At 71.1% G+C, this 226860-nt stretch carries 216 protein-coding genes and 4 pseudogenes (2 of these 220 running past the window's edge); 96 read left to right on the top strand and 124 right to left on the bottom strand.

Features of this window, described 5'->3' with window-relative positions; translation table 11 throughout:
* The 10 genes from QWU11_RS17745 to QWU11_RS17700 all read right to left on the bottom strand — a co-directional run.
* On the bottom strand, nt 1-290 hold the start of the coding sequence (locus QWU11_RS17745; RefSeq protein WP_290111108.1) for a helix-turn-helix domain-containing protein. It extends 1381 nt beyond the left edge of the window; only the first 290 of its 1671 coding nucleotides appear in the window; its start codon is at nt 288-290; the stop codon falls past the left edge of the window.
* A gap of 30 nt (nt 291-320) precedes the next feature.
* Nucleotides 321-1427: an o-succinylbenzoate synthase gene (gene menC, locus QWU11_RS17740; protein WP_290111096.1), complete on the bottom strand. Its 1107-nt coding sequence runs from the start codon at nt 1425-1427 to the stop codon at nt 321-323.
* On the bottom strand, nt 1424-2299 hold the full coding sequence (locus tag QWU11_RS17735) for a GNAT family N-acetyltransferase (RefSeq protein ID WP_290111075.1): 876 nt from the start codon (nt 2297-2299) through the stop codon (nt 1424-1426). The genes menC and QWU11_RS17735 overlap by 4 nt, the downstream gene beginning before the upstream one ends.
* Before the next feature lie 14 nt (nt 2300-2313).
* Complete coding sequence (locus QWU11_RS17730; protein ID WP_290111065.1) at nt 2314-3423, bottom strand: M20/M25/M40 family metallo-hydrolase; 1110 nt, start codon at nt 3421-3423, stop codon at nt 2314-2316.
* Nucleotides 3420-6713, bottom strand: coding sequence for a serine hydrolase (locus QWU11_RS17725; RefSeq protein WP_290111063.1), 3294 nt, complete (start codon nt 6711-6713; stop codon nt 3420-3422). The genes QWU11_RS17730 and QWU11_RS17725 overlap by 4 nt, the downstream gene beginning before the upstream one ends.
* A gap of 65 nt (nt 6714-6778) precedes the next feature.
* Nucleotides 6779-7525, bottom strand: a complete 747-nt coding sequence (locus QWU11_RS17720; protein ID WP_290111054.1) for an ATP-binding cassette domain-containing protein — start codon at nt 7523-7525, stop codon at nt 6779-6781.
* The gene (locus QWU11_RS17715; protein WP_290111050.1) at nt 7522-9462 is read right to left on the bottom strand and encodes a dipeptide/oligopeptide/nickel ABC transporter permease/ATP-binding protein; all 1941 of its coding nucleotides are present in this window, start codon (nt 9460-9462) and stop codon (nt 7522-7524) included. The genes QWU11_RS17720 and QWU11_RS17715 overlap by 4 nt, the downstream gene beginning before the upstream one ends.
* Before the next feature lie 3 nt (nt 9463-9465).
* A complete protein-coding gene (locus tag QWU11_RS17710) occupies nt 9466-10461 on the bottom strand; it encodes an ABC transporter permease (protein WP_290111040.1) in 996 nt (331 codons plus the stop codon).
* Between the two features lie 18 nt (nt 10462-10479).
* Nucleotides 10480-12075: an ABC transporter substrate-binding protein gene (locus tag QWU11_RS17705; protein ID WP_290111033.1), complete on the bottom strand. Its 1596-nt coding sequence runs from the start codon at nt 12073-12075 to the stop codon at nt 10480-10482.
* A 42-nt stretch (nt 12076-12117) separates the two neighbouring features.
* Nucleotides 12118-13506 carry a serine hydrolase domain-containing protein gene (locus tag QWU11_RS17700; protein ID WP_290111031.1) on the bottom strand — a complete coding sequence of 463 codons (1389 nt, stop codon included), beginning with the start codon at nt 13504-13506 and terminating at the stop codon, nt 12118-12120.
* A 198-nt stretch (nt 13507-13704) separates the two neighbouring features.
* Between QWU11_RS17700 and cynS the strand changes: the two genes are divergently transcribed.
* Nucleotides 13705-14145, top strand: coding sequence for a cyanase (cynS, locus tag QWU11_RS17695; RefSeq protein WP_290111026.1), 441 nt, complete (start codon nt 13705-13707; stop codon nt 14143-14145).
* On the opposite strand, the gene QWU11_RS17690 is transcribed toward cynS, so the two are convergent.
* Nucleotides 14136-14768, bottom strand: a complete 633-nt coding sequence (locus QWU11_RS17690) for an isochorismatase family cysteine hydrolase (RefSeq protein ID WP_290111024.1) — start codon at nt 14766-14768, stop codon at nt 14136-14138. The genes cynS and QWU11_RS17690 overlap by 10 nt on opposite strands.
* Nucleotides 14769-14993: 225 nt before the next feature.
* Here QWU11_RS17690 and QWU11_RS17685 point away from each other — a divergent pair, with 225 nt between their 5' ends.
* On the top strand, nt 14994-15776 hold the full coding sequence (locus QWU11_RS17685) for an LLM class F420-dependent oxidoreductase (RefSeq protein ID WP_290111022.1): 783 nt from the start codon (nt 14994-14996) through the stop codon (nt 15774-15776).
* Between the two features lie 72 nt (nt 15777-15848).
* On the opposite strand, the gene QWU11_RS17680 is transcribed toward QWU11_RS17685, so the two are convergent.
* Complete coding sequence (locus QWU11_RS17680; RefSeq protein ID WP_290111020.1) at nt 15849-16316, bottom strand: hypothetical protein; 468 nt, start codon at nt 16314-16316, stop codon at nt 15849-15851.
* A gap of 285 nt (nt 16317-16601) precedes the next feature.
* Between QWU11_RS17680 and QWU11_RS17675 the strand changes: the two genes are divergently transcribed.
* Nucleotides 16602-18131: an FG-GAP-like repeat-containing protein gene (locus QWU11_RS17675; protein WP_290111015.1), complete on the top strand. Its 1530-nt coding sequence runs from the start codon at nt 16602-16604 to the stop codon at nt 18129-18131.
* A gap of 183 nt (nt 18132-18314) precedes the next feature.
* On the opposite strand, the gene QWU11_RS17670 is transcribed toward QWU11_RS17675, so the two are convergent.
* Genes QWU11_RS17670 through QWU11_RS17655 form a run of 4 tightly spaced genes read right to left on the bottom strand, consistent with a single transcriptional unit; the run spans nt 18315 to nt 22022 of the window.
* Nucleotides 18315-18872 (bottom strand): ATP/GTP-binding protein, encoded by a 558-nt coding sequence (locus QWU11_RS17670; protein WP_290111013.1) that lies wholly within the window; start codon nt 18870-18872, stop codon nt 18315-18317.
* Nucleotides 18873-18897: 25 nt separating this feature from the next.
* Nucleotides 18898-19272, bottom strand: a complete 375-nt coding sequence (locus QWU11_RS17665; protein ID WP_290111004.1) for a DUF742 domain-containing protein — start codon at nt 19270-19272, stop codon at nt 18898-18900.
* Between the two features lie 9 nt (nt 19273-19281).
* Nucleotides 19282-19725 carry a roadblock/LC7 domain-containing protein gene (locus QWU11_RS17660; RefSeq protein WP_290111002.1) on the bottom strand — a complete coding sequence of 148 codons (444 nt, stop codon included), beginning with the start codon at nt 19723-19725 and terminating at the stop codon, nt 19282-19284.
* Nucleotides 19722-22022, bottom strand: a complete 2301-nt coding sequence (locus QWU11_RS17655; RefSeq protein WP_290110998.1) for a nitrate- and nitrite sensing domain-containing protein — start codon at nt 22020-22022, stop codon at nt 19722-19724. The genes QWU11_RS17660 and QWU11_RS17655 overlap by 4 nt, the downstream gene beginning before the upstream one ends.
* A 1124-nt stretch (nt 22023-23146) precedes the next feature.
* Here QWU11_RS17655 and QWU11_RS17650 point away from each other — a divergent pair.
* Nucleotides 23147-24496, top strand: coding sequence for a cytochrome P450 (locus QWU11_RS17650; RefSeq protein ID WP_290110996.1), 1350 nt, complete (start codon nt 23147-23149; stop codon nt 24494-24496).
* Nucleotides 24497-24498: 2 nt separating this feature from the next.
* Here QWU11_RS17650 and QWU11_RS17645 read toward each other — a convergent pair whose 3' ends face one another.
* From QWU11_RS17645 to QWU11_RS17630, 4 genes are all read right to left on the bottom strand, one after another.
* Nucleotides 24499-25596: a hypothetical protein gene (locus tag QWU11_RS17645; protein WP_290110993.1), complete on the bottom strand. Its 1098-nt coding sequence runs from the start codon at nt 25594-25596 to the stop codon at nt 24499-24501.
* Entirely contained in the window at nt 25593-26654 is a 1062-nt protein-coding gene (locus QWU11_RS17640; RefSeq protein ID WP_290110991.1) for a polyprenyl synthetase family protein, read from the bottom strand. Before QWU11_RS17640 ends, QWU11_RS17645 begins: the two co-directional genes overlap by 4 nt.
* Nucleotides 26655-26670: 16 nt before the next feature.
* Complete coding sequence (locus QWU11_RS17635; protein WP_290110978.1) at nt 26671-28041, bottom strand: cytochrome P450; 1371 nt, start codon at nt 28039-28041, stop codon at nt 26671-26673.
* A gap of 366 nt (nt 28042-28407) precedes the next feature.
* The gene (locus QWU11_RS17630) at nt 28408-28968 is read right to left on the bottom strand and encodes a DinB family protein (protein WP_290110974.1); all 561 of its coding nucleotides are present in this window, start codon (nt 28966-28968) and stop codon (nt 28408-28410) included.
* 231 nt (nt 28969-29199) lie between these two features.
* Between QWU11_RS17630 and QWU11_RS17625 the strand changes: the two genes are divergently transcribed.
* Nucleotides 29200-30564 carry a ricin-type beta-trefoil lectin domain protein gene (locus QWU11_RS17625; RefSeq protein WP_290110966.1) on the top strand — a complete coding sequence of 455 codons (1365 nt, stop codon included), beginning with the start codon at nt 29200-29202 and terminating at the stop codon, nt 30562-30564.
* Nucleotides 30565-30587: 23 nt separating this feature from the next.
* Here the strand turns inward: QWU11_RS17625 and QWU11_RS17620 are convergent, their stop codons facing one another.
* Both QWU11_RS17620 and QWU11_RS17615 read right to left on the bottom strand, forming a co-directional pair.
* Nucleotides 30588-31364, bottom strand: coding sequence for a hypothetical protein (locus QWU11_RS17620; RefSeq protein ID WP_290110959.1), 777 nt, complete (start codon nt 31362-31364; stop codon nt 30588-30590).
* A gap of 138 nt (nt 31365-31502) precedes the next feature.
* Nucleotides 31503-33650: an MMPL family transporter gene (locus QWU11_RS17615; protein ID WP_290110957.1), complete on the bottom strand. Its 2148-nt coding sequence runs from the start codon at nt 33648-33650 to the stop codon at nt 31503-31505.
* A gap of 141 nt (nt 33651-33791) precedes the next feature.
* Here QWU11_RS17615 and QWU11_RS17610 point away from each other — a divergent pair, with 141 nt between their 5' ends.
* From QWU11_RS17610 to QWU11_RS17590, 5 genes are all read left to right on the top strand, one after another.
* Nucleotides 33792-34406 (top strand): TetR/AcrR family transcriptional regulator, encoded by a 615-nt coding sequence (locus tag QWU11_RS17610; protein WP_290110955.1) that lies wholly within the window; start codon nt 33792-33794, stop codon nt 34404-34406.
* 123 nt (nt 34407-34529) lie between these two features.
* Entirely contained in the window at nt 34530-35960 is a 1431-nt protein-coding gene (locus QWU11_RS17605; protein WP_290110953.1) for a cellulose binding domain-containing protein, read from the top strand.
* Between the two features lie 179 nt (nt 35961-36139).
* On the top strand, nt 36140-36529 hold the full coding sequence (locus QWU11_RS17600) for a YbaB/EbfC family nucleoid-associated protein (protein WP_290110952.1): 390 nt from the start codon (nt 36140-36142) through the stop codon (nt 36527-36529).
* A 29-nt stretch (nt 36530-36558) separates the two neighbouring features.
* Complete coding sequence (locus QWU11_RS17595) at nt 36559-36993, top strand: hypothetical protein (protein ID WP_290110906.1); 435 nt, start codon at nt 36559-36561, stop codon at nt 36991-36993.
* A 5-nt stretch (nt 36994-36998) separates the two neighbouring features.
* A complete protein-coding gene (locus tag QWU11_RS17590; RefSeq protein ID WP_290110904.1) occupies nt 36999-37610 on the top strand; it encodes a hypothetical protein in 612 nt (203 codons plus the stop codon).
* A gap of 625 nt (nt 37611-38235) precedes the next feature.
* Here the strand turns inward: QWU11_RS17590 and QWU11_RS17585 are convergent.
* The 6 genes from QWU11_RS17585 to QWU11_RS17560 are packed head-to-tail and all read right to left on the bottom strand — an operon-like array spanning nt 38236 to nt 43375.
* On the bottom strand, nt 38236-39000 hold the full coding sequence (locus QWU11_RS17585; protein ID WP_290110899.1) for an SDR family NAD(P)-dependent oxidoreductase: 765 nt from the start codon (nt 38998-39000) through the stop codon (nt 38236-38238).
* Nucleotides 38997-39932 carry a 3-keto-5-aminohexanoate cleavage protein gene (locus QWU11_RS17580; RefSeq protein ID WP_290110891.1) on the bottom strand — a complete coding sequence of 312 codons (936 nt, stop codon included), beginning with the start codon at nt 39930-39932 and terminating at the stop codon, nt 38997-38999. The genes QWU11_RS17585 and QWU11_RS17580 overlap by 4 nt, the downstream gene beginning before the upstream one ends.
* Entirely contained in the window at nt 39932-40786 is an 855-nt protein-coding gene (locus tag QWU11_RS17575; RefSeq protein WP_290110889.1) for an LLM class flavin-dependent oxidoreductase, read from the bottom strand. The genes QWU11_RS17580 and QWU11_RS17575 overlap by 1 nt, the downstream gene beginning before the upstream one ends.
* A complete protein-coding gene (locus QWU11_RS17570) occupies nt 40783-41556 on the bottom strand; it encodes an aldolase/citrate lyase family protein (RefSeq protein WP_290110887.1) in 774 nt (257 codons plus the stop codon). Before QWU11_RS17570 ends, QWU11_RS17575 begins: the two co-directional genes overlap by 4 nt.
* Nucleotides 41553-42467 (bottom strand): hypothetical protein, encoded by a 915-nt coding sequence (locus QWU11_RS17565; RefSeq protein ID WP_290110884.1) that lies wholly within the window; start codon nt 42465-42467, stop codon nt 41553-41555. The genes QWU11_RS17570 and QWU11_RS17565 overlap by 4 nt, the downstream gene beginning before the upstream one ends.
* A 17-nt stretch (nt 42468-42484) precedes the next feature.
* The gene (locus QWU11_RS17560; protein WP_290110880.1) at nt 42485-43375 is read right to left on the bottom strand and encodes a DUF6282 family protein; all 891 of its coding nucleotides are present in this window, start codon (nt 43373-43375) and stop codon (nt 42485-42487) included.
* 243 nt (nt 43376-43618) lie between these two features.
* Between QWU11_RS17560 and QWU11_RS17555 the strand changes: the two genes are divergently transcribed.
* A complete protein-coding gene (locus QWU11_RS17555) occupies nt 43619-44917 on the top strand; it encodes an MFS transporter (RefSeq protein WP_290110875.1) in 1299 nt (432 codons plus the stop codon).
* Nucleotides 44918-44924: 7 nt separating this feature from the next.
* Here the strand turns inward: QWU11_RS17555 and QWU11_RS17550 are convergent, their stop codons facing one another.
* A complete protein-coding gene (locus tag QWU11_RS17550) occupies nt 44925-45662 on the bottom strand; it encodes a helix-turn-helix domain-containing protein (RefSeq protein ID WP_290110873.1) in 738 nt (245 codons plus the stop codon).
* A 446-nt stretch (nt 45663-46108) separates the two neighbouring features.
* Between QWU11_RS17550 and QWU11_RS17545 the strand changes: the two genes are divergently transcribed.
* Nucleotides 46109-46537 (top strand): VOC family protein, encoded by a 429-nt coding sequence (locus QWU11_RS17545; RefSeq protein ID WP_290110865.1) that lies wholly within the window; start codon nt 46109-46111, stop codon nt 46535-46537.
* 270 nt (nt 46538-46807) lie between these two features.
* On the opposite strand, the gene QWU11_RS17540 is transcribed toward QWU11_RS17545, so the two are convergent.
* Nucleotides 46808-47359 carry a TetR/AcrR family transcriptional regulator C-terminal domain-containing protein gene (locus tag QWU11_RS17540; RefSeq protein ID WP_290110863.1) on the bottom strand — a complete coding sequence of 184 codons (552 nt, stop codon included), beginning with the start codon at nt 47357-47359 and terminating at the stop codon, nt 46808-46810.
* Nucleotides 47360-47445: 86 nt separating this feature from the next.
* On the opposite strand from QWU11_RS17540, the gene QWU11_RS17535 reads away from it, so the two are divergent.
* Both QWU11_RS17535 and QWU11_RS17530 read left to right on the top strand, forming a co-directional pair.
* Entirely contained in the window at nt 47446-48597 is a 1152-nt protein-coding gene (locus QWU11_RS17535; RefSeq protein WP_290110857.1) for an NAD(P)/FAD-dependent oxidoreductase, read from the top strand.
* The gene (locus tag QWU11_RS17530; protein WP_290110854.1) at nt 48594-49448 is read left to right on the top strand and encodes an alpha/beta hydrolase; all 855 of its coding nucleotides are present in this window, start codon (nt 48594-48596) and stop codon (nt 49446-49448) included. Before QWU11_RS17535 ends, QWU11_RS17530 begins: the two co-directional genes overlap by 4 nt.
* Before the next feature lie 9 nt (nt 49449-49457).
* Here QWU11_RS17530 and QWU11_RS17525 read toward each other — a convergent pair whose 3' ends face one another.
* The 3 genes from QWU11_RS17525 to QWU11_RS17515 form a co-directional block, all read right to left on the bottom strand.
* Nucleotides 49458-50552: a hypothetical protein gene (locus QWU11_RS17525; RefSeq protein WP_290110849.1), complete on the bottom strand. Its 1095-nt coding sequence runs from the start codon at nt 50550-50552 to the stop codon at nt 49458-49460.
* 220 nt (nt 50553-50772) lie between these two features.
* Complete coding sequence (locus tag QWU11_RS17520; protein ID WP_290110847.1) at nt 50773-51159, bottom strand: hypothetical protein; 387 nt, start codon at nt 51157-51159, stop codon at nt 50773-50775.
* Between the two features lie 208 nt (nt 51160-51367).
* A complete protein-coding gene (locus QWU11_RS17515; RefSeq protein ID WP_290110845.1) occupies nt 51368-52249 on the bottom strand; it encodes a LysR family transcriptional regulator in 882 nt (293 codons plus the stop codon).
* A gap of 123 nt (nt 52250-52372) precedes the next feature.
* Between QWU11_RS17515 and QWU11_RS17510 the strand changes: the two genes are divergently transcribed.
* Together QWU11_RS17510 and QWU11_RS17505 are read left to right on the top strand one after the other, a co-directional pair.
* Nucleotides 52373-53689: an MFS transporter gene (locus QWU11_RS17510; protein WP_290110840.1), complete on the top strand. Its 1317-nt coding sequence runs from the start codon at nt 52373-52375 to the stop codon at nt 53687-53689.
* Between the two features lie 29 nt (nt 53690-53718).
* Entirely contained in the window at nt 53719-54954 is a 1236-nt protein-coding gene (locus tag QWU11_RS17505; RefSeq protein ID WP_290110834.1) for an NAD(P)/FAD-dependent oxidoreductase, read from the top strand.
* On the opposite strand, the gene QWU11_RS17500 is transcribed toward QWU11_RS17505, so the two are convergent.
* The 5 genes from QWU11_RS17500 to QWU11_RS17480 all read right to left on the bottom strand — a co-directional run bounded on the left by QWU11_RS17500 (nt 54944) and on the right by QWU11_RS17480 (nt 60628).
* Complete coding sequence (locus tag QWU11_RS17500) at nt 54944-56227, bottom strand: alpha-amylase family glycosyl hydrolase (protein WP_290110823.1); 1284 nt, start codon at nt 56225-56227, stop codon at nt 54944-54946. The two genes, QWU11_RS17505 and QWU11_RS17500, sit on opposite strands and share 11 nt — an antisense overlap.
* Nucleotides 56224-56676 carry a MarR family winged helix-turn-helix transcriptional regulator gene (locus tag QWU11_RS17495; protein ID WP_290110821.1) on the bottom strand — a complete coding sequence of 151 codons (453 nt, stop codon included), beginning with the start codon at nt 56674-56676 and terminating at the stop codon, nt 56224-56226. The genes QWU11_RS17500 and QWU11_RS17495 overlap by 4 nt, the downstream gene beginning before the upstream one ends.
* Before the next feature lie 93 nt (nt 56677-56769).
* The gene (locus tag QWU11_RS17490) at nt 56770-58065 is read right to left on the bottom strand and encodes an extracellular solute-binding protein (protein WP_290110812.1); all 1296 of its coding nucleotides are present in this window, start codon (nt 58063-58065) and stop codon (nt 56770-56772) included.
* Complete coding sequence (locus QWU11_RS17485) at nt 58062-59948, bottom strand: VWA domain-containing protein (protein WP_290110789.1); 1887 nt, start codon at nt 59946-59948, stop codon at nt 58062-58064. Before QWU11_RS17485 ends, QWU11_RS17490 begins: the two co-directional genes overlap by 4 nt.
* A gap of 299 nt (nt 59949-60247) precedes the next feature.
* Nucleotides 60248-60628 carry an STAS domain-containing protein gene (locus tag QWU11_RS17480; RefSeq protein WP_290110787.1) on the bottom strand — a complete coding sequence of 127 codons (381 nt, stop codon included), beginning with the start codon at nt 60626-60628 and terminating at the stop codon, nt 60248-60250.
* Between the two features lie 157 nt (nt 60629-60785).
* Between QWU11_RS17480 and QWU11_RS17475 the strand changes: the two genes are divergently transcribed.
* Nucleotides 60786-61736: a sensor histidine kinase gene (locus QWU11_RS17475; RefSeq protein WP_290110786.1), complete on the top strand. Its 951-nt coding sequence runs from the start codon at nt 60786-60788 to the stop codon at nt 61734-61736.
* A gap of 3 nt (nt 61737-61739) precedes the next feature.
* Here the strand turns inward: QWU11_RS17475 and QWU11_RS17470 are convergent, their stop codons facing one another.
* From QWU11_RS17470 to QWU11_RS17460, 3 genes are all read right to left on the bottom strand, one after another.
* Nucleotides 61740-61973: a hypothetical protein gene (locus tag QWU11_RS17470; protein ID WP_290110784.1), complete on the bottom strand. Its 234-nt coding sequence runs from the start codon at nt 61971-61973 to the stop codon at nt 61740-61742.
* Between the two features lie 48 nt (nt 61974-62021).
* Nucleotides 62022-62207, bottom strand: coding sequence for a hypothetical protein (locus QWU11_RS17465; protein WP_290110780.1), 186 nt, complete (start codon nt 62205-62207; stop codon nt 62022-62024).
* A 331-nt stretch (nt 62208-62538) separates the two neighbouring features.
* The gene (locus tag QWU11_RS17460; RefSeq protein ID WP_290110772.1) at nt 62539-63039 is read right to left on the bottom strand and encodes an FBP domain-containing protein; all 501 of its coding nucleotides are present in this window, start codon (nt 63037-63039) and stop codon (nt 62539-62541) included.
* Nucleotides 63040-63107: 68 nt separating this feature from the next.
* On the opposite strand from QWU11_RS17460, the gene QWU11_RS17455 reads away from it, so the two are divergent.
* The 12 genes and pseudogenes from QWU11_RS17455 to QWU11_RS17400 all read left to right on the top strand — a co-directional run bounded on the left by QWU11_RS17455 (nt 63108) and on the right by QWU11_RS17400 (nt 71910).
* Nucleotides 63108-63683 (top strand): TetR/AcrR family transcriptional regulator, encoded by a 576-nt coding sequence (locus QWU11_RS17455; protein WP_290110770.1) that lies wholly within the window; start codon nt 63108-63110, stop codon nt 63681-63683.
* A gap of 258 nt (nt 63684-63941) precedes the next feature.
* The gene (locus QWU11_RS17450) at nt 63942-65459 is read left to right on the top strand and encodes a pyridoxal-dependent decarboxylase (protein ID WP_290110768.1); all 1518 of its coding nucleotides are present in this window, start codon (nt 63942-63944) and stop codon (nt 65457-65459) included.
* 15 nt (nt 65460-65474) lie between these two features.
* A complete protein-coding gene (locus QWU11_RS17445) occupies nt 65475-67031 on the top strand; it encodes a hypothetical protein (protein ID WP_290110760.1) in 1557 nt (518 codons plus the stop codon).
* A 59-nt stretch (nt 67032-67090) separates the two neighbouring features.
* Nucleotides 67091-67531 carry a hypothetical protein gene (locus tag QWU11_RS17440; protein ID WP_290110756.1) on the top strand — a complete coding sequence of 147 codons (441 nt, stop codon included), beginning with the start codon at nt 67091-67093 and terminating at the stop codon, nt 67529-67531.
* Nucleotides 67532-67554: 23 nt separating this feature from the next.
* A complete protein-coding gene (locus tag QWU11_RS17435; protein WP_290110751.1) occupies nt 67555-68340 on the top strand; it encodes a hypothetical protein in 786 nt (261 codons plus the stop codon).
* Nucleotides 68341-68376: 36 nt separating this feature from the next.
* Nucleotides 68377-68871 (top strand): hypothetical protein, encoded by a 495-nt coding sequence (locus tag QWU11_RS17430; protein ID WP_290110743.1) that lies wholly within the window; start codon nt 68377-68379, stop codon nt 68869-68871.
* Nucleotides 68868-69419, top strand: a complete 552-nt coding sequence (locus QWU11_RS17425; RefSeq protein WP_290110741.1) for a hypothetical protein — start codon at nt 68868-68870, stop codon at nt 69417-69419. Before QWU11_RS17430 ends, QWU11_RS17425 begins: the two co-directional genes overlap by 4 nt.
* Before the next feature lie 117 nt (nt 69420-69536).
* The gene (locus tag QWU11_RS17420; protein WP_290110739.1) at nt 69537-69938 is read left to right on the top strand and encodes a TetR/AcrR family transcriptional regulator; all 402 of its coding nucleotides are present in this window, start codon (nt 69537-69539) and stop codon (nt 69936-69938) included.
* Nucleotides 69939-69954: 16 nt separating this feature from the next.
* A complete protein-coding gene (locus tag QWU11_RS17415; protein WP_290110737.1) occupies nt 69955-70218 on the top strand; it encodes a hypothetical protein in 264 nt (87 codons plus the stop codon).
* On the top strand, nt 70215-70982 hold the full coding sequence (locus tag QWU11_RS17410) for an amidohydrolase family protein (protein WP_290110735.1): 768 nt from the start codon (nt 70215-70217) through the stop codon (nt 70980-70982). The genes QWU11_RS17415 and QWU11_RS17410 overlap by 4 nt, the downstream gene beginning before the upstream one ends.
* Before the next feature lie 144 nt (nt 70983-71126).
* Nucleotides 71127-71408 (top strand): annotated as a pseudogene (locus QWU11_RS17405) (BTAD domain-containing putative transcriptional regulator); the annotation flags it as partial.
* Between the two features lie 76 nt (nt 71409-71484).
* Nucleotides 71485-71910, top strand: a complete 426-nt coding sequence (locus QWU11_RS17400; RefSeq protein ID WP_290110730.1) for a 3-oxoacyl-[acyl-carrier-protein] synthase III C-terminal domain-containing protein — start codon at nt 71485-71487, stop codon at nt 71908-71910.
* A gap of 2 nt (nt 71911-71912) precedes the next feature.
* Here the strand turns inward: QWU11_RS17400 and QWU11_RS17395 are convergent, their stop codons facing one another.
* The gene (locus tag QWU11_RS17395; protein ID WP_290110725.1) at nt 71913-72734 is read right to left on the bottom strand and encodes an SAM-dependent methyltransferase; all 822 of its coding nucleotides are present in this window, start codon (nt 72732-72734) and stop codon (nt 71913-71915) included.
* A gap of 594 nt (nt 72735-73328) precedes the next feature.
* Between QWU11_RS17395 and QWU11_RS17390 the strand changes: the two genes are divergently transcribed.
* The 7 genes from QWU11_RS17390 (at nt 73329) to QWU11_RS17360 (ending at nt 81061) form a co-directional block, all read left to right on the top strand.
* A complete protein-coding gene (locus QWU11_RS17390) occupies nt 73329-73970 on the top strand; it encodes a class II aldolase/adducin family protein (RefSeq protein WP_290110718.1) in 642 nt (213 codons plus the stop codon).
* 676 nt (nt 73971-74646) lie between these two features.
* Complete coding sequence (locus tag QWU11_RS17385) at nt 74647-75978, top strand: hypothetical protein (RefSeq protein WP_290110716.1); 1332 nt, start codon at nt 74647-74649, stop codon at nt 75976-75978.
* A 97-nt stretch (nt 75979-76075) separates the two neighbouring features.
* Nucleotides 76076-77704: a carboxylesterase family protein gene (locus QWU11_RS17380; RefSeq protein WP_290110712.1), complete on the top strand. Its 1629-nt coding sequence runs from the start codon at nt 76076-76078 to the stop codon at nt 77702-77704.
* A 157-nt stretch (nt 77705-77861) separates the two neighbouring features.
* Entirely contained in the window at nt 77862-78068 is a 207-nt protein-coding gene (locus QWU11_RS17375) for a hypothetical protein (protein WP_290110711.1), read from the top strand.
* A 135-nt stretch (nt 78069-78203) separates the two neighbouring features.
* Nucleotides 78204-79655, top strand: coding sequence for an MFS transporter (locus QWU11_RS17370; protein WP_290110707.1), 1452 nt, complete (start codon nt 78204-78206; stop codon nt 79653-79655).
* A 23-nt stretch (nt 79656-79678) separates the two neighbouring features.
* Nucleotides 79679-80257, top strand: a complete 579-nt coding sequence (locus tag QWU11_RS17365; RefSeq protein ID WP_290110685.1) for a TetR/AcrR family transcriptional regulator — start codon at nt 79679-79681, stop codon at nt 80255-80257.
* A gap of 39 nt (nt 80258-80296) precedes the next feature.
* Nucleotides 80297-81061, top strand: a complete 765-nt coding sequence (locus QWU11_RS17360; RefSeq protein WP_290110683.1) for a phosphatase PAP2 family protein — start codon at nt 80297-80299, stop codon at nt 81059-81061.
* A gap of 459 nt (nt 81062-81520) precedes the next feature.
* Here the strand turns inward: QWU11_RS17360 and QWU11_RS17355 are convergent, their stop codons facing one another.
* The gene (locus QWU11_RS17355; RefSeq protein ID WP_290110646.1) at nt 81521-83404 is read right to left on the bottom strand and encodes a hypothetical protein; all 1884 of its coding nucleotides are present in this window, start codon (nt 83402-83404) and stop codon (nt 81521-81523) included.
* 622 nt (nt 83405-84026) lie between these two features.
* Between QWU11_RS17355 and QWU11_RS17350 the strand changes: the two genes are divergently transcribed.
* From QWU11_RS17350 to QWU11_RS17340, 3 genes are all read left to right on the top strand, one after another.
* Nucleotides 84027-85334: a phospholipase D-like domain-containing protein gene (locus QWU11_RS17350; protein WP_290110644.1), complete on the top strand. Its 1308-nt coding sequence runs from the start codon at nt 84027-84029 to the stop codon at nt 85332-85334.
* Between the two features lie 92 nt (nt 85335-85426).
* Nucleotides 85427-86302, top strand: coding sequence for an N-acyl homoserine lactonase family protein (locus QWU11_RS17345; RefSeq protein WP_290110642.1), 876 nt, complete (start codon nt 85427-85429; stop codon nt 86300-86302).
* Complete coding sequence (locus QWU11_RS17340) at nt 86299-86694, top strand: SRPBCC family protein (protein WP_290110640.1); 396 nt, start codon at nt 86299-86301, stop codon at nt 86692-86694. The genes QWU11_RS17345 and QWU11_RS17340 overlap by 4 nt, the downstream gene beginning before the upstream one ends.
* A gap of 10 nt (nt 86695-86704) precedes the next feature.
* On the opposite strand, the gene QWU11_RS17335 is transcribed toward QWU11_RS17340, so the two are convergent.
* From QWU11_RS17335 to QWU11_RS17315, 5 genes are all read right to left on the bottom strand, one after another.
* Nucleotides 86705-87067, bottom strand: a complete 363-nt coding sequence (locus QWU11_RS17335; protein WP_290110638.1) for a hypothetical protein — start codon at nt 87065-87067, stop codon at nt 86705-86707.
* A 368-nt stretch (nt 87068-87435) separates the two neighbouring features.
* A complete protein-coding gene (locus QWU11_RS17330; protein WP_290110636.1) occupies nt 87436-88470 on the bottom strand; it encodes a hypothetical protein in 1035 nt (344 codons plus the stop codon).
* A 394-nt stretch (nt 88471-88864) separates the two neighbouring features.
* Nucleotides 88865-90073 carry a hypothetical protein gene (locus QWU11_RS17325; RefSeq protein WP_290110634.1) on the bottom strand — a complete coding sequence of 403 codons (1209 nt, stop codon included), beginning with the start codon at nt 90071-90073 and terminating at the stop codon, nt 88865-88867.
* Between the two features lie 419 nt (nt 90074-90492).
* Nucleotides 90493-91845, bottom strand: a complete 1353-nt coding sequence (locus QWU11_RS17320) for a phosphotransferase family protein (protein WP_290110633.1) — start codon at nt 91843-91845, stop codon at nt 90493-90495.
* A complete protein-coding gene (locus QWU11_RS17315) occupies nt 91842-92459 on the bottom strand; it encodes a TetR/AcrR family transcriptional regulator (RefSeq protein WP_290110629.1) in 618 nt (205 codons plus the stop codon). The genes QWU11_RS17320 and QWU11_RS17315 overlap by 4 nt, the downstream gene beginning before the upstream one ends.
* Before the next feature lie 104 nt (nt 92460-92563).
* On the opposite strand from QWU11_RS17315, the gene QWU11_RS17310 reads away from it, so the two are divergent.
* The 4 genes from QWU11_RS17310 to QWU11_RS17295 are packed head-to-tail and all read left to right on the top strand — an operon-like array spanning nt 92564 to nt 96165.
* The gene (locus tag QWU11_RS17310; protein ID WP_290110627.1) at nt 92564-93130 is read left to right on the top strand and encodes a VOC family protein; all 567 of its coding nucleotides are present in this window, start codon (nt 92564-92566) and stop codon (nt 93128-93130) included.
* 10 nt (nt 93131-93140) lie between these two features.
* On the top strand, nt 93141-93782 hold the full coding sequence (locus QWU11_RS17305) for a carboxymuconolactone decarboxylase family protein (protein WP_290110625.1): 642 nt from the start codon (nt 93141-93143) through the stop codon (nt 93780-93782).
* Entirely contained in the window at nt 93779-94963 is a 1185-nt protein-coding gene (locus tag QWU11_RS17300) for an acyl-CoA dehydrogenase family protein (protein ID WP_290110623.1), read from the top strand. Before QWU11_RS17305 ends, QWU11_RS17300 begins: the two co-directional genes overlap by 4 nt.
* Nucleotides 94960-96165, top strand: a complete 1206-nt coding sequence (locus QWU11_RS17295; RefSeq protein WP_290110581.1) for a CoA transferase — start codon at nt 94960-94962, stop codon at nt 96163-96165. Before QWU11_RS17300 ends, QWU11_RS17295 begins: the two co-directional genes overlap by 4 nt.
* Here QWU11_RS17295 and QWU11_RS17290 read toward each other — a convergent pair.
* Genes QWU11_RS17290 through QWU11_RS17275 form a run of 4 tightly spaced genes read right to left on the bottom strand, consistent with a single transcriptional unit; the run spans nt 96158 to nt 99335 of the window.
* Nucleotides 96158-96640: a MaoC family dehydratase gene (locus tag QWU11_RS17290; protein ID WP_290110547.1), complete on the bottom strand. Its 483-nt coding sequence runs from the start codon at nt 96638-96640 to the stop codon at nt 96158-96160. The genes QWU11_RS17295 and QWU11_RS17290 overlap by 8 nt on opposite strands.
* Complete coding sequence (locus QWU11_RS17285; RefSeq protein ID WP_290110530.1) at nt 96637-98019, bottom strand: MFS transporter; 1383 nt, start codon at nt 98017-98019, stop codon at nt 96637-96639. Before QWU11_RS17285 ends, QWU11_RS17290 begins: the two co-directional genes overlap by 4 nt.
* Entirely contained in the window at nt 98016-98609 is a 594-nt protein-coding gene (locus QWU11_RS17280; RefSeq protein WP_290110520.1) for a TetR/AcrR family transcriptional regulator, read from the bottom strand. The genes QWU11_RS17285 and QWU11_RS17280 overlap by 4 nt, the downstream gene beginning before the upstream one ends.
* A 33-nt stretch (nt 98610-98642) precedes the next feature.
* Nucleotides 98643-99335 carry a D-arabinono-1,4-lactone oxidase gene (locus QWU11_RS17275; protein ID WP_290110496.1) on the bottom strand — a complete coding sequence of 231 codons (693 nt, stop codon included), beginning with the start codon at nt 99333-99335 and terminating at the stop codon, nt 98643-98645.
* A 150-nt stretch (nt 99336-99485) separates the two neighbouring features.
* Here QWU11_RS17275 and QWU11_RS17270 point away from each other — a divergent pair.
* The 4 genes and pseudogenes from QWU11_RS17270 to QWU11_RS17255 all read left to right on the top strand — a co-directional run.
* Nucleotides 99486-99605 (top strand): annotated as a pseudogene (locus QWU11_RS17270) (carboxylesterase family protein); the annotation flags it as partial.
* A 203-nt stretch (nt 99606-99808) separates the two neighbouring features.
* Complete coding sequence (locus tag QWU11_RS17265; RefSeq protein ID WP_290110488.1) at nt 99809-100888, top strand: carboxylesterase family protein; 1080 nt, start codon at nt 99809-99811, stop codon at nt 100886-100888.
* 119 nt (nt 100889-101007) lie between these two features.
* On the top strand, nt 101008-101331 hold the full coding sequence (locus QWU11_RS17260) for a RodZ domain-containing protein (RefSeq protein WP_290110486.1): 324 nt from the start codon (nt 101008-101010) through the stop codon (nt 101329-101331).
* Between the two features lie 162 nt (nt 101332-101493).
* Nucleotides 101494-103203 carry a substrate-binding domain-containing protein gene (locus QWU11_RS17255; RefSeq protein ID WP_290110453.1) on the top strand — a complete coding sequence of 570 codons (1710 nt, stop codon included), beginning with the start codon at nt 101494-101496 and terminating at the stop codon, nt 103201-103203.
* Nucleotides 103204-103213: 10 nt separating this feature from the next.
* Here QWU11_RS17255 and QWU11_RS17250 read toward each other — a convergent pair whose 3' ends face one another.
* Nucleotides 103214-103381, bottom strand: coding sequence for a hypothetical protein (locus QWU11_RS17250; protein ID WP_290110450.1), 168 nt, complete (start codon nt 103379-103381; stop codon nt 103214-103216).
* Nucleotides 103382-103582: 201 nt separating this feature from the next.
* Between QWU11_RS17250 and QWU11_RS17245 the strand changes: the two genes are divergently transcribed.
* Complete coding sequence (locus QWU11_RS17245; RefSeq protein WP_290110423.1) at nt 103583-107755, top strand: carboxypeptidase regulatory-like domain-containing protein; 4173 nt, start codon at nt 103583-103585, stop codon at nt 107753-107755.
* Between the two features lie 52 nt (nt 107756-107807).
* Here the strand turns inward: QWU11_RS17245 and QWU11_RS17240 are convergent, their stop codons facing one another.
* On the bottom strand, nt 107808-109082 hold the full coding sequence (locus tag QWU11_RS17240; RefSeq protein WP_290110406.1) for a serine hydrolase domain-containing protein: 1275 nt from the start codon (nt 109080-109082) through the stop codon (nt 107808-107810).
* 140 nt (nt 109083-109222) lie between these two features.
* Between QWU11_RS17240 and QWU11_RS17235 the strand changes: the two genes are divergently transcribed.
* Nucleotides 109223-110062 (top strand): haloalkane dehalogenase, encoded by an 840-nt coding sequence (locus QWU11_RS17235; RefSeq protein WP_290110404.1) that lies wholly within the window; start codon nt 109223-109225, stop codon nt 110060-110062.
* Here the strand turns inward: QWU11_RS17235 and QWU11_RS17230 are convergent.
* Nucleotides 110059-110523 (bottom strand): luciferase family protein, encoded by a 465-nt coding sequence (locus QWU11_RS17230; protein ID WP_290110392.1) that lies wholly within the window; start codon nt 110521-110523, stop codon nt 110059-110061. The two genes, QWU11_RS17235 and QWU11_RS17230, sit on opposite strands and share 4 nt — an antisense overlap.
* Nucleotides 110524-110719: 196 nt before the next feature.
* On the opposite strand from QWU11_RS17230, the gene QWU11_RS17225 reads away from it, so the two are divergent.
* A complete protein-coding gene (locus QWU11_RS17225) occupies nt 110720-111451 on the top strand; it encodes a hypothetical protein (protein ID WP_290110376.1) in 732 nt (243 codons plus the stop codon).
* On the opposite strand, the gene QWU11_RS17220 is transcribed toward QWU11_RS17225, so the two are convergent.
* The gene (locus QWU11_RS17220; protein ID WP_290110362.1) at nt 111448-112326 is read right to left on the bottom strand and encodes a Gfo/Idh/MocA family oxidoreductase; all 879 of its coding nucleotides are present in this window, start codon (nt 112324-112326) and stop codon (nt 111448-111450) included. The two genes, QWU11_RS17225 and QWU11_RS17220, sit on opposite strands and share 4 nt — an antisense overlap.
* A 106-nt stretch (nt 112327-112432) precedes the next feature.
* Between QWU11_RS17220 and QWU11_RS17215 the strand changes: the two genes are divergently transcribed.
* Nucleotides 112433-113470, top strand: coding sequence for a PP2C family protein-serine/threonine phosphatase (locus QWU11_RS17215; protein WP_290110356.1), 1038 nt, complete (start codon nt 112433-112435; stop codon nt 113468-113470).
* Here QWU11_RS17215 and dmpG read toward each other — a convergent pair.
* The 6 genes from dmpG to QWU11_RS17185 are packed head-to-tail and all read right to left on the bottom strand — an operon-like array spanning nt 113410 to nt 118559.
* A complete protein-coding gene (gene dmpG / locus QWU11_RS17210) occupies nt 113410-114468 on the bottom strand; it encodes a 4-hydroxy-2-oxovalerate aldolase (protein ID WP_290110345.1) in 1059 nt (352 codons plus the stop codon). The genes QWU11_RS17215 and dmpG overlap by 61 nt on opposite strands.
* Complete coding sequence (locus QWU11_RS17205; protein WP_290110308.1) at nt 114465-115397, bottom strand: acetaldehyde dehydrogenase (acetylating); 933 nt, start codon at nt 115395-115397, stop codon at nt 114465-114467. Before QWU11_RS17205 ends, dmpG begins: the two co-directional genes overlap by 4 nt.
* A complete protein-coding gene (locus QWU11_RS17200; protein WP_290110302.1) occupies nt 115394-116176 on the bottom strand; it encodes a fumarylacetoacetate hydrolase family protein in 783 nt (260 codons plus the stop codon). Before QWU11_RS17200 ends, QWU11_RS17205 begins: the two co-directional genes overlap by 4 nt.
* 13 nt (nt 116177-116189) lie before the next feature.
* Nucleotides 116190-117125, bottom strand: a complete 936-nt coding sequence (locus QWU11_RS17195; protein ID WP_290110267.1) for a hypothetical protein — start codon at nt 117123-117125, stop codon at nt 116190-116192.
* A gap of 55 nt (nt 117126-117180) precedes the next feature.
* Nucleotides 117181-118059, bottom strand: coding sequence for an alpha/beta fold hydrolase (locus QWU11_RS17190; protein ID WP_290110265.1), 879 nt, complete (start codon nt 118057-118059; stop codon nt 117181-117183).
* Nucleotides 118056-118559 carry a cupin domain-containing protein gene (locus QWU11_RS17185; RefSeq protein ID WP_290110263.1) on the bottom strand — a complete coding sequence of 168 codons (504 nt, stop codon included), beginning with the start codon at nt 118557-118559 and terminating at the stop codon, nt 118056-118058. The genes QWU11_RS17190 and QWU11_RS17185 overlap by 4 nt, the downstream gene beginning before the upstream one ends.
* A gap of 67 nt (nt 118560-118626) precedes the next feature.
* Here QWU11_RS17185 and QWU11_RS17180 point away from each other — a divergent pair, with 67 nt between their 5' ends.
* The 3 genes from QWU11_RS17180 to QWU11_RS17170 all read left to right on the top strand — a co-directional run bounded on the left by QWU11_RS17180 (nt 118627) and on the right by QWU11_RS17170 (nt 121531).
* Complete coding sequence (locus QWU11_RS17180; protein WP_290110238.1) at nt 118627-119394, top strand: IclR family transcriptional regulator; 768 nt, start codon at nt 118627-118629, stop codon at nt 119392-119394.
* 97 nt (nt 119395-119491) lie between these two features.
* A complete protein-coding gene (locus QWU11_RS17175; protein ID WP_290110236.1) occupies nt 119492-119956 on the top strand; it encodes a cupin domain-containing protein in 465 nt (154 codons plus the stop codon).
* A 3-nt stretch (nt 119957-119959) separates the two neighbouring features.
* Nucleotides 119960-121531, top strand: coding sequence for an NAD(P)/FAD-dependent oxidoreductase (locus QWU11_RS17170; RefSeq protein WP_290110234.1), 1572 nt, complete (start codon nt 119960-119962; stop codon nt 121529-121531).
* Nucleotides 121532-121592: 61 nt separating this feature from the next.
* Here QWU11_RS17170 and QWU11_RS17165 read toward each other — a convergent pair whose 3' ends face one another.
* From QWU11_RS17165 to QWU11_RS17150, 4 genes are all read right to left on the bottom strand, one after another.
* On the bottom strand, nt 121593-123416 hold the full coding sequence (locus QWU11_RS17165; protein ID WP_290110232.1) for a serine/threonine-protein kinase: 1824 nt from the start codon (nt 123414-123416) through the stop codon (nt 121593-121595).
* A gap of 300 nt (nt 123417-123716) precedes the next feature.
* The gene (locus tag QWU11_RS17160) at nt 123717-124196 is read right to left on the bottom strand and encodes a hypothetical protein (RefSeq protein ID WP_290110219.1); all 480 of its coding nucleotides are present in this window, start codon (nt 124194-124196) and stop codon (nt 123717-123719) included.
* A gap of 333 nt (nt 124197-124529) precedes the next feature.
* A complete protein-coding gene (locus QWU11_RS17155) occupies nt 124530-126431 on the bottom strand; it encodes a potassium transporter Kup (protein ID WP_290110176.1) in 1902 nt (633 codons plus the stop codon).
* 37 nt (nt 126432-126468) lie between these two features.
* Complete coding sequence (locus QWU11_RS17150) at nt 126469-127857, bottom strand: glutamate decarboxylase (RefSeq protein WP_290110168.1); 1389 nt, start codon at nt 127855-127857, stop codon at nt 126469-126471.
* 124 nt (nt 127858-127981) lie between these two features.
* On the opposite strand from QWU11_RS17150, the gene QWU11_RS17145 reads away from it, so the two are divergent.
* From QWU11_RS17145 to QWU11_RS17125, 5 genes are all read left to right on the top strand, one after another.
* Nucleotides 127982-128824 carry an LLM class F420-dependent oxidoreductase gene (locus QWU11_RS17145; RefSeq protein ID WP_290110166.1) on the top strand — a complete coding sequence of 281 codons (843 nt, stop codon included), beginning with the start codon at nt 127982-127984 and terminating at the stop codon, nt 128822-128824.
* Between the two features lie 76 nt (nt 128825-128900).
* A complete protein-coding gene (locus QWU11_RS17140) occupies nt 128901-129473 on the top strand; it encodes a TetR/AcrR family transcriptional regulator (protein ID WP_290110107.1) in 573 nt (190 codons plus the stop codon).
* Between the two features lie 11 nt (nt 129474-129484).
* The gene (locus tag QWU11_RS17135) at nt 129485-129778 is read left to right on the top strand and encodes a hypothetical protein (protein WP_290110073.1); all 294 of its coding nucleotides are present in this window, start codon (nt 129485-129487) and stop codon (nt 129776-129778) included.
* Nucleotides 129779-129846: 68 nt separating this feature from the next.
* Nucleotides 129847-131508 (top strand): ATP-dependent DNA helicase RecQ, encoded by a 1662-nt coding sequence (locus QWU11_RS17130; RefSeq protein ID WP_290110071.1) that lies wholly within the window; start codon nt 129847-129849, stop codon nt 131506-131508.
* Nucleotides 131505-131714 (top strand): hypothetical protein, encoded by a 210-nt coding sequence (locus QWU11_RS17125; RefSeq protein WP_290110069.1) that lies wholly within the window; start codon nt 131505-131507, stop codon nt 131712-131714. Before QWU11_RS17130 ends, QWU11_RS17125 begins: the two co-directional genes overlap by 4 nt.
* Here QWU11_RS17125 and QWU11_RS17120 read toward each other — a convergent pair.
* Entirely contained in the window at nt 131711-132448 is a 738-nt protein-coding gene (locus QWU11_RS17120; protein WP_290110067.1) for an SDR family oxidoreductase, read from the bottom strand. The two genes, QWU11_RS17125 and QWU11_RS17120, sit on opposite strands and share 4 nt — an antisense overlap.
* Before the next feature lie 110 nt (nt 132449-132558).
* Here QWU11_RS17120 and QWU11_RS17115 point away from each other — a divergent pair, with 110 nt between their 5' ends.
* Nucleotides 132559-133149, top strand: a complete 591-nt coding sequence (locus tag QWU11_RS17115; protein WP_290110065.1) for a TetR/AcrR family transcriptional regulator — start codon at nt 132559-132561, stop codon at nt 133147-133149.
* On the opposite strand, the gene QWU11_RS17110 is transcribed toward QWU11_RS17115, so the two are convergent.
* Both QWU11_RS17110 and QWU11_RS17105 read right to left on the bottom strand, forming a co-directional pair.
* Nucleotides 133136-133552 (bottom strand): MarR family transcriptional regulator, encoded by a 417-nt coding sequence (locus QWU11_RS17110; protein ID WP_290110062.1) that lies wholly within the window; start codon nt 133550-133552, stop codon nt 133136-133138. The two genes, QWU11_RS17115 and QWU11_RS17110, sit on opposite strands and share 14 nt — an antisense overlap.
* A gap of 41 nt (nt 133553-133593) precedes the next feature.
* Nucleotides 133594-134202, bottom strand: a complete 609-nt coding sequence (locus QWU11_RS17105) for a nuclear transport factor 2 family protein (protein ID WP_290110037.1) — start codon at nt 134200-134202, stop codon at nt 133594-133596.
* A 102-nt stretch (nt 134203-134304) separates the two neighbouring features.
* Between QWU11_RS17105 and QWU11_RS17100 the strand changes: the two genes are divergently transcribed.
* Nucleotides 134305-134862 (top strand): TetR/AcrR family transcriptional regulator, encoded by a 558-nt coding sequence (locus tag QWU11_RS17100; protein ID WP_290110035.1) that lies wholly within the window; start codon nt 134305-134307, stop codon nt 134860-134862.
* Nucleotides 134863-134946: 84 nt separating this feature from the next.
* Complete coding sequence (locus tag QWU11_RS17095) at nt 134947-136779, top strand: GAF domain-containing protein (protein WP_290110034.1); 1833 nt, start codon at nt 134947-134949, stop codon at nt 136777-136779.
* A 3-nt stretch (nt 136780-136782) separates the two neighbouring features.
* Here the strand turns inward: QWU11_RS17095 and QWU11_RS17090 are convergent, their stop codons facing one another.
* Nucleotides 136783-137478, bottom strand: coding sequence for a spermidine synthase (locus QWU11_RS17090; protein ID WP_290110032.1), 696 nt, complete (start codon nt 137476-137478; stop codon nt 136783-136785).
* 73 nt (nt 137479-137551) lie between these two features.
* Complete coding sequence (locus tag QWU11_RS17085; RefSeq protein ID WP_290110016.1) at nt 137552-138271, bottom strand: hypothetical protein; 720 nt, start codon at nt 138269-138271, stop codon at nt 137552-137554.
* 124 nt (nt 138272-138395) lie between these two features.
* Between QWU11_RS17085 and QWU11_RS17080 the strand changes: the two genes are divergently transcribed.
* The 5 genes from QWU11_RS17080 to QWU11_RS17060 are packed head-to-tail and all read left to right on the top strand — an operon-like array spanning nt 138396 to nt 141487.
* Nucleotides 138396-138653 carry a hypothetical protein gene (locus QWU11_RS17080; RefSeq protein ID WP_290110014.1) on the top strand — a complete coding sequence of 86 codons (258 nt, stop codon included), beginning with the start codon at nt 138396-138398 and terminating at the stop codon, nt 138651-138653.
* A gap of 14 nt (nt 138654-138667) precedes the next feature.
* Entirely contained in the window at nt 138668-139552 is an 885-nt protein-coding gene (locus QWU11_RS17075; protein WP_290110007.1) for an FAD:protein FMN transferase, read from the top strand.
* Nucleotides 139549-140091, top strand: a complete 543-nt coding sequence (locus QWU11_RS17070; RefSeq protein WP_290110005.1) for a ferric reductase-like transmembrane domain-containing protein — start codon at nt 139549-139551, stop codon at nt 140089-140091. The genes QWU11_RS17075 and QWU11_RS17070 overlap by 4 nt, the downstream gene beginning before the upstream one ends.
* Nucleotides 140088-141284 (top strand): NADH-ubiquinone oxidoreductase-F iron-sulfur binding region domain-containing protein, encoded by a 1197-nt coding sequence (locus QWU11_RS17065; RefSeq protein ID WP_290110001.1) that lies wholly within the window; start codon nt 140088-140090, stop codon nt 141282-141284. Before QWU11_RS17070 ends, QWU11_RS17065 begins: the two co-directional genes overlap by 4 nt.
* Nucleotides 141281-141487: a ferredoxin gene (locus tag QWU11_RS17060; RefSeq protein ID WP_290109999.1), complete on the top strand. Its 207-nt coding sequence runs from the start codon at nt 141281-141283 to the stop codon at nt 141485-141487. Before QWU11_RS17065 ends, QWU11_RS17060 begins: the two co-directional genes overlap by 4 nt.
* Nucleotides 141488-141610: 123 nt before the next feature.
* Here QWU11_RS17060 and QWU11_RS17055 read toward each other — a convergent pair whose 3' ends face one another.
* Complete coding sequence (locus QWU11_RS17055; protein WP_290109951.1) at nt 141611-142153, bottom strand: dihydrofolate reductase family protein; 543 nt, start codon at nt 142151-142153, stop codon at nt 141611-141613.
* Nucleotides 142154-142236: 83 nt separating this feature from the next.
* Between QWU11_RS17055 and QWU11_RS17050 the strand changes: the two genes are divergently transcribed.
* The gene (locus QWU11_RS17050) at nt 142237-143634 is read left to right on the top strand and encodes a PLP-dependent aminotransferase family protein (protein ID WP_290109948.1); all 1398 of its coding nucleotides are present in this window, start codon (nt 142237-142239) and stop codon (nt 143632-143634) included.
* 3 nt (nt 143635-143637) lie between these two features.
* Here the strand turns inward: QWU11_RS17050 and QWU11_RS17045 are convergent, their stop codons facing one another.
* The 6 genes from QWU11_RS17045 to QWU11_RS17020 form a co-directional block, all read right to left on the bottom strand.
* Nucleotides 143638-144783: a GAF domain-containing protein gene (locus QWU11_RS17045; protein WP_290109928.1), complete on the bottom strand. Its 1146-nt coding sequence runs from the start codon at nt 144781-144783 to the stop codon at nt 143638-143640.
* Between the two features lie 104 nt (nt 144784-144887).
* The gene (locus tag QWU11_RS17040; RefSeq protein WP_290109898.1) at nt 144888-145838 is read right to left on the bottom strand and encodes an acyl-ACP desaturase; all 951 of its coding nucleotides are present in this window, start codon (nt 145836-145838) and stop codon (nt 144888-144890) included.
* A 139-nt stretch (nt 145839-145977) separates the two neighbouring features.
* A complete protein-coding gene (locus tag QWU11_RS17035) occupies nt 145978-146232 on the bottom strand; it encodes a hypothetical protein (RefSeq protein WP_290109896.1) in 255 nt (84 codons plus the stop codon).
* A 43-nt stretch (nt 146233-146275) separates the two neighbouring features.
* A complete protein-coding gene (locus QWU11_RS17030) occupies nt 146276-146542 on the bottom strand; it encodes a hypothetical protein (protein ID WP_290109877.1) in 267 nt (88 codons plus the stop codon).
* The gene (locus QWU11_RS17025; protein WP_290109863.1) at nt 146539-146871 is read right to left on the bottom strand and encodes an STAS domain-containing protein; all 333 of its coding nucleotides are present in this window, start codon (nt 146869-146871) and stop codon (nt 146539-146541) included. The genes QWU11_RS17030 and QWU11_RS17025 overlap by 4 nt, the downstream gene beginning before the upstream one ends.
* 338 nt (nt 146872-147209) lie before the next feature.
* Nucleotides 147210-148295: an acyl-CoA desaturase gene (locus QWU11_RS17020; protein ID WP_290109856.1), complete on the bottom strand. Its 1086-nt coding sequence runs from the start codon at nt 148293-148295 to the stop codon at nt 147210-147212.
* 410 nt (nt 148296-148705) lie between these two features.
* Here QWU11_RS17020 and QWU11_RS17015 point away from each other — a divergent pair, with 410 nt between their 5' ends.
* The 7 genes from QWU11_RS17015 to QWU11_RS16985 all read left to right on the top strand — a co-directional run bounded on the left by QWU11_RS17015 (nt 148706) and on the right by QWU11_RS16985 (nt 155928).
* On the top strand, nt 148706-148909 hold the full coding sequence (locus QWU11_RS17015; RefSeq protein WP_290109837.1) for a cold-shock protein: 204 nt from the start codon (nt 148706-148708) through the stop codon (nt 148907-148909).
* Between the two features lie 1338 nt (nt 148910-150247).
* A complete protein-coding gene (locus QWU11_RS17010) occupies nt 150248-151042 on the top strand; it encodes an ABC transporter ATP-binding protein (protein WP_290109814.1) in 795 nt (264 codons plus the stop codon).
* Nucleotides 151039-151758 (top strand): ABC transporter ATP-binding protein, encoded by a 720-nt coding sequence (locus QWU11_RS17005; RefSeq protein WP_290109813.1) that lies wholly within the window; start codon nt 151039-151041, stop codon nt 151756-151758. Before QWU11_RS17010 ends, QWU11_RS17005 begins: the two co-directional genes overlap by 4 nt.
* A complete protein-coding gene (locus QWU11_RS17000; RefSeq protein WP_290109812.1) occupies nt 151758-152627 on the top strand; it encodes a branched-chain amino acid ABC transporter permease in 870 nt (289 codons plus the stop codon). The genes QWU11_RS17005 and QWU11_RS17000 overlap by 1 nt, the downstream gene beginning before the upstream one ends.
* Nucleotides 152628-152638: 11 nt before the next feature.
* On the top strand, nt 152639-153649 hold the full coding sequence (locus QWU11_RS16995) for a branched-chain amino acid ABC transporter permease (protein ID WP_290109805.1): 1011 nt from the start codon (nt 152639-152641) through the stop codon (nt 153647-153649).
* Nucleotides 153646-154953 (top strand): ABC transporter substrate-binding protein, encoded by a 1308-nt coding sequence (locus QWU11_RS16990; protein WP_290109803.1) that lies wholly within the window; start codon nt 153646-153648, stop codon nt 154951-154953. The genes QWU11_RS16995 and QWU11_RS16990 overlap by 4 nt, the downstream gene beginning before the upstream one ends.
* 138 nt (nt 154954-155091) lie before the next feature.
* Entirely contained in the window at nt 155092-155928 is an 837-nt protein-coding gene (locus tag QWU11_RS16985; RefSeq protein WP_290109801.1) for a hypothetical protein, read from the top strand.
* A 3-nt stretch (nt 155929-155931) separates the two neighbouring features.
* Here the strand turns inward: QWU11_RS16985 and QWU11_RS16980 are convergent, their stop codons facing one another.
* The 8 genes from QWU11_RS16980 to QWU11_RS16945 form a co-directional block, all read right to left on the bottom strand.
* A complete protein-coding gene (locus tag QWU11_RS16980) occupies nt 155932-160794 on the bottom strand; it encodes a DNA repair ATPase (protein WP_290109799.1) in 4863 nt (1620 codons plus the stop codon).
* Nucleotides 160791-162797 (bottom strand): SPFH domain-containing protein, encoded by a 2007-nt coding sequence (locus tag QWU11_RS16975; RefSeq protein ID WP_290109797.1) that lies wholly within the window; start codon nt 162795-162797, stop codon nt 160791-160793. The genes QWU11_RS16980 and QWU11_RS16975 overlap by 4 nt, the downstream gene beginning before the upstream one ends.
* Before the next feature lie 31 nt (nt 162798-162828).
* Entirely contained in the window at nt 162829-163407 is a 579-nt protein-coding gene (locus QWU11_RS16970) for a hypothetical protein (RefSeq protein WP_290109774.1), read from the bottom strand.
* 132 nt (nt 163408-163539) lie between these two features.
* Nucleotides 163540-165804: a caspase family protein gene (locus tag QWU11_RS16965; RefSeq protein ID WP_290109759.1), complete on the bottom strand. Its 2265-nt coding sequence runs from the start codon at nt 165802-165804 to the stop codon at nt 163540-163542.
* A 2-nt stretch (nt 165805-165806) separates the two neighbouring features.
* The gene (locus QWU11_RS16960; protein WP_290109733.1) at nt 165807-166214 is read right to left on the bottom strand and encodes a hypothetical protein; all 408 of its coding nucleotides are present in this window, start codon (nt 166212-166214) and stop codon (nt 165807-165809) included.
* Nucleotides 166215-166355: 141 nt separating this feature from the next.
* Nucleotides 166356-166787 (bottom strand): hypothetical protein, encoded by a 432-nt coding sequence (locus QWU11_RS16955; RefSeq protein ID WP_290109731.1) that lies wholly within the window; start codon nt 166785-166787, stop codon nt 166356-166358.
* 17 nt (nt 166788-166804) lie between these two features.
* Complete coding sequence (locus QWU11_RS16950; RefSeq protein ID WP_290109729.1) at nt 166805-167860, bottom strand: MerR family transcriptional regulator; 1056 nt, start codon at nt 167858-167860, stop codon at nt 166805-166807.
* 34 nt (nt 167861-167894) lie between these two features.
* Nucleotides 167895-168227, bottom strand: a complete 333-nt coding sequence (locus QWU11_RS16945) for a YciI family protein (protein WP_290109710.1) — start codon at nt 168225-168227, stop codon at nt 167895-167897.
* Between the two features lie 264 nt (nt 168228-168491).
* Between QWU11_RS16945 and QWU11_RS16940 the strand changes: the two are divergent.
* Together QWU11_RS16940 and QWU11_RS16935 are read left to right on the top strand one after the other, a co-directional pair.
* Nucleotides 168492-168854: pseudogene (locus tag QWU11_RS16940) on the top strand (SDR family oxidoreductase); the annotation flags it as partial.
* A complete protein-coding gene (locus QWU11_RS16935; RefSeq protein ID WP_290109709.1) occupies nt 168835-169923 on the top strand; it encodes a hypothetical protein in 1089 nt (362 codons plus the stop codon). The pseudogene QWU11_RS16940 and the gene QWU11_RS16935, both read left to right, overlap by 20 nt.
* 113 nt (nt 169924-170036) lie before the next feature.
* Here QWU11_RS16935 and QWU11_RS16930 read toward each other — a convergent pair whose 3' ends face one another.
* The 7 genes from QWU11_RS16930 to QWU11_RS16900 all read right to left on the bottom strand — a co-directional run bounded on the left by QWU11_RS16930 (nt 170037) and on the right by QWU11_RS16900 (nt 178341).
* Entirely contained in the window at nt 170037-171056 is a 1020-nt protein-coding gene (locus tag QWU11_RS16930; protein ID WP_290109707.1) for an ice-binding family protein, read from the bottom strand.
* Nucleotides 171057-171290: 234 nt separating this feature from the next.
* Complete coding sequence (locus QWU11_RS16925) at nt 171291-172301, bottom strand: sugar phosphate isomerase/epimerase family protein (RefSeq protein WP_290109675.1); 1011 nt, start codon at nt 172299-172301, stop codon at nt 171291-171293.
* Between the two features lie 15 nt (nt 172302-172316).
* Nucleotides 172317-173492: a Gfo/Idh/MocA family oxidoreductase gene (locus tag QWU11_RS16920; protein WP_290109644.1), complete on the bottom strand. Its 1176-nt coding sequence runs from the start codon at nt 173490-173492 to the stop codon at nt 172317-172319.
* Nucleotides 173489-174529 (bottom strand): substrate-binding domain-containing protein, encoded by a 1041-nt coding sequence (locus QWU11_RS16915; protein ID WP_290109641.1) that lies wholly within the window; start codon nt 174527-174529, stop codon nt 173489-173491. The genes QWU11_RS16920 and QWU11_RS16915 overlap by 4 nt, the downstream gene beginning before the upstream one ends.
* A gap of 34 nt (nt 174530-174563) precedes the next feature.
* Complete coding sequence (locus QWU11_RS16910; RefSeq protein ID WP_290109601.1) at nt 174564-175628, bottom strand: ABC transporter permease; 1065 nt, start codon at nt 175626-175628, stop codon at nt 174564-174566.
* Nucleotides 175625-177139, bottom strand: coding sequence for a sugar ABC transporter ATP-binding protein (locus QWU11_RS16905; RefSeq protein ID WP_290109590.1), 1515 nt, complete (start codon nt 177137-177139; stop codon nt 175625-175627). The genes QWU11_RS16910 and QWU11_RS16905 overlap by 4 nt, the downstream gene beginning before the upstream one ends.
* A 20-nt stretch (nt 177140-177159) precedes the next feature.
* On the bottom strand, nt 177160-178341 hold the full coding sequence (locus QWU11_RS16900; RefSeq protein WP_290109568.1) for an ROK family transcriptional regulator: 1182 nt from the start codon (nt 178339-178341) through the stop codon (nt 177160-177162).
* A 254-nt stretch (nt 178342-178595) separates the two neighbouring features.
* Here QWU11_RS16900 and QWU11_RS16895 point away from each other — a divergent pair, with 254 nt between their 5' ends.
* Nucleotides 178596-180536, top strand: coding sequence for a hypothetical protein (locus QWU11_RS16895; protein WP_290109522.1), 1941 nt, complete (start codon nt 178596-178598; stop codon nt 180534-180536).
* A 1-nt stretch (nt 180537) separates the two neighbouring features.
* On the opposite strand, the gene QWU11_RS16890 is transcribed toward QWU11_RS16895, so the two are convergent.
* From QWU11_RS16890 to QWU11_RS16880, 3 genes are all read right to left on the bottom strand, one after another.
* Nucleotides 180538-181413: a neutral zinc metallopeptidase gene (locus QWU11_RS16890; protein ID WP_290109520.1), complete on the bottom strand. Its 876-nt coding sequence runs from the start codon at nt 181411-181413 to the stop codon at nt 180538-180540.
* 61 nt (nt 181414-181474) lie between these two features.
* Nucleotides 181475-182839 carry an MFS transporter gene (locus QWU11_RS16885; RefSeq protein ID WP_290109506.1) on the bottom strand — a complete coding sequence of 455 codons (1365 nt, stop codon included), beginning with the start codon at nt 182837-182839 and terminating at the stop codon, nt 181475-181477.
* 29 nt (nt 182840-182868) lie between these two features.
* Entirely contained in the window at nt 182869-183336 is a 468-nt protein-coding gene (locus tag QWU11_RS16880; protein ID WP_290109504.1) for a MarR family transcriptional regulator, read from the bottom strand.
* A 212-nt stretch (nt 183337-183548) separates the two neighbouring features.
* On the opposite strand from QWU11_RS16880, the gene QWU11_RS16875 reads away from it, so the two are divergent.
* Nucleotides 183549-185087: an FAD-binding oxidoreductase gene (locus QWU11_RS16875; RefSeq protein ID WP_290109498.1), complete on the top strand. Its 1539-nt coding sequence runs from the start codon at nt 183549-183551 to the stop codon at nt 185085-185087.
* Nucleotides 185088-185330: 243 nt separating this feature from the next.
* Complete coding sequence (locus tag QWU11_RS16870) at nt 185331-186089, top strand: DUF6008 family protein (protein WP_354670855.1); 759 nt, start codon at nt 185331-185333, stop codon at nt 186087-186089.
* Nucleotides 186090-186177: 88 nt separating this feature from the next.
* Here QWU11_RS16870 and QWU11_RS16865 read toward each other — a convergent pair.
* Nucleotides 186178-187011, bottom strand: a pseudogene (locus QWU11_RS16865) (5-methyltetrahydropteroyltriglutamate--homocysteine methyltransferase); the annotation flags it as partial.
* Between the two features lie 266 nt (nt 187012-187277).
* Here QWU11_RS16865 and QWU11_RS16860 point away from each other — a divergent pair.
* Entirely contained in the window at nt 187278-187826 is a 549-nt protein-coding gene (locus QWU11_RS16860) for a peroxidase-related enzyme (RefSeq protein ID WP_290109478.1), read from the top strand.
* A gap of 80 nt (nt 187827-187906) precedes the next feature.
* Here the strand turns inward: QWU11_RS16860 and QWU11_RS16855 are convergent, their stop codons facing one another.
* Genes QWU11_RS16855 through QWU11_RS16790 form a run of 14 tightly spaced genes read right to left on the bottom strand, consistent with a single transcriptional unit; the run spans nt 187907 to nt 202782 of the window.
* Nucleotides 187907-189241: an NAD(P)-binding protein gene (locus QWU11_RS16855; RefSeq protein ID WP_290109469.1), complete on the bottom strand. Its 1335-nt coding sequence runs from the start codon at nt 189239-189241 to the stop codon at nt 187907-187909.
* A gap of 13 nt (nt 189242-189254) precedes the next feature.
* The gene (locus tag QWU11_RS16850) at nt 189255-190490 is read right to left on the bottom strand and encodes a cytochrome P450 (RefSeq protein WP_290109451.1); all 1236 of its coding nucleotides are present in this window, start codon (nt 190488-190490) and stop codon (nt 189255-189257) included.
* A 14-nt stretch (nt 190491-190504) separates the two neighbouring features.
* On the bottom strand, nt 190505-191749 hold the full coding sequence (locus QWU11_RS16845; RefSeq protein WP_290109450.1) for a beta-ketoacyl synthase N-terminal-like domain-containing protein: 1245 nt from the start codon (nt 191747-191749) through the stop codon (nt 190505-190507).
* A gap of 1 nt (nt 191750) precedes the next feature.
* The gene (locus tag QWU11_RS16840) at nt 191751-193469 is read right to left on the bottom strand and encodes a polyketide synthase (protein ID WP_290109422.1); all 1719 of its coding nucleotides are present in this window, start codon (nt 193467-193469) and stop codon (nt 191751-191753) included.
* On the bottom strand, nt 193466-194245 hold the full coding sequence (locus tag QWU11_RS16835; RefSeq protein ID WP_290109414.1) for a polyketide synthase: 780 nt from the start codon (nt 194243-194245) through the stop codon (nt 193466-193468). The genes QWU11_RS16840 and QWU11_RS16835 overlap by 4 nt, the downstream gene beginning before the upstream one ends.
* A complete protein-coding gene (locus tag QWU11_RS16830; protein WP_290109377.1) occupies nt 194242-194952 on the bottom strand; it encodes an enoyl-CoA hydratase-related protein in 711 nt (236 codons plus the stop codon). The genes QWU11_RS16835 and QWU11_RS16830 overlap by 4 nt, the downstream gene beginning before the upstream one ends.
* Complete coding sequence (locus QWU11_RS16825; protein ID WP_290109374.1) at nt 194934-196169, bottom strand: hydroxymethylglutaryl-CoA synthase; 1236 nt, start codon at nt 196167-196169, stop codon at nt 194934-194936. Before QWU11_RS16825 ends, QWU11_RS16830 begins: the two co-directional genes overlap by 19 nt.
* Nucleotides 196166-196417 carry a phosphopantetheine-binding protein gene (locus QWU11_RS16820; protein ID WP_290111388.1) on the bottom strand — a complete coding sequence of 84 codons (252 nt, stop codon included), beginning with the start codon at nt 196415-196417 and terminating at the stop codon, nt 196166-196168. The genes QWU11_RS16825 and QWU11_RS16820 overlap by 4 nt, the downstream gene beginning before the upstream one ends.
* A 14-nt stretch (nt 196418-196431) precedes the next feature.
* Entirely contained in the window at nt 196432-196701 is a 270-nt protein-coding gene (locus tag QWU11_RS16815) for an acyl carrier protein (protein WP_290109330.1), read from the bottom strand.
* 28 nt (nt 196702-196729) lie between these two features.
* Nucleotides 196730-197743, bottom strand: coding sequence for a 3-oxoacyl-[acyl-carrier-protein] synthase III C-terminal domain-containing protein (locus QWU11_RS16810; RefSeq protein WP_290109312.1), 1014 nt, complete (start codon nt 197741-197743; stop codon nt 196730-196732).
* A 1-nt stretch (nt 197744) separates the two neighbouring features.
* Complete coding sequence (locus tag QWU11_RS16805; protein ID WP_290109310.1) at nt 197745-198389, bottom strand: hypothetical protein; 645 nt, start codon at nt 198387-198389, stop codon at nt 197745-197747.
* A gap of 13 nt (nt 198390-198402) precedes the next feature.
* A complete protein-coding gene (locus QWU11_RS16800) occupies nt 198403-200079 on the bottom strand; it encodes a thiamine pyrophosphate-binding protein (RefSeq protein ID WP_290109299.1) in 1677 nt (558 codons plus the stop codon).
* Entirely contained in the window at nt 200066-201244 is a 1179-nt protein-coding gene (locus QWU11_RS16795) for an aminotransferase class I/II-fold pyridoxal phosphate-dependent enzyme (RefSeq protein WP_290109285.1), read from the bottom strand. Before QWU11_RS16795 ends, QWU11_RS16800 begins: the two co-directional genes overlap by 14 nt.
* Entirely contained in the window at nt 201241-202782 is a 1542-nt protein-coding gene (locus QWU11_RS16790) for a coproporphyrinogen-III oxidase family protein (RefSeq protein WP_290109277.1), read from the bottom strand. Before QWU11_RS16790 ends, QWU11_RS16795 begins: the two co-directional genes overlap by 4 nt.
* A gap of 309 nt (nt 202783-203091) precedes the next feature.
* Between QWU11_RS16790 and pdxH the strand changes: the two genes are divergently transcribed.
* Entirely contained in the window at nt 203092-203754 is a 663-nt protein-coding gene (pdxH, locus tag QWU11_RS16785; RefSeq protein ID WP_290109266.1) for a pyridoxamine 5'-phosphate oxidase, read from the top strand.
* On the opposite strand, the gene QWU11_RS16780 is transcribed toward pdxH, so the two are convergent.
* Nucleotides 203744-204142, bottom strand: coding sequence for a helix-turn-helix domain-containing protein (locus tag QWU11_RS16780; protein WP_290109264.1), 399 nt, complete (start codon nt 204140-204142; stop codon nt 203744-203746). The two genes, pdxH and QWU11_RS16780, sit on opposite strands and share 11 nt — an antisense overlap.
* 108 nt (nt 204143-204250) lie before the next feature.
* Here QWU11_RS16780 and QWU11_RS16775 point away from each other — a divergent pair, with 108 nt between their 5' ends.
* The 3 genes from QWU11_RS16775 (at nt 204251) to QWU11_RS16765 (ending at nt 206165) form a co-directional block, all read left to right on the top strand.
* The gene (locus QWU11_RS16775; protein ID WP_290109261.1) at nt 204251-205186 is read left to right on the top strand and encodes an NADP-dependent oxidoreductase; all 936 of its coding nucleotides are present in this window, start codon (nt 204251-204253) and stop codon (nt 205184-205186) included.
* A gap of 360 nt (nt 205187-205546) precedes the next feature.
* Entirely contained in the window at nt 205547-205732 is a 186-nt protein-coding gene (locus QWU11_RS16770) for a hypothetical protein (RefSeq protein WP_290109233.1), read from the top strand.
* Between the two features lie 10 nt (nt 205733-205742).
* Nucleotides 205743-206165: an ankyrin repeat domain-containing protein gene (locus QWU11_RS16765; RefSeq protein WP_290109227.1), complete on the top strand. Its 423-nt coding sequence runs from the start codon at nt 205743-205745 to the stop codon at nt 206163-206165.
* On the opposite strand, the gene QWU11_RS16760 is transcribed toward QWU11_RS16765, so the two are convergent.
* A complete protein-coding gene (locus QWU11_RS16760; RefSeq protein WP_290109226.1) occupies nt 206162-206650 on the bottom strand; it encodes a CGNR zinc finger domain-containing protein in 489 nt (162 codons plus the stop codon). The two genes, QWU11_RS16765 and QWU11_RS16760, sit on opposite strands and share 4 nt — an antisense overlap.
* 81 nt (nt 206651-206731) lie before the next feature.
* Between QWU11_RS16760 and QWU11_RS16755 the strand changes: the two genes are divergently transcribed.
* The 3 genes from QWU11_RS16755 (at nt 206732) to QWU11_RS47325 (ending at nt 208720) form a co-directional block, all read left to right on the top strand.
* Complete coding sequence (locus tag QWU11_RS16755; RefSeq protein ID WP_290109218.1) at nt 206732-207607, top strand: alpha/beta hydrolase; 876 nt, start codon at nt 206732-206734, stop codon at nt 207605-207607.
* A gap of 160 nt (nt 207608-207767) precedes the next feature.
* Nucleotides 207768-208589 carry a helix-turn-helix transcriptional regulator gene (locus tag QWU11_RS16750; RefSeq protein WP_290109217.1) on the top strand — a complete coding sequence of 274 codons (822 nt, stop codon included), beginning with the start codon at nt 207768-207770 and terminating at the stop codon, nt 208587-208589.
* Nucleotides 208586-208720 carry a DUF397 domain-containing protein gene (locus QWU11_RS47325; protein ID WP_354670854.1) on the top strand — a complete coding sequence of 45 codons (135 nt, stop codon included), beginning with the start codon at nt 208586-208588 and terminating at the stop codon, nt 208718-208720. Before QWU11_RS16750 ends, QWU11_RS47325 begins: the two co-directional genes overlap by 4 nt.
* Before the next feature lie 13 nt (nt 208721-208733).
* Here QWU11_RS47325 and QWU11_RS16745 read toward each other — a convergent pair whose 3' ends face one another.
* Nucleotides 208734-209438 carry an SHOCT domain-containing protein gene (locus tag QWU11_RS16745; RefSeq protein ID WP_290109216.1) on the bottom strand — a complete coding sequence of 235 codons (705 nt, stop codon included), beginning with the start codon at nt 209436-209438 and terminating at the stop codon, nt 208734-208736.
* Between the two features lie 73 nt (nt 209439-209511).
* Nucleotides 209512-209655 carry a hypothetical protein gene (locus tag QWU11_RS16740; RefSeq protein WP_290109215.1) on the bottom strand — a complete coding sequence of 48 codons (144 nt, stop codon included), beginning with the start codon at nt 209653-209655 and terminating at the stop codon, nt 209512-209514.
* A gap of 446 nt (nt 209656-210101) precedes the next feature.
* Between QWU11_RS16740 and QWU11_RS16735 the strand changes: the two genes are divergently transcribed.
* On the top strand, nt 210102-211145 hold the full coding sequence (locus tag QWU11_RS16735) for a DUF222 domain-containing protein (protein ID WP_290109214.1): 1044 nt from the start codon (nt 210102-210104) through the stop codon (nt 211143-211145).
* A gap of 403 nt (nt 211146-211548) precedes the next feature.
* On the opposite strand, the gene cydC is transcribed toward QWU11_RS16735, so the two are convergent.
* The 5 genes from cydC to QWU11_RS16710 are packed head-to-tail and all read right to left on the bottom strand — an operon-like array spanning nt 211549 to nt 217552.
* Nucleotides 211549-213273, bottom strand: a complete 1725-nt coding sequence (gene cydC, locus QWU11_RS16730) for a thiol reductant ABC exporter subunit CydC (protein WP_290109213.1) — start codon at nt 213271-213273, stop codon at nt 211549-211551.
* Entirely contained in the window at nt 213270-213506 is a 237-nt protein-coding gene (locus QWU11_RS16725) for a hypothetical protein (RefSeq protein WP_290109212.1), read from the bottom strand. Before QWU11_RS16725 ends, cydC begins: the two co-directional genes overlap by 4 nt.
* Nucleotides 213503-215146 (bottom strand): thiol reductant ABC exporter subunit CydD, encoded by a 1644-nt coding sequence (gene cydD / locus QWU11_RS16720; RefSeq protein WP_290109211.1) that lies wholly within the window; start codon nt 215144-215146, stop codon nt 213503-213505. Before cydD ends, QWU11_RS16725 begins: the two co-directional genes overlap by 4 nt.
* On the bottom strand, nt 215143-216147 hold the full coding sequence (gene cydB / locus QWU11_RS16715) for a cytochrome d ubiquinol oxidase subunit II (protein ID WP_290109210.1): 1005 nt from the start codon (nt 216145-216147) through the stop codon (nt 215143-215145). The genes cydD and cydB overlap by 4 nt, the downstream gene beginning before the upstream one ends.
* A gap of 10 nt (nt 216148-216157) precedes the next feature.
* Nucleotides 216158-217552, bottom strand: coding sequence for a cytochrome ubiquinol oxidase subunit I (locus tag QWU11_RS16710; protein ID WP_290109209.1), 1395 nt, complete (start codon nt 217550-217552; stop codon nt 216158-216160).
* Nucleotides 217553-217720: 168 nt separating this feature from the next.
* Here QWU11_RS16710 and QWU11_RS16705 point away from each other — a divergent pair, with 168 nt between their 5' ends.
* Nucleotides 217721-218152 (top strand): hypothetical protein, encoded by a 432-nt coding sequence (locus QWU11_RS16705; protein WP_290109208.1) that lies wholly within the window; start codon nt 217721-217723, stop codon nt 218150-218152.
* Here the strand turns inward: QWU11_RS16705 and QWU11_RS16700 are convergent.
* Complete coding sequence (locus QWU11_RS16700; protein WP_290109207.1) at nt 218141-218908, bottom strand: alpha/beta hydrolase; 768 nt, start codon at nt 218906-218908, stop codon at nt 218141-218143. The two genes, QWU11_RS16705 and QWU11_RS16700, sit on opposite strands and share 12 nt — an antisense overlap.
* 245 nt (nt 218909-219153) lie before the next feature.
* On the opposite strand from QWU11_RS16700, the gene QWU11_RS16695 reads away from it, so the two are divergent.
* Together QWU11_RS16695 and QWU11_RS16690 are read left to right on the top strand one after the other, a co-directional pair.
* Nucleotides 219154-219858: a GAF and ANTAR domain-containing protein gene (locus QWU11_RS16695; RefSeq protein WP_290109206.1), complete on the top strand. Its 705-nt coding sequence runs from the start codon at nt 219154-219156 to the stop codon at nt 219856-219858.
* Between the two features lie 63 nt (nt 219859-219921).
* The gene (locus tag QWU11_RS16690) at nt 219922-221010 is read left to right on the top strand and encodes a DNA topoisomerase IB (RefSeq protein ID WP_290109205.1); all 1089 of its coding nucleotides are present in this window, start codon (nt 219922-219924) and stop codon (nt 221008-221010) included.
* Here the strand turns inward: QWU11_RS16690 and QWU11_RS16685 are convergent.
* From QWU11_RS16685 to QWU11_RS16675, 3 genes are all read right to left on the bottom strand, one after another.
* Nucleotides 220947-221468 (bottom strand): hypothetical protein, encoded by a 522-nt coding sequence (locus tag QWU11_RS16685; protein ID WP_290109204.1) that lies wholly within the window; start codon nt 221466-221468, stop codon nt 220947-220949. The genes QWU11_RS16690 and QWU11_RS16685 overlap by 64 nt on opposite strands.
* A 40-nt stretch (nt 221469-221508) precedes the next feature.
* A complete protein-coding gene (locus QWU11_RS16680) occupies nt 221509-221688 on the bottom strand; it encodes a hypothetical protein (protein WP_290109203.1) in 180 nt (59 codons plus the stop codon).
* A 66-nt stretch (nt 221689-221754) separates the two neighbouring features.
* Nucleotides 221755-222972, bottom strand: a complete 1218-nt coding sequence (locus QWU11_RS16675; protein ID WP_290109202.1) for an MFS transporter — start codon at nt 222970-222972, stop codon at nt 221755-221757.
* Nucleotides 222973-223129: 157 nt separating this feature from the next.
* Here QWU11_RS16675 and QWU11_RS16670 point away from each other — a divergent pair, with 157 nt between their 5' ends.
* From QWU11_RS16670 to QWU11_RS16655, 4 genes are all read left to right on the top strand, one after another.
* Nucleotides 223130-223591, top strand: a complete 462-nt coding sequence (locus QWU11_RS16670) for a hypothetical protein (RefSeq protein ID WP_290109201.1) — start codon at nt 223130-223132, stop codon at nt 223589-223591.
* A gap of 45 nt (nt 223592-223636) precedes the next feature.
* Nucleotides 223637-225184 carry a serine/threonine-protein kinase gene (locus tag QWU11_RS16665; protein ID WP_290109200.1) on the top strand — a complete coding sequence of 516 codons (1548 nt, stop codon included), beginning with the start codon at nt 223637-223639 and terminating at the stop codon, nt 225182-225184.
* Between the two features lie 23 nt (nt 225185-225207).
* On the top strand, nt 225208-226155 hold the full coding sequence (locus QWU11_RS16660) for a hypothetical protein (RefSeq protein WP_290109199.1): 948 nt from the start codon (nt 225208-225210) through the stop codon (nt 226153-226155).
* Nucleotides 226156-226250: 95 nt separating this feature from the next.
* Nucleotides 226251-226860, top strand: the 5' portion of a protein-coding gene (locus tag QWU11_RS16655; RefSeq protein ID WP_290109198.1) for a histidine kinase. Its footprint extends 638 nt past the window's final position; only the first 610 of its 1248 coding nucleotides appear in the window; it begins with the start codon at nt 226251-226253; the stop codon falls past the right edge of the window.

Genomic DNA, 226860 nt, shown 5'->3' with positions numbered 1-226860 from the left:
TCGGTGAGCGGGACCGGGGCGCGGAGGACGAGCGCGGCCGCGTTCTGGTGCCCCAGCGTGCGCAGAAGCGCGGCGATGTGGCCGGGAGCGTCCACCCCGACGCCGAGCACCAGCGCGTGGGGCGGCAGCACCGGCTGGTCCAGCGGGTCGTGGAAGACGACGGCGCTGATCTCTCCGGGGCGGTGGGGGTCGCCGTGTGCGAGTTCGAGCAGGGTAGCCCCCAGGTCGTCGACGACCCGTCCGAGACTCGCGCGGGGGCGCGCGACGCCGGCCTGCTGCACAAGTGTCACGGTAGACGCACGGTCAACCCGCCCGGCCGGTCAGCCGGTGAGCCACTCGGTGGCGCTGGTGACCTCGGCGAGCCGGTCCGGCACCGGCACCAGGCCGAGCCCGGGGCCGGTGGGCACGCCGAGGTGGCCGTCGTCGAGGACGAACGGCTCGGTGATGTCCGAGGCGTAGTACCGCCCGGACGCCGACGTGTCGCCGGGCAGTGTGAAACCGGGCATCGCCGCGAGCGCGAGGTTGGCGGCCCGGCCGAGGCCGGTCTCCAGCATTCCGCCGCACCACACCGGTACGCCGTGGGCCGCGCAGACGTCGTGGATCCGGCGGGCCTCCAGGTACCCGCCGACCCGCCCGGGCTTGATGTTCACCACGCTGCAGGCGCCCAGCCGGATCGCCGCCGCGGCATCGCGGGCCGAGGTGATGGACTCGTCCAGGCAGATCGGCGTACGGATGAGGCGGGCCAGATCCACGTGGCCGAGCACGTCCTCTTCGTCGAGGGGCTGCTCGATCAGCAGGAGGTCGAAGGGGTCCAGCCGGGCCAGTTGCCGTGCGTCGGCCAGGGTGTAGGCCGTGTTGGCGTCCACCTGGAGCAGCAGGTCGTCACCGTACCGCTCGCGGACCGCGCGGACCGGTTCGACGTCCCAGCCCGGCTCGATCTTGAGCTTGATGCGGACGTATCCCTCGGCGAGGTAACCGTCGACGGCGTCGAGGAGCTCGGGAACGCTGTCCATGATCCCGACCGAGACCCCGCACGGGACCCGCTCGCGTACGGCGCCGAGCTCGCGGCCGAACGAGCGGCCCTCGGCGCGCAGCTCGGCGTCCAGCACCGCCATCTCGAGTGCCGCCTTGGCCATGTGGTGGCCCTTGAACGGCGCGAGGATCCCGGCGACGGACTGGGCCGACGGCGGCCCGGCCGCCATCACCGCCGGGACGAGGAAGCGGCGCAGCACGTCCGCGGCCGCGTCGACGTACTCGGACGAGTAGCGGGGGCTGGTCATCGCCACGCACTCGCCCCAGCCCTCGGTGTCGTCCGCCATCACCCGTACGAGCAGGATGTCGCGGACGGTCTGGGTGCCGAACGACGTGCGGAACGGCGCGACGAGTGGCATGGAGATCCATCGCAGTTCGACGCCGGTGAGTTTCACGAGTCCCTCCGTATGACGTACCAGCCGGTACGGTCGAAGCCGTCGATCCGGCCACCGCGGCCGGTCAGACCGGAGAGCGCCTCGCGTACGGCGAGCCGCCAGCGCCGTGCCAGCTCCGGTTCGTGAGTGCGAAGCGCCGCGATGTCCCGGGGCACGGCGACGAGTGAGGTCACGCCGTCGAGCCGGCCGAGTACCGGGCTGCCGTCTTCGGCGATGCTCAACGCGAGGACGGCGCCCGCCCTCAGCTCGTCCTCGGCGACGTCGCCGGCGCCGCTCCCGAGACCGGCGAGCGCCACCGCGCCGTCGCGGAGCCGCCAGCTCACCAGGAGCCGGTCGGAGTACTCGTCGCCGTTGATGGCATCGGACATCGGGCCGTAGAAGTCCGGCAGGTACTCGACCGGCCGCGCGGCCAGCTTCACCAGGTTGAAGTAGGCGTTCCGGGCCACCAGCGGGTCGAACGTCCAGGCGATCTCGGAGACACCGCGCAGCAACGCCCACGCGCGCTGGTGCAGTTTGAGCGCGAAGCCGATGCTGCGACCGGTGGCGGCCGGGGCGACGCCGGCGATGTGGCTGTGGAGGGCGTCGCCCGCCGGGGCGTGGAAGAAGCCCACGCAGGCGCCGACCAGGTCGTCGCCGTCGAAGGCGCCGGCCACGTAGTTGCCGGCCTTGGTGAAGGCGCGCAGCAGTTCGATGGTCACCGGCGGGTTCGCGGAACGGCCCCAGATGGTGCCGAGCAGGGTGACCACACCGGTGAGCTCGGCGATGTCGGTGAGCTCACGCACCGAGACGCCGGCCGCGCGGGCCGCGGCCTCCGCGGCCCGCACCGCGTCGTCCAGCACCGGCTCCGCGGCCGTTGCGCTGATATCGGTCACGACGTTCCCGCTCCTCAACTCATCGTGGGTCGTGCTGTGGCGAGCGAGTCCGCGAGCAGCCGTTCGGCCAGCGCGCGCAGCAGCACGGTCCGCGGTGGCATCTCCTCGACCAGCACATGTTCGTCGGCGGCGTGCGCGCCGCCGCCGACCGCGCCGAGGCCGTCCAGCGTGGGCGTGCCGACGCCGGCGGTGAAGTTCCCGTCGGACGCGCCGCCGACCGCGGCCCGGGTGGGCTCAGGCAGTCCCCGGTCCGCGGCGATCCGGCAGAGCAGCTCAAAGAGCGGCGCCGAGGCCGCCGCCTCGAGTGGAGGGCGGTTCGGGCCGCCGGTCGTCTCGACGCCCGCGCCGGGCAGCACCGGCCGCAGGGCGCGCATCGCCCGGTCGACGCGTCGCTGTTCCGCCACGGTTCCGGCTCGTACGTCGACGGCGAACGCCCCCTCGGCCGGGACGGTGTTGGTGGTGGTGCCGGCGCGGGCGACGGTCGGCGTGACCGTGGTGCCGGCCTCCCGGTCGGCGAGCGCGCTGACCGCCAGCGCCTGGCGGGCGAGCTCCAGTGTGGCGTTCACGCCCCGGTCCGGTTCGAGCCCGGCGTGGGCGGCGCGCCCGGTCACGCGCACCTCGTACAGCGAGACGCCTTTGCGCTCGGTCTTGAGGGCGCCGCCGGCGGACGCCTCGAGGACCAGCGCGGCCGTCGCGGCCCTGGCCTCCCGCTCGATCAGCCCGCGGGAGCTGGGCGAGCCGATCTCCTCGTCACCGGTCACGAGCAGTGTGACGCCGTCGAGGCCGGCGGCCGCGTGGAACGCCATGACCAGGCCGGCCTTCATGTCGAAGCATCCGGGTCCGCGCAGGACCCCGTCCTCGACCGTGCACGGGTGGCCGGCCAGCGTGCCGACCGGCCAGACGGTGTCGTGGTGGCCGAGCAGCAGCACCCGCGACGGTCCCGTACCCAGGCGCCAGCGCAGGTGGGTCCGGCCCTCCAGCACGATCCGCTCGGGTGCGGCGCCGAGACGGGCGGTGCCGACCCTCGCGACGACCTCGGCCGATCGCGCGACGGCGGCCAGGTCGGCGGAGGGCGACTCGCACTCGATGAGGGTCCGGGCGTCGGCGAGCATGTCGCGCATCATCGGTCCACCCTCGGCGTGGCGCGTACGCCGAAGTGCAGGTAGCGCTCACCGGTCGGCAGCTCGTAGAAGGTGACCGGCGCCCAGGTCTCCGCCTCGGGCGGCTTGACGGCGAACAGCGCCGGACCGGCCGGGACCATCGGGTGCTCCTCCACCGGGTCCGGCAGCAGCTCGGCGAGCGGGCCGGTGATGGTGGTCCGGAGCAGTGGGCCCTCCGGGCCGTTCTCGACCTCCATCCGGACGCCGCTCCGCTCGTACACGCCGACGTACGGCGCCACGTCGACGGTCACCGGTTCCGGTGGCGGTGCGAACGGCTGCGGCATCGTGACGCCGGCGACCTCGGCGAAGATCTCCCGGTACAGGTCCTGGTAGAGGTCGCGACCGTGACCACCGTTGGTGAGCAGGACGACGGCGAGCCCCTGCTCGGGCAGTATCCGCAGGAACGCGGCCTGGCCGAGGGTGTTGCCGTCGTGGCCGATCAGGCGGTGCCCGTCCCAGCCGAACCGGATCCAGCCGAGCCCCCACGAGTCGCCGAGGACCTGTTTGTCGGGCAGGTCGGCCTGGTGCGCGGCCATGGCGGCGGCGCTCTCCGCGCTGAGGACGCGCGTGCCGCCGGGCGCGACGCCGCCGGTCAGGTGCAGGCGCGCGAAGGCCAGCACCTCGGCGGCGGTCGAGGTGACGAGACCGGCCGGGCCGATCGAGCGGGGCAGCGTCCATATGGATGCCGGGACCTGCGAACCGTCGCGGTCCTCGTGGCCGACCGCGGCGGAGAAGAGCAGCGCCTCCTCGGGCAGGGTCACCGTGTGCGTCAGCCCGAGCGGGGCGAACAGCCGGTCGCGCAGCGCCTGGTCCCAGGTCGTCCCGGTGACCTTCTCGATCATCCGGCCCAGCAGCGCGTACCCCGAGTTGCAGTACGAGAAGGTGGCGCCCAGCGGGTGGTTCTGCCCGGCCTCGCCGAGGACGTCGACGTACTTCTCCAGGCAGTCGTCGCCGCGGCCGGTGTCGGTGAACACGTCGCCGTCGATGCCGCTGGTGTGGGTGAGCAGGTGCCGCAGCGTGACCGACTTCGTGACGTCGGGGCCCGCGAGCCGCAGCTCCGGCAGGACCTCGGCGACCGGGGTGTCCAGCGCGAGCAGCCCCTCGTCGACCAGGGCCATCGCCACGGTCGCGGTCCACACCTTGGTGATCGAGCCGATCTGGAACAGCGCGTCGGTATCGGCCGGTACGCCGGTGCGGACGTTCAGGACGCCGTGGGCGGCCTCGACCAGCTCGTCGCCGGTCTCGCCCGCCCCGATGCGGAGGATGCCGAGCTGCGCGCCGGGCACCTTGTGCCGCTCGGCGAGCCCGGCCAGCCGCCGCTGCCAGTGGGCGCCGTCGACGCGCGCCCGGCCGGTGTGCCGTTCGAGCCAGTCCAGCACGCGGTGGTTGAAGTCGAGCCGCTGCGAGGGCGGGCCGAGGAGGATGAACACGTGCGAGGCGTCCGGGTAGACGACGAGCCGCGTCGGGACGCCCTGCTCGCGCAGCGCGGTGTGCCACTGCTGGGCCTGCCCGAGGGGGCAGGTCAGGTCGTCGGCGCCGTGGAGCAGCAGGGTCGGCGTGCGGACGCCGGCCACGCGGGTGAGCGGTGACATGGCGGCGTACTCCGCCGGCTTCTGCCATGGGGTGCCGCCCAGCTCGTAGGCGCTGAGGAAGTGGCAGTCGTCGCTGGAGCCGCCCATGCTCACCAGGTCGCTGACCGTACCTCCCGCGACGGCCGCCGCGAACCGGTCGTCGTGGCCGGTCAGCCAGCAGGTCATGAAGCCGCCGTAGCTGTAGCCCGCCACCGCGAGCCGCTCCGGGTCCGCGAACCCCTCGGCGACGAGCCGGTCGAGCGGTTCGAGGAAGTCGGCCGCGTCCGCGACGCCCCAGCCGCCGCGGACACCGTCGTAGAACGCCTCGCCGTATCCGTCGCTGCCACGCGGGTTGACGAGCAGCACCGCCCAGCCGCGCTCGACCAGCTCCTGGTGGTAGAGGTGGATCTCGTCCGCGGCCGCGTTCCACGCGTTGTGCGGGCCGCCGTGCACGTCGAGGAGTACCGGCCGCGGGCCGCTGCGCGCGGGATCGTGCATCAGCCAGGCCTGCACCTCGGTGCCGTCGGAGATCGTGAACCACCGCTCCTCGCGGGGGTACAGGTCCACGCCGGCGAGTGCGGCGCCGTGGCCGGTCAGCACGGTCTCGGCCCCGGTCGCCGGCTCCACGACGGCGATCTCGCCGAATGACGTGGGGGTGGTGAGCGCGATCGCGGCGCGGCCGCCGCCGGCCGACAGTCCCGAGACGATCCGGCCGGCCCCGGCCACGACCGGGCGCACGTCACCGCCGCCGGCCGCGACCGACCACAGGTGGGTGCAGCCGTGGTCGCGCACGCAGAAGAGGATCCGGTCCTCGTGCTCAAGCGGCAGGCCGCCGGGATAGGCGGGAGCGCCGGGCATCACGTTGCGATCGAGGGCGCCGGAGAGGTCGGTGACCTCGCCTCCGGCGGCGCCGACGCGGTACAGGCGGGCGTGACCGACCGGGTCTTCGGCCCAGCCGACCACGAGCAGCGCCGAGCCGTCTCCGGTCCAGCTCACGGTGGCGGCCACTCCGTCGGCGAAGGCGACCACACGCGGCCGGGCGTACGGCGCGTCCACCTCGACCACGTGCACCGGGGTGGGGTGACGCAGGTCGCTGTCGGCACCGGCCCTGCGGGTGAAGGCGACGACGGTGCCGTCCGGCGACCAGGCCGGGTCCCCCGCGCTCTCCGGTCCGTCGGTGAGCCGCCGGACCTCGCGGCCGTCCAGGTCGAGGACGTGCAGCTGCTGACGTACGGGGCCGTACATCCCCGCCCCGTCGGCCTGGTAGTCGAGTCCGTCGGTGACCATCGGTCCCCCCGTGCCGCCGGCCGGGTCGACCGGCGCGGCGAAGGCCAGCCGGCGGCCGTCCGGGCTCCAGCGCGGAGCCCCGGCCCCGAGCGGCAGGTCGATCACCCGCTCGGGCTCTCCTCCCCCGGCGTCGAGCACGGCGACCTGCCCGTCGCGGAGGAAGGCGAGCCGGCGGCCGTCCGGCGACCAGGCCGGCGCCGTGTCGGCCGGGCCGGAGGTGAGGCGGCGGGGCGTGCCGCCGTCGGTGCCGACCAGCCACAGCTCGTCGACGGCGCGGTCGCCGTCCGCGTCCAGGGTGCGGAGCACGTACGCGATCCGGCCGCCGTCCGCCGACAGCACCGGCTGCGACGGCACCGCCAGGCCGGTGAGGTCCTCGATGCGCAGTCGCCGGCTCATCAGTCCTCCTTCGTCGGAGGAGTGACCAGGGGCGCCGTGTTCATTGATGCACTCGCTCCGCTCGTTCATGGCCTGCTCCTTCGTGTCGTTCGCCCGGGTACGGCGGCGAGCAGTTCGCGGGTGTAGTCGTGACCGGGTTCGGTGAGCACGTGTGCCGTCGGCCCCTGCTCGACGATCCGGCCGTGCCGCATGACGGCGACGTGCGAGGCGACGTAGCGGACCACCGCGAGGTTGTGGGAGATGAACAGCATCGCCAGGCCCAGCTCGCGCTGGAGCTCACGGACGACGTTGAGCACCGCCCCCTGGACCGACACGTCCAGGGCGGAGGTGATCTCGTCGGCGATGATCACGCGCGGGCGCGCCGCGAGGGCCCGCGCCAGCGCGACCCGCTGCCGCTGGCCGCCGGACAGCCGCGACGGTACGACGCCGGCGCAGGCCGGGTCCAGGTGGACCAGCTCGAGCAGCCGCGCGACCTCGGCCCGCCGGTCGGCGCGTGAGCCGCCCGGCGCCATCGCCTCGGCCACACTCTCACCGGCCGTCATCCGCGGGTCGAGCGAGGAGTAGGGATCCTGGAAGACGATCTGCAGCGGACGGGACCGGCCCCGAGTCGGCACCGGCGCCCCGCCGAGGGTGATCCGGCCGCCGGCGAGCGGGGCCAGGCCGACGGCGGCCCGGGCCAGCGTGGACTTGCCTGAGCCGGACTCGCCGACGAGCCCGACCACGGCGCCCTCCGGCACCGTCAGGCTGACCCCGTCGACGGCGGTCGTCCGGCCGTACCGGACCGTGACGTCGTCGAAGCGCAGCTCGCTCATGGCGACTCCACCAGTTCGTCGGTGTCCAGATCGGCCGGTTCGTCCGGCAACGGCTCGCCCGCGTGCCAGCACGCCACCCGATGGCGCGGCGAGTCGCCGGGGCCGGCCACCAGCGGCGGGTCCTCGGCCCGGCAGCGGGCGTCGGCGAGCGGGCACCGGGCGGCGTAGGCACAGCCGGGTGGCACGTCGCCCGGGTCGACCGGGCGGCCCGGGATCGTCGCGAGCGGCCTGGCCACGTCAGTGGTCATGTCGGGCACCGCGTCGACCAGCGCGCGGGTGTAGGGGTGCCGGGCGGCCGTGGCCAGGTCGGCGGCCGGCAGGTCCTCGACGATCCGGCCGGCGTACATCACCAGGGTCCGGTCGCAGACCTCGCCGACCACCGTGACGTCGTGGCTGATCAGGACCAGCGCGACGTCGTCGGCCGCGCGGATCGCGGCGAGCAGGTCCAGCACCTGCTGCTGCACGGTGACATCGAGGGCGGTGGTCGGCTCGTCCGCCACGATCAGGGCCGGGGTGCCCATCAGTCCCATCCCGATCATCGCCCGCTGGCGCATCCCGCCGGAGAACTCGTGGGGGTACTGACGCACGCGCCTGTCCGCGTCCGGGATCCGTACCGAGGTCAGCCGGTCGACCGCGCGGGCCACCGCCTCCCGGCGGCTCATGCCCTGGTGGTGCGTTGCCACCTCCGCCAGCTGGGCGCCGATCCGGCGAGTGGGGTTGAACGCGGTCATCGGGTCCTGGAAGACCATCGCCAGCGAGGTGCCCAGCATCCGGCGCCGGACCGGGGTGTCCGCCGCCAGCAGGTCGTTCCCGAGGAACTCCAGGCGGGAGGCGTCGACGCGGCCGTCGTCGGCGAGCAGCCGGGTGACCGCCAGGGCGGTCATGGACTTGCCGGAGCCCGACTCCCCGACGATGCCGACCGCCTCGCCGCGGCGTACGTCGAAGGACACCCCGCGGACCGGGCGTACCGCACCCGACGGGCCGGGAACGGTCACCTCGAGGTCGCGGACGTCGAGCACCACGTCGGACGACCGGCCTCCGGGCTCATCGCCGTGGTCCGCGGGCTCGGGTTCGGGCTCGGCGCGCGTGGTCACCACCGCGCGCAGGCCGATGCCGACGGGGATGCCGAGCCCCTTGGCGACCGACTCGCCGAAGAGGTTGAACGCCAGCCCGGCCAGCAGCACCGCCGCGCCCGGGGCGAGCGCCGCGGCCGCGTTCTCGTAGATGGCGCCGATGCCGTCGTAGAGCAGCCGGCCCCAGTCGTAGGAGGGAGACTGGACGCCGAGACCGAGGAACGACAGCCCGGCAAAGGACAGCAGTGCGTTGCCGGCCCCGATGGTGGCGTTGACGACCAGCGGCTCGGCGATGTTGGGCAGCACGTGGCGGAGGAGGATCCGGAGCCGGCCGACGCCCATGGTCCGGGCGGCCGCGACGTAGTCCCGCGCCGCAACCCCGGCGACGAGCGTCTGGGTGAGGCGCGCGAACGCCGGGGCGCCCGCGAGCCCGATGGCCAGGACCGCGCCGGTGGCGCCGACGCCGAACACGACCGCGAAGAACAACGCCAGCAGCAACCCGGGGAACGCGACGGCGATGTTCACCACGGCCGACGCCAGCCGGCCGGACCGGCGTCCGAGCACGAACGGCGCCGACCCGAGCAGCAGCCCGGCGAGCACCGCGATCGCGATGGCGAGCAGGGCGAGGGCGATCGACAGCCGGGACGCGACGAGGACCCGCAGGAGGATGTCCCGGCCGAGGCTGTCGGTCCCCGCCCAGTGCCCGGCGGACGGCCGGGCCATGATGTCGTCGGTGTCGACGGCGCCGGCGCCGGATCCCCACAGCACCGGTCCCAGGACGGCCAGGGCGACGACCACCGCCACGAACACCGTCGCCGTGAGCCCCAGCGGCGTACGGACGACCCGCCTCCAGCGTCGCTGCATCCGTCAGTCCTCCCGGATCTTCGAGCGGGGGTCGAGCAGGGCGAGGGCCACGTCGACGACCAGGTTGGTGATGAGCACGCCGACGCCGTACACGAGGACGATCGCCTGCACCACCGGGTAGTCCTTGGTGAGGATGGACCGCACGATCGTGCTGCCGAGGCCCGGCCAGGCGAAGACGTTCTCGACCAGCACGGTGCCGGCGACCAGGGCGCTCAGCAGCAGCCCGCCCACCGTCAGCGCGGCGGTGACGGCGTTGGGCAGGGCGTGGCCGAGGTAGATCGTCCGGGCCGGCAGGCGTTTCGCCCGGGCCGTACGGACGAAGTCCGCCTCGAGCACGCCGACCATCTCGACGCGGACGATGCGGGACAGGATCGCCGCCGGCCCGATCGCCAGGGAGAACACCGGCAGCACGTACGCCGCCGGCGTGTCGTCACCGGCGACGGGCAGCCACCCGAGCCGGATGCCGAAGACGTAGACCAGCGCGACGCCGATCAGGAAGTCCGGGATGGTCGCCACGATGACGCTGGTCGTGGTGAAGGCGAGCTCGGTACGGCGGCCGTGACCCCGCCGGGTCAGCACGCCCGTGACGACGCCCAGCGGGATCGCCACGACCACGGCCGCCAGGAACGCGAACACGGCCAGGAGGAGCGTGGCCGGCAGCCGCTGGGAGATCACCCCGGAGACCGGCAGCTGCGAGGAGAGCGACGTGCCGAGATCCCCGGTGACCAGCCCCTTCAGGTAGTGGAGGTACTGGATGAGGAGCGGGTCGTCCAGGCCCAGGGCACGCCGGCGAGCCTCGATGAGGTCCGCCGGCGCGGTGGGGCCGAGCGCCGCCCGTACCGGGTCGCCCGGGATCAGGTGGATCATCGCGAAGGACGCCGTGACCAGGACCCACAGCGAGACCAGCAGCCGTCCCAGGCGCCGGCCACCGAACCGTACCCATGGGAGGGCCCATACGCGCGGTCGCGCCGGGCTCGGAGCGGTCAACGCCACTGACATGTCCGCCGCCGCCCTTCGCTACTTCGCCAGCATGCGGATGCTGGTCGGGACGAGCTGGCCGGGCGTCTGGAACTCCGCGCCCTTGCCGAACGTGTGCACGACGTTGCCGGCGAACGGCACGATGTCCGCCTTGGTGATCAGGCCGGACTCCGCGGCGAGCCAGGCGCGGCACCCGGCCACGCCCTGGATCGCCGTCGCCGACTTCACCGCCTTGTCATAGTCCGGGTCGGAGATCGCGGCGAAGTTGTTCCCGTGCGGCGCCGCCGGCCCGGAGAGGAACGGCACGAGCTGGTCCGGGGTGTTGACGTTGAGCGAGACCCAGACGACGTCCCAGTTCCCACCGCCGAAGATCGTGCCGGTCAGCGTCGTCTCGCTCTGGCTGTGCCCGGTGGCCGCCACCCCGATCGCCTTCCACTGCTTGACCGCCAGTTCGGCCGCCGCGTCGCCGCCGCTGCCGTTGTTGTTCTGGTACAGGAAGGTCAGCGCCAGGGGCTTGCCGCCCTTCGTACGCCTGCCGTCGCTCCCCTTGACCCAGCCCGCCTGGTCGAGCAGGGCGCCCGCCGCCTGCGGGTCACGGGCCGGCAGAGCGTGGGAGACCGAGTCGCCGGGACAGGCGGTCGGCGCGTTCGTGGCCAGCGTGGTCGCCGCGGCGCCGCGGCCCGATGTGAGCACCTTCTGCAGCTGGCCGAGGTCGAGCGCCCGGGTCAGCGCCATCCGTACCTTGGGGTCGTCGGTGACGCGGCCGGCGTGGTGGTTGTACCACTGCTCCCCCACCAGAGCCGGGGTCTTGGTGGCGTACAGGCCCGCCTTCTCCAGCCGGTCAACGTCGGGCCCGGCGATCTGCGCGGCGTTCAGCCCGCTCGACAGCAGGAGGTTCGCCGCCGTCGTCTCGTTCTCGACCACCTTGACCACGACGGTCTTCGGCAGACCCTTGGTCGCCGTCGTCGCACCGTTCGGACCCCACGTGTAACCGTCGCGGATCGCGTACGTGTAGTGGTCGCCCGGCGCGGCCTCGATCAGCTTGTACGGCCCGGTGCCGGCCGTCGCCGTCTTCAGCGAGGACCGTCCGGCCATGCCTTTGGGACAGACGATCGGCAACGAGGCCAGTCCGTTGAGGACGAACGGGGCCGGCCCGGCCAGCGTGAGCGTCACGACCCGCGTGGCGTCGTCGCCCTTCGCCGTGGCGCCCGCCGGGAGGAAGGTCCCCAGGAAGGGGCTCTTGTTCTTCGGGTCGGCGACGAAGTTGAGGTTGTCCGCCACGTCGGAGGCGGTGAGGCGCGTGCCGTCGGAACAGGTGATGCCGTCGGCCAGTGTCAGCGTGACCGACTTGCCCTTCGCCTGCCAGCTCTTGGCCAGCGCCGACTGGATGGCGCCGGTCCGGCCGTCGACGCTGACCAGCGGGTCGTAGGCGAACTGGGTGACGGTGAACAGGGAGGTGCCCGCGCCCATCTGCGGGTCCAGGCCGCCCGGGTCGGAGGAGAGCCCGAGGGTGAAGGTGCCGCCTTCGACGACCTCGCCCTTTCCTCCGCGATGCGAGGCGCCCCCGCAGCCGGCGAGCGCGGCTGCGGCCAGGGCGAGGCAGAGGCCGTTGATGCCCACAGAGGTCAGCTTCATGGCTGTTCCGTTTCCGTACGTTCTCGTGGCGGGGGTTCGGGGTCAGGCGCCGGCGCGGCGGACCGCGCGGCCGAGGTGCAGGTACAGCGCGTGGCCGGTGCCGTCGTCGCCCAAGAACGCGTGCGGCATGTGCATGCCGCGGTCGGCCTGGACCGGGATCAGCATGTCGTCGCGGTAGTGGACGAGTTCGGTCCGCTCGACCTTCCCGCCCAGCTCTACGAACAGGCCCTTGGGGGTCTGCTCGATCCAGATCCGTCTCTCGTCGTCCTGGCTGACGGTGAGGTCGAAGACCTGAGCCGAATACGTGCCGACGTACCGCTCGGCGTCGATCCGCCGGGGCTCCGCGGGCGGGACGGGGAGGCCGGGAAGACCGACGCCGCTGAGCTCGTCGAGGACGTGGCCCACGACATCGCGGTAGAGCGAGACGGTGTCACCGCCGTTGGTCAGGAGCGCGACGGCCAGCCCGGCCTCGGGGATCATCCGCAGGAAGGCACCCTGCCCGATGGTGCTGCCGTCGTGGCCGATGATGGCGCCGGCCGGCGTGTCGAACCGTTCGAAACCGAGGCCCCACGACGTCCCCATGAGACCGAGGTCGGGCAGGTCGACCTCCCGCTCGTGCATCCGGGCCGCGGTCCCCTCGGCCAGCACGCGCGTGCCGTCGGCCGCCCGGCCGTCCTCCAGGTGCGTACGCGCGAAGGCGACCAGGTCCCGCGGCCGCATCGCGAGCATCGAGCCGGCCGGGGCGTTCGAGCGCGCCATGGCCCACATCGGCGCCGGCACGTAACCGGTGCCCGGCTCCATCTCGATGTGGCCCATCGCGGCGCGGAACATGATCGCCTCGTACGGCCCGGTGGCGGTGTGGGTGAGCCCCAGTGGCGCGATGAGGTGCTCGCGCAGGCACACGTCGTACGGCTGCCCGCGCAGCACCTCGACGAGCCGGCCGAGCACGCAGTAGCCGGCGTTGTTGTAGGAGAACTGCTCGCCGGGCGGGAACAGCTGCGGCACGTCGTGCAGGGTCGCGACGTACTTCTCCAGACAGTCGTCGCCCACCCCGGTGTCGGTGAAGATGTCCCCCTCGAACCCGGCGGTGTGGGTGAGCAGCTGCCGTACGGTGATCTGCCCGGCCGCCTCGTCGTCGGCGATGCGGAACTCCGTCAGATACGTGCGCACCGGCCGGTCGAGGTCGACCTTGCCCTCATCGGCCAGTTGCATGACCAGCGTGCTGGTCCAGAGCTTGGTGATCGACCCGATCTGGAAGACCGAATCCGCGGTCGCCTCGACCCCCGTCGCCTTGCTGAGCAACCCGGCCGCTCCGTCGACCACCTGATCGCCCTGTGCGACGGCCCACGCCGCGCCGGGGACGTCGTACTCCTCGATCAACAGCGGAAGCCGCTCGTCAAGCCAGGCCTGAATGTCGTCAAGGTTGCCCATGCGTCGTGATGCTAGGCACATTGCCCTGCCTGCGGTTGGTCGACGTCGACGACTTGATGATCATTGACTCGTCGAGTTCGACCAGTGATCCGCTCGTCCACGCCTTCGGCCCGGAGTCCCCCGTGTAACGCGGGTGGAATCTTCGCGGCGTAGCGTTTCAACTGTGCCGGATCCCCGGTTCCTGGGAGGACCACTGTGATGACCAAGAAGGAAGCGGCCGAGGCGGTACGCGCGGCCAAGGCGCGGCTGGGTGTGACGTGGGACCAGATCGCCGAGGCGGTCGGGCGGCCTCCGGCGTGGACGGTGTCGGCGCTACTGGGAGAGCATCCGATGAGCGCCGCGCAGGCCGAGGCGGCGGCATCGTTGCTCGACCTCAAGGACGATGTTCAGCAGGCGTTGCGGCTCCAGCCCACCCGCGGGGCGCTGGAGACCGTGGTGCCAGCGGACCCGACGATCTACCGGTTCTACGAGGTACTCCAGGTCTACGGGCCGACGATCAAGGAACTCATCCACGAGGAGTTCGGCGACGGCATCATGAGCGCCGTCAACTTCCGCCTCGACGTCAAGCGCGTGCCCGATCCGGCCGGCGACCGGGTCGTGGTGACGCTGGACGGGAAGTTCCTGCCCTATCAGTGGTGATCGCTCTCGCCACTCGCGGCGAGGAAATCGTCGACGTCGAGGGTGGCATGGGAGATCAGCCGGTAGCGCTGAATCATCACCTCGTGAGCGGCCTCGCCGCCGATGCCGGCGGTGGCGTCCGTGAACGTCGTCACGTGGTAGCCGCGCTCCATCGCACTGCGCACCGTCGACTCCACGCACAGGGTGCCGATCATCCCTCCGATGGCGACGTACTCGACGCCGTGCTGACGTAGCTGGACGTCGAGGTCGGTGTTGGCGATCACGTCGATGTTCTTGTGCGGGACGATCGTGATCTCGCCCGGGCGCGGCCCCAGCCGGGGGTGGAAGTCGGCGCCCCAGCTGCCGGCCGCGAACAGCCGATTCTCGTACATCTCCTGGTGGATGCCGGACAGATGCTTCCACGTCGTGAAGTCTTCTTCGGTGTAGGACATCGGGCAGAAAAAGATCGGCATCCGCCGCTCGCGTGCCCCGGCGAGCAGGCGCTGGAGATTGTCCAGAACGCCGATCCGCGCGAACTCGTCCTTGAAGAGGGAATAGGCTTTTCCGTCTTCTGAGAAGATGTCGTTCACCGTATCGATGAGGACCAGGCCGGTGGCCTTCGGCCCATATGTGACGCTCGGCATAATTCATCCTCGCGCTTTCCCGTGATTTCCTGCTTACGTTCCGACACTACCCGCAGCGCTCTCTTGTGCCGTGAGAGGCCGATGGGACGGATGGGCCTCATTCGCGGGCACCGTGCGGCTTCGGCTTACCCCTGGCGGACCCGGGCGCGAGAGGCGTGCTTCACTGGGGCTATGAAGGTCGGAATCACGACATTCATCACGGACGAGGGCATTCAGCCTGCTCCGTTGGCTGAGGCGCTGGAAGAGCGCGGTTTCGATTCGCTCCTCCTGCACGAGCACAGCCACGTTCCGGTCAAGCGGGAGACACCGTTCCTCATGGGCGGCGAGCTGCCTCGGATGTACTACCGCACGCTCGACCCGTTCGTCGCCCTGACCGCCGCCGCGGCGGTGACCGGCGACCTGCTGCTCGGGACCGGAATCGCGCTGCTGGTGCAGCGCGACGTGATCCACACCGCCAAGGCGGTCGCCACCCTGGACCTGGTGTCCGGCGGCCGGGTGATCTTCGGTGTGGGCACGGGCTGGAGCCGTGAGGAGATGCGCAACCACGGCACTGATCCGCGTACGCGGGGGGCGCTGCTGAACGAGCAGCTGGCCGCGATCAAGGAGATCTGGACCAGGGACGAGGCGGAGTTCCACGGTGAGTACGTGGACTTCGACCCGATCTTCTGCTGGCCCAAGCCCGTACAGCGGCCGCATCCGCCCCTCTACATCGGCGGCGATGGCAAGGCCGCGCTGAAGAGGGTCGCGGCGTACGGCGACGGTTGGATGCCGCACTCGGCGGGCGACCCGTCCCAGGTCCGGCCGCAGCTCGACCAGTTGGCCGAGGTCTGCGGAGACGTACCGGTGATCGTGGCCTCCGTGCCACCCAGGCCTGAGCTCATCGCCGCCTACGCGGAGGCCGGCGCCGACCGCGTGGCCCTGACACTGCCGACCCTGCCGGAGGCCGAGACATTGCGCACGCTGGACGAGATCACCGCCCTCGTCAGCGACGCGCGAGTCCTCCGATAAGAGCCGTGGCCGGGTGCCCCCGGTGGGCGCTTGGCGCACCAGGGGCCGTTCGCGTCGTCCGGGGCGTTTCCGTCAGTCTCCGGTGTTGGTCGCCCAGACCGGGCGGTGGTTGCCGTTGTAGATGACGAGGTTGCCGTCATCCTGGACCGCGAGGTAGTCCCCCTTGTGCCAGGTACCCGATGCCCAGACCGGTCCGCCGCCCCCGTTGTAGACGACGAAGTTGCCGTCCTGCTGGAAGACCGCGGTGACGCCACGGCTCCAGGCGTTCGGAGCCTGCCAGGCCGCTCTGCCGTCCTTGTAGAGCACCAGGTTGCCGTCCTGCTGCAGGCGCAGGATGGTCCGGCCGTTCCCCGACGTCCATGCCTGGTTGCGGTGCAGCGTGGCCGTGGGCCGGATGATCGTGTCGGCCCGCTGGTGTGCACGGGTCTGGACGGTGGTGTCGGCAGTGATCGCCTGGGCGGCGCCGGCGGCCGCGGAGCCAGCGAGAGCCAATCCGGCGGTCATGGTCGCGACGCAGACGGAACTACGGAATTTGAACATAAGTGTCGCTCCTTCTGTTCAGGGTGCCCGAGGCTTCTCGGATCGCACCGGAAACTCTGCGTATGCAATCAAATGCAGAGCGCGATGTCCACCAGCTGTGCCATACGGCCTGCGGACGCATTTACGCTGGTCACAGCCATATGTCGCCGAGTCGCTATAAGGATGGCGGCCCCGTCCGGGTAACGGCTCGACAAAATACGGTTGAAACGGGTAAACCGCCGAATTGCCTTCAGCGTCTTTTGTTCACCGCCCTCCGCCACGGCGGGCGGTGAACAAGGAGGTTCGGTGATTTCTCGTTTTCTCGCTCTCACGCTGGCCGTGTCGGTGGCCGGCGCGGTAGGAGCGACAGGGCCGGCGCATGCCGCGTCCGCGGGCGCTCGTCCGAAGGCGCTGGCGGGCACGTCGGCCAAGCCGTACGACTTCAACGGCGACGGCTACGCCGACCTGGCGTTCGGCAGCCCGTACGGCACGGTCGGCGGGCTCACCAGCGCCGGTTTCGTGACGATCGTCCCTGGCTCGGCCAGCGGGCCGGTCACCTCGGGCAAGGTGACCCTCAGCCAGAGCACCGCAGGCGTTCCGGGCGCCTCCGAGGCCGGTGACCACTTCGGCTGGGCGCTCACCTCGCTGGACATCGACCAGGACGGTTACGCCGACCTGCTCGTCGGCGCGCCCGATGAGGACACCACCGACGGCACCGACGCGGGTGCCGAGTGGATCTTCTGGGGGACCCCGACGGGGCTGACCGGAGCCGTCTCGCAGAGCCGGAACGAGCCCAGCAACGGCACCGAGGGCCCGGCGGCGGGTCACCGGTTCGGCGCCTCGATGGCCGAGGGTGACATCGACGGCGACGGCTACACCGACTGGATCACCACCGCGCCCGGCGCGGCGTTCTTCTGGTACACGACCACGAACCCGGTCGACGGCGTACGGGCGGCGGCCGCCAAGAAGTTCCCGGCGAGCGTCCACGGCACGCGGCTGCGGCCGAAGTCCGGCGGCAAGGCCGTGAGTGCGGCGGCCGCGTCGTCGATGTCCTACTTCCCGGCGATCGCCGACGTCAACGGCGACGGAGCGGGCGACATCGTCATGGGCTTCCAGAACCCTGACGCCACCGATCCGGCGGACCGCTCCGGGTTCGAGGTGCTGCCCAGCTCATCCGACGGCAGTCTGCCGATCGCCACCGTCTCCACGACGATCACCTCGCTGACCACCGGGGACTTCAACGGCGACGGTGCCGACGACGTCGCCGTCGGGGACAGCGGCGAGACCGGCGGTACGGGCGGCCATGTGCAGATCTGGCCGGGCGACGCCTCTCTGTCGCTGAGCACCTCCACCACCATCACCCAGGACACCGCGGGCGTGCCGGGCACCGGCGTCGCGGGCGACCGCTTCGGGTACTCCGTCGCGGCCGGCGACTTCAACGGTGACGGCAAGGACGACCTTGTGGCGGGCGTCCCGTACAGGACGGTCAGCAGCCAGGCCATCGCCGGTGAGGCGATCGCACTGTACGGCGGGACCGACGGCCTGAGCGGCACCGGCTCGCAGGCGTTCTCACAGAGCACCGCGGGCGTGGACGGCGCGGCCGAGGCGAACGACGAGTTCGGCTGGACGGTCAGCGTGCTCGACGTCAATCACGACGGGCGCGGTGACCTGATCGCCGGAGCACCGAAGGAGAACGGCACCGACGGCGCGGTGAGCGTCCTGCCGGGCACGTCGACCCAGGTCACGGGCACCGGCTCGTGGACGTTCGGGGCGGGCACCCTCGGTGTCACCGGCCTGGACGCCCAGATCGGCGTACGGACCGGCCGTACCGGCTGAGATCTCAGGGCCGGCCGCGGGTTCCCCACCCCGCGGCCGGCTCGCTCGGACCGTCAGGCGCCTCGTACGGCGCATCCGGGCGAGAGCGCCGTTGATGAGAACCTGTCCGGTCTTCGCGGCCGGCGGGCCGTGCGGATCTCCCGCGAGTGAGGGGATCCTTTCGGTGGAGACCGAAAGGTCGGCTCATCGCTCCGACACCGTGATGGCGTGTTCGACCAGGGCGACCAGTGCGTCCTTCGCCGAGTCGCGGCGGCGTACGTCGCACAGCAGCACCGGAACCTCGGCGGGGAGGTCCAGGGCGTCGCGGATGGTCTCGACGGTGTAGCGGCGGGCGCTGTCGAAGCAGTTGACCGCCACCACGAACGGCATGTCGCGGCGCTCGAAGTAGTCGATCGAGGCGAAGCTGGCGGTCAGCCGCCGGGTGTCGGCCAAGACGATCGCGCCGATCGCTCCGTACGCGATCTCGTCCCACATGAACCAGAAACGCTCCTGCCCCGGCGTGCCGAACAGGTACAGCCGTACGCCGTCGCGGAACGTCATCCGGCCGAAGTCCATCGCGACCGTGGTCGTGGTCTTGGCCTTCACCCCCGACAGGTCGTCCACGCCCACTCCGGCGTCGGTCAGGAGTTCCTCGGTCCGCAGGGGCCGGATCTCACTGACCGAGCCGACCATCGTGGTCTTACCGACCCCGAATCCCCCCGCTATAAGGACTTTCAGGGCGACGCGCGGAACGTCGGACATGTCACTCGGGGCCGATTGGGCGGGATTAAAGGCGGCGGAGGTCATCGAGCACTCTCATCAGTATTCGGGGGTCGGGCCGTTCGGTCAGCAGCGCCTGCGGCACTTCCTCGATCCGGTCCTGCTGGAGCAGATCCCCCAGCAGCACCTGCACGACCCGCAACGGGAGGTCGACCTCGGAGGCCAGGTCGGCGACGGTCGTCGGCCGGCCGCAGAGTTCCAGCAAACGCCGTTGCTCCCGCGACAGCCGGATGAAGTCGTTCGACTCGCGGCCGGTCGCAACCAAGATCGTGATCAGGTCGAGCTTCGCGTCCCCGGACCCGGTCCGCCCGCGCGTCATCGCGTACGGGCGTACCACCGGCCCCGCATCCCGGCCGACCCACCGCTCTCTCGGGACTTCCATCGCCGGGGCTTACTGTGGGTCGGCGCTGGACCGGGCCGGGCGGGGCGGCTCGTCCTCGGCCGAACGTGGCGCCGCGGCCAGGTGCTGACGCACTCGTTTGATCAGCAGCGCGGTCTCGTAGGCCACCACACCCGCGTTGTTGCCGGCCTCGCTCAGCACCGCGAGGCACGTGCCCTCGCCCGCGGGCACGACGAAGAACAGCAACCCGTCCATCTCGATGACGGTCTGCCGCACCCGCTTGGCCGCGAAGTGCTCCGCCGCCCCGTTGGCCAGACTGTGGAATCCCGACGACAACGCCGACAGGAACTCCGCGTCCCTGCGGGTGACCTCCTCCGACGCGCCCATCACGAGGCCGTCGCGTGACAGCAGCACCGCCTGCCGTACGTCGTCGACCCGCTTCACCAGATCGTCGAGCAGCCACCCAAGCTCCCCGGCCAACTGTGGCTGGCTCATTGCTTCCCTCGCTTATTCCATGGATCGAAGTCAGGCAGGTCCTCGTCGGCGTCACGGCCGCGCGACCAGCCGGACTGCAGCGACGCCATGAGGTCGCGGCTGAGTTCGGGGCTGGGCTCGTCGAAGTCGTCCGCGTCCGCCTTGGGTGTCCTCGTGGGGGACCCGCGCAGTTGCGGGGCCAAGTGCTGCTGCCGCCTGCGCCGCGGCAGCACCCCGGTCACCTCGCTCGACTCCGCGTCGGCGGCCACGGCGTCCTCGTCGACGGTTCCCGAAACCGTGGCCGGAACGGTGTGGGGCGACCCCGGAGCGTTCAGCCGTCCCGTGACGGACTCCCTCACGGCCTGCGGCGGCGCTTCGACCTCCACTCGGGGCTTCGGCAGGGCGGGAACCGGCGTGGGCCCCGTCACCTCCGGCGCCACCAGCGTGTTGGGGAGCAGCACGACCGCGGTGACGCCGCCGTACGCGGACGGCTGGACCGAGACCCGGATGTCGTGCCGTGCCGCCAGCCGCGCCACGACGAACAGCCCGAGCCGGTCGGTGTCGGCAAGGTCGAACTCCGGTGGCTCGGTCAGCCGCCGGTTGATCTCCTCCACCTGCTCCGGCTGTAGCCCGATCCCGCGGTCGACGATCTCGACGGCGATGCCGTTGGCCACTCCGTCGGCGCGTACGAGCACCTCGGTGTTGGGCGGCGAGAACACCGTGGCGTTCTCGATGAGTTCGGCCAGCAGGTGGATGACGTCGGCGACCATGGCGCCGAGAATCGACGCCGACGAGCTGACGGCCGCGTCCACCCGCGTGTAGTCCTCCACCTCCGCGATGGCGGCGCGGACGACGTCCTCCAGTACGACCGGGTGGTCCCAGGCGCGTACGGTCGGCGACCCGGACAGGATCACCAGGCCCTCGGCGTGCCGCCGCATTCTGGTGGTCAGGTGGTCGAGCCGGAACAGGTCCTCCAGCTCCTCCGAGCTGGAGGCACGGCGCTCCATCGCGTCCAGCAGCTTCAGCTGGCGATGCAGGAGCGACTGGCTCCGCCAGGACAGGTTCGTGAAGACCCGGTTGATGCTGCCGCGGAGTTCGGCCTCTCCCACGGCGGTCTCGATCGCGGTCCGCTGCACTGTGGCGAAGGCGTCGGCGACCAGCGTGACCTCCTTGGTCCGCCCGGCGGCCGGCGGCGCGGCCTCGGCGTCCACGTCGACGTCCTCACCCCTGCGCAGCCGTGCCACGACCCGTGGAAGCCGCTCGTGCGCCAGGGTCTGCGCGGCCTCCTGCAGCCCTCGCAGTTCTCCGGAGATCCCGCGGCCGAACAGCACCGAGAGCACGACGGACGCGACGACCGCCAGGAGGCCGACCCCGGCCGCCAGGTAGAAGCGAATGAGGATCCGCGTGCCCGCGGACTTGTCCTGCTGGGCGAGCAGCGCCCCCGCTTCCTCACCGTTCTGCAGCCACAGGGGTGACAGGAGGGTCTTCGTCGTCCGCCATTCCGACAGGTCGGTGCCGGTGGGAGTGTTCACCCCCGCCGTCACGATGCCGTTCTCCAGCCTCTCGTACCTGCTGTACAGCGGGGAGTCGGTCAGTTTCTGGTCGATCGTCCGCAGCTCGCCGTCCAGCCCGGCCAGTGCCAGGCCGGAGATCTGCTCGCGGCCGCCGGCCCACCGGGCGAAGGCGGCGCGGCCGGCCACGCTGATCCGGCCCCTCGGCGGCAGGGAGGACATCAGCGCGTCTTCCCGCAGCATGATGTCCCGCGCCCAGTACCCGTACAGCAGCGACGTCACCCGCCGGAACACGGGCGCCTCGTCGGAGGTCCCGACGTTGGTGAGGAACCGGAAGGTCGTGTCGGAGATGGCGCTGTAGTCCTGGATCGACTGAAGCGGGGTGACGGCGGCCGACTGGACCCGCGATCGCAGCTCGGCCAGCCCGTAGAGCGACTGGTCGGCCTCGTTCAGCCGCTCCCAGGTCTCGTCGCCGACCGTGTCCTTCACGTGGGACGAGAGCGCCTGGGCGCGGAAGGCGGTGATCGCCGCGTCGGTCTTGCGCTCCTGCTCCTGGTACTTGGCCTGCGCGGCCGGGTCCTCGGTGGACAGGGCGACCGCCGCCGCGGCCCGCTCGTCCTGGAGCATCGCGACGTACCCGGTCACCGGGGTCGAGACGTCGGAGAGCGTGGTCGAGAAGTCGGACTTGGCGAGCGCCGCGTTCAGGGTGATGGTCGCCGCGAACGCCCAGAGGGCGGTCAAGGAGAGCAGGGGCACCAACAGAAGCGCCGCGATCCGGGTCCCGATGGCCCGTGTGCGGGGACGCATATGTGTTCCCTGGGCAGCATGATCCCGCTTCAGCAATCGTCTCACCCCGTGTCCCGCCCCCACCCCAACGCAAGAGTCACGAACACTAACTGAAGTACCCATCAAGGTTCCAGATTCGAAAGGAAAATTAGTTCATAGCGCCGACTGAGCGGATATCCGGCCGAAGGAGTTGATCTTTCGCCTGCCAGGGTCGGCCCCGCGGGTCGCAGCCGGAGGTGAAATCGCTTTCCCGCAGCGGCCGTTCGCCGTCTTTTCGGAAGAGGCCGCGCCGCCTTCACTTGCACGGCGGCACTGCAGCACGCACGCGAGGGGAAGAGAGCCGGTCGGGTGCAAGAACCCGTACCGCCGCCGGATGCCCGAGATGTAAAGAGGGAGTGCGATCAATGGCGCCGGTCCTGGTGAGAGCGCCGGCGAACACCCGCGCCGCAATTGCTCCCTGGATTCGAGACACGCCGCGGGCCACGGGAGCCAGGCCGTTCACAGAAGAGGGAAGGGGCCCTCCCTGGCGGCGTACGCGGCCGGCGGATGGCCCTGGACAAGGGGACGCTTCCGGCCCGCCATGGCGGGCCGGCGGGCCGCCGTCGTGGCCAGGACAGGTCACGCGATCGGCGGGAGACCGTGCCCGCCGCGGTCGGCCGGTGTCCGCGAGGCGGAAACGGCCAGGCAGGTGAGGCATGGTCTCGGCCGACTACCTGGAGTCACCGGCACCGGAATCGCGGAACCGGCGCTTCAAGGCCCGATGGTACGGCGAGAGTGAGTGCTCGAGAACGACGAACTTCGATGGCCGGGCATGACGCTTGACGAGACGACGGTCGATTCGCTCCGCTGCGGATAGCCCAGGTCACGGCATCATTCTCCGTCCGGACGCTTCACGCCGTGACGCCGGCGGGGAGCCTGCCCTCCTGACTCCGCGGTCAACGCCCGGCAGACCTGCGGCCGCGACGAACCCGCAGGTCAGCGTGACTGATGAGTTCCGGACGGCGCACGCATCGACCAGTGACCTAGGTCACCATTTACCGGTAGTGATACTTAACGTAAAAATAAATCAACGACATTCTTCGGCAAAAGGGTGCCACGCAACGCGGATTTCGCCATTCAAGGTGAGCAGGAACCAGGAGGACGTGATGGGTGTCCCATTGTCGGAGGTGCCGCGCGCGCCGGGCCGATTGCCGTTCGCCGGACACGTTCCCTCTCTCTTACGGAGCCCGCTGGAATTCATGCGGTCGTTGCGTACGGTCGGTGACATGGTGCGCGTCGACATCGGCACCTGGCCGGTCTATTTCGTCACCTCGCCCGAGCTGATCCACCAGGTCCTCATCACCGACGCCGCCGGCTTCCGCCGCGGCCGGCTCTTCGACCGGGCGCAGCCGCTCCTCGGCACCGGGATGGGCACGATGAACGGTGAGGAGCACCTCCGGCGCCGCCGGCTGATGCAGCCGCTCTTCAACCGCAACCGGGTCACCGAATACGCCCGGACCATGGGCGACTGCGCCCGTACGCAGGTCGAGGCCTGGACGGCCGGCGAGCCGGTCGACGTGGGCGGCGCGATGTACGACCTGGCGCTGACCAGCGTGGCCCAGACGATGTTCTCCGCGACGCTGGCACGTCCCGCGGTCGAGGAGGTCCGCCGCTGGCTGCCCGTCATCTTGAAGGACAGCGTGACCCGGGCGTTCCTCCCCCGCGCGATGGACCGGTGGCCGATCGGGGTGAACCGGCGGCTGAACACCGCCATCCCCCGGCTGCGGGCGGTGATCGACCAGGTGATCGAGGAGTACCGCGCCGGCGGAGTCGACGACGGCGACCTGCTCTCGGCCCTGATGGCCACGCGCGACCCCGGAACCGGCCGGCCGCTGAGCGCCGTCCAGCTCCGTGACGAGCTCCTGGCCATCATGATGGGCGGCACCGAGAGCACCGCGCTGACCATGACCTCCACGCTCCACGAGCTGAGCCGCCACCCGGAGGTCGAGCGCCGCCTGCACGAGGAGGTCGACTCCGTCGTGGGGACCCGGCCGATCGAACCCGAGGACCTGCCCCGCCTGGAGTACACCGCCAAGGTGCTCAACGAGGCCCTGCGGCTGCATTCACTGCTGGTGTTCATGCGCCGCGCGGCCGAGCCCCTCGAGATCGGCGGAGTCGACGTCCCGCCGGGTACCGAGATCGGCTACAGCTTCTACGCGCTCCACCGGGATCCGCGGCTGTTCACCGACCCCGAACGCTTCGATCCCGACCGGTGGCTGCCCGAACGCTCCAAAGACGTGCCGCGCAGCGCGTACCTCCCCTTCAGCGAAGGCAGTCACAAGTGCATGGGAGACGCCTTCGCCTCCATCGAGATGTCCATCTTCCTGGCCACGATCGTCGCCCGGTGGCGGCTGCGGCCGGTGCCCGGCGACGGGGATCGGGAGGCGCCGACGCCGCTTCCCCATCCCCGTACGCTGTCGATGGTGCCGGAGGCGCGGCGGGTCACCGTCATCTGAGGTCAGCCGGTGAGCTGCTCCCACCACCAGGCGATGGAGGGGAGCGGGAGCGGCTCCTCCACACCGCCCGGCGGCGAGTCGACGAAGCCGCCGGTGAAGCGCAGCGCGCCCGGTGACCGGCCGTCGGGATCGCTGTAGCGGGTCGTACGCGGGCGGAGGTAGTAGTCCAGGTTGCCGCGGATCATGTGACCCGCCTCGCCCAGGTACGCGCGCAGCTCGGGGCTCGCCGACGGCAGCACCTGGGCGCGCAGCCGTACGAAGAGGCTCATCAGGTGGTCCCGTACGGTGGCGGCGCGGCGCAGCGCCTCGGCGGGCTCCAGCGACTCCTCGGCGGCGAGCACCGAGACCAGCGTGGGCGCGTGGTCCACGGCCACCTCGGCGCGTTCGGCGAGCCATCGTTCCTTGGCGTCGGAGAACAGGTCGTTGTCCCAGCCGACAAGCAGCCAGCAGAGCTCGTTGAGGGCGCGTACGGGCGGCGCGTCCATCTCCCGGTCGGAGATCTCCGCGGCGCGGGCGAACTCGCACAGCCCGAACCACAGCGGCCCGGCGCAACTGTCCATCCGCAGCGCCGCGTACTCGTTCAGGGTCAGTGGCGTTCCGGCCTTCGCCACCGCCTTTTCCCAGATCGTGCCCAGGAACCAGCGCCGCGTCAGGTCGGTCCAGCGGCGGTGCTGGACCGGGGTCAGCAGCCGCTGGAGCCGGTCGGCGACGTCGACGATCGCCGCGGCGAACGTGTCGTCGCCGAGCAGGCCGGCCCGCGGGTTCTCCAGCGTCCGCAGGAGCCTGCCGGCGAGCGGCGCGAAACCGGCCCCGCCCCCGTCGCCCATCCGGTACATCAGGTCGTCCATGAGGAAGCCGAGGTAACACCAGTCGGTGAAGAGCTGCAGCCGGTCCTCGTCGGCGTGCGGCAGCACCAGCGCCATCGCCTCGCCGGAGTTGCTGCCGGCGACCATGGCGCTCAGCGTCTCGTCGGCGCAGAAGCCGTACCGGCGCATCCAGAGGAGTCCGCGTTCCTCCAGCCGTCGTGCGGCCGGGTGGATCGCCGCCGGGATCGGGCAGTACACCGGCGGGATCTCGATCAAGATGGCGGTGTCGGTCACCGTTCCTCCTGCGTACGGGGATGCGCTCCGGATGGCGCCAGCGGGTACTGGCTCGTGAGGAGATCGACGAGTGCGGCCAGTTTCGTGGCCGCCTCCGCGCGGAACGCGGGTCCGTGCATGCGGTCCAGCGCCGCGTCGAGGTGGTACGCGGCCTGCCGGCCGGCCCAGCCGCGCCCGCCCGCCGCCTCGACCAGGTCGGCCGCCCGGTGCAGTTCGGCCTCGCCGAGCTCGTCCCGGTGCCGGTACAGCCCGGCCAGCTCCCGCGCCGCCGCCGAGTCACCGCGCAACGCCGCCGCGACCGGGAAGCTCTTCTTGCGCGTACGCAGGTCCGACAGGTGCGGTTTTCCGGTCCGGGCCGGGTCGCCCCAGATGCCGGTCAGGTCGTCGATGATCTGGAAGGCGATCCCGAGGTGGTGGCCGAACGCGCGTAACGCCTCGAGCTGTGCCGGGCCGGCGCCGCCCGCCAGGGCGCCGAGCGTGCAGGCGCAGACGATCAGCGCGCCCGTCTTGGCACTGGCCATGGCCTGGCACTCGGCCACGGTGACCTCGTCGCGTACGGCGAAGGCGGTGTCGGCGTACTCCCCGTCGAGCAGTTGCTGGACCGCGTCGTTCAGCCGGTTCACGCCCACCGTGCTCAGCGGGGCCGGCGCCTCACCGAGGATCCGGATGGCCAGGAAGAACAGAGCGTCACCGGCGAGGATCGCCGCGGGCACCCCGAACACCGACCAGACGGCCGGCCGGTGCCGTCGCGTGCGGTCGTCGTCGATGACGTCGTCGTGCAGCAGCGAGGCGTTGTGCACGAGCTCCACCGCGACGGCGGCGGGCATCCCCTGCTCGGCCGTGCCGCCCACCGCCTCCGCCGCCAGCAGGGTCAGGGTCGCGCGGACCGCCTTGCCGGCGCCGGCGTCGGTCGGCGTGGCGTGTTCGTCCCACCAGCCGAGGTGGTACCCGGCGATGGTCCGTAACGACTCCGGCAGGTGGTGGACGGCCTTGCGCAGTTCGGGGTCGACGGCGTCACGGGTGCGGATGAGGATCTCCGCCGCGTCGGGCTGGACCATGTCGGCTCCTTGTCCGTCATCGCGCGGGCTGGACCCGCTCGGACGCCGTCACGTGGCGCAACTCCGGGATCATCGGCAGCGCCTGGGGGCGTGGAAGCGCGGCCGTCATCTCCCGGACCACGTGGCCCGGCACCGGCAGCAGCCGCCACCGGGCGACGATGGTCGCCAGGGAGATGACCATCTCGATGGAGGCGAAGCCGTCCCCCATGCACTTGTGGCTGCCCGCGCTGAAGGGGATGTAGGCGTTGCGCGGCACGTCTTTGGAGCGTTCCGGCAGCCACCGGTCGGGGTCGAAGCGGTCGGGGTCGGTGAACAGCCGCGGGTCATGGTGCAGCGCGTAGAGGCTGTAGCCGATCTCGGTACCGGGCGGGATGTCGACTCCGCCGATCTCGACGGGCTTGGCCGCGCGGCGCATGAACACCAGCAGCGAGTGCAGGCGCAGGGTCTCGTTGAGGACCCTGGTGGTGTAGCCGAGGCGGGGCAGGTCTTCCGGTTCGATCGGCCGGGTCCCCACGACGGAGTCGACCTCCTCGTGCAGGCGGCGCTCGACCTCCGGGTGGCGGCCCAGCTCGTGGAACGTCCACGCCAGGGTGAGGGCGGTCGTCTCGGTGCCGCCCACCATGATCGTCACCAGCTCGTCGCGCAGCTGCGTGTCGCTCAGCGTCTGACCGGTCTCGGGGTCGCGCGCGGCCATCAGGACCGACAGCAGGTCGCCGTTGTCGATCTCACCGACGCGGTACTCCTCGACCACCTTGTCGATCACCGCGCGCAGCCGGGTCGCAGCGGTGTTGAACCGGCGGTTCACCCCGATCGGCCACCGATCCATCGACCGCGGAAGCAGCGCCCGGGTCACCCCGTCCTTGACGAGTACGGGCAGCCAGCGGCGGACCTCCTCGATGGCGGGCCGCGCCAGGTCGGCGGAGAACATCGTCCGGGCCACGGTGGTCAGCGCCTGGGAGTACATCGCGTCGTCCACGTCGAGCGTCTCGCCGGGCGTCCAGGTCTCGGTCTCCGCCCTGGCGCAGTCGCCCATGATCTGGGTGTAGCCCGTGATGCGGCTGCGCTGGAACACCGGCTGCATCAGCCGGCGCCGCCGCCGATGCTCCTCACCGTTCATCGTGCCGAGCCCGGTGCCGAAGACCGGACGGGCCCGGTCGAAGAGCCGGCCGCGCTGGAAGCTACCGGCGTTGGTGACCAGGACCTGGTGGATCAGGTCGGACGACGTCACGAAGTAGACCGGCCAGGTGCCGATGTCGACGCGCACCATGTCACCGATCGTGCGCAGCGACTGAATGAACTCCATACGGCGCCGCAGCAGCGCCGGAACGTTCCCGGCGAGCGGCACCCGCCCCGGGGCGCGTGGCACCGCCGACAATGGGACACCCATCGGATCCTCCCTGTTCCTGCCATGCGGAATCAGTGGGAGGCCCGCGACGGCGGGTGTGTTTCCCACTTATCGAGGTCGGTCGTAGCGGCTTTTCTCGAAGGCGATGGCGGGATCCACATTCCTGTATGCGTCGACAGATTGTTTGTACTTAAATTGACGCAGGCTGTAAATTGTGACGAAGATCACTTAGTATGGAGGTTAATTCAGTAACGCATTGACCAGTGGCGATGTCCCGGGTCGTCGCCCGGGGCGGGCATTCGGCCGGGACCGGCCAGACGGGAAAGCCATCGGAGGTCCGGCCCGCACGTCAGGGCCTTGACCTGCGACTTCTCCGGTCCGGCGCAGGCAGCCTTTTCGGCCGCTGAATCATTGGCCGACGCGGCCGTCGATGCACTCTCTCAGCAGATCTGCGTGGCCACAGTGACGGGCGTACTCCTCGACTCGGTGTACGAGCAACTCCCGTACGGCGATGGCCTTCTTTCCCACGCGTACGCCCAGGTCCGGATACTCCGCCAGTGCGGCGTCCGTCGCGGCCTGTTCCCGGACCAAATCGGCGTACGCGGCGTCGACCATTTCCTGTTCGGCGGCCGCGTCATCGAAGTCGGCGTCGCGCGGGCCGTACAGTTTCGACGGCGGCTCGCCGGGCGAGATCCAGCCGCGCCAGTCGCGTTCCACCTCGGCGAGGTGGCGGAGCAGGCCGAGCAGCGACATGGTCGACGGCGGCACCGCACGGCGGGCCAGTTGCTCCGTGTCGAGGCCCTCGCACTTCATCAGGAGGGTCAGCCGGTAGTTCGTCAGATAGTCCTCCAGCGTCGCCCGTTCTCCGTCCGGGCTGGGGGCATCGCTCTCCCGGGGATCGTCATCGGGATCCACCCACATGTCCTGGTAGACGACTGCCTGGCTCCATCGCGGGGTTTCGTCACTCACCCCGGCCATGTTCGTCCTCACGCGTCCGGCTCGCCAGTGTTTTTCCACGACCGCGCCGACCGCCCGGATTCAGTATTGACAGGATTCTTAACAGAGGAACACCATGGCTGTGAGAGCGCTCTCACAGCCCCGCCCGCCACCACTCCTCTGCCACGCATCGGTGTCGTGGACCTCTCCCCCAGGTGGCCGACACCGTTGTGCCTCGCAGTAACCCCTGAGAAGAGGTACGTCGTGTTCGCGGATCCCCCAGCCACGCCCACGCGGAAGCCCCGCCTTCGCCGGCTCCTCCTCGCCGCCGTCGCGGCACTGACCACCGCGACCGCCACGGTCGCCGTCGCGCCGGACGCCGGCGCGTCGATCCCGCCGCCCCCTTCGGGCTGGACCAGCGTGTTCAGCGACGACTTCACCGGTGCCGCCGGAACGGGCCTGAACACCTCCAACTGGCTGTACGACATCGGGACCAGCTATCCCGGCGGCGCCGCCAACTGGGGCACCGGCGAGGTCGAGACCATGACCAACAGCACCCAGAACGTCTACCAGGACGGCGGCGGCAACCTGGTGATCAAGCCGCTCCGCGACGGCAGCGGCCGCTGGACCTCCGGCCGGGTGGAGACCCAGCGCACCGACTTCGCCGCCCCCACCGGCGGCAAGCTGCGCATGGAGGCCTCGATCCAGCAGCCGAACGTCTCCGGCGCGGCGGCCGCCGGGTACTGGCCGGCGTTCTGGGCGCTCGGCGCGGCGGCCCGCCCGGCCGGCGCGACGAACTGGCCGAGCATCGGCGAGATCGACATCATGGAGGACATCAACGGGCGTAGTTCGGAGTTCGCCACCCTGCACTGCGGCTCGAGTCCGAACGGTCCCTGCAACGAGACCACCGGCATCAGCAGCGGCGAACGCGCCTGCGGCGGGTGCCAGACGGGCTTCCACCAGTACGCGGTGGAGTACGACCGCAGCGTCTCTCCCGAACAGCTGCGCTACTACCTCGACGGCAACAACTTCTTCACCATCAACGCCAACCAGGTCGACGCCACCACCTGGAACAACGCCGTCCACCACGGCTTCTTCATGATCCTCAACGTGGCGATGGGCGGCGGCTTCCCCGCCGCGTTCGGCGGCGGCCCCACCGGCTCGACCCAGTCGGGAGTGCCGATGCTGGTCGACTACGTACGGGTCCTGACGAGCGGATCGGGAGGCGGCAACCCGCCGCCGTCCGGCAGCGCGATCACCGGGTACGGCGGGCTGTGCCTGGACGACCGTTCCTCCAGCACCGCGAACTTCAACCCGATCCAGATCTACACCTGCAACGGCAGCGGCGCCCAGCAGTGGACCGTGGTCAAGGCCGGCAGCACGCTGCACGTCTTGGGCAAGTGCCTAGACATCAACGGCGGTGGCACCGCGAACGGCACCCTGGTCGACCTGTACGACTGCAACAACACCGCGGCCCAGGTCTGGATCCCCCAGTCCAACGGATCGCTGTACAACCCCCAGTCCAACCGGTGCCTCGACGACACCGGATGGTCCACCACCCCGGGCACCCAGGTCGAGATCTGGGACTGCACGGGCGGCGCCAACCAGGTGTGGCACCTGCCCTCGTGAGCCGGTGACGGCCCGGCCGAGCCTCACCTCCTCCAGGAGATCCTCTTCAGGTGAGCCCAGGTCAGGGCCGCCACCGCGACGAGGACGCCGAGGAGGGTGAGGACGCGCAGCGTGTCCCGCAGCCCGGCGGTCACCCGGTCGAAGACGTGGCCGGCGACCGCCGGGCCGAGCGCCTCGGGCGGGATCGCGGCGAGGCCGGCATGGCGTACGGCCGACAGGCCGGCGCGCAGGGTCAGCATCGTCACGACGGTTCCGAGGCCGAGCGCCAGGACCGTCCGCCTTCGGTCGCGGGACAGGGCGACCGACACGAGGAGGCAGATCGCCGCCGCCCAGGGCAGCCATGCGGCGGTGCGGTCGAGCCATCGGGCGGCGGCTCGTGCCCGGCCGGCCGCCGCCACCCGGCCGAGCTCGAGCCGCACGGGCGGCGTCCCGGCCGCCGCCGGTCCCATGCCCGGCAGTTTCCTCAGGACCTGCTCGATCACCGGTCCCAGGTCCAGCCACAGCCGGCCGTCGGGATCGGCGCGTACGGTTCCGCCGGCGGCCGGGCGGCCGGTGAGGATCGCGACGAGCTGCCGGTGCGCGGTCCGGTTGAGGGTCACCCACAGCCGCTCGAACTCGGGGCTTCGCACGAACTCGGCGGTGACCCGCGCGGCCAGCCGCCGGGTGGCCTCGTCCAGCAGCCCGGCGAGCGGCCTCCCGCCCGCGGCTCGCCTCCGTACGTCCAGGCCCTGGGAGATCGCCGCGGTGACCTTGGCCGCGACCTCGTCCTGTACCACCGGGTCTCTGCCGAGCGGGGCCACGGTGGCGACGTACCGGCGGCTGTCCAGGAGGCGTCCGCGCAGCCAGACCGCCGGTAACGGCGGCGAAGGTCAGCAGCAGGCCCGCCGCCAGCGCCGCGACCGCCGCCACGCGACGGCGCCGTTCAGGTCCGCCCGCCCTCACCGCCGCGGCTCGTACGCGGGAGGCGGGGGCCCGGCCGGCTCGATGTGCACGCGCGGCAGCCGGCGCAGACGGCGGGGCAGCCGCCAGTTCCGGTCGCCCAGGATGTACATGATCGCCGGGACCAGCATGAACCGGATCAGGAACGCGTCCAGGGTCACGGCGACCGCCAGCCCGACGCCGACCTCCGCGATGAAGCGCGCGCCGCCGAGCACGAACGAGCCGAAGACGGCGATCATGATGACCGCGGCACCGGTGATCACGCCGCTGACCCGGCCCATGCCCTCCCGTACGGCGCGGGGGTTGTCCCCGTGGGTGTGCCACTCCTCCTGGACGCGGGTGAGCAGGAAGACCTGGTAGTCGGTGGAGAGCCCGAAGACGATCGCGAACGTCATCACCGGCACCGCGAAATGGACCGGCCCGGTGGACAGACCTGTCCAGCCCTTCTGGAACACGGCGACCACCACGCCCAGAGCGGCGCCGATGGACAACAGGTTCATCGCCGCGGCGGTGAGCGGGATGGCCAGTGAGCGAAACACTACGAGCAGCAGCACGAACCCGATCGCGACGACCACGGCGACGAACGGCACCAGCCGCCCGCCCAGCAGCGAGCCCAGGTCGACGAACGTGGCGGTGGGCCCGCCGACGTGCACCGCGACGCCGCCGCCACCGACGGCGCGCGGGATGACCGCGACGCGGAGCCGGCGCACCAGAGCGCCGGTGGCCGCCGACTGCGGCGAGGTCGCCGGGTAAGCCCGTAGCACGGCGGCGGTCCCGGACGGGCTGATACGCGGCGGGCCGACCGAGGCCACTCCCGGGTCGGCCGCGACGGCCTCGGACAGCCGCCCGAGCACGGCCCCGTACGACGCGGACGGCAGCCGCACGGTGAGCAGCAGCGGGCCGTTGAAGCCCGGCCCGAAGCCGTCGGCGAGCAGGTCGTAGGCCCGGCGCGTGGTCGCCGACGCGGGATCCGCGCCGGCGTCGGAGCTGCCCAGCCGCAGCGACAGCGCCGGCAGCGCCAGTACGGCCAGGACGGCGACCGTCCCCACGGCGACGGCCCACCGATGCCGCCGTACGAGGTCGGCCCACGCTCCGAGGCGTGGGGAGACCGCCGTGGACCCGGCCGGGTGCCGGCCGGGCACGCGCAGGCCGTTGACGCGACGGCCGAGCAGGGACAGCACCGCGGGCAGCAAGGTGAGCGCGGCGGCCATGGTGAACGCCGCCTCGACCACGGCCGAGACCGCGATCCCGTCGAGGACGCCGACCCCGAACAGCAGCAGCCCGAGCAGCGCCACCACCACGATGCCGCCGGCGAACAGCACCGCCCGCCCGGAGGTGTTCACCGCGCCGACGGCCGCCTGTTCCGGGTCGCGGCCCTCGGCGAGCATGCCGCGGAACCGGGACACGATGAACAGCGAGTAGTCCACGCCGACGCCGAGCGCGATCATCAGCGCGATCACCTCCGCGCCGGTGTTCACGTCCATCACATGCGTGACCAGGGCGTTCACGCTGACGCCGGCCGCGACGGCGATCAGCGCGGTCAGGATGGGCATCAGCATCGCGGTCACGGACCCGAACATGACCAGTAGCACGAGCACCGCGGCCGTGAGCCCGACCGCCGTGGCCGGGCCCGGCCCCTGACTCACGGTCCGTTCGACCGCCTGCCCGCCGAGCTCGACCTGAAGCGCGCTCGTACGGGCCGCCCGCGCGGTGTCGACCACCGTGCCGATCGCGTCCTCGGGCAGTTCGCCTGCCTGCGCGTCGAAGGTCACCGTGGCGAACGCCGTCGTACCGTCCCTCGACATCGCCTGCCCGCGCGAGGCGTACGGGTCGGCCACCTGGACCACGTGCGGCAGCCGCTCGACCCGCGCGAACATCGCCCGCATCCGATCGCGTACCGCCGGATCGGTCACCCGGCCGGCCGTGGTGTGGAAGACGATCTGGTCGCCGTCCCCGGCGGCCTGCGGGAAGTCGCGCTCCAGCACGGCGCGGGCGTCCTGCGAGTCACGGCCGGAGAAGCGGAAGGTGTTCTTGTACTCCGCGCCGCCGGCCTGGTGGGACAGCCCTGCCAGGGCCAGGACGAGTACGAGCCATCCGCCGATCACCCACCACCGATGCCGCACCGACCATCGCGCGAACCCTTCCATTCTGCTCCCTAAAGTACGCAGCGTTCTCTATCGGGCGACCATAGATCACCTCACATAGAGAACGCAACGGACTCTAAGGCGCGTACGGTGGGTGCGGAGCAGGGCTGCGCTATCGTGCGCTGACTCGGAGAAAGGGCGTGGATGGCTCCAACCGACGGCCGGGCCGACCACCGGACGGGGCCTCGGCGGCGCGGCGAGGTGCTCGAGGCCGCGATCCTGGACGCGACGCTGGCCGAGCTGAACGACGTCGGTTACGCGCGCCTGGCGATGGAGCGGATCGCGGCCCGCGCCCACACCAGCAAGGCGTCGCTGTACAAACGCTGGCCCAGCCGGGCCGAGCTCGTCGTCGCCGCGCTGCGCCACGGCCGGGGCCCCGCCGACCCGGCGCCGGACACCGGCAGCCTGCGTGAGGACGTGCTCACCCTGCTGCGCCGCGGCGCACGGCGCCTCGAAGGGCCGTTCGGGGAGGCGGCACGCGGGCTGATGGTCGAGACCCTCACCGACCCCGACCGGACCGCGCGCGTACGGGCCGGCATGTTCGTCGCCCGCGACCGGCTGATGCGCGAGATCCTCGACCGCGCGGCGGCCCGCGGGGACATCGCCGCCACGGCGATCAAGCCCCGCCTGATCGGCCTGGCGCCTGCGCTGGTGGACCACCACTTCCTGATCCACGGCACGCCCATCCCCGACGGCGTACTGACCGGGATCGTCGACGACGTCCTGCTGCCGCTGCTGGTGCCCGACGCGCGAGATTAGGCCTTGCTCAGCAGGCCCTTAAGCGGGGCTTAGCCCCGGCCTCCCGGACGTCCCAGCGCCTTAGTGTCGTACCGCCCTGCAGGCGTGACCTCGTCAATTCCCACCTCTTCGGGAGGTACCCCCATGAGCGCACACCGAGCGCGCCACCCTCGCCGGCGGCGGCTGGCCCTGTGGACCGCAGGCGGTCTGACCACCGTCGTCGGCATCACCGGTGCCGCCCTGTTCGTCACCACCGGACCGGCCGACGCGGCATCGATCAAGGCCACGTACAAGCGGGTCAGCGCGTGGGACGGCGGTTACAGCGCCCAGTACACGCTGACCAACACCGGCGCCGAGGCCATCCACGGCTGGAACCTGCAGTTCGACCTGCCCTCCGGGACGAAGGTGAGCAGCCTGTGGGACGGCGTCTACTCGGCCGGCGGCACCCACGTGCAGGTCAAGAACGCCTCCTGGAACGCCGACCTCGGGCCCGGGGGTTCCACCGTCGTCGGGTTCGTCGCCCAGGGCGCCACGAGCGCTCCGTCCGCGTGCCAGGTCAACGGCTCGGCCTGTGAGAACGCCGGCGACACGCAGGCGCCGAGCCCGCCTCCGCCGGCCGCCACGCTGACGGCCACGCCCGAGCCGACCAAGAGCGCACCGCCGACGCCTCCGAAGTCGTCGTCGAGCGGCGGTTTCTCCCCGTACGTCGACGTCGGCCTGTTCCCGCCGTACGACCTGGTCGACGCTGCCAGGCGCACCGGCGTCAAGACGTTCAACCTCGCGTTCGTCGTCTCCGGCGGCGGCTGCGCGCCCAAGTGGGGCGGCTCGCAGGAACTCGGCGACAACGAGGTGGCCAAGAAGATCGGTGACCTGCGCGCGGCGGGCGGCGACGTCCGCGTCTCCTTCGGCGGCGCGAACGGCACCGAGCTCGCCCAGGCGTGCACGAGCGCCGGCGACCTGGCCACCGCGTACAAGAAGGTGATCGACGCCTTCGACCTGAAGAAGGTCGACTTCGACATCGAGGGCGCCGCCATCGCGGACAAGACGGCGAACGACCGGCGGGCCGAGGCGATCACGACGCTCCAGAAGCAGGTCGGCGGGCTCGACGTCTCGTTCACGCTGCCCGTGCTGCCCAGCGGGCTCACCCAGGACGGGGTGAACCTCCTCTCGTCGGCCAAGGCCAAGGGCACCGACGTCGCGGCGGTGAACGTGATGGCCATGGACTACGGCGACGGCCAGGCGCCGAACCCGGACGGCAAGATGGGCGACTACGCCATCCAGGCGGCCACGTCCACCGAGAAGCAGGTCGAGCAGGCCCTCGGCGTCGGCGACGCCTGGAGCAAGATCGCCATCACGCCGATGATCGGCGTCAACGACACCAGCACCGAGGTCTTCCGGCCGGCCGACGCGACGAAGGTCGCCGCGTTCGCCAAGGAGAAGAAGCTGGCCTGGACGTCGATGTGGTCGGCGACGCGTGACAAGCCGTGCCCCGGCGGGGCGCAGAGCACCGCCAGCGCGACCTGCAGCAGCATCGACCAGGCCGCGGACGCGTTCACCAAGGCGTTCACCGGCTGAGACCCCGGACGCGGCCCCCGGGAGACGACGCTCCCGGGGGCCGCGCCGTACGGAGAGGGCGGCGCAGGGGAATGTGTTCGACTCTTGCGCCGGTCACGGACCGTTCCGCTACTTTGATCTTGTTTCGGCGGTGCCTCCGCAGGCTTCACCGTCGATCCGAAAATGGGGACGGTGTCGTCATGGCTGACTTTCGCAAGCGTTCCGCAGGAAAGGACGAGGCGCCCGCCTCGGCGTGGCCGGGCGGCCCGGCGGCACTCGAGAAGCCACCGACCGGTCACGGCGCCTCCGCGGACGACAACGTGCGGGTCACCATCGGCACCGACGGCCTCGTGGACACGGTGGAGATCAACCCGCGGGCGCTGCGGCAGGACGCCCGCACGCTCGGTGAACTGACCCGGGAGGCCGTACGCGCGGCGCAGCGGGACTGGTTCGGCCGGCTCGCCGACCACGACCCGGGCCCCGCCTCCGAGGACCGGTTGCGCGCGAGGCTGGAAGAGATCCAGGCGGAGTACTCCCAGCGCATGGAAGAGATCAACCGCGTGATCGCCGGCCTGATGCGCAGCCGATAGCACACCGAGGGAAAGGCCTGGAGCCACTCATGCCGAAATACGATTCCAAATCGCTGGAGGACGCGGCGAAAGCCATCGGCTCCGCGACCGTGGACACCTACGAGGAACAGATTCCCGCAGGCGGAAGCCAGTACGGCTCGTGGGACGCCATGACCGTCCTGCCGGCGCACGAGCAGTTGTCGCTCTACCGGGAGATCTCCGACGAGCACGCTTACAAAGGGTCGCGCTGGCAGAGCATCGGGGATTTCTCGCCGGAACCGCATGAGGTGTTCCTGACGAAAGGCTTCTTCGAGACGTTCGACCATTTCTACGACTCGGCGATCTCGGCGGTCACCACGACCGCGAAACAGGCCGACTACGGCGCCAGGGGCCTGTACCGGATGTCGGAGAACAGGAAGGCCGCCGAAGACGCCAACCTCACCTCCGTGTTCGGCGTGCTCGACAAGATGAAGAACCGGGACTGACGGCCGTGGGAAACGAGAAGATCACCCTGCCGGCGGACCTCCTGCACCTGGTCGAGCACTGGACGGCCGAGGGCACGATGAAGTTCCGCTGGCCGAGCGACGACGAGGTCAACTTCAAGGCCGGCGGTGACCGGTGGGGCGGCGTCGGCGTCGCGTTGGAGCTCACCCGGCTGAACCCCGAAGATGCCATCAAGGCGGTCCTCCAAAAGAACGAGGGGCCCGCCATCGAGGCCTTCGCCGCCTACTGGCGCGACGTCCCGGCCCGGAACGTCGACGATCTGCTCACCTCGTTCAAGGTGGTGTCGGCGGCACTGCTCGCCATGAACGCGGCGCTCATCGCCTACAAGCAGACCTCGATCGAACAGCTCGCGGAGCTCAAGAAAGAGCTCGACGAGAACCAGAAATGGGCGTGGTTGCCCTGGTCGGACGACAAGAAGATCCACGAGCACGCGCAGAGGATCATCGGCTCCTTCGACGACCTCAACGAGTACGACGTGGACGACTTCAACGGCACGATGAACAACTGCCTCGCGCTCATCAAGAAGGAGCAGGCGCTCTACGACGGCATCAGGGACCGCTTTACTCCCGCCGCCGAGAACGCCGGACAGTCGCTGTAACGCCTGCCGGGCACCCCCGCCGCGAGTGATCGGCACGGCCGAAACGGGCCGACCCCATCGCCGGCGGGATCCGTTACGCCGTCGACCACGGCGCCGGCGTCATCGCGGTCGACCCCAGCTCCGTCGAGAACGAGGTCGCCACCGGACTCCGGACCGCGATCGCCTACGCCCAGGCGAAGAACGTCGTCATCATCGGCACGGTCGGCCTTCGCTACCCGGAGGTGTTCCCCGACCCGGTGTCGGCACCCGGCGTGATCGGAGTCGGCGCCGTCACCGCCACGGGCCGCCGCGACCGGCGCTCGACCTCCGCGGGAGGTTCTGTGATCATCTCCGCCTCCGGCCTCGCACTGCCCGCCATCGGCCCGGACCACCGAGTGTGGACCCTCGGAGGCGGCGACGTGGCACTGACGTTCGCGACCGCGGCGGTGGCTCTGATCAGGTCGGAATACCCCGAGCCGACCCCGGCCCAGATCGGCCGGGCACTGTCCGCCTCGGCCCGCCGCCCGGAGGGGACGGGCCGGTACGAAACCGACCCGGGCTTCGGCTACCTGAACGCCATCGGCGCCCCTCGACCGGGCACGCACGCCGGCCGGACAGACCGCCCCCGCCATCGCCGCCGGGTCGCTCAGGCGAGGAACCCGCCGTCGACCGGTAGGACGACTCCGCTGATGTGGCTTGCGCGTTCGCTCAGCAGGAAGCTCACGGTCGCTGCCACCTCGGCGCCCGTGCCCACCTTGCGCAGCGGTGTGGCGGCGATCCGGGCCTCCACGCCGCCGGGGACCGTGCGCCGCAGCTCGTCGAGCATCGGGCTCTCGGTCGGGCCCGGGGCCACCGCGTTCACGCGGATGCCCAGCGGGCCGAAGTCGTGGGCCGCCGTACGCGTCAGGCCGATGACCGCGTGCTTGGTGGCCTGGTAGGCGCCCATGCCCGAGCTGCCGCGGAGGCCGCCGATGCTGCTCACGTTGACGATCGATCCAGAGCCCTGCCGCTCCATCACGCGGACCTCCTCGCGGACGCACAGCCACGTGCCCTTCACGTTCACGGCCATGATCCGGTCGAAGTCGTCTTCGGAGACCGCGTCGAGGCGGCCGCCGCCGCCCATCGCGGCGTTGTTGTACGCCCCGTCGAGCCGGCCGAACCGGGCGACCGTGGCGTCGACGAAGGCGGCGACGTCCGCCGCCTTCGCGACGTCGCCGGTCGTGTAGGCCGCGTCGTGGCCCGCCGCCGTGAGCTCGGCGGTGAGCTTGGCCAGCGGTTCCTCGGTGCGGGCGACGAGCATCAGGGCGGCTCCGTCCGCGGCGAGTACGCGTGCGGCGTCGGCTCCGATGCCCGTGCTCGCTCCGACGAGCAGGACGACCTTGCCGGCGAGCGGCGATGAGGTGGTGCTCATGAGATCCTCTCGGTGTTCTCGACGCCCCGGAGCGCGAGCATCGCGCGGGCGTCGGCAGGTGTGGCGATCTGTTTGCCCAGGTCCTCGATGACGGCCCGGACCTTGCCGACCTGCTGGGCGTTGCTCTCCGCGAGGCGCCCCTTGCCGATCCACAGGCTGTCTTCGAGACCCACCCGCACGTGACCGCCGAGCCACGCGCTGTGAGTGCCGAACTGTATCTGGTCCCGTCCGGCGGCGAAGGCGGAGAATGAGTAGTCCTCGCCGAAGAGCTTGTCGGCGATCCGCACCATGTGCTCCAGGTTCTCGTGGTCGGCGCCGATGCCGCCGAGGACACCGAACACCCCCTGGACCAGCAGCGGCGGCTCGGCGAGGCCCTTCTCGACGAAGTACGCGAGCGTGTAGAGGTGGCCGATGTCGTAGCACTCGTACTCGAACCGCGTGCCGGACGCGCCGAGCGTCCGCAGAGTGTGCTCGATCGCGTCGAAGGTGTTGACGAACGGCTGGGAGTAGGTGTTGAGGACGTACGGCTTCTCCCAGTCGTACCGCCACTCGGTCACCTTGTCGGCGATCCCCGCGTACACGAAGTTCATCGAGCCCATGTTCAGCGACGCGAGCTCGGGCCGGAGCCGTACGGCGGCCGCCAGCCGCTGCTCCATCGTCATCGCCGTCGAACCGCCGGTGGTGATGTTGATGACGGCGTCGGTGCGCTCGGCGATGGGACCGATGATCTGGTCGAAGACCTCGGGCTCGAACGTGGGCCGCCCGTCCGGCAGCCGGGCGTGCAGGTGCACGATGGCCGACCCGGCCTCGATCGCCCCCAGCGCCGCCTCGGTCACCTGCCCGGCGGACAGCGGGAGGTACGGGCTCTGGGACGGCACGTTGACCGAGCCCGTCACCGCGGTGGTGATGATGACCTTCTCGGCTGTTCGCATCAGTTCGTCCTCTCCATGCTCGGCGCCAGCGCCCGGTAGGCGTCGAGCTTCGCGTCGTCGAGCGGGCCGACCAGGCTGACGGCCACCTGTGTGGCGCCGGCGTCGTACTGCCGCCGCAGCGCCTCGCGTACCTGCTCCGGCGTGCCGCAGGCGACGAGCGCGTCGACGAGCCGGTCGGACCCGGGCGGCGCGAGGTCGGCCTCGGTGAACCCGAGCCGCGTCAGCTTGGCGATCTGGTGCGGCAGCGTCAGGTAGTAGGCCAGACGCTCGCGCGCGACGTCGCGGGCCGCGGCCCGGTCGCGGCCGACCACCGCCCACTGGACGACCGACAGGAACAGGTCCGGCCCGATCGTCTCGCGCGCCCAGCGGGTGTGCTCCGGCGTGACGAGGAACGTGATCAGCCCGTCGGCGCGTGCGGCGGCCAGCCGGGTGAGCCCGGCCGAGTAGGCGCCGAGCACCCGGGGCACGCGGCGCGGGAGCGTCGCGTCGATCCCGTCCAGGTAGTCGCGCATGAACGGCAGCGGGCCGACGCCTCGCTCGCGGGCCGCGCCGCTGACGCCGAGGCCCAGCACGTACCGTCCGGGGTGGCCGGCGGCGAGGTCCCGCGCCGCGGACGCGGCGGACTTCGGCACGCGTTCGAGGGCGCGGGCGACGCCGTTGCCGACGATCATCCGCCGCGTCGCGCCGAGCACGAGGGCGGCGGTGGTGAACGCCTCGCGCCCGGTGACCTCGGGGATCCAGACCATGGGGTGGCCGCTCTCCTCGAGCACGCGGACGAAGCGCACCACGCCGTCATGGTCGAGGCCGTCCGGCTCGGCGATCGACAGGGCGGTGACGGGCAGGGTCAGCGTCATCCCGCTTCCCGGAACGCCGTGACCAGGCCCCGCGCGGCCTCCGCCAGCATCGACGTGTCGTTGCTCAGCAGCACGAAGTCGCAGCCGTCCCGTACCGCCTGGGCCGCCCGCGACGGTACGCCGCCGAACGCCAGGCCACAGCGCTTGCCGGCGGCGTGCGCCGCGTCGATCGCCGAGCCGATCAGTTCGGCCACCTCGGGCGAGGACGGCGTGGACCCCATCGACATCGACAGGTCCGCGGCGCCGACGAACACCGCGTCGACGGAGTCCAGCGCGAGGATCTCCGGCGCCGCCTTGATCGCTTCGACGCTCTCGAGCTGCGGGACGCACAGCACGTCGTCGTTGCCGGTGGCGAGGTAGTCGGCGTTCGGGCGCAGCCCCCACGCTCCGGCACGGCTGGTGCCGCCGGCGCCGCGTACGCCGTGGGGCGGGAACCGGCACGCCTGCCCGGCGGCGGCGGCCTGCTGGACCGTGTCGACATGCGGTACGAGGATGCCCATGGCGCCCGCGTCGAGGATCTTCTGGATCGTCGACGCCGTCGTGTCCGGCACTCGTACGAAGGGCGCCAGACCGAGTGCGGCGGCGGTGTTGACCAGCCGGTACGCGGTCTGCAGGTCGATCGGCGCGTGCTCCATGTCGACGACCACGAAGTCGAACCCGGCGTACGCCATGATCTCGACCGGCTCACCGGAGGTGATCTTCAGCCAGGTGCCGAGCGGAGTGGTCTCGCGATCCGGCGCGAACAGCCCCGCGCCCGTACGTCCGCTCACGGCATCGGGTAGTCGTCGGCGTTGAGCACCCAGCCTGGTTTCGCGGAGAAGTCGGCGCGTGGCGGGCTGAAGACGTCGATCAGCTGGTTCACCCCGGGATCGCCGGCCGCGGAGGTGTGCACGGTGGGCGGCGGGATGATCGCGACGGACGGGCTGCCGATCCGTACGTGGTCGTCGTCGCGCCACCCGGTGCTGTCGCTCAGCCAGGGGGTGCGGATGTGGTGGACGTACTCGCCGCGCATCGCCAGTGACAGCTGCTCGAAGTCGTCGTGCGTGTGCGGCGAGAGCTTGTGCGGGTCGCGCGGGCCGGTGACCTCGGGCAGGAAGTTGACCATGAACGAGCGGGTACGGAAGATGCGGCCGAAGCGGGCCGGGTCGTCCGGGATGCCGGCGAGCGGGTAGAACCGCACCGCGTATCCACCGGGAGGCTCCGGCCACCGGCGCAGCAGCGCGACGCGCGGGTGGTCCTCCGCGTACGCCGCGGCGTTGGCGGCCCGGTCCCGCCACGCCGGTTCGGTGGCCTCGACCAGGCGTACGAGCGGGCCGTCGCCGTGCACGCCGAGGCGCGAGGCGCCGGGCGGGACCACGACCAGCCCGGGTGCGTCGATCAGCGTCGCGCCGTCGTCGGTGATCACCGAGAAGGCGGGAGAGGCGCCGGTGACCACCACGGCGAGCTCGCCGTCGAGCGTCCCGTTGTCGAGGTCGTCGCCGTCGCGCGCGTCGGTGTGCACGAGGACGACGTTCTGGCCGCGGACGATCGCGGTGCGCCCGTCCGGCGTCGCGGCGCCGGGCGACGCGAGGCGGTGGAAGTCGAAGTACTGCGGGGCCGCGATCGCGTCACCGCTGTCCGGACGCGGTGCGGCCGCGGTCGCCGTCGCGAGGGAGGAGCGTGGGTCGTCCTTCTCGTACACGGGTGGTGTCCTTTCGCTCAGGCGTCGAGGTTCAGCAGGTACGTCGGGTTGTCGCGGACCATGCGCCGCAGGTCCTTCTCCGGCAGGCCGAGGTCGAGCAGCGCCTGCGCGACGCGCATCCACGCGTCCACGGGTTTCGGGTTGGCCGCCTGCCCGAAGTCCGAGGCCAGCACCGTGTGCTCGGGGCCGAGCGTCTCGATCCAGGTCAGGAGCTTCTTCGGGTCCCATTTCTGGGAGCCCTCGGGGTCGTACATGCCGATCTCGTGCTCGACGTACGCGCCGAGGCCGACCAGCTCGCGGCACAGATCGGGATCGGCGCCGATCACGTAGTCGGGGTGGCTGACGACCATCCGCGTCATGCCGCGCTCCTTCGCGGCCTGGAACAGCGTGCGGATGTAGGCGGGGTACATGTGGCCGCCGTTGACGACGGCCTCCTGCGCCTTGATCTCGTCCAGGATCTCGATGGCCTCGGGATTCAGCTCCCCGGCGTCGTCGACGATGTCGATGCGCTCCAGGGTCAGGGGCACGGTGGTGGTCGGGAACGCCCCGTCCTCGGGGTGGCACTCCAGGTGGCGGCCCGAGGAGATGGTCGGGAACCACACGACCTTGCCGCCCATGCGCAGGCACATGCGCACGGCGTGGGCGTTGAGCCCGCCGACGGTGCTGTTGAGCGCGATGCCGCCGTACGCGGTGGCGGCGACCCCGGCGAGACGTCCCCTCATCGCCAGGATGTCCATCTGGGTGTTGTGGTGGTGGGACTTGGCGACCATGGCGCGCATCCCGATCCGGGCGCCGTCCTCCGCGGCCTCGACGTGGTCGAACCGGCGGGGGAACGGACTGGGCCCGGAGTGGACGTGCATGTCGACCAGGCCGTTCAGCACGGAGGCGATGGCGGGGCGTTGACTCATGGAGGCCACCCTTCGGTTCGTATTGTGAAGTCTACGTTCACTATAAGACCGTACGTCAACCCGATATCGCCCCCTTGTGTTGCATAGGTCACATGTCTACAGTAAGGATCCGTTCACTTGGTGAACACATAGTTCGTAAATGCTTCGCTGAGGAGACGAACCATGTCCACACCGCGCCACGTGCCAGTGCCGCAGCCAGAGGCGCCGGACGCCTCTCCCCCGAACCCGGCCCACGGTCCCGACATGGCGAAGGTGCGTACCGCCGTACGCGGCGGGATGCTCGCCTACTTCGTCGACCAGTTCGACATCTACCTGCCCATCGTGGTGCTGGCACCGGCGACGGCCTACTTCCAGTCGGCGTCCCTGAGCGCGAGCACGACGGCCATGCTGTCGTCGCTGGTGTTCGCCTCGACGCTCGTCGGCCGCCCGCTCGGCGCGGTGATCTTCGGCCACTTCGCCGACACGGTCGGGCGCAAGCGCACGACGCTGGTCGCGGTCGGCGGCTTCGGCGTCATCACGCTGGTGACCGCGTGCCTGCCCGGCCACGAGACGATCGGGATGTGGTCCGTCGGCCTGCTGATCGGGCTCCGGTTCGTCGACGGCATCTTCCTCGGCGGCGAGTACACCACCGCGGTGCCGCTGGCGATGGAGTGGAGCCCCAAGCACAAACGCGGCCTCTACGCCTCGATCATCACCTCGACCTCACCCGCCGCGTACGCCGTCATCGCCGCGATCACGCTGCTGATGCTGCAGCTCCTGCCCTCCGCCGGGCTGCACAGCAGCTACGTGCAGTGGGGCTGGCGAGTGCCGTTCCTGGTCGGCGCGCTGCTGTCGGCCCTGCTGTTCCGCTACTACCTCAAGCAGGTGCACGAACCGCCGGCGGAGCTGACCGGCGAGCGGCACAAGCTGCCGTTCGTACGGCTGGTGGTGCGATACCCCAAGGCGCTGGCGCAGGTGTTCGTGCTGATGACCGGCACGTGGCTCGCGACCAACATGGAGGCCGCCGTCACGCCCGCGCAGCTGAAGGCGCACCTTCTGCTGTCGAGCAAACAGGTCACGCTGACGATGCTCGTGATCAACGCGTCCGCCGCGCTGTCGTACCCCCTGTTCGGGCTGCTGTCCCAGCGCATCGGGCGACGGCGGTTCTACATGGGGTACGGCCTGGCGGTCCTGGTGGTCGGCTCAGGCTCGTACACGCTGTTGATGACCTCGAACGGCGGATTCGGCGCGGCGCTCGGCTGGGGCGTACTGATCGGCGTCTTCACCGTCGGCACCTTCGGTCCGATCGCGGCGTACCTGACCGAGCGGTTCCCGGCGAGCATCCGTTCGACGGGGTACGGCGTCGGGTACAGCCTCGCGCTCATCGCGCCGGCGTTCTACCAGTTCTACCTGCGGCAGTTCGACGGCGTCGTCTCGGCGCACCTCGCCCCGGCCATCCTGCTGGTGCTCGCCGGCGCGCTGATCAGCTTCGGCGGCTTCCTCGGCCCGGAGACCAAGGACGTGGACATGGCCGACGACGACACGATCCCCGCTCTGTCCTGACTCTCCTCTAGACGGCCCGCCGGCCGAGATCGTCGGGCCGGAAGTGACCGCCGAGCTCGCGGGTGAGCTCCCGTGCGGTGTCGACGACGACGCGCAACTCGGGGGCGTCGTCGGACATCGACAGGGTGTTGTCCGGGCCGACGATGGCGATGGTGGCGCAGATGCCGTACTCGTCGAAGACGGGCGCCGCCACCGCGACCACCCCGGGCGTGCTCATCGCCGAGCAGTGCCCGACGGCGCGGACCCGCTCGACGCCGGCGCGCAGCTCGTCGCGCGCCGGTCCGGGGAGGTTCGCCATCAGCCGGCCCATGGAGAGCTGGTCGGAGTGGTAGGCGAGGAAGACCTTGCTCTGCGCCGTGTCGAGCGGCAGGTGACTGCCGACCCGTACGGACACGACGACGATGGCGGAGACGTTCTCCTCGACCCGCGAGACCACCGGACCGGTGAGCCCCCAGAGACTGAGCACCACGCTGGTCTGCGTCGCACGCGAGAGCGCCTGCATGTGCCGCGGCGCGAGGTTGATGACGCGACGGGTGCCGATGGCGAAGGCGCCGAGTTGCAGCAGCAGGGCACCGGGTACGTAGCCGCCCTCGTCCCGGCGTTCGAGCAGACCTGCCGCGACGAGCGACGTGCAGTAGCGGTAGGCGGTGGTGCGGTTGAGCCCGAGCCGCTCGGCGACCTCGGACGCGGTGACCTCCGGCGTGGCCGGATCGAACAGCGACAGGATCTGACTGACCCGGCTCACCGCCTGGATATCCGCCTGATCCCCACGCTCCCCACGAGCGGCGTCCGGCGACCGGGTCGGTTTGGTCACAGAAGGCCTCCGCCGGACGATGATCTCGAGCCTGACTGGCATGTTCACTTGGTGAACATGCCAGTCAGGCTACCCGAATCGACGACGGCACTCCCGGCACGACGCACCCCGCCCACACCGCGGCGGCGTCGGTCGGCAGATAATCCCGCCGCTCGAGGCCCGGCCGTTCCGCGGCTTCGTCTACGGCCACAACACCGGCGTGGCCTGGGAGTTCAGGTTCTTCTCCATCATCCTCGACGGCGCCGCCGCCGTCCCGCTGCACGCCGCGTCGCCGCTGCCCGACGGGGCCGGGATCTCGCCTGAGGCACCTCCACCGCACGCGCCGGCCGGTCGTCGACACCTGTTAGGTTTGAAAACCAAACCAGAAGGGACAGTCGATGACCGCTCGTGCAACCCCGTACCTCAACTTCGACGGCAACGCCCGCGAGGCGATGGAGTTCTACCAGTCGATCTTCGGCGGCACGCTGGACGTCACCACGTTCGCCGACCTCCGCCGGGCGCAGGACGCCCGGCAGGAGGGCCTGATCGCCCACGCGATGCTGAGGGGAGCCGCCGGCGTCACGCTCATGGGGTCGGACATCCCGGAGGAGTACGAGCCGGGCGGTTCCTTCTCGGTGGCACTCGGCGGCGACGAGGCCGACCTCACGGCTTACTGGGACGGGCTCTCCGCGGGCGGTACGGTCACGGTGCCGTTCGCCAGGTCCCCGTGGGGGGCCCTCCACGGGCAGTGCGTCGACAAGTACGGCACGTCCTGGCTGGTCAACGTCACGACGACCCGCCCGCGGAGCGCCGCTGAGCCTTCATGAGCTGAACGATCGAACCACGGGAGCACGCCGGTCTCGAAGCGGGTCATGGCGCCGACCCGGTCGCCGGCGATGGCGATGACGAAGAGGCCGGTCTCGTGGCGGACCCCGTCAGGGGCCCGCGCGTACGCCCCGAACGCCGGCCGCCCGTTGGCCCGTGTCCGCACGAGGTCGAACCTCCGGCCCGCCCGGAAGGCGCCGCCGCGGAAGCGGGCCACGAGGGTCGCGGCCTGTGCACGAGGCCGGATCCGTTCACGCGGGTCCGGCCTCGTGTCATTTCAGGGCCGACTCTCGTACGCCCGCGAGGATCAGGTCGAGGCCCGTGCGGAACGCGTGGTCGCGCCGGTCTCTCGGCCAGGCGCCGGTGCCGGCCTTACGGGCCTGTTCCTCGATCGTGAAGCCGTTCGTGTAGGCCAGGACGGTGTCCACGGCCGAGACCGCCGTCTCCGCCGGGACGCCCTCGGCGGCCAGGGCGGCGACGAGATCCCGGAAGGCCGCGACGGCCTCGCCGCCCGGGTCGTGGAAGGTGGCGATCAGCCGCGCGCCGTCGCGGTGGGCCAGCATGACCTCGCGCATGCCGGTCGCGATCTCGCGCAGCCGCTCGTCCCACGTCCCGTCCAGGGGCGGGGCGGCATCGGCGGGCCGCGTCGCCAGGTGCGCGACCATGGCGTCCAGCAGCGCCTGCTTGCTGGGATAATGCCGGTAGAGCGCGCTCGCCCGTACACCGAGACGGGCCGCCAGCACGCGCATCGTGAGGCCGTCCAGGCCGACTTCGTCCAGCAGCTCGATCGCCGCCTGCAGCACCTCCGCGCGCCGCTGCCCCATCGTTTCCTCCCGGTTGACAGGTCCACGCCCGCCATGTGAACAATGTACACGTGAACGTCGTTCACATGGAACGAGAGGGCGGAGCCATGACCGAGCGGGATCTCGGACGGGTGCTGGTGATCGGGGCGGGGCTCGGCGGGCTGACGCTCGCCCACGCGCTCGTCCGTACCGGCATCGACGTGCGTGTGTACGAGGCCGACGACGCCACCGGCGACCGGGCGCAGGGCTACCGGATCGGGCTGCTGCCCGCCGCGATGGACGCGTTGCGCGCGAGCCTGCCGCAGCGGCTCTTCGCGCTGGTCGAGGCGACCGGCGGAAGCCTCACCGGGCCCGGCCTGCTGTTCGACGAGCGGCTCAACGTGCTCCATCGCGACCTGGAGGGCCCGCCGGGCGACGCGCGGGCGATGGACCGGCAGGTGCTGCGGCGCATCCTGCTCGGTGGGCTGGGCGACCGGGTCGCGTACGGCAGGCGGCTGACCGGTTTCACCGAAGGGACCGGCACCGTGACCGCGCGGTTCGCCGACGGTACGGACGCCACCGGCGCGGTGCTGGTCGGCGCCGACGGCGGTGGTTCCGTCGTGCGGCGGCACCTCGTGCCCGAGGTCGGCCTCGTCGCCGCGGACCTGTGCGGCGCGATGGGACGCACCCCGGTGACCGACCGCTTCCTGCGGCTGGTGCCGGGGCGCGGCACGATGGTGAAGGGCCCGGGGCTCACGCTGATGCTCGGGCGCATGGAGTTCGGTACCGAGCCGTCCGCGGCCGCCGCCACGCTCGCCCCCGAGCTCGACCTGCCGTACCGCGACGGCTACGTGCGCTGGGTGCTGCTGGTGCCGCCGGAACGACCGGCCACGCCGGAGGGCGGCGACGCGCGCGAGCTGGTCCTGGACCTCATCGACGGCTGGCACCCCGACCTGCTCGACCTCGTGAGCTCCGCCGACATGAGCCTCGTCGGCCGCTCCCGCATCCACGACCGGCCGATGCCGCCCTGGACGGCGGGCCGGGTCACGCTGCTCGGCGATGCGGCCCACCTGACCCTGGCGAGCGGCGGCAATGGCGCCACGACCGCGATGCAGGACGCCGTACGGCTGAGCGCGCTTCTGGCCCGGGTACGGCGCGGCGAGCGCGATCTGATCCCGGCGCTGGAGGAGTACCAGGCCGACCTGCTCGAACGCGGGAACGCGGCGGTGGAGTTCGGCAAGCAGGCGCTGAAGAGGTTCGTCCCGGCGGACCGGTCATGAGCGCCGGCGCGTACGGCAAGGGCGAGACCCGCTCCGCGGACGGGACGGTGATCGGCTACCGGATCTACGGCGACGGTCCCGGGCTGATCCTCCTGCACGGCGGGATGCTGGCCGCGCAGAACTTCGCGAATCTCGCCGGCCTGATGGCCGCGGGCCACACCGTCTACGTGCCCGACCGGCGCGGACGCGGACTCAGCGGAGGCCACGGCGACGACTTCGACGTGACCCGGGAGGTCGAGGACGTCCAGGCGCTCGTCGCCGCGACCGGAGCGTCGAAGATCTTCGGCCTGAGCTCCGGCGCGCTCGTCACCCTGCGCACCGCCCTCACCACACCCGCGCTCGACCGGATCGCCCTGTACGAGCCGCCTCTGCTCGCCGACGACTCCGAGCTCCGCGGCTGGCAGCCACGGTACGAACGGGAGGTCGCGGCGGGCAGACTCGCCGCCGCGCTGGTCACCGTCCTGAAGGGGCTGAGGGCCGAACCGATGTTCAACCGGATCCCGCGGTTCCTGCTCGTGCCTCTGCTGACGATCGGCATGCGCCTGCAGCGCCCGCCGTCCGGCGACGACGTGCCGATCAGGGACCTCATCCCGACGGAGCGGTACGACCTGCGGATCGTGGGCGAGATGGCCGGCACCGCCGAGGACTACCGGGCACTGCGGGCGGAGGTGCTGCTGCTCGGCGGGTCGAAGAGCCCCGCGTACCTGACCACGGCCGTGGAGAGACTCGCGACCGTGCTCCCCCACGCGCGACGGCTCACGCTCACGGGCCTCGGGCACTCCGGGCCGGAGAACGACGGCGACCCCGCCGCCGTCGCCCGGGCCCTGCACGGCTTCTTCGCCGAACGGTGACGGCGGCCATCACTCGATGAACAGCGGCCGTTCGCCGACCCGGACCACGTCTCCGGGGTGTACGGAGGCGGCCGAACCCCCGATCCGGCGGATCATCCGCGCGCCGGGAGGCGCGACGGTGTCGGCGGACCCGGCCGACGTCCAGCGGATCCACGCCGGATGCGCGCCATCATCGACGAACTCGCACTGCCACACATTGGCCGGAAGGCCGGACGGCAGGCCCTGCCCGCAGGCACGGATGCGGGCATGGGCCAGCCAGCGCTGGAGTTCGTCGACGGCCATGGCCGCGCGGGTCGGCGCGCCCTCTTCGGCCTGCAGCACCAGCGGGATCTTCGTATTGCCCCAGGAATAGAAGTACATCCGTTGGAGGTTCAGCTCGATTCCGTACAGGCCGGTCAGGTAATAGCGCATGGCGTAGTCGATCGAGCGCCGCTCGTCGAGGCGTTTCTCGAGCGCGATCTCGTAGGTGGTCCCGGTGCTCCATATCGGCGGACCGATACCCGCCCCGCGCATGACTCCGCCGACGACCTGGAGGATTTTCAGCATGGTCTCGGGAGGGTCGCCGGCGCTCCGCTGGTGCAGTTTCAAGCTCGCGACGTCGCAGTACTGAAAACCGCCGAGCTCGGCGAACCGCTTGAGTACGCGACGCCCCTCATCCGTCCATAGCCGTCCCATTCCCGGGCACACCACCGTGGCCTTCGGATCGGCCTTCTTTATGACTGTCTCGGCCTGCCGGGCCATCTCGACCAGCGTTTCGGCGGGGCCGGCGAAAAAACGCGGGTCGTTTCCCAGGACCCACAGCTCGTACGCCTCGATCCGCCCGCGGTAACGGCCGGCCAGTGCGCGTACGAAGGTCTTCCAGTCACGCATGTGATCCGGCGCCGCGGCCCGTGATCCGTCTCCGTACGGTGCCTTGCGAGCGGCGGGAGCGGCCCACCCCGGGGTTCCGCCGAGGACGAACAGGGCGGGCAGCCCGGCGTGGTTCGCCCCGGTCACGAGACGATCGAGCGTCGACCAGTCGAATACGCCGCGGCGAGGCTGGATCGAGGCCCACCGGGTGTTGCTGTCCCAGAAACGGACCGCCCCGACCCTGAATGACGGCATTTCACCCAGGTCAGAGGCGATCGTCACGCCGAACAGCGCCGGGTTCACGGGCGTCGGAGCCCTGACCCAGCTCGGGCCGTTGATCCACTGTGGCCGGGCGAGGTCCTTTCCGCCCGGCGGGGAGACGCTCGCCGACGTTGATGCCCCGTCGCCGGAATCCCCGCCAGCCTGGAAATGCGAACGCCGGCGCAGGTGCGCCGGCGTTCGTTCCGGATGGCGGTCAGCAGCCGATGCCGACGATCCAGACGTACGGGGAGTACCCGTGAATGCGAATCGTCTGACCGTAGTGGTATCGGGTGCCCTGGTAGGTCAGGTCACAGCCGTACGGCACGTCGAGTTCGTCGACGTCCTTCAGCTCCGGGTAGGCGTCGTCGGACCAGGTCTTCGGCGGGATCCAGCGCTGGCCGACGTTGCCCCGCATCCAGATGCCCTTACTGGTGCCGTTGTAGACCGACACGCAGAAGACCGTGCAGTGGTCGGCGGCCTTCATGGTCCCGGTGCCGACGGCCCCCGCCGTCGCCGGCTGCGCGGACGCCGTTCCCGCCAGCAGCAGGAACCCGCCGATGACCGCCGCCAGTAAGGCGGCCAGAGCGCGTGTACGTCTCATTCGTTCCTCCCCGTACTCTCGCCGGGGCGGCCCCCTGCCGCCTCGGTCTCAGCTCCACGGGGGAGCTGTGCCGGAAGTCTCGGCGGTCGCGGGTTCCGACTTCAAGGATTCCGGGACACTGGGATGTCACGAGGTCATGACCTGCGGGAACACCCGTGGGATGGGACGTTTCACCCAGCCGGGGCGCGGGGGCGCGCCGCCGTGAGGCTCAGGGGCGGGTGGCGGCGTACAGGATGTCGCGCATGCCCGGCAGGGACTCCCGGTCCTCGCGCCACACCAGCCGCAGGCTGAGGTCGGGGACCGGAAGGTCCAGCCGGACGAGGGTGCCCGCGCTCAGGCTGTCGGCGACCGCGAACTCCGGCAACAGTGAGATGCCGAGGCCGTGCTCGGCCCAGGCGCGCATGACCGGGACTCCGCCCGCCCTGATCCGCTCGGGCGCCGCGCCCAGGACCCTGTGCCCGGCCATCCAGAACGAGCACTCGGGCACGTTGACCAGGAGCCGCTGACGCCGCAGGTCGCCGGGCGTCAGGCCCGTACGGGCGGACAGCGGATGGGCGGGGGCGGCGACGAGCGCGAGCGGGACCGGGTCGAGGTCGACGAAGGCCAGCGGCTCGGGCGGGGCCGGGAAGCCGAGGTCGCCGACGTCGTCGCCGCAGTCCAGGAGCAGGGCCGCTTCGAGGCGTCCGCCGACCACGTCGGCCATGAGAGCGTCGCGGGCGCGGTCCGAGCGGATTTCGACGTCGACGTCCGGCCGGCGCTCGGCGAACCTCCTGAGCACCCGCGGCACGTACGAGCCCGCCAGCGTCTCCAGGGCGCCCAGCCGCAGTACCGGCCGTTCGGCGCGTACCTGATGGTAGGCCTGTTCGGCCTGGTCGAGCAGCCTCCGTGACCAGCCCCGCAGCCGCTCGCCGGCGGCGGTGAGGCGCATTCCCCGCGGGCCGCGCTCGAACAGCGTCACGCCGAGGGACGTCTCAAGGGTCCGGATCTGCTGCGATACCGACGACGGCGCGAGGTCGAGGGCGACGGCGGCGTCGGTGACCGTACGGTGCCGCACGACCGCCTCGAAGGTCCTGAGCTGACGCAACTCCACGGGCTGGGCAACGGCCCTCCGCGTTCGGAAATTCCGAACGCGGCGTACGGCGGCGCCGGTGGAGGCACGGGCCCGCCGGAACACAGGGTGGGCGCACCATCCCTCAACCGCCTGGAGCCGTACATGACCTTGCCCCGTGCCCTCGCGGGCGTCTCCCTCGGCTACTTCATGGTGCTGCTGGACACGACGGTCCTGTCGGTCGCCGAACCCGACCTGGCGGCGTCCCTGCACACCTCGGTCGCCGGCCTCCAGTGGGCCACCACCGGGTACACCGTGGCGTTCGCCGCGCTCCTGCTGTCGGCGGGCGCGGTGGCGGACAGGTACGGCGCTCACCGGATCTTCCGTACCGGCGTCGCGGTCTTCGCGGTCGCCTCTCTGCTCAGCGTGTTCGCGCCGGACCTGTGGACGCTGGTCGCGCTGCGGGCGGTCCTGGGCGTCGCCGCGGCGGCCTGCGTGCCGGCCTCGATGGCGATCATCGCCCGGCTCTACCCCGAGCCGGCCCCGCGCGCCCGTGCCCTCTCGATCTGGGCGGCGACCAGCGGCGCGGCGGTGGCGGCGGGCCCGATCGCCGGCGGCGCGCTGGTCGGCGCCGGCGGCTGGCGCTCGATCTTCCTCGTCAACGTGCCCATCGGCCTGGTGGTACTGCTGCTGACGCTGGGCCGGGAGGTGGCCGTCAAGCGGAACGAGCGCCGCATCGACTGGCTCGCGCAGTCGGCGGCCGTCGCCGTGCTGGCGCTCCTCACCGACGCGGTGATCGCCGCCGGCTCCCGCGCCTGGACCCATGCCCTGTGGTCCTCGGCCGGGGCGCTGGCGTCGGGCGTCCTGTTCGTGGCGCTGGAACGGCGCAGCCCGGCCCCGGTCGTGGACCGGGCGCTCCTGCGGGCCGGCCGGGTGCGCGCGGGACTGCTGGCCGGGGCCGCGGTGAACTTCGCGCTCACCGGAGCCCTGTTCGTCCTCCCGCTGCTGCTCCAGCGGGAACGGCAGCTGAGCCCGTTCGCGACCGGGCTGGCGTTCCTGCCGCTCACGATCCCCTTCGCCGCCAACCCTCCGGTCACCGGCAGGATCGTGGCACGGGTCGGGCCTCGCCCGCCGATCCTGACCGGCCTGGCCCTGCTGTCGGCCGGAGGCGCCACGCTCAGCGTCACGATCTTCACCGCGGGCGGCTATCCGCTCCTGGCGCTGGGCCTGTTGCTGACCGGCCTCGGCATCTCCTACGCCCTGCCGGCGCTGGTCGCGGCCATCGTCAGCGCGGCCCCGGACGGTACGGCCGGTTCGGCCGGCGGCATGCTCAACGCCGTACGCCAGGTCGGCGCGACGCTCGGCGTCGCCGTCATGGGCGCCTTCGTCACGGCGGGAACGGGCTGGTCGTTGCTGGCGTCCGCCGCGGTCTGCCTCGCGGCCCTCGGCGTGTTCGCCTTCGGCGGGGAGCCCGGGGCGTAACCGTGGCGCAGGCGGGAAGTGCACAGAGGGTGGCGACGGCGGAGACCGACGTACTGATCATCGGAGCCGGGATGGCGGGGCTGGCCGCCGCCCGGCGGTTGTGGCGTGACGGCGTCGACTTCCTGCTCCTGGAGGCCGGTGACCGCGTCGGCGGCCGGGTGGCCACGGACGAGGCCGGCGGATTCCTGCTGGACCGCGGTTTCCAGGTGGTCAACACCGCGTACCCGCGACTGACCGCCCTGGTCGACCTCGACGCCCTGAACATGGGCTGGTTCCGGTCCGGGGTGCTCGTGCGCCATGGCGGCCGGCTGGAGCGCTACGCCCACCCGCTGCGCGACCCCCGCGGGGTTCCGCGGATGCTGGAGTCGGCCCTCGGCGGCCTCGGCACCCTCGCCGACCGGGTCCGGCTGGCCGCGATCATCGCCCGGTACGCCGCCGTGCCCCCGGCGCGGCTGCTGGACGAACCCGAGACCACCGCCGCCGAGGTGATGAGCGGGCTGTCCTCCGCGATGCTCGACGGCCTGGTCCGCCCCTACCTCTCCGGGGTGTTCGGCGACCCACGCCTGACCACCTCCAGCCACGCGCTGGCGATGATCGTCCGGTCGTTCGTCCACGGCCGCCTCGGGCTGCCGCGTACGGGGGTGGGCGCGATGCCGGCGGCGCTCGCCGCGCCGCTGCCGCCGGAAAGGATCCGGCTCCACACACCCGTCGAACGGCTACCGGGCACGACCGCGCACACGCCCGGCGGGACGGTACGGGCACGGGCGGTCCTGGTCGCCACGGACCCGGTCACCGCCGCCCGCCTGCTGCCCGAACTCCCGGCACCCGCCATGCACGCGCTGACCACCGTCTACCACTCCGCCCCCGAACCGCCCGTGGAGGAGCCGACGCTCGTCCTGGACGCCGACGGGTCCGGCGGCGTGCGCATCGCGAACACCATCGTGGTCAGCAACGCCGTACCGGGTTACGCCCCGCACGGCCGGCACCTGATCGCCACTACCGTCGCCGCGCCCGACGCCGACCCCGCCGCGGTCAGGACCGAACTCGCGCGCGTCTACGGCACCGCGACCGAAGAGTGGGAACACCTGACGACCGTACGGATCCCGCACGCGCTGCCCGACGCCTCGCCGCCCCTCGGCCGGCTGCGCCGCCCGGTCGCGCTGGGAGACGGCCGGTACGTTGCCGGCGACCACCGCGACAGCCCGTCGGTCCAGGGCGCCCTCACCAGCGGCTGGCGCGCGGCCGGCGCGATCGTCACGCCGTGATGGTCCATCCGTGGGCGGGCACGGTACCGGTGGCCTGGGGATGGCTGCCGAGCACGATGGTGCCGCCGGGCGGGAGCGGGAGGTCCGCGTCGCCGAGGTTGAGCGCGACGGTCAGCCGGTTCCGGCCGTCGGTGGTCGCGTAGACCAGGTGGCCGTTCGCGATGTCGATGACGTCCGTACGCCCGCGGTGCAGCCAGGGATGACGGCGGCGCAGCCCGATGAGGTCCTGGTGCAGGCGGTAGACGGGCCGGCCGTACGGCGCGAGGTCCTCCGGGCTCGCCGGGAAGGCGGGGCGTACGGCGTCGTCCCCGCCGGCCCGGTCCTCCTTGACGCCGCGGAAGGCGTGTTCGTCCCCGTAGTAGATCGAGGGGGTCCCGCCCACGGTGAGCAGCGTCACGAGGGCGTGGGAGAGGTGCCGCTCGTCCTCGATCCTGCTGGCCAGGCGGGTGACGTCGTGGTTGCCCACGAACGTCAGCGGCGCGAACGTGTCGAGGTAGCCGTTGTGGCGCTTGAAAGCCCAGGCGAGCTCGAAGAGGTTGCCGTCGTTGAGCGAGCTCCAGATGGCCTTCCAGAGCTCGTACTGGGTGACGGAGTCCATGCCCGTCTCACGCACGATGGTGTCGTAGTCGCCGTGGATGACCTCACCCGCGAAGTACGCCGACGGGTGCGCCCGGCGTACGCGCGGCAGCACCTCGGCCCAGAACTCCCGTGGCACGGCGTACGCGGCGTCGAGCCGCCAGGCGTCGGCGCCGCGGTCGAGCCAGTGGGTCATGACGTCGGCGACGTACGCGGCCACGTCGGGGTTGGCGTGGTTCAGCTTGACCAGGTCGCGGTGGCCTTCGAAGGTCTCGTGCGACGGCTCCCCACCGCCCGCCCAGGTCAGGTGGAACCACGCGGCCTCCGGGCCGCCTTCCAGCGCGCGCTGGAAGCGCGGGAAGGCCAGGCCGACGTGGTTGAAGACGCCGTCGAGCATGACGCGGAGCCCACGGTCGTGCGCGGCACGTACGAGGTGGTCGAAGTCGTCGTCGTCGCCGAGCCGCGGGTCGATGCGCCGATGGTCGATGGTGTCGTAGCCGTGGGTCGAGGAGTCGAAGATCGGGCCGAGCGCGAGGCCGGACGCACCGAGCCGTACGGCGTAGTCGAGCCAGTTCTCCAGGAGGGGCAGGCGGTGGGCGGGCTCCCGGTCGGCGCCGCGGGTGTCCGCTCCGGCGAACCCGAGCGGATAGACGTGCCACCAGACCGCGTGGGCGACCCAGCCCGGTTCGCCGCTCATCTCTCCCCTCCCGGCGTGTCGGCGATCTCGTCCATCAGGACGGCGGCGACCCGCAGGAGTTCGACCTCGGCCCGGGTCCGGCCGGTGAGCGCCTCGGCCAGCCACGTCTCGCGCTGGGCCATGTCGCGGGTCAGCGCGTCGCATCCGGTCTCGGTGATGGTGAGGACGGAGGCGCGCCGGTCGTGGTCGCTGGGGCGGCGCGTGACCAGGCCGGCCGCCTCGAGTTCGGCGAAGGCCTTCGTGAGCGACTGCGGCTGCTGGAACGCGGCCGCGGCGACCTCCCCGGGGGTGCTCGGCCCCCGGCGGTACAGGTGCCCGAGCACGTTGATCTTGTTGGCGCTCAGCGCACCGGCCGGCCGCTCGGCCCGCAGCCGATGTGCCAGCCGGGTCACCCCACGCCGGATTTCCGCGACGGCGCCCTCTGTGACGGGCGCTGATACCTCACTCACATTAGTAAGCTATCACGTAGTACTTGATTCGATCGGAACGCACAGAGGCACCTGATTCCGTACGTTGTACGTAGCGAATCGGACGCCCAGCGATCACTTCTCCGCCGGGGAGCAGTCGCTCCGGTGGCCGGTCAGCGCGGTGTTCAGCGCGTCGGCGACGGTCTTCGCCGACGGGGCATGCCCGTCGAGGACGTTCAGGACGCACTGGCGGAACGTCTCGCTGAACTGCTCGTAGTACGGCGTCACCGGACGCGGGTGCGCGGTCCGGAGCGCGGTCTTCAGCGTCGCCGCGAAGCTCGCCAGCTCCGCCGCCGTCGGCACGTCCGGGTCCTTCGAGGCGCCCTGGCAGTTCGGGTCCTCGAACGCCGCCTGCCGGGTGGCCGCGAACCCGCCGCACGCGAAGAGACGCTGCTCGGACCGTACGCCGGTGAGCTCCCTCACCAGCCGGCCGGCCTCGGCGGCGTGCTTGGAGAAACGCGAGACCGCGAGGTACTGGCCGCCGAGGACGCTGTACCCCGGCCCGGGCAGGGGGCCGACGCCGAAGGCGCCGTGGACGCGCGGATCGGCGGTGAGGTTGCGGAAGGCGTACGGCCAGTGGCGCATCAGGTCCCAGCGGCGGTTCGAGGTCGTGTCGCCGCCGACGAACGCGCCGAGGGTCTCCGCCTCCTTGTAGGAGCGGGAGTCGCCCGCGGCCCGGTTCGCGGCGAGCTGCCGGAGACCGGGCAGGATAATGCCCGCGGCCGTCTCGACGCTGACCTTGTCGACCGCGCCGGTGAGCACGAGGCCCTCGGTGTTCCACAGGACCTCCAGGGCGTTGACGGTGAGGCCCTCGTAGTCGGCGAGCTGTGAGGCGTAGCCCGTGGCCAGCAGGTCACGCCAGTTCGCCGGCGCCGGTGTGCCCTTGCGGGCGTAGAGGAGACCGGCGTCGGTGTTCCACGGCACCGCGTACTGGGTGCCCTTCCACGCGCCCGCCTGGTACACCGCCGGGAAGACGCCGTCGGCGTCGGCCACCCACGCGGGGTCGACGTGGTCCAGGAAGCCGCGTTGCGCGAACTCCGCGACCCAGGGGGCGTCGAGGATCAGCACGTCGTACGCGCAGCTGCGGGCCTCCTCGGCGGCGGCCAGCTGGCTGCGCTGCTCGTCCGACGACGTCCCGACCTCCACGAGAGACGCGCGCTCGCCGCCGGCGCCCCGCCAGCCTTGGACGAGCGTGCGGCGCTGGCCGCCCGCGCTGACGTCGGTGCCGCCCGCGACGACCAGCCCGGCGTGCTCGCCGCAGCCGCGGAGCTCGGGTCGCGTGGACGGAGACGCGGTCAGGACTCGTACGCCGAGGAACGTGACCACACCGGCGACGACGGAGGCGACCAGCACCTCGGTCCGCTTCCTCATGCGCCGTCACCCCACAGGACCGCCGCGAGCACCGCGTCGGCGGTGTCGTCCGGCGGCTTGATCGACCCGTCGACGCATGTGTGGGGACCCAGCACGCCGGCGATCTGCTTGATGAGGGCGTCTCCGCAGGTCTTCGGCCCGGTCAGCACGATGTGCACCCGGAGGTCCGGGTACGCCTTGCGCAGCGCCGCCGCCGAGGCCGTCGTGCCCGCGTTGGTGCTCGCGAGCTGCCCGTCGGTCAGCACGACCAGGTCGTCGGGGTCGCCGACCTGTTTCGCGGTGTCGGAGATGGCCGCGGCGAGCGGCTGGTCGGACCCGTTCGCCCGCTCGTTCTGGATCCTGTCCCGCAGGACGCCGCGGTCGCCGGGCGGGTACCCGTCGTCCGCGCGTGGGTCGAGGCTCACCCGCGCGCGGGTGGAGAACTCCGACACCTGGATCTTGTCGTCGTCGCGCACGCTCTGCAGCAGGCTCCGCGCGATCTCCTGCGCGCGGTACAGGCGCGGCTCCCCGTCACCCAGCGGCGTGGCCATCGACCCGGAGATGTCGAACAACAGCTTCAGCGACACCGAGGGGCGTCCCGCGCGGTAGACGTTGTTCGCCTCCGCCCACTGCGCGGCGGCCTTGGCCCGGTCGGCGCCGGCGTTCAACGCGCCCTTGCCGCCGATGGTCGAAGGGATGGCCTGGCCGGGGTCGTACAGGCCCGAGAGCTCACGCAGCTCACCGGCGCTGCCGTCCGGGATCCGCCCATCCGGGGTGCGGAAGCCGCCGACGCCGGGCGAGCGCACCGCGAGCCAGGAACGGAAGTCCTCGACCAGGTGGTCTCTCGGCTCGTTGACCTCGCCGGGCCAGCGCACGTGGACGAAGGGGTGGTCGAGCACCGGGAGGTCGCCGGCGTAGTAGGGGTACATGCGCCACGCCGGTGCGGGGAACCTCGCCGGGTCGCCCGGCACCCGGCGGCCGCTCTCGCAGCCGGGCCCGGTCCCGATCGCGAGGTTGTTGTCATAGCGCGCCAGCGCGATCTCCGGGACGACCACGGCGGTGTGCGCGGGCGGCTTGCCGTGCGCGATGTCCTGCGCGCGGAACCGGCACAGGATCGCGGCGGCGTCGCCGGCGACCGATCCGCCGGAGCTCATGACCTTTTCGGCCTGCGGGGCACTCACGCCGTAGCCGTGCTGGGTCGCCGTGGACAGCACCGGCGTCGACACCAGCGCCGCCTCCGAGGTCTTGGCGGACGGCCGCGTCGGGACGTCCACGCCGCCGGCCTTCAGCCCGGCGTAGAGCGAGTCGAGGCTGCCCGGGTGTGCCCCCGGCGGGCTGTAGGCGTTTCCGAAAACCGCGATGACCATCGGCGACGTACCGACCGACCCGCCGATTTCCAGCTCGGCCTCGTCGTTCTGGTCCCCGGACGAATTGCCGAGATAGGTCTGCGCCTCGACCGCCGCCGCCGTCGTATCCGGAATCCATACGTCGGGCCGCGGGCCGAAATAGGTGGCCGACCCGGAATCGGATCTCGATATCTTCCAGCCGCGCGTGAATCCCGATTCGATGTCCTGTGTCGCGGAACCGGCCGAGACGGTGACGATGGCATTCCGGCAGCCGTCGCCCGACCGGTCCGCGACGTAGTGGGCCGCCGCTTCGGTGAGCGCGGGGACGTTCTCCTCCGCGGTGAGGATTCGCAGGTCGACCGGTGCGGCGCACGAATGGTCCGAGGCGATCCACACCACGCCGAACGCCATCAGGACCACGGCGGCCCCGGGCAGCCCGGCCACCAGCCACTTCACCGCACCGATCTGCAACCGGACGAGTGTCTTGAGGTAGTCCCTGGCGTGATCCGTGGGGTCGCCCGGCGGCCGGGTGAACAGGGCGATGAACAGAGCCGTCAACGCGATGGCGCCCCCGATGAACAGAAGCCCCTTCCACCAAGGCAGCCGGAGAATCAGCGCGGCGTAGACGCCGAGAACGGATTGAAGAGTGGCGAGCGCCAACTCCGCGTGGTAGTTCCGGCCATCCTTTGGACGTACCGGAGACATGCGGGCCCCCTGCCACCGTTTTATGGGTACTCAGAGGTAACCCTATGCCATCCACGCTTAAGGGACCTGTCCGGTTCTTGCCTTCACCGGGACATCGCGCGAGTAACCCATTTTCGGGCATAACAATAATTGTATTTCGGTGCCACGCGCGGTCAGCCGGACCGTCGGTCGTCCCCGTTGCTCAGGGAGTGGGCGGGGAGCGCCTCGCCGAGGGTGGCGTGGATGGCGAAGGCACGGTCCAGCCCGGTGACCTCCATGATCCGGGACACCGACGGCGTCAGCCCGGCGAGCGCGATGGTCCCCCCGCGCTGGGCGGCCAGACGATGCGCGCGTACGAGCACGCGGACTCCGGTCGAGTCCATGAACGTCAGGCCGCTCAGGTCGAAGACAAGTGAGTCCCACTGGTGTTCGGCCTGAGCGGCCCGTACCGCCTCTTCCGCCTGTCCGGCGTTGGTGACGTCGAGCTCTCCCGCGAACGTCAGGACCACAGTCTCCCCGGCTGTGCGCGTGCCAACGGTCAGCTGTTCCACCATCTGGTTCCCCGCCTCGACCTCAACCTCAGATCACTAGCTCCCAGCCGGATGATAGCCCGGCGAGGGGCGATTCCCGATCACGGTTCCGCCGAAGATGTGACACCGCCGCTCTGCACGTACTATCGCCACGTAAGAAGGTGATCGGGAGATGTGCGCGATGAGTGAGCCGGAGGCCGCGAAGCCGCGGCCCGGCACGGCGCCGTTCGTTCATCCCGCGCTGTTCTATCGAGGCGCCCAGGGCTATCTGGCCGGCACGGCGCCGTTCGTCCGTGAGGGGCTGAGGCTCGGCGACCCCGTCGTGGTCGCCGCTCCCGGGCCGAACCTTCGGCTGCTGCGCTCCGAGCTCGGCGAGTCGGCCACCGGCGTCCGCTGGGTGGACATGACCCAGGCCGGCCGCAATCCGGGACGGATCATCCCCGGCGTCCTCCGCGGTTTCGCCGACGCCCATGCGCACGGCCGGGTGCGGATGATCGGCGAGCCGATCTGGCCGGGCCGCAGCGAGGCCGAATACCCCGCCTGCGTGCAGCACGAGGCACTGATCAACCTGGCGTTCGCCGGCCGCGCGGTGACCATACTGTGCCCGTACGACGCCGAGCGGCTGGACCCGCGCGTCCTCGCCGACGCCGCCGCCACCCATCCCCTCCTGATCGACGACGAGGGCGAACGCCCCAGCGCCACGTACGCGCCCGAGCGCCTCGGCCGGGCCTATGACGTGCCGCTGCCCGAGCCCGCCGGCCTGCTCGCGGTGCTGGCCTTCGACGACACGAACCTGGACCAGGCCCGCGCCCTGGCCGTCGAGCACGCCCGCCGGTCCGGCCTGGCCGCCGACCGGGTCATGGACGTGGAGCTCGCCGTGAACGAGATGGCCGCCAACAGCCTCGCGCACGGCGGCGGGGCGGGCGACCTGCGAATCTGGAGCCAGGACGAGTACCTCATCTATGAGGTCCGCGACACCGGGTTCATCGCCGACCCGCTCGTGGGACGCCGCCCGGTGACCCCCGACTCGCCCGGCGGCCGCGGCGTGCTCCTGGTCCACCAGCTGTCCGACCTCGTACGGCTGCACACGAGGCCGGGCCGTACGGCGATCCGCGCCCACTTCGCCATCTGACGCTCACGTCCCGGCGACGACGAGGCGAGGGTGGAGGAGCGGGCCGAACGCCGCCACCGCGACGGCCAGGCCCGCGGCGACCCGGTAGTCGGCGCCCACGACGCGCACGGGCCGGCAGCCGCACCGCGTGCTCCCAGAGCGGGCGCCCGCGTGGTACGCCCCCAGCCCTCCCATGAGCAGCCCGAGCGCGAGATACCCCGCGACCAGACCGGCGGCGAAACCGCGCGGATCGTTCATCCGGGCTCCGGCACGCGTTCGAGGGCGGCCGGCGGGGCAGGGTGAAGGTCATGCGGCAGGTCCCGCCCGGCCGGGAAGCCGTCGCTGCCGGTCGGCCAGGCACAGGTCGTCGCGGAGCCGCCCGCGCGTCGTCGACGGCACGGTCTCGGCGCCGGCCTGGAGCGAGCCGACCCCGGCGTACGGGGTCAGGAAGTCGGCCGAGGAGCCGTACGGCGGTGCCAGGCGTGACGGCATCGGCGGCCTCCTCTGGAGCCGCGACCGCACCCGGTGCTTCCACTCGCCGAACACGACGGCGCCGTCGGGCTTTCCCAGCAGATGGAGGCTGCGCAGGACCTCCCACAGCGACCGCCGAGGCCAACCCGCCGAACTGCCCCGCGGGCCACTTCTGCGCCTACTCGGGTCAGGGCGAGTCCTGAGCGATCGTCATCAGGTCGGCGAGAAACCGGAGCGGCAGCGTCGCCGACCGATCCGTGCTCGACAACGGCTTCCGGGACCCGGTGCCCGTGCCTGCGTGAGCTGACGAAGGCGTACCGCGTCACCGCCGCCGACGGCGGTGACGCGGTCGCTATGTGGTCACCTTGTCGATGAAGGCGGTGAGGTTGGCCCGCGTACGGGCGATCTTCTCCTCCACCGGCAACGTCTCGTCCACGTCCCCGCCCGCCGCCGACTCCTTCACGCCGCGCGTGTAGAGGGAACAGGCCAGATCGGTGCAGAGGTACCGCCCGACCGTGTTGCCCTGGCGGCCGGCCTCGCCGGTGCGGCGCGCCGTCATCAGCGCCACGCTGCCGCTCGTACGGGTCGTCAGGCACAGCGAGCACATGCTCCGCGCCGTGAATCCGCGCGAGACTCCCCGCGTCGCCCGCAGTACGACGCCGATGAGCCCGCCGTCGTCACGCTCGGCGACGAGGTAGCCGCGCTCGGGCGCTCCCGGGTCGCGCCAGCCCAGGAAGTCGAGATCGTCCCAGGGCTGCTCTTCCAGATCCCTGGGGACGCCCAGCCGCTGGGCCTCGCCCTTGGAACAGTTGACGAACGACCTGCGGATGTCGCTCTCAGTGATCGGTCTCATGTTTCGCGAGGCTAGCTTCCCTAATATGATTAGGCAAACGCCTTATTGGTCTAGCGCAGGGAGCTCCCATGGCACGCGCGGGCATCACCGGCGAGCGCCTCGCGCGGACGGCGGCGGAGCTGGCCGACGAGATCGGTTTCGACCGGGTGACCGTCTCGGCGGTCGCGCGCCGGCTCGGCGTCAAGGACCCGAGCCTGTACGCGCACATCGAGAACGTGCGGGAGCTGAAGGTGCGCGTGGCGCTGTTGTCCCTGGAAGAGATGGCCGACCGGGCCGCCGCAGCGCTCGCCGGACGCGCGGGCAGGGACGCCCTGGTGGCGTTCGCCGACGCGTACCGCGGCTACGCCAAGGAGCATCCTGGCCGGTACGCCGCCTCCCGTTTCGAGCTCGATCCGGAGACGGCGGCCGCCAGCGCGGCGCCCCGGCACGCCGCGATGACGCGGGCGATTCTGCGCGGCTACGACCTGCCGGAGCCCGACCAGACCGACGCGGTACGCTTTCTCGGCGGCGCTTTTCACGGCTATGTGAGCCTGGAAATGGCGGGCGGATTCCGGCACACGCCACGCGAGGCCGACGCCTCCTGGAAATGGGCTCTCGACACCCTTCACTTCGCCCTCGCCAACCATCCGGGAAGATCGCACTGAGCTTTGCGGATCTTCGATAAGATCGCCTGGACGCGCCTTCACCGCCCGGGGTTTCCAGCGGAAATAAGCAAGATGCCAGCCTTGCGCCGTATTTCACTCAATACAGGGAGATAGCCCCCGATAAGGCGGCAGCTTCTTGGGCTGTCTATGCCCCTGCGGCCAGCAATTCGTTACCTTGCCGTCGCCGCCGCCGTCTGCCTAAGCTCTAGCCGCCAGAGACCCTCTAGGAATGGCCATATAATCCAAAAGGATTCGGCAGTGAAAAACCCCCCGCCAGCATTCAACTCCCTAAATACACTTAGCGAATCGCTGCATGCGGCATTCGATCCTCACCTTTTCCATGAAAATTCCGAGACGGTGGTCGCCCGCTTAAAGTCCCATCTTACGGACGTCTCCGTCAGAGGGCTCGAACTCACCGACCCGGCGATTCTCATCCGTGCCGCACGCGAGCTTATGACGACCGAACACGAAAGCGTCGCGGCCTTCGACGAGAAGAAGCTGGCGGCGATCGTCGACCTTTACGTCCGTACCGGGATCCAGGTTCACTCGCCCGGCTACATGGGGCGCCAGTTCTCCGGCACGGTGCCGCTCGCCGGCGTCATCGACTTCGTGAGCTCGGTGGTCAACCAGCCGTCGTCGTTCTACGAGGCGGGCCAGCTCCCCAACGTCGCCGAACGCATCATGGCCGACGAGCTCAACCGCTTCATCGGGTGGGATCCGGGGCGCTTCGCCATGGTGACCACCTCGGGCGGTTCCCTGGCCAACCTGACCGCGCTGCTGGCGGCGCGCAACAGCACCTTCCCCGGCATCTGGTCGAACGGGGAGTCGGGCACGTCCGTGCGCCCGGCGATCGCGATGAGCGAGCACGTGCACTACAGCCTGGCGCGTGCGGTCGGCGTGCTCGGCATCGGCGAGGCGCAGATCGTCCGGCTGCCGGTGAACCGGCGCCAGCAGATCGACGCCGACCGGGCGCGCGTCGCGCTCGCCGCCGCCGAGCGCCGGAACCTCCGTGTGTTCTGCCTGGTGGCATCGGCCGGCACCACGACGATGGGCGCGTTCGACCCCATCGACGAGCTCGCCGACGTCGCCGCCGAGCACGGCAGCTGGCTGCACGTCGACGGCGCGCACGGCGCGAGCCTGCTGGTGTCGGACCGGCTCCGCCGCAAGCTGCGGGGCATCGAGCGGGCCGACTCGCTGACCTGGGACGCCCACAAGATGATGTTCGTCCCGGCGCCCTGCACGCTGCTGTTCTACCGCAACGCCGAAAAGGCCATGGGAGCGTTCCAGCAGCGCGCCAGCTATGTGTTCGACGAAGATCCCGACATCTACGGCGCCTACGACAGCGGCGACAAGAACTTCGAGTGCACCAAGCGTCCGATGATCATGCCGCTGTGGACGCTGTGGGCCATTTACGGGCGCGCGCTGTTCGCCGAGAAGATCGAATATCTGTGCCGCCTTACGCACGACGCCCACGGCATTCTTCTCGCCGAACCAGACTTCGAGACACTGCACCATCCCGAGGCGAACATTCTCTGCTTCCGCTATCGCCCGCCCGGCGTCGAAAAAGAGCATCTCCACCGTCTGCAGCTGGAGATCAGAAAAAAGATAAGGAGCGACGGCCGCTTCTTCATATCCAAGGTCGACGTCGAGGGCGTGGCGGCATTGCGCGTCGTCATGATGAACCACCAGATCAACCCCGAACACATCCGGATGCTCATCGCCGAGATCAGGAGCACCGGCGAGCACCTGCTCACCAAGAACGCGGGAGATCAATAACAAAGGGAGTGCGCAATGGACACGATAACCGCCACCAAAAATGGCCACGCGCCCAGCGAGGTCGCCGAGCTCGCGGCCCGGCTGATCCCCGACGAGGAGCTTCAGCCCTGGTCGGTGGACGCGGTCGCCGGGCTGCCCTCCTTCGCGAGCAAGATGCGGGAGTGCGAACGGATCAACGGCGTGCCGTACAGCGAGGTCTCCCTCGACGTGCAGAACGCCCTGGTGCTGCGCCGCCTGCAGCAGATGGTCAACTCGGTCCTGCTCAACCCGCTGTGGCGGGAGCGGCTGGTCGCCGCGGGGGTGACCGGGCCACCCGCCACGTACGAGGAGTGGGAGCAGATCCCCCTCTCGGACAAGAAGGTCCAGCGCGAGATGTTCATGGGTTCGCGTCCGGGCCTCGTGGTGCCGCTCACGCGTGGCGGGTTCGAGGTCGTGGCCAGCGGCGGCACCAGTGACGGGCTTCCTCTTGAGATCGTCTATTCGCTGCGGGAGCTGCGCGACACCTACCGGATCGCCGGGCGCTTCATGGGCACCTACCAGCTTCGCGAATATCTTCCGGGCGCCGATCCGAAGTGGCTGTTCACCAACCTCGCCGACTACCAGATGTGGAGCAGCGGCACGATGGTGGGCGGCGTCCTGCAGCACGTGCCGGGCGTCAACTACATCGGCGCGGGCCCGGTCACCGCCCCGGTGCTGGAGCACATGTTCTCCTACCAGGGGCCGAAGGCGCTGATGGGGATCACCGCGGGCATCGCGGTCTTGGCCGACCTCGGCGCCGGGATGAGCCAGGAGGTGCGCGACAGCTTCCGCGTGGCGATGTACGGCAGCGGGGTGCTGCCGCAGCGCACGCGGGCCGCACTCCGCGCGCTCTATCCGAACGTCGCGATCCTCAGCTACTTCGCCGCGACCCAGGCCGAGACCATCGGCCTCCAGCTGCGCGACCACTCCCCCTACCTCGCGGCCGTGCCCGGCCTGCACCTCATCGAGATCGTCGACGAGAACGGGCGCGCGGTCGCCGAGGGCGAGGAGGGCGAGCTGGTCGTCACGCGCCTGCACGCGCACGAGACGCCGCTGCTCCGTCTCAAGCTCGGCGACCGGATGATCCGCCGGCCCGCCCTCAGCGGGCCGGGCCTGAAGACCCAGCAGTTCGAGTTCGCGGGCCGTACCGGAGACGTGCTGCACCTGAACGACAGCCAGTACTCCGCCGCGCTCTCCTACTCCGCTCTCCGCGACGACCTGCGCAAGGCCGTCGCCATCGACCTGGACGAGGTCGCCCACGACGTCCAGTTCGTCAACCACCGTGAGCACAAGACGATCACCCTGCTCGCGGAGGTCGACGACGTCGAGGGCCTGTCGCACACCGTGGACGTCGCGCTCGGCCCCGTCGGCCTCCAGCGCGTCTTCACCGGCGCGGTGCCCCGCGCCCTGTCGCTGTTCAACAACGGCGAGGCCACGCCGGCCGCGATCGAGCGGACCGGCTACAAGTTCCACCTCGCCTTCGTGCACCGGTCGTCCCCCGACATCGAGCGGACGGCCGTCGGCAAGGTCCCCCTCGTACGCGACCGGGGCTGAGGCCGGAGACCACCGACACCGCAGGAGAAGAAGACAGACCCGACGAAGGCAGGAGTCGCATGGAAACAAAAGTCAGCATCATCGTCCTCGTGGACGCCGTCGGAGCACTCTCGGACCGTACGCTCCACAACGGCAACCTCTCCCTGATGGACGACGGGAAGCTGGGCAGCCGCGGGCAGGGCACCACCGGTCTCTGCACCATCGTCCGGCCGGGCCAGGTCATCCAGTGGACCCCGATCGGGATCGACGTACAGGCACCGGTCGAGATCCGGAACATCACCTTCCTCGGCCCCGAGGGTCGCGCCGCGGCCCCCGCGGCGGAGACCGGCGGCGCCGAGCCGTCCGGCCTTCCCGAGAACCTCGACCGGGTGGTCTGGTCGGGCGTCGTCCCGGCCTACCTGACCCCCGGCGTCCCCTACCGGTACCGCCTCGAAGTGCAGATCCACGAGGGCGCCAACAGCGTCATGCACATCGACTCACCCGCGCTGATGTGCGCGTGACCCACGACAGGAAAGGCTGATCCATGGCACAGCAGCATGCGATCATCGTGCTCGTCGACGCCGCCGGCGCGCTCCAGTCACGGACGCTGGACGGCAACGTCTACCTCTTCGACAACATGAAGTTCCTCGGCTCCACGGGCGAGGGAACCGGCGACCTGGTCACGGTCGTCCCCGGCACCTACTGGAGCGACGGCTCACAGGCCACCGAACAGGTGCTGAACTGGCTCCCGTACAACCTCGGAGCCATCCCGCCGACGGTGCCCCGCAGCTACCAGACCGACCGGGCCCGCGAGACCGACCGGCAGGCGCTGCGCGAGCTGTCGTCGGTGGCGGAGGGGTTCTCCGACCCCGACGTCGACACCGCCACCGACCTGGACCGTCTCCAGCGCCGGGTCGGCGCGCAGGCCCGGCGCAAGCGCGGCGGCCGCAACGTCACCAGCAGCAAGATCCTCGACGTCACCGGCAACGTCGTGAGCGATGGCTCCCAGGCGTACAACTACCCCAACCCAGTGATCACCGACATCACGGGGACGGCGGTGGAGGAGAAGATCATGTACCCGGCGGAGTACGGCTCGCCGGACATGGTCTCCGACGGGTGGTACTGGGCGGCATCGGTCGACAGCGCACGGCCCGGGACCTACTCCTACACGATGCACATCCAGCTGCACGAGCTGGTGACCCGCAACGGCGAGCTGGTCTGGGAGTCGGTCGACCTGACCTGCTCGTCGGCCCTCAGGGTCACCAACGACCCGAAGTACAACGCCTTCACCGGTGCGGGCCTGGGCATGCTGCCCGTCCCCTGCGTCTAGCCGTCCACCACCACGCCTTCGAACGGGAGGACTCCGATGCCGATACGCGCCAAGGCGAAACCGACGGAACCAGGACCCAACACCGCCCCTGACCGCCCCATATCGATCACTGCGGTCATCGACCCGGTGGCCGCCCTGGCCGCCGGGACCGTACGCGGCAACCTCTACCTCTACGACACCAACAAGACCGGCGGCTCGACCGGACTCGGCGGCGAGGAGCTGCGCACCCGGGTGCGCAAGGGCGACCAGCTCCTCTGGAACACCCTTCCGCTGGAGTGTGAGACCTACGCCGCCATCTCCGCCATCCTGATCGACGCGGAGATCTGCGAGCCCAAGCAGAAGGTCTATCCCGGCACGGACATCTCCTACTGGTCCGCGACCGTCAAACGAGATCTCACCGAGCCGGTGCCGTACCGCATCCAGTTCCGGCTGGGAACCGTGACCGAGCCGATCACCACCGAGACGTCGCCTGCCCTGGTCGGCTCGAGCGCCGGCCCCGGAGCGACGGACTCGGTGAAGGAGTCAGCATGACAACGTCCCAGTACGCGGCGGAGGACACCAAGGGCCGCGGGCAGATGAACTCCGTCCAGCTCAACATCGTCACGCTGGTGAACGTCCAGAAGGCGACGGAGACGGGGTCGCTCGACGACGCGCTGTTCATGATGGACAACAGCATCGGCGGCGTCGGGCAGGGCAGCAGCGAGCTCGAGACGATCTGCAAGCAGGGCCAGGTCCTCAACTGGATCGTCCGTCCCATCGAGGGTGAGAAGCGGCCGGACGGCAAGTGGCCGCCGATGCCGAAGATCACCAATCTGGTGTTCCTCGACATCGAGAAGGGCGACGAGGAGGACGTCGCGGAGCGGCGGATCTTCACCGAGCTCAAGATCTACGGAATGCCCGACGCCATGCGGTCCCAGTACACCTCGGTCTACTACTACTGGGCCGGCGCGATCCAGAGCACCGCGCCGCCCGGGGTGTACCGCTACCGGCTCGTCCTCGAGCTGGAGCGGGAGAACTCGAAGGAGAAGCTCTACCTCAACACCAAGCGACACCCGTCGATCAAGGTGATCGAGGTCTGACGACACGGGCGCGGCGGGCGGAGGCCGCCCGCCGCGCTCGCACGTGGCGGGACGCGTCGGTGCAAGCCAGGCGGATGATGCTTTCCACGGCCTTACCGACCTGTCAGTCTGGTTTCTGTGGATCGGTTGAGTCCGGGCGGCCGGCGGCTGCTCGACGTCACGGCCGCGGTCTTCCACGCGGAGGGGATCCGGGCGACCAGCGTGGACAGGCCGATGGATCGAGCCGGAGTCTCCAAGCCCACGCTCTACGCCCGGTTCGGCTCCAAGGAGAACCTCATCGCCGCCGTGCTCGACCAGCGCCGGCGGCAGCGGCAGGCGGCCCTGACCGAGTTCCTGGCCGGCTGCGAGGTCCAGGGGGCCGGGCGGATCCTCGCCGTGTTCGACTGGCTCGCCCGCGGACACCGCCGATCGACGGGGCCAACGCACGCGTCGTTGTGGCCGATGACCGTACGGCCATGCGCCGGGCCAGGACGGCCGCCGCCCGCCTCCTGGGGCCGGTCGATGAGTGGGAACCCGTAACCACACGGAGGACCAGGTGAAACCAACCCTGCGGTCCGGGCCGACCGCGACGCTCGACTACCGCGTCCCGAAGACCCGCACGGTTCCGCATCTGCTGCCGGAGCCGGATGAGTTCGGCCGGATACCGCCGGTGCCGGCCACCGGCCACCTCGCCGGCCTGGTCGAGTGGACCTGCATGCGGGCGCTGTCGGACACCCCGCCGGACCGCACCGTCGAGCTGACCGCGGTCGACGGCCGCAGGCTCACCGACCGGGTCCAGGCCGCGGAGAGCTCCGCATGAGCACATCCGCCCGTCCGGTGTTCGACGCCCATCTCCACATCATCGACCCCGGCTTCCCGCTCACCGAGAACAACGGCTACCTGCCGCCCGCCTTCACCGCCGAGGACTACCTCCGGCGTACGGACCCGCTGGGGATCACCGGCGGGGCCGTGGTCTCCGGCTCTTTCCAGGGCTTCGACCAGGACTACCTGGTCGAGGCCCTCCGGCGGCTGGGCACGGGTTTCGTCGGAGTCACCCAGCTGCCCGTCACCGTGACCGACGAGGAGATCACACGGCTGGACGCCCACGGCGTACGGGCCGTGCGGTTCAACGTGCGCCGGGGCGGTTCGGAGACCCTCGACCACCTGGAGGCCCTGGCCCGCCACGTCCACGAGGTCGCCGGCTGGCACACCGAGCTCTACATCGACGCCGCCGACCTGCCCGACCTGATGCCCGTGCTGAGGGCCCTGCCGGCGGTGAGCGTCGACCACCTCGGGCTGACCGAGAGCGGCCTGCCCCACCTGCTCTCCTTCGTCGAGCGCGGCGGCCGGGTCAAGGCGACCGGGTTCGGCCGCGTCGACCTGGAGGTGACCAAGGCGGTCCAGGCGGTGGTCGCCGCCGACCCCCGGGCCCTCATGTTCGGCACCGACCTGCCCTCCACCCGCGCCCGGCGGCCGTTCGACGACGACGACCTCCGATTGCTCACCGACACGATCGGACCCGAGCACGTCCGGGCGGTGCTGCACGACAACGCCGCGGCCTTCTACTTTCACCACCGTGACTAGGCCGGATCCCCGGACTGAGGTGGGGTCGGATGGAGTTCCGCAACGCCCAGCGCCGTACCGCCGAAGAACTCCTGATCAGCGTCGAGCCGCGGCTCGGCCGCCACCAGCGGCTGATCCCCCGGCTGCGGGCACCGGTGTCCGAGACGCCCCTCGTACTGGCACCGGCTCATGCGCGTCCTGCACCTCAGCGGCCACCGCGGCGAGGCGCTCGCCGCCTTCGACCGGACGCGTACGGTCCCGAAGGGCGACCCCGGCATCGAGCCGGGCGCCGACCTGACGCACTTCCACCAGGAGATCCTCACCTCGCCGCCGGCCGGGCCCGCGGCTCCCCGGGACGGCGCGCCGCCGCCCCGCGTCGAGCGGCGGGTTCCGGCCGAGAGGGCACTGGAGGCCGCACGGGACGCGCCGGCGGCGTCGGCCCCGTGAGCCGGACGACATCGCGCCGACCCTGTACGCCCACATCGCCGACCAGGGCCTGCACGGGTGGCACTCCGGCGCGTATGTGCACCGGCTCGCGGTCGGCGACTCCGCGCCGGCCATCGGGGTCGACCGGCGGTCCAACGGCTGCATGGCCGCGCTCGACCTCGGTACGGCCTACCTCGCCGCCGGCGGCGCCGCTCGCCACGGCCGACCGGTTCGACGACATCCCGGGCGGGAGCTGGACGAGTCCGGCCTGCGGATGAAGGAGATCGAGCGCTGGGCCCTGTCCAACATCGGCCTGCGGGAGCTGCGGACGTACTACCTCGATCCGCTGGAGCTGCCGATGGTGTGGAACTGGGGGCGGACCGTCGGCCCCCTAGGGGCGGGAGACCGGATCGCGGGCCTGCACCGGCTGCGTCGGGCGGCGCCGGGGCGGACGCTCGCGCTGGTCGGCGTCGGTGTGGGCGTCAGCTTCACCTGCGCCGTCCTGCGGATCGAGGGCGCATGAGGCTATTCCGGCAGTACGCCGACGGCCCCGGCGAGCCGCACCACCGGCCCGGGGATGTCGCTCGTGTCGACCGCGTCCCGGCCCGGCCGCCAGTCCTGGACCGCGACCAGCCCGGGTTCCAGCAGCGTCATCCCCTCGAAGAAGGCGAGGATCCGCTCGTCGCTCCGGTACTTGATCTGGGCGGTCACGCCCTCGTACGCGCCTTCGACGCCGGCGACGACCTCCGGCGCGGTGCCGTCGGTGGAAGAGTGCGACAGCAGCAGCCAGCTCCCGGGCGCCATGGGCTTCCGCAGCACGCGCAGGATGGCGAGCGGATCCTTCTCGTCCGGGACGAACTGCAGCACGGCGGTGAGGACGAGGGCGACCGGCTGCGACCAGTCGACGAACGGCTCCAGGGTCGCCAAAATCGCCTCGGGGTCGCGGACGTCGCCCGGTACGAGGTGGATCCCGTCTCCGGCGTGCGCCATCGACCGGCCGAGCGCCAGGACCATCGGGTCGTTGTCGACGCCGATGACGTGGATGCCGGGATCGACGCTCCGGGCGGCGCTGAAGGCGCTCGGCTCGTTGGGCATCCCGCAGCCGACGTCGACGATCTGCCTGATCCCGGCACGCGCGGCGGTCTCCACCGCCCGCACCATGAAAGCGCGGTTGAACCGGGCCACCGGTTTGGCCCACGGCGTCTTCGCGACGACCCGCGCGACCGCCTCATCGTCGACGGGAAAGTGGTCTTTCCCATCAAGATACGCGTCATAGATTCGCGCGACGCTCGGCACATCGGTGTCGGGCTCGATGTCACCGGCAGAACGTTTCGGCTGATTGCGCATTACCGACCCCCTTCGTTTCGGCGCACTACGACCATAGCGACACCCGGCCGCCTTCCCCTGCGGGGAGCTATTGACATCCGGCGGAAGAATTCCCGGTTACCGACTTACGATCATCGTCCAGCGCGGTGCCCCACTCCACGCAGGCCAGGGCGCCGGTGTTGCAGTGCGTGGGCACGCGCAGCGGTCGCGAGCGCGACCGGCTCGGCCGCGGCGACGCCCCGCCGCAGGGCCGGCAGCACCGTGTCCACCCCAGGCCAGGCTCACGGCCGTCGCCCGGGCCCGGCGGACGCGGTCGATCTCCGTCCCCAGGGGCACGATGGCGTTGACGAGCTCGTCCACGGTGGTGATGGACGACCGCCGTACCTCATGGGGCAGAACGGTCTGGTCGATGCAGATGACCGCCGGGTTCCACCATTCGACCCCGGCCTCGTCTGAGCGCACCATTAGAGAAATCGTCCATGAAAAAGGAACGCATTACGTCCGCGCGAACCGGAGAACACGCTCCCGGCGGCCATGGACAGTGGTCGGCGAATCGGATAGGACTCAGCAGAGAGCGCATCGACAGGCGCCTGAATTCTCGCCGAGAGGAGCGTCATGTTGCTAGGTGAGGCCCGCGAGAACATCGTGGAGGTATGCCGGCGCCTGTCCGCCGCCGGCCTCATACCGGGCACATCCGGCAACGTCAGTGTGCGCGTCGGGGACCACGTCGCCGTGACGCCGAGCGGGCTGGACTATGACCGGATGACGCCGGAGCTGGTGGGCGTCCACCTGCTGGACGGCACGCCCGTCGACGCTCCGCTGGCACCCACCTCGGAGATGCCGCTGCACCTGGCGGTCTACGCGGCGAAGGACACCTCCGCCATCGTGCACACGCACTCGACGGCCGCCACCGCGCTGTCGACGCTCGTCGACGAGCTCCCGCCCATCCACTACATGGTCGCGCTGTTCGACGGGCCGGTCCGGGTGACGCCCTACGCGACGTACGGCACGCCCGAGCTGGCGAACAACACGGTCGAGGCGCTGCGCGGGTCGGCCGGCTGCATCCTCGGCAACCACGGCACGGTGACGATCGGCCCGGACCTGCGTACGGCCTGCTCGCGCAATGAGTACCTCGAATGGATCAGCGAGCTGTACCTGCGCGCGGCGAGCGCCGGCACACCGCGCCTGCTCGACGCCGAGGAGATCAAGCGGGTGGCCGCGAAGCTGACCGAGTACGGGCAGGAACCCCCGCGGTGACCGGCCGGGGGTGACCTCACGCGCCGACGCCCGGGCCATGAGCCGACGCCCGCCTGCAATCTCCATGCGCGTGCTAAGGAAACCACGGTCACGCTATTGGCGGACGCCATTTCCGGGAACAGCCCGAGGCGCCACTACGGCGATGGAAACAGGAAAGCGAATATCGGCGGTAACAGTGGCCCTACGCGACCGCCCGCCAGGCCACCGTCCACGACGAGGGAATGGTGGCACAGGTGATGGAGCGCAAAATCGCGGCGGCCAAGAGCACCCTCGTACGGTTCATCGAGATGCTCGGGTCCGACCCGGTGCACTCCCGCCAGGGGCCCTGTCCGACGCGGTCATCACGCGGCACTCCGTGGTGCCGAAGGCGACCCGCGTCCGTACGAGCGCGCTGTCCGGCCGTTACCTTCCGGCCGAGACGGACGACTCGATCGCGCTGAACTCCCCAAGTGACCGGGGCGCCCCGGGGTGAAGGCGGCGGCGCTCTCGTATGGCCGGAACCCGCAACGGTCCACCTTTTCGGACAGTCACCACCGTCGGAAACGACGACCGCCATGCGTCCGCGCCGATCCCGGCCACGAAATGCACCAGCGGTGGTACACGGAGTAATGCATTTATGCCTGTCCATTCAGAGAAATCGTTGACGAGACAGTTTGCAAATATTTTAATGATCCGCATGGCTGTGACACAGCACACTCCCGGTGAGTCGCAGACCTGCGGACTGCGCGGCTGCGACAACCCCATTACCCAGCCGACCGGTGGCGGGCCGCCCCGTATCTACTGCTGCAGCGAGCACCGCCGCGAGGCTCGGAAGGTCCGGTACGAGTCCAGGCAGGCGATCGTCCCGGAGCCGCGGCTCTCCCCCCGCGTCGCCGAGCCCGCCGTCCGTAAGTCGTCCGCGCCGGCCGGGCGGAGCCGCCCCGGCGCACGGCGAGGCCGCGCCGCGCTGGCGATCGCCGGCGTCTCCGCCGTCGTCGCCGCCCTCATCTCCGGCGACGTCGGCACCTCGCTGACGACCGCCGACCACGAACAGCCGCGCAACCGCGCGAACGCCCCGCAGGCGGCGACGGCCGTGGACACGACGTGGGTTTCGCGGGCCAAGGGGGTCCTCGCCCAGGTCGACAAGGACCTGGCGCAGATCGACAAGGCCGAGCACGCCGCCGCGGGCGTACCCCGCGACCAGTGGTCCCCCCGGCTGCGCGCGCTCATGAAGCGCCTCGAGCAGCGTAAGGCGGACCTCCTGCTGCTGCGCGCCCCGCTGCGGGCGGACCTGGCGACGGTGGAGTCGTACGGCCGCGCCAGCGCGAGCCTGGCCGCCACCCGGCAGCAGCTCGGCCTGCTGAACCAGGCCCGCGGGCCGCTGCGCGCGCTGTCCGGCTCCGCCCAGAAGCAGATGGCCTGGATCCTGCACGGGCTGGAGAGCCAGGCGGGACGGCTGTCGGAGCAGGAGCGATCGCGCCTGACCGACGAGGAGAACCTCCGAGGCCCCGCGCGGCAGGCGAGCGCCAAGCCGTTGCCGGACCTGCCGGACGACGTCCGTTCACTCACCCGCAAGGTGAACGACGAGGCCGCGGCCCGTACCCCGCCGCCACGGAGCCCCGCGCCCGTACGCCCCGGCGGGGACAACCCGCGCTCGGACCGGCCGTCCTCCTCGCCGCACACCCCGCCGGGCAAGCCGACGCAGACGACCGCTCCTCCGCACCCGTCGCCGCCGGCCGGGTCCACGAAGCCGAAGAAGCCGGTGAAGAGCACTCCGCCCGCCGCCGATCCGCCGCAGGCGGAGAAGCCCGCGCCGCCGCCGGTCGAGGAGACGCCTCCGCCGAGCACCCCGACGTTCAGTGGCGGCGGTGGCGGCGGGGACGTCTCGAGCGCGACGAGCGACGTGGGTTCGGACTCGGCCTCGGACGCGTCGGACGCGGGTGGCGACAGCGCCTCCGACTCCGGATCCGACGGCGGTGACGGAGGCGATGGAGGCGATGGAGGCGACGGGGGCGGTGGCGGTGAATAGCTCCTTCGCCGGGTGTAGGGGAATTCGCCCCGCGCTTTACCCGGCCGGACCCGGCCACTGACTCACCGGAAATCCCGTCCTAAGGATTTGCGCAGCGATGAGACGTACGAGACGACGCGGAATCGCCATCGCGATCGGTGGCCTGGTCGGCCTCGGAATCGTGTCCCCCGTGGCCGCGACGACGTTCGGGACCGGGGATCCGGCCCGTACGACGTCGACCCTGGTCGAGACGGCCAGCGGCAAGGTCCGCGGCGCGAGCCTGACGGGGTACGACGAGTGGCTCGGCATCCCCTACGCCGTGAGCCCCACGGGGAGCCTGCGGTGGACCGCGCCGCGGCCGGCGGCGCGGTGGGGCGGCGTACGGGACGCCACGCGGTTCGGCCATCGCTGTGTGCAGGGCAGCGGCTGGGATCCGGGTTATGAGAGCCCGACGCTGACCGAGGACTGCCTGTCCCTCAACGTCTACGCGCCGCACGGGACGCGGGGGCGGCGCCCGGTGCTCGTGTGGATCCACGGCGGTGGCTTCACGGGCGGTGCGGGCCAGGACACCAACCCGCGCAAGTTCGCCCAGCAGGCCGGCGCGGTCGTCGTGACGATCAACTACCGGCTGGGCGCGCTGGGGTTCCTTAGCCTGCCCGGGCTGCGCGGCGCCGGCACCTTCGGCCTCCTCGACCAGCAGGCGGCCCTGCGCTGGGTGAAGTCCAACATCGGCCGCTTCGGCGGCGACGCGCAGAACGTCACCATCGCCGGCCAGTCCGCCGGCGGCACCTCGGTCTGCGCCCAGCTCGCCTCCCCGGCCGCCAAGGGGCTCTTCGCTCGGGCGATCATCATGAGCGGCGGCTGCGGCCTGCAGTCCACCGCGGACGCGGACCGGTCGGGCCTCGCGTTCGTCCAGCAGGCCGGCTGCGCGGGTGCTCCGGACGTACTCGCGTGCCTGCGCGGCAAGCCGGCGGCCGACCTTCTCGCCGCCCAGCAGCGGGCGGGCGTACGGCCCTCGGTCGGCGGCGCCGCCTTCCCCGTCGATCCCGCGGCCGCGGTGCCGGCCGGGACGTTCAACCGCGTGCCCGTGCTGCTGGGCCAGGTGAACAACGAGCGGGCTCTGTTCACGTTCCAGAACTACGACTACGCGGGCCGGCCGCTGACCGCCGCGCAGTACGAGGCGCTCGTGCGGTCGGCGTACGGCGCGAACGCGGACAGGGTGCTCGCGGAGTACCCCGTGGGCAGGTTCGCCTCACCGGGCGTCGCGTGGACCACGGTGCAGAACGACTCCGCCTCGTACACCCGGCAGGTGCTCTACGGGCGGCTGTCGCGGTACGTGCCGACGTACGCCTATGAGTTCGCCGAGAGCGCGACGCCGCAGTTCACCTCGATCTACCTGATCCAGCAGAAGAGCGAGACGGCCCGCGCGTTCCCCTTCGGCGCCACGCACGTCGACGACCTCGGCTACATCTGGGACTACCTCGGCCAGACCCTGCCGTACACCGACGACGAACTCGAACTGTCCAACCAGATGATCCGTTACTGGGGCCGTTTCACGGCCCACGGCGACCCGAACGGCGCCTCCACGCCGGGCTGGCCCAGATACGGCCCGCAGACGGACGCGATGATGTCACTCGTCGCCTGTAGTACCTCACCGGCCACCGGACGCCCACCGGCCGCGTGTTCCGCGGTCACCGACCGGTTCGGCGTCGAGCACGACACGGCCTTCTGGAAGAGCCTCGCCTGACGCGGGCCTCTCTGGGGCACTTTGGTACTGGCAGGCATGCCGGTGTACCGCTGGCGGGATCCCAAGATGGGGGCTGGCCGCGCAGACGGGAGGCGTCGCGGCGGCGAGAGTGGGAGGTGAGCAAGGAACCGACGCGAAACCGCCTGGAAGGAGTGACATGACGATCACGACCGCACCGAACCCGACGACTCCCCCGCGCTGGGCGGTGTCCGCAGTCCTCGACTATCTCAACGGCGAAGCCGATCACCACAGCGACATCGCCAAGCGGCTGCGGTACGCCGACGACATCGATCGGCAGGAGCAGATCATCAACGCGATCAAGGCCGTACGCGACCTGGCCGCCGCGACCTTCCCCTCCCCCTGAGTTCGCGGCGGGCCCCCACCCGCCCGCGACCGTGTGATCCACCCCACTTCCCGTACCGGACCCATGAGTCCACTTGAGTGTTAGCGTGCATCAAGTGGACCTGCGGGTCCGTTCTTACGTCTTCGGGAGGCCCGGGTGAGTGACACAGAGGAGCAGGAGGCGTCGGCCGGCGCGGGGAGTGTGGCGGTGCTGGCGCTCGCCTCGGCGGCGTACTCCCTGGCGCAGACCGCGGTGCTGCCCGGCCTCGGCACGCTGAGCCACGCGCTGAACGCGTCCACGGCCGACGTCTCCTGGGTGATGAGCGGCTACCTGCTCTCGGCGGCGATCCTGACGCCGGTGTTCGGGCGGCTCGGCGACATGCTCGGCAAGCGGCGCATGCTCGTCGCCGCGCTGGCGATCTTCGCCCTCGGCAGCGTGGTGGCGGCGCTGTCCACCGACATCTGGATGCTCGTGGCCGCCCGGGTCGTCCAGGGCGCGGGCGGCGGCATCATCCCGCTCTGCCTGGGCATCATCAGCGACGGCTTCCCGGCCAGAAGGCGGCCCGCCGCGCTGGGCCTGGTCTCGGCGATCGCGGGCATCGGCGCGGGCGGCGGTCTGCTCATGGGCGGCCTGCTCATGGACCACGCCACCTGGCAATGGATCTTCTGGAGCGGCGCCATCACGGCCGGCCTGGCGGCGCTGGGCGCGCTGCGGCTGCCCGAGAGCGGCACCCGGACGCCCGGGCGTATCGACGTCGGCGGCATCCTGCTGCTGGCGGTCGGGCTCATCGCCCCGCTCTTCGCGCTCACCCGTACCTCGACGTGGGGCTGGGGTGACGCGCGCACCCTGGGGCTGATCGTGGCCGGCCTCGTCGTGCTGACCGTGTTCGTCTTCTACGAGCGGCGGGTGGCCGAGCCGCTGGTGGACATGTCAGTACTCGGGCGTCCGGTGGTGCTGGTCACCAACCTCACGACGCTGCTGTTCGGCTTCGGGATGTTCGGCGCGTTCGTCCTGATCCCGCAGCTCGCCCAGACCCCGAAGGCGGCCGGCTACGGCTTCGGCCTCGACGCCACCGGCGCCGGCCTGATGCTGCTGCCCGCCTGCCTGATGATGCTCGTGGCCGCGGGGGTGGCCGGGCGGATCGGCGTACGGGTCGGGTCCAAGATCCCGCTGTCGATCGGAGCACTCGTCGCCGCGGCCGGACTGGCCGTACTCGCCCTCCAGCACGGGTCCCAGGGTGCGGTCATCGGCTGGTCGATGGTGCTGTTCGCCGGGATCGGCCTGGGCATGGCGGGCATGCCCAACCTCATCGTCGACGCCATCCCACGCGACAAGACCGGCGAGGGCACGGCCGTGAACGCGCTGGTCCGCTCGGTGGGTTCGTCCCTGGGTTCGCAGGTGGTGGCGACCCTGCTGGCCGGCAGCGTCACCGTCGCCCACCCGCTGCCGACCGACGGCGCGTACGGGGACGCGTTCTGGCTCGGCGCCGGTGCGATCGCGGTGGCCGCGATCGCGAGCCTCCTCATCCCGCGCGCGTCCGTACCCGACCGCGCGCCCCTCACCGCCGGTGAAGAGCCCGCACCCCAAGGCCAGGAGACCTTCGGCTAGACGGACCCGGCAGACTTGTGGCCATGCCTCCAGCGCTTCCGCAGGACCCCGAACCGCCGTCGGCCGCCTGGAGCGGCCGCCGCGCCGACGCCCGGCGCAACCACGAGCGGGTCATCGCCGCCGCGATCGAGGTCTTCGCCGAGCGGGGATTGGAGGCCACCGTGCCCGAGGTCGCCGCTCGGGCCGGGGTCGGCAAGGCCACCGTCTACCGCAGCTATCCCACCAAGGCCGACCTCATCGCCGCCGTCGCCCGCCACCAGGTCATCTGGCTGACCGAGCGGGTCGCGGCGGCGGCCGAGGAGTCCGACGCCTTCACCGCGTTGCGGGAACTCCTCGGCGACATGTCCGAACGGCTCGCCGGCGACCGCGTCCTCGCCGCGGTCCTGCCGACGGACGACCAGTGGATCGAGGGCCTCACCGAGCAGTTCTCCCGGATCGTCGACGCCGCCCGGCGCCAGGGCCGGCTGCGCTCCGACGCCACGATCCAGGACATCCGGATCCTGCTGGGCGGATCCTCCCGTGCGCTCATCGAGCAGGGCATCCACGACCCCGCCCAGTGGCGCAGGTATGCCAACCTCGTCCTCAACGCCCTACGCCCGTGAGCCCCCGCCGCGCTCGGGCGTCCTCCCGAAAGGACGGCCGTGTACACCGCGTCCCTGTCCCGTACCCGTCCGAGGGTCCTCCCCGAACTCCTCCTGGTCACGGCGCTCTACTTCCTCTACCGGCTGGGGCGGCTGTTGGCCAACGGCAACGTCACCGAGGCCTTCGCCAACGCCGACCGGGTGTGGAGATGGGAGCGCGCCGTCCACCTGCCGGATGAGGCGTCCGTCCAGTCGCTGCTCCTGCACGGCGAGCTCCCGCAGAAGGCCGCCAACGTCTTCTACTCGAGCGTCCACTTCCCGGCGATGATCGTCTTCCTGCTGTGGATGTTCTACCGCCACCCCGCGCACTACGTCTGGGTACGGCGGACCCTGACGCTGCTCACCGGCGCCGCCCTGGTGCTGCACCTGGCCTTCCCTCTCGCCCCGCCGCGCATGATCCCGGCCTTCGGCCTGGTCGACACGGGACACGTCGTGGGCCCCTCCCCGTACGGGAAGGTGGACACCGAGGGCATGGCCAACCAGTTCGCCGCGATGCCCTCCCTGCACGTCGGCTGGGCCCTCGTGATCGCCATCGGCCTCATCGCCGCGGGCCGCTCCCGCTGGCGATGGCTGTGGCTGGCCCACCCGGCCCTCACCCTGTTCGTCGTCGTGGCCACCGCGAACCACTACTGGCTGGACGCCATCGTCGCGAGCCTGCTGCTGGCCGGCGCCCTTCTGATCGTCCGCCGCCCCGAAGCCGTCGAGACCGTAACACCGTTCCGGCGGCGAGTCCGCGCTCCGAGACCCGAACCCGACGACGCCTGAACGCCCGCCCGAGATCAGGGGTCGCCGCGCCGGTCCACGTCGGCGAGATACTTCGCGAGTTCGACGCCACCCGCCCAGAATTGGAGATGCCGCCGTCACAGTAGGCGACGTCACGGATCAAGTGCAGGGCCTCGATCTGCCAGTGCTGCCGGATCCAAGTGCTCGGTGCGGCCGTGCCATGGTGTTCCTCGACGTGCCCCACCCGGATCTGCCGCCAGGCAGCTGTTTGAGCTGGTGATACAACGACGGCTGGTTCTTCTTCACCACCAGGATGAAGTGGGCGTTCTTCTCCTCGGCCAGGAAACGGGTGTGGTCGCGCTGGGTGTGCAGCGCGTCCGCGGCGACCACCACACCCTCCAGGTCCAAAAGGCCACAGCAGTGGGTTCGAGCGTCGACAGCGTATTGGCACCGTACAGGCCCAAGGAGACGGACACGGTTGGTGTTGGCTTGGCTACGCAATCAATAACCGGAGCCCGGAATGGTTACCCACCGACAGCCGCAGATATCACCTGCTGCAGCCCCTTCCTTTTCTGAGATCAATGTAGGCAGGTCAGGTTGCAGAGCAAAGATCGAATGCGCCGCCTCGAGGCGTGCCGAGCCTCCTCCTGTGTCCCTGATCGAACGGAGTCTGTCTACGATCGCGGCCTGTCGGCTTGTACTGGGGTCGTCGGCGACGCGGTCGACGGCAATGCTCTGAGCGCCCTTATTCGTATCCGTCAGCTTACGAATCGCATTGTCGACGGCTTTGCGGTCAGCCTGATTGACGATGTGCTTCGCGATGGACGTTTTTCGGCTCCATATGGTGGCCTGGCCTGTTGCTGCAGCGGCGAACTTCCTGGCGGCCTTCGCGATGTCAACGTTGGCGATGATCCGGGCGGCGGCTGCCTTCGTTGCGGCCTTCACGTCGCCGGACTTCCGAACGGCCATGTCGGCAATCGGAGCAGCCGCTTTGGTCAGCTGATCCTGAGCGATGTTGTCCGTTGCCTCTAGAAAGGTGTCTACCAGCGGTGCCGCGAGCGGGACATCTTTCACGATCGCCTTGAGCGCATCTCCTAGAGGAGCGGACGCCACCTTCTCCACCTGGAGGAAGACCGCTTTCTTGTCCTCCTTAAGGATCTCGACGTCGTTGTCCGCAGGTCCGGCAGCGACATATTTACGCGCCCCCACGGCCTGTTCATGAGTCAGACTCTCCGGCGCCCGGATATTCTGGCTCTGAACGGAGTCATTGATAGTCCACTTCGACTGGAGGCCTTCAACACGACGGAGCCGACCCTTCTCTTCGCCGAGAAATTTCTCTCCGTTTAGATTGATGGCACCGTAGCGGCGAGCAGCGTTGACCCGATCGCTAGCTGACTTAATCTTTCTGTCTATGTCCGTAAGCGACAGTAATACCTTCTGGTACTTCGGCGGCATCGCATTGAGCACCTGCCCGTAGAGTCTCGATGCAACTTGGCCAGATAACTCGGCCTGGACTTTATCAGCCGCTGCGACGTATGCCTTTTGGTCGGTCACCGCCTTCAGCCGCAACTCGGCGCCCAACGTACTCACGGGGACGCTGAGGAGAGTTAGCGAAGCCAGCACCGCCAGCCCGGCAGCGAGGGGTCCACTGAAACGGCAGTAGCGACCGGCCACCCATCGGATCGAGCGAACGACGGCACGGGCCTCCCGACGTCCCGAACTCGCGCCGCCGTTGCCGTGCCACGACAGCAGCAGACAGTTCAGCAGGTAGACGCCGACCAGCAGGAAGAATACTCGGAACTCACTAAGCTTGATCCAGTTATCGAAAAAGGTCGAACCGCGCAAGCACCATCGCTGCAGCGCCAGTAGCTGCCCAACCGTCATAGAATTGTCAAAGAAAGTTACGAACGCTGCGAGGCATAGATAAAACGCGATCGCTAATCCGATGGGCACCAAGTACAGCACGGCTGAGCCGCACAAGTGGTAACGAGCCAGAGCCCGGAATCGGTGCGTCACCTTTGGGTCGATGTCGTCGAAGGCGTGCGCCCGCGTATACTCAGCACAATAGGTCACAGCGACCCAAATCACTGCGGCGGCAACCGTCAGGCTCCATGCACCGGCGATCACGCCGGCCAGGACAACTAGTGCCGTTAGCCAGTGCCAGGTGCGCCAGTTTCGCACACGAACCTGAATGAGAGGCCCACCAGAGGGCCACGCATGGCCTGTCGGTAACTTTCCTCCACCAGGCCGGATAACTTCCTTGTCTTGAGTACCGCGCGGGATTTCTAGGTCAATGAGCACCATCTTGCCGTCGGCTGTGGTGACAGCAGCCTGTTGCGTCGATCCGGACGCTGCTTGAAAACGACGCACCACAACGGAGTCCATTGCCGCATTCCCCATTTACGGTCACGCCCCAATTCTGGGCACAGTCAGCGAGCGTAGTTCCAGCGTAGAGATGCTACTACGCAGCGGCAGCGATGGTTCCATAATCGAATATCTCACGACGTCGCATAGGACTCTCCAGTCATGCGCGTAGTGACTCTCGCTCCATTGATCGTTTCTCGTGCACCAGCAGAACAGGGAGGCTAAACCGTGACATAGCGGCTGATCTTCTTGTTGTTCATAAGCGCCTCGCGCAGCGGGTCGCGCAGCGCGAGGAAAAGCCCCGAGCGGACCGCCAGTCTCGACGCGATGTCCGCGCCACCACCCCGGTGCCCCTCCGCGGGCCTTCGCCTGCTGCCACGAATGCGCCCTGCACCTCGGCCCGCGAGCGGCCGGCCGCTATCCGTCCGGCGAACACCGCCGGGTGCGGGTCGTCGACGCGGATCGACCGGAACCATGACGCCCGCACGGTGCCCGAGATCCGGCCATAACAGCCTGTCTCGGCGTGGTTTCGGCGGAACCCCAGGTCACAAGAGGAGAACCTTCCTGAAATAACTGAATCGCTTGTCATCCATCCCGTTTCCATCCGCGTCTCACCTCCAGGAACGAGGGGACGGGGATCAGGATGAAGCGAACGGTCGCGCTCGCAGTCGCGGCGTTGGTCGTCACAGTGCCGCCGGTGGCCGCGAACGCCACGGTGAAGAAGGCCAAGGCTCCCAGCAGTTGCGAGAGCCGGACCTTCACCTCCACGTCGGGGGCGAAGTTCAACGACCCGGAGGACCCGGACGCCCAGCTGGCGATCATGGGGCCGATCATCGACTCGATCAACGGAGCCGGATGCGGGCAGACGATCCGGGTCGCCATGTACAGCATCAGTGACAGTGAGCCCGGGCCGAGCTTCGCCGACGCCCTGGTCGCGGCGCACCAGCGTGGCGTCATCGTCAAAGTTCTCATGGACAAGCACTCCGACGACGCGACGTGGCAGTCGCTGGTCGCGGAGCTGGGCAACGACCCCAAGGCGCCGAGCTTCGCCGCGCTGTGCCCGGGCGGCTGCCTGTCCCACTACTCAGGATCGTTCCTGCACGCCAAGTTCTACATGTTCAGCGGCGGCAGCGACGCGAACCGGAGCGTGACGGTCAGCAGCGCCAACCCGACCGGCTCCCAGGCCTCCACCGCCTGGAACAGCAGTGAGACCGTCAAGGGCAACGTCGCCTTCTACAACTCGTACGCGAACTACTTCACCGCGATGTCGAAGGGCGCGGTCAGCGGGTCCGGCCCGCTGTCGGCCGGCTACTACGACACGAAGAACGGGACCAGCGCACGGACGCTCTCGCCGCCCTCCTACCAGTGGCCGCGCGCGACGAGCAAGGGTGACGTCTGGCTGGGCGTGCTCAACAACGTCAAGGCACCGGCCGAGCTCAACCTCGCGATGTTCCAGTGGACCGCGCACGGTTCGCCGGGCGGCTCCCACTACCTCGAGCTTCCCAAGAAGCTGGTCAGCCTGGCCGCCACGGGCGTCAAGGTGCACATCCTGATGACCGCGGGGCAGGTCGACGACAGCGTCCAGGCGTACCTGAAGGCGCATCCGAAGAACATCGACGTGCACGACACCACCCGCGGGGTCGACGTCAACGGCAACGCCCTGCACTACACGCACGACAAGTACCTGGCGATCAGTGGAACGTACGCCGGCGTCAAGAGCTCGAAGATCGTGTTCACGGGCTCGAACAACTGGACGATCAATGCCGCGTGGCACAACGACGAGTCGGACGTGAAGCTGATCGGCGCCACCCCGTACAACGCGTTCCTGGCCGACTGGCACAACCAGTACGCCCGCTGCTGCGGCACCTCGACGCTGCAGCGCAAGGCGGAAGAACGCGCCGAGGGAACGGTACGGGAGATCCCGATCGACCCGCGCCAGGCCCTCGAGTAGGACGGCCCGCCCCCGGGGACCACGGGGGCGGCCTTGACGGCAATAGATGTCGTATAATCTAATGTTGTGTAACACGTTCTGAGGAGCTCGCCATGACAGCGCACGACCCCATCGCCGACGTGTCGGTCATCAGCACCGGCACGGTCGCCATCCACCCCGAGCACGTCGGCCCGACGCGGAAAAACCTCTACTTCTGGCTGTTCACCTCGCGCCGGTGGACCGCGCCCCTGCCCGTCAACGCGTACGTCATCGAGCACCGCGACGGTCTCGTCCTGTTCGACACCGGCCAGGACCGCGCGTCCGTGACCGACCCGCACTACTTCCCCGGCGGCCTGAACGGGCTGGTCTACTCCCGGCTCGCCCGGTTCGACATCGGCCCGGACGAGACCCTGACGGCCGGGCTGCGCGGGCTCGGCCACGCCATCGGCGACGTACGGACCGCGGTCCTGTCCCACCTGCACCAGGACCACATCGGCGGCCTGCCCGAGCTCGGCGGCGCGGAGATCATCACCAGCCGGCAGGAGTGGGACTCGCTGCGGCGGCCGATGCCCGAGGCGCGGGGGCTGATGCCGGGCCACATCGACCTGCCCCACCTGCGGTGGCGGCACGTGGAGCCGGAGGGGCTCGCCGACCCGGCGATCGCGCCGTTCGGCCACGGGCACGACCTGTTCGGCGACGGCAGCCTGGTGCTGCTGCCCACGCCCGGCCACACGCCCGGATCGCTGTCGTTGCTGGTACGGCGGCCCGGCCTCCCGCCGCTGCTCATGGTCGGCGACCTCACGTACGACGACCGGCTCCTGGCAGGCGGCAGGCTGCCGGGCGTCGGCGACAGGCGGCAGATGCGCACCGCCGCCCAGAAGGTGAACGAACTCCGCGCGAACCTGCCCGGCATGGTCGTCCTGCCCGCCCACGACCCGGGCGCCGCCGCCCGCCTGGCCGCCGCGCTCCACCCGGAGTCCCGGTCATGACCTCCCAGGAGGCGACCCGCTTCATCGACGCGCCGCCCGCCGCCATCCGAGACGCGCTGCTCGACGCGCGGGCGCTGCCGGACTGGAACCCGGCGTTCCAGTCCATCGAGGCGCCGGCCCGTGCCGCCACGGGTGCCCGGTACCCCATCGTCGTACGCGGTCTGCACGGACACTGGGAGTACACCCTCATCGCCGAGGACCGGATCGAGGCGGTCTGGCAGATCCCGGGGTTCCGGGAGACCGGCGTCTGGCGGTGGGAGGCGCGCGGGGCCGGCACCGTGGTGACCCACGCGTTCGAGCACCGCGGCGGCCTCGCGCGCGTCCTCGCCGGCGCCTATCGCGGCGTCGCCGAACTGCGCCTCGACCGCCTGACCCTGCGTACGGCCCAGTGACGCGCCGGCCTCAGGTGGCGAGGCGGGCGATGGCGGCGACCGACCCTTCCACGTCCGCCTCGGTGGTGGTGGCGTTCGACACCGAGATCCGCATGTACCGCCTCCCGCGCCAGGTCGTGCCGCCCGCCCAGCACGTCCCGTCCGCCTGCACCGCCGCCACCACCTCGTCCGTACGGGCGTCGTCCCCGAAACCGGCCAGCACCTGGTTGAGGACCACCTCGTTCGCCACCTCGAACCCGGCCGCGGTCAGGCCGTCGGCGAACCGCCGGGCCAGCGCGCAGCAGCGGTCGACCAGCTCGGCGACCCCGTCGCGGCCCAGTTCGCGCAGCCCGGTCGCCATCGCCGCCGCGTGCACGCCGGGCCGGGCGTGCACGCGGCGGCGAGTCGTAGGGGAGGTACGGCCACTTGTGACCGTCGCAGGCCCCCGAGTCGGCCGGCTCCAGGCCGCCCACGAGGTGCCGGGTCGCGGGGCTCGCCGCGACCCACACGCCGAACGCCCCGTCGACGTGCGCCCAACCACCGGTGGACCGGTTCACGCCTCGCGGAGCGGTCGCACGCACCGGTGTTCACGTTGCCGCCTGGAGGCAAACGATGGCGGGGCCGTCCAGCGCGCCGGACAGCCCGCCGGGCGTGCATATGCGGCGTCCATCTCTCAGCCGCCGCCCGCCGCCTATGCCACCGGACGAACACGACGGTGCGCAACCAACTCGGGCACGAGATGCGGACACTCCCATCGCGTTCTCAAGGTGTGATTTGGGCGATCTTGTTGGCGGTGGTCTCGGCCACCCAGAGGCTTCCCAGTGGCCCGTTGGTGATCCCGTTGGGTCCGGCGTTCGGCGTGGGCAGGGTGGTCTCGGTGATCGCACCGCTGGTGGTCGAGGTGCCGACCTTGCCGGTGGCGAACTCGGTGAACCACAGGTTGCCATCCGGCCCGGTCTTGATGCTTCTGACCTGGGCGTCGGGGCTGGGTACCGGGTACTCACTGATCGCCCCGCTGCTCGGCAGCAGAGCGCCGAGCGCGTTCCCGGCGTTCTCGGTGAACCAGACGCGGCCGTCGGGCCCAGGAGTGATCTGCCACGGACGGACGTTCGGTGTCGGGATGGAGTACTCACTGAACAGCGCGCCCGCGTTGAGCCGCCCGATCTTGTTGCCGTCCCGCTCGGTGAACCACATGAAGTTCGGGTTGGGTCCGGTGGTGATCCCGAACGGTTCTGAATGAGGCGTCGGCACGTTGTACTCAGAGTAGGACCCGAGGATCGTGAGCCTGCCGATCTTGTCGACCGCTCCCGCTTCGGAGAACCAGATCGCCCCTCCGTACAGGGCGATGTGTTGCGGCCGTGCCATCACGTTGCAGAGTGTGAATTCGTTGATGGTGCCGTCTACGGTGATGTCACCGATCTTGTTGGTGTTCGTCTCGGTGAACCAGATGTTCGCGTCGGGACCGACTACGAGCCCCTCGGCCCCGGAGGCGGGCGTCGGGATCTGGTACTCGACGAAGATCCCGTTCGGGCTCATCCGCCCGATCTTGTTCGCACCCTCCTCGGTGAACCACAGGTTCCCATCGGGGCCCTGAACAATCTGGCTCGCCCCAGAGTCTTCGGTGGGGATGGCGAATTCGGTAACGGTCGGCGCTTTCCTGGAGTGTTCCTCCGGAGCCTTGATCACAGTCTTTTGCGCGCGTTGCGACTCTATTCCCGAATGGCACTTGAGTACAGCTTCACCCGGGACGCCGGCGAGAGCATCATGTGCTGACTGCGGAAGCGATGTGACGAGCATGGCAGCCATCACCCCGGCCCGACAGTACGCCCACATTCGCTTACGGTCGACGGCACTGCCGGGTCGTCCGAGAGATTTTATGCTAGACTTCTTTTCACACATATAGGTGCACTTTCTGTGATTTCTATCATTGTCAGGCAGGGGCGACGTACCACGTGACCGGATTCAGCATATTCCGCTGCCTTGGTGACCAAGACCGAGTACGCGAAGGGACCAATAGGGGCATTCGGTAACAATCGCTGCGGGAACTTGGTCAATGCCGGCGAGCGTTCGCTCGAAAGGCGCTCCGCCGTCCCCGGTTCACCAAGGGGACAGGCGGGGCGCTTCGCTGCGCTGACGGACCCGCTATCGCTCTGACACCGACTCCGCGCCGGTCACCGTCGCAGGTTCCCACTCAGGGTGTGATTTGAGCGATCTTGTTACCGATGTTCTCGATCGCCCAGAGGCTTCCCAACGGCCCATTGGTGATTCCGATGGGTCCGGCGTTCGGCGTGGGCAGGGTGGTCTCGGTGATCGCACCGCTGGTGGTCGAGGTGCCGACCTTGCCGGTGGCGAACTCGGTGAACCACAGGTTGCCATCCGGCCCGGTCGTGATTCTTCTGACCTGGGCGTCGGGGCTGGGTACCGGGTACTCACTGATCGCCCCGCTGCTCGGCAGCAGAGCGCCGAGCGCGTTCCCGGCGTTCTCGGTGAACCAGACGCGACCGTCGGGCCCAGGAGTGATCTGCCACGGACGGACGTTCGGTGTCGGGATGGAGTACTCACTGAACAGCGCGCCCGCGTTGAGCCGCCCGATCTTGTTGCCGTTACGCTCGGTGAACCACAGGAAGTTCGGGTTGGGCCCGGTCGCGATCCCGAACGGTTCGGAGTTGGGTGTCGGGATGTTGTACTCGGCGTAGGACCCCAGGGTCGTGAGCCTGGCGATCTTGTCGACCACCCCCGCCTCGGAGAACCACAGCGCTCCTCCGTACAGAGCGATGTGCTGCGGCCGCGCTGCCACGTTGCAGAGCGAGAACTCGTTGATGGTGCCGTCTACGGTGATGTCACCGATCTTGTTGGTGTTCGTCTCGGTGAACCAGATCTTCGCGTCGGGACCGACTACGAGCCCCTCGGCCCCGGAGGCGGGCGTCGGGATCTGGTACTCGACGAAGATCCCGTTCGGGCTCATCCGCCCGATCTTGTTCGCACCCTCCTCGGTGAACCACAGGTTCCCATCGGGGCCCTGAATGATCTGGCTCGCCCCAGACGCCGCCGTCGGGATGGTGAACTCAGTGACGTTCGGTGCCTTCTTGGAGTGATTCGCCTTGACTCTCCTCGTGGTCATACGGGCGATTCGCCTCACCTGCTTGCAGTGACACGTCTTGACGGGCTTGCCCAGGCCGCGCGGAACATCAGCGGAGGCCCCGTTCGGCACCTGGGGAAGCGAGGCGACGACGACGGCCGCGACGACGACCCGACAATAGAAACGCGTTCGCCTACCAGTAGGCCAACTGTTCAAACGTCCAGAAGATTCCGGGCCGCCGAATGATTGTCTGCGCATATAGCTGTACTTTCTGTGATCTTCACCGATGCCGTGCCGGCCCTTCGTTTGAATGAACGGCAACCATCGTGTTCCCTGATTTCGGGACATCGAAAACCGTGAAAGATACAAACCAATCAAAATGCGAACCGATGAAGGCTTTTTGTCGCATGCTGGCCGGATGGCCCAGAACGTCCAGTGATCCGGCTTGCGGCGAGCCTCTGCGGGAGCGCTCAGCCCTGCCAACGACCCCCAAAAAAAACCGACTGAGCTGGACAGACCCAACCGCAATGGAACGGCAGGAAAGCCCAGGCCAGCCCCTGCACACGTCCACCGCGCCGGGAGAGACGTCCATCGCCGTGGGCTGTCTGTCGACGTACTACGCAGACGATGGGTTGATCACCAGCCCGTTTCCCCCGGGCGCACAAGGCGCCTTCATCGCGAACCGAATGCGGGCCATCGCCGAAAGACGTGCCCGCGCGAAAGCGGTCGCGCGGCAACGCTCAGTCTCCCGGTATCGCCAGATGCCGCGGGTTGGCCACGAGGAGCTTGTCCGTCACCGTGTCCCGTACGGCGGCGGTGACCTCATCGAACCGGCCGTCCAGCCGCCCGTCGCGGATCGCCAGGGCCAGGCCGGCCTCGTCGCGGCAGCCGAGTGCCTCCAGGCGGCGGCGGTGCGCCGCGCGGTGCTCGTCCCTCAGCAGCAGCTCGCGCTGGGCGATGCCGAGCACCGAGCCGGCGACCAGGGCGTGGAAGCGCAGCCGCTCGTCCTCGCTCGCCGCCACCTCGTCCGCGAGGAACGCCCGTACGGCGTCGATCAGCGTCGGCGCGTCCGGGCGGTCGTGCGGCTCGGACCGCGAGGGCGGGCGGTCCGTGAGCGGGTCCGGGACGGTCTTCGGCGAGGTCAGCCCCAGGATCAGCAGCAGGTCGTGCTCCTGCTCGCACACCCTGCGGCCCAGCGCGGCGAGCTCGATCGACGGGTCGGTGCCGGAGAGGTAGCGCTCGGCCTGGTAACGGCACAGGATGGCCCAGCGCAGTGTGCCGTACACCTCCCACCAGTGCAGCGCCTCCGGCGACGGGCGTTCGCCGCCGGCCGCGACATAGCCCTCGACCAGGTCGGCGCGGCTGCCGAAACCGCCGGCCGGGCCGGGCGCGCCGAACCTCCACGCCTTGACGCAGAGCCAGCCGAGGTCCTCGACGGGGTCGCCCCGGTGGACGAGCTCCCAGTCCAGGACGCCGCGTACGCCGTCGGGGGCGATCATGAGGTTGCCGTTGCGGAAGTCGCCGTGCACGATGGCGTCGCCGGCGGGCGGCGGGCGGTCGCGGGCGAGCCGGCGCAGGGCGATCTCGACGGCCGGGCGCGGCTCGGCGAAGGCCTCGTACATGGCGACCAGGTCCTCCAGCGGGTCGCCGGCGGGCAGGCCGGGGACCTCGCCGGGCGGGAGCGCGTGGATGCGCGCCAGGATCCCCCCGAGCGTCCGGGCCAGCCCGGGGCGCACCCCGGCGAACCGCGCGTCGCGCAGCAGCCGGCGCGGGATGGTCTCGCCGGTGAGCCGTTCCATGATGAGGTACGGGGAGCCGATCGTGCCCGTGCCGTCGCCGTGGTCGACCAGCCGGGGCACCGGCACGCCGCCGCCCGCCGCGACCGTCAGGGCCGCGGCCTCGCGCGCCATCTCCTCCGGGCGTGGCGCCGCCGGCGGGTCGCGGCGCAGGATCAGCGGCCGCCCGTCCGCGTCGAACGCCCAGGTCTCCCGGCTCGCGCCGCCCGAGAGCCGGTGCAGCCCACTCACCTCGACCGTACGGCCGAGCGCCGTCGCCAGCCGGGCCGCCAGGTGCTCGGTGAGCTCGGCCGTCACGACTGCGGCTCCTCGAGGCCGAGCGCGCGGACCGTCAGCGCGTCGAGCGTGTCCAGGAAGCGTTCGGTGTCGTCGCCCTCGCCGTGCACCAGCCGCAGGTAGAGGGAGTGGTCGACCATGGCGGCCAGCGCGCGTGCCGCCATCTCGGCGTCGAGCCCGGCGTCGACGACGCCCTCGGCCTGCCAGCGGCGGATAGCGTGGGCCGAGCGGCCGGTGAACGCGGCGCGGTGCCGGCTGCGCATCTCGCGGAACTCCTCGTTGAACGTCGCGACCTGCTCGATGATCGCCATCATCCGCGCGTTGCGGAGATACGCCTCGTAGTACGAGCGATTGGCGCGGCGTACGCGCTCCGCCGGGGAGGCGCCGCTCAGCGGAGGGCGGCCGGGCCGGGTCATGTCCGTGAAGAGCCGGTCCGCGATCGCGCGGAGCACGGCCTCCTTGGAGTCGAAGTAGGTGTAGAAGGTGCCGTACGCCACCTTGGCCCGCGCGGTGATGTGGCTGACCCGCGCGTCGAGGAAGCCGATCTCCTCGAAGACCTCGCGGGTGGCCTCGATCAGCCGTTCGCGGGTGCGTGCGCCGCGCTGCGTGAGCGTCGGCGCGCTCTCCTCCGCCACCGCGCTCACCTCCCGGGCTTGACACGCGCCCCCGATGGACAGATCATCGCGACGAGTTGACGTGACTGTCAAGTCAACTTTGCGGTTCCGTGAGAGGAGCAGGCATGACAGGGACGAACACCGAGTTCCGGCTCGGCGGGATCAACCATCTCGCGCTCGTCTGCGCGGACATGCGGCGCACGGTCGAGTTCTACTCCGGCGTGCTCGGCATGCCGCTGATCAAGACGATCGAGCTGCCGAACGGCATGGGGCAGCACTTCTTCTTCGACTGCGGCGGCGGGGACTGCGTGGCGTTCTTCTGGTTCCCCCATGCCCCGGACGGCGTGCCGGGCGTCTCCGCGCCGGCCGGCCGGCCCGAGCAGGGCGACCTCGTCAGCGCGGTCGGGTCGATGAACCACGTCGCCTTCCACGTGCCCGAGGAGCACTTCGAGGAGTACCGCACGCGGCTGGAGGCCAAGGGCGTCACCGTCAGCCCGATCCTCGACCACGACGACAGCCCGTTCGGCGTCGCCCCCGACATGAACGACGGCGTCTTCGTCCGCTCGTTCTACTTCCAGGACCCCGACGGCATCCTGCTGGAGTTCGCCTGCTGGACCAAGGGGTTCACCGAGGCCGACGTCAGCCACGCGCCGAAGACCGCGGCCGACCGGCACGCGCCCGCCCACGCCTGAGAGGACGTCAATGCCCCGCCTGCGAGAGGTCCCCCGCGCCGAGGTCACCGACGAGCGCATCCTGTTCTTCTACGACCGCCTGTTCGGGCCCGACAAGGATCCGGCCGTCGACCACGGCACCGCCACCGGCACCCCGGGCGACTGGTGGACGGTCTTCGCCCAGTCCCCCGAGGTGTTCCGCCACGCCGTGCGCGGCTTCGCCCTCTACCGCGAGGCCAAGGTCGACCCGCTGCTGCGCGAGCTCGGCCAGTGCCGCGCGGGCTGGGCGCGCGGAAGCCAGTTCGTCTTCTCCCAGCACTGCAAGCAGATGCGGGCGATGGGCGTGCCGGAGGACAAGATCCAGGCCGTCGCGTACTGGCAGACCTCCGATCACTTCACGGAGCTGGAGCGGGCGGTGCTCGCCTACACCGACGGCATCGTCCTCGACGGCGGCCGGGTGCACGACCAGGTCTTCGCCGTCCTCAAACGGCACCTCAGCGACGAGGAGATCCTGCTGCTGACCTACATCACCTGCCTGTACGAGATGCACGCGACGATGAGCAAGGTGCTGCGGCTGGAGTTCGACGACCGGGACGAGCCCATCGTCGAGGTGGCCGCGCCCGAGGGGTACGGCGGCCGGGACATCGCCGACGACCTGGGCGGTGGCCGATGACGTTCGAGGTCCCCGCCCACGTACGGCCGATCCGCGACGCCGTCCACGCGTTCATGACCGAGCGCGTCGAGCCCGCCGAGCCGGTCCTGGCCGGGGGCGACACCGAAGCGCTCCGCGAGCTCCAGCGGGAGGCCAAGAAGGCGGGCCTGTGGGCGCTGGGCCATCCGGAGGAGCTCGGCGGCGGGGGCCTGCCGTTCCTGGATTACGTGTACGTGAACGAGGTGCAGGGCCGCAGCGAGTGGGGCCAGCTCGCGCTCGGCACGTTCACGCTCCAGGACTCGCTCATGCTGAATGAGTACGCCGGCCAGGAGTGGCGGGACCGCTACCTCACGCCGATGGTCGCCGGCGAGGTCTCCCCCAGCTTCGCGATGACCGAGCCCGAGCACGCCGGGTCCGACCCGACCGGGCTCCGTACGACCGCGACGCTCGACGGCGGCGAGTGGGTGATCGAGGGGCACAAGTGGTTCACCACCGGGGCGGCCGCCGCCGCGTACACCACGGTGATGTGCCGGACCGAGCCCGAGGACACCCCGCCGCACCAGGCGTTCAGCATGATCATCGTGCCGACGGACACTCCCGGCTACCGCATCGTGCGCGAGACGCCCGTGCTCGGGCTGAACGGCGGCCACTACGAGGTCCGGTACGAGGGCGTACGGGTCCCGGAGGGCAACCTGCTGGGCCCGCGCGGTCAGGGCTTCCGCATCGCCCAGCAGCGGCTCGGACCCGGGCGGATCTTCCACTGCATGCGCTGGCTCGGCCAGGCGCAGCGGGCCTTCGACCTGCTCTGCGACCGGCTCAACGCCCGCAGCGCCTTCGGCGGGCCGCTCGCGGACAAGCAGCTGATGCAGCGGCACGTGTTCGACTCGTACGCCGAGATCCAGGCCGCGCGCCTGCTCACCCTGCAGGCCGCGGACCGCATCGACGCCGGCGACGAGGCGCGCGTGGAGATCGGCGTCATCAAGGTCGTCGGCGCGCGGATGCTGCACAACGTGGTCGACCGGGCCATCCAGGCGTACGGCGCGGCCGGGCTGACCGACGACACTCCCCTGTCGCGGATGTACCGCCACGCGCGGGAGGCGCGCCTGTACGACGGGCCGGACGAGGTCCACGTGCAGAGCGTGGCGCGCCGCGTCCTGCGGGAGTACCGGAACGGCGGAAACTGGGAGTTCGGCGTCCGATGACCGACACCTCCTCCGGACCGCTGGCCGATCTCCGCGTGGTCGAGATGGGCCAGCTCATCGCGGGCCCCTTCTGCGGGCAGCTCCTGGGCGACTTCGGCGCCGAGGTGATCAAGCTGGAGTCGCCCGGCGCCGGCGACCCGATGCGCCAGTGGGGACGCGAGAAGCCGCACGGCCGGTCCCTCTGGTGGCCGGTCATCGCGCGCAACAAGAAGTCCGTGACCTGCGACCTGCGCACCGCCGAGGGACAGGGCCTGGCCCGGCGGCTGATCGACCGCGCCGACATCGTCGTGGAGAACTTCCGCCCGGGCACGCTGGAGCGCTGGGGCCTCGGCTACGAGGAGCTGCGCAGGTCCAACCCCGGCCTGGTGCTCGTACGGGTCACCGGCTTCGGCCAGACCGGCCCGTACGCCCCGCGGGCCGGCTACGGCTCGATCGGCGAGGCGATGGGCGGCGTACGCCACGTCATCGGCGACCCCGGCAGCCCGCCGTCCCGCGCGGGGATCTCGCTGGGCGACTCGCTGGCCGCGGTGTTCGCCGCCCTCGGCACGCTCGCCGCCGTGCACGACCGGCACCGTACGGGCCGGGGGCAGGTGGTCGACTCGGCCATCTACGAGGCAGTGCTGGCGATGATGGAGTCGCTGCTGCCCGAGTGGGCGATCGCCGGCTACCAGCGCGAGCGCACCGGGCCCGTGCTGTCCAACGTCGCGCCGAGCAACGTCTATCCGACCAAGGGCGGCGAGATGGTGCTCGTGGCGGCCAACCAGGACACGGTCTTCCGCCGGCTGGCCGCCGTCATGGGCCGGCCGGAGCTGGCGGAGGACCCGCGTTACGCGACCCACGGCGCGCGCGGCCACAACATGGACGAGCTGGACGGGCTGATCGCCGGCTGGACCGCGGGGATCGGCACCGGGGAGCTGCTGGGCCGGCTGCACGACGGCGGGGTGCCGGCGGGCCGTATCTACACCGCGCGTGACATGTTCGAGGACCCGCACTTCGCGGCCCGGGAGGCGATCATCCGCCTCACCCACCCGGACTTCGGCGAGTTCCCGATGCAGGGCGCGTTCCCCCGGCTGAGCGAGACCCCGGGCACCGTACGGCATCTCGGCCCCGAACTCGGCGAGCACAACACCGACGTCTACGGCCGCCTGCTGGGCCTCACCGGCGACGAGCTCACCGCCCTGTCCGGACGCGGCGTCATCTGACGGGCGGGCGGGTGCGGAGCAGGTTGATGACCGTGACGCTCAGGACCGGTGAGCCGTCCTCGTCCAGGAGCTCGGCGAGCGTACGGACGATGCCGCGGCTCGGGTCCGAGCGTGAGGGCCGGGTCTCCAGCACGTGCACACGCAGGCTGAGCCGGTCTCCCGGGCGTACGGGCCGGAGCCAGCGGAGCTCGTCCACACCCGGGCTGCCGAGACTGGCGACCGTGGACAGGTAGTACTTGGCGAACAGCTTCATCATGAGCGCGACGGTGTGCCAGCCGCTGGCGATCAGCCCGCCGAACGGCCCGTCCTTGGCCGCCACCGGGTCGACGTGGAAGGACTGGGGGTCGTACTGGGCGGCGAACTCCACGATCTCCTCCTCGGAGATCGTGAGGCCGCCGTACTCATGGGTGGTTCCCGCCGTGTAGTCCTCGAAGTAGCGGTCCTCGACCGGGACCGTGAAACCGTCGGGGGTCATGTCCTGTCCTCCGTGAGAAGTGGCCGGTCCGCTCCCCGTACGGGGAGCGACGGCAGGAGCGAGGCCGGCAGCAGGCCGGCGATGGCGATCGCGGCGAGCACGGGCAGGGCGGTGTGCGCGCCGTCGGCCGGTGAGCCGGCCAGGCTGGTGGCGACGGCGATGCCGAGGAGCGGCCCGATGTTCATCGCGGTCTGCTTGAGCCCGCCCGCGACGCCGGCGTACCCGGGAGGCGCGTCGCCGGTGACGGTACCCGTCGCGGTGACCATCACGGCGGCGAACCCCGCGCCGAGCACGGCGAAGGCCGCGCCGGTGACCTGCCACGGGCTCGCCGGGGCGAGCCGCGACAGTGCCAGGATGGCGAGGGCGAGCAGGACCGTGCCGGCGGCCGCGACGCGGCGCGGGCCGTACCGGCGCAGGGCGAGACCGGCGGCGGGGGCGCCGGCGACCATGGCCGCGGTCATCGGCAGGACGCGCAGCCCGGTGGCGAGCGGGTCCAGGCGGAGCACGTCCTGAAAGGAGAACGTGGCCAGGAACAGCGCGCCGAACAGGCCCGCGGTGACGACCAGCAGGAGCGCCATCGACGCCGTCACCGGGACGGACCGCGCCACGACGCGCGGCACGATCGGGTACGGGCCGCGGCGTTCGTGCGCGGCCAGCGCCGCCGCGAGACCGGCGGCGGCCAGGAGCCCGAGCACCGTCGGCGCCCCGGTCCAGCCGTGCGCGGGCACGCCGGCCAGGGTGTGGACCAGCGCCGCGAGCGCGGCGGCGAGCAGGGCCGCGCCGGTCAGGTCGAGCCGCTGCGCCTCGCCGCGTGCGGGCGCCGGCGCCCGTACCGTACGGGTCAGCACGGCGATCAAGAGTGCGAGGGGGACGTTGCCCCAGAACACCGCGCGCCAGCCCAGGTGCGCGACGAGGACGCCTCCGGCGACCGGCCCGGCCCCGGAGGCGAGCCCGATCGCGGCGGCGCGGACGGCCACGGGCGTGCCCAGCCGCTCGGCGGGATAGGCCAGCCGCAGCAGAGCCAGGGTCGCCGGCTGGAGCAGCGCGCCGAACACGCCCTGCGCGACCCGCATCCCGATCACCCAGCCCACTCCGGGGGCAAGCGCCACCCCGGCCGAGGCGGCCCCGAACCCGAGCGCGCCGGCGGACAGCAGCCGCGCGTGCCCGTACCGGTCGCCGAGGCGCCCGGCGATGACGAGGAGCGCCGCCACCGCGACGAGGTAGCCCGTGCTCGTCCACTGGACCTGCGCCACGCTCGCGCCCAGGTCGCGGCCCATGCTCGGCTGCGCCACCAGCAGCACCGTGCCGTCCACCGCGACCAGCGACGCCCCGGCCACACTGGCCGCGAACGCCGGGCGCGGCCGTACGGCGGCGGTCACGGGTTCGCCGGTCCGAGGTGCGCGTCCAGCACGGCGTCGACGAGCCGGCCGACGTCGGCCGCGCCTCCGGACAGGACGAGCTGCAGGCTGCGCCAGGTCCAGAGCTGGGCGACGCCGTGCAGGTTCGACCAGAGGACGGCGGCCGTGACCTCCGGCTCGCCGGGCCGGCACTGGGCGACGAGCCCGACGATGCCCTCGAACAGCGGGAGCGTCGACTCGCGCAGCCGGGGTCCGTCCGATGCGTCCTGCCGCTCGCTGTCGAGCAGGTCGTGCCGGAACATCAGCTCGAACATGCCACGGCGCTCCAGCGCGTACGCGACGTACGCCCCGGCGAGGGCGCGCAGCCGATCCCGCGGCGCCGTCACCCCGGCGATGGCGCCGGCGAACCGGGCGCCGAGGTCGTCGAAACCGCGCCGCGCGATGGCGGAGAGCAGCGCGTGGTAGGTCGGGAAGTAGCGGCGGGGCGCTCCGTGGGAGACGCCCGCGCGGCGGGCGATCTCGCGCAACCCCAGCGCGGCCGTGCCCTCGGTGGCGACCAGCTCCGCACCCACGTCGATCAGCCGCTCCCGAAGGGAGCCCTCCTCGCGCATGGACAGTGTCTACCAGAGGGCCGTAGACAGTGTCTACGGCTTTCTGTGGCCGACGAAGCGCTCGACGTAGGCGTTGGTGAACGTGCCGGCCGGGTCGTAGTGGCGCATCAGCGCGCGGAAGTCGTCCATCCGCGGGTAGCGGTCCGCCGCCGTGGCGGTGAACAGCTTCCCCCAGTGCGGGCGCGGGTCGTACGGGGCGAGGAGCTCCTCCAGCAGCGCGATCACCGGAAGGACGGCGTCCATGTCCTTGACCCAGGTGAAGTGGATGCCGACGGTGTCGCGGCCGTACGCGGGGCTCAGCCACAGGCCGTCCCCCGTCATCGTGCGGATCTCGGTGGCCTGCAGGACGGGCGCCACCCGGTCGCGCACCGCGTCGACCGTACGGAGCGCCGCGACGGCGTGGTGCCGGGGCACGAGGAACTCCGTCTGCAGCTCGACCCCCGTGCTGGGCGTCGCCTCGGGCCGGAAGTGCGGCAGCCGCTCGTGCCAGGGGCCGGGAACGCCGAGTTGCTCGGTGCCACCGTCCCCGCCGAACGGCACCTGCCGCTCGGCCGGGATCACGGAGAACCAGTCCTCGCCGACCGGCGGCGACCCGGCCTGGTCGTCCCGCCGTTTGGTCAAGACCAGCTCGAACACGGGGTCGCGCCAGAGGGTGAAGAGGCTGACGCTGTACGCCGCGGAGAAGATCTCGTCGAAGTGCCCGTCGATGGCCTCGAAGGGGAGCATGAAGTGGACGTACTGCCTGGAACGTGACGCTTCCCGCCCAGTTGGCCAGTTCGCCGGGCATGGCCACCTCGCGCTCGTCCATGGCTCAGAGATCATCAATTTATCCCGTTGAATCCGGGTTTTCCGGCGGTCCGTACGCTCGGAGGCGTGATGGTACGGACCGGCCGTGGACGCGTGCGCGGCCTTGATCGAGACGGCGTCGTCGCGTACAAGGGCATCCCGTACGCCGCGCCACCCGAGGGCCCGCTGCGGTTCCGGCCGCCCGCGCCGCCGGCCGCCTGGGACGGAGTGCGCGACTGCACGGCGTTCGGGCCGGCCGCGCCGCAGCTCCCGCCCCGGCCGGGGGTGCCGCCGGTGTGGCGGCGGAGTCCGGGCTGGACTGCCTGTCGCTCAACGTCTGGAGTCCCGGCGGGGGCGGGCTGCCCGTCCTGGTGTGAATCCACGGCGGCCTGTGGAAGTACGGCGCGCCGGGCATGCCGCAGTACGACGCCACGACGCTGGCCCGCTCCGGGGTGGTCGTGGTCAGCCTCGGCTACCGGCTCGGCTTCGAGGGCTTCGGGCATCTTCCGGGCGTCCCGGACAACCGCGGCCTGCTCGACCAGCTCACGGCGCTGGAGTGGGTGCGGCGGAACATCGCGGAGTTCGGCGGCGACCCGGGCAACGTGACGGTGTTCGGCCAGTCCGCGGGGGCGGCCTCGATCGCGTACCTCGCCGGGGCCCCGGCCGCCGAAGGGCTGTTCCGGCGGGCGATCCTGCAGAGCGTGCCGGCCGGGCACCGCGACGCCGCCGAGGACGGGGCGGTCACCGCGACGGTGGCGGCGGCCGCCGGCGTACCGGCCACCGTGGACGGCATGGCCGCGCTGCCGCCCGAGGCGATCCTGGCGGTCCAGGACGCGCCGCTGACCGGCCGCGACGCGGGCCTGACCGCGTTCGGCCCCGTCGTCGACGGCGACCTGGTGACGGGCCCGCCGTGGGCGGTGGCCGGACGTGAGGACACCGATCTGATCTGCGGTTTCACCCACGACGAGTTCGAGGGCCTCGGCGGGCCCGCTCCGCCGGGAGCCGCCCTGGAGGCGGTCGCCGCGTCATTCGGGCTCGGCGGCGACGCCTACCGCCGGGCCTACCCCGGCCGTACCGACACCGGCCTCGTCAGCGTGCTGCTGTCCGACGCTCTTATGCGGATGCCGAGCATCCGGGTCGCCGAGGCGCACGCACGCCGGGGCGGCCGGACCTGGATGTATGACTTCGCCTGGCGGAGCCCGGCGGCCGGCCACGGCATCGACGTCCCGTTCGTCTTCGGCAACGGCGACGGCCGGTACGCCGCGCGCTTCCTCGGCTCACCGCCGCACCCCGGCTTCGGCCCGCTGTCGGAGCGGATGCGCGCCGCCTGGACCGGCTTCGCCGCCACGGGCGACCCGGGCTGGCCCACCTTCGACCTCGACCGCCGCCGTACGCGGATCTGGGACACGCCCCCCACGGACGCGGACGATCCCATCGCCGCCTCCCGCCGCCTCTGGGCCGAACTGACCTGCGGCGATGGAAACAATGGGTAAGTGGTCACTTTTATCGGTGTCGCACGGTGCGGAAAAGCGCTCGCGCCATTGCTACGCTGCCGGTCGTGGGACGCCATGCTTTAGGCCCGGCACCTCCGGCTCGCCGTCGGGCGAGGGCGGTGAGACTCGCCGCTGTGACGGCCGCCGCGTGCCTCCTCGCCGCTGTCCTGTACGTGCTCCTCTCCGAGCGCGGCTCCGGATCCGCGGCGGGCCGGCCGCCGCCTCCGCCCGCTCTCCTCATCCGGGTGACCGGGACACGGTGCCTCGTCTTCGTCCGCCGGCCGGGCGGTGACGTACTGGTCAACACGACGCTGACCAGTGGGCAGTCCGTGCGTTTCGACGGGCCGCCGTTCGACGTGGTGCTCGGCGACGCGTCGGCGGCGACGGTCTACGTACGCGGCGTGCCGCGGCCGGCCGGGCCGACGACGTTCACCGTCTTCTGACGGCCGCTCATCCGGTGGGCAAGAGGCGCCCGCCATTCGCGTGGAAGAAAAGATCCCCCTTCACGGCTGGGGAAATAGATTATTGCCGGTACACCCCCCTGCTATTTCCGCGACGGAGATAGTACGGTTCCTTGCCTACCACCGGACAACGGAGTGGGGCGCATGCCTGGCATCGGTATCCGACCCGGAGACACGCTTTCTCGCGCACGCCTGGCCGCGGCCGTCGCGACGGTCGCCGTCGCCGGTCTGCTCTCCTCGTGCTCGGCGAGCTCCTCCAGCGGCGGCTGCCTCGAGATCCGGGTGGCCGTGACCCCCGAGCTCGAACCCGTCGTGGCACGGCAGGCCGCCGGGTTCGACCGCAAGGTGGACGGGCGCTGCGTCTCGGTCCGGGTGCGGAGCCTCGCGCCCTCCCACGGAGCGGCGGTGCTGACCGGGCAGGAGCTCGACCAGGATCCGAGCCGGCCCGACGCGTGGGTCCCGGACTCCTCCCTCTGGATCCCCGTGGCCCGCGCCACCACCCTCGGCGCGACGAACGTCGCCGCGTCGGGACCGTCGCTGGCCTCGTCCCCGCTGGTCTTCGCGCTGTCGGCGAAGGTCGCCGCGAAGATGCCGGCGGACCGGCCCCGGCCCTCGTGGAAGGAACTGCTGGTCCAGAAGGTCGGCGACGAGGGCGGCACCGCCCCGTCCGGCAAGCCGGCGTTCGAACTCGCCGATCCGGCCACCACGACCGCCGGGCTGGGCACGCTGCTCGCCATGCACCGGAACGCCCCGCACGGCGCGAGCGGGCTGGCCCCGTTCGCCGTCTCCCTGTACGGCTTCGAGTTCCGCACGACGCCCGACGTCAGCACACTCGTGTCCCACATCGCCGACGCGAGCAAGCCGGTCACCGGCATCGTCCCCGAGCAGGCGGTCTGGGCCCAGAACTCCGCCGACCCCGACGCCGCCCTCGTCGCGCTGCCCCCGGCCGAGGGCAGCATCTACCTGGACTACCCGTACGTCACCACGACCAAGGACCACCAGCGCGCCGACGCCGTCGCCGCGTTCGGCCGGACCCTCCGCTCGCCGGCGACGCGCGACGCGGTCGACGCCGCGGGGTTCCGCGCGCCGGACCACGAGGCCGGCGACGGACTGTGGCGCGCGGTCCCGGGCGGTGTGGAGCCCGACACCCTCACCCCGCCCAGCACGGCCGTCACCGCCCAGATCCGGCGGATGTGGAGCCGGATCGCGCTCGGCAGCCAGTTGCTCGTCCTGCTCGACGTCTCCCCCTCGATGGGCGATTCGGTGCCCGGTACGGACCTGACCCGGCTCGGCGCGATCACCAAGGTCGCCGCCCAGGGGCTGCGGCTGTTCGGGCCGACCACCGAGAACGGCCTGTGGATGTTCGCCACCAAGCTGGACGGCGACCGCGACTACAAGGAGGCCGTGCCGCTGGCCCGGCTGGACTCCACGCACGACGGCAAGACCCAGCGGGAGCGCCTGGAGGAGGCGTACGCCGGCGCACAGCCGAAGCCGCACACCCGTACGGGGCTGTACGACTCGATCCTCGCCTCGTATGAGTACATGCAGAAGAAGTACGCGCCCAACCGCAACAACCTCGTCGTGGTCTTCACCGACGGCAAGGACCACGACCCCGGCGCCGGGATCTCACTCGACACGCTCCTGGACCGGATCCGCCAGGAGAGCGACTCCATGCGGCCGGTGGCGATCATCCCCATCGCCTTCGGCAAGGACATCGACCCCACGGCGCTGAACAAGATCGCCGACCTCACCGGCAGCGAGGCGTTCGTGACGCTGAACCCGGACCAGATCCAGCAGGTCTTCCTGAAGATGCTGATCCGCCTCACCTGCGACCCCGAGTGCCCGGTGCCCTGACGTCACCTCATCACCGGAACACTTCCGAGTCGCCCGCCATGACGATCGACCGCACCGCGAGGGCCATCCCGGGCTTGCCGGCGGCGTGGCGGACGAAGCCGTGCATCCAGGCCAGGAGCGCCTCGGTCTGACGCCGATCTGACCACCGGGCAAGGTCGCCGGAAAATGATCGGGCCATGACTCGGTTCTGTCAATACCCTTATCGCGAAACACCACACGCTACCGCGACATGGTGCAGTTGAAGGATTTTGCAAGACCAATGTCCGACATTGGGCGAGGCCGTATCCGGACGCGATCAATGTCAGAAATCTGAGTCAAGATCAGCATGTTCAGAACCCGCACCCCGGGTTCCGTCCGGCCCCCGCCAGGAGAGACGTACATGCCCGATCTTCCCATTCAGCGGCGTGTCCCACGCCCGTCACGCCCGCCCGCGGTGCTGGCCAGGCTCGCGGGCGCGCGCGTCGGCGCACTGATCCTCGCGCTCGCCGTCACCACCCTCACCCTGATCGCCGCGCCCTCGGCCAACGCCGCTCCGGCCAAGCCCGCGGTCCCCCAGGCCAAGGCCGCGAGTCCGACGGCGCAGGGCCGGCATCCGACCAGCCGCGTGTGCCGTACCCTCGGCCGCGCCGGCGAGATGACCTGCCTCTCCATGGTCCGCGACGACGTCGTCGGGCCGAAGGGCGTGCAGGCGAACGACGCGCCGGCCGGCTTCGGGCCCGCCGACCTGCTGGACGCGTACGACCTGCCCTCGGCGGGATCGACCGAGACGGTCGCGATCGTCGACGCGTTCGACAACCCGAACGCCGAGGCGGACCTGGGCGTCTACCGCCAGCAGTTCGGGCTGCCGGCCTGCACGACGGCCAACGGCTGCTTCAAGAAGATCGACCAGCGCGGCGGCACGAGCTATCCGCCGCCGGACTCCGGCTGGGCCGGTGAGATCGCGCTGGACATCGACATGGTCAGCGCCGTCTGCCCGACCTGCAAGATCCTCCTGGTCGAGGCCGACGACAACTTCATGGACAACCTGGGCACGGCCGTCAACCAGGCGGTCGGCCAGGGGGCCAAGTTCGTCTCCAACAGCTACGGCGGCGGCGAGGGCTCCGACGAGAGCCAGGCCGACGACGCGTACTTCCACCACGACGGCGTCGCCATCACCGCGAGCAGCGGCGACGACGGCTACGGGGCGAGCTACCCGGCCGCCTCCCCGTTCGTCACCTCGGTCGGCGGCACGTCGCTGGCCAAGGACACCGGCGCCTCGCGCGGCTGGACCGAGAGCACGTGGGACGGCGCGGGCAGCGGCTGCTCCGCGTACGAGACCAAGCCCTCGTTCCAGAAGGACACCGGCTGCGCCCGCCGTACGATCGCCGACGTCTCCGCGGTGGCCGACCCGAACACCGGCGTCGCGGTCTACAACGGCGGCTGGCACGTCTACGGCGGCACGAGCGTGTCCGCGCCGATCATCGCGTCGGTGTACGCCCTCGGCGGCGCGCCCGCGGCGGGCTCGGCGCCGAACTCCTTCCCGTACGACCACCCGGACGCCCTCAACGACGTGACCAGCGGGAGCAACGGGAGCTGCAGCCCGGCGTATCTGTGCACCGCGGGCGCCGGCTACGACGGGCCCACCGGGCTCGGCACCCCGAACGGCGTCGAGGCGTTCCGCTCCGGGCCGCACGGCGTGATCGCCGGCACCGTCACGGACGGCACCGTACCGCTGGCGTCCGCGCAGGTGAAGGCGGGTGACGTCACGGCCACGACGGACGGCCAGGGGCACTACAGCCTCAGCGTTCCGCCGGGGACCTACGACGTGTCCGCGAGCAAGTTCGGCTACACCGGCGCGACCGCCCAGGACGTGGTGGTCGCCGACGGCCAGACCGTCACCGAGAACCTCGCGCTGACCGCCAAGGCGCAGGTCGACGTCTCCGGGCTCGTACGCGACGGGTCGGGCCACGGCTGGCCGGTCTATGCGACCGTACGGGTCAAGGACCAGCCCACCGCGGTCGCCTACACCGACCCGAGGACCGGGCGGTACACCCTCAGCCTGCCGGCCGACGACACGTACACCCTGCAGGTGGACCCGCTGTACCCGGGCTACACGCAGGACTCGCACGACGTGACCGTGACCTCCTCCGACGTGGTCCACGACGTCAACGTCTCGGTGGACCAGACCACCTGCAGCGCGGCGGGCTACGGCTACCACTACGCGGGCGCCACGCAGCCGTTCGACGCCGCGACCGCGCCGGCGGGCTGGACCGTCGACGACAAGGTCGGCAAGGGCCAGACCTGGGTGTTCAACGACCCGGGCGGCCGCGGCAACAAGACCGGTGGAACCGGCGGTTTCGCCATCATCGACAGTGACCACTACGGCTCGGGCAACACCCAGGACAGCACGTTGTTCAGCCCGGTCACCGACTTCAGCGCGCGTACCCACCCGATCCTGACGTTCGACTACGACTGGTACGGCTATACCGGCCAGGCCGGCGACCTCGACCTGAGCGTCGACGGCGGAACGACGTGGAGCAACCTGAAGCACTACACGGCCAGCGAGCGCGGGCCGCGTACGGAGACCCTGGACCTGTCCGCGGCGGCCGGCAAGAGCGCCGTGCAGGTGAGGTTCCACTTCACCGGCAAGTTCGGCTACTACTGGCAGGTCGACGACGTCTTCCTCGGCGACCGTACCTGCGACCCGACCACGGGCGGCCTGGTCGTCGGCCAGGTGACCGACAAGAACACCGGCGCCGGCGTCAACGGCGCGACGGTCACCTCGGTGGACCGGCCGGCCGAGCACGCGACCTCGGCGGCGACGCCGGACGACCCGAACCTCGGCGACGGTTTCTACTGGCTGTTCTCCTCGGTCACCGGCAACCACAAGTTCACCGCCACGGCGGGGAACTACGACGCGGGTGACGTCACGGTCAAGGTCGCCGCCAACTGGGCGACCGCGGCCGACGTCGCGCTGGGGGCGCCGCGGATCGCGGTCACCCCGGCCACGATCAGCAAGACGGTCGGCTGGCAGAAGTCGGCCACCGCCGCGGTGACCCTGAAGAACACCGGCACGTCACCCGTGACCGCGAAGATCGGCGAGCAACCGGGCGGCAACACGACCGCCGCGGCCGGCGCGCCGCTCCAGCGGGTGAAGGGCGACTTCTCGAGCGGACGCCTCCAGCACGGCAAGGCGTCGGGCGCGAAGGCCGGCGTGACGCCGTCCGCTCCGCCGTGGACGGCCATCGCCGACTACGCCTCGCCGGTCATGGACAACGGCGCGGTGGCGCTGAACGGCAAGGTCTACTCGGTGGCCGGCGTCGACGGCGCGAGCGTGCTGAAGACGGCGTACGCCTACGATCCGGGCACGCAGGCCTGGACCGCCATCGCCCCGCTCAGCGGCGGCCGTGAGGCACCCCAGACGACGGCCACCGGCGGGAAGCTGTACGTCACCGGCGGCTGGGGCGACAGCGGCGACCCGGTGGCCAAGACGGAGATCTTCGATCCGTCCACGGGCGCCTGGACCCTCGGCGCGAACAACCCGAAGCCGTACGCCGGCTCCGGCGCGGCCGTGCTCGACGGCAAGATCTACGTCGTCGGCGGCTGTCTCGACGAGTGCGGCGCGACGGACGTCCAGGTCTACGACCCGGCGGCCGACTCGTGGAGCGCAGGGCCCGCCTACCCGGAGTCCACCTCGTGGCTCGGCTGCGCGGGCATCGACGGAAAGGTCTACTGCGCGGGCGGCTCGGCGGACTCGAGCAGCAAGCACGGCTACGCCCTCGACCCCGCCTCGGGTACCTGGTCGCCCATCGCCGACCTGCCGATCGACCTGTGGGCGATGGGCTACTCGGGAGTCAACGGGAAGCTGATCGTCTCCGGCGGCGTCACCAACGGCACGAGCACGATCACCAACCAGGGCTTCGCCTACGACCCGGCGGCGAACTCCTGGACGGCCCTGCCGAACTCCAACAACGCCCTCTACCGCGGCGCGGCGGCCTGTGGCTTCTACAAGATCGGAGGCTCGCTGGGCCAGTTCAACGCGGTGAAGAGCGACGAGGTGCTGCCGGGGTATGACCAGTGCTCCGCCACCGCCGACGTGCCCTGGCTGTCGGAGGACAAGACCGAGGTGACGATCCAGCCCGGCAAGAGCGCCAAGGTCACCGTGACCCTGGACGCGAACGTCGCGGCCATCACCCAGCCGGGAACGTTCACCGCCCAACTCACGATCAGCGCGAAGACGCCGTACACGATCACCCCGGTGGACGTGGCGATGACGGTGAACCCGCCGAACACGTGGGGCAAGATCACCGGAACCCTGACCGGCGCGGGCTGCACGGGAACCCCCGCAGCACTCACCGGGGCGACGGTCCAGATCGACTCGTGGGCGGCGTCGTACACGCTCAAGACCGACAAGAACGGTCAGTACGCGCTGTGGCTGGACGTCCGCAACAACCCGCTCACACTGATCGTGGCCAAGGACGGATGGGCACCGCAGACCAGGAACGTCAAAATCACCAAACTGACCTCGACCACGGCCGACTTCACTCTCAAACCGGACCACACCTGTAGCTGATTCACCGAGCGATGCGGGCCGGCGCACCCCGGCCCGCATCGCTTTTTTCTCGTCAGTAGTACTGGCTGAAGAGGTCGACCGCCGGCCAGGTGGTGAGGGCGTTCGCCACATTGTGCAGGGGTGCGCTGATCGTGTTGTAGTCGTACAGCAGGCCGGACGCGTCGTCGCGCTGGTCGAGCAGGACGGCCCAGGTGATGCCGTCGTACCGGCGCGTCACGATCGTCGCGGTGCCGGGCAGGCTGCCGTCGTGCCAGGTGTTGCGGCCCCCGGTCACGTCGCGGGCCATCCAGCCGAAACCGTAGTAGTAGCCGTCGGCGTTCAGCCCGGTCTCCGGTTTGGCGAACGTCGCGTCGACGGACGCCTTGTTCAGCACGCTCGTCGTTCCGTCGAAGATCTGGGTGAACTTCACGTAGTCGACGGCCGAGGTCAGCCAGCCGCCCATCGCGGTCCGGTTCTCGACGTTGAACGACCCGTACGGGGAGGGCACGGTGGTGCCGGCGGCGTCGAACACCGAGGGCCCCGTGTACTGGGAGTAGTACGGCACCTCGCCCGTCGCTCTGGTGAGCGACCGCCCGGGCCGGTTGCGGGTGATCCCGAGCGGTGTGAGCACCTGCTGCTGGACGTAAGTGGCGTACGGGAGCCCGGAGACCTTCTCCACGATCTGCCCGAGGAGCAGGTACCCGTAGTTGCTGTAGGCGTATGTGCTGCCGGGCGCGTGGTCGAGCGGCACCCCGGCCCCGTACTTGACCATGTCGGCCTTGCCGATCGGCAGCGCGATCCCGAGTGCGGCGGCGATCGTACGGTCGAGGTAGGTGGGGTCGGGCGTGATGTCGCGATCCCAGCCGCCGAGGTGCTGGAGGAGGCGTCTCACGGTCACCTGGGACAGCCGGGGGTCGGCGGTCCTGCCGCTGGGCGGGGTCATGTCGATCAGCTGCGTGACGGGTGTGGAAAGGCTCAGCCTGCCGTCCTGTACGAGCCGTGAGACGACGGTCGCGGTGATCGCCTTGCTGAGGCTGCCGAGGCGGAAGAGCGAGGTCGGCTGGACGCTCAGGGTCGTGTCGTCGCTCCAGGTGTAACCGCGGGCGAGGATGAGCTTGCCCTTGCGCATGACGGCCAGCTGCCCGCAGGGGATGTTCCGCGCCTGCATGAGGGTTTTGAGCGCCGTGTCGAACCCGGTCAGGCCGGCGCCGGCGGAGCCGGTCATGCGCCAGGTACGGGTCGCGGCCCGCGCGCTTCGCGTACCGACCAGTGTGGGGGCGGCCACTCCCAGACCCGCTAGACCGAGCAGCCGCCCGAAGTTCCGGCGGCTCACCTGTGCGTGCGTCAAGACGTCTCCGTATGTTCGTGATCTTCGTCAATCACCTTAGTGAAGATCATCCGGAGAAGTCCGAATGGCACGCGGCGTCCCGTACGTCGTCGGTAGAACGTTAGGATAACGAACGTTTGTCTCACTAACGAAGGATCGCCATGGCCACGATCGACGTGCTCGGCTCGGTCATCCACTACGAGGAGAGCGGGGACGGGACGCCCGTGGTGTTCCTCCACGGGAACCCCGGCTCCTCCCACCTCTGGCGCAACGTCATCCCCCGCGTCGGAAGCGGACGGCTGCTCGCCCCCGACCTCATCGGCATGGGACGGTCCGGCAAGCCCGACATCGCCTACGACTTCCACGACCACAGCGACTACCTCGACGCCTGGTTCGACGCCCTCGGGCTCGACGGCGTCGTCCTCGTCGGGCACGACTGGGGCGGGGCGCTCGCCTTCGACTGGGCCGCACGGCACCCCGGGCGCGTACGCGGCATCGCCTTCTTCGAGAGCATCGTCAAGCCGATGGCCTGGGAGGACCTCTCTTCTCAGGCGCGCGAGCGGTCCAGGCGGATCCGGACCGAGCAGGTCGACGGGGACCTTCTCGTACGCCAGGCGTTCACCGGCGGCGTGCTCACTCCAGTGGACGACAAGGATCTCAAGGAGTACCTCGCCCCGTACCCGACCCCCGAGAGCGGGCGGCCCGTCCTCGCCTGGGCGCGGCAGATTCCGCTCGGCGGCGAGCCGGCCGCGCTGATCGAACGCATCGAGGCGTACGACGCCTGGCTCGCGAACAGCGAAGACGTGCCCAAGCTGCTGTTGACCTTCGAAGGCTCGCCCACGCTGCTCATCGGCAGGGAGATGGCCGACTGGTGTGCGAGGAACATCGCCTCACTGGAGACGGTCGCCTGCGGTGAGGCCGGGCACCACGTCCCCGAGGACCGCCCGGAGGAGATCGCCACAGCGGTGGCCGACTGGATGGACCGCCACGACCTGCGTTAGAGGCCCACGCCCACGCGGGTGCGTGAACCCTTCACCATGACGAGGACGGCGTTCCGCAGGCTCGGTGACGACCGGCCCAGCCCGCAGCCAGAACGGCGGATCCGACGGGTTCCGGTGGCGGTGACCGTCTGGATGGCCACGCTGGCCAGCGCGATCGCCAGGGTCTCGTCCGCACGGGCCTCCAGGCGCACGCCGACCCAGTCGCTACCCGCGCCGCCGTACGGCCGGATCGTGACCTGGCCCGAGGTGAGCAGCACCTCACCCATCCGGGTGATCGCAGGCCGCCCCAGCCGGAGTTCGACGGTGCTGTCGTGATGCAGGTGGATGATCTGGCTTCCCTCGATCGCCAGCGCCTGCCCGACGCCGCAGTCCGGCCGGACGCGGACGACCCCCGGCCAGGTCTCCACCTGTGCCAGCACCCGCGCGGCGGGCGAGACGTCGCTCGTCACCGAAAGCTCCATGGCCGCATCGTCTCGTCCGCACCCCTGCGGATGGAACACCCCAGCACTCAATCGTTATCCCACCAGATACCTCGCGTTCACGGCAGGGCCCGCGAGAAAGCCCGGACGGCGGCCGGTTACAGAGCGAGGCCGGATGTTACGCCGACGTCACTCCGGGTGCCGTTCGCCGCAACGAAGGGTCCGCATGGTGGGGTCCATGGCACTCAGAACAGCATGGCGGAGGGAGGCGGTGGAGTTCGGCGCGCTGTTCACGGCGGCCGGCCTCGCCCACGTCGTCTCGACCGAGCTGGGGCACCGTGAGTCCGGCTCGGCACTGCTGGTCGGGCTCGGCGGCGCCCTCTGCGTCATCGTGGCCGGTCACCTGTGGTGGGCGCACCGCCGCGAGCGCCGCCCGCACACCGCCGTCCCGCTCTCGCCCGCCCGGCTGTGGCGGGTGCGCGCCCAGGTGCGGGACACCCCGGGGCGGCTCGCCGCGCTGGCCGCCGCCATCGCGGGCATCGACGGCAACATCATGTCCCTGAGCAGCCAGTCCGACGCCGACGGCACCGTCGACGAACTCTACGTACGCCTCCCGGCGGGGGTCTCGGCCGACGCCCTGGTCGGCGCGCTCACCTCGGCCGGCGGCCGGGCGGTCTGCGTCCTGCCCGCCACCATGCACGAGCTCGTCGACCCGATCACCCGTACGCTCCTGCTGGCCTCCTCGGTGCAGGCCGAGCCCCGCAGGCTGCCGACCGTACTGGCCACGATGCTCGACGCCCAGCTCATCTCCGGCGACGGGCGGCCCGACGACCGCGAGACGCTCTCGCTGGTGGCCGCCACCGGCGGACCGATCCGCCTGCACCGGCCGGGCATGCCGTTCACCGCGAGCGAGACCGCGCGGGCCCTCGCCATGCTCGAACTCGCCGGACACGTGAACTGCCCGACCTAGAAGAGAAGATCCGTCTCCGCGGCGTCCAGCAGCCGCTGAAGATGCAGCCCGCGCCGTACGTCCAGTTCGTGGGGCATCCGGTACTCCACCGCGTCCGCGAACTCCCCGATCATCGTCGCGTACGTCTCCTTCCCGGAGGCGAAGGTGCCGTCGACGACGGCCGAGCCGCCCGGCCCGAAGATCTCGACCTCGGCGCGGGCCGGCTCGTCCGGCGACGCCGTCGCGTACAGGGAGGCCTCGCTGTACCGGCCGCCCTCGTGTTCGAGCATCAGCCCCACCCAGCCGCATGGATCGCCGTGGGCCCGGATGAGTTCCGTACGGCCGAGCACGGCGTCGAGCAGGTCCAGCACGTCCACGCCCAGATCGAGCAGGATCCCGCCTTCGACCCGCCACGGGCGTACGAGCGCGCCCGCGGCGAAGGCCCCGGAGATCAGCCGTCCCGTGCCTCCCCGGGGATCCGTCCGCTTGACCCCCGTCGAGAGGAACGCGCGGACCGGATCCGCGTACCTCCACGTCAGCGCGACCTGGGTCACGACGTCGGCCTCGGCCACCACGGCGGCCAGTTCCTCGGCCCCGGCGAGGTCGCCGGCGATCGGCCGGGTCAGCAGGACCGCCTTCCGCCGGCCCGCGGCGAGGGCGGCGAGGGGAGGCTGCGCGGCGGGCGGTACGGCGAAGGCCACGGCGTCGCAGTGGTCGAGCAGTTCGTCGAAGGTGCCGAAGGCGGGCACCGAGAACCGCACGGCGAGATCACCCGCGGCGTCCGGCGAACGCCCCCACACGCCCGCGAATCCCGCTTTCGGGCAGCACGCGAGCGCCGGAGCGTAGCCCTCGGTGGCCGCGCGGCCCGTACCGGCGAGACCGACGGTGACCGCCATGAATCCACGGTAACCCCCATTCCACCCAGGGCCTCGGGTGAGGTAAGCAGGGAGGGTGCGGTCTCGGCGGCGCGGTGCGGGGCGTTTCCGGCCAGGTCACCTCCTGGTGGCGATCCCGCTCGCGCTGATCGCGGTGATCGTGACGGTCGATCTGGCCCCCGAGCCCGACATCCATCTCGGGCCGCTGCTCATCGTGGCGCCCGCCATCACCGCGTCGTTCGCCGGGCCCTGGCTCGTCGCCGCGGTCGGCCTCCTGACGGTCGCCGGCGAGGTGGTCACGAGCATCGGTGTCGAGGAGCAGGACCGCAACGCGCAGATCGCCGCGGTCGTGCTCGTCTCGGCGTTCATCGTGTTCTTCTCCTTGCTGCGCGACCGGCGCGGCCGCGAGTTGTCCCAGGTCAGACTCGTTTCCGACACCGTCCAGCGGGTCCTCATGCGCCCGCTGCCCGACCGGATCGGCCCGCTGCGGATCTCCTCGCTCTACCTGACCGCCGAGCGCGAGGCGCAGATCGGCGGCGACCTGTACGCCGCCGCGCGCATCGACGGCGGCACCCGCCTGATCATCGGCGACGTCCGGGGCAAGGGCCTGGCCGCGGTCGACACCACCGCGCAGATCCTGGGCGCGTTCCGCGCCGCGGCCCACCAGCGGGCCCTGCTCCCCGATCTGCTCGTCTTCCTGGACGACGTGGCCTGCGTCGAGGCCGCACGGCCGGGTGAGCCGGACTCCCACTCCCAGGAATGTTTCGTCACCGCGGCGGTGCTCGACATCCATGACTCCGGGGCCTCGATCCACGTCATCAACCGGGGGCATCCCCCGCCGCTGCTCCTACGCGGCGGCCAGGTCACGGAGCTGCGGGCGAGCCACCCCGCGCCGCCGCTCGGGCTGGGCGCGCTCGTCCCTGCCGGGCACGACGTCGACACGTTCGCGTATGAGCCGGGCGATGTTCTCCTGCTCTACACCGACGGTGTCATCGAGGCCCGCGACGCCACCGGCACGTTCTACCCGCTCGCCGAGCGCGTCGCGGCCTGGCCCGAGCGCGAACCGGCGAGCCTCGTCGAACACCTGCACGACGACCTCCTCGCTTACGCGGGCGGCCGGCTGGACGACGACGTCGCCGTGGTCGCCGTCGAACGCCTGGGGTGAGCCGTCAGGCCGAGGGCGATGTCGACGAGCATGTCCTCCTGCCCGCCGACCAGGCCGCGCCGGCCGGCCTCGATGAGCAGCGTGCGCACGTCGGCGCCATACGTCGCGGCGGCGGTCTCGGCGTGCCGCAGGAAGCTGGAGTAGACCCCCGCGTAGCCGAGCGTCAGGGTCTCGCGGTCCACCCGTACGGGCCGGTCCTGGAGCGGCCGGACCAGGTCGTCCGCGGCGTCCTGGAGGGCGAACAGGTCGCAGCCGTGCGACCAGCCGTCCAGCGTCGCGGCCGCCACGAACGGCTCGATCGGGCAGTTCCCCGCGCCCGCGCCCTGGCCCGCGAGCGAGGCGTCGACGCGCGTCGCGCCCTCCTCGGCGGCGGCGAGGGAGTTGGCGACCGCCAGCGAGAGGTTCTCGTGCGCGTGCACGCCGATCTCCGTACGCGGGTCGAGGACGTCGCGGTAGGCGCGGATCCGCTCGCGGACCCCCTTGGTCGTGAGGCGGCCTCCGGAGTCGGTCACGTAGACGCAGTGCGCCCCGTACGACTCCATCAGTACGGCCTGACGCGCCAGGTCACCCGCCGACGACATGTGACTCATCATCAAAAACCCGGACACGTCCATGTCGAGTTCGCGGGCCGCGGCGATGTGCTGGGCGGCGACGTCCGCCTCCGTGCAGTGCGTGGCGACGCGGACCGAGCGCACGCCCAGGCCGTACGCGCGCCGGAGGTCCTTGACCGTGCCGATGCCGGGCAGCAGCAGGGTCGTCAGCCGGGCCCTCGTGACGGAGGCCGCGACGGCCTCGGTCCACTCGGCGTCGGTGTTGCTCCCCGGCCCGTAGTTCAGGCTCGTGCCCGCGAGGCCGTCGCCGTGCGCGATCTCGATCGCGTCGACGCCCGCAGCGTCGAGCGCGGCGGCGATCCGGGCCGCCGCCAGGGGCGCGATGCGGTGCCGCAGGGCATGCATGCCGTCCCGCAGCGTCACGTCCTGGATGAAGAGGCGTCTCATGACGCCTCCGCCAGGACGCCGATCCGCTCGCCGACCCGCAGGGCCGCCGAGGTCATGATGTCGAGATTGCCGGCGTACGGCGGGAGGTAGTGGCCCGCCCCCTCGACCTCGAGGAAGACGCTCACCTGGTGTGTCACCGTCTGCTCGCCGACGAGTGTGCGCGGCCGTACGGCGACGGGCGTGATCTGCACCGGCTGCTTGAGCCGGTAGCCGGGAACGTAGGACGCCACCTCGGCGACCATGCGCCCGACCGCGCGTTCGATCTCCTCGTGCACACCCGGGCCGGCCGCGTCGACCAGGCAGTACACCGTGTCCCGCATGATCAGCGGCGGCTCGGCCGGGTTGAGGATGATGATCGCCTTGCCGCGACCGGCGCCCCCGACGGACTCGATCGCGGCCGACGTGGTCTCGGTGAACTCGTCGATGTTGGCCCGGGTGCCGGGACCGGCCGACTTCGCGGCGATCGACGCGACGATCTCGGCGTACGGCACGGGTGTCACCCGCGCGACCGCCGCCACCACGGGGATCGTCGCCTGGCCGCCGCACGTGACCATGTTGAGGTCGGGGGCGTCCAGGTGCCGGTCCAGGTTGACGGCCGGGACGACGAACGGGCCGAGCGCGGCCGGCGTGAGGTCGACCAGCCGCTTTCCGTACGGCGCGAGCGCGCGGGCGTTGGCCGCGTGGGCGCTCGCCGAGGTCGCGTCGAAGACGACCCGGACGTCCGCGAACTCCGGCAGCGCGATCAGCCCCGCCACGCCCCCGGCCGTCGTCGCCACGCCGAGCCGGCGCGCCCGCGCCAGCCCGTCGGACGCCGCGTCGATACCGGCCATCGCGGCCATCTCCAGGTGCTCGCTGTGCCGCAGCACCTTGACCAGAAGGTCGGTCCCGATGTTGCCCGAGCCGATCACCGCCACCTTGGCCCGGCTCACGTACCGCCTCCGGTGAAGGACACGGCGACCTCGCCGATACCGCTGATCTCCGCGTGGAAACGATCGCCCGGGGCGACCGGCACCACCGGGCCCAGCGAGCCGGACAGCACGATGTCGCCCGCCCGCAGCGGCCGGCCGTGGTCGCGCGCCGTCTCGGCCAGCCACGCGAGGGCGATGAGCGGATCGCCGAGACACGCGCTCCCCGTCCCGGTCGACACCACCTCGTCCCCGCGGCGCATCGTCATGGCGCAGGCCGGCAGGTCGAGGTCGCCCGGCTCACGGCTCTCGCCGAGCGTGAACAGGCCGGCGGAGCCGTTGTCGGCGACGGTGTCCACGATGCTGATGTCCCAGCCGGCGACCCGGCTGTCGACGATCTCCAGCGCGGCGACGACGGAGCCGACCGCGGCGGCGGCCTCGGCCTGGCCGATCACGGCGCCGGTGAGGTCGCGGGCCAGCACGAACGCGATCTCGCCCTCGATCCGGGGCTGGAGCAGCCGGGTGACGTCGACCGGCTTGCCCTCCGGGCAGTCCATGTCGTCGAACAGGACCCCGAAGTCGGGCTGGTCGACGCCGAGCTGGGCCTGGACGGCCGGGTTGGTCAGACCGATCTTGCGGCCGACGATCCGGGCGCCCGCCGCGAGCCGGTCCGCGACCCACGCGGACTGGACGGCGTACGCCTCGTCGATGTCCCCGGGCGGCAGCACGTCGCGTACGGGGGCGCAGGGGCGCCGGTCCGCGCGTGCGGCGGCCAGCCGGTCGATCGCCTCGTGTGTGCTCATGCGTTCCACCCTGTCAGCCGACCTCGAAGGTCGTGGCGATGCCCATCCCGGTGATCCATTCGGGCACCGGCTCGTACGCGGTCCACCGGAACGGCGTGGCCACGGCGGCGAGGCCGACCAGCCACGTACGGATCTCGTGCCCGCCGCTGCCGGCGTTCTCCTCCAGGCCCGCGTCGCCCAGGGCCGTGACCGCCGCCAGGTCACCGGTCGTGAGCTGCTTGAGGAACCAGCCGTCCCACGCCGCGTTGACGCGGGCGCCCGGGTCGCCGGCCATGGCGCGGACCCGGGGCTCGCGGGCCGCGGCGAAGGCGCGGGCGTCCTTGCGCCCGTGGATCATCGACGCGCGCCGTTCCCCGGTCACCGAGGGGTCACGCGGGTCGTTGGATGGCAGCCAGTGCGACAGCCCGCCGCTGGCGACGAGGAGGACTCGCCCGGCGAACGCCGAGCCGCGGACCGCGGCGCCGAGCGCCTCGCCGAGCCGGACGCAGCGCTCCATGCCCGGCAGCGGAGGCGCGGCGGTGTTCACGACCAGGGGTACGAGCGGGATCTCGGTGCCGCCCGTCGCCATCTCATAGCTCTGCACGACCCCGTGGTCGACGGTGAGCGCGTACGACAGCGACACGTCGAAACCGGCCGCCGTCACTCCGTCCCGTACGGACCAGGCCAGTTCCGCGGCGACCGGCAGCGGGCCCGGCGTGCTGCCGTAGTCGCCGAAGCCGACGGCCTCCTCGACGCCGAGGACGAACGGCGGCATCGCGTCGTAGAAGTTCGCGTGGAAGTGGTCGGGGCCGATCACGACGACGGCGTCGGGCGCCAGCCGGCGTACGGCCCCGGCCACGCGCGCGGCGTCGGCGAGGAACCGGCCACCCGGTTCTGACGCGTCGCGGGGCGGCAGCAGCGTCGCGAAGGGTGAATGCGACATCCCCACGAGCCCGACGATCTCGCTCACGGGCCCTCCTTCGTCGGCGGAGTGACCGGACGCACCGTGTTGTCGCTTCGCTCGCTCATGCCGGATCCTTTCCGAGCAGGAGGAAGTCGCGGTGTACGCGCAGGTAGGCGTCTGGTTTCTCCCACTGCGGCCAGTGGCCCGCGTCGTCGATCACGTGCAGGCGGGCGTCGGGCAGCCAGCCGAGGAGCATCGCGGCCTCGTCCATCCCGCCCGTGGGGTCGTGCTCGGTCCACAGCAGGAGCGTGGGCGCGGTCACCCTGCCGACCCAGGAGGGGTCCCAGGCGAAGTCCTTGCGCACCTCGGGGTCCTGCAGGACGAGCGTGTTCGTGATCGCCCGTACGAAACCGGGCCTGCTGTAGACGGCACGCCGGAGGTTCACCAGCTCGTCGGTGACCATCTCCTTGTGGTGGAACAGGAACTCCACCCTCCGCCGTACGGTCGCGTCGTCGGGGCTCAGCACGGCGGCCATCGTGCTGTCCCGCATCCGGGCCATGACCTCGGGCTTGTTCGCGATGTTGCCGGGGGTGTTCAACACGAGCCGGGCCACCCGGTCCGAGTGGTGCGCCGCCGTCCACGCGACCACCCAGCCGCCGAGCGACTCCCCCGACAGGTGCGGCGCGTCGATGCCCAGGGCGTCCATCAGGCCGAGCAGGTGGTCCGACAGCACGTCGATCGTGTACGGCCGGTCCGGCAGACCGGACCAGCCGTGGCCGGCCATGTCGTACGCGGTGACTCGGAAGTCCTGGGCCAGACCGGCGATGTCGCGTGCGTACGCCTCCAGGTGGCCGCCGGTGCCGTGCAGCAGGATCAGGTCGGGCCCCGACCCGGCGCGCAGCACGCGCGTACGGACCCCGCCCACGTCGACGTGGCGCAGCTCGTGGTCGACGTCGGCCAGCTCGCCCCAGATGGAGATGTGCTCGGGCAGATCGGTCACGAGGCCTCCTCTCCGAAGCGGGCGCGGGCTTCCTCGACCGTCGCCAGGCCGGCGCTCTGCCGCCGCCCGACGCCCAGGAGGCCGAGCAGGCGGGAGTTCTCGATGGTCAGGAACTCCACGGGGTGCTCGGCCGAGTCGTTGTAGTGGCGGTGCCAGGTCCAGGGCGGGGTGTAGACGAAGTCGCCGGCGGACCAGGAGGCGATTTCGTCCTCCACCTCGCTGTGGCCCTCGCCGGCGATGACGAAGTGGACCGTCTCGTGGTGGTGCCGCTGCATGTCCGAGCTCAGCCCGGGCGGGATCGTCTGCCGGAAGATCTCGAACGTGGCGGTCGGCAGCTTTCCCGCGATGGACAGCGTGGTCGGGTTGTGCACCTGGTCGGCGGGCAGTGTCTCCAGCTCCGCGGCCCGTACGACGATCGGGCGCGCGGCGCTCGGCCGTACGGCGTCGCCGATCCCGCCGAGGAACTCCGCCATGCTGAACTCGGGTCCGGATTGGGCCATCGAATCGTCTCCGTCCTTCCGGTCACGCCGGGGTTAGCCTGACCCGTATGCGCTCTGAGAACCAACGATGAGTCCCGCTAAGCGGGACGGCAGCTCCGACGGGATGGGCGGGCTCGACCGCGCGGCGGCCATCCTGGGCGCCTTCGACGCCACGCACCGCGAGCTGACCCTCGCCGCCCTGGTCGCCCGCTGCGGCATGCCCCGCTCGACCACCCACCGCACCGCCGACCGCATGATCCGGCTCGGCTGGCTGGACAAGCCGAAGGACCGGTACCGCGTCGGCAACCGCCTGTTCGAGATCTCCAGCCTGGCGCCGATCCGCCACGAGCTGCGCGAGACCGTACTCCCGTACCTGCAGGACCTCCACAACGCGACCAAGACGACGGTGCAGCTCGGGGTCCTGGACGGCACGCAGGTGCTGGTCGTCGACAAGATCACCGGGCACCGTCCGATGCCGATGCTGTCCCAGCCCGGCGGCACGATCCCCGCGTACTGCTCCGGGCTCGGCCGGGCGATCCTCGCCCACTCCGACACCGCGACCATCGACGCCGTGCTGGACGCGGACCTGCCCGCGCGTACGCCGCGCACGCTCACCAGCAAGGTCGCCATCCTGCGCGAGCTGACCGCGATCCCGCCCCGCGGCCTGGCGGTGGACCGCGAGGAGGGCAACATCGGCGTGAGCTGCGTGGCCGCCCCGATCTTCGGCCCGCTCGGCGACGTCGTGGCGGCCCTGTCCGTCACCGGCCCCACCGGCCTCGTACGGGTCGACCGGGTGGGACCCGCCATCCGGCTCGCCGCGGCGGCGGCGTCACGGGCCTACTCCACGCGCCGCTGAAGACAGCGTCCCGCTCACGGGGACGCTCGTTTGCGGATCGCCGGGGACCGCGCCCACGCTGTGATCGCTGACACACCGGCGACTGAAGGAGACGACAGTGACCCTGGGCGGTGGCTACATGCTCCCCTCGCGCGAGGGGCACGCGATCGCGGCGATCGGGCTCGGCATCACGATGAAGACCAACGGCAAGTCGACCCAAGACGCCTACTCGCTCTTCGAGTACGCGATCCCGCCGGAGACCGACGGCCCGCCCGCGCACGTCCACACCCGTGAGGACGAGTCGTTCATCTGCCTCGCCGGGCGGCTCGAGGTCCACCTGGGCGGCCGGGACTACGTGCTCGAACTCGGCGACTACCTGTTCCTGCCGCGCGACGTGGTCCACACGTTCCGCAACCCGTACGGCGAGGAGTCACGGGTCATCTCGGTCGTGTCACCGGCCGGGCTGGAGGGGTACTACGAGGCGCTCGCGGCCCTGCCGCCCGGCCCCAAGGACATCTCGGTCATGAAGGGGATCATGGCCGACTTCGGCATCGAGCTCCGGCTCCCGTCCGAGGCCCGGTAAGCCGTGCGCATCGCGATCATCGGCGCGGGTGCCGCCGGCCTCGTCACCGCGAAGGTGCTGAAGCAGGCCGGGCACGAGGTCCAGGTGTTCGACAAGACCCCGGACGTCGGTGGGGTCTGGAGCCGTACACGACGCTATCCGGGCGTGACGACGCAGAGCCCGAAGGCGCAGTACGCGTTCTCGGACTTCCCGATGCCGAAGGACTATCCCGAGTGGCCGTCCGGCGAGCAGGTGCAGGCGTACTTCGCCGCCTACGCCGCCGCCTTCTCCATCCCGCTTCGTCTCGATACCGAGGTGACGGCCGCGCGTCCCGCCGACGGCGGTTGGAGCGTCACGGCGGGCGGTGTCCCGGAGACCTTCGACCGTCTCGTGGTGGCGAACGGGGTGTTCTGCGAACCGGCCGTCCCGTCCTATCCGGGGGTCGCGGAGTTCACCGCGGCCGGGGGACGGGTGTGCGCGGGAACGTCGTTCCACTCCGCCGCTGAGGCGCGTGGCCGTCATGTGCTGGTCGTGGGATACGGCAAGTCGGCGTGCGACGTGACCGTGCCGATCAGCGACGTGGCGGCGAGCACCGATGTGATCGCCCGGCAGATGCTCTGGAAGGTGCCGCGGAAGATCGGCGGCTTCGTCAACTTCAAGATGCTGCTGCTCACGCGGATGGGCGAGGCGCTGTTCCGCTATGTGCGCCTGCGCGGTGTCGAGAGGTTCCTGCACGGACCGGGGAACGGTCTGCGCCGCCGGATGATCAACTCCGTGGGGTCGGTGTCGGTACGGCAGTTCGGCCTCCGCCGGCTCGGGCTGGTGCCCGCCGGTTTCATGGAGGACATCGTCCGTGGTGCGATCGGGCTGGCGACGGAGGGCTTCTTCGAACGGGTCGCCGACGGCCGCGTGAACGTCCATCGCGACACGACGATCGCCCGGCTGCTCGCGTCCTCGGGTCGTCCCTTTGCTTTGCTGAGTGACGGGACGCGGCTGCCGGCCGACCTGGTCGTGTGCGCGACCGGCTTTACGCAGGGGGTGCCGTTCTTGCCTGCTGACGTCCGGTCGCGGCTGTTGGACTCGCGAGGAAACTTCATGCTTTATCGGCAGATCTTGCCGCTCGACGTGCCTGGGTTGTACTTCAACGGTTACAACTCTTCGTTCTTCAGCCCGCTGAACGCGGAGATGGCGGCGGTCTGGATCGCCGCGGACCTCGCCGGCGCCGTGCCGCTGCCCGGTGCCGAGGCCATGCGGCAGGCGGTCGTGGACCAGCTCGCGTTCATGGACATCGCCACCGACACGCACCACTGCCGGGGCACGAAGATCATCCCCTTCTCGATGCACAACGTCGATGAGGTGCTGGGCGACCTGGACCTGAACATCAAGACCCGCGTACGGGCGTCGCACTGGCTCAACCCGATCGACCCCGCGGCGTACCGGGGCGTCACGCCCGCCCTGGTGGATCGCCTGTCACGCGCGGACCCAGGTCATCCGTCGGCACCGCTGACGAGCCGTCCGTCGGTGGGCAGCGGAGGAGATCTGAGGGAGGCGGTGCTGGAGGAAGAGGACGAGCGAACGCCGGGCCATCGCCGGTGAGCGTCCTGAAACGACGAACAGGCGTTGAACCGGCCGGAACGTGTAACAGGTGACGCGAAGTTCAGCGGCAAGTGGCGGTGACCGTGCCGGCGGCCTCGATCGTGTGGTCGGCATAGTCGTCGTAGATCTGCAGGTCGATGGTTCCGTTCTTGGTGGGGCCGAATGTGATCGTGATCGCCCGGCCGCGGTTGGTGCGCTGGTCCCCGCGGACGTTGCCGCCGATGCGGTGACTGTCATAGTGCTTTCCCGGAAGGGTGTCCCAGGCCTGGTAGGTGACGTTGTCGGCGGTGATCCGACGGGAGTCGGGGACGTCAATGCGGAAAGTGCAGGTCCTACCTGCCCCGGGATTGAAGACCCAGTTCGCGCCATCGCTGCTGTCGGTCGTGCGATGGATGAGTGCGTCTCCGCAGCCAGCGGTCGCGGTGCCTGCAAGTGGGTCCCAGGATCCGGTGGTGTCGATCGCCAGCGCATGGCCTGTCGAGCAGGACGGCCCCGATGTCGCAGTCCAGACGAGCGGTGATGCCGGGGACGTCGCGCCGCGATGCGCGCCGACGGCCGACGGGGCCGTTGAGTCCGAGGGCATGAGGCCGGTGCCGGCGATGGTGACGCCCGCAACGATGCTGACTGCGGCGGCGCCCAGTCCGAGCCGTAAGGCGGTCCGGCGTTTGGCGGCCTGTTCCAGTAACGCAGCAACCTGCTGGTTCGATCGTTCGGTCCAGACATCGACGGATACCGGCGGCCAGTCCGCCTCCGAAGGCTGGCCGACGTAGCTGTCGATGATCTGTGGCGCGGTCGGGCGACGTGCCGGGTCCTTGTCCAGGCATCGGACGATGAGCGTGCGAAGTCGATCGTCGTGGCAGTCGAGCGCGGCCGGGTCGGGATCGGTGTGGACGATGCGGTGCAGCACCTGATCGGCGGTTCCGTCGCCGAACGGCGTGAGGCCGGTGGCGGCATAGGCCAGCAGCGACCCCAGGGAGAAGATGTCGGAGGCTGCGGTGACCGGACGGCCCTCGGCCTGTTCAGGCGCCATGAAGGGGACGGTGCCGACGCGCGCGCCCGTTTGGGTCAGCCGAGCATCTCCTTGGATCTGTGCCACCCCGAAGTCGATGATCACCGGGCCGGTGGCGTCCAGAAGCACGTTCGCCGGTTTGAGGTCGCGGTGAAGAATTCCGGCGCTGTGGATGTGAACCAGAGCGGTGGCAATCCCCGCAGCGAGCCTGAACACCGTGGCAGGTGCGAGCGGTCCGTCGGTATTCACCACCTCATCGAGTGGGGGACCCGGGATGTAGGCGGTGGCGATCCACGGCCGGTCGGCGGTTGGGTCGGCGTCGATGACGGCAGGTATGTGCGGGCTATCGATGGTGGCCAGGGCAGTGATCTCGGCTGCGAAACGCCGGCGAAATTGCGGGCCCTCGATGAGGTCAGGCCGGATGACCTTTACCGCGGCGGGAGGTTCGCCCTTGGAGATGCCGAGGTAGACCTCGCCCATCGCGCCACTTCCCAGCCGTCCCAGCAGCCGGAACGGGCCGATACTTGCCAGGTCCGACCGAGTCGGCCGCAGGATGGCGACGCGTCTCGGCTCGGCCGGTTCAGGCGAGTGCTCCAACGTAGGTGTCAGAGGAGCCAGTGGCTCTTCGCTACCGGTCCGTGACGTGTCGGCTTCGAGGATCGTTTCGTTATGGGTCGCCTCAAGCCTGGCCCGCAGCCGACTCCAGCGAGCCTGCCACTCTTCGATGTCGCCGTCGCAGGCTTCGACGAAAGCACGGGTTACCTGCCAGGACGGTAACTGATGTCCTGAGGCGGCGACCGACAGGACCGACGCGGCGTAGTGCGTTCTCTGTGCAAGGTCGCGGTAGGTGGGCGATCGAGGCGCCTGTGTCTTCAAGGCGCGAAGGCCGAGTGCGAACTCGCGGAGAGGACCATCCGGAACGGGTGCCTCACGCCTGCCCATGAACCTACCTCGATCACCGGATCCACAGCGCTCGTACCTCGCGCGAACATCAGTATTCAAGGTCCGGCACGAGTGGTCAAAGGCTTCTCGGCGAGCCGACCGCTGCCGCAGGTGGGTGATGGTGACGGCATCCGCGGACGGAACCGGACAACATCAGAGCGGGTGTCGCCATGAGCACGGAGGGCCCCGGGACGCATTTCATGCGTCCCGGGGCCCTCCGTGCTTACGGCTTGGTCATGAAATGGGTTCGGGGTTGATGACGGGGCTGTGCGGGTTGGGGAAGGTGAAGTCGGCGCTGCACGCCGCCGGGACTCCGTTGAGGACGAAGTCCGTTCCGGGAAGTCCCGTCTGGACGAGCCCGCTGCCGTGGAAGTGAAGGTTCCGGCCGCCGTTGGTGATCGTGACCTCCGCCGGGTCGGCGCGCTGTACCGACCAGATGTTCGGGCCGACCATGTAGGGATCTCCCTGCTGCTCGGCTGACTTGGCGGTTCCGTCGGGGTTGAGCTGCACGAGGACGTCCCAGTCGAGGGTGGCGGCGCCCTCCCAGGACACGCAGGTGAGCTTCGCCGATGCCGGTGTGCCGGTACCGGCGTGGGCCGTCCAGGCGGCCGTGATGGACATCGTCGTCGTGGCCGCGATCGCGAGCGCGAGCGCGAAGACGCAACGCCGCAGATTGGACGGAGCGTCGGTGATCGAATCTAGGAGACGGTTCACAACAGGTCCTCCTTCTGGTGAAGCGGTCGATCCCAGATTTAGAGCCTGGATTTTTGTTCGTCACCGCCCCCGTCTGGCGAACAACCAAAGTGCGAACAAAAGAGATCGGTTCGCAGCGACGCAGCGCTTACGGGCTGAGAGAACACTCGATGATCGGTTCAGGGAGGATATGCACGGCGGTGGCTTTGACGCGGGCACCTTTCTTATCCGGATCCTTCATCAGGGCAGCGCGACTCAACCCTCTCCAGGATCAGAGCCTCGGCAGAGCCCGCGGCGATTCACCTCAAGTCACACCGGGCTTCCGGAGTGGTGCCTCCCCTGGCGATATCACCCTCAGATGTCCACTTGTGATCCCATCACGACCGTGCGTTGTTCGGGGAGGCTGAAGTACTCCGCTGGGCTGGCGGCATTGTTGGCCATGGCCAGGAACAGGCGTTTTCGCCACATTCGCATGCCCGGCTCTCGGGTCAGGCGCAAGGAGCCTCTCGACAGGAAATAAGACGCGTTCTCCGAGTCGACGTTCAGCTCCGGGCCCTGCTTCTCCGCCGCGCGGCGCAGAGCCGCCGGGATGTCCTGCTCGTCCTGGAAGCCGTACCGGACCGTGAGGTGGATGATGCCGTCGTCGCGATAGCCGAGGTCGTCGACGCTGATCTGCTCCTCCGGCGCGACGTGCGGGACGTTCTGCGCGAGCGCCGAGACGATCACCACGTGCTCGTGGACGATGTGGTTGTGCTCCACGTTCGCGCGCAGAGCCAGCGGTGTCGTCTCCTTTGACGGGTGCGGGAAGACGGCCGTTCCCGGAACACGGGTCACCTGGGCGTCGCGGAGGCCCCGGATGAAGTCCGGCAGCGGGCCCTCCTTCTCACGACGGCGCGACATCACGATCTCCCGGCCCCGCTGCCACGTCTTCATCAGCGTGAACACCGAGACGGCGATCAGCAGCGGCAGCCAGCCGCCGTGCACGACCTTCGTCAGGTTCGCCGCGAAGTACGTCACCTCCGCGCCGCCGATCACGACCCCCGCAAGAACGATCTTCCACACCGCCCACTTCCACGCGGCCCGCGCCACGGTCAGGAACAGTGCGGTGGTGATGATGAAGGTCGCCGTCACGGCGACCCCGTACGCCGTGGCCAGGCGTTCGGACGAGCGGAAGCCCAGCATCAGCGCCAGTACGCCCACGAACAGGATCCAGTTGACCGCCGGGACGTACACCTGTCCGACCTCTTGTGGCGAGGTGTGGCGGATGCGCAGGTACGGCAGGAAGCCCAGGCGTACGGCCTGCCTCGACACCGAGAACGCACCGGTGATCACCGCCTGCGAGGCGATGACCGTCGCCAGGGTCGCGAGCACGACCATCGGCAGCCTGGCCCAGCCCGGGAGCAGGAGGAAGAACGGGTTCCGTACCGCGGACGGGTCGCGCAGGATCAGCGCGCCCTGGCCCAGGTAGTTCAGCGTCAGCGCCGGGAAGACCACGGCGAACCACGCACGGCGGATCGGCGAGCGGCCGAAGTGGCCCATGTCCGCGTACAGCGCCTCGGCTCCGGTGATCGACAGCACCACCGCGCCCATCGCGATGAAGGCGATGTACGGGTGGTCGAGCACGAACGCGGCGGCGTACGTCGGTGACAGGCCCGCGAGGATGCCCGGCCGCCGGAAGACCTCACGCAGGCCCGCGACCGCCAGCGCCGCGAACCAGAGCACCATCACCGGGCCGAACAGGCTGCCGACGCGGTGTGTACCCCACCGCTGGGCAATGAACAGCAACGTCAGGATGGTCGCCGCGACCGGGACCACCACGTGCGACAGGCTGGGCGTGGCCACCTTCAGGCCCTCGACGGCGGACATCACCGAGATCGCCGGCGTGATCACGCTGTCGCCGTAGAACAGCGAGGCGCCGAAGACCCCGAGGGCCATCACCGCGGCGGCCCGGCCGCGTACGTCGCCGAGCACCCGTCGTACGAGGGCGGCCAGCGCCATCACGCCGCCCTCGCCGTCGTTGTCGGCGCGCAGGATGAACACGACGTACTTCACCGACACGATCAGCGTGACCGACCAGAAGACCATCGAGATCACGCCGTACACGTCACCGCTCGTCGGGCGGACCGCTCCCCCGTCGATCGAGAAGACCGTCTGCAGTGCGTAGAGAGGGCTCGTGCCGATGTCGCCGTACACGACACCGAGCGCACCCAGCGTCAACGCCAGTCGCCCGGACCTGGCAGCGTGCGAAGAAGTCATACGGTATGCCTACCGGAAAACGGCCGCGCGTCCGTCATCAGTGGTGGAAGGCGGTCGCCTCGCCGGGGCCATAGATGGGCGCCGACTGCCTGCGCAGCCACGGCAGCAGGCTCCGCAGGTTCTCCACGAGGCGGTCGGCCAGGTCGAGGGAGAAGCCGTTGCGGCACACGACCCGGAGTACGGCCAGGTCCTCGCGGTTCGGCGGGAACGTGTACGCCGGGACCAGCCAGCCGAACTCCCGCAGACGCCGCGACACGTCGAAGACGTTGAACCGCGTGGCGTCCTCGGTGGTCGTGAAGGCGAACACCGGGAGCTGGTCGCCGCGCGTCAGCAGCCGGAAGCAGCCCAGGGACTCGATCTCCCCGGCGAGGTGGGTCGCCACGTCACGCAGGGCGCCCTGGACCGCGCCGTACCCCTCCTGGCCGAGGCGCAGGAACGTGTAGTACTGCGCGACGACCTGCGATCCGGGCCGGGAGAAGTTGAGCGTGAACGTGGACATGTCGCCGCCGAGGTAGTTCACCCGTTCCACGAGTTCCGCGGGCAGCGCGTCCCGGTCGCGCCAGAGGACCCAGCCGACGCCCGGGTAGACCAGCCCGTACTTGTGGCCCGAGGTGTTGATCGAGGCGACCCGCGCGAGCCGGAAGTCCCACTCCAGCTCCGGATCCAGGAAGGGCGCGATCATCCCGCCGGACGCGGCGTCCACGTGGACGGGCACCCGCACGCCCGTACGCTCCTCGAACGCGTCGAGCGCGGCGCAGATCCCGGCGACCGGCTCGTAGCCGCCGTCCATGGTCGACCCGAGGATCGCCACCACGCCGATGGTGTTCTCGTCGCACGCCGCCGCGGCCTGCTCGGCGCCCAGGTGGAACCGCTCGCCCTCCATCGGGATTAGACGGGGCTCGACCTCCCAGTAGTTACAGAACTTCTTCCAGCACACCTGGACGTTGGTGCCCATGACGAGGTTGGGCCGCGCGCCGGCGGCGTACCGGCCGGCGTTGCGGCTCGCCCAGCGGCGCTTGAGCGCCATCCCGCCGAGCATGCACGCCTCGCTGGAGCCGACGGTCGACTCGCCGACCGGGGAACCGGGGTCCGGGGCGTTCCACAGGCGGGCCAGCATCGCGAGGCAGCGCTGCTCGAGTTCGGCCGTCACGGGGTATTCGTCCCGGTCGACGAGGTTCCGGTCGGCCGTGTCCGCCAGCAGCGCGTGCGCCTCCGGCTCCATCCAGGTGGTCACGAAGGTCGCGAGGTTCAGCCGCGGGTTCCCGTCCAGCATCAGCTCGTCGCGGATCAGGCGGGCCGCGGTCGACGGCGGCATCGGACCGTCCGGCAGGCGGTGTCTCGGCAGCACCTCCTCGACGCCGGACGCCGGGTCCGTCGCTCCGATGAGCGGGTTCACCCGGAGCGGCCGTCTGTGGTCCTTCGCCACCGTCACCCCCTCTGAACTGCGGCAAGTCTCGCAGGCGGTCGCTACAGGTGGGGCAGACGGCGGACAAAGGCAACGTATGGACGCCGACGTTTGGCGTCGAGGCGAGTCTGGAAGGAGTCCGCCCATGGAGTTCGGGGTGGGGACGTTCGTCACGGACGAGAGCATCGCGCCGGCGGCGTTGGGAAGCGCGCTTGAGGAGCGTGGCTTCGAGTCCCTCTTCGTCTCCGAGCACTCGCACATCCCCGTCAGCCGGGCGTCGCGCTGGCGTGGCACGGACGAGCTCCCCCACAAGTACTTCCGCACGCTCGACCCGTTCGTGATCCTCACCGCGGCGGCCACCGTGACCGTACGGCTCAAGGTCGCCACCGGGATCCTTCTCATCGTCGAGCGTGACCCCATCACCACCGCGAAGGAGATCTCCAGTCTCGACGTCGTCTCCGGCGGACGGGTGATCGTCGGGGTGGCGGCCGGGTGGGACAAGGAGGAGATGCGCGACCACGGCACCGACCCGGCGACCCGCGGCGAGCTGATGCGGGAGCGGATTCTCGCGATGAAGGAGCTCTGGACCAAGGAGCAGGCGGAGTACCACGGCCGGTTCGTGAACTTCGGCCCCACCTACTTCTGGCCCAAGCCCGTACAACGGCCGTGTCCGCCGATCGTCATGGGCGGTGGCGGGCCGAAGACGCTGGACCGCGTCCTGGAGTACGGCGACGGCTGGATGCCGAACTACGACCTCGGCGTCGAGGAGATCGGCCGCCGGGCCGCCGACCTGCGACACCGCGCCAAGGAGGCCGGGCGGGGACCCGTCTCCGTGTCGGTCCACGAGACGCCCGCCGACCACGACGTCATCGCACGCCTGGCCGACGCCGGCGTCGACCGCGTCCTGCTGGACCTGCCCACGCTCCCGGCGGAAGAGACCTACCGGGCCCTGGACGGCCTCGCGGCGGTCGCCCGCTCGTTCGCCTGAACACACCGAAACGATTGCGTACACGTCCTGGGCGCCACTAGTGTACGAAACGGTTTCGTTTCGATGAGGAGCACGAGTGACGGGACGCGGCGAAGCACGCGAAGAGGCGATCCTGCTGGCGACGCTCGAACTGCTGGCCGAGGTCGGCTACGACCGGATGACCATGGACGCGGTGGCCGCGCGCGCCCGTGCCAGCAAGGCCACGATCTACCGCCGGTGGCCCGGCAAGGCCGAACTCGTCGTCACGGCCGTCAAACGACACGCGGGGAGCCCGGCGGCCGCCCCGGCCGACACCGGCGACCTGCGGCAGGATCTCGTGGCCGTGCTGGAGGTGATGCGGGCCGGCCTCACCGGCCAGGACGCCGCCCTGATCCTCGGGCTCATGATCGCGATGCGCCGCGACCCCGGACTCGCCCGTACGGTGCGCGGCCAGGTCGTCGACGACAAGGGTGAGGTCTTCGGCGCCGTCATCGCGCGTGCCGTCGAACGCGGCGACCTGCCGGGGACGGTCGACCACGCGCTGTTCGCCGAGATCGGCTCCGCCATGTTGTTCTCCCGGCTGTTCGTCACCGGCGACCCCCTCGACGACGCCTTCATCGGCCATCTCGTGGACGCCGTACTCCTGCCTCTCCTCGCCCATCAGAGATAAGGACCCCGGCCATGTGGCAGACCATCGTCCTCAGCCTGCTCGGCGGTGTGAGCGCCGGCAACGCGTTCCCCCACTTCGTGCACGGCATCACCAAGAAGCGCTACCCGAACGTCACCGGCAACGGCCCGGTGCCCAACCTCGTCGCCGGGTGGGCGGGGCTCGTGATCGCGGCTCTGCTCCTCCACTGGGCGCACGTCCTCAGGCACCCGGAGGCCGCCTTCGGCGCCGCCGCCGTCGGCGTCCTCCTCATCGGGCTGTTCCACGCCGGCCCCGGTGCCTTCGGCCGCCCGGAGCGAGTCGGATGATCAGCTCTCCCGAAGAGGACTGAACCCGTACTCTCCGGGTACCAAGCGGCGACCAATAGGAGGGGTTAATGGGGATACGTACGGGATGGGGACGCCTCGGCGGGCGGCGGAAGATCAAGCGGGTGGCCCGGGAGGTCTTCGACTGGCGTGAGCTGCGGCCCGGCCAGAGCGAGGCGATGGACTACCTGCTGCGGGGGCACGACGTCCTCGTGGTCATGCCGACCGGCAGTGGCAAGTCCGCCGTCTATCAGATCCCCGCCCAGCTGCTCGACGGCCCGACGATCGTGATCTCACCGCTGATCGCGCTCCAGCGGGACCAGATGCTCTCGCTCGCCGAGCGGAACGCCGGCGGCGCCGTGGTCGTCAACTCCTCGCAGTCCGCGGGGTCCAGCGCGGACTCGCTGGAGCAGATCCGGGCGGGCAAGGCGGAGTACATCTTCCTCGCGCCCGAGCAGCTCGCCAAGCCCGAGATGGTGGACCGGCTCGCCGCGGCGAAACCCTCACTGATCGCCATCGACGAGGCGCACTGCGTCTCCGCGTGGGGACACGACTTCCGGCCCGACTACCTCCAGCTCGGCCGGGTCATCGACCGGCTCGGCCACCCGCCGGTGATCGCGTTGACCGCGACGGCCGCGCCGCCCGTACGCGAGGACATCGTCGCGGCGCTCGGGATGCGGAACATCCGGCAGGTCATCCGGGGCTTCGACCGGCCGAACCTCGCGCTGCAGGTCCGCCGGTTCTCCGAGGAGTCCTCCAAACGGCGGGCGCTCGTCGCGGACGCGGCCGGCCGCGCCGGGCAGCTCGGCCTGGTGTACGTCGCGACCCGACGCGACGCCGAGGCGTACGCCAAGGAGCTGAACGCGGCGGGGCTGCACGCCGAGGCCTACCACGCGGGGATGAAGGCGTCCGAGCGCGAGCGCGTGCACACTCTGTTCTCCAGCGACGGGGTCGACGTCGTCGTGGCCACCTCGGCGTTCGGCATGGGGATCGACAAGCCCAACGTGCGCTACGTCCTGCACAGCGCGCCGCCCGAGTCGCCGGACTCCTACTACCAGGAGATCGGCCGCGCGGGCCGCGACGGCGAACCGGCCGAGGCGATCCTGTTCTACCGGTCGGAGGACCTCGGCCTGCGCCGCTTCTTCACCGGCGGCAAGCCGGACGAGGCCAAGCTTCGCCAGGTCGCCACGCTCCTCCACGAGCACGACGGGCCCGTCAAGGCCCGCGCCCTGCGGGAAACGGTCGGCGTCGGCGCCTCCAAGCTCACCGGCCTGGTCAACCTGCTCCAGCACGCCGAGGCGGTCGAGGTGACCGGCGGCGGCGAGATCCAGTACGCCGGCGACGGCCCCAAGCCCGACGAGGCGGTGGCCGACGCGCTCGAACTCGACCTGAGCCGGCGCAAGGTGGACGACTCGCGCATCGACATGATGCGCGGCTACGCCGAGACCACCGGGTGCCGCCGCCGCTACCTCCTGGAGTACTTCGGCGAGCCCTTCCCGGGAAACTGCGGGAACTGCGGGAACTGCACGGCGGGCCCGGTCGAGACGGCCGAGAACGACGGCCCGTTCCCGATCCACGCCGAGGTGCTGCACGCCTCGTGGGGCCCGGGTACGGTCATGCGCACCGAGCCCGACCGGATCACGGTCCTGTTCGAGGAGAACGGCTACAAGACGCTGTCCCTGGAGGCCGTCCAGCGTGACGCGCTGCTGACTCTGGCCTCCGCCGGCAAGTGACCGAGAACGCGCTGACCGGGTTCTACCCGGCCGCGGAGGACACGCGGTTCGACGACGCGCCGTTACCGTCGGCGCTGGTGGCGCCGCAGGACGAGCGCTTCACCCCGAACGAGGAGATCGCCGCCATCCGCTGGTGGAGCCGCGCCGATCCACCGGCCGGGGACGTCGCGCCCCTCGACCTCGTCCTCGGCCGACTGGCCCGCTAGGCCTGCGCCGTGGGGCGTACGACGACCTCGCCCACGTCGATGTCCGCCGGCTGTTCGATCGCGAACGCGATGGCGCGCGCGACCGCGGCCGGCGGCATCGCGATCTCGTCGCGGAGCGACGCGAGCCGGCCCCGCGTCTCGGGGTCCGTCATGCCGTCCGCGAAGTTCGTCCGCGTCATGCCCGGCGAGACGACGGTCACCCGCAGGTCGCGGCCGGCCTCCTGGCGCAGGCCCTCGGACACGGCGCGTACGGCGAACTTCGTGCCGGCGTAGACCGACTGGTTCGCCACGATGCGGTGGCCGGCGGTCGAGGCGGTGTGGACGAAGTGCCCGTACCCCTGCTCGCGGAAGACGGGCAGCGCCGCCGCGATGCCGTACAGCACGCCCTTGAGGTTGACGTCGACCATCTCCTCCCAGTCCTCGACGCGCAGGTCGTCGAGCGGGGAGACCGGCATGACCCCGGCGTTGCTGATCAGAACGTCGAGGCGCCCGTACCGCTCGCGGGCCAGCCCGACCAGGCCGGACACGTCCTCGCGCCGCCGGACGTCCGTCGGCGCCTGGGCGACCTCGCCGCCCGCCTCCGCGATGCGGCCCGCGAGCGCCCGGAGGCGGTCCGGACCACGTGCGCCGAGGACGACCTTCGCGCCGCGTTCGGCGAGCAGGAGCGCGGTCGCCTCGCCGATGCCGCTGCTCGCGCCCGTGATCGCGACGACCTTCTCCGTGATTCCCGGCATGAGCTCTCCTCTCCGCGACCACCGGTCGACGATCGCGGGAAAACGAATGTAAGTGGGCTATCACTAAGTTAATGTAAGAGGCCTATCACCGCCAAATCGAGGAGGCGACCGTGGGCAGCCGCCGCTATCACCACGGCGAGCTGCGCGAGGCGCTCATCGAGGCCAGCTTCGACCTGCTCGCCGAGTCCGGCCTGGCCGCCTTCTCCGTGGCTCAGGTGGCCCGCCGGCTCGGCGTGAGCACGGCCGCGCCGTACCGCCACTTCCCCGACCGCGACCACCTCGTGGCCGCGGTCGCGACCCGGGCCGCCGAAGAGCTGACGAAGGCGTTCCGGGAGGTGGCGGAGCGGGCGGGCGAGGACCCGGTCGAACGGTTCGCGGCGACCGCCGGGGCGTACGTGCGCTACGTGAGCGAACGCGGCGCCGGGTTCGGTCTCATCTTCGCCGCCGAGCTGGAGCGCCTGCGCGACGGCACGCTCGCGGACGCCGGCCGCCGGCTGATGGACCTGCTGCTGGAGCTGGCCCAGGAGGTCACCGACCAGGGTCCGGACGCGGCGTTGACGCTGCTCGAACGCCACCTGGTCACCGCGCACGGCTACGCGACGCTCCACCGGGACGCGTTCTTCGTCCGCCGCTTCACCGGCATCGACTCGGTGGCCGAACGCGCCGTGGCCGCCAGCCGGGCCCTCGCTAGGGGCGAGTGATCGCCTGTTCGAGCAGGTCGCGCAGGGTGTCCTGCTGACCCTTGGTGAGGCCGGCCAGGGGTGAGTCCCGGCTCAGGAGGTCGAGGAGGCGTTCGCGCAGGTCGGCGCCCTCCGGGGTGAGGACCAGCCGTTTGGCGCGGCGGTCGGTCGGGTGCGCCCGGCGTTCGATGAGCCGCTGTTTCTCGAGTCTGTCGACGACGAAGGTGGCGTTGGAGGGCTCGCAGCTCATGCGCTCGGCGAGGTCGCGCATCGTCATCGGGCCGGTCATCTCGCGCAGCGCGGTCGCCTGCGGGGCGGTCAGGCCGAGCGTGGCCGCGCGGTCGCGCACGTGGTCGGCGATCTGCTGGGCCAGCCCGTTCACCAGGCCGCACAGCTCCCGTTCGGCCTGAGACTCCGAAGTCACCGCACCACTGTATCAAGCCAACATATTTGAAGCTTGAATGGTTAAAGCTTGTTTTTAGAGAGGCGCACGATGAAAGGGGAGGTGTGCCGGCGCCTCGTCGAAGAGCTCGCGGCACCGGACACGATCGGTTTCGGCTTCCACTTCGCCGACGTCGTCTTCGGACGGGTACGCCGCGGCGGCGACGGCCCCGCCCGGAAGCCCCCTCTAGGACTGATCCACACTGAGGCGGCGATGAGGTCGGGCACCCGGCCGAGCAGCCGGGCGCCCTCGATGGGGTCGGTGTAGTCCCGTGTGTGCACGATCCGGCCGTCGCGGACCGTCATGACCATGAGGTAGGACTGCGTGAACTCCCGGCCGGTCGCCACGAGCCGCCCGTGCAGGTCGTACTCCGTGATGATCACCTCCGGGTCGGCGGTCTCGTGGATCGCGACGTTGTCCAGGCGCTCGTACTTCCGGACCGCCCGGCCCGCCCCGAAGCGCGCGCGGAGCTCCTCGCGGCCCGTCTCGATCCGTGCCGGATAGAGGGCGGCGTGCGCGAAGGGCATCTCGATGACGACGTTCGCGGCGTAGCACTCGGCCATGTCCTCGGGATGCTCGCTGACGGCGGCGCGCAGGAAGCGCTCGACGGTGTCTCGGGGGGTGGCAGGCATGATCGGCGGTCCTTCCGTTCAGGGGGCCCTAGAATCGGAGACGGTGCCCCGGTTACACTGTACCGGAGAGTGCGCCCCGTTTACGGCCGAGGAGATGACGCGTTGGCGAACGACAGGCCGTTGCGGGCCGACGCGCGCCGCAACCGGGAACGCCTGCTCCAGACGGCGAAGACGGCGTTCGCCGAGGAGGGGCTGTCGGTGTCCCTCGACGAGATCGCCCGCCGGGCCGGCGTCGGGCCGGGCACGCTCTACCGGCACTTCCCCACCAAGGAGTCGCTCTTCGCGGCCGTCGTGGACGAACGCCTGCGTGACCTCCTCGACCACGCGCGGGCGCTCCTGACCGCTCCCGACGCCGCGGCGGCCCTGTTCGCGCTCGTCGAACGGCTGGCCGGCGAGGCGTCGGCAAAGCGCGACCTGGTCGACGCCCTCGCCGGGACGGACGTCGGACCGGAGGTCGCCGCCACCGCGGCCGGCCTTCGCGCCGAGATCGGCCGGCTCCTTTCCCGCGCCCAGGAGTCCGGCGCGATCCGCCCCGACGTCACCACCGCCGACCTGATGGCCCTGCTGTCGGGCCTGTTCGTCGCGCTGCGCCCCGGCGGGGCCGATACCGGACGCGCCGTCTCCGTCCTGTGCGAGGGCCTGAAGGCTCGTACGGGCTGATCGCGGCCCTGCCGCCGCACCTCCCCCACCGGCATCACGGGTCCCCATACGGGTTATGGTCCGGCAGTAAGGTGTGTTATGCGCTTGACGCCATCGGTATCGGTACGGCGCCGCACACGGCCACCGCTCGCCCTCGGGGTGATCGTCGCGGTCCTGTGCCTCGCGGTCGGGACCGCCGTGGCCGGCCTGCTCGAAGACGCCGCTCCGGCCTACACGCTCAACGACGTCTACCTCCCGGGCATCGTGCTGATCGCGTACGTGTGGGGCCTGGCGCCCGGGCTCATCACCGGCTTGGCCGGCGCCATCGCCTTCGACCTGTTCGTCACCGGCCCGATCGGGAGCCTGCAGCCCCTCACGGGTGACTTCCTGGCCACCCTTGTGACCTTCCTCGTCGTCGCGGCGCTCGCCGGAGCGGTCTCCTTCCTGTCGCAGTCCCTGGCCGTCGAGGCGGACGCGCGTACCGACGCCGACCTGTCCGCCCAGCTCGCCGGCCTCCTGCTGCGCGCGTCGGACCTGAGGACGGCGCTGCCCACCGCCGGGCGGCAGCTCGCACGCGCGCTCGGCCTGCCCTCGGCCCGGATCCATCCGGGCGTCATCCCGGCCGACGAGCGGCACGCGACGTTCCCGCTGCGCGACGAGGGCCTGCTCGCCACGCTCGTCGTCCCGGCCGGTCTGGGGACGCCCACACTCCGGCGGCTGCAGGACCGGGCCGTGCCGTCGCTGGAGTCGCTGCTGCGGGCGGCGCGGCAGCGTGAGGACCTCGTTAACACCGCCCGGATCAACTACGACCGGCTCCGCCGGATCGCCGACGAACAGGCCGCGCTGCGCAACCTCGCGACGCTGGTCGCGCGCAGCGTCCCGCCCTCGGACGTGTTCGACGCGGTGGCCCGCGAGATGGCCCACGTCCTGGGGACCCGGCACACGGTCGTCGCCCGCTACGAGGACGACGGCACCGCGGTGATCGCGGCCGGCACCTGGAACTACGAGGAGATCGTGTCCTCGGGAACGCGCTGGGAACTGGAGCCGGGAACCGTCTCGGACCTGGTGTTCCGTACGAGGAGACCGGGGCGGGTCAGCGCCTACGAGGGCGGCGGCAAGCTGTCCGCGCGGCTGCGCGACCGCGGGGTCTTCTCCTCGGTCGGCTGCCCGATCATGGTCGGCCCCGAGCTGTGGGGCGTGGCGATCGCCTCCTCCAGCTCGCCCGAACCGCTCCCGGAGGACACCGAGGAGCGCATGCTCGACTTCACCGAGCTCGCGGCCACCGCCATCGCGAACGCCCAGAGCCACGCCGACCTCATCGCCTCGCGCGCCCGCGTGGTCGCCGCCGCCGACGAGACCCGCCGTCGCATCGAACGCGACCTGCACGACGGAACGCAGCAGAACCTCGTCTCGATCGGGCTGGAGATGCGCGCGATCGAGGCCGCGGTGCCCCCCACGCTGCCCGAGATCAGGCACCAGCTCGCCGACGCCGCGCGGGCCATCGACAGCGTCGTCGCCGAACTCCAGGAGATCTCGCGCGGCCTGCACCCCGCGATCCTCGCCCGCGGCGGGCTCAAGCCCGCGCTGATCACGCTCGCGCGCCGGTCCTCCCTCGAGGTCGAGCTCACCATCACCGAACCCCGCCCGCTGCCGCAGCGCCACGAGGTGACCGTCTACTACATCGTCTCCGAGGCGCTGACCAACGCGACGAAGCACGCCCAGGCGACCACGGTGCACGTCGACCTCGCGATGAGCGAGACGCTCATCCGCCTCTCGATCCGCGACGACGGCATCGGCGGGGTCGACCTGACCCAGGGTTCCGGCCTCACCGGTCTCACCGACCGCGTCAACGCGCTCGGCGGGCGGCTGGAGATCCTCAGCCCGCCCAGGGGAGGTACGACCCTGCGCGCCGAGATCCCCCTCGACGGGGTCGGCTGACCCTCACGCCAGCGATACCCCGACATAGACCGTGTTGGCCGACGTACGCCCCTGGAGCGGGTTGTCGAACTCCACGACGTGCGCCGCGTGACGCGGGAAGACCTCCGAGAGCACGGCGCCGAACTCCTCGTCCGGCGGGTCGTTCGACCACAGCGCGAAGACCCCGCCGGGGCGCAGCCACGAGGCGGCCCCGCGCAGGCCCTCCGGGCGGTAGAAGGCGGCGTGTTCCGGGTGCAGGACGTGGCGCGGCGAGTGGTCGATGTCGACCAGGACGGCGTCGACCGGCCGTTCCCGGCCGGCGGCCGACCCGAAGAAGTCGCCCTGGACCAGCCGGCACCGCGGGTCCCCGGTCAGCCCCGCGCTCAGCGGCAGCAGCGCGCGCTCATGCCACTCGATCACCGCGTCCAGCGCCTCCACCACGACCAGCCCGCCGACGCGCGCGTCGTCCAGTACGGCCTGCGCGGTGTAGCCGAGGCCGAGCCCGCCCACGACCACGTCGAGCCCGTCGCCGGGCAGCTCCGCCAGCGCGAGCCGCGCGAGCGCGATCTCCCCGGCGGTGAACGCGCTCGACATGAGGAACTCCTCGCCGAGCTTGACCTCGTACACGTCCTCGGTGAGCGCCGGATCCCACCGGCGGCGCAGGCTGATCTCGCCCATCGGCGTCTGACGCCAGTCGATCTCCTCGAACCGCGCGCTCATCCGTACCGCACCTCGTCTCCGGCGCACCGGGCGATGCGGCCGGCCTAGAACCTACTGGCTGGAGGCCCTCCGCCTAGGCCGCTGCGGTAAAGGTCCTGCGACGGTAGGCCGTCATCGCGCCGCCGGTGTGCCGCCACGTGACGTGGTGCGGGCTCGACCCGACGGGAGTCCAGGCCCGGTCGAGCAGGTGAAAGAAGGCGTCGTCGGCGCAGTTGCCCCCTCGGTCCTGGCCGATGTAGACGAGCAGGTCGCCGGGGTAGACGCCCAGAGTCTCGGCGGCCCAGGGCAGGTCGTGGGAGGGCCAGCACAGCAGGAGCACCCGGTCGCGGTGGCGCGCGGCCGCCGGGTGCCCCTCGCGCAGCATGGGCGCGTACTCCGTGCCGTCGGTGTAGGGGTTGGTGGCCGCGTCGGCGGGCTCGTAGGCGATGACGTCGATCCCCGCCTGCCGCGCCTGCCAGGCCCAGTAGCCCGAGCCGGCCCCGATCTCGACCAGACCGCGGTCGCCGACGATTTGGGCGAGCCAGCCGATGTCGCCCGGCGAGGGGATCGCCCAGGCGTACCGCTTGGTCAGCGTGTGATGCCCGACCGGGAGCTCGCGGGCGAAACCGTCGGGGCGGATCCCGGCGTCGAGGACGGCTGGGAGCTGCCGGACCAGCTCCCAGTACGGGTTGTCGACGCCCGCAGGAGTGATCTGGTCGTGCGCGCTCCCCGCGATCCGGCAATGGTCCTCGCCACGGGGACGGTGCGCCCACCACTGGCGAATCTCGGCGAGCTCGGCCGGCACGGTCACCATGATCTCCTCGGCGGACTGGTCAGAGAGTACGGGAATTTCTCACTTTGTCCTCAGGTGGGCGCTAAGGCGGCTCTCACGTTCAGTGCCGATCATCGAGGCACGCACAGAGAGAGGGGACGGGGTCATGGGGACACCGGAAGAGCGGGACCGGCGCGTGTCGATGGTCCGCCGCGTCACCATCTGGGTCTCGGTCGGTTCGCTGGCGGCGGCCGGGGTGATCGGCGCGATCCTGGGCGTCGGCCGGCCGGGGGCGGCGGACACCACGAGCACGACGACGTCCGGCTCGGACACCACGTCCGGGCCGGGCGGCGGGTTCACCACGTCCACGCGGGCTCCGGGCGCGTCGTCCGGCGCGGGCGGCGTCACCTCGGGGGGATCATGATGACGACGGCTCAGGTGAGTTACGCGCTGTGGGGCGGTACGGCGACCGTCGCGGTCACCGACCCGGACCGGCTCGCCATCGCCCGCGCGGCCGTGGACGAGGTGGTCGAGACGGTCGACGCCGCGTGCAGCGGCTACCGGGACGACTCCGACCTGGCCCGCGTCAACGCGGGGGCGGGTTCGGGGGTACGGGTCGGCGCCACGTTCCTGGAGGTGCTCCAGGTCGCGCTGCACGCCGCCGACCTGACCGGAGGGCTGGTGGATCCCACCGCCGCCGGCGGCCGGAGCACGGCCGGGCCCAGGAACCGGGGCTGGAGCGCGGTCCGCGCCGGCCCCGGCACCGCGTACGTCCCGGCGGGCCTGCGGCTGGACTTCGGCGCGGTCGGCAAGGCCTTCGCCGCCGACCGGGCGGCGGCCTCGGCCAGTGCGGCGGCCGGCTGCGGCGTACTGGTCGCGCTGGCGGGCGACATCGCGGTGGCCGGCCCGGTGCCCGTGGCCGGCTGGCCGGTGCGAGTCTGCGACGACCACCGGCTGGGCCCGCGCGGGCAGCTTCCGCCCGGCCAGGACGTCACACTGCGCGCCCCCGGCGGGCTCGCCACGTCCAGCCTGGCCGTACGGACCCGGCGGCTCGCGGACGGGCGCACGGCCACGCACATCGTCGACCCGCGGACCGGCATGCCCGTACGCGGACCCTGGCGTACCGTGTCGGTCTCCGCCGGGACCTGCGTCGACGCGAACACCGCGAGCACCGCCGCCCTCGTACGGGGGCACGGTGCCGGCGGCTGGCTCGCCGCGCACGGCCTCCCGTCCCGGCTCGTGCACGGCGAGGGCTGGGTGCACACGGTCGCGGGCTGGCCGGACGACCACAGCGAGCGGCCCGGAGTGCGGGTGGCCGGATGAGCGCCCTCTGGTACGCGACGCGGGCCTTCGGCCTGGTCTCGATGGTCCTGCTCAGCGCGGTGGTGGTGCTCGGCCTGCTCGTCGCGGGCCGGCGCCCCCCGGCGCACCGCGGGTCGTACGTCCTGAGCGGCCTGCACCGCTCGCTGTCGCTCGTGGCCGTGAGCCTCATCGCGCTGCACGTGGTGACGAGCGCCGCCGACTCGTACGTGCCGATCCGCTGGGTCGACGTCTTCGTGCCGTTCGCCTCCGCCTACCGGCCGCTCTGGCTCGGGCTGGGGGTCATGGCGGCCGACGTGCTGATCGCGCTGGTCGTGACGAGCCTGCTGCGGACGCGGCTCGGGCGGCGTACCTGGCGGGCCGTGCACTGGTCGGCGTACGCCTCGTGGCCGGTCGCGGTGGTCCACGCGCTGGGCATCGGCACGGACGGCCGGATCGTGCTCGCGCTCACCGTCGTGTGCGCCGGCGCGGTCGCGCTCGCCGCCGCCCGGCGCGTCGCCCTGACCACACGGCCGGTCCTGGTACTCGGGGAGGAGCGATGAGCCGCCTGCTGGCCGGCTCCGCCGGACCGGACCTGGACCTGCACGTCGAACGGCACGGTCCCGTGCCGCTGCTCGGCGCCGTACGGCCCGGACGGCTCGGGCGGCTGGCCGGGCAGGTCGCCGAGGCGGGGCTGCGCGGGCGCGGCGGCGGGTGGTTCCCTACCGCGCGCAAGCTGGCGGCGGTCGCCGGGCACGCCCGTGGCCGCCCACCCGTGGTCGTCGTCAACGCCATGGAGAGCGAACCGCTGAGCGCCAAGGACGCGCACCTGCTCGCGGTCGCCCCGCACCTCGTGCTGGACGGGGCGAGCCTCGCCGCCGAGACCATCGGCGCGGGCCGCGTCGTCCTCGCGGTACGCGCGGACGGGCGCGCGCTGAACCTCCTGGCGGCCGAGCGCTTCCGGCGCGGCGCCGACCCCGTACGGATCGAGGTGCACCAGGGCCCGGACCGCTTCCTTGCCGGGCAGGAGAGCGCGCTGGCGGGCTGGATCGACGGCGGCCCCGCGCTGCCGACGACGCGGCGTCCGTACGAGCGCGGGGTGGACGGGCGGGCGACCTTCGTGGGCAACGCCGAGACCCTCGCGCACCTGGCGCTGATCGCCCGGCGGGGGCCCGCGTGGTTCCGGTCGGCGGGCACCACCGAGGCGCCCGGCACGCTGCTCGTCAGCGTCTCCGGACCGGGCGTGCGGGTACGCGAGGTCCCGGTCGGCACGCCGGTGGGCGAGGTGGCGGAGCCGGGCGCGGCCGTCCTCCTCGGCGGGTACGGCGGAGCCTGGCTGCCCGGCGACCGGGCGGGGGCGCTGCCCCTGGCACCGGAGCCGCTGCGGGCGGCGGGCGCCACGCTCGGCGCGGGGATCGTCTCGGTCCTGCCGTACGGGACCTGCGGGCTGGCGCACACCGCCTCGATCGTGCGGTGGCTGGCGAGCCAGGGCGCCCGCCAATGCGGCCCGTGCCTGTTCGGGCTCCCGGCGCTCGCACGCGACCTGTCCGGCCTCGCCGCGGGGACGGCCGGCGGCACCGTCGTCGACCGGCTGCGCGGCCGCGCCGCCGTGATCCCCGGCCGGGGCGCCTGCGCCCACCCGGACGGTGTCTCCCGGCTCGTGACCAGCGCGCTCCAGGTTTTCGCCGACGAGGTCGAGGCGCACCTGGGGTCCCGCTGCCGCGCGGCCACCGAAACCTTCCAGAAGACGGGATGACCATGATGGAACTCCAGATCGACCCGATCGCCTGCGACGGCGCCGGCCTCTGCGCCGAGCTCCTGCCCGAGCACATCACCCTCGACGAGTGGGGCTACCCGATCGTCGAGCTCCGCCAGGTGACCGCGGAGACGCGGCGCCACGCCCACCGGGCCGTGACCCTCTGCCCGAAGCTCGCGCTCCACCTCAGCCGGCAGGCGTGAGACGCTTCGACGGAGAGCGAAGTGATCTCCCCTTGGCGTCGCAACTTCCGGCGCTACTTCGGCCTCGGCCCCGAACTCGGCCACGGCTTCCGCTCCGAGACACCGCCCGAGGGCGGGTGAGCGTCAGGGCCGTACGACGCGCATGCGCATCGTCGTCAGGTCGCCGGTCCACGCCACGTCGACCGGCTCCAGTTCGACGTGGCCCGTGCTCTCGAAGAGCCGGATGCCCTCGCCGAGCAGCACCGGCACGAGGTGGATGAGGATCTCGTCGACGAGCCCCTCCCGCAGGCACTGCCGGCCGACGTCGGCGCCCATCACCACGAGGTCCTTTCCCCCGGCCGCCGCCAGGCCGGTGGCCACCGCGTCGCGTACGCCGGAGGACAGGAAGGTGATGGACGGGTCCTGCGGAGGGGCGTCGTCCGGCCGGTGCGTGAGGACGAACTGCGGCCCGCTCCACGCGCCGCCGTACGCCTTCTGGTCCCCGCGCATCATGCCCCGGTCATAGCCGCGCCGCCCGGCGAGCACGGCGCCGATCGAGCCGATGATCTCCCCGACCGTCTCCTTGGACAGGCCGGAATGGCCGGCCGCGAAGTCGATCGCGCCCTCCGGGTCGCCGATATAGCCGTCGAAGGACATCGTCGCGTGGATGAAGACCTTGCCCGCCATGCGTTCTCCTCGTCCTCGGCGCCGTCGTCGGCGCACGTCGTCCACCCTGCCGACATGGGGGATGCCGGATAAGGTCCGGTTTTATGGCCATCGAGTGGACCGGTTCGGGCCCCGAACTGCTCATGCGGCTGGACCGGGAGAACGGCGACCCTCTCCATACCCAGGTGGAGTGGGCGCTGCGCGAGGCGATCCAGTCGGGCCGTCTGCGGGCCGGCGAACGGCTGCCCTCGACCCGGCGGCTCTCCGCCGAGCTCGGCCTCTCCCGCGGGCTCGTCGTCGAGTGTTACGCCCAGCTCCAGTCCGAGGGCTACCTGAGCACGCGCGCCGGGTCGGCCACACGGGTGGCGGCCGGCGCCACCTCCCTTCTCCCGCCACCGCCCCCGGCGGCCGAGCCGGTACGGCCGCGGATCGACTTCCGGCCCGGTGTGCCCGACCTGACCGGGTTCCCCCGCCAGGACTGGCTGTGGGCACTGGGCGAGGCGTGCCGTACGGCCCCCGTCGCCGATCTCACGTACGGCGAGGCCGGGGGCAGCGGCGTGCTCCGTGCGGTGCTCGCCGCGTACGCGCGCCGGGTCCGCGGCGCGGTGGCCCATCCCGAGTGGATGGTGGTCTGCGCCGGTTTCGCCCAGGGGCTCGGGCTGATCCTCGACGCCCTGGCCGCGACGGGCGCCGGCCGCGTCGCCTTCGAGGAGCCCGGCCCGGCGTACCGCGACGTCGTCACGGCCCGCGCCCGGGTGGAGGCGGTCCCGGTCCCGGTGGACGAGCACGGCATCGACGTCGCGGCGCTCGCGGCGAGCGGCGCCCGCGCGGTCGTGCTGACCCCCGCGCACCAGTTCCCCACCGGCGTCGTGCTCTCGCCGGAGCGGCGGCACGCCCTGCTGGCCTGGGCGCACGAGCGCGACGCGGTGATCGTCGAGGACGACTACGACGCGGAGTTCCGCTACGACCGCGAGCCGATCGGGGCGCTCCAGGGCCTCGCACCGGACCGGGTGGCGCTGATCGGCACGGTCAGCAAGTCGCTGGCGCCGGCGCTGCGGCTCGGCTGGATCCTCTGCCCTCCGTCGCTGGCGGCCACGATCGCGCACGGCAAGAGGTACGACGACCGCGGCTCCCCCGTGTTCGACCAGCTCGCGCTGGCCAGGTTGATCGAGTCGGGCCGCTTCGACCGGCACCTGCGCCGCATGCGCGGCGTCTACGCGGCCCGCCGCGGCACGCTCATCCGCGCCCTCGCCCGGCACGCCCCGGCGGTGGAGCTCGGCGGCCTCGCGGCGGGCCTGCACGCCGTCGCCCGGCTGCCCGATCACCGCCAGGAGGAGGTGGCCGTCGCCGAGGCGCGGGCCCGCTCGATCGGCCTGTACGGGATGAGCGCGTACCACCTCGACGGCCGTACGCGTCCCCCGCGGCTCGTCCTCGGCTTCGGCCACTTGCGCGAGAGCGAGATCGAGGAGGGCGTCGCGGCCGTCGGCGACGCCCTGGGGTGAGGTTCAGCGCCAGGGGATGTCGACCAGCAACGCGGTGCCGCCGCCGTCGGGGCTGATGATCCGCATTCCGCCGCCGAGCGCCTCGACGCGGTCCTTGAGCCCGACGAGGCCGATCCCCTCTCCGGGCGCCGCGCCGCCGACGCCGTCGTCGCGTACCGAGAGCCGGACGGCCCGGTCGTCGGCGGCCACGCTGACGCCCGCCGCAGACGCGTGCGCGTACCTCGCGGTGTTGCTCAGCGCCTCGGCGACGGCGTGGTAGACGGCGACCTCGATGGGGTCCGGCAGGCGTCCGCTGACGCGTACGTCGAGGTCGACCGGGATCGGGCAGCGCCGCGCGAGGGACCGCAGGGCGGGACGCAGGCCCGTGCTGGTGAGGATCGCGGGCACGGTCCCGCTGGAGACCTCCTGGAGGTGGCCGAGGATGCCGGACAGCTCGCGGATCACGTCGGCGAGCTGCTCCTTGAGGCCGCATAGGCCGGGCGGGACGGACCCCTCGGCGGTACGGAGCTTGAGCGCGAGCGCGACGAGTTCCTGCTGAGCGCCGTCGTGCAGGTCGCGTTCGAGGCGGCGGCGGCTCTCGTCGGCGGCGGCGACGACCCGGGCGCGAGAGGCGAGCAGGTCGCTGTGGTTCTGGGCGTTCGCGATGGCCATGCCCACGAGCTGCACGAACTCCGACATGCGATCTTCGGTGACGCCGGGCTGGGGTTCGATCTGGGAGTAGAGGTTCATCGCGCCCCAGAGACGCCCTTCGACCATGACGGGGAAGCCGACCACGCACCGGATCCGGTGGATCCTGGCCCAGATGCCGATCGCGCTGGTGGAACGCGCGTAGTCGGCGTCCGTCATCCGCGCCGGGCGGGCGGTGCCCCGCACCAGCGCGGTGACGGACGGGGCCTCGATCGGCCAGCGCCCGCCGAGCGGCGGCATGATCTGCCGGCATCCGGGATCGCTCCAGTAACCGACGACGGTGGCCGTGTCGTCGGGTTCGAAGCGGACGAGGTTCGTATGATCGGCCCGGAGCACCTGCCCCACCTCGGCCGCTACGGCACTGAAGATCTCCGCCGGGGCCACCCCGCCCGCGACGAGCGTCGCGACGCGCCGGAGCGCACCCTGTTCCTCCACGACACGGCGGAGCTCATCACTCCTCAATCGTCATCCCCCGACCACGATCGCTGCACCGTTTATGGCGGTAATAGCAAGCTTGCCCGATTCGGGGTCACCGGTCCAGCGCCGCTCAGCGCTGGATCACTTGATCAGGCTTGGCGGGCCGCCTGCCGGGCCTGACGCTCCGAGCGACGGTCGACGAACTTGGTGGCGACCGTCTCCAGGCCCTCCAGGAACTCCGCCAGTTCGTCGCGCGCCTTGTCGCCCTCGCCGCCCAGGCTCCCCTTCTCGAAGATCCCCCACTGGCGGAGGACGGGGGTGACCACGTCGTCCAGGTGCACGCGCGGGTCGTAGATGCCCGCGTTGGCGATCGTCAGGGACTTTCGCAGGAAGCCGTCGATGGTGTGGCCCGGCATCTGGAAGTCCCGTACGACGTCGGTGATGGCCCGCATCGTCTCGCCCGGGGCCAGTTCGAGAGCCGCCGCGAGCAGGTTGCGGTAGAAGAGCATGTGGAGGTTCTCGTCGGCGGCCACGCGCGTCAGCAGCCGTTCGCACACCGGGTCGCCCGAGGCCCTGCCCGTGTTGCGGTGGGAGACCCGGGTCGCGAGCTCCTGGAAGGAGACGTACGCGAGCGCGTGGAGCATCTTGTCGCCGTGGTCGGCAGCGTATCCGCCCTGCATGTGCTGCATCCGCGCCCGTTCGAGCGCGACCGGGTCGACGGCACGCGTGACGGTGAGGTAGTCGCGGATGACGATGCCGTGGCGGTTCTCCTCGGCGGTCCAGCGCTCGACCCAGGTGCCCCAGGCGCCGTCGCGTCCGAAGATCGTCGCGATCTCGCGGTGGTAGCCGGGCAGGTTGTCCTCGGTCAGCAGGTTGACCACCAGCGCCTCGCGCGCCGCCTCGGGGATGTCGGAGTCCTCGAGCGACCAGGCCGTACCCTCCATCGGGCCGTCGTAGTCGCGGCCCCGGCTCCAGGGGACGTACTGGTGCGGGAACCACTCCTTGGCCATGGACAGGTGACGGTCGAGCTCGGTCGCCACGACCGGCTCCAGCTCCATCAGCAACTGAACGGTCGTCTTCGGCCCCGGCGTGGGCGGCATATGGGTCTTCCTCTCGTCGTACACGTCAACGGGCCAGCTTGCCCTGCAATGGCCCCACCTGGGAAAACGTAAGCGTACGGTCACTATAAGTGACCGTACGCGGGTGTCCTCATAGGGGTGGCGGAGAGGGTCGTAACGCTCAGAAGTGCACGCCTCGATCGCCGGCCGTCGCCGGAACGAGGCGGGCGGCCACGACGAGGGCGAAGTTCACGAGCAGGGTGTACGGCTCGTTGCTTCCCTGCTCGGCGACCCGGATGCGAGCCACCATCCCTTCCTGCATCCAGGAGGCCATCTCGTCCTCGTTGGGCGGGTCATCGACGAGCAGCAGTTTCCAGTCGGTCATGTGACCGGTCACGCGCAGATGGAGTTCGCCTTTCGGCGTCGATTCGCTCATTGCCTTCGTGCTCCTGGCAGGGTCGGCGCGGGGGTGGGGTCGGTCAGCCTCCGTTGCGCCTGGCCTGCTCTTTCTTGATCGCGCGTACGACTTCGTCCACGTGGGGGCGGCATACCGGGTCCTTGGAGTGACGGCCGTTGAACCAGTTGGTCTCGACGACGAGGTCGGCCGGCTCACCGCACAGGCACCGGCCGGGCGCCGCGGGGTCGGCCGGTTTCACGGCCGGCCGCCGGCTGGAGGTCTCGAAGGCGAGTCCCCAGCCGTGGGCCGCCAGGTCCATCTTGGGAGCCCATCGGTCCTCGCGGCTCATGCGACCACGGAGTGACGTCCCGCGCCGAGTTCGGCCGAGGCGAGTGTCGCGTGGACGTTGAACGTGCGGTCGAGACCCGTGATGTGCAGGAGTTTGCGCACGTTGGGGCGCGGTGCGGCGAGGACGACCGGACGGCCCTCGGCCTTGGCCCGGCGCTGGGTGCCGACGAGCAGTGCCAGCCCGGAGGCGTCGCAGAAGGAGACGCCGGACAGATCGAAGATCACCGGTGTGGTGGTGGCCGCCAGGATGCTGATGATCTGGAGCCGGAGCGCGGCGGTGGTCTCGATGTCGAGTTCTCCGCCGACGGCGAGGACGGTATGGCCGGGCATCCTGCGGCAGAGGAGTCTGCCGCGGCTAATGGTCTGATTCATCATGGGATCTCCGATCCGAGATTCCGAGAGTTCTGGTTGGCCGGGGGTGCGCGTCGTCTAGGACGCGGGGCGCGCCCGGTCGAAAGAGGTGGCGTCGAATCGTCGTGGAGCGCACCACACGTCGCCGGTCGACGAAGTGGTGACCTGTAGCGGCGTCATGCTCGCCGGCCCGTCTCGACCTGTCGGAGAACGAGGTCGAATAGTGAGACACCGGGGCGACGCCGACTTGGCTGCCAGCGCGCGAGATTTTTCGGCCACTCCTGAGCTTACCGCAAGGTCCCGTGATCGCCCGGGGCCTATCCGGCGTCCGGGGCGGTGCGGAGAGGGGCTCCGACGGCGTGGAGGTGGCGCAGGACCTGGCCGTACGAGCTGAGAATGGTGCTCTCGTGGTAGGTGAGGCCGTGCCGTCCGCAGTGGGCGCGGACGAGCTCCTGAGCCCGCCGGAGGGTGGGCCGGGGCATGCTCGGGAACAGATGGTGCTCGATCTGGTAGTTGAGGCCGCCGAGGACGAAGTCGGTGAGTCGCCCGCCGCGGATGTTGCGGGAGGTGAGCACCTGACGGCGCAGGTAGTCGAGCTTGTCCTCGTCCTGCAGGATCGGCATGCCCTTGTGGTTCGGCGCGAACGTGCAGCCCATGTAGAGGCCGAACACGCACTGGTGCACGATCAGGAAGACCAGCGCCTGGAGGGGCGAGAGGAAGATCAGGAGCACCGTGAGGTAGCCGGCCAGGTGCACGCCGAGCAGCAGCGCCTCGACCGGCTTGGAGCGTGACCGGCCGGTCTCGCCGTCGAGCAGCGCCCGGATGCTCGCGACGTGCAGGTTGACGCCTTCGAGCAGGAGCAGGGGAAAGAAGAAGTACGCCTGGCTGCGCGCGAGCGCCCGCGCCGGCCGGCTCTGCCGCGTCCGCGCGACACCGGAGGTGAAGGCGATCACGCCGCTCGCGATGTCGGGGTCGCGCCCTTCGTGGTTGGGGTTGGCGTGGTGACGGTTGTGCTTGGTCACCCACCAGCCGTAGCTCAGCCCGACCAGGAGGTTGCCGTGCAGGAGCCCGAGCAGGTCGTTGACGCGCCGCGACCCGGCGATCTGCCGGTGTCCGGCGTCGTGCCCGACGAACGCGACCTGCGTGAAGACGATGCCGAGGAACGCGGCGACGAAGAGCTGGTACCAGGAGTGCCCGAGCAGGACGAACGCCACACCGCCGAGCGCGAACAGGCCGAGGTTCACCGAGATCTTCGCCGTGTAGTAACCGGGGCGGCGCTTGAGCATGCCGGCCTGCCTGACCTGGCGGCAGAGGGCGGCGTAGTCGCTTCCGGCGGATTTCGCGGCGGCTTTTATCGTGGGGGTGGTCTCGTCATCGGCAGGACGCAGGGCACTGGACGTCATCGACTCTCCTTCGGAGGGGAACAGGTTGCAGGACCACAGCGTTCGTACGCTGCTGCGACCATCCGCCGCCGAAGGCACGTGCCGACCTCGGGAAAACGAATAATCCGGCCACCGGCGGACCGCGGGATTCGTCCCGGGCCACCGGCCTCCGCCAACGAGCCCAACGGGGCAGGGTGTCGGGGAGTTCCCCTGGCCTGGTCCCGCCTGGCCGAGGGCGGTCCACCGGGGGCCCTGGAATGCGTGTGATAGCGTATTAATAGTTGTGGTTCCCATGAACTTTATGTGCGCCTGGCGATTACGGCTTGGGCGCATTTTTTGTTTTTGGCCGCCTCGATAGCGGCCAGGGTCATTGCAGCGACGCTCGGGCCTAGCCGTGCCCGATTTCCGCATTTCTCAGAAAGAAGAAGATCATGGCCACAGGAACCGTGAAGTGGTTCAATTCCGACAAGGGCTTCGGTTTCATCCAGCCTGATGGCGGCGGTGCGGACGTGTTCGCCCACCACTCGAACATCGCGACCCAGGGCTTCCGCGAGCTCCAGGAGGGCCAGAAGGTCCAGTTCGACATCACGCAGGGCCAGAAGGGCCCGCAGGCGGAGAACATCGTCCCCGCCTAGGACCACCCAGACCTACCGCCGGGCCCGTACCTTTCCGTACGGGCCCGGCGCGTTTGATTTCACGGCACGGAGCGGGCAGGCCGCTTATCCCACGTCGAAGATGGCGCAGGCCGTGAGCTCCTCTCGGCAGGCCGGCCAGACGGTGATGGCCACCCGTCGGCCGGGGGTGTCCTCTCTGCGCGTCGGGGCTCCCCGGCCAGGACCGCCTCTCCGAATCCCAGCCGTCCCGCGACTGCTCGCCACCCCCTCAGCTCCACGCTCCGTGACGTCCCCGGCGCCTTACCTGAAGGCACCGGTAAGCCGCCGGACAGGGGTGTTCTTCGCGCCACAGACCTGCGTGCCCTCTCCTCTCCGGTCCGCTCTCCGGATCCGAGGGATGGTCACGGTGCCGTCAGAGGTGTACAGAACTCGTAAGCGTCTGTGGAGGGCGGTGGCTCCGACGGCGATCCTCGCGACAGCGGCGCCTGCCCCGGCAGGCACCCGGCGGTTATCGACGCACCGCCTCCACCCGTCCGGCCCCGGGAACCCCGGCCTCTACCTGGCCGGATCCGGGAACCCCGGCCTTGGCCCGCTCGGACCCGGAGAACCCCGGCCTCCGCACGGCAGGACCCGGAGAACCCGGCCTCCGTCCGCTCCCAGGAGAGCGTTTGGCCGCGGGACACATGTCGCGGGGCCGCGCCGCGACCAGCAGATGCCGCCGCCCGCCCCGGGGTCGGGTCGATGGTGAAGCGCATGCCGAGAGCGGGGGCCGCCGGCGCCTCGGGCTGCCTCCGCTCTCGTGGACGGTTCAGGCGGATCCGCGGATGTCCTCTGGTCGACGACCCCACCAGACTCGAAATCCTCCGCCGACCCCGCTCGGCAAAGACCAGCCCCGCCCGACAGCCTCGCCCCACCACGGCCGCCCGTCACCGCCGCCCAGCCTCCTCACCCAGCTACCCCCCGCCCCCCTGCCCGGCCACCCCGTCCCCCCGCCCGGCGGTACCCGCCGACAGCCCGCCGCCGACCGCCTTGTCCTTACCTCCCGCACCTCCCGCGGCTGCCCCGCCGGGCCGCCCGCCCTCATCCCACAAGCCCACCGACGGCCCGTCCCGCCTCACGAAACCCATCCCACACCCGGCGAACCCGTGCCCGCCCATGTCCACGCCCACCAGCCACCCCCTCACCCCCGCCATCACGCCGTACCCCACAAGGCATCAAGGCTCTCCGCACTCCTCCGCACCGCACCCCCTTGTCCCCACATGAACAAGCGTTTATTCTCTGCGGATACCGACCAGTCGGTATGGCCGTAGCAGGCCGGACACGTCCACCGGGGGATCTTCGATTTCGAGGTGATGCGTCATGGCACCTGCCGCGCTGGAACTCTCCGGCGTGCGGGTTCGGTTCGATGGGCTGGTCGCTCTGGATGACGTCTCGCTCGAGGTTCCCCAGAACCACGTCGTCGGCGTGATCGGACCCAACGGCGCCGGGAAGACCACCCTGTTCAACGTCGTCTGCGGCTTCGTACGGCCCGACGAGGGCGAACTGCGTCGGAACGGGCAACCCCTCCGACGCAAGCACCGGGCGCACGACCTCGCCGGACTCGGCATCGGCCGTACGCTCCAGGGGCTCGGGCTGTTCCCCGGCCTGACCGTGGCCGAGAACGTCATGGTCGGCGCCGGCACGAAGGCGAAGACCGGACTCCTCTCCGCCCTGCTCGCACTCCCCCGCGCCGACCGGGACGAGGCCCGGCTCCGCGAACGAGCCCTCGCCAAGCTCGCCGAGGTCGGCGCGCCCGATGACATCGCCGACCGGCTCCCCCACCAGCTCCCGTACGGCGTGCAGAAGCGGGTCGCGCTGGCCCGCGCGCTCGTCTGTGATCCCGATCTGATCCTCCTGGACGAGCCCGCCGCCGGCCTGTCCGCCGAGGAGATCGGCGAACTCGGCGCGCTCATCAAGGCGCTCGGGCACTCGGTCGTGCTCGTGGAGCACCACATGGACCTGGTGATGAAGATCTGTGACGAGGTGATCGTGCTGGACTTCGGGAAGGTCATCGCCCGCGGTACACCCGAGGAGATCCGCGACGATCCCGCGGTGATCGACGCCTACCTCGGCGAAGAGGTCGCCACCGAGGCGACGTCGGGGCCGGGCGAATGAGCGCGGCGAAGAACATCCTCGAGGTGGAGGACCTCACCGTCGCGTACGGCGCGGTCCGCGCGCTGGGCGGCGTGACCCTCGCGGTCCCCGAAGGAAGCGTCACGGCCGTCCTCGGCGCCAACGGCGCGGGCAAGACCACTCTCCTGCGCACCCTCAGCGGGCTCCTGCGCCCCCGCGACGGCCGGATCGCCCTGGACGGGCGCGACATCGGCCGTACCTCCGTCGAGGACATCGTCCGCGCCGGGCTGGCTCACGTACCCGAGGGCCGCGGGGTGATCGTTGAACTCACCGTCGAGGAGAACCTCCGGCTCGGCGGGCTCATCAGGAGAGACGCCGACGGCTGGGCGCTCGGCGACGTGTACGACCTGTTCCCGCCGCTGAGAGAACGGGCCAGGCGCCAGGCCACCACGCTGTCCGGCGGGGAGCGCCAGATGCTCGCCATCGGACGGGCGTTGATGAGCAACCCTCGGCTGCTCCTGCTCGACGAGCCCTCGCTCGGGCTCGCGCCCCGGCTCGTCGCCCAGATCATGGCCGTGCTCCTCCGCATGCGCGACGACCGCGGGCTGACCGTGCTGCTGGTCGAGCAGAACGCCCGGAGCGCCCTGTCGATCGCCGACCGGGCCATCGTCTTCAACCTCGGTGTCATCGCCATCGACAAAGACGCCCGGCTGCTCGCCGGTGACGACCGGCTCCGCCACGCCTACCTGGGGTTCTGATGCTGCGCTTCGTCAACCTGACTCTGGCCGGGATCACCGACGGCATGGTGTTCTCCGCCGTGGCCCTGGCGCTCGTGCTGATCTGGCGCGCCACCCGGATCGTCAACTTCGCGCAGGGCGGCATGCTCATGTTCACCACGTTCCTGGCGTGGACCGTCGTACGGCACGGCGGGTCGTACTGGCTCGCCCTCGCGGCGGCCCTCGCCTCCGGGCTCGTGCTCGGCGCCGTGGTCGAGCGACTGCTGATCCGGCGGGTCGAGGGCGGGCCTCCGCTCAACGCGGTGATCACCACGCTCGGGCTGCTGATCCTGCTCCAGGCCGGCGCGGGCATGATCTGGGGCGGCACCCCGCACTCGTACCCGCCGGCGTTCACCATCCAGGGCTTCACCCGCGACCTGCTGCTGTCGCCCTCGGACCTGTTCGTCATCGGCGCCGTCGCGGCCACCGCCGTCGCGCTCCTCCTGCTCTTCCGCCGTACGGACGTCGGCCTGAAGATGCGGGCGGCGGCGTTCGCGCCCGAGGTCGCCCGGCTGCTCGGCGTACGGGTCGGGCGCATGCTGACGCTCGGCTGGGCGCTGGCGGCGATGGTCGGCTCGCTGGCCGGCGTGCTCATCGCGCCGTCGGTGTTCGTCGGGCCGAACCAGTTCGACTCCGTGCTCGTCTTCGGCTTCACCGCAGCCGTCATCGGCGGCCTGGACAGCCCGGCCGGCGCCATCGCGGGCGGGCTCGTGCTGGGCTGCGCGCTCAGCTACGTCTCGGGCTACGTCAGCTCCGACATCGTCACCCTCGGCGCCTTCACGGCGCTCATCACCGTACTCATGATCCGACCGGCCGGCCTGTTCGCGGGCCGGGCCGGGCGGCGGGTCTGAGAGGAGCGACCGTGCTGCGACACACTCTCGTACGTCACGCGGGCCTGGCCGTGGTCGCCGCGATCGCGCTGTACGTGCTGACGAACGCGGTGGACCCCTACCGTGACCTGCAGCTCGCCCAGGCGGCGTACTTCGCCTGCGCCGCGGTCGGGCTCACCGTGCTGACCGGGCTCAGCGGGCAGATCTCGCTCGGCCAGGGCGCGTTCATGGCGATCGGGGCGTACACGACCGCGCTGCTGATCAACGGGCGGCACTGGCCGCTCGCCGCCGCGCTGCTCGCCTCGGCGATCGTGGCCGGCGCGGCCGGCCTGTTCGTCGGCGTCGCGGCGGCCCGGCTGCGCGGGCCCTATCTCGCCGGCGCGACGCTCACGCTCGCCGTCGGCCTGCCCGAGCTGGCGAGCTACGGCCCGCTCACCAAGCATCTCGGCGCGCAGAACGGCCTGTCCGTGACGCCCTCTCCGCCGCCCCTGTCGCTGGGCGAGGCGTTCCCGCTCGAACGCTGGCAGGCATGGATCTCCTGCGCCGCCGCCGTCATCACGATGTTCCTGCTGGCCAACCTCACCCGGAGCCGCTTCGGGCGTACGTTCCGCGCCGTACGCGACGACGAGATCGCCGCGTCGCTCGCCGGGATCCACGTGGCGCGGACCCAGGTGCTGGCCTTCGTCGTGGCCGCCGCCTGCGGGGGGCTCGGCGGCGGGCTGCTGGCATTCGTCTCCACGCTGGCGGCCCCGGGCGCCTTCACCATCTCCCTGTCGCTGCAGCTCGTCAGCGCGATCATCCTCGGCGGGCTCGGCAGCCTGGCGGGCGCGATCTGGGGCTCTCTCATTCTCGTGCTGGTGCCCACCTGGGCCAGCGACCTCGCGCAGTCGGCGCACCTGTCGCACAACGTCGAGTCCAACCTGCCACTCGCGATCTACGGACTCGTCCTCGTCGTCGTCATGCTCGTCTTCCCCGCAGGCGTGCAAGGAGGGCTTCGAACTCTTTCCGGACCGATTCTGGCCCACGCTAGGAGAACCGAATGATCAAACGGATGATGGCCGGGCTGACCGCCCTGACCCTCGTGGTCGCGGGGTGCGGTTCCGGTGACAACGACTCGGGCGGCGGCAAGAACAAGGCGTCCGCGCCGGGAATCACCGCGACCACGGTGACGATCGGCAGCCACCAGCCGCTGACCGGGCCGGCCGCCCCCGGCTACAGCGAGATCGCCCCCTCCTCGAAGGCCTACTTCGACTACCTCAACGCGAACGGCGGAGTGAACGGCCGCAAGATCGTCTACAAGTACGCCGACGACGTCTACAACCCGACCACGACCGTGGACGTCGTGCACCGGCTCGTGCTGCAGGACAAGGTGTTCGCGATCTTCAACGGGCTCGGCACGCCGACGCACACGAAGGTCGTGGACTACCTCAACGCCCAGCGCGTACCCGACCTGTTCGTCGCGTCCGGGTGCGGCTGCTGGGACCAGCCCGCCAAGCACCCCTACACCTTCGGCTGGCAGACCGACTACGTACGCGAGGGGAAGATCCTCGGGCAGTACATCAAGCAGAACTTCGCCGGCAAGAAGATCGCCTACTTCTACCAGAACGACGACTTCGGCCAGGACGGCGTCAAGGGCCTGGACATGTACATACCGAAGGACCAGGTCGTCAAGCGCGAGTCGTACCAGCCGACCAACACCGACATCAGCCCCCAGGCGCAGGCGATCGCGGCGGCCAAGGCCGACGTCGTCGTGCTGTTCACCATCCCGGCGTTCACCGCGCTGTTCCGGCTGGCGTCGCTGAAGCTCAACTTCAAGCCGCAGCTCGCTGTCAGCAACGTCGGCTCCGACCCGACGACCCTGAGCGGCCTGCTGGAGAACTTCGCCAAGCAGGGCGGTACGAAGATCCAGGGCAACCCGCTGATCCAGGGCATCATCACCGACGCGTACGGGGCGCCCGCGGGCGACACGTCGAACAGCTGGGTCCAGCTGTTCAAGAAGATCCATGACACCTATGTGCCGAAGCTGCCCTTCGACGGCAACGTGGTGTACGGGATGGCGGTGGCGTACACCTTCGCCCAGGCGCTGAAGGCCGCCGGCACGAATCCCACCCGTCGCGGCCTGGTCGACGCGGTGGAGAAGGGCGGCCTCACCGGCCCCGGCCTCGTGCCGTTCGCGTTCTCCAAGGGTTCGCACGCCGGGTACGCCGGCGCCCAGATCGGCAAGATCAGCGGCAACACGATCACGCTGAGCGGCACCCCGCTGACCACCGACGACGGAGCGGGCGCGATCCAGCCGTACACGACGGCCCAGCCGCCGGCCCCGGCCAACGGCGTCCCCGCCGGCTGACGACCCGCCGCCGGGACCATGGGCCCACGTGGTCCCGGCGGCGTCCGCTTCCCTTGGCGGCAGGTAATCGAACATCCCCGGCAGCGCGTCAGATACATGGGCGTAAGGCTGTCTGAGGGGGAAATCACTGTGATGACGATGGCCGGCCGGTACGGGGCCGGTGCCGCCGGATTGGCCGTGCTCGTGACGCTTCTCGGGTGCGGGGCGGGTGCGAAGGGCAGGACGTCGAGCGATCCGCGTCCCGCGACGCCTCGGCAGGTGCTGGAGAGGGCGGTCAAGCGGCTCGGTGCCGTGACGACCTACCAGGCGTCGGTGTCCTTCTCGACCCGCGTGAACGGCAGGAGCGACCACCTGGACGGCGAGGTCGCCGGCAGGCCGAAGGACCAGGCCATGCAGCTCGACGTCCCGTACACCGTGGGCGACGACCTCGACGAGGCGATGGGCGACGTCGGGTCCACCCAGGTGCTGCTCGGGGGCAGGCTGTACGTGGAGGACCTCAACCTGATCCAGGTCCTCCACAAGCCGTGGATCGGCATCGCGATCGGCGACCTGACGCCGACCGATCCGATCATGGGCCTGGTGGCCACCATGCACCAGACCGACCCGCTGCCGCAGGCCAGGATGTTCACCGCCTCCAAAGACGTGCGCGCGGTCGGCCAGGAGACGGTGGGCGGGACGTCCACCACCCACTACCAGGGCACGTTCGCTCTCGGCGACGCGCTGAACCGGCTGGACGCCACCGATCGCGCCGAGGCACAGGCGATCAACGAACCCTACGGGGACACCGTGAACTTCGACGTCTGGATCGACGGCCGGCAGCTGATCCGCCAGATCGGCCTCGTCAACCGGGACGGGACGAAGCGGCGGCTGAACGTCACCATGAACTACTCCACCTTCGACACCCCGGTCACGATCACCGCGCCGCCCCCGAAGGACGTGAAGAACCTCAACGACCCGAAGGACATCCCGGCCTGAGGCTCAGTCCGAGCCCGCCCGAGTGATGGCGGTCTCCACGCCGGCCACGCGGTCGGCGAGGAGGCCCAGGGCGCCGATCGCGCGGGTCATCGGGTCGTCCGCGTCGCCGCCCAGGGCCAGCGAGCGCACGTACGCCGCCTTCACCTCCGACCACCGGGCGCCCTGCTCGGCGGTCAGCGTGCCCCGCAGCTCGGCCAGCTTCAGCAGGTTGGCCTCGGCCCCGGAGGCCAGCGTCTGCGCCTCGCCCAGATAGTGGTCGTCGATGACCGCCTCCAGCTCGGCCTCGTTCATCACCGGCACGATGCGCTCGGCGAGCTTGTTCATGTTCCGGTACGAGCCCTGGAGCAGGAACGGCGGCTCGGTACGCGAGGCGTCGTTCCGCGCCGCCGAGGCGATGTAGGCCTGGTTGCAGGCCAGCACCACCTGTTGCACCCGCAGCAGCCGCCGCAGTACGGCCAGGATCTGCTGCAGCTCGGTCGCCGAGTACGGGTGGGCGAGCTGATCCGAGAAGACCGTCGTGTCCCCTCGCGCCAGCCGTACGAGCAGTTCCACGTCGGCGCGGTCCCGGGTGGACAGCGGGGCGAGCACCGGGTTGGAGGTCAGTGCGTTCTCCACGTAGCTGAGCGCGAAGAGCTCCTCGCGGCCGGACAGCACGTCGCCGAGGTTCCACACGTCGGCGCGGTTGGCCAGCATGTCCGGGATGCGGAACCGCTGCCCCGACTCGGTGAAAGGGTTGCCCGCCATGCACACCGCGAACCGCTTCCCGCGCAGGTCATAAGTACGGGTGCGGTCCTGCCAGACGCCCTCCATCCGGCGCTGGGCATCGCACAGCGAGATGAACCGCTGCAGCAGTTCGGGCGAGGTGTGCTGGATGTCGTCGAGATAGAGCAGGACGTTGTTGCCCATCTCCAGCGCGAAGGAGATCTTCTCGACCTCCTGGCGCGCGGTGGCGTTCGGCGCCTCGGCCGGGTCCAGCGAGGTGACCGACTGGCCGAGCGCGGGGCCGTTGACCTTGACGAACATCAGGCCGAGCCGTCCGGCGACGTATTCCATCAGCGTGGTCTTGCCGTACCCGGGCGGGGAGATGAGCAGCAGCAGGCCCATCTGGTCGGTGCGCCTGTCGTCTCCGGACGCGCCGAGCTGCTTGGCCAGGTTGTCGCCGATGAGCGGCAGGTAGACCTCGTCCAGCAGCGCGTTGCGGACGAAACCGCTCATCACCTTCGGCCGGTACTCCGCCAGCCGCAGCCGTGAGCGCTCCGCGGCGATCAGCTCGCCGCGCCGCCGCTGGTACGCCCGGTACGCGGGCACCCGCTCGGCGCGGAACCGGTGGGTACGGGTCAGCACCTCGTCCAGCCGCAGCGGCAGCCGGCGGCCGGTGACGCGCGGGTGCGTGCCCAGCAGCCCCTCGACGGTCGTGGTCAGCTCCGCGGAGGACTCCGAGCGCGGCAGCGACTCGCACAGCGCGATCGCCACCGCCTCGGGCAGGTCGTCGGCGGGGGTCCCGGCACCGCGGAGGTACGCGCTCAGCCACGCCTCGACGAGCTGGTACCGGTCCGCGAGATCCTCCAGCGCGCGCAGGTCCTCCTCGTATCCCGGCCTGTCCCCGAGCGCCCGCCGGAACCCGTCGAGGACCGCGCGCGCCCCCGCCCCCGTGACGAAGGCCGGCGGGCCGGTCAGCTCCTCGAACAGGTACTCGCCGGTGAGGTCCGAGCCGCCGGGCAGCCCGCGCTCGGTGGCGAACGACGCGGCGGCGCCGCTCAGCTCGGCGCGCAGGTCGGCGACCGCGTCCGCGTCGCCGAACGCCGCGCGCGCCCGCGCGAGGGACCGGGCCCGCGCGCTCCACGACGTACGGGCGGCCTCGGTCGTGCCGTGCGCCCAGAACAGCTGCGCGGCGGCCCGCGCGCCGGGCGGATAGCGCAGCAGTCCGGCATCGGCGTGCAGGCGCAGCAGCGCGTCGAGGATCAGCGCCGCGTCACGGTCGTGGACGCCGCGCTCGTACCCCTCGTCGTAACGGGCCTCCGCCGCGCGGCGCACCTCCGCGAGCAGACCGCCGTCCGATGCCGCCTGACGCAGCGCCTCGACCGGGGACCCGGCGAGCAGGTCCGCGGCCAGGTGCTCGGCGCGGTACACCTCGGGAGTCTCCGAGACCAGCGGCTGGTCCCAGTACGGCCGGGTCGCCTCGAAGCCGGTGTCGCGGACCGGCAGCCGGTAGTCCGTCCCGGTCACCGCGTACGCCATCGTGCCCTCGAACGGCACCAGCGTCAGGTCGACCGGCTGGGTGTTGACCGCGAACCGGTGCCGGCCGAGGCGGATCGTGTTCCCGTCGCCCTCGTACAGGTCGACGCGGTCCCGCAGGACCCGCCCGGCGTCCTGGCGCGCGGCCTTGAGCCGCCCGTCGAGCTCCTCGGCGCGCACGGGATCGCCGAGCGTACGGAGCTGCTCGGCGACGCTGCGGACCTTGGCCACCATCGGGTCGGCGGCGAAGTAGGTGTTGATCTCATCCAGGGAGTCCAGCTCGCCGACGCGCCGCTGGATGCCGGTCAGGATGCGCTGGGCGGACTCGGCCAGCCGGTCGGCGCGGCGCACCTGCTCGTCCAGGAGCGCCTGCTTGCGCCCGGAGAACGCCTCGTAGATCTCCTCCCGCTTGGCCGACAGGCCGGCGACGAAGTCGTCGAACTCGGCGAACCGGGACTCCAGGTTCTCCAGCTGAAGCATCAGCCGGCCGAGCTGGTCGTCGCACTGCTCGGGCGTGCCGGCCATCGCGAGCGCGGCGGTGACGGACTGGCCGAGCAGCGCGAACTCGGCCGCGAAGGCGGCCCTGCCCTCGACGTCGAGGAGTTCGCGGCGGCGTGCGGTCAGGTTCGCCTGCGCGTGGTTGATCTCGGCGAGCACCTCCCCGATCCGCTCCAGGATCGAGGTCCGCAGGTTGGCGTCGGCGACGTCGAGCGCGCCGACGACCTCGGTCAGCGTCTCCAGGCCGTGGGTCTGCTCGGCCAGCCGCTCGCGTACGGGATCGGCCTCGGCGACCGTCGCGATCGCGTCGGCCTCCGCGGCGAGCCGGGCGATCTTCTCGTGGTAGCCCGCGAAGGCGTCCTCGGTCTGGAGGAACGCGACCGCGCGTCCGCCGGTGGCGGTCAGCTCGCCGGTGAGCCGCCCGGCCAGCTCGTCGATCCGGTCCATGTCCGCGTACCGCATCTCGCGCAGCGTCATCAGCCGGCCCTGCGAGCGGCGCAGCTCGGCGAGCCGGGTCACCCACGCGTCGGCGGCGCCCGGCGCCTCGCTCCTGGCCCGCCGGATCAGCGCAGTGATCCGCTCGGCCGCCTCGGTGAGCGCGCCGTCGGCCTGGGCGGTGAGCCGCTGGACGTTCTCGAGCTCCTCCAGCACCTGGTCGGCGGCGCCGCGCACCGCGTCGAGCGGCTCGCGCAGCCCCTGTTCCCCGAACCAGAAATAGCGGTCGAAGGCACGGTCGCAGGCGGCGATCAGCGCCTCGAAGACGGCCGCCGACGGCGTCGTGTCCGCCACCGTACGGGCGATCGACAGCGAGTCGGAGATGCCGCGTACGAGGTCGGCGTTGCCGATGCGCTCCAGCGGCCCGGTGCCGACCGGCTGCGCCGCGGCGTACGCGTCGGACAGGTACGGGGTCTGCCACACCTGCATCTGGTGCACGCGCGTGGGCTCGGCCGAGTCGGCGCGGAACACCACCATCGTGCCGTCGTCGTACAGAGAGTAGCCGTGGCAGGTGATCGGGGTGGCGACCTCCTTGCGGATCACGTTGTACGGCAGCAGGAGGTAGCGGCCGGCCGCGCGGGCGTGGAAGACGTAGAGCACGTCCTCGCCGTTGGTGGACCGGACGAACCGCTCGTACTCCAGCTTGTCCGTGTCGGTGTCGAAGGTCTTGGCCGCCCCGGTGACCAGGTAGTAGCCACCGGGGAAGATGATCCCGTGGTCCTCGGGCAGCCGCCGGCACGCCTGCCCGATGCCGTCCAGGCGTACGACGTCACGGGTCCGGGTGTTGAAGACCAGGTACCGCCAGGCCTCCTCCTTGTACGGCCGTACGCGCAGCAGGATCAGCGCGCCGACCCGCGCGTAGTGCACCTCCGCGTCGGCGAGGCTCTGCAGCGGCTCGTCCACCGGCTCGGCGTAGATGCCCTCGCCGGTCTCGGTGTTGTTCTCCACCTTGACGGTCAGGTCGCCGCCGACGGTCTCGACGAACACCTCGTCCTCGATGGAGATGTGCGGGTGCCGGCCGAGGACGTGGTCGTCGCGGGTCGTCTCGGTCCACGCGAAGTCGTGCGACGGCGGGAAGACGTGGTCCGGCTCGCCGAGGTTGTCGTGGTAGACGACGGTTCCGTCCGAGCCGACCGTCCAGCGCAGCACCCGGGTGTCGTGCTCGGCCTCCAGCCCGGTCTGAAAGACGGCGAGGAGCTTGCCGTCGAGGTGCCGTAGCTGCAGCAGCCGGCTGTCGCGGTAGTAGCGGTACAGCTCGGTGAAGTCGTGTTCGAGCCGCGGGTCGCGCAGGAGGCCGGAGTCCGCGGGCTCGAACCGGAACTCCTCGCCGTCCCGTACGAACCGGTGCAGCGCGAACACGTCGTCCACCGAGGTGCTCGGCTTGAGCCCGATGAACACGTTGTAGCCGAACAGCAGCAGGTCGCCGACGGCCGCGATGTCGCGCGGCACGCAGTTGTGCTCGGTACGGATGCGCTCGGCGCCGACCAGCCGCAGCTCGGTGCCGCCGAAGATCTCCAGGCGCCGGGCGTTGAGCGCCTCGGCCCGCCGGGTCAGCTCCTTTGCCTGCTCGCCGAGGCGGGCTCGGAGCACCTCGAAGGTGCCCGCGTCCAGCCTCGGCTCTTCGGTTCCTTCGTTCACTGGTCGATGACGGCGACGGACGAGACGGCCGCGTCGGCGACGCCCAGGCGTTCGGCATGGTCCAGCAGCTCCTGGGCCTTGGCGCCGTCGGTGCCGCCGCCCCTGATGCGCTGCATGAGGAGCGCGGACAGCGTGAGGTTCTTCACGTCGTCGGTGCCGACCGAGCCGAGCAGCCGGGTGAGGTCGTCGGGGAAGCTGCGGGACCCGTTCATCCACGGCTTGGTGAGACTCCGCGCGACGTCGGAGTGCTCGACGAACCCGTCGACGCCCTTGCCGACGCCGATCGCGCCGACGACCTTGTCGAAGAACATGGTTTCGCCGCCGACGATGTCGATGTCGGCCGCCTCCATAGCGGACGCCAGTACCGTTGCTTGTTCTTTGGCGACCTCGCGCTGCACGTTGAGACCGGCCAGCCGGATCTCCTTCTCGGCCTCCAGCCGCAGGCGGTACTCCTCGTGCCCACGGGTGGCGTCGTCCATCGCGGCCATGCCGGCGGCCTTGTCGGTCAGGCCCTCCGCCTCGGCCTTGAGCTTTTCGCGGATGCCGTCGGCGGCGGCGAGGGCCTTCTGCCGGTCCACCTGTGCCTCGGCGAGGCCGACCTTCTCGATGGCCTGGGCGTCCCGCTCGCGCACCTGGACGTCGGCCAGGCCCGCCGCGGCGGTCTCGGCCTGGATGCCCTCGGCCAGGCGGATCTTGGCGCGGGCGTCGAGCTCGGCGGTCTGCTGCCGTGCCTCGGCCATGAGCAGCGCCTCGCGGGCCTTGAACTTGGCGGCCTCCTCGGCGGCCTCGGCCGCCTTGATGTCCTTGACCAGGCCCTCCTGCGCCTCGGCCTCGGCCTGGATGACGACGGCCTGGCGCGTGCGCTCCGCCTCCTCGACGACGCGGAGCTTCTTGATGTTCTCCTCCTGCTCGGCGACCGTCTTCTCCACCGCGATGCGCTCGCGGATGACGTCGGCGATCTCCCGCTTCTCGCCCTCGACCTCTTTGTCCTTGGAGATGCGCGACAGCTCGGTCTCCCGCTCGCGGGCGATGACCTCCAGCATCCGGTCCTTCTCGATGCGTTCGGTCTCCACGGCGATGACGCGTTCGCGGTTCTTCTCCGCGACGGCGATCTCCCGGTCGCGGTTCTTCTGCTGGACGCCGAGCTGCTCGTCCGTACGGATGTGCGCGCTCTGGGAGGTCAGCCGCTCCTCGGCCTGGACCTTGGCGATCTCGGCCTCCTCGCGCGCCCGGATCGTCTCGATCTCACGCTTCTTCTTGACCTCGGCCTCGGCCTGCCGGCGCTCCAGCTCCAGAATGGCCTCACGCGCGTCGACGTTCTGGCGGGTGATCTCCTTCTGCTCGTTGCGCTGGTACTCATTGGTCCGTACGTGCTCGATCGCGGTCAGCTCGGTGATCTTCCGGATGCCCTGCGCGTCGAGGATGTTGGTCGGGTTGAGGCTCTCCAGCGGCGTCTGCTCGAGGTGGTCGATGGCCGCGTCCTCGAGGTGGTAGCCGTTCAGGTCGGTGCCGATGATCTGCACGATCTGGTCGCGGAACTCATGCCGGTGCGTGTACAGGTCGACGAAGTCCATCTGCTTGCCGACCGTCTTCAGCGCCTCGGAGAACTTGGCGTTGAACAGCGTCTGGAGCGTCTCCTCGTGGCTCGCCCGCTGGGTGCCGATGGCCTGGGCCACCGCGATGACGTCCTCGATGGTCTTGTTGACCCGTACGAAGAAGGTGATCCGGATGTCGGCGCGGATGTTGTCCCGGCAGATCAGGCCCTCGTGACCGGTGCGCTCGATCTCGATCGTCTTAACCGAGATGTCCATCACCTCGGCCTTGTGCAACACGGGCAGCACGATCGCCCCGGTGAACGTGACGTGCACCTTCTTGATCTTGGAAACGATCAGCACGCGTCCCTGCTCCACCTTGCGGAACAGCCGGAGCATGAACGCGGTGCCGACGACGACGAGCAGGATGGCGGCGATCAGCACGCCGATCCCGATGGCCAGCGAATCCATCAGTGGTCCTTCTTGCGGGGAGAGTTGTTTTTCAGCGAGGTGGACGATGGGGATCTAGCTCCGCGTCGTACGGCATCACCCAGAAGAACTCACCGTCGGCGTCGTAGTCGAAGATCAGTGCGGTACTTCCTGCTTTGAGGGCGGCTTCGTCCTCCCGGTTCCGTTGCTGCCGTACTTGAATCACGGCGGCCGATCCGTCGGCGGCGCGCACCTCCGCCTGACCGAACGTCAGGTCCACCCGGCCCGTACGGATCACGCACATGCGGCCGACGAAGTCACGCCTGGTGGGAACCTGTTCTTCGGTGAGCATCCGCGCGAGCGGGGGCTTCAGCAGCCGGGTGAGCAGGCCGGCGAGCAGGACCGCGGCGACGAGCACGGCGGTGGAGGGGAGCCGCCCGGACAGGTCGGCACGGTGCAGGAGCACGCCGCCGGCCAGGCTCACGAACCAGGCGAACGCGACGAACATCGAGATCAGGACGGCGACGACCGGGCCGATCATCACGTCGAGGACGCCGAGCGCGACCAGGAGCCAGTAGAAGAGCACGACGATGAGAAGCAGGCCGAAGCCGGCCCCCGGAAACTCGATCGCCACCCGTACGAATTCGTTCATTGCGCCTCCCCCGGACATACCTGTAGTCGTTGCCGACCAGGCTTCCCGGCGCACCAATGCGGAACTCTACATCTCGGTAGATCGCCGGATATGTGACTTATGCGACACAGCGCAATTCCGGCCGTCCGTTAGTCAGTTGATGTTCCAGAGCCGAACGGCGCCGTCCCCGCACGCGTCCGCGAAGATCTCCTCACCCGGACTGAACGCCCCCACGGCCTTCGGGCAGCCGCCCGGCAACGTCGCCTGCTGCTTGCGTGCGGAGACGTCCCACAGCACGACCGGGTCGCCGTGCCCCATGGCGAGAGCCTTGCCGGACTCGCTCCAGCCGACGGCCGCGACACCGTCGCCGGGCGCGGTGAAGTCGCCGGTGGCCCGGCCGGCGTTCACCTGCCAGATCTGCACCTGACGGGAACGCGCGGTGAGCAGGGACTCCGCGGACAGGCTGAAGGCCAGGCCGCCGGCGTAGGCGTCGTCCCCGCCGGTCAGGCTCACCCGAAGTCCGTGGGCGGGCACGTCCCAGATCCGGACCGGGTTCTGGCCGGAGCCGCCGCTGGCGAGCAGCTTGCCGGACCAGTCGAAGGCCAGGACCTCGATCCCGTTGGTGTGGCCGCCGAGTTTTCCCACGTCGCGGTGGGTCGCGGTGTCCCAGAGGCGGATCGGGTTGTCGTAGCTCTTGCTCGCGGCGAGGGTGTTGGCGAAGGCGAGGGTACGGCCGTCGGGGCTGAACGCCAGGCTGTAGGCCACGCCCTTCCCGGTGATGGTGTCCGCGAGCTTTCCGGTGGCCACGGTCCACAGCCGCACCGTGGAGAACTCGTTCTTCGACGGGGTCGAGACGGCGAGGGTACGGCCTTCGGGGCTGAGCGCCACGTGCGACTGCGGGTCGGCGTGGCCGCGGAGCATGCCGAGGGACCGGCCGTCGGCCACCTTCCACACGCCCACTGTGCCGTCGTTCCCGACGGCGGCGACGGCCCTGCCGTCCGGGCTGAACGTCACCGCGCCGACCGGGCCGCTGAGCCCCGTCAGCTCCGTCCTGAAGCCGGCGGCCTTGGCCGCGCCGACGGAACCGGTCGCGTGTCCGCCTGAGCCGTCGCCGCCGTGCTGCGATACGACGACGATGACGATGACGATCGCGAGGACCAGCGCGGCGGCACCGGCCAGGAGGACCTTGGATCGGCCCGCCCGGTCCAGGAGTCCCACTCCGCGCGGCGCGACCGGAGTGGGCCGGGGAGCCTGGTCGTGCTCTGGCTCGGGTTCGGTTTCCGGCTCGGGCGGTGGCGCCGGGGCGGCCGCTCGTACGGGCGCGGGCTCCGGAGCCGGTTCGGGGTCGGGCGCCCGTACGGGAGATGGCTTCGCGGCCGGCTCGGCCGGGACCGGGTCGGGTTCTCGTACGGGCGGCGCTTCGGCAGGCGGCGCTTCGGCGGGACGCGGCTCGGCGGGAGGCTCGGGCGGCCGGGTGAGGAGGGAGTCCAGGACCGTGGTCGCGGCGGCGGACACGCGCTTGCTGTCGTCGTCGGCGAGGTCGCGGATCCGCTCCAGGACCTGGCCACGTACGACATCGTTGCCGATCCGGTACAGGTGGGCGAGGCCGTCGAGCGCGGCGAGCCGTTCTCTGGCGATCGGGCTCTCGATCGCGTTCGCGAGGTGGGCCGGCAGCGACCACCCGACGTTGCGTGCGATGACGGTGCGGCCTTCGACGTTGTCCAGCTTCTTGGGCCGCTGCTGCGGCATCTCCGCCACGACCCGGTCGTGGACGTAGCTGTACAGCTCGTCGACGGTGATGTCGCCGTCATTGTCGAGGTCGGCGCCGCCGTCGCGGAGCCCGGCCACGAGGTAGCGCGTGAACACGGACTGCGGCGCGTCGCCCTGCGCCTGGTCCCCCTCGAAGGAGTACTGCGTGGCGTCGGAGGCGGTCAGCACCGTACGGCCGCGGCCCTGGAAGCGTTCGAGAGTGTGCACCGCCGTGTCGGCCTTGGGGAGGCGGCCCGCCGGGAACGCCCCGCTGTAGCAGCAGTCGAGGATCAGCACCTTCTGCCGTGAGACGCAGCCCTCCATCGCCTGGTCGACGTGCTCGGCGGACAGGCCGGTGAACAGCAGGGCGTCGCGGCGGGTGTTGGTCATCGCGAGGTACAGCCGGCCCTCGTCGTCCTTCAGGCCGTGGCCGGTGAAGTAGAGCAGGGTGAGGTCGTCACCGCGCCGGTCGCGGTAGAAGTCGCCGATGGCCTCGCCGACCCGGTAGTGCGGCTCGTTGATCAACGTGGTGACCTCGAACCCGGCGATCTCCGGATCGCCGAGTACGCCGGCGAGCGCCTCCGCGTCGTGCGCCGGCGCGGTCAGTTGCCGCAGCCCGGTGTCCTGGTACTGGTACGTGGCGATTAAAAGCGCCAGCCGCCGGCCCATCGCTAATCGCCCGAATGGCGTCGGACAAAGGCGTCGAGAAGCTCTTGCCGCTGCGCCTCCGAGGCGCGTTCGAGCTCGATGGTGTCGCCGTCGATCGTCACCGAGACGCGGTGCCGGCCCGACTGCCGGTCCAGCCAGTCCCGTACCGTGCCCATCAGCGTGGTGAACACTCCGCCAGAGGCGCTGAACGCCACGACCAGGGCTCCCAGCGTGACCGGGTCGGTACCCTTCGCCCGTTCGGGAGGCGGCCCCGCGGCCACGGTGGAGACCGAGGCGACCTCGAGCCGGGCGAGTTCGCCGCGCAGGAGGCGGACCAGCCGCTCGGCCCGCTCCGGGTCCGTCTCCGGGTCGGCGTGGACGACGAGCGAAAGGCTCGCCGTGCCGGAAGCGCCCTCGTTGTGACCGCTCATCGCGCCCCCAGCGCACCTTTTCCCCGTACGTTTCGCCGGATCATTTCAGTAAACGGCCGGAGCGTGAAGCGAATCCTCCATCCGGGCGACGTTAAGTCGATTTACGGACAGGCGAAATAAAACGGACCGGAAGTGCGCAGCTCAGGAACCGCCGGCGCGCAGCCCCTTGTCGATCGCGGACCACACCATCTCCCGGTACGGCCCCGGAGGCACCGCGCCGACGTGCGCGGCGGCCAGCTCCAAGTGCTCCCGCGCCTTGCCCTGGTCGCCCAGATCCTGATGCGTCTTGGCCAGGTTCAGATGAAGAGAGGCATAGAAGCCCTCGACCCGCTCGTCCGCCACCGCGTCCGCCCGGTCGAGGCACTCCTGGTTCCAGCGCAGGGTCTCCTGAGGGGTCGGCTGGTGCCGGGCCAGGTAGTGGGCCGCGACGCACGCCTCGTAGTCGTCGCCGGCGGTCTCCCACGCCTTGCGGAAGAGGTCGCGCGCGTCGGCGTCGCGGCCCTCGGCCTCGGCCCGCATGCCCTCTGAGCACAGCCGGACGACGGGGTTGTCGGGATCCATGGTCTCTCTCAATCGGTGGAGGATGGGTGTCACGCGCGGACCGGCATGACCAGGGTGGTGAAGCCGCCCTGGTCTGCGGAGCGCACGACGACCGGCTGGACCGGCGACGCGATCTCCAACAGCACGTCGGGGCCCACGCCGGCGTCCAGCGCCCGGAACAGCACGTCCGGGTCGAAGGCGATCCGCAGAGGCGGCCCCGTGGTGATCGCGGCGAGCTCGCCCGTGACGGCGTCGCCGCGCGTGAGCGTCAGCCGCTGCTCCTCGGCGCGCAGCGTGACCGCTCCGCCGCCGGAGAGCGCGCCGAGGAGAGCGGCCCGTCCCGTGATGATCCGGTGCCGGAACGCCGGGAGTTCCTCCAGCATCGTCCGGTAGTCGGGGAACTCCACACCGGCCGTCGCCAGGGCCCGTACCTCGCCGCCGCCCCGTAGCCGCGTGCCCTCCCGGTCCACCTCGACGCCGACCTCGGGCAGGCGCATGGCCCAGGACGAGACCTCCTCCATGTCCTCGACCGCGACCGCCACGCGGCACGGCGCACCCTCGGCTGAGCCGGAGCGCAGCGTACGGACCGCCAGGCGGTACCGGTCCGTCGCCGCCAGGCGCAGTTCCTCGCCGTCGATCTCGATCAGCACACAGCCGAGCACGGGGAACTCCCCGCGTACGGGATCGGCCGCGACCGCCGGTGCGACCTGCCGGATGGCACCGGCCAGCTCCGCACCGCCGACGCGCGCCATGGTCCGGTGCCGCCCGCCCGGCAGGTCGCGGAGGATCTCCTCGATGGCCGACCGGGCCGACAGCGCCGCCTGCCGTGCCCTCCCGGCGTGCTCAGCCAGCAGGGCGCGGGCGTCTTCGGGGGACCCGTCGAGCACGACCGAGGCGTCGGTGAGGGGTACGCCCGCCTCACGCAGCCGCCGTACGAGGACCGCGCGGGCCTCCTGGCTCGCGGCGTAGTAGCGGTAGCCGGTCGCGTCGTCAACGAACGCGGGGTGCAGCACGGCGCAGTCGTCGTAGAACCGCAGGGCGCTCGGGGCCAGCCCGACCTGGCGGGCGAAGGCGCCGATGCTCATCAGCGGGTCGGTGTCGTCCATGGGGGCGATTGTCGGCGTTCAACCTGCTTGAAGGTCAAACCAGATCGGCCGCGGACCCATGCAGGATCGGCCACACCTCGGCGGGGACGGTGTCCGCGCGGGGAAGGTCCGCGGCGATCTCGTGCGCGCGCTCCTCGTTCTCACAATCCAGCAGGTAGAACGTCACGAGGTGCTCCCGGGCCTCCAGGTAGGGGCCGTCGGTGACGACCGGCGCCCCGTTCTCCCGCCGTACGAGCCGAGCGGTCACGGGGTCGGCCAGGTCGTAGGCGCCGAGCAGCTCACCGGTCTCGAAGTACCTCCGGCTCCAGGCGGTCTCCCGCCGCCACGCCTCGCACGCGTTCCCGTAGACCGCCACCAGATACTTCATCCGCGTCGTCCCTCCTTGCCGCGCCGTCACCCTGACGTCGGAGCGGTCACGCCGTTCTCGACAACCCCGGCGGCTCGCTGCAGCAGGTGGACGCCGCGGCCTGGCGTACGGCCTGGGACCTCAAGGTGTACGGCTACATCGACCTCACCCGGCTGGTCTACGCCCGGATGAAGGAGCGCGGGCACGGCGTGATCACCAACGTCATCGGCACGGCGGGCGAGCGGCCCGACTTCGACTACATCGCCGGGAGCGCGGGCCCTCGGCGGCCGCAGCATGCGGGACGGCATCCGGGTGGTCGGGGTGAACCCGGGGCCGGTCGCGACCGAACGGATCACCGCGCTGATGGGCACGCGCGAGGGGTTCGAGGAGCACCTGGCCTCGCTCCCGCCGGGGCGGATCGCCGCCCCGCGCGAGATCGCCGACATGACGGCCTTCCTCGCCTCCGACCGGTCCGCCTACACCAGCGGCGTCATCGTCACCGTCGACGGCGGGCTCTGCGCCTCGACCTACGGGCGGCGCGACCCGCCAAGTCAGGCCTTGCTCTGCGATAGTGGGACGCAGACGATCTTCCCTACGTGGCACAGGCTCATCGCTTGGAGTAACCATCATGGGCATCTCGGTCTCTGACGTCGTCACCTCCGCGCCCAGCGTCTGGGGCGCGACCAACGCGGCGGCGGCCTCCACGGTCTTCCCTCTCGCCGCGTTCGTCGCGCTCCCTCTGGCGACGCTGGTGTCCGACCCCGCGCAGATGTGGCATGCCGGGGAGCGGTACGGCAACATCGCCGGGCGGATCCGGTCCGCGAGCGAGGACATGACGAAGGCCGTCGAGCACCACGCGAGCGCCGACCGCTGGAGCGAGCGCGGCAAGGACGCCTTTCTCGCCAACCGCGTCAAGCCGTACCAGGACACGCTCGAACAGGCCGCGGCGATGTACGACAACATCGACGGCACGCTCAAGGGATGTGCCATCGGGTACAGCGCGCTGGGGCTGTCGTCGGCGGTGATCGGCTCGGCGGTGCTCGACTACGTCGCCCGCATGCTCGCCATGGCCGCCATTCCCGGCGCGAACGTACAGACCACCTTCGTCACCAACGTCGAGATGCTCGACGCGGCGAAGTACGCCAAGAACCTGATCAACGGCATCGCCAAGGTCAACGGCATCGCGACGACGATCATCGACGTCCTCACCTCCTCCTCCGTCAGCGCCAAGGCCGTGCTGGGCACGCTGGGCGCCGGCGGAGCCGCCCTGGGCGGCTACTACGTCGGCAGCCGTGCCTCCCACGGCTTCGCCAAGACGGAGACCACGCTGGACTGGCCCAAGCAGCTCGCGCCCGGCGTCACCCTGCCCGCCGGCTACCGCGCGCCCTCGGCGGCCGACCAGAGCGCGATCAAGAAGATCGAGCCCGCGTCCATCACCGCCCTCGGCAAGGACCTCGACGCCGGTGCGGCCGAGACGCTCGGCGCGGCGTACGAGGACACGCGCGGCAACGACGTCGGCTACCCCGGCTTCGGCGTGGTCGGGCTGCACCTCACCCACGCGCACAGCAAGATGCGCGACCACGCCGCCGAGCAGCTCGCGGCCTCCCGCGACACGCCGGGCACGTGGCTGCCCGGCCTGCGGACGCACTCCGGCAACTGGATCTTCGCCGAACAGACCGGCACCGACGAGGTCAGGCACGGCCGACACGGCAAGTGACGGCCGCCCGCGACCTCCCGTCCAGACAGAAGGCGCTGAGCGCCGAGAAGCCGGCCCCGCGCCGGGTCGGGACGCGGGGCGACCCCATCGGTTCCTCCGGCTTCGCCGGCTGGTCAGGCCGGGAGGACGTACTCCGTGACTTTCGGTGAAGTGCTTCCGGCGAACGCCTTCGTGTCGAGGTAGACCGCCCTGATCCGGTGGACTCCGGGGGAAAGCCCGGACGTGGTGAGTACCGCGTGCCCCGCGCCGTCGAGAGTGACCGCGCCGAGGATGGCCTTCCGGCCGTCGGTGAACACCACCTGGCCCGTCGGTATGGCCGTACCCGTGGTGGCCTCCACGGTGGCGGTGAAGCTCACGGGCTGGCCCACCGGTACCGAGTTCACCGACGAGGTCAGCGTGGTGGTGGTACCGACGGCCGACTTGGCACAGTTCGGGCGGGTGATCGTGTCAGTGTCCAGCGTGACCGCGGCGCTGCGCGCCAGCACCCGGCCGTCCACGATCACACCCGTCGTGACGGTGATCGACGCCTGCGCCATGATGTTCCCTCGCAAAGTGGAGTCGGTTCCGAGCGTCGCGGAGCTGCCGACCGACCAGAACACGTTGCAGGCCTGGGCGCCGTTGACGAGATTCACGCTGCTCGCCGACGCCGTGATCAGCGTGGACGCCGCCTTGAAGATGAACACGGCGTTCGGGTCGCCCTGAGCGTCGAGCGTCAGCGTTCCGGTGATCCCGAACGTGCCGGCAGGAGAGTCGTACACACCGGGTGTCTTGGTGGTGCCGCCGAGTTCGACGGGGACCGTTTCGGTGGCCGGACGGGCCGCGGCGTTGTCATAGGCGGTGGTCAGGTCGTTCTTTGCCTGCGACGCGGCCGCATCGGCGATGTGCTCGGTTCCGTTCACCTGCCCAGGGGGAAAGCCCGTCACCGAGGTGCCGGGACTCAGGCCGAGATCGCCGGTGACCGTGGTGGGACCCGTGTTCGTGACCGTCGACCCGGCGAGAACCGCGAAGCTGGCGGCGGCACCCAGTGGTACGGGGGCCGGGGCGGTGCTCGCCCTCGCCGGGCCGGCCACGCCGACCAGGACACCGGCCAAACCGGCCAGAGCCAGGGCGCGTGCCGGCCGGGATGGTCGCATGATCTTGCGGATGACGCCTGTGAAACCTCTTGTCCCCATGGGTTCCCCTTCACGGAGGCCGACTTCGGAGTGCGCCGCAGGATCCCCAGCGCGCCGAGGCTCTCGCCCCGGGTGCCTCCGGTCGTTCGACGCGTGACCGCACGACCGCCCCATGCGGTCGTGCGGTCACGGATCTGCCCGACGCTCCTTCGAAAGGATCTCGGTGAACCGCAAAGAAACGCCCTCGCGCGCGGCTCAGTCCCCCGAACCGAAGGCGGCGTCGAACGCGGTCGCCGGGGGCTCGATCTCGGTCAGCCTGCGCACGTACGCGAGCGCGTCCGGGGCGCCGGTCAGCCGGTCCATGCCGGCGTCCTCCCACTCGATCGAGATCGGCCCCTCGTAGCCGATGGCGTTGAGCGCGCGGAAGCAGTCCTCCCACGGCACGTCGCCGTGCCCGGTCGAGATGAAGTCCCAGCCGCGCCGCAGGTCCGCCCACGGGAGGTGGGAGGACAGCCGGCCGCGACGGCCGTCGCCGGTGCGGACCTTCGCGTCCTTGCAGTCCACGTGCCGGATGCGGTCGGCGAAGTCGAGCAGGAAGTTCACCGGGTCCAGGTCCTGCCAGACGAAGTGCGAGGGGTCCCAGTTCAGCCCGAACGCCGGGCGGTGGCCGATCGCCTCCAGAGTGCGGACGGTCGTCCAGTAGTCATAGGCGATCTCACTGGGGTGCACCTCGTGCGCGAAGCCCACGCCGGCCTCGTCGAAGACGTCGAGGATCGGGTTCCAGCGGTCGGCGAACTCCCGGTAGCCCGCCTCGATCATCGACTCGGGCACCGGCGGGAACATCGCGACGGTGTGCCAGATCGGCGACCCGGTGAACCCCACGACGGTCCGTACGCCCAGCCGGCCGGCGGCACGCGCGGTGTCCTTCATCTCCTCGGCGGCCCGCCGGCGCACGCCTTCGGCGTCGCCGTCGCCCCAGATGCGGGCCGGCAGGATGCCCTTGTGCCGCTCGTCGATGACGGCGTCGCAGACGGCCTGCCCGACCAGGTGGTTGGAGATCGCCCACACCTTCAGGCCGTGCTTTTCCAAAATGTCCAGGCGGCCGCGCACGTACGCGTCGTCGCCGAGGGCGCGGTCGACCTCGAAGTGGTCGCCCCAGCAGGCGATCTCCAGGCCGTCATAGCCCCAGCCGGAGGCGAGCCGGCACACCTCCTCGAACGGAAGATCGGCCCACTGACCGGTGAACAGGGTGATCGGTCGCGGCATGGTTCCTCCAGGGGGTCAGATGTCGGTCCAGACGCCGCGGCCGGCGGCGCTGCGGCCGACCGCGTCGAGCACACGCTGCACGCCCAGGCCGTCCGCGAAGGAGGGAGCCGGGTCGGTGCCGTCGGCGATGGCCGCCAGGAAGTCGCGCACCTCGTGGGTGAAGGTGTGCTCGTACCCGAGCAGGTGCCCCGGCGGCCACCAGGCACCGGCGTACGGGTGGTCCGGTTCGGTGACGAGGATCCGCCGGAAGCCGGCGGTCCGCGGGTCCTCGGTGCCGTCGTAGAAGGAGAGTTCGTTCATCGCCTCGAAGTCGAAGGCCAGGCTGCCGTCCGACCCGTTGATCTCCAGGCGCATCGCGTTCTTGCGGCCGGTGGCGAAGCGCGTCGCCTCGAAGGAGGCGAGCGCTCCGCCGGACATCCGGCCGAAGAACAGGGCGGCGTCGTCCACCGTCACCGGCCCGCGCCCGGTCGCCGCGGCGGCGCCGAGGCCGGCGGACTCTCCGGCGAGCGGCCGCTCCTTGACGAACGTCTCCAGCGTCGCGGAGACGCCGGTCAGCCGGTCGCCGGCGACGAACTGCGCGGCGTCGACGATGTGCGCGCCGATGTCGCCGAGCGCCCCGGACCCGGCCTTGTCCGCGTCGAGCCGCCACACCAGCGGGAAGTCCGGGTCGACGATCCAGTCCTGGAGGTACTGCGCCCGTACGTGCCGGATCGTGCCGAGCCGGCCCTCCGCGACCAGGTCGCGGGCCAGGGCGAGCGCGGGCACGCGGCGGTAGTTGAAGGCCACCATCGCGCGTACACCGCCGGCCCGCGCCCGGTCCGCGGCCTCGGCCATGGCGACGGCCTGGCCGACCGTGTTGGCGAGCGGCTTCTCGCACAGGACGTGCTTGCCGGCCTCCAGCGCCGCGATCGCGATCTCGGCGTGGGTGTCGCCCGGCGTGCAGATGTCGACGATGTCCACGTCGTCCCGCTCGATCAGCGCACGCCAGTCGGTCTCGGCCGCTCCCCAGCCGAGCCGGTCCGCGGCCGCGGTGGCCTGGTCGCGGGACCGGCCGGCCAGCGCGGCCATGACGGGCGTGTACGGCAGGTCGAAGAAGGCGCCGGCGTTGCGCCAGGCCTGGGAGTGCGCCCGCCCCATGAACGCGTACCCGACCATCCCGACCCCGATGGTCTCGCGCGACGTCCCCGTCACTCGAAGGCCAGCGGCAGGTAGGCGTCGACGTTCTCCTTGGTCACGACCGCGGAGAAGAGCGTGACGGACGCGGGGATCTCGCGTTCGGCCAGGTCGCCCATGCCCTTGCTCTGCCCGAGCAGCCGGCCGATGCGGACCGCCGAGGCGGCCATCGTCGGCGGGTAGAGCACGGTCGCCTTGAGCACGCTGTCGTCCTTCTTGATGGAGTCCATGGCGCTCTTGGAGCCCGCGCCGCCGACCATGAAGAAGTTCGACCGGCCCGCCTGCTTGATCGCCTGGAGCGCGCCGATCCCCTGGTCGTCGTCGTGGTTCCACAGGGCGTCGAACTTGGGGTGCGCCTGCAGCAGCTCCGCCATCCGGGCCTGGCCCGACTGCACGGTGAACTCCGCCGCCGCCCGGCCGACCCTCTTGATCCCCGGGTAGTTGCGCAGCGCGTCGTTGAAGCCGCGCGTACGGTCCTGCGTGAGCGGCAGCGTGTCGACCCCGGCCAGCTCGACCACGGTGCCCTTTCCGCCCAGCCGCTTGCCGATGTAGTCGCCGGCGTTGAGTCCCATGCGGTAGTTGTCCCCGCCGATCCAGGTCCGGTACGCCTGTGCGGTGTCGAAGACCCGGTCGAGATTGATGACCGGGATGCCGGCGGTCATCGCCTTGCGGCCGGTCGGCGTCATCTGCTTGCCGTCGGCGGGCAGGATGATCAGGACGTCGACCTTCTGGTTGATGAGCGTCTGGATCTGGCTCGCCTGCTGGGCCGCGTCGTTGGACCCCTCGGTGATCTTCAGCTGGACGTCGGAGTACCTCCCGGCCTCCTTCTTGGCGTTCTCGTTGATCGCGTTGAGCCAGCCGTGGTCGGCCTGCGGGCCGGCGAAGCCGATGGTCACGTGCTTGCCCGGGGCCGCGTTCGCCGCGGTGTTCTTCGTGTCGGCGACGTCGCCGCTCGTGGGGTCGGCGTTGCTCGTACAGGCGGCGGCGAGCGCGCCGGCGCCCACCAGGGTTCCGCTGGTCAGGAAGCCTCTGCGTCCGAACGCTGGTCTGGTCATGATCGTCCTTTCGGCACCGTGCTGAGGGAGGGATTCAGGTGGGATCGGCGCCGGCCCGCCGTTCGGCGACCAGGCGCTGGACGAGGACGGCGATCACGATGATCACGCCCTTGGCGACCTGCTGGGTGGCGGTCGTGAGGTTGTTCAGCGTGAAGATGTCGTTGATGGTGGTGAAGACCAGGACGCCCAGCACCGAGCCGACCAGGGTGCCGCGGCCTCCGGTGAGCAGCGTCCCGCCGATGATCACGGCCGCGATGGCGTCTAGCTCGTACAGGTTGCCGTTGGCCGAGGTGCCGCTGCCGGTGAGCACGATCAGCATGAGGCTGGCCACGCCGCAGCAGAGCCCGGACAGGACGTACAGCAGGAGGGTGTGCAGCCGGACGTTGAGCCCGGCGAGCCGGGCGGCCTCCGGGTTGCCGCCGATCGCGAACGTCCGGCGCCCGAACGTCGTGCGGTTCAGCACGATCCAGCCGGCCGCCACGACGAGCGCGAACATGATGACCAGCGGCGGGATCCGGCCGAAGAGGAACTCGTCCTTGTAGCCGAGGTTCACCAGCGTCTGGTTGTCGGCCTTCAGCGTCTGGGTGTGGCCGGACGAGATGTTGATCGCCAGGCCGCGCGCGCTGGCCAGCATCGCGATGGTCACGATGAACGCGACGATCCGCCCGTACGCGATGATCAGCCCGTTGACCAGGCCGCAGCCGACGCCCACCGCGAGTGCGCAGAAGATCACTCCGCCGGTGCCGTACATCTGTGTGGCCTGGGTCGTCGCCCACACCGTCGCGAGCGCCACGATGGCGCCGACCGACAGGTCGATGCCGCCGCCGATGATGACGAAGGTCATGCCGACGGTGACCACGCCGCTGACCGAGGCCAGCGTGAGGATGACGACGACGTTGTCGTAGGTGAGGAACTCCGCCGGCTTGGTCAGCGACCCTGCGAGGATCAGGACGAGGAGTACGCCGAGCAGCCCGAGATTGCGCAGCTCGGCGAGCCGGAACCTCCCGGTGCCCTGGTTCGCGGCCGCCTCGATTCGCGCCCGCTCGTCGGCGGGGGGCTTCTCGGCGGCGTCCGTTCGCATGCCCTCCGGCCCGCTCATGTGCGGCTCCCTTCCATCACGAGGTCGAGCACCTGGTGCTCGTCCAGCCGCCGGGCGTCGTCGTCACGGATGACGCGGCCCTCCCGGATCACCAGTACGCGGTCCGCGAGCCCGAGCACCTCGGGGATCTCGCTCGAGACCAGCACGATGCCCACGCCCGAGTCGGCGAGCTTGCGGATGAGGGCGTACAGCTCGGCGCGGGCGCCCACGTCGACGCCGCGCGTCGGCTCGTCGAGGAGCAGGAGCCGGCAGCCCTTGAGCAGCCAGCGGGCCAGCAGCGTCTTCTGCTGGTTGCCGCCCGAGAGGGTGCGGATCGGCCGCCGCGGGTCGTCCGGGCGGATGTCGAGCGCCCGCACCTCGCGGCGCGCGTCCGCCATCTCGCGGCGCCGGTCCAGCCAGCCCAGCCGCGAGTAGCGGCGCAGGGAGGCGACGCTGACGTTGCCCGCGACGGTGTCGAGCAGGAGCAGGCCCTGGGACTTGCGCTCCTCCGGCGCCAGACCCATGCCGGCGTTTACCGCGGCGACGACGCTCCCGCCGCGCAGCGTACGGCCGTCCAGGACCACCCGGCCCGCGGACGGCCGCCGCGCCCCGTACACCGTCTCCAGGATCTCCGAGCGGCCCGCGCCCACCAGGCCGGCGAGGCCGACGATCTCCCCCGCGCGTACGGAGAAGGACAGGTCGGCGAAGATGCCGGGCAGCGCCAGGCCCTCGACCCTGAGCACCTCGGGCGCCTCGCCGTCGTCCGGCTCCGGGCGGGGTGGGAAGACGTACTCATAGCTGCGGCCGGTCATGTACGCCACCAGCGTCTTCGTCGGTATCGTACGGGCGTCCAGCCCGGCCGCGACCGTACGGCCGTCCTTCAGCACGGTGACGCGGTCGCCGATCTCGCGGATCTCCTCCAGCCGGTGCGAGATGTAGATGACCGCGACCCCGGCGGCGGTGAGCTGGCGGATGACGCGGAAGAGGTTGGCGACCTCGTCGTGGGCGAGCGCCGCCGAGGGCTCGTCCATGACGATGAGGCGCGCGTCGTAGGAGAGCGCGCGGGCCATGCTGACGATCTGGCGGGCCGCCGCGGACAGCCGGTCGACCTCGGTGGCCGGGGAGATCTCCGGGTGCCCGAGCCGGCCGAGCAGTTCGCGTGCCGCGCGGCTCATCTCCCCGCGGCGGGTGAAGCCGAACGCCGACTGCTCGTGGCCGAGGAAGATGTTCATCGCGACCGACAGCCCGCCGACGAGGTCGAGCTCCTGGTAGATCGTGGCGATGCCGAGGCGCAGGGCCGCGGTCGGGCTGGTGAGCTGGGGGGTCTGGTCCTCGTACCAGACGATCTCGCCCTCGTCGGGCTGGTGGGCCCCGGACAGGACCTTGACGAGCGTGGACTTGCCGGCGCCGTTCTGGCCGAGCAGGCAGTGGACCTCTCCCGGGCGTACCTCCAGGTCGACTCCGTCGAGTGCCCGTACGCCCGGGAACTCCTTGACGATCGCGCGCATGGTGAGCAGGGGCGGTTCCGGCACGGGTGCCCTCCCTCATCCGCCTACGTGGCGGCGAAGATGTGGTCGCTGATGAGCCGGGTCGCCCCGATGACCCCGGCGGTGTTCTTGAGCTCGGACAGCACGATCGGCAGGTTCCCCGTCGCGAGCGGCGGGGAGCGGCGGTAGACGACACTCCGGATCTCGGCGAGCAGGATGTGCCCGAGTCCGGCGACGCCGCCCGCGATGACGACCAGACCCGGGTTGAAGAAGCTGATGAGGCCGGCGAGGACGTTGCCGACGCGCCGGCCGCCCTCGCGTACGAGCCGCAGCGCGGTCGGGTCGCCGGCCGCCACGGCGGCGGCCACGTCGAGCGCGGTCAGCTCGCCCGCCTCTTCGAGCCGGTCGGCCAGGAAGGGCGAACGCCCGGCGCGTGCCTCGGTGACCGCGTCCCGCGCCAGGGCGGCGCCGCTGAAGGTCGCCTCCAGGCAGCCGACGTTGCCGCACACGCACGTCGGCCCGTCCTCGTCCACCTGGATGTGCCCGATGTCGCCGGCGCTGCCGGACATGCCGCGGTAGACCTTGCCGTCGACCACGATCCCGCAGCCGACCCCGGTCCCGATCTTCAGCAGCAGGAAGTCCTCGACCGAACGGGCGAGCCCGGCGTGCAGCTCGCCGAGCGCCATGATGTTCACGTCGTTGTCGACCAGGACCGGGCAGCCGAGCCGCTGGCTGACCGCCTCGCGTACGGGGTAGCGGTCCCAGCCCGGCATGATCGGCGGCACGACCGGCATGCCCTCACGGAAGCTGACCGGCCCGGGGACCCCGATTCCGACGCCGTGGATCTCGTCGGCGAGCCCTTCGCCACGCAGCTTGCCGAGCAGGTCGAGCGCCCGCTCCAGCACGACGTCCGGCCCTTCGCGCACGTTGCACGCCATGGCGACGTGGCCGAGGATCTCCAGCTCGCCGTTGGTGACCGCGACGTCGATCGAGGTGGCGCCGATGTCGATGGCGACCACCCGCAGCCGCGCCGCCAGCCGGACGATGCTCGACCGGCGCCCTCCCCGGGAGGCGGCGAGGCCGGCCGGCTCGACCAGGCCGAGCTCGACGAGCCGGTCGATCTCCACGGCGAGCTTGGAACGGGAGAGGTGGACGACGTCCCCGAGCTCCGCGCGTGACCGTGGGCCTTCGTCTCGCAGCAGGCGCAGCAGGCGCTCCTGGTGCACGTTCTCAGGCCGGGTCGTCATCCGCGTCACGCCGTCCTCCGGGGGTCGTGGCGAGGACGCTACCCAGCTTTGTCTGATCTGAGAAGACCTATTTTTGATTTCAGACGAACTTTCCTCTTTTCGAGGACAAAGGTTGGCCCGGGACCTCTGCGCTGGAAGAGGGCGGGGCTGCTTTTCCCTGTGCCGGTCGGCCGTTTCGGGCCGTCAACGCTCTTCATCGGCACGCGCCCGGATGAGATCATTTGCCGGGACGGACGTCCCCCGAGGAGGCGGCAGTGAGTCAACCCCCCGGCGATCCAGGCCGCGAGAAGGCGAACGAGCCGGAGGTGAGCGCGACTCCCCCCGCCCCGCCCGACCCCGAGGCCCCGGAGCCGACCGACTCCGCGCCCCCGGAACCCGAACAGGACACGAACGCCGCCGCGAACCCGCCGGCCGGCCACGACGAACCGGACGGCGGCGCGGTGCCCGGCACCTCCGAATGGCCGAAGCCCGAACCGAGCGACACGGTGAACGACTCCGTCCCGCCGGAGTCCGAAACCGAGCGCGAGACGACGGGCACGGCACTGGGCGCCTCCGCGTCCCCCGAGGAGCCCGGGCAGGACACGGGCGCGGCCCTGGACGACTCCGCACCGCCAGAGGCCGGCGGCGGCGAACCGGGCACCTTTTCGTGGCCGGAGCCCGCACCCGCCCGTGGTACGCCGGGCGCGGCACCCGCGGATCCCGGGCAGTACACGAGCGCCGCCGCGGTGCCGGAGTCCAAGACCGGCGAAGAGCCGGACGCGGCACTCAGCGCGTCCGCGCCGCCGGAGTCCGAGCAGGACACCAACGCCACCTTGAACGACTCCACGCCGCCCGCGCCCGGCCGCGAAGCGCCGGACACCGGTGTGGCCCCGGGTGATCCCGCCGCGTCGCCGACGCCGGTGGCCGGGCCCGCGGAGCAGCAGCCGTGGTGGGCGCAAGGCCAGGGGACTCCCCTGCCGCCCGGCATGCCGCAGCCGCCGCCCGGACAACCCGGACATCCCGCGCCGCCCGGACAACCCGGACTCCCCCCGCCGCCCGGTATGGCCGGACCGCCCGGACCGGCGAACCCCGCCGGTGGACCGCCTCCGCCGTACCGGCCGCAGCCGGCGCCCGCCTGGGCCTATGTCCAGCCCGGTCCGCCGCCTCCCGGCCAACAGCCCCCCGGGCCGCAGCCGCACCCCTGGGCGGCGGCATCGCAACGACCCCCGGCCGGCGAGACCCCCGCCGGGCGCGACCGGCTCGCCGTGCACCTGATCTGGGAGGGTGTCCTCGCGGTCATCGTCGTCGCGCTCCTCATCGGCACGGCGGCGTTCACGCCGCACCAGAACCTCACCGTCGCCCTGGACCAGGCCGGGTACGTCGGCCTGGTGGCCGTCGGCCTCGCCTTCTCGCTGCGGACCGGTTCGCCGAACCTCGCCGTCGGGTCCATCCTCGTCTTCTCCGCGACACTCGCCGCGCACCTCGTCGTCGCCGATCAGTGGAGCAAACCGGCCGCGTTCATCCTGGCGATCCTGCTCGCCACCCTCATCGGGCTACTGCTCGGCATCCTGGTCGCGGTCCTGTCGGTACCCGCCTGGGCGGCGAGCCTCGGGGCCGTCGCCGTGATCCAGGCGATCACGCTCTCCTTCAGCGGCGAGGGCCCGATCATCCCCATACGGTTCGAGGGGTCTTATCCGACCGCCCTCTGGTACGGGCTGTTCTTCGTGCTGTCGGCGGGCGGCGCCGGTCTGTGGCTCCTGCCCGCCGTACGCCGGACGCTGAGCGCGGCCCGGAGCGACGGCGAGCCCGGCAGGTGGACCGGCCCGCGAGCCGGCCTGGGCGCCGTCGCGGGGCTCACCGGGTCGAGCTTCCTCGCCGGGCTGGCCGCCATCCCGGTGCTCATGCGCTTCCAGGAGGCCGACAGCAGCAGCATCAACCTGACGACGGTCGCGTTCGCCGCCGTGCTGTTCGGCGGGGTCAGCGTCTACGGGCGGCGCGCCGGGGTGTTCGGCACCCTGCTCGGCGTCACGATCCTGGCGCTCGTCCAGACGCTGGCCGCCTACAACGACGCCCCGTTCTGGGTGACCACGCTCATCGTCGGCGTGGCCGCCCTGCTCGGCCTCGGCGCGAGCCGTGGCATCGAGAGCGTCACCGACGTGCTGAACCGGCGTCCCGCCAAGGCCGAGGCCTACCCCCAGCAGCCGCTCATCCGCTGACTCAGATCGCCCCGGAGAAGGTGTCGCAGCGGGACGGGGCGCCCGTGTCGTACCCGGTGGAGAACCACTTCTGCCGCTGCGCCGAGGTGCCGTGCGTGAAGGTCTCCGGGTCCGCACGGCCCTGGGCGCGCTTCTGGATGCGGTCGTCGCCGACCGAACCGGCCGCGTCCAGGGCGTCCGCGATGTCGGTGCTGGTGAAGGGCTTGCTGAAGAACCCGGTCTGTACGGCGTGCTTGGCCCACACTCCGGCGTAGCAGTCGGCCTGCAGTTCGAGCCGTACGGAGCCGCTCGTCGCGCCCTGGCGGCTGTCTCCGACCTTGCGCATCGTGCCCAGGGCGTCCTGGACGTGGTGCCCGTACTCATGCGCGACGACGTACGCCTGGGCGAACGGGCCGCCCTTGGCGCCGAACTTGTCGTGCAGTTCGGAGAAGAACCCCAGGTCGAGGTAGACGCGCTTGTCACCCGGGCAGTAGAACGGGCCGACCTCGGCGGTCGCGCTGCCGCACGCCGTGGAGGTCGAGCCGCTGAACAGGCGGGTCGGCGCCACCGAGTAGTCGCGGCCGCTGTCGGCGAACTCCCCGGTCCAGTACTTCTGGACGCTGTTGACCACGCCGACGATGCGGCAGTCCTCGGACTGGTCGGCGTCGGCGCCCGTACGGCACTTGGAGGACAGGTTCCCCGACGACGACGACGCGCCGCCGTCGCCACCGCCCCCGACGATGTGTCCCGGGTTGATGCCGAAGATCAGGGCGACGATCAGGCCGACGACTCCGACCGCGCCTCCCCCGAAGGCCATGCCGCCGAACGGCAGCCCCCCTCCGCCTCGTGAGTCCTCGACCTGTGATGCGTCGAGCTGGGCGTCGTCGTCGAAGTCCACGGCGGTCCTCCCGGGGGGTTCTGGTCCGTCACGACGCCTCGATCCCCATTGGACGGGGAATCTAACGCGCGGGGGCCCGTACCTTTGGATTCGGCCGCTCGGCGGGACGCCTGAGGCGGCGGTCGAGGAGGGTCATCGCGAGGACGACCGCGCCGGCGGCGACCAGTACGGCCGCGAGAGTGTGCAGGCCGGAGTCGGTGACGTCGTCCTTGAAGATGACGCCGGTGACGGTGGCCGAGGCGATGGACCCGAGGTAACCCGACGTACGGAACAGCCCGGAGGCGGTGCCGATCTGGTCGGCCGGGGCCTGGGTGTAGACGGCCGTCTGGTTGCCGACCGACGTGGTGCCGATGGTGACGCCGAAGACCAGCATCACCGCCACGAGCAGGATCGCCGGGCTGCGCACGTCCACGAACAGGATGCCGATCGAGGCGACGAGCATGGACCCGCCGGCGACGATCAGCGGGCCGCGTACGAGGTTGCGGCGCGACAGCGGCCAGGAGACGAACGCGGACATGGCGCCCATCGGCAGCAGGAACAGCCCGGCGCCCTCGGTGGACATGCCCCGCGCGGCCTCCAGCCACTGCGTGACGCCGTACATGACGGTGTAGGAGCCCAGCAGTGTCAGCGCGGTGCGCAGGTACGTACGTGCCAGGGCTCCGTTGGCCACCAGCCCGCGGATGTCGAAGAACGGCGTCGGCGTGCGCAGCTCCCACCAGACCAGCGGGACGGCGAGGACGAGCGCGAGCGCGGCCCAGCCGACCTTCGGCAGCGCCATCACGAAGACGAGCAGCGCGGTCATGGTCGCGGCGAAGCCGACGATGCCGAGGACGTCGACGCGGGCCGCGACCTCGCGGGCGCGCCGGGGCCCCTCCGCCGGGCGGTCGCGCGGGATCCAGCGCGCGGTCATCGCGAGCGCGCCGAGCGTGAGGGGGACGTTGATGAGGAACGCCGAGTGCCAGCCCAGCCACCCGACGAGGACGCCGCCGACGGGCGGCCCGACGGCGGCGGTCGCCATGCCGGCGATGGCCAGGCCGCCGAGCACTCCGCCGGGCGGCGCGGCCAGCCCGGCGGACTCCGCACGGCGGCGGACCAGCACCATCGCCGACGGATAGCCGGCCGAGGTGCCGATCCCGATCAGTACGCGCGCAGTGATGAGCATCGTCAGGTTCTGGCCGATACCGCCGACGACGCCGCCGAGGAGGACGAGCAGGATGCCGGCGAAGAACACCCGGCGCGGCCCGAACTCCTCGGCCAGCTTGCCCGCGGTCGGCTGGGCGACCGTACAGGCCAGGTAGAGGGCGGACACCAGGATGGTCGTGCTGCCGACCGAGACGCGCATTGCGCGGGCGATGGGCACGAGCGCGGTGGCGATGATGGAGCTGTTGACGGGGTTGAGCGCCGCACCGACGAAGAGAGGTGTCACGAACCTCCAGGTGAAGGCCTTCTCGGCCGTCACAGCGCCGGGCCGAGGTCGGCCGCGGCGAACCGCTCCAGGAGTTCGATGGCCCGGTCGAGGCCGGCACGCTCCTCCGGCGCCACGAGCGTGTCGATGGCGCGTACGAGGAACGACCGGCGCAGGGCGCTCATCGAGTCGACCAGCCGGCCGCCGGACTCGTTCGCGCTGATCAGCGTCTTACGGCCGTCGCCGGGGTCGCGCTCGGTCCGTACGAGGCCGGCCGCCTTGAGGACGGCGACGTTCTGCGCGATCGACTGGGGGCTCACGTGCTGGGCGGTGGCGAGGTACGCGGCGGTGACCGGCCCCTCCTCCACGATGTTCTTCAGCACGGCCACCTGGGAGACGGACAGCCCCGTCTCGTGCAGCCCGGCCTCCGCCCGAAGCCGCGACCGCAGCCGCGTGATCGCCACACTCAGCCGCTGCGCCGCCTCCGCCGTATCGCGACCTTCGTACGATTTGTCCATCTTTGGACCTTAGCGCTTTGCCAAGTTACTTGGCCAAGTTGCTTGTTGATCGCCACCCGACCGCCGGCGGCTGAAGGCAGCACACTCGGAGTGGCCGCCCGTATCGGCGCCGGGGCAGGATCGTGGGGCGGCCCACAGATTCGCGCCGGCCGGGCCGGCAGTGACTCCTGCGAGCCGCCGTGAACGCACGTACGCCGCGATGGAGGATGACGATGACCGATGTGACGCAATACGCCGGGTCAGCCACGGATGGGTCCGCCTCCTTAGGGCCGAGCGTCATACCGGCCGGTGACCCGCGGTACGCGAGCCTGCTGCGCGGCCAGAACCACCGCTTCGTGCCCAAGCCCGACTACGTCCACATCGTGACGAACACCGCGCAGGTGATCGACGCGGTGAACCAGGCCGTCTCGGCGGCCAAACGCGTCGTCGTCCGCAGTGGCGGCCACTGCTTCGAGGACTTCGCCGCCTCACCCGACATCGAAGTCCTGATCGACCTGTCGGAGATGAACAGCGTCTTCTACGACGCGGAGCGCCGCGCGTTCGCGATCGAGCCGGGTTCGACGCTCGGTCACGTGTACACCGTGCTGTTCAAGCGGTGGGGCGTGACCATCCCGGCCGGTGAGTGCACCGAGGTCGGGGCCGGCGGCCACCTCGCCGGAGGCGGGTACGGCCCGCTGTCCCGGCGCTACGGATCGGTCGTGGACTACCTCTACGCCGTCGAGGTCGTCGTCGTCGACGAGAGCGGTACGGCCCGTGCCGTCGTCGCCACCAGCGAGGCCGACGACCCGCACCGCGACCTGTGGTGGGCGCATACCGGCGGAGGCGGGGGCAGCTTCGGCGTCGTCACGCGCTACTGGGTGCGCTCCCCCGGCGCCACCTCCGACGACCCGACCGAGCTGCTGCCGAAGGCGCCGAGCCGCTGGCGCACCGAGTACATGATGTGGCCGTGGGACTCCCTGGACGAGGAGACCTTCACCAAGATCATGCACAACTACGCCGGCTGGTTCGAGGCCAACAGCGACCCGGACTCGCCGTACGCGAACCTGTCCGGGTTCTTCCACGGACCCGGCCGTACGGGGGCGGTGCTGGTCGGCGCGTCGGTCGACGACGACCTGCCGGACGCGCGCGAGCTCATGGCCGCCTACTTCGAGGCCATGCAGAAGGACGTCGGCGTCGAGCCCCAGACGATGGCCGGGCCGGTCCAGCCCTGGCTCTACACGGTGTCCTTCCCGGGCTTCGGCGACCTGGGCGACCACATGACGCGACGGTTCAAGATGAAGGCCGCCTACCTCCGCAAGGGCTACACCGACGCGCAGATCTCCACGATCCACAAGTACCTGACCTCACAAGACGCCGACCCCTCGCTGATCCTCATCGGGTACGGCGGCAACGTGAACAAGGTCGAGCCGGCCGCGACCGCGACGGTGCAGCGCGACTCGATCTTCAAGGTGATGGTCATCTCGGTGTGGGCGGACGAGGCCGAGGACGAGGAGCGGCTCGCCCGCAACCGGGAGTTCTACCGCGACATCTACGCCGAGACCGGCGGCGTCCCGGTCCCGGGCGAGGTCAGCGACGGCGCGTACATCAACTATCCCGACGCCGACCTGGCCGACCCGGAGTGGAACACCTCCGGCGTGCCCTGGCACACCCTGTACTGGAAGGACAACTACCCGCGCCTGCAAGAGGTGAAGAAGCGGTACGACCCGCGCGACGTCTTCCGCCACCGGATGTCGATCCGGCTGCCGGAGTAGCCGGCGCCGGGCACGACGGGCGGTCCGCCGGGCGGACCGCCCGTCGCTGTTTTTTCGGTCGGAAAGTTTCCAAACAGCGCATGATCGAAGAAGCTGAAACCGTCGGCCGAGCCAAGAGTGAGAGCGGCTTCCGGCCCCGCGGCGCCCCCACGCCGCGGTGCCCACCCCAGTCATTTGGAGGATCCGGCAGTGAACCACATGGACCACATGGCGAACATGCCAGGCATGCCGAACATGCCGGGCATGAGCCATTCCGTCTCCCCCTGGGACACCACAGGCGCGATTCTGCTCCTCCTCTGGGCCGTCGTGATGTGGGCCGCCGTCGCGGTCCTCGCGTACTCGAACCGCGGGCCGGTCAAACGGTGGATGTTCCACGGCTCGGTCGGCGTGATCGTGCTGGGCGTGATCGGGCAGATCGGCCACTTCCAGGAGCACGTCGCCCAGGCCGGCTACTGGGTCGGGCACCCCAACGCGCAGCCCTGGATGACCCCGTGGGGCACCGGGCTGGCCAACGGCTTCGGCCGGGTGGACCAGTCCAAGCCGTCGCTGGGCATGGAGATCCTGCACCTGACCGGCAACTTCATCTTCCTCGCGGGCCTGGCCGGAATCATGGTCATCACCTACCGCGCGCAGCAGACCCGGGCCCGCAGGTGGGGCAAGATGGGCGTCTGGATGCAGGGCATCCACGGCCTGGAGCACCTCTCCCTGACCCTGTCGGTGGCGTTCGGCGCCAAGCAGGCGATCGGCCTGTCCACCTGGTTCGGCCTGCTCGACCCCGGGCCCGGCCTGTGGACGTACCGGATCTGGTGGCACGCCATCGCCAACGCCATCGGCACGACGATCTTCGCGATCGCTCTCTACCACCTGTGGCGGGAGCGCGCGACGGTCGCCGCCGCGTACGAGACGACCGAGACCGAGACGGCCGGGGAGCGGGCGCCGCGCAGGCGTACGCCCCGCCGCCTGGCCGACCCCTCGACCCCGGCCGTCGCGCTGGAGGAGTAGGACCACCACCTACGTCGGCGAACGGCGAGAAGCCGCAGTCGTCACACGTGCCCAGCCGGTCGAGCGGCAGATGACGCGCCGCCGCCAGCACCCGGTCGCGTACCTCCTCGGGCGTCTCCACCCGGGGGTCGATCGGGTCGATCACGCCGACGAAGATCCGCGCGGTGGCGGGCAGGTGCTCGGCGATGACGGCGAGGACCTTGTCCGGGTCGGGCTCACTGGCGAGCTGGACGTAGAAGCTGCCCGCCTGGAGCTGGAAGAGCCTGGGCAGGAGCCCGGCGTAGTCGACGTCGAGGCTGTGGGTGGAGTCCTGGTCGCCGCCGGGGCAGGTGTGCACGCCGATCCGCGCCCGTTCGTCGGCGGAGAAGCGTTCGAGGACGCGGTTGTTGAGCGCGACGAACTCCTCCAGGACGCCGCCGCTCGGGTCGAGCTTGAGCGAGAGCCGCCCCTCGGTGAAGTCGAGCTGGACGGTGTGGGCGCCCGCGTCGAGGCAGCCGCGGATGTCGGCCTCGGCCTCGTCGGCCAGGTCGTCGAGGAAGGCCGTACGGGGATAGCCGTCGATGCCATCGGCCGGGTAGAGCAGGCTGAGCGCCGACGGCGCGATGACGGCCTGCTTCACCGGGACGCCGGCGTGCTTCTGCGCCTCCCGCAGGTAGCCCTCGGCGTGGGCGGCGTAGCGGAACGGCCCGGCCGTCAGGCGCGGGAGCTGCCGCTGGTGCCCGTCGGCGAACGGGATGACCGCGCCGTCGGGGGCGAGCCCGTCCGCGATCGGGTAGGTGGCGAAGCTCGGTTTGGTCTGCTCGCCGTCGGTGACGACCGGCGAGCCGAGTTGTTCCAGGCGGCTGATGGTGTCGCCCAGGGCCTGGTCCTGGGCGGTTTTCAGCTCGGCGTCGCCGATCCGGCCGGCGGCGTGAGCGGCCATGACGGAAAGGAGTTCGGGAGAGCGAGGGATGCTTCCGATCGGCTCGGTGGGGATGCTCATTGCGCGAGCGTAGGGAGCCCGTTCGTAGCCGTTCAACCACCGTAGGTGACCGCTTTAGGCCTTTCATTAATTCACTGATGCGCGGGCCTTGTGCTACCGGGCGGCATTTCTCCGAAAGTGCGGAATCCTTGGCATTGACAGGGTGGGTGGACCCTAAGGATCATCCGACCGGACATAACTCCTCGTATACCCCCGAAGGAGCACTAATGGCGCATATCGCACTGAACAGCGACGAGCCCGGGATTCGTGGCCTCTTCCACTTCCGTCCGGAGACCGCTCTGCCCCTGAACCAGCTGGCCGAGGTGCTGTTGCGCGGCGACAGCACGCTGAGCCGTGGCGAGCGTGAACTGGTCGCCGCCTACGTGTCGTCGCTCAACCAGTGCCATTTCTGCACCTCTTCACACGCGGCCTTCGCGGCGGCCCAACTGCCCGAGGGGATGGACCTGGTGGACCAGGTTCGAAAGGACCCCGAATCCGCACCGGTATCGCCGAAACTGCGAGCGCTGCTGGACATCGCGGCCGCCGTACAGGCGGGCGGCCGCAACGTCACCGGCGAACAGGCCGACGCCGCGCGCGCCCTCGGCGCCACCGACGTGGAGATCCACGACACCGTGCTCATCGCCGCGGCCTTCTGCATGTTCAACCGCTACGTCGACGGACTCGGCACCTGGGCCCCGGACGACCCGGCCGGCTACGCCGCCGCAGCCGAAATGATCGTCGCCGCCGGCTATGTCGGCACCATGCCGCAGCAGTGACCAGCCCGCCGCGCCACGTCCCCAGCGGAGCCCGCGCCGGCGCGTGACGGGGCCGGGCGGAGAGCCCGGCCCCGTGCGCGTCAGGTGCCTGAGAGGGCCTTCACGACCTCGGCGTAGGACGGGGCCGGGTTCATCATCATCTGCGTCATCAGCACCGGGATCAGCTTGCCGACCCGCTCGCGGAACTCCGGGGTGTCCATCGTCGGGGCGGCCAGCATGTTCACGTACTGGGCCGACGCGTCCGCCAGGACCGGGTCGTGTTCGCCCGCGTCCAGGAGCATGAACGGGTTCGGCGGCAGGCCCGCCAGGATGGCCTCCAGCGGCTCGTTGGCGACCGCCGCCCGCCACAGCGCCGTGCGGCCCTGGTCCTGCAGGATCACGTCGTCGTACCACGGGCGCAGCCACTGCTCGTTCTCCCGTACGCCCGACACCGGGTCGCCGGCGGCCACCGCCGTCGCCAGCCGGATCGCCTGGCCCAACCCCAAGGCCGCGCCCCGGCCGAACGTCGGGTCCGTCACGCACAGCGCGTCGCCGATCGGCAGGTAGCCCGACGGGGCCGAAGGAGAAAGAGTGCGCATCACGTTGCGCAGGCCCGCCATCGGGACGACCTCGCTCACCGGCGTACTCACGCCCGGCTTCAGCCACGGCTCGAACTGCGGGAACAGGCCCAGCACCCGCGAGAACGCGGAGGCGTCGCGCAGGTCCTTCAGCGTCTCGTCCTCCGGCAGCCGGCCCACGTCGATCGAGAACGAACCGTGGTCGTGGCTGAACAGCGCCACGCCGTACCCGAGGCCGTCCACGACCGTCACCGTCCCGTAGCGGGTCGGCGGCGGCGCGACGCCCTCGGCCAACCGGTAGAAGCGGCTGTTGTACACCTTGCCGCACTCCACGTCGGCCACGACCTCCGTCCACGACGGGGCCAGGCGTGAGCGTGCTCCGCACGCGTCGACGACCAGGTCGTACGGCACCACGTCATCGGAAACACGCACGCCGCTCACCGCGGACCCCGAGGTCACGATCTCCTGTACGGAGGCGCCCGCGTGGTACGGGATCGCGTCACGGTCGAGCGCCCGGCGCAGCGCCCACTCCACCACGCTCCGCCTCGCCGCCAGCATCACCTGGTCGGGGGTGGCGCCCGGCGAGGCGAGCGGCACCTCGCCGACGCCGTTCGCGATGAGGTCATCATGCACGTCGGGCAGGTGCGAGATGAGCTGCTTGCGGAACAGGCCGAGGAAGACGTGCGGATGCCGGGTCTGCGGCGCGCCCGGACGCGTACGGGCACCGGCGTCCAGCACGTCGGACGGGCCCTCCGGGTCGCGTTCGTACACCTCGACGTGCTGTCCCTGGCGGGACAGCAGAAGCGCGGTGCAAAGGCCCGCGACACCGGCGCCGACGACGGCTGTGCGTTCGTTCAAGGTCTTCTCCAAATCACCATTCGGTCAGGACGTGCCGTGGCCCGTGGAAGGAGGCGTTGGGCAGGTAGGTGAACTCCTGGCCGGGGACCAGGCGCATGCCGGGCAGCCGGCGGGTGAGCTCTTCGAGGATGATCCGCATCTCCAGCCGGGCCAGCGGCGCGCCCATGCAGTTGTGGCTGCCCACTCCGAACGTCAGGTGGCGCTTGGCGTTCGGCCGGTGGATGTCGAAGCGGCCGGGGTCGGGGAAGACCCGCTCGTCGTGGTTGCCCGAGCCGATGACGAGCAGCAGTCGCCCGCCGGCGGGGATGGTCACGCCGCCCAGGACGACCTCGCGCACCGCCGTACGCCGCCAGCACAGCACCGACGAGGAGTAGCGCAGGCACTCCTCGACCGCATTCGGGATCAGCGACGGGTCCTCGCCGAGCGCCTGCCAGACGCCGGGCTCGGCGAGCAGGTGCCGCAGGGCGTTCGCGGTGGCGTTGGTCGTGGTCTCGTGCGCGGCGACCAGGCCGCTCATCATCATGTTCTGCAGGTGGTTGTCGTTGACGAGTTCGGGGTCCTGGCGGTGCACCTCGATGGCGCGCGGCACCCAGCCCCGGCCCGGCTCGCGCTTCAGCCGGTCGACCAGCTCGCCTGACAGCCGCCACCAGCGGCCCACCTGGTCCGCGATCTCGACCTGGTGCTCGGCGGAGGGCTTTCCCCAGGTGAACAGGCCCATCTTGATCGTGTAGTGGCGGGCGCGCTCGACGTCCTCGTCGGGCACGCCGGCGACGAGCAGGCCGACGATCGCCGGGACCTCCCACAGCAGGTCGTCGACCATGTCGGCGTGGCCGCGCGAGGCGAACGCGTCGATGTAGCGCGTGACCAGGTCGCGGATGCGGCCCTCCAGCTTGGCGACCTCGTCGGCGGCCAGCGGCGGGGCGAGTTCCTTGCGCCGCCGCAGGTGCAGAGGAGGGTCCTCGTTGACGAGTACGGGACCGGGCGCGAAGTCATAGGAGGCCAGCCGCTCGCGTGCCTCCGGCGCCAGCGGCGTCAAGGGGTCCAGCGCGATCGCGGCGGAGTAGGCGCGCGTGTCGCGGAACGCCTCCTTGATGTCGGCATAGCGGGAGACGACCCAGTAGTCCAGCTCGGAGCTGTAGAAGACCGGCTCGTGCGCGCGGGCGGCGGCCAGTGCGCCGGCCGGGTCCTGCTGGTACTCCTCGCCGAACGGGTCGAAGGACATCGGGCAGCCGGACTGCGTCTGCGTCACGACAAAAGCTCCTCTCAGCGTGGCGCGCGAAGCACCACGGCGCAGTTGATCCCGCTGAACGCGACGCTGTTGGACACCGCGGTGCCGATGACCGCCGGCACGGCCGCGCGCCCCGCCAGCGTCGGGGCGGGGTCGAGGGGCACGTCCAGGTTCGGGTTGGGGTGGACGAAGCCGTCGCGCATCTGGAGCAGCGTCGCCACGATCTCCAGCAGCCCGGCGGCGCCCATGCAGTGCCCGATCAGCGGTTTGGTGGAGTTGACGAGCGGCCTCGCGCCGAACACCTCCGTCAGCGCGTGTGCCTCGGCCTCGTCGCCGACGACCGAGCCGGTCCCGTGCGCGTTCACGTAGTCGACCTCGCGGGGCGAGACGCCCGCGCCGTCGAGTGCCGTACGCAGCGCGGCGACCTGCCCGGCCGGGTCGGGCCGCGTCCCGCGCCTGCCGTCGAGCCGCTGCCCGTGGCCGGCGATCCGGGCCATCGGCTTGGCGCCGCGCGCCGCCGCCACGTCGCCGTCCTCGAGGAGTACCGCCGCCGCGCCCTGGCCGTACACGAAGCCCTCGCGGCTCACGTCGAACGGCCGGCAGAGCCGCGCCGGGTCCGAGGAGTCCGAACCCGCCATCGCACCGCTCGCCTGGAAGGACCGCAGCTCGGCGTCGGACAGCTCGCAGAGCGGCGCCACGACGAGACAGCGTCGCAGGACGCCCGCGGCGATCATCCGGCTCGCCAGGACGACCGCCACGGTCCCGCTCGCCGAGGCCGCCCCGGCCTGCCAGCCCTCGCCGCGTACGCCGGTCGCCTCGCTCACCACCCCGATCACGTCGGTGTCGAGGTGGGTGAGGGCGTGCGACGGGCGCAGGCTGGCGGGACGCGCCTCGAACCGCCGCGCCGCCTCCGCCTGGTAGGACAGGTTCAGGTTGTTGCCGGCGACGACCAGGCCGGTCTCGTCCAGGTCGGCCCCGGAGAGCCCGCGTACGGCGGCGGCCGAGACGCAGGCCCCGGTCCGCCCGGGCAGCGCGGCGCGGCCGGTGACCCGGACCAGCCGCCCGGCGGTCGCGGGGTCGACCCGCCGCTCCGCCCAGCCGCGCACGTCGAAGCCGCCGAGCCAGGCCGCCGCGGGCGTACGGGCCTCGGGGCCGGCCTCGTCGCGCGTCGCACGCACGCCGCTCCGGCCCTCGCGGAGCGCGGCCGAGAAACCGTCCAGGTCCTCGGCCACGGAGGTGAGCACCTCGGCGGCGGTGACGACCACCTCACGTCCGCCCACGTCAGCCCCTTGCCGCGGGCACGGGTCTGGTCTGGGGCGCGAAGCCGAGCGGTGTACGGGCGAAGGGGTAGCCGGGCAGCCGGACCCGCCGCGTCGGCGTGCGTTCCCACAGGGCCGCCCAGTCGGCGTCCTCTCCCTCCAGCCAGGCGGCGCACACCGACGCGGCCTCCGGCGCCAGCTCGTCGAGGCCGTCGACCGCGAGCTTGTCCAGCCGCTCGATGAGTTCCTCGCGCGACCGCGCGACGACGACGGCCCGGTGGGGCAGGTGGTCGCGCCCGGCCTGCAGGGTCCAGGCGGTCGTGGTCAGCGCGGGAGCGCCCGTACGGGACAGGAAGGCCGAGAGCCGGGCGGCCAGCTCCGGCAGCGCGTCGGGCCGGGCGGCGCTCAGGGGTACGGGAACCGGCGCGGGCCCCCACTCGCCGGCGTCGGGCGCCGCGGCGGACGGCGCCTCCTCCAGGACGACGTGCGCGTTCGAGCCGCCGACGCCGAACGAGCTGATGCCCAGCCGCCGGGGCTCATCCGAGCGCGGCCACGGCACCTCGCCCTCGGGGACCTCCGTGGCGGTCAGGCCGGCGTCGGCGCCCAGGCGCAGGAGCCCGGTGCTCGCCGGAATGGCCTCGTTGAGCAGCACGAGGACGCCCTTGACCAGGCTCGCCGAGCCCGCCGCGGCCTCCAGGTGGCCGACGACCGCCTTCACCGAGCCCATCCACATCCGCCCGTCCGGGCCGCAGCCCGCGGGCACGCCGCCGGGCTCCGAACGCAGGAGCACGCGCAGCCCCTCGACCTCCAGGGCGTCCGCCTTGGTGCCGGGCGCGTGCGACTCCAGGTAGCCCAGCGCGCCCGCGCCGAGCCCCGCCTGGTCGAGGGCGCGCCGCATCAGCCGGGCCTGGGACTGCGAGTCGGTCTTGGTGAGCCCGCCCGCGTGGCCGTCGTGGTTGGTCGCGACCCCGGGGATCACCGCCACGACCGGGCTCTGGGAGGCGAGCGCGTCGTCGAGCCGCATGAGCACGAAGGACAGCGCGCCCTCGCCCCGGATGTAACCGTCCGCGTCGGCCGAGAACGGCCGGCAGACTCCCGAGGGGGACAGCGCGCCCATGTACGCCATCGCGGCGGAGTACCAGCCCTCGACGACCACGTTGGAGGCGCCGACGAGAGCCGTGTCGATGTCCCCGGCGCGTAGGGCGGACACGGCGAGCGCGACCGCGCTCAGGCCGCTCGAGCAGCCGGTGTCGATCGTCATGCTCGGCCCGCGCAGGTCGTACTGGTGCGACAGCCGGTTGGCGAGGTAGGTCGACAGGCCGCCGACGGCGGAGTAGCGGTCGACGGTCCCGGTCCGCATCATCCGCTCGCGGAAGTCGGCGGTGGCCGAGGCCACGTAGACCCCGACCTCCTCGCCGCGCAGCGAGGACGGCGGGATGCCGGCCGCCTCGAACGCGTGCCAGCTCGTCTCCAGCAGCAGGCGCTGCTGGGGATCCATCCAGACCGCCATGCGCCGGCCGATGCGGAAGAAGTTCAGGTCGAAGGCGTCGACGTCGGGCAGCAGCGCGGCGGTGAGGCCGCCGGGCCCGACGACGTCGGCGTCGTAGCCGGGGCGCCGGGACTCGGGTACGTCCTGGGCCACGAGGCGGCCGGCCGCCAGCGTCTCCCAGAACTGTTCGAGGTCGTCACCGCCCGGGACCCGGCAGGCCAGGCCGACGATCGCCACGGGCGTCGCTGTCATGTGCGCTTCTCCTCGGGTCGCCAGATCTCCTCGGGCCGCCCGTACCGCTCGGCGACCAGCCGCCGGCGGTCCGGCGACTCCCATGCCTCCTCGTGCCGGGGGATCTCGATCGCGGTGGCGGCGTCGCTCGCCCGCAGCATCCGCCCGGCGAGCTGCGCCTTGAGGAGTTCGAGCGTCCGCCGCGGCGCGCGCGCGATCCCCTCCGCCAGCCCCAGCGCGACCGGCAGCACCTCGTCGTGCGGCACGATCCGTACGGGGGCCGAGCGGGCGCGCAGCTCCGCGCCCCGGTAGCCGCGGGCGGTCAGCAGCATCTCCGCGCCGAGCGTCGAGCCGAGCCGCTCCGGCAGCAGCCACGTCGTCCCGTACTCCGGGGCCAGCCCGTAGTTGGCGAAGTTGGCCGCGTACACCGAGCGCTCGGACAGGACCGGCACGTCGGCGTACAGGCCCTGGGTCAGGCCGCCGCCCAGCGCGTGGCCGCGCATCGCCGAGACCACCGGCAGCGGGCAGTGCGGGAAGGCCCGCATGAACGGCTCCATCACCGCCCGGTCGGGCCGCATGAGGTAGCCCTTGCTCGCGCCGGTGGCGAACAGGTGCGGCAGCCCGGTCACCAGGAGCACGCGCGTGCCCGGGTCCGCCACCGCGAGCTCCAGCGCCTTGGCCAGGCCCGAGACCATGTCGGAGGTGACGGCGTTGCCTTCGCTCTCGTCCTCCATGCGGACCCGCGCCACGGGCTCGCCGGTCACGACCGTGACCGGCCCGCACATTTCCTCGCTCATGTCAGCACCCCCTCCGCGCGCAGCCGCTCGATGCGGGCGCGTACGGCGGGGTCGGCGACCCTCCGCCGCAGGACCCGCCGCGCGTGCTCGGGATAGTCGGCGGGCAGCGGGTGCAGCCGCCGGCGGCAGGCCTTCAGCTCGCCGACCAGGTCGGCGGACGGCATCCGCCGCAGCGCGAGGAGGACCCGGCGTACGGACTCCCACGGGCGCTCGCCGGCCTCGTCCACCAGCCCGATACCGCGGGCCGCCTCGGCGTCGTGGCGTTCGGCCAGCACGCTCATCCGCAGCATCCCGTGCTCACCGGTCCGCGCCGTCACGAACGGCATGATCAGCGCGGGGACCAGCCCGAGCAGCAGCTCGGTCAGCCGGAAGCTCGCGTCCGGGCCGGCGAAGACGAAGTCGCACGCGGCCGCCACCCCGACGCCGCCGCCGACCGCGCTCCCCTCGACCACCGCGACGCTGGCGAGACGGCCGCCCGCGAGCGCGGTCAGCAGCTCCCACACGACGTCGCCGGGCTCGTCGAGGCCCGACAGGTCCATCCCGGTGCAGAACACCGGGCCGTCCGCCGCGAGCACGACCGCCCGGCAGGCCGGGTCGGCCTCGGCCGCGCGCAGCCCGTCGAGCAGGCGCCGCGCCGTCGCCGCGTCCAGGGGCCCGCCCACGTCGAGGCGGACCCAGGTCGCGTCGGCTACCGGGCCGGCAGCCATGTGTACTCCCTGCGGTAGTCCTGGATCGTGGTGAGGACCGCGCGGGGGCGGGCGCCCGCGCCCCACGAGGCGAGCACGTCCGGCTCCGGCTTGGCGTCGCAGGCCCCGAACATCGTCGTCGCGCCGGTCTCCATGGCCTCGTCGTACTCGGCCACCGTCAGCCGCCGCCGCGCCGTCAGCTCGCCGGCGAACCCGGCCGACTCGACGATCTCCGCGGCGCCGGACGGGACGCGGCAGCCGAAGAACTCCGAGGAGCACCCCGAGCCGTAGCTGAAGACGCCGAGCCGCTCTCCCTCGCCGTACGCGATCGCACTCGACATGGCGAGCAGCGTCGTGGCGGCGTAGACGTTGCCGACCTCGCGCGGGAACCGCAGCGAGGGCTCGACGCGCCGGGTGAAGTCCTCCTGCACCTCGCCCGGACGAAGGTCGCTGAGCTTGCGCAGCCCCGTACGGTGCGCGCCGCGGACCATGCCGGGGAACGGCGTGTGCATCGCCAGCAGGTCGAAGGACCGGGCGAAGTCGGCGCCGGGGACGCGGGAGGCGTAGTCGAGGAAGGCGCCGCGCAGGCATTCGAGGTAGGCCATCAGCGACAGGTCGGTGTCGACCACGTCGACGTCCGCGCGCGGGCGGGCGAAGTCGGTGATCTCGTAGCCGTAGCAGCCCGACGTGCCCGGGGTCAGCTCGACCACGCGGGGCCGCGCGCCGACCAGGACCGCCACCGCGCCGGCGCCCTGCGCGGGCTCGGCATAGGTGCCCTTGTTCGGCCCGGGCAGGTCGGAGGCGATCACGAGCACCCGGCTCTCCGGCTCGACGGCGACCAGGGCCGCCGCCATCTGCAGCGCGGCGATCCCGCCGTAGCAGGCCTCCTTGACCTCCAGGAGCCGGCACGTACGCGGCAGCTCCAGTAGCCGGTGGACGTACGTGCTGGCCGCTTTGGACAGGTCGAACGCGGACTCGGTGGCCACGATGACCGCGCGTACGGTCGCCTTCTCCTCCTCCGTCAGCGCGTCGGTCAGCGGGCGGGCCGCGGTCGCGGCCATCGCCACGACGTCCTCGCCGGGCGCGGCCACGCTCTTGTTCCGCATTCCCAGGTTGGCGATCCGCGCCCGGTCCAGGCCGCGCGCCTCGAAGAGGTCCTCGACGTCCACGTACGCACTGCCGCAGTAGGCGCTGATCGCCTCGATGCCCACCGTCATGCCGCTCACCCCTTCGCTCATCGCGATGCGTTCGCGCCGTCCCACAGCGCGTCGATCAGCCCCCCGATGTCGTGCACGTCAGCGAGCCGGTCGGTGCTCAGCTCCAGGCCGATCCGGTCCATCGCCCCGGCGACCACGTCCAGCCGGTCGAGTGAGTCGCAGCCGAGGTCGGTCATGCTGCGGTCCTCCCGGATCTCGGCCGGGTCGACGTCGGGGCGGACGGCCGCGATGGTGTCGCGCACCACCGTGAAGACCTGCTCTCTGCGCATCGTCACCGGCGCCGTCACGCGGCCGCGGACTCGGCCAGGATGTGGTCCACCAGGGCGCGCGGCGTGCCGAGGTCGTGCAGCTCCTCGATGGTCTCGGACACGCCGAGCTCGCTCTTGAGCTGCGCGACGTACTCCACGGCCAGGATCGAGTCGAGGCCGAGGTCGATGAAGCCGGTCTCCAGGTCGACCTCCTCCGGCTCGACGTAGAGGATCTCGGCGAGCAGCCGGTGCACGGTCGACTCGACCTCGTCGCGCGCCGGTGCCTCCGTGGGTTCAGTGCTCATGGCTGTTCTCCTCGTTCGAAGGATGGGGTCATGCCTGCTTCGGCCAGCGGACCGCGGCCGCCGAGGCCATCTCTCCCGCGCCCGCGAAGCCGGCGAGCAGGACGAGCCCGCCGTCCGCGAGCCGGCCCGCCCGCAGCGCGTGGTCGAGGCTGACCGGCACACCGGAGCCGAAGAGGTTGCCGTACGAGTCGTAGGTGTCGAAGTGGCGCGCGCGGTCGATGCCCAGCGCCCGGCCCCAGTTGCGGAGCAGGAGACGGTTCGGCTGGTTCGTCACCAGCAGGTCGATGTCCTCGGGCGAGGCGTCGATCCGCTTGCAGACCTCGGTGACCACCTCGGGCACGATGAGGCTGCCGCGCTCGATGATGTTCTGCGCCTTGGTGTTGTCGAAGGCCACGTCCATCTCGGCGGTGCCCGGCTCCCAGTACAGCCGCCCGTCGCCGAGCTTGAGCTCGACGTCGGGCGCGGACTCGGGGAAGTGGTGCACCTGCGTCGCCAGGATCGGGGAGCTGTCCGAGGCGGTGACGAGCGCGACCGCCGCGCCGTCGCCGGGCACGGAGGCGTGCGCCGACTGGCGCACGCCCGGCTGGGTGAAGATCTTCCCCGCGGTCTGGGCCGTGCACAGCAGCGCCGTACGCGCGTTGTTCGCCCGCATCAGCGGCACGACCAGGCTCAGCATGTACGGGAAGACCGCGCAGTGACCGTTGTGCAGGTCGATGATGGTGTCCGGCCGGCAGCCGAAGCGGCGCGCGAGCTCGGCGCCCGAGCCCAGGAACGGCACGTCGGGCAGCGCGTTGTGGGTGATCAGGATGTCGACGTCGCGCGCCGTGTCCGAGCCGTGCCGCTCGAACAGCGTGGCCGCCGCGCGCTCGATCAGGTCGGCCCCGGTGTCCTCGCGCGCGGCGTACCTGCGAAACTCCGGCGCGCGGAACATCGGGTTGCGCAGCAGCGGGTCGTCCGGGCGGGAGTAACGCTCGAAGTACTCCCGCCCGACCTTGTCCGGCGGCAGGTGGCTCGCGACGTCGACCAGACTGACCGGCGTCACCTCAGCGCTCCTCGCCGGTCGCGACGATCGGGATGCCCCGGCTGTGGCGGTACTCCAGGATCGCCTTGATGTTCTCCAGCTCGATGAGGTGGCCGGGGTAGAACTGGTCCCAGAACTGGCCGACCCACTGGCGGTCCGGGCTCGGCGCCAGCTCGGGGTAGGGGTTCTTGTCGTAGTACGGGTGGTGGCAGTTGGTCCACAGGATGACCGAGCCGGGCTTCTTCAGGACCGTCTCCGCCGGGACCACGCGGAACAGGTAGATCATCCACAGGTCCTCGCCCTGGTCCCACGCGGCGTGGTAGTCGGCCGTCATCGCGTCGGGGTTGGAGTCGATGCGGACGTAGATCCGGGTGTTGCCGGACAGCTTGTCCCAGCCGACGTACAGGCCGGAGTCGTCCACCGGCTCCAGGTCACGGACGCTGTAGGTGTACTCCTCCTGGCTGTGCATGTCGGCCAGGTAGTCGAAGGTGTCGCGCGGCGGGCAGTTCACGTACGTCTGCAGCGTGCAGAAGTCGCCGTACACCTCTTCGCTGGTGTACGTCGGCTGGTGCTTCTGGGCGACGAGCTTGAAGACCTCCTCGTGCGGCATGGTCTCCACGCGCGCGACGCCCTCGATCTCGGCAAGCTCGGCCTCGGACACTCTCATCGCGGCGGTCCTTTCATCGGTTCGCGGCCAGGTGGGCCGGTTGCAGTAGCGGCAGGTACGGAGGGAGCTCCTCGGGCCGTACCTCGACGGAGACGAGGCGGGGCGACCGGCTCTCACCGGTCTCGGCCAGGAAGTCGTGCAGCTCCTCCAAGGTGGCGACGGTGGCGGACCGGAGCGCGGGGAACATCGCGGCCCCGGCGCCTGGATCGCTCGGCCGGAACCGGCTGTAGGCCGAGTCCCCGCCGTAGAACAGCTCCTCACGCGACAGGCAGGCGGCGTGCGCGTTGTTGTTGAAGATCACGAAGGTGATCGGCAGGTCGTACTCGACCGCGGTGTGCACCTCGAGGCCGTGCATGAGGAACGAGCCGTCGCCGGCGAGCAGGAACGTGCGCCGGCCGTTGGCGAGGGCGGCGCCGATCGCCGCGCCGAAGCTGAAGCCCATCCCGCCCATCCCCATGGCCAGGAGGCATCGGCCGCGCGAAGGCGCGGGCAGGAAGTGCATCACGGCGCATCCGGTGTTGCCCGCGTCGGAGATGACGTTGGCGTCGTCCGGGATGACCGCGGCGACCTCCTCGATCACCTCGCGGCAGGCGATGCGGGCGCCCTCGGTGCGCTCGTGCGGCAGGAACTCCACGCCGGGGTGCGGCGGGCACGGGCGGGGCGGCCCGCCGATCCGATCGGCGGCCAGCCGCAGGTCGGCGCGCAGCTCGCCGTCGACCAGCAGGACCGGCGCCCCGTCGTCGACGTACGGCGCGCCGCGCCCGAAGCAGACGATCGTCTTGCCGCCGAGGCCGTCCTCCAGCCCGCCGCGCGCCATCTGCGGGAATCGGGTGCCGACGAAGACGCAGGTGGCGGCCTGATCCAGCGCCCGCCGTACGCTCGGGTGGCCGCTGGCCCCCACCGAGCCGACGAAGCGCGGGTCCAGGTTGTCGAAGACGTCCCTGGCGTCGGGCTCGACCGCGACCCACGCGCCGGTCGCCGCGGCGAACTCCGCCAGCTCCGCGCGTGCGTCGGCGCGGGCCACGCCGCCGCCGGCGATGATGAGCACCGGCTCGGCGGTCAGCGCGGCGAGGGCGTCGCCGACCGCGCCGGCGGCGGCCCGGCCGGGGGTCAGGCCCGGTTCCGCGTACGGGCTGCTCGTCTTGGCCTGCTGCACGTCTTTGGGCAGCAGGAGTACGGCGGGGCCGCGGGGCTCGCTCAGCGCGGCGCGTACGGCACGGGCCACGACGTCCCCGACGGTCTCGGGATCCTCGACCCGCTCGCAGAACCGGGAGATCGGGGAGAACAGGGCCTGGGCGTCCATGGCGCCGCCGAGCCCGCTCTGGTCCTGGAACGCGCCGCGGCCCTCCAGCGCGGTGGGCGGCTGCCCCACCAGCGCGATGACCGGCACCTCCGAGGCGTACGCCTCGCCGAGCGCGGGCACGAGGTTGAGGGCGCCGCCCCCGGACGTGGCCATGACGGCGGCGAGCCGGTTGCCCGTCCGGTGGTACGCGTCGGCCATCGCCGCCGCGGAGAACTCGTGCTTGGCCACGACGGCCTCGACCGGCGCGGAGGAGCGGAACACCGCGTCGAACAGGTCCTCCACGTTGGCGCCGTGCACGCCGAAGACGTGCCGGACGCCCGCCACCGTGGCGAGCTGGTCGACGATGTGGTCCGCGACCCGGCGCGGCGGGTCGTCAGGCGTGCTCATTGACCACCTCGGCGAAGATGCCCAGCCCGGCCTCGATCGCCGCGACCGGCGCCGTCACCCCGATGCGGAAGCTCTGCCGCGCGTGCGGGTCCTCATGCAGGTGCGGGAGGTAGAACGGGGTCGAGGGGGCGAGCAGCACGCCCCGGTCGCGCAGCGTGAAGAACAGCTCGGCGGCGGGCACGCGCAGCTCCGGCAGATGGATCCACTGGAACTGGCCGCCGTCCACGGCGTGCAGCCGGAACGGCACCTCGACCTCGGCGTCGAGACGCTCGCGCACCAGACGGTGCCGCTCGGCGTACAGGCCGCGCAGCTCCTGTTCGCACAGCTTGACGTAGCGGTCGTCGCTCAGCAGGAAGGTGGCGGCGAGCTGCACGAGCTGCGCGGGGAAGGTCGAGACCCGCGACTGGAGCTCCGACAGCTCCTCGATCACCGGCGGCGCGGCGAAGACGAAGCCCAGCCGCTCCCCGGCGAGGGCGCCCTTGGAGAAGCTCTGTACCAGCATGACGTTGTCGCCCCACGGCATGCCCATCTCGCCGAAGGCGAGGCCGGGGATGACCGGGGCGTAGGCGTTGTCGACCACCAGGAGCGCGCCGGCCGAGGCGCACTCGGCGGCGAGGGCCGCGATCTCCTCGTCGCCGATGACGTTGCCGGACGGGTTGCCGGGCCGGGAGACGATCACCGCGCCGACGCCCTCGTCCAGGCGCCCGGCCGGCGGGACGTAGCGGAACTCCCGGTCGCCCAGCTCGGCCACGTCCGGCAGGAGCATGTCGTACGCGGCCTCGGGGTGGGTCCGGTATCCGGGGTACTCCGGGCCGAAGAACACCACCCGGCGGCCGCGCGCCGCCGTCAGCGCGGAGACGGCGTGGAACGCCGCCTGCGCGCCCGGCGTGATCAGGACCTCCTCCGCCGAGATCGGCAGGCCGAACCGGTCGCCGTAGAGCAGAGCGAGGCTTTTGCGCAGGTCAGGGTCGCCGAGCACCCCGTGATAGGAGCCGACGCGGGTGGCGAAGCTCTCATGGTCGACGGCGTCGCGGAACGCCTCGCGCACGCGCTCGGCGACGGGCGGGTGCGCCATCGGCATGCCCGTCGCCAGGTTGTGCCACCGCCCGTCCCGCGCCAGGAGGTACGGGACGAGGTCCGCCCAGTCGTCGACGCGCCGCGTCACCGGCGCACCTGGTCGCGGTGCCGGTCGCCGATGCCGCCGGGCAGGTCCAGCCGGCCGATCGGGGAGTAGTCGTAGCGGTCCACCGGGTCCGAGGACGGGGACTCGATCCGCTCGTTGGCCTCCAGCACCCGCTCGCGCACCTCGTCGCTGGCGAAGATGTGCCCGATGCCGTCGACGAAGGTGCAGCCGAGGTCGGTGAGGACCAGCCGCCGGTCGGTGACCTCCACGAGGCCGAGATCCTGCAGGCGGCGCAGCTCCGGCGCGAAGAGTTCGGTCCCGTCGATGCCGAAGGTCTTCTCCAGCCCGGCGAAGTCGACGCCACCGGCGCGGATGCCGAACATGACCGCCCGGCGTACGCGCTCCTCGTCCGCGAGGGTGTGGCCCTTCCAGACGCCGGTACGGCCGGCCGCGACCGTCTTCATGTATTCGGCGTTGTCGCACACGTTGTAGTACTGCGTGCCGCCGATGTAGCCGAAGCTGCTCACGCCGAGCCCGACGAGGTTGTCCTCCTCGATCGAGTCGAACTTGTTCTGCTGCTGCTGGGAGTGCTCGCCGGCGCGGGAGTAGTAGAAGACCGGCCCGCGCCGGAAGCCCTCCGCGCCCAGGACGTACTCGGCCATGTAGTGCATGACCAGGCGGTCCTCGGCGCCCGGGAAGTTCTCGGGGTTCTTGATGTACTGCCGGGTGATGGGGTCCGAGCGCTTGAACATCAGCGGGAAGATGTTGAACTTGCCGACCCCGGCCGCCAGGAGGTCGGTCATCGTGGAGTACCAGTTCTCGAAGGTCTGGAAGGGCAGGCCGAAGATGAGGTCGACGTTGAGGTTGTCGATGCCGCGGTCGGCGAGCAGCCCGAGGAGGCGGTAGACCTCCTCCCGCCCGTGCCCGCGGTTCAGCGTCGTGAGCACGCCCTCGTCCATCGACTGGATGCCGAAGACCCAGCGGTTGACGCGGCCCGCGGCGATGGCGTCGAGCCGATCCTCGTAGTCGGGGCGGCGGACCACGCCGGGGTGGAGCTCGAACGTGATCTCGGTGTCCGGGGTCACCTCGACGTTGCGCCACAGGTGCTCGAACAGGCCGGTGAGCTGATCGGCATTGAGATAGGAGGGCGTCCCGCCGCCGAAGTAGACCGACGACGCGGCGAGCCCCCCATCAGGGCCCACCGCCATCTGCTCCGAGACGACGCTGATCTCGCCGTGGATCGCCTGGAGATAGGCGTCGACCCGGTCGGTGCCGGCGTTGATCTCCTTGTAGAAATGGCAGAAGGTGCAGTACTGCTCGCAGAACGGCATGTGCAGATAGAGGTTCTGTGAAGGGGTCATCCCCTTGTAGACCTCGCTCTGGTCGATGTCGTGCAGGTATTTCAAGGGCGGATAGGTGCCGACCAGGTAATACTCCAGCGGAGTGCGGTAAACGCCGGCGGCGCGCAGTGGCTCGGTCTGGATGGCGGCGACCTGGGCACGGGCGTATTCGAGAGTCTCGCTCAGGCTCGGCGGTGTGGAGATGCCGCCGGGACCCCGTCGGAGCTGCTGTTCTGACAACAATCTTCCTCTCCGGCCCGGGGCGTTTTGGGGGGCGTGCCGGGTCGCTGCTGTGGAGCGAACAGAAAAGTAGCAACGGGAAACCGATTTTGGCCAGACTTCCCATTGGATAATTGTCGACCGTCCGAAATAGCCTGTCGTATCCGGATTGGGTTCTGCCAAAGTCGCACTAAAGCATTGATAAAGCGACTCAACCTGGGGATATCCCTACTTGACAGTCAGGAGGGCACGGTCCAAGGATGGGGCGGCCTAGGGTGCGGAGTTATTCGTTTCGGCGCTGACCTTTATCGCGGCGAGGGAGAGACCGACGTGACGGTGGACGATGGCACGCTCAACCTGGCCGATCTGCGGCGGCAGTACGCGTCGGACTCCGACGCCTGGCTGGAGCGGCTGCCCGCGGACCCGTGGGAGGAGTTCGCCCGGTGGTTCGCGCTCGCGCACGGCTCGCACGTGACCGAGCCGAACGCCATGGTGCTGGCCACCGCCTCCCCCGAGGGCGCGCCGCTCGTCCGTACGGTCCTGATGAAGGGTTTCGAGGCCGGCGAGGTCTACTTCTTCTCCCAGCGCGTCTCGCGCAAGGGCCGGCACATCGCCGCCAACCCGTCCGTGGCGCTGCTCTTCCCCTGGCACCCGATCGAGCGGCAGGTCGCGATGACCGGCGTCTGCACCGAGGCCGACCCGGCGCTGACCGAGCACTACTTCGCCGAGCGCCCCCGGCTGTCGCGGATCGCCGCGTGGGCGAGCGAGCAGTCCAGCCCGCTCGCCTCCTACGCCGAGCTGGACGAGCGCTTCCACGCCGAGCTCGCCCGCCACGAGGGGATCGACGAGGTGTCACTGCCCCCGCGCTGGACCGGCTACCGCGTGCGGGTGACCTCGATGGAGTTCTGGCGCGGCAAGGCCAACCGCCTGCACGAACGCGCCATCTACCGGGAGACCCCGGACGGCTGGTCGGTCGAGCTGCTCAACCCCTGACGTCGTACGCGTCGCGGGCGGCCGCGACCTCCTCGATGTGGGTCTCGGCCCAGTCCTTGATGGCGCGCATCACCGGCAGCAGGCTGACGCCCAGCGGGGTGAGCGCGTAGTCGACGCGTACGGGGACCGTGGGCGTGACCTCGCGCGAGACCAGCCCGTCGCGTTCGAGGGTGCGCAGCGTCTGGGTGAGCATCTTCTGGCTGACGCCGGCGACCGTACGGGACAGGTCGCTGTAGCGTCGCGGCCCGCCGGCGAGCGCGTTGAGGAGCAGGCTCACCCACTTGTCGCCGATCCGGTCGAGGAGCTGCCGGGCCGGGCAGGCCGCGAGGTAGGCGTCGTAGGCCCGGCGTGCCTCTTCGCGCCGCTCGGCCGTGGTGCGGGTGGTCATCGGGCTCGCTCCTCGGGGTGCTCTACGCACTCTGGAGTGCGTACTTCCCCGCAGAGAGTAGCTCTCCGTACGGTCGGTGGAAACCGTTCCGTTTCCTTGGGGGAGCTCATGCGCGCAGTCGTCGTCCGTGCCTTCGGTGGTCCGGGGGTCGTCGAGATCGCGGACGTGCCGGTGCCGGTCGCCGTCGAGGGCCAGGTCCGCATCCGGGTGGAGGCCGCGACGGTCAACCCGGTCGACCTGTTCACCCGGTCGGGCGGGCTCACCGACGCCGGCCTGCTGCCCGTACGGGACGTGATCGGCCTCGGCTGGGACGTCGCGGGGACCGTGTCGTCTCTTGGGCCCGGCGTGGTGGGTTTCGCGCCGGGGGACCGTGTGATCGGCCTGTCCGACCGGCTGGACGTGCCGCTCGGCACCCAGGCGGACGAGGTGGTGCTGGACGCGGACGCGGTCGCCATGGCGCCTTGCGGGCTCTCGCCGGTCGCGGCCGCGACGCTACCGCTGAACGGCCTCACCGCGGCACAGGCGCTCGACCTGCTCGGCCTGTCTCCGGGGGAGACGGTGCTGGTGACCGGGGCCGCGGGCGCCGTCGGCGGCTTCGCGGTCGAGCTCGCGGCGGCGCGTGGGCTGCGGGTGGTGGCGGTCGCCGGGGCCGACGACGAGTCGCTCGTACGGGGACTGGGCGCGGCGTTGTTCGTGCCGCGTACGGCGCGGCTGGGCGAGGCGGTCCGCGCGCTCGTTCCGGGCGGCGTGCACGGGGCGGTGGACGCCGCCGTGGCCGGTGTGGCCGCCCTCGACGCGGTCCGGTCGGGCGGAGCGTTCGTCGCGCTGGTCGGAGGGGGCGAGCCGCCGGCGCTCCGCGGGATCCGGGTCGTCAACCAGTGGATCCACGCCGACGGCGCCCGGCTCGCCGCCCTCGTCCGCCTGGTGGAGGCGGGCTCGCTGACACCGCGCGTCGCCGGAACCCTGCCCCTGGACCAGGTGGCGGCGGCCCACGAACGCCTGGCCGCCGGCGGCCTCCGCGGCCGCCTCGTCCTGACCCCCTGAAGGGCGCCGGGGTCGCTCCCCCTGCGCCCGGGACGGCGACGAGGCCGATCAGCAGTGGACTGAGTGGCGGGCAGCGGAAGTCCGCGGTGTCCCGCGCCTTACCGGCCTTAGGCTTGTACAGAGGGGGTCGGTTGAACAGGTCACGTGCGCACGGCTACCCGCGTCTCCCCGGCGGACGCCTGGACGGCAGCCCCACTGACTTCTCCGCCGGTCCCCCGCACTGGGCGTCTCACGCGGGCGCGCTGAATGAGGCCGTACGGGACGCCGTGACGGCCGCCCTGTCAACGGCCGAAGAGGAAGCTCGACAGCGCCGGAAAGCTAAGCGGGGACGCCTACGAACTGCTCGGCGATCCCTCCGCGGTGGACGTCGCCCTCCACCGGACCGTACGGCGCGCCGCCCTGACCAGCACCGGCACCCCCTTCGCCTGGCGTCCGGGCATGGAACCGCGCCTCGGGCTCGTCACCGACCTGGTCGGCCTCAGCCTGCCGGCCCTGCTCACCTCTCTCAAACGCCATCACCGCCGGATGACGCCCGATCGCCCCTGATGCCGGCCCCATGAACGAGGACTCGGGCACCTGGAACCCGCCCGGCGCCGCGCTGTTCGACGCCGTCGAGCGTAATGATCTGACCGCGGTCGAAGCGCTGCTGTCGCGGGGCGCCGACGTCGACGCGCCGGATCCGCGCCACCCCCCGTGGTACGCCGCACCCGCACTGGTGACGGCGGCCGGCCGGGGATACACCGAGATGGTGCGGTTGCTGCTGGCGAACGGCGCCGACGTCAATGCCCGCGATGCCGCGGGCGGCACCGCGTTGATCTGGGCGTGCAACGGAGAACGCGCCGACTGCGCCCGGCTGCTCCTTGCCGCCGGCGCCGACCCCCGCGCCCGCAACGATCTGGGGTACACGGCCTACGGCCGCATCCCGGAGCGGAACGAGGAGCTGCTGCGGCTGCTCGAAGAGCGCGACGGGCCGCATTAGGGGGTCTCGCGGGCTCGCTGGTAGTGACGGCGGGCCTTCATCCGGTTTCCGCAGGTGGCCATGGAGCACCAGCGGGCGTTGCCGGCCTTGCTCCGGTCGAGGAGGAACAGCCGGCACTCGTCGTTCTCGCACGGCTTCAACCGGCCCGTCTTCTCCAGTTCGCTCCAGGCGAGCACCGCGCGTACGGCCAGGTCACGCTCTGGTGGCACCTGCAGGACCCAGTGGACCGACCCGCCGGACACGTCCGGGACGTAGCTGACGCCGTCGAGGTAGGAGGTGAGAGCGTCCGCCTCACGCTCGCCGCGGATGATCGCCTGCAGGACGTCGCGCACCTCCCGTACGGCGTGCCGCTCCTCCGGCCCGGCTCCGCCGCCGCCGTGCTCGTGCAGCCACGCGCGGGCCTCGGCCGGGTCGGCGAGCCGGTCCTGCGGCACGCCGTCGATGACCGGCGTGCTGTTGAGCAGGTCCAGCAGGACGTCTTCCATCTCTAACCTCCATACTCCACTTGACAGGTTAGCGTACGCCTGCTGTAGTCAAACCATCAAAAGCCTTCAAGGGGGTTAGAGATGGTCTTCCACCGCTACGCGACCGTACGAGGCCGCCGGCTGTTCTACCGCGAGGCCGGGCCGGCCGACGCGCCGGTGCTCGTGCTGCTGCACGGCTTCCCGACCAGCTCGTTCATGTTCCGCGAGCTCATCCCGGCCCTGGCCGACCGCTACCACGTCATCGCGCCGGACCACCTGGGGTTCGGCCTGTCCGACGCGCCGCCGGTCGAGGAGTTCGACTACACCTTCGACGCCCTCGCCGAGTTGACGGCGGGCCTACTGGGGCGGTTGGGGATCACGCGCTACGCCATCTACGTCCAGGACTACGGCGCCCCGATCGGCTGGCGGCTCGCCCTGACCGACCCCGACGCGATCACCGCGATCATCACCCAGAACGGCAACGGCTACGAGGCCGGCTTCGTCCCGGACTTCTGGAAGCCCGTCTGGGAGTACGGCCGCGAGCAGACCCCGGAGACCGAGCCCGGCGTACGGGGGGCGCTGAGCCTGGAGGCGATCCGCTGGCAGTACGTCACCGGCGTGCCGGACGAGAGCGTGGTCAGCCCGGACACCTGGCATCACGACTTCGCCCTGGTCTCCCGGCCGGGCAACGACCGGGTCCAGCTCAAGCTGTTCGCCGACTACCCGACGAACCCGCCGCTGTACCCGCGCCTGCACGAATACCTGAGGTCGAGCCAGGTCCCGCTGCTGGCGGTCTGGGGCCGGGGCGACGAGATCTTCGGCCCCGACGGCGCCCGTGCGTTCGCCGACGACGTACGAGAGGCCGAGATCCACCTCCTCGACGGCGGCCACTTCCTTCTCGAGAGCGCGTTGACCGACGTCACCGGCCTGATCAGAGCCTTTCTCGACAAGACCGTGCCACCATCGGCGGACTCCTAATCATTCACATCGTGCGATACCGCCATTAAATCGCCCGACACTCGCGCGAATGGAACGCCTGCGCTCCCCAACACTTTCGATGTGGTGGCGATTAGGGTCACCCTGCCGCTAAATTCAGGCAGGACACTTCAACGCCCCCCGACCTTAGGGAGATCTGCCGATGGTGGCGCAGAACGAACCCTACGAATCCCCGGCGATCCGCGCGTACGCCATCACGCTCACATCCTGGCGAGAGCGCGCGGGCCTTTCCAAGACGCAACTCTCGGAGTCGCTCGGCTACACCGCACAGCTCATCGGCCAGATCGAGGGAGCGAAGAACATCCCCTCGAAGAAGTTAAGCGAAGACCTCGACACGTTCTTCAAGAGCAGCAACCTCTTCGTCGAGCTCTGGACGCTCATCAACAACACACGCCATCTCATCGCCCTGCCGCCGGGGTTCTCCAAGTACGTGGAGCTGGAGGCCAAGGCCACCAAGGTCTCGAAGTTCGAAGCGCTTCTCATCAGCGGACTCTTCCAGACCGAGGAGTATGCGCGGGCGATCATGAGTTCGTTCATGACGCCCGACGTGATCGAGGAGGCCCTTCAAGCACGGATGGCACGCAGAGAGATCTTCGACCGCCCGGCCTCGACTCCAACGTTCTTCATCGTCGACGAATGGGCGCTGCGACGCGTCATCGGATCGCCCGAGATCACTGGCGCGCAGCTCGATTATCTTCACGAACTCAGCACCCGGCCGAACATCAATATCCAGGTACTTCCTCACGACACGGAACACTACGTGGCCTTCTCTGGCAGCTTCACGATTCTGGGGCTCGACGACGAGCCGGATGTCGCTTACATCGAGGCAGCGGGGCAGGGAAATCTGATCACGGGCCCGGCCTCTGTCGCGCACTGCACTATGCGCTATGACTTGCTTCGGGGTCACGCGTACTCTGTGGCTGAGTCGCGACGCGTCATCCGGACGATAATGGAGAGCCTATGAAGTCTCCGGACCTGCCTACCCCTCACTGGCGCAAGAGCACGTACAGCGGCGCCGAAGGCGGGGATTGCATCGAGGTCGCCCTTCTGGCGCCTCACGCGGCGTCACCTGAAGTGCCCCGCACTGGGTCGTAGGGGCGTTCTCCCCTCACTGGCCGACGACGCGGGCCTTCTCGGCGGCGTACTCGGCGTCGGTGAGTTCGCCCTCGCGGTGGCGGCGGTTCAGGTCGACGAGTTCGCGGATGCGCAGCGTGCTCGGCGACACCGGCTCGGGGATCGTGTCCTGGGGCTCCGGGATCGTGTCTTGGGGGGCTGGGATCGTGTCTTCGGGCTCTGGGGGCAGGCCGAGGAGGACTTCGATCCCCTCGACAGGGCGGCGGTCCGCCGGGCCTTGACCGAAGTCGATCATGACCCGGTTGCGGTTGTGCCGGCTGACCGCGACCTCCACCGTCGTCCCTGTCCCGAATCCCCTCTGGCACACCCGGCAGACCGTCTCGTACGGACGTCTGCCGGCGACGCTCACCCGCAGGCGGTACTTGTACACGCGGGATCCGCCGTACCGCCCGCCGCCGGCCGAGACGGTCATGCCGGTCGCCTCGGCCGAGAGCACGTCCGCCCTTCCCCGCAGGCCGTGGGCGAGCAGCCGCCGGTCGCCGTGCTTGTACACCGCCATGGCGAGGGATATGGCATAGACGAACGGTCCCCACCAGAGGACCGACACCACCGCGACGGCCACGGGGACTCGCGCCGTCTCCGGCAGAGCGTGAAGGCGCTCGATGCCGATGGCCAGCGGCAGGAAGGCCGCGCACATCACGGTGAAGACGGTCCAGCAGAGGAAAGAGATCCTTCCCACGGTCATCAGGAAACCGCCTTCCTGACATGCCGATATGTGTCACCTATATGGATGATCGGTTGCCTCGCCTGGTTCACCCGAGCAACGCGGGAAAAGCGACCTCGGCGTCGTGTCCGGGATTCCACAGCGAACGATGAGAGCTGGGGCGCGCCAGTAGCTCCGCGTGGGTGCCGCGGTCGGCGACCCTGCCGTGGGAGAGGACGATGATCTCGTCCACCGCCTCCAGACCGGCCAGGCGATGCGATGCGTCACGAGCAGGGTCGTACGGCCCTCGGTGACGCCCAGCAGGTCCGCGGTCAGGCCGGCGTCGCGCAACAGCTCGCCGGCGGTCGCCACCTCCAGGTGCTCGGTCGGCTCGTCCAGCAGCAGGAGCCGACACGCGCGCCCAGGCCCGAGGGCAAGCCGTCTCCACCCACGGCGACGACCGAGCACGGCGCGTCGCGTCGCGAATCCTCCCTCGCGGGCGGGTGGGCGGGTGGACTGCAGGTTCTGCCCAGCCGAGAAGGGTGTTCCCGACGATCAAATGTCGGACGATTGCCCCCGATAACGCGGACCGCGGCAATTCCGAAGAAGCCCGGCCCCCTAGCCGGAGCACCGGAGAAAACGAGTGATTCTTTTCAATGCCCGTTATGTCTATGTCGAACGGCCGCGCCATTAGCTATTATGTTCGAATGGCTGGGATGGTTCTTCCGGGGGGAGGGATTCGGCGTGAATGGTCTGTCCGCCGATGACCTGACGCCTCTCGATCTGTTCGGGGCTGATGCCCGCGATGTGGGTGATGGCGACCTTGTCGAGTTGATGGTGGAGGCGCGGCGGGCGGTCTCGCGGTTGCAGGCGGTGGAGTTGGCGGCGGTGGCGGAGCTGGCGCGTCGCCGTGCCGCGGAGGAGCAGGTCTGCGGTGTCGGGGTGATCCCGGCGGGTGAGTACGTCAATGACGAGGTGGCCGCGGCGCTCACCTTGACGGCGGCGTCGGCCGATGAGCTGGTTCGGTTCGCGACCGGGTTGGTCGGCGGGTTGCCTGCGACGTTCGCGGCTTTGGCGTGTGGGGATTTGGATTGTTGCCGGGCTCGTGCGGTGTGGCAGGGGATGGGACAGGTCGGTGTTGAGGTCGCGGGGGAGATCGAGGCGCGAGTGCTGGCGCGGGCGGCGGGGCAGACCACCGGTGAGATCCGGGCGAAGATCCGCCGGCTGGTCCGACGTCTGGACCCTGGCGCGCTGTCCCGGCGGCGTGAGCACGCCGAGCGGGCGCGTGATGTGCAGCTGCTGGCCACTGATGACGGCACCGCGCACCTGACCGGCCTGGACCTGCCCGCCGACACCGCGACCGCGGCCCGTAACCGGATCAACGCGATCGCCGCCGGCCTCAGAAGCGACGGTGACCGGCGTGCCATCGGGCAACTACGCGCCGATGTCTTCCTCGGCCTGCTCTCCGGCACCCTCAACACCGGCGAACCCCCGCCGACACCACCCGCCAGGCCCCCGCGACACCGGCCCACGGCGACGAGAGCTGGACGGGGATCGATGACGCGATCGCCGACGCCATCGCCCACGCCGCCCGCACCCATCTCCCGGCGCTCTCCGGGCTTCCCGCGCTCGCCGGACTCGTCGGGCATCTGCGGCCCGACACCATGCCCGAACGGCACCGGCACCTCGCCCGCCTCATCACCCGAGCAGGCGAACGCATCGCGGAGTCCCTCGTCGGCCTGAAGACCCGCTGGTGCGTACCGGCCCCGGCACTGGACTCGGCGCATGGCCACCACGACCACGGCCACCACGGCTACCGGGTGCCCGCCGCCATGCGCCGTCTCATCGAACAACGCGACCGCCGATGCGGGTTCCCCGGCTGCCGGCGCCCAGTCCGCCACTGCGACGCCGACCACACCACCCCCTACCATCGGGACGGCCCGACCTGCCCGTGCAACATCGCCATGCTCTGCCGCCGCCACCACACCCTGAAACAAACACCCGGATGGCGACTCCACCACCTATGGCCCGGCGTCCTCCTCTGGACCACCCCCACCGGACACTGGCGAATAACCGCCCCCGCCGACCGCGAATAACACCCTTTGGCGCTTCACCCATTGCCGCCGCCCGCTCCTCACCACCCCGCTCAGTCGCTGACTCGTAGCGGGTCGTAGCGGCGTTCAAGCTCCCACATCGAGCGGTACGGACCGAGGCGGGCCAGTAGCTCCGCGTGGGTGCCCCGGTCGGCGACCCTGCCGCGGGAGAGGACGATGATCTCGTCCACCGCCTCCAGACCGGTCAGCCGGTGCGTCACGAGCAGGGTCGTACGGCCCTCGGTGGCGCTCAGCAGGTCCGCGGTCAGCTCGTCGGCGGTCGCCACGTCCAGGTGCTCGGTCGGCTCGTCCAGCAGCAGGATCGGGAAGTCGGCCAGCAGCGTACGCGCCAGAGCGATGCGCTGGCGCTGGCCACCTGACACCCGTGCCCCGTGTTCGCCGACACGCGTGTCCAGACCCTCCGGCAAGGCGGAGACCCAGGACAGCAGGCGCGCCCGTCGCAGCGCGTCGTGGATCTCCTCCTCCGTCGCGGACGGGCGGGCGAGCCGTAGATTCGCCCCGATCGTCGTGTCGAACAGGTGCGCGTCCTGGCCGCACGATCCCACCACCCGGCGTACGTCGTCGCCGGACAGCGAGCGAACGTCGACGCCGTTCAGCGACACCATGCCCCCGGCCGGTTCCAGGAGCCGCAGCAGCACCGTGGCCAGCGTCGTCTTGCCCGAACCGCTCGCGCCGACGACCGCGCACCGCCGCCCCGGCCGAAGGTCCAGGGACACGCCGTCGAGGGCGTACGGCCCATCGGGCGTCCACCGGGCCCGCAGGTCACGGACGCGCAGGACGTACGGCGCCGAAGGCAGAGCGGCAGGCGCGAGAGGCTCGCGCACCGGTTCGTCCCGGTCCAGGACGGCGAAGACGCGAGAGGCGGAACGGCGGACCCGTTCGAGGTACTGCGCGGCGAGCGGCAGCCCCGCGACGACCTCGAACGTCGCCAGCGGCAGCAGTACGACCACCGCGAGCAGCACGCCGTCGAGCCGCCCCGAGCGTACGGCCGGCACACCGACCGCGAGGCCGCCCCAGACCGCCAGCCCCCCGGCGAGAGTGGACAGGGCCGCGCCGGCCCCGGCGGTCGTGGCCGACCGGGCCGCCGTGCGGGTGTACGCCTGGTCGAGCCGCGCGGCCTCGGCGAGCCGGGCCGGCGCGGCACCGTACACCACCAGCTCCGGCGCGCCCTGGAGCGAGTCGACGACATGGGTGGTCATCTCGCCGCGCAGCTCGGTCCCCCGCCGCTCCGAACGCCGCGCCAGGACCGCCGACAGCCACGGCGCGAGCACCCCCGCGACCAGCAGGGCGGCGAGCAGCACCACCCCCGCCGACGGCAACAGGGCCCAGGCGAGCCCGACCGACGCACCGCCGACGACCGCGGCCACGGCCCCGGGCAGCAGCGCCCGCAGGTAGAGATCCTGCACCGCGTCCACGTCGGCGACGAGCCGGGCGAGCAGGTCGCCGCCGTGCAGCCCGGACCGCGGCACGAGCCGCTCGTACACCCGCGCCCGCAGGTCGGCGAGGATGCGGAAGGTCGCGTCGTGGCCGGTCAGCCGCTCGGCGTACCGGAACACCCCACGCCCGATCCCGAACGCCCGCACCGCGACGATCGCCACCATGAGCGTGAGCACCGGCGGATGCTGCGCGGCACGCGAGATGAGCCAGGCCGACGTCGCCATGAGCCCGACCCCGCTCCCGAGCGCCAGCACCCCGAACAGCACCGCCAGCAGCAGCCGCCCACCGGACGGCCGGGCCAGCGCGAGAAGCCGCCTCATCCCGCCACCTCCGCCGGCTCACCGCGGACCGCGAGGTCGCCCGGCACACCAGAGAACAGGTCCGACGCGAGCCTCTCACCCGCCGGACGGCTCGGCGCGAGGAGCCCTCTCATGGCCGCCACACCCTCGACCCCGACGCGCACCGTACGGTCCGCCGACATGGAACCCCTCGCGACCGGCCGCCAGACCGCATCCGCCCCACCGCCGAGCCGCAGCGCGAGAAGCCGTCTCATGCCGCCACCCCCGCCGGCTCGACCCCGACCGTTCGGTCGGCCAGTGCCGCGAGCGCCGGACGGTGGGCGACCAGGACGACCGTGCGGCCGGCCGCCAGCCGCCGTACCGCCGCGACCACCGCCGCCTCGCTCTCCGCGTCCAGGTTCGACGTCGGCTCGTCCAGCAGCAGCAACGGCGCGTCCCGCAGGAACGCCCGCGCCAGTGCGACTCGCTGCCGCTGCCCCGCCGACAGGCCAACACCGCCCTCCCCGATCGGCGTCGCGAAACCACGCGGCAGCGCCTCGATGAAGTCCAGGGCCGAGGCGGCACGCGCCGCCTCCCGTACGTCGGCATCGGAAGCGTCCGGACGGCCCAGCCGGATGTTGCCCGCGACCGTGTCCGCGAACAGGTACGGCCGCTGCGGCACCCAGGCGACCTGGGCATGCCACGCGGACGGGGCGAAGCCGCCCAGGTCGGCCCAGTCGACGAGGACCCGCCCCGCCGACGGCCGCACGAACCCGAGCAGTACCGCGAGCAGCGTCGACTTCCCGGCCCCGCTCGGACCCGTGAGCGCCACGACCTCCCCCGGATGTACGGTCAGCGAGAAGTCCGACACCGCCGGGCGGTCCCCGTACCGCACCGTCACCCGGTCCAGGCGAAGGGTCGCCCGCGCCGGAACGTCGGTACGGACACCCGACGCGGGCAGCGGCGTCGAGACCACCTCGAAGATCCGCGATGCGGCGGCCAGGCCTTCGACGCTCGCGTGGTACTGCGCGCCGACCTGGCGCAGCGGCAGGTACGCCTCCGGCGCGAGGATGAGCACGAGCAGCGCCGTCCGCAGCGAGATCTCCCCGTTCACCAGCCGCAGCCCGATGGAGACCGCGACCAGCGCCACCGAGATCGTGGCGAGCAGTTCGAGGACCAGCGCGGACAGGAACGCGACCCGCAGCGTCGACATGGTCGCCCGCCGGTAGCGGTCGGTGACCGCGCGGATCGCCTCCGCCTGCGCCCGCGCCCGGCCGAAGACCTTCAGCGTCGGCAGGCCCGTGACGGCGTCGAGGAAGTGCCCGGCGAGCAGCGTCAGCGTCCGCCACCGGCGTTCCATCTTCGCCTTGGTCGTCAGCCCGACGAGGATCGCGAAGACCGGGATGAGCGGCAGGGTCAGCGCGATCGTCAGCGCCGACAGCCAGTCGCCGAACAGGATGCGCAGCCCCACGGCGGCGGGCACGATGACGGCCAGGACGAGCTGCGGCAGATAGCGCGAGAAGTACCCGTCCAGAGCGTCGATCCCCCGCGTCGCCACGGTGGCGAGCTCTCCGCCGCGCTCGCCGGACAGCCACCCCGGCCCGAGCCGTACGGAATGTTCCAGCAGCCGCCCGCGCAGCTGCGACTTCACCGCGGCCGACGAGCGGTGCGCGGCGACCTCCTGCAGCCAGGCGACGAGCGAACGGCCGGCGACCACGGCGAGCAGGAGCAGCAGAGGCGTACGCGAAGAAGCGAGCGAGGCGCCGCCGAGGAACGCCCGGCTGATCATGTCGGCCAGCAGCGTCGCCTGCGCGATGATCAGCCCCGCCGTGGCGGTGCCGAGCGCCACGGACGCGACCAGGTAGACCCGGGTCGTACGGGCGTACCGCAGCAGGCGTGGATCGAGGGGTTTCACTTCGCCGCTCCCGGGATGTGCGCGACGCCGATCCGGCGGCGGAACACCCAGTACGTCCAGCCCTGGTACAGCATGACCAGCGGGGTGAACACCACCGCGACGATCGTCATGATCTTGAGGGTGTACGGGGTGGCGGCGGCGTTGGTCGTCGTCAGGCCGTTCGCCGCGTCGATCGTGGACGGCATGACGTGCGGGAACAGCGCGAGGAACAGCGTCGCGACGACGAGCGCGATGGCCGCGCCGGTGCCGGCGAACGCCCAGCCCTCCCGGCCCCGCGCATTGGCCACGGTCGCGGCGGCCAGCGCGGACGCGGCCGCCGCCACGGTGATCCAGGTCGCCGGCCGCCCGTACAGGAGCTGGGTCAGCAGCAGATAGAGCCCGCCGACGGCGAGGGCCGCGACCACGGCGGCCCGCGCGACCCGGCCCGCCCGCCGCCGTATCTCCCCCGTGGTCTTCAGCGCCAGGAAGACCGCGCCGTGCAGCACGAACAGCGTCAGCGTGGCGGCCCCGCCGAGCAGGGCGTACGGGTTGAGCAGGTCGAGCACGGTCCCGGCGTACTCGTGCCCGGCGTCCAGCGGCACCCCGCGTACGAGGTTGGAGAAGGCCACGCCCCACACGAACGCGGGCACGAGACTGCCCCAGAAGATCGCCCGGTCCCACCGGCGGCGCCAGCGCGCGTCGTCGCGCTTGCCGCGGTACTCGAAGGCCACCCCGCGCACGATCAGCGCGAGCAGGATCGCCAGCAGTGGCAGGTAGAAGCCGCTGAAGAGCGTGGCGTACCACTCGGGGAACGCGGCGAAGGTCGCGGCGCCGGCGACGATGAACCACACCTCGTTGCCGTCCCAGACCGGGCCGATGGTGTTGATGAGCACCCGGCGCTCGGTGTCGTCGCGGCCGAGCAGCGGCAGCAGGATGCCGACGCCGAAGTCGAAGCCCTCCAGGAAGAAGTATCCGGTCCACAGGAAGGCGATGATGATGAACCAGACGGTCGTGGTCGCCATGACGTCCCTCTCAGTAGGCGAAGGTGAGTTCGGCCTCGTCCTCGCCGCCGGGCCGGGCGAGCGCCTCGTCCTCCGAGAGCGGCCCGGCCTTGACGTAGCGCACCATCAGCCCGGCCTCGATGACCATGAGGACGCCGTACAGCGTGGTCAGCGCGATGACCGAGATGAGCATCGACGTCGCGCCGACCCTCGGTGAGACGCTGGAGGCGGTCTTCAGCACGCCGTAGACCGACCAGGGCTGGCGGCCCATCTCGGTGAAGATCCAGCCGGCGGAGTTGCCGACGAACGGCAGCGCGAGTGAGAGCACGCCGATCCGCCACACCCAGCGGTTCGCCGGCAGCCGCCCGCGCCGTAGCAGCCACAGACCGAGCAGGGCGATCAGCGCGGTGGCGCCGCCGACCCCGACCATGATCCGGAAGTTCCAGTACGCGAGCGGGATGACCGGGCGGTAGTCCCCCGGCCCGTACTTGGCGACCTCGGCGGCCTGGACGTCGTCGATGCCCTGGACCCTGCCGCTGAAGCTGCCCGTGGCCAGGAACGACAGGAGCCGCGGCACCTTGACGCTGAACACCTCACGCCCGCCGTCGAGAGTGCCCACGGTGAAGATCGAGAACGAGGCGGGCCGCTCGGTGCGGTACAGCGCCTCGGCGGCGGCCATCTTCATCGGTTGCTGGGAGGTCATCACCTTGCCCTGGAGGTCGCCGGTGACGGCGACGCCGAGCGAGGCGACGAAGGTGACGGCCAGGGCCATCTTCAGCGACGGCCGGAAGACCTCGACGTGCCGCCGCCGGGCCAGGTGCCAGGCGCTGACGCCCACGACGAACAGGCCCGCGGTGACGAAGGCGGCGGTGATCGTGTGGGGGAAGGCGACGAGCATCGTGGAGTTGGTCAGCACGGCCCAGAAGTCGGTCAGCTCGGCCCGGCCTCCGTGGATGCGGTAGCCGACCGGGTGCTGCATCCAGGAGTTGGCGGCGAGGATGAAGTACGCCGACAGCAGCGTGCCGACCGCGACCAGCCAGATGCACGCGAGGTGGATCCGCTTGGGCAGCCGGTCCCAGCCGAAGATCCACAGCCCCAGGAAGGTCGACTCGAGGAAGAAGGCGAGCAGGCCCTCGATCGCCAGCGGCGCGCCGAAGACGTCGCCGACGAACCGGGAGTACGCGCTCCAGTTCATGCCGAACTGGAACTCCTGCACGATGCCGGTGACGATGCCCATCGCGAAGTTGATCAGGAAGAGCTTGCCCCAGAACTTGGTGGCGCGGAGGTAGTGCGTCCTGCCGGTGCGCACCCACGCCGTCTGCAGGCCCGCGACGAGCGCCGACAGGCCGATCGTCAGGGGGACGAAGAAGAAGTGGTAGACGGTGGTGATCCCGAACTGCCACCGGGCGATGTCGAGCGGGTTCATCCCGCGGCCCCCTATCTACTACAGCTCGTAGTACTACATCTTGTCGTAGACTACCGCCCGTAGTACTACACAACGTAGCTTTAGAGCCCGTACGGGCTGAGGGGTATGTCACGTCGCGGGACGGGGCTCCGTCGTAACCGGCGAACCCTCCAGAACGGGAGACCCGCCGTGACCATCCTGATCCGCCTCGCCCTGGCCGTCCTCTTCCTCGACGAGCTCGTCGTCGGGTTCTGGAACCAGGCGTTCCCCCGGAGCTTCTACGACCACTTCCCGACAGTGGACCTGATGCCGCCGTTCAGCGAGCACTACGCCCGCGACTTCGGAGGCGCCACGCTCGGCGTCGCCCTGCTCCTCGGGATCGCCCTGGTCGTCCCGCGCCGGGCCTACGTCGTCCCGGCCGCACTGGCCTTCTCGGTCTTCGCGGTCCCGCACTTCGTGTTCCACGTGGAACACCTGGAGAACGCGACCACGGGCCAGGCCGTCTTCCTGACGACGGCGAACGCGGCCGTAGCGCTGCTCGGCCTGCTCACCGTCGTCCTCGCCGGTGCCGGCGGCCGGCGTGACGCCGGCCGCCGGCACCCCGTCACGTCAGGCCGCTGACGTGGCCGGCCGGCCGAGATGGCGGGCGTAGAACCCCACCTCATGCTCGATCTCGAACCTGGGGATCTGGTGGTGCCCGCCCGGGTTGGCGTGCAGCGTCTTCTCCTCCGAGGCCAGGGCGTCGAACAACGCCAGACCGGATCGGCGGTCGATCTCCGCGTCGTCCCAGGGGAGCAGGAACAGGATCGGGATGGTCACCAGCCTCGCCGCCTCCGTCAGGGCCTCGTACACGAGGGGTGCGCCGAAGACCGCCGCGGTGATCCGGGGTTCGACCGCCGCCAGCGACAGGCCGATCACGGTGCCCAGCGTCGTGCCGCCGTACCCGATCGGGGCCTCGGCGCCGATCTCGGGCAGCGCCTGGAGGGCGTCGAGGGTCGCCTGCCAGTCCGGCACGGCGCGCTCGGCCAGTGCGGCGTTGTACTCGGCGATGATCGGGCCGATCGGCTCACCCGCCGCCCGCGCCTGCGGGATGGCGATACGGGCCCGCTCGTCCTGCGCCGTGCGCGGCCGGTCGCCGTGCCCGGGTGCGTCGATGGCGGCCACGGTGAACCCGCGATCGGTCACGTAGCGGCGGGCCCGGGCGAGAATTCCCGGTGTCCTCTTGTCCAGGCCGCCCGTGTGCCCCAAAAGAATCAGGGGCGCGTTCTTCGAGCCGGAGACGGGTGACCAGAGCACGCCGGGGACTTCCCCCACGGTGAAGTCGCGTTCGACGACGCCGGCTGACGACGTCTCGGTGGTGAATCGCAAGGAATGCATGGGTTTCTGCCTTTCGGGAGTGCCATGGCGCTCCCGGCGACCCCTACGTCAGCCGCCCGACCGTGAACACGTGGGGAGCACCCACATCATTACCGCGTTCATGGGTCTCACCTCCTCACGTCCTGTCACGACCTCGCCGTACGCTAACAGCCGGGGCGACACCCCGCCCAACCCTTTTCCGGCGGACGTAGGGTGTAGGCGCCTCCGGGAGACGGCGGAGGCGGCACTTCGCCGGGGAGGTGGGCATGCCGCAGAACGACGAGCTCGCCATCGCGCTGGCGGACATGGCCCGGGACCTCCTCGCCCAAGAGACGCTGCAGTCCACTCTCGACCGGATCTGTGAGTACGCCGTCGACCTGGTCGAGGGGTGCGAGGCGGCCGGCATCTTGACCGTACGCCGCCGGGGCGCCGGATACTCCGTACGCAGCCTGGCCTGCACGGACGACCTGGTGGAGGCCTCGGACTCCCTCCAGGAGGAGGTGGGCGAGGGCCCGTGCTTCGACGCCACCCGCGACCGGCGTGAGGTGCTGCGGATCGCCGACCTCGCCGACCAGGCCGAGCGCTGGCCGCGGTTCACGCCCCGCGCGCGGGAGCTGGGGATCTCCAGCATGATCGGCTTCCTGCTGTTCACGTACGACGAGAACCTCGGCGCGCTGAACATGTACTCCTCCCGGCCGCACGCCCTGACCGAACGCTCCGAGCGGATGGGCTGGCTGCTGGCCTCCCACGCCGCGGTCGCCTTCGCCAGCGCGCGGTCCGACGCCGACCTGCACGCCTCGATCGCCTCACGGACCGACATCGGCCAGGCGACCGGCATCGTCATGGAACGCCTCAGGCTCACCGAGGACGAGGCGTTCGCCCTGCTGGCCAAGGCATCACAGGACGGCAACGTCAAGCTGCGCCACCTGGCCCGCCACGTCGTCGACACCGGCGAGATCCCCGGCCGCTGACCTGGGGCGTACGTTGGAGTGGATGGAGTTCACCGAGGTGACCGTGGCTCCGCCGGGGCGACGATGAGGGCCGCCGGCCGGCCGGCGCTCGTGCGCAGCGACCCCGCGGAGCCCGGGATCCGGCGGCAGCGCTGCGGCCGTGGCTTCCGCTACCTCCACGACGGGGCGGCTCCCGTACGCGACGCGCGGACGCTCGCCCGCATCAAGGCGCTGGTGATCCCGCCCGCCTGGCAGGACGTCTGGATCTGTCCCGACGCGAAGGGGCACATCCAGGCCCTGGGCACCGACGCCGCGGGACGGCGGCAGTACCGCTACCACGACCAGTGGCGCGAGGAGCGGGACCAGGAGAAGCACGACCGGGTGCTGGCGTTCGGCCGCATCCTGCCGTGCGTCCGTGAGGTGATCGACCACGACCTGCGAGGTACGGAGCTGAGCCGCGAGCGCGTCCTCTCGGCCGCGATCCGCCTGATCGACCTCGGCTTCTTCCGCGCGGGCAGCGGGGAGTACGCGGCGGACAACGGCACGTACGGCCTGGCCACCATCCGCCGGGAGCACGTGGTGTGCTCGGGCGACACGATGGTCTTCGGCTACCTCGCCAAGGGCGCCAAGCAGCGCGAGCTGGCCATCGTGGACGACCAGGTCATCGGTGTCGTACGGAGCCTCAAGCGGCGCCGGAGCGGCGGCGAGGAGCTCCTGGCGTACCGCGACGGCGGGCGCTGGCACGACGTGACGGCCACCGACATCAACGACCATCTCCACGCGGTGACGGCCGGCGACTTCACGGTCAAGGACTTCCGCACCTGGCACGCCACCATCCTGGCCGCCGTGGGCCTGGCCGTCTCCGCCGCCGCGGCCGGCGCGACCGCCCGCAAACGCGCCGTCGTAAGGGTCGTGCGCGAGGTGGCCGACTATCTCGGCAACACCCCGGCCGTCGCGCGGGCGTCCTACATCGACCCGCGCATCATCGAGCTGTACGAGCGCGGCGTCACCGTCGAGCCCGCGCTCGCCGACCTCGGCAAGGACCGCGGCCTGGGCGAGCTCGCCACCGGCGGGCCGGTCGAGAGGGCCGTCCTGGAGCTCCTCGCCGGTCAGTCCACGCCGACGAGCTCGGCCGCGACGCGGACGCGGAAGCCCTCCAGAAGGTCCGCCTGACGGTCCGCCCGTGCCAGCAGGTCCTCCAGGCGTCCCCGGTCGAGGCGGTCGTCGCGGTCGGCCAGCGTCTGGAGCGTACGCCAGCAGGCGCCCTTGCCCTCGACGCCGAGACGCATGGCCTCGAACTCCACCAGGCCGCTCAGCGGGGACCGGTCGAGCAGGCGGCCGTTCGGCTTGAGCCGGCCGGCCTTCTCGGCCACCCAGCCCAGCAGCGCCTTGTACTGCCGTACCGGGACGCCGAGCGCCGCCATCATCTCGATCAGTGCGGCGCGGTCGCCGGCGACCTCGGCCGCGAAGTCCGCCAGAGCCTGGGCGTCCTTGGACCCGCGATAGGTCCGGGCGATCCGCGAGGCCAGCTCCGTACCGAACGTGGCGCCGGTCAGGTGGTCGTTGAGATAGATACCGAGCAGGGCCGCCTCGGGCCGTACGTCGGTTTCGGTGGTTTGGGATACGTCCATGTCGTCCCCCTCTACGGGAGCCCTACCCCGGATCGCCGGTCTATCGCCCGCGCGGGCGCCACCAGGCGGTGGCGCCGGTGAGCACGAGGCCGGCCAGGCTGAGGACCAGCGTCACCCTCTCCGGCGGCGCCCACAGCACCGCCCACGTGCCGCCGCCGACCGCGGCCAGCCCGAGGCACCACAGCATCACGTGACTCCTGCCCCGCCTTGTACGCCTCACGTGCCCTCCTCTTACGGCGACCGCCCCGCGCGATCTCCCCGCCCCCGACCGGTGCTTGCCCTGTCCCTATCCACGGGAGACATTTGATCGAACAAACTTTCGATCGCGTTTGTCGCGCGCGGTCCGGTACAGGGTGAGCAGGTGTCCGGCCAGGGCGACGGTGACGAAGACGGCGTTCGCCGCGCAGACACCGCCCCAGCCGTGGTGGTTGTACAGCGTGGTTCCGGCCGCGGACCCGAGGGATCCGCCGAGGAAGGCGGCGGTCATGTAGAGGGTGTTGACCTGGCTGCGGGCGTCGGGCCGGTCGGCGAAGATACGGGCCTGGTTGGCGATCTGGGCCGACTGCATGCCCACCGTGACCGCGAACGTCCCGGCGACGAGCCCGATCGGGCCGGTGCCCGCGACCGTGAGGACCACGACGCCGACGACGGAGGCGAGGACGGCCGCCGCGGTGACGGCGAGAGGGCCATGGCGATCCGTACGATGGCCGGCGATGGGGGTGAGGGCTCCGGCGGCGAGGCCGACGAGACCGAAGAGCCCGGCGGTCCCGGTGGACCAGCCGAAGCGCGGTCCGGTCACATAAAGGGCGAGTACGGTCCACGTGCCGGAGAACACCGCGAAGCTGCAGAACTGGACCAGGCACGCCTGGCGCAGGGCCGCCTGCCTGCGGAGGAGCCCCGGCAGCCCGGCCAGCGCACGCGGATAGCTCCCTCGGCCGATCGGCTCCTCCGGCAGCGCGGGACGCAGCAGGACGCCCGCGAGAAGCGTCAGGACGGCCGCCGCGGCGTACACGAGCCGCCAGCTCGTGGCCTGGGCCAGCAGCGAACCCAGCAGCCGGCTGCCGAAGATACCGGCGATCAGGCCCGTGACCAGCGTCCCGACGGCCCGGCCCGCCTGTCCGGGCGGCGCGAGATGCCCGGCGAGCGGCACGAGGATCTGCGGTGCGACGGTGAGGATTCCGATCAACGTCGCCGCGACGGCCAGGACGCCCAGGGCGGGCGCCACGGCGGCGATCACCAGGCCGGCCGTGGTGGCGGCCATCAGGATGGTGACCAGCCGCCGGGGCCGTACGAGGTCTCCGAGGGGCACCAGCAACAGGATCCCGGCGGCGTACCCGAACTGGGTGAGTGTGGCGACGAGCCCGGCGTGCGCGGGGCTGACCCGCAGGTCGGCGGCCATGAGCGCCAGCAGGGGCTGGGGGAGGTAGACGTTGCCGACCGCCACGCCGCAGGCGACCGCGAACAGCAGCGTCGCCCCACGGCCGAACGGGCGGGTGGCGGACATGCGAGCCCTCCGGAGGGGGTCGATCAGGGTGGCGGGCGCCTCGGGGCAGACCCGAAAATCAGGCTACCTTCGACGAAAGAGCACGTCACAAGGGCCAGGGGATGCCTCCGGCCGCCGAAAGCCGCGCACTCTCGGCCGCCGTCGATAGCCTGGCCGCATGACCGATCCGGCGGCGAGGCTCGCGCCCGGCTGGGTCTTCGCGGTCCTCACGGTCGCCCTGGCCGGTCCGGCGGCGTTGCTCTCCGTCGACACCGTGCACACGGTCTCCCGGGTCGCCGGCGAGCGGCCCGGCACGATCACGGTCTCCCTCTGCGTCTTCGACAAGTACGGCACGCACGAGACGATCTACCGCTGCGACGGCGACTTCGCCGCCCGCGACGGCTCGTTCGCGACCCACGACGTCGCCTTCCACCACGCGGGCCGCCTCGCGCCTGGAGATCGTGTCGCCGGGATCGTCTCCGGTCCGGGCGACCGTACGGCCGACGTCGAGAGCCGCTGGGAGATCGGGGTCAAGCTCGCCGCCACGCTCGCCTCGGCCGCGGCCCTGGCCGGCGTTCTCGTTCTCTGGCGCCGCGTCCGGAGGCTGAGAGCCGCCGGTACGAAAAGTCCAGCCAGGTAACGGGATATTTCCACCCCTTTGGGCATTAAGCGAGATCATGGCCGGATGGACTCTGCGGGGGACGCCGCCCGGTCGCTCCCGGGCTACCAGATCATGGGGGAACTCGGTCAGGGCGGCTACGGGACCGTCTACCGCGCCCGCCAGCTCTCCGTCGGCCGCGAGGTCGCGCTCAAGATCGACAATCGGCGGCTGACGAGCGACCGGGACAAGCGGCGGTTCATGCGCGAGGTGACCGCGGCGGGTCAGTTGTCCGGGCACCCGCACGTGGTCGCCGTGTACGACGCGGGGGTGCTCGCCGACGGCCGGCCGTACATGGTGCTCGAACTGTGCCCCAACGGCTCACTCGCCGACCGGCTCCGTGGCAGGGGCCCGATCCCCGCCGCCGAGGTCCGCGACATCGGCGTCCACATCGCCGACGCGCTCGCCGCGGCCCATGCCGCCGGGGTGCTGCACCGTGACGTCAAACCCGCGAACATCCTGGTCAACCGGTACGGCGGCGTCGCGCTCGCCGACTTCGGGCTGGCCGTCGTCCCCCGGCCCGGGATGGAGTCGTCGGCCACCCGTGAGGCGCTGACGCCGGCCTATGCCTCGCCCGAGGTGTTCGACCTGGCCGAGCCCACCGTGGCGGGCGACGTCTACTCGCTCGCCGCCACGCTGTACGCGCTGCTGTCCGGCCGGCCGCCGTACTTCCCGCCGAGCGGTTCGCCGAGCATGGTGGCGCTCATGGCGGCGCGCCTCGGGCCGGTGCCCGACGTTCCCGGGGCGCCGGCCGGGCTGGTCGCCGTGCTCCGCGGGGCCATGGCGTACGACCCCGGCGACCGGCCGGAGAACATCGCGGCCTTCCGTGACGCGCTCGCCGAGGCCGACCTGTCCCAGCACGCGGGCGCCGCGCCGCCGTACTGGCCGGTGCCGATCCCGCCCGGGCCGGGTCAGGCACCGCCCAGGCCGGGTCAGGCGCCGGCCGGGCCGGACACCGAGCCCGCGGTCCCGGGCCGGCGCGGCGGGATGAGCGGTCCGCTGATCACCGCCGCGATCGTCGTCGCGGTCGCGATCGTGGCCGCCGGCGCGCTGGTCGCGTACTCGATCGGCGGCGGCTCGGACCACGGCACCCGCACCTCCACCGCCGGTGCGGGCGCATCGGGCCCGAAGAAGGACCCGTACGGCGGCGCGGAGACCACCGCGCGGAACTGCCCGGCGGCCGGCGTGTCCGGGGCCTCCGCGCGCTGCACCGCGACCGCGGAGTGCTGGAGCGGCATCGTGGCCATCAACGGCAACGTCCAGATCAACCGGTCCGACTGCATGGTCGGGCACGCGTACGAGACGTTCGCGATCGCCCCGCTGCCGGCCGACGGCCAGACCTGGAACGAGCACACGCTGGAGCAGCACCCGACCGTACGCCGGCTCTGCTCCCGCGACGTCATGGCACGGTCACGCTACGGCGACGCGCTGAGGTACTCCCCCGACAAATGGTCCATCGAGGTCATCCCGCCCTCACAGTCCCAGTACGAGAGCCAGAACCTTCGGACGTTCCGCTGCGTCGCAACCATTACCGGGCTGCAGGTCCGCGGCGCGATGTTCCGTCCCCGTTCTTGATTCAGAGGTCGCTCATGTGGGCTGTGGTCGTTTCCTTTCTCGCGGGCGTCGCGCTGACCGTACTGGTCATGCGCCTCCTGTCCCGCCGCAGCGGCACGTCCCGCGTGACCGCGCCCGGGGACGCCGGGATCGAGGAGTCGATCACGGCGTTCGGCGAGCAGTTGGAGAACCTCGTCTTCGACCCGGGCGCGCCGGGCCACACCGAGGCGATGGTCGCCGACTACCGCGCCGCGCTCGAGGCGTATGACAAGGCCAAGGCGATCCCCGAGGACCGGCCGAACCGCGAGGCGCGCGTCGCCGCCGCGCTCGGCAAGGGCCGCGCGGCGCTCGTACGGCTCGACGCCCGCCTGGGCCACCGTCCGATCCCGCTCGACGCGATCGAGGACGATCTGGCCCCCGCGCCGGAGGTACGGGCGAGCGAGGACCGGCACCTCACGGCGGGCAGGAAACCGGGCGAGTACGAGATCCTGCTCGACCGCCCCGAGCCCGGGGGGTACGCGATCGCCGACGTCACCTACCGCGGCGACGCGAACTTCTTCGTCAACCCCGTGACCAGGACCGATGGCACGTTCGAGACGGGCCAGACCATCGTCAACGCCCAGCGGACCTACCACGGACGCCACCTCGTGGACCCGTCGATCACCCACTTCAAGGTGAAGCTGACGGGCGAGTCCTGCGACTGGTCGGTACGGCTGCTGCCGGTCAGCGCGGCGCTGCCGCTCTCCGGCGAACGGCACGGCCGCGACTTCGAGGAGGTCCTCTCCTACGACGGCTCGCGTACGAGGGTCACGGTGCAGGTCAGGACCACCGGGACGTGGCGGCTCAGCTTCGAACGGCCGGGACGGCGGGGCGGCACCGACTGGATCCACGGACTGGGCGACGGGATGAAGGAGCTCAACGTGCCCGGGTCGGGCTGGCTCGTCGTCCAGGTCCCCGACGGCGGTTCGTGGTCCTTGCAGCTCCCTTCCTGAATCGCCCACGATCCCCGGTTTGACCGGTTGACCTGCGCTGATAGTGTGAAAATGCCTTTATTCGGCCCCTTCACCAACTCATCGAGGGACGAGAAGTGGGAGCACGGGATGCGCTCCACTGGGCCACGATCGGGCGAAGAGAACTCGCGCTGCGTTCGCGTGCCCTGGTGTCATCCCTCGCCGCGACATCGAAGTCCGTCTGCGCCGACCGGATCGAACTCCGGCGGCTGGCGGAGTCGCAGGGCGCGCTGCGTCACGTGGCCACCCTGGTCGCCCGAGGAGTCTCACCACCGGAAGCGTTCAGGACGGTCGCGGGCGAGCTCGGCAGCCTCATCGGAGCGGACTACACCGCGATCAACCGCTACGAATCCGACCAGACGGCCACGGTGGTCGCCCACTGGTCCGACCCGCATGTGCCCGACGCCCTGGCCCCGCTGGGCGGACGCTGGCCGATCGCCGCCGACACCGCCGCCGCGCTCGTGCTCCGTACCGGCAAGGCGACCCGGATCACCGGCGACTCGATCAGGAGCGAGATCGGCACCTGGATCCGGTCGAACAAGATCTCCCACATCGTCTCGTGCCCCGTGTGGGTCGAGGGCCGGCTGTGGGGGGAGACGGCCGTGATGTTCTGCGGCCCGGAGCCGCCGCCCGCCGACACCGAGGAACGCCTGGGCGACTTCGTGGAACTGGTCGCCTGCACGATCG

It is taken from the genome of Actinomadura sp. DC4 (assembly GCF_030406325.1).
Classification (GTDB): Bacteria; Actinomycetota; Actinomycetes; order Streptosporangiales; family Streptosporangiaceae; genus Actinoallomurus.
This window is presented reverse-complemented; position numbering and strand designations above follow the sequence as displayed.

Excerpts from the sequence above, each read along its gene's own strand:
- QWU11_RS17730 (WP_290111065.1), bottom strand. The coding sequence starts at position 3,423 with ATGATGCGCGACATGCTCGCCGACGCCCGGACCCTCATCGAGTGCGAG.
- QWU11_RS17725 (WP_290111063.1), bottom strand. The coding sequence starts at position 6,713 with ATGAGCCGGCGACTGCGCATCGAGGACCTCACCGGCCTGGCGGTGCCG.
- QWU11_RS17720 (WP_290111054.1), bottom strand. The coding sequence starts at position 7,525 with ATGAGCGAGCTGCGCTTCGACGACGTCACGGTCCGGTACGGCCGGACG.
- QWU11_RS17715 (WP_290111050.1), bottom strand. The coding sequence starts at position 9,462 with ATGCAGCGACGCTGGAGGCGGGTCGTCCGTACGCCGCTGGGGCTCACG.
- QWU11_RS17710 (WP_290111040.1), bottom strand. The coding sequence starts at position 10,461 with ATGTCAGTGGCGTTGACCGCTCCGAGCCCGGCGCGACCGCGCGTATGG.
- QWU11_RS17705 (WP_290111033.1), bottom strand. The coding sequence starts at position 12,075 with ATGAAGCTGACCTCTGTGGGCATCAACGGCCTCTGCCTCGCCCTGGCC.
- QWU11_RS17700 (WP_290111031.1), bottom strand. The coding sequence starts at position 13,506 with ATGGGCAACCTTGACGACATTCAGGCCTGGCTTGACGAGCGGCTTCCG.
- cynS (WP_290111026.1), top strand. The coding sequence starts at position 13,705 with ATGACCAAGAAGGAAGCGGCCGAGGCGGTACGCGCGGCCAAGGCGCGG.
- QWU11_RS17690 (WP_290111024.1), bottom strand. The coding sequence starts at position 14,768 with ATGCCGAGCGTCACATATGGGCCGAAGGCCACCGGCCTGGTCCTCATC.
- QWU11_RS17680 (WP_290111020.1), bottom strand. The coding sequence starts at position 16,316 with ATGTTCAAATTCCGTAGTTCCGTCTGCGTCGCGACCATGACCGCCGGA.
- QWU11_RS17670 (WP_290111013.1), bottom strand. The coding sequence starts at position 18,872 with ATGTCCGACGTTCCGCGCGTCGCCCTGAAAGTCCTTATAGCGGGGGGA.
- QWU11_RS17665 (WP_290111004.1), bottom strand. The coding sequence starts at position 19,272 with ATGGAAGTCCCGAGAGAGCGGTGGGTCGGCCGGGATGCGGGGCCGGTG.
- QWU11_RS17660 (WP_290111002.1), bottom strand. The coding sequence starts at position 19,725 with ATGAGCCAGCCACAGTTGGCCGGGGAGCTTGGGTGGCTGCTCGACGAT.
- QWU11_RS17655 (WP_290110998.1), bottom strand. The coding sequence starts at position 22,022 with ATGCGTCCCCGCACACGGGCCATCGGGACCCGGATCGCGGCGCTTCTG.
- QWU11_RS17650 (WP_290110996.1), top strand. The coding sequence starts at position 23,147 with ATGGGTGTCCCATTGTCGGAGGTGCCGCGCGCGCCGGGCCGATTGCCG.
- QWU11_RS17640 (WP_290110991.1), bottom strand. The coding sequence starts at position 26,654 with ATGGTCCAGCCCGACGCGGCGGAGATCCTCATCCGCACCCGTGACGCC.
- QWU11_RS17635 (WP_290110978.1), bottom strand. The coding sequence starts at position 28,041 with ATGGGTGTCCCATTGTCGGCGGTGCCACGCGCCCCGGGGCGGGTGCCG.
- QWU11_RS17615 (WP_290110957.1), bottom strand. The coding sequence starts at position 33,650 with ATGGAAGGGTTCGCGCGATGGTCGGTGCGGCATCGGTGGTGGGTGATC.
- QWU11_RS17610 (WP_290110955.1), top strand. The coding sequence starts at position 33,792 with ATGGCTCCAACCGACGGCCGGGCCGACCACCGGACGGGGCCTCGGCGG.
- QWU11_RS17605 (WP_290110953.1), top strand. The coding sequence starts at position 34,530 with ATGAGCGCACACCGAGCGCGCCACCCTCGCCGGCGGCGGCTGGCCCTG.
- QWU11_RS17600 (WP_290110952.1), top strand. The coding sequence starts at position 36,140 with ATGGCTGACTTTCGCAAGCGTTCCGCAGGAAAGGACGAGGCGCCCGCC.
- QWU11_RS17595 (WP_290110906.1), top strand. The coding sequence starts at position 36,559 with ATGCCGAAATACGATTCCAAATCGCTGGAGGACGCGGCGAAAGCCATC.
- QWU11_RS17585 (WP_290110899.1), bottom strand. The coding sequence starts at position 39,000 with ATGAGCACCACCTCATCGCCGCTCGCCGGCAAGGTCGTCCTGCTCGTC.
- QWU11_RS17580 (WP_290110891.1), bottom strand. The coding sequence starts at position 39,932 with ATGCGAACAGCCGAGAAGGTCATCATCACCACCGCGGTGACGGGCTCG.
- QWU11_RS17575 (WP_290110889.1), bottom strand. The coding sequence starts at position 40,786 with ATGACGCTGACCCTGCCCGTCACCGCCCTGTCGATCGCCGAGCCGGAC.
- QWU11_RS17560 (WP_290110880.1), bottom strand. The coding sequence starts at position 43,375 with ATGAGTCAACGCCCCGCCATCGCCTCCGTGCTGAACGGCCTGGTCGAC.
- QWU11_RS17555 (WP_290110875.1), top strand. The coding sequence starts at position 43,619 with ATGGCGAAGGTGCGTACCGCCGTACGCGGCGGGATGCTCGCCTACTTC.
- QWU11_RS17545 (WP_290110865.1), top strand. The coding sequence starts at position 46,109 with ATGACCGCTCGTGCAACCCCGTACCTCAACTTCGACGGCAACGCCCGC.
- QWU11_RS17540 (WP_290110863.1), bottom strand. The coding sequence starts at position 47,359 with ATGGGGCAGCGGCGCGCGGAGGTGCTGCAGGCGGCGATCGAGCTGCTG.
- QWU11_RS17535 (WP_290110857.1), top strand. The coding sequence starts at position 47,446 with ATGACCGAGCGGGATCTCGGACGGGTGCTGGTGATCGGGGCGGGGCTC.
- QWU11_RS17530 (WP_290110854.1), top strand. The coding sequence starts at position 48,594 with ATGAGCGCCGGCGCGTACGGCAAGGGCGAGACCCGCTCCGCGGACGGG.
- QWU11_RS17525 (WP_290110849.1), bottom strand. The coding sequence starts at position 50,552 with ATGCCGTCATTCAGGGTCGGGGCGGTCCGTTTCTGGGACAGCAACACC.
- QWU11_RS17520 (WP_290110847.1), bottom strand. The coding sequence starts at position 51,159 with ATGAGACGTACACGCGCTCTGGCCGCCTTACTGGCGGCGGTCATCGGC.
- QWU11_RS17510 (WP_290110840.1), top strand. The coding sequence starts at position 52,373 with ATGACCTTGCCCCGTGCCCTCGCGGGCGTCTCCCTCGGCTACTTCATG.
- QWU11_RS17500 (WP_290110823.1), bottom strand. The coding sequence starts at position 56,227 with ATGAGCGGCGAACCGGGCTGGGTCGCCCACGCGGTCTGGTGGCACGTC.
- QWU11_RS17490 (WP_290110812.1), bottom strand. The coding sequence starts at position 58,065 with ATGAGGAAGCGGACCGAGGTGCTGGTCGCCTCCGTCGTCGCCGGTGTG.
- QWU11_RS17480 (WP_290110787.1), bottom strand. The coding sequence starts at position 60,628 with ATGGTGGAACAGCTGACCGTTGGCACGCGCACAGCCGGGGAGACTGTG.
- QWU11_RS17475 (WP_290110786.1), top strand. The coding sequence starts at position 60,786 with ATGAGTGAGCCGGAGGCCGCGAAGCCGCGGCCCGGCACGGCGCCGTTC.
- QWU11_RS17470 (WP_290110784.1), bottom strand. The coding sequence starts at position 61,973 with ATGAACGATCCGCGCGGTTTCGCCGCCGGTCTGGTCGCGGGGTATCTC.
- QWU11_RS17465 (WP_290110780.1), bottom strand. The coding sequence starts at position 62,207 with ATGCCGTCACGCCTGGCACCGCCGTACGGCTCCTCGGCCGACTTCCTG.
- QWU11_RS17460 (WP_290110772.1), bottom strand. The coding sequence starts at position 63,039 with ATGAGACCGATCACTGAGAGCGACATCCGCAGGTCGTTCGTCAACTGT.
- QWU11_RS17455 (WP_290110770.1), top strand. The coding sequence starts at position 63,108 with ATGGCACGCGCGGGCATCACCGGCGAGCGCCTCGCGCGGACGGCGGCG.
- QWU11_RS17445 (WP_290110760.1), top strand. The coding sequence starts at position 65,475 with ATGGACACGATAACCGCCACCAAAAATGGCCACGCGCCCAGCGAGGTC.
- QWU11_RS17440 (WP_290110756.1), top strand. The coding sequence starts at position 67,091 with ATGGAAACAAAAGTCAGCATCATCGTCCTCGTGGACGCCGTCGGAGCA.
- QWU11_RS17435 (WP_290110751.1), top strand. The coding sequence starts at position 67,555 with ATGGCACAGCAGCATGCGATCATCGTGCTCGTCGACGCCGCCGGCGCG.
- QWU11_RS17430 (WP_290110743.1), top strand. The coding sequence starts at position 68,377 with ATGCCGATACGCGCCAAGGCGAAACCGACGGAACCAGGACCCAACACC.
- QWU11_RS17425 (WP_290110741.1), top strand. The coding sequence starts at position 68,868 with ATGACAACGTCCCAGTACGCGGCGGAGGACACCAAGGGCCGCGGGCAG.
- QWU11_RS17410 (WP_290110735.1), top strand. The coding sequence starts at position 70,215 with ATGAGCACATCCGCCCGTCCGGTGTTCGACGCCCATCTCCACATCATC.
- QWU11_RS17395 (WP_290110725.1), bottom strand. The coding sequence starts at position 72,734 with ATGCGCAATCAGCCGAAACGTTCTGCCGGTGACATCGAGCCCGACACC.
- QWU11_RS17390 (WP_290110718.1), top strand. The coding sequence starts at position 73,329 with ATGTTGCTAGGTGAGGCCCGCGAGAACATCGTGGAGGTATGCCGGCGC.
- QWU11_RS17385 (WP_290110716.1), top strand. The coding sequence starts at position 74,647 with ATGGCTGTGACACAGCACACTCCCGGTGAGTCGCAGACCTGCGGACTG.
- QWU11_RS17380 (WP_290110712.1), top strand. The coding sequence starts at position 76,076 with ATGAGACGTACGAGACGACGCGGAATCGCCATCGCGATCGGTGGCCTG.
- QWU11_RS17375 (WP_290110711.1), top strand. The coding sequence starts at position 77,862 with ATGACGATCACGACCGCACCGAACCCGACGACTCCCCCGCGCTGGGCG.
- QWU11_RS17365 (WP_290110685.1), top strand. The coding sequence starts at position 79,679 with ATGCCTCCAGCGCTTCCGCAGGACCCCGAACCGCCGTCGGCCGCCTGG.
- QWU11_RS17355 (WP_290110646.1), bottom strand. The coding sequence starts at position 83,404 with ATGGACTCCGTTGTGGTGCGTCGTTTTCAAGCAGCGTCCGGATCGACG.
- QWU11_RS17350 (WP_290110644.1), top strand. The coding sequence starts at position 84,027 with ATGAAGCGAACGGTCGCGCTCGCAGTCGCGGCGTTGGTCGTCACAGTG.
- QWU11_RS17345 (WP_290110642.1), top strand. The coding sequence starts at position 85,427 with ATGACAGCGCACGACCCCATCGCCGACGTGTCGGTCATCAGCACCGGC.
- QWU11_RS17340 (WP_290110640.1), top strand. The coding sequence starts at position 86,299 with ATGACCTCCCAGGAGGCGACCCGCTTCATCGACGCGCCGCCCGCCGCC.
- QWU11_RS17330 (WP_290110636.1), bottom strand. The coding sequence starts at position 88,470 with ATGCTCGTCACATCGCTTCCGCAGTCAGCACATGATGCTCTCGCCGGC.
- QWU11_RS17310 (WP_290110627.1), top strand. The coding sequence starts at position 92,564 with ATGACAGGGACGAACACCGAGTTCCGGCTCGGCGGGATCAACCATCTC.
- QWU11_RS17305 (WP_290110625.1), top strand. The coding sequence starts at position 93,141 with ATGCCCCGCCTGCGAGAGGTCCCCCGCGCCGAGGTCACCGACGAGCGC.
- QWU11_RS17300 (WP_290110623.1), top strand. The coding sequence starts at position 93,779 with ATGACGTTCGAGGTCCCCGCCCACGTACGGCCGATCCGCGACGCCGTC.
- QWU11_RS17295 (WP_290110581.1), top strand. The coding sequence starts at position 94,960 with ATGACCGACACCTCCTCCGGACCGCTGGCCGATCTCCGCGTGGTCGAG.
- QWU11_RS17290 (WP_290110547.1), bottom strand. The coding sequence starts at position 96,640 with ATGACCCCCGACGGTTTCACGGTCCCGGTCGAGGACCGCTACTTCGAG.
- QWU11_RS17280 (WP_290110520.1), bottom strand. The coding sequence starts at position 98,609 with ATGCGCGAGGAGGGCTCCCTTCGGGAGCGGCTGATCGACGTGGGTGCG.
- QWU11_RS17275 (WP_290110496.1), bottom strand. The coding sequence starts at position 99,335 with ATGCTCCCCTTCGAGGCCATCGACGGGCACTTCGACGAGATCTTCTCC.
- QWU11_RS17265 (WP_290110488.1), top strand. The coding sequence starts at position 99,809 with ATGCCGCAGTACGACGCCACGACGCTGGCCCGCTCCGGGGTGGTCGTG.
- QWU11_RS17255 (WP_290110453.1), top strand. The coding sequence starts at position 101,494 with ATGCCTGGCATCGGTATCCGACCCGGAGACACGCTTTCTCGCGCACGC.
- QWU11_RS17250 (WP_290110450.1), bottom strand. The coding sequence starts at position 103,381 with ATGGCCCGATCATTTTCCGGCGACCTTGCCCGGTGGTCAGATCGGCGT.
- QWU11_RS17245 (WP_290110423.1), top strand. The coding sequence starts at position 103,583 with ATGCCCGATCTTCCCATTCAGCGGCGTGTCCCACGCCCGTCACGCCCG.
- QWU11_RS17235 (WP_290110404.1), top strand. The coding sequence starts at position 109,223 with ATGGCCACGATCGACGTGCTCGGCTCGGTCATCCACTACGAGGAGAGC.
- QWU11_RS17230 (WP_290110392.1), bottom strand. The coding sequence starts at position 110,523 with ATGGAGCTTTCGGTGACGAGCGACGTCTCGCCCGCCGCGCGGGTGCTG.
- QWU11_RS17225 (WP_290110376.1), top strand. The coding sequence starts at position 110,720 with ATGGCACTCAGAACAGCATGGCGGAGGGAGGCGGTGGAGTTCGGCGCG.
- QWU11_RS17220 (WP_290110362.1), bottom strand. The coding sequence starts at position 112,326 with ATGGCGGTCACCGTCGGTCTCGCCGGTACGGGCCGCGCGGCCACCGAG.
- dmpG (WP_290110345.1), bottom strand. The coding sequence starts at position 114,468 with ATGAGACGCCTCTTCATCCAGGACGTGACGCTGCGGGACGGCATGCAT.
- QWU11_RS17200 (WP_290110302.1), bottom strand. The coding sequence starts at position 116,176 with ATGAGCACACACGAGGCGATCGACCGGCTGGCCGCCGCACGCGCGGAC.
- QWU11_RS17185 (WP_290110263.1), bottom strand. The coding sequence starts at position 118,559 with ATGGCCCAATCCGGACCCGAGTTCAGCATGGCGGAGTTCCTCGGCGGG.
- QWU11_RS17180 (WP_290110238.1), top strand. The coding sequence starts at position 118,627 with ATGAGTCCCGCTAAGCGGGACGGCAGCTCCGACGGGATGGGCGGGCTC.
- QWU11_RS17155 (WP_290110176.1), bottom strand. The coding sequence starts at position 126,431 with ATGACTTCTTCGCACGCTGCCAGGTCCGGGCGACTGGCGTTGACGCTG.
- QWU11_RS17145 (WP_290110166.1), top strand. The coding sequence starts at position 127,982 with ATGGAGTTCGGGGTGGGGACGTTCGTCACGGACGAGAGCATCGCGCCG.
- QWU11_RS17135 (WP_290110073.1), top strand. The coding sequence starts at position 129,485 with ATGTGGCAGACCATCGTCCTCAGCCTGCTCGGCGGTGTGAGCGCCGGC.
- QWU11_RS17130 (WP_290110071.1), top strand. The coding sequence starts at position 129,847 with ATGGGGATACGTACGGGATGGGGACGCCTCGGCGGGCGGCGGAAGATC.
- QWU11_RS17120 (WP_290110067.1), bottom strand. The coding sequence starts at position 132,448 with ATGCCGGGAATCACGGAGAAGGTCGTCGCGATCACGGGCGCGAGCAGC.
- QWU11_RS17105 (WP_290110037.1), bottom strand. The coding sequence starts at position 134,202 with ATGCCTGCCACCCCCCGAGACACCGTCGAGCGCTTCCTGCGCGCCGCC.
- QWU11_RS17090 (WP_290110032.1), bottom strand. The coding sequence starts at position 137,478 with ATGAGCGCGCGGTTCGAGGAGATCGACTGGCGTCAGACGCCGATGGGC.
- QWU11_RS17085 (WP_290110016.1), bottom strand. The coding sequence starts at position 138,271 with ATGGTGACCGTGCCGGCCGAGCTCGCCGAGATTCGCCAGTGGTGGGCG.
- QWU11_RS17080 (WP_290110014.1), top strand. The coding sequence starts at position 138,396 with ATGGGGACACCGGAAGAGCGGGACCGGCGCGTGTCGATGGTCCGCCGC.
- QWU11_RS17070 (WP_290110005.1), top strand. The coding sequence starts at position 139,549 with ATGAGCGCCCTCTGGTACGCGACGCGGGCCTTCGGCCTGGTCTCGATG.
- QWU11_RS17065 (WP_290110001.1), top strand. The coding sequence starts at position 140,088 with ATGAGCCGCCTGCTGGCCGGCTCCGCCGGACCGGACCTGGACCTGCAC.
- QWU11_RS17060 (WP_290109999.1), top strand. The coding sequence starts at position 141,281 with ATGACCATGATGGAACTCCAGATCGACCCGATCGCCTGCGACGGCGCC.
- QWU11_RS17055 (WP_290109951.1), bottom strand. The coding sequence starts at position 142,153 with ATGGCGGGCAAGGTCTTCATCCACGCGACGATGTCCTTCGACGGCTAT.
- QWU11_RS17050 (WP_290109948.1), top strand. The coding sequence starts at position 142,237 with ATGGCCATCGAGTGGACCGGTTCGGGCCCCGAACTGCTCATGCGGCTG.
- QWU11_RS17040 (WP_290109898.1), bottom strand. The coding sequence starts at position 145,838 with ATGCCGCCCACGCCGGGGCCGAAGACGACCGTTCAGTTGCTGATGGAG.
- QWU11_RS17035 (WP_290109896.1), bottom strand. The coding sequence starts at position 146,232 with ATGAGCGAATCGACGCCGAAAGGCGAACTCCATCTGCGCGTGACCGGT.
- QWU11_RS17030 (WP_290109877.1), bottom strand. The coding sequence starts at position 146,542 with ATGAGCCGCGAGGACCGATGGGCTCCCAAGATGGACCTGGCGGCCCAC.
- QWU11_RS17025 (WP_290109863.1), bottom strand. The coding sequence starts at position 146,871 with ATGCCCGGCCATACCGTCCTCGCCGTCGGCGGAGAACTCGACATCGAG.
- QWU11_RS17020 (WP_290109856.1), bottom strand. The coding sequence starts at position 148,295 with ATGACGTCCAGTGCCCTGCGTCCTGCCGATGACGAGACCACCCCCACG.
- QWU11_RS17015 (WP_290109837.1), top strand. The coding sequence starts at position 148,706 with ATGGCCACAGGAACCGTGAAGTGGTTCAATTCCGACAAGGGCTTCGGT.
- QWU11_RS17010 (WP_290109814.1), top strand. The coding sequence starts at position 150,248 with ATGGCACCTGCCGCGCTGGAACTCTCCGGCGTGCGGGTTCGGTTCGAT.
- QWU11_RS17005 (WP_290109813.1), top strand. The coding sequence starts at position 151,039 with ATGAGCGCGGCGAAGAACATCCTCGAGGTGGAGGACCTCACCGTCGCG.
- QWU11_RS17000 (WP_290109812.1), top strand. The coding sequence starts at position 151,758 with ATGCTGCGCTTCGTCAACCTGACTCTGGCCGGGATCACCGACGGCATG.
- QWU11_RS16990 (WP_290109803.1), top strand. The coding sequence starts at position 153,646 with ATGATCAAACGGATGATGGCCGGGCTGACCGCCCTGACCCTCGTGGTC.
- QWU11_RS16985 (WP_290109801.1), top strand. The coding sequence starts at position 155,092 with ATGGCCGGCCGGTACGGGGCCGGTGCCGCCGGATTGGCCGTGCTCGTG.
- QWU11_RS16975 (WP_290109797.1), bottom strand. The coding sequence starts at position 162,797 with ATGGATTCGCTGGCCATCGGGATCGGCGTGCTGATCGCCGCCATCCTG.
- QWU11_RS16970 (WP_290109774.1), bottom strand. The coding sequence starts at position 163,407 with ATGAACGAATTCGTACGGGTGGCGATCGAGTTTCCGGGGGCCGGCTTC.
- QWU11_RS16965 (WP_290109759.1), bottom strand. The coding sequence starts at position 165,804 with ATGGGCCGGCGGCTGGCGCTTTTAATCGCCACGTACCAGTACCAGGAC.
- QWU11_RS16960 (WP_290109733.1), bottom strand. The coding sequence starts at position 166,214 with ATGAGCGGTCACAACGAGGGCGCTTCCGGCACGGCGAGCCTTTCGCTC.
- QWU11_RS16950 (WP_290109729.1), bottom strand. The coding sequence starts at position 167,860 with ATGGACGACACCGACCCGCTGATGAGCATCGGCGCCTTCGCCCGCCAG.
- QWU11_RS16945 (WP_290109710.1), bottom strand. The coding sequence starts at position 168,227 with ATGAAGTATCTGGTGGCGGTCTACGGGAACGCGTGCGAGGCGTGGCGG.
- QWU11_RS16935 (WP_290109709.1), top strand. The coding sequence starts at position 168,835 with ATGGGCATCTCGGTCTCTGACGTCGTCACCTCCGCGCCCAGCGTCTGG.
- QWU11_RS16930 (WP_290109707.1), bottom strand. The coding sequence starts at position 171,056 with ATGCGACCATCCCGGCCGGCACGCGCCCTGGCTCTGGCCGGTTTGGCC.
- QWU11_RS16925 (WP_290109675.1), bottom strand. The coding sequence starts at position 172,301 with ATGCCGCGACCGATCACCCTGTTCACCGGTCAGTGGGCCGATCTTCCG.
- QWU11_RS16915 (WP_290109641.1), bottom strand. The coding sequence starts at position 174,529 with ATGACCAGACCAGCGTTCGGACGCAGAGGCTTCCTGACCAGCGGAACC.
- QWU11_RS16910 (WP_290109601.1), bottom strand. The coding sequence starts at position 175,628 with ATGAGCGGGCCGGAGGGCATGCGAACGGACGCCGCCGAGAAGCCCCCC.
- QWU11_RS16900 (WP_290109568.1), bottom strand. The coding sequence starts at position 178,341 with ATGACGACCCGGCCTGAGAACGTGCACCAGGAGCGCCTGCTGCGCCTG.
- QWU11_RS16880 (WP_290109504.1), bottom strand. The coding sequence starts at position 183,336 with ATGGACAAATCGTACGAAGGTCGCGATACGGCGGAGGCGGCGCAGCGG.
- QWU11_RS16875 (WP_290109498.1), top strand. The coding sequence starts at position 183,549 with ATGACCGATGTGACGCAATACGCCGGGTCAGCCACGGATGGGTCCGCC.
- QWU11_RS16870 (WP_354670855.1), top strand. The coding sequence starts at position 185,331 with ATGAGCCATTCCGTCTCCCCCTGGGACACCACAGGCGCGATTCTGCTC.
- QWU11_RS16860 (WP_290109478.1), top strand. The coding sequence starts at position 187,278 with ATGGCGCATATCGCACTGAACAGCGACGAGCCCGGGATTCGTGGCCTC.
- QWU11_RS16840 (WP_290109422.1), bottom strand. The coding sequence starts at position 193,469 with ATGACAGCGACGCCCGTGGCGATCGTCGGCCTGGCCTGCCGGGTCCCG.
- QWU11_RS16835 (WP_290109414.1), bottom strand. The coding sequence starts at position 194,245 with ATGAGCGAGGAAATGTGCGGGCCGGTCACGGTCGTGACCGGCGAGCCC.
- QWU11_RS16830 (WP_290109377.1), bottom strand. The coding sequence starts at position 194,952 with ATGGCTGCCGGCCCGGTAGCCGACGCGACCTGGGTCCGCCTCGACGTG.
- QWU11_RS16825 (WP_290109374.1), bottom strand. The coding sequence starts at position 196,169 with ATGAGCGAAGGGGTGAGCGGCATGACGGTGGGCATCGAGGCGATCAGC.
- QWU11_RS16820 (WP_290111388.1), bottom strand. The coding sequence starts at position 196,417 with ATGCGCAGAGAGCAGGTCTTCACGGTGGTGCGCGACACCATCGCGGCC.
- QWU11_RS16815 (WP_290109330.1), bottom strand. The coding sequence starts at position 196,701 with ATGAGCACTGAACCCACGGAGGCACCGGCGCGCGACGAGGTCGAGTCG.
- QWU11_RS16805 (WP_290109310.1), bottom strand. The coding sequence starts at position 198,389 with ATGAGAGTGTCCGAGGCCGAGCTTGCCGAGATCGAGGGCGTCGCGCGC.
- QWU11_RS16800 (WP_290109299.1), bottom strand. The coding sequence starts at position 200,079 with ATGAGCACGCCTGACGACCCGCCGCGCCGGGTCGCGGACCACATCGTC.
- QWU11_RS16780 (WP_290109264.1), bottom strand. The coding sequence starts at position 204,142 with ATGACCACCCGCACCACGGCCGAGCGGCGCGAAGAGGCACGCCGGGCC.
- QWU11_RS16775 (WP_290109261.1), top strand. The coding sequence starts at position 204,251 with ATGCGCGCAGTCGTCGTCCGTGCCTTCGGTGGTCCGGGGGTCGTCGAG.
- QWU11_RS16765 (WP_290109227.1), top strand. The coding sequence starts at position 205,743 with ATGAACGAGGACTCGGGCACCTGGAACCCGCCCGGCGCCGCGCTGTTC.
- QWU11_RS16760 (WP_290109226.1), bottom strand. The coding sequence starts at position 206,650 with ATGGAAGACGTCCTGCTGGACCTGCTCAACAGCACGCCGGTCATCGAC.
- QWU11_RS16755 (WP_290109218.1), top strand. The coding sequence starts at position 206,732 with ATGGTCTTCCACCGCTACGCGACCGTACGAGGCCGCCGGCTGTTCTAC.
- QWU11_RS16750 (WP_290109217.1), top strand. The coding sequence starts at position 207,768 with ATGGTGGCGCAGAACGAACCCTACGAATCCCCGGCGATCCGCGCGTAC.
- QWU11_RS47325 (WP_354670854.1), top strand. The coding sequence starts at position 208,586 with ATGAAGTCTCCGGACCTGCCTACCCCTCACTGGCGCAAGAGCACGTAC.
- QWU11_RS16735 (WP_290109214.1), top strand. The coding sequence starts at position 210,102 with ATGTTCGAATGGCTGGGATGGTTCTTCCGGGGGGAGGGATTCGGCGTG.
- cydC (WP_290109213.1), bottom strand. The coding sequence starts at position 213,273 with ATGAGGCGGCTTCTCGCGCTGGCCCGGCCGTCCGGTGGGCGGCTGCTG.
- QWU11_RS16725 (WP_290109212.1), bottom strand. The coding sequence starts at position 213,506 with ATGAGACGGCTTCTCGCGCTGCGGCTCGGCGGTGGGGCGGATGCGGTC.
- cydB (WP_290109210.1), bottom strand. The coding sequence starts at position 216,147 with ATGGCGACCACGACCGTCTGGTTCATCATCATCGCCTTCCTGTGGACC.
- QWU11_RS16710 (WP_290109209.1), bottom strand. The coding sequence starts at position 217,552 with ATGAACCCGCTCGACATCGCCCGGTGGCAGTTCGGGATCACCACCGTC.
- QWU11_RS16700 (WP_290109207.1), bottom strand. The coding sequence starts at position 218,908 with ATGCATTCCTTGCGATTCACCACCGAGACGTCGTCAGCCGGCGTCGTC.
- QWU11_RS16695 (WP_290109206.1), top strand. The coding sequence starts at position 219,154 with ATGCCGCAGAACGACGAGCTCGCCATCGCGCTGGCGGACATGGCCCGG.
- QWU11_RS16690 (WP_290109205.1), top strand. The coding sequence starts at position 219,922 with ATGAGGGCCGCCGGCCGGCCGGCGCTCGTGCGCAGCGACCCCGCGGAG.
- QWU11_RS16685 (WP_290109204.1), bottom strand. The coding sequence starts at position 221,468 with ATGGACGTATCCCAAACCACCGAAACCGACGTACGGCCCGAGGCGGCC.
- QWU11_RS16675 (WP_290109202.1), bottom strand. The coding sequence starts at position 222,972 with ATGTCCGCCACCCGCCCGTTCGGCCGTGGGGCGACGCTGCTGTTCGCG.
- QWU11_RS16670 (WP_290109201.1), top strand. The coding sequence starts at position 223,130 with ATGACCGATCCGGCGGCGAGGCTCGCGCCCGGCTGGGTCTTCGCGGTC.
- QWU11_RS16665 (WP_290109200.1), top strand. The coding sequence starts at position 223,637 with ATGGACTCTGCGGGGGACGCCGCCCGGTCGCTCCCGGGCTACCAGATC.